The organism is Microbulbifer harenosus, assembly GCF_005771435.1.
Taxonomy (GTDB): domain Bacteria; phylum Pseudomonadota; class Gammaproteobacteria; order Pseudomonadales; family Cellvibrionaceae; genus Microbulbifer; species Microbulbifer harenosus.
This window is the reverse complement of the sequence record NZ_VANI01000016.1, coordinates 1-215454: the sequence shown is the minus strand read 5'-3', so window position 1 is coordinate 215454 and position 215454 is coordinate 1. Positions and strand designations below refer to the sequence as shown.

Genomic DNA, 215454 nt, shown 5'->3' with positions numbered 1-215454 from the left:
TCGACCAATCGGCATACAGGGTGCTGCCAGTCACGCAGGTGGTGTCATCGGCGCCGGTGGGGCACTGCAGTTCGGCCAGAGTGACACCTTTGATGCCTGTGCCGCCATAACTGGTGGTTTGACCCGAGGCATCGGTGGCCCAGTAGCTGGCGCTGGCGCTGGCGGAACCAAAACTACCGATCAGTCCGCCGACATAGTCGCGCCCCGACACATGGGCGCTGGACAGGCTGGCAGAGATACCTTCGCCGCTTCCCGCCAAACCGCCGACATTTCTATCGCCACGCACGACACCGGTGACATAGCTGGCGGTGATGCCCCCCGAGGCAATACCGACCAGACCACCAATATTATCGGTACCCACAACCGAACCGCTGACAAAGGTGGCGGTGATCTGGCTGTCGTTAGCTTGACCTGCAAGCCCACCCACGGCCCACCAGCCTTCGATGGACATCAGCGGCCCGCTCAGGCCCAGCTCCCGAATGCTGGCATTGTCGAGATAGCCGAACAGGCCCTGATACCTGCCGTCGGGGCGCGCGATCATCAGGTTGCGGATGACATGGCCATTGCCGTGAAATGCGCCGGTGAATGAGTTGTAGTAATCACTGCCAAGCGGCTCCCATCCCTCGCCTTCATTCCAGTAAGTGTCGTTACTGTCGAGGACGCCATCGCCGTTGGTATCGAAGTCCAAATCGGTAGTCAGCTCAAAGCCGATACAACCGTCAACCGGACAGCCAGCGCTGCTGCCATAGAGGGTGGAGCCATCCAGATTATTGCGGATCTCATTCAAATCGGCCCAGTCGTCTATCTCGATCAGGCCGTTGTCATCAAGGTCGTAATCCGCGCGGCCGTCGGCCGCCCAGGAAGATGAGGTGGTTAAAAATAAAGCGAGAAATAAGAAAAAAGCGCGCGGCATAGCACTCTCCATGTGCGGGACAATCTGGCTTCCAGCCCGGGGAAATTGTTTTTTAATCGCCACCTAATTTCTGGTAACGAAAAAAGCAGGCGGCGACCTTAACAGATTTATCCGCCATGAAATAAGTTGCATGTCTATAAAAACAGCATTTATAGAAATTTATTGGCGTGTTTTTCTTTCATCTGATTTTTACTCTACCTTTCACCAAACAAATTGCAGAGAATTACACACATTTGGAACTAACGTACTGTTTTTATTGAATGTTTTAAGGCGTGATTGTCTGAGAATTTCAAGCTTCTAATGTTGAGATCACCGATATCTTTTCCGCTGGAAACTCATGTCGAGCAGAACATCAGTACCAATAAAGATTTTATTTCCGGGATTGGTAAAACTGCTTTAAATGGGTACGGACAGGTAATCAGCTACCGGATGAATATTCGATTGCCAGCAACGATTCCGAATTGAATTCAACATAAAAATTGGGCCGCAATTGCGGCCCAATTTTATATAAATGTGATGATCGTATTTATTCAACCGTCACCGATTTGGCCAGATTGCGTGGCTGATCCACATCGGTACCTTTCAACAGCGCCACGTGATAACTCAGTAACTGCAAGGGCACGGTATACAGAATCGGCTGCAGGCTCTCCGGTGCATCCGGCACTTCCACCACGGTCACCCCCGACTCACTTTTGAATCCTGCTTGCGGGCTGGCAAACACAAACAGTTCGCCGCCGCGAGCGCGCACTTCCTGCAGGTTGGATTTCAGTTTTTCCAGCAGTTCGTCGTTCGGCGCAACGACGATCACCGGCATATCCGCATCCACCAGCGCCAGCGGGCCGTGTTTCAGTTCGCCAGCCGGGTAGGCCTCGGCGTGGATGTAGGAAATTTCCTTCAGCTTTAGCGCACCTTCCAGGGCGATCGGGTATTCCACACCGCGACCTAAAAAGAGCGCGTGATTTTTTTCCGCGAAGGCTTCACTGGTGGCCTGCACCAGCGCGTCTAGGCCGGTGAATTTTTCCATCAGTTTTGGCAGCTGGTGCAGGGCGCTTACCAGTTCCGCTTCGCGTTCGCTGCGCATGCCGTTGGCTTTCGCCAGCGCGATGCAGAATATCTGCAGGGCGACGAGCTGGGTGGTGAAGGCTTTGGTGGAGGCGACACCGATTTCCGGGCCGGCTTCGGTCATCAGGTGCAGTTCGGACTCGCGCACCAGTGAGCTGTTGGGCACGTTGCAGATGGTCATGGAGGCGAGGTAGCCGAGCTCCTTGGCCTGGCGCAGGGCTGCGAGGGTGTCGGCGGTTTCACCGGACTGGGAGATGGTGACGAACAGGGTTCCCGGGCGCACGGCGGTTTTGCGGTAGCGGATTTCGCTGGCGACTTCGACGGAGCAGGGCACACCGGCCCAGTCTTCGATCCAGTAGCGCGCCACCAGGCCGGCGTGATAGCTGGTGCCGCAGGCGACGATTTGTACCTGTTTCACTTGCGGCAGGATGTCGTTGGCGGCGGTGCCGAGTACCTGAGAAAGCACGGAGTGTTCGCCGATGCGGCCGGCCATGGTGGCTTCCACCACTTTCGGCTGCTCGAAGATTTCCTTCTGCATATAGTGGCGGTAGCGGCCTTTGTCGGTGGCGTCGTGGCCGCCCTGGAGCTTGTTGACCGGGCGACTGACTTCTTCGCCGGTTTTGTCCCACACGGCGATGCTGTCGCGGGTGACTTGGGCGATGTCGCCTTCTTCCAGGAAGATGAAGCGGTCGGTGACCTGCTGCAGGGCCATGGGGTCGGAGGCGATGAAGTTTTCTTCGATGCCGACGCCGATAACGAGCGGGCTGCCGAGGCGCGCGCATACGAGGCGCTCGGGGTCGCTGGCACAGACGACGCCGAGGGCGTAGGCGCCGTGTAGTTGTTGGGTGGCGGCGGAGACGGCCTGCAGCAGGTCGCGGTTGTCTTTGGCGAGGTCGTGGATCAGGTGGACGACGACTTCGGTGTCGGTTTCGGACTGGAATTCGTAGCCTTTGGCGATGAGCTGGTCGCGCAGTGCCTGGTAGTTTTCGATGATGCCGTTGTGCACGAGGGCGAAGTTGCCGGAGGCGTGCGGGTGGGAGTTTTTGTCGGACGGTATGCCGTGGGTGGCCCAGCGGGTGTGGGCGATGCCGAGCTGGCCGGCGGTGGGGTTGTCGTCGAGGGCGCTTTCCAGGTCGGCGACTTTGCCCTGGGTTTTGCGCAGCTGCAGTTTGCCGTCGCCGTTGACGAGGCATACACCGGCGGAGTCATAGCCGCGATATTCCAGTCGGCGCAGGCCTTCCAGCAGGATTCCGGTTACGTTGCGTTGGGCGAGGGCGCCTACGATTCCACACATGTTTCTTACCTCGGTATTTGGTTTGGTGCCACATTTTCGTTTTGTGGCGGCGGCGCTACCGGGTAAGCCTTTGCGAGACACGGACTAGGCGTCCCCCCTTAACCCATCCATGGGGGCTCTTCTAAAACATCCCTGTTTTAGAAGGTCTCGCAAAGGCTTACCCGGTATCGTCACCTTCTCGTCATAGTTCAGCGTGCTGATCACGCTCTTGCTTTCGTTGTTCAGCTAACTTCTGCGCAAATCACACGCAGTCCTCTGCGCTCCAGTTGGGCGCAGACCTTGTCTTCAATTCCGCTGTCGGTCACCAGGGTGCCGAACATGTCCCAGCTCAGTTCCAGGTTGGGAATGCGGCGACCCACCTTGCTGGACTCGGCCATGACGATGACTTCGCGCGCGACGTCGGCCATGACCCGGGAGAGGCCGATCTGTTCGTTGAACGTGCAGGTGCCGCGCTCGAGGTCGATGCCGTCGGCGCCGATGAAGGCCTGGTCGAAGTCGTAGCCGCGCAGGACCTGTTCGGCGACCTGGCCCTGGAAGGCTTCGAAGTGGGGGTCCCAGGTGCCGCCGGTCATGAGCAGGGTGGGTTCGTTTTCCAGTTCCCGCAGCTGGTTGGCGACGTGCAGGGAGTTGGTCATGACGACGAGGCCGCGCTTTTTGTCGAGCTCGGGGATGAGGCCGGTGGTGGTGCGGCCGTAGTCGATGACGATGCGGTTGTGGTCGCGGATGAGTTCGGCGGCGGCGCGGCCGATGGCGCGTTTGGTCTGGGACAGCGGGTCTTCGGCAACCAGTTCCCGCGGCAGGGGGATGGCGCCGCCGTGGCGGCGCAGCAGCAGGCCGCTGTCTTCCATGGCCGCCAGGTCCTTTCGGATCGTAACTTCGGAGGTTTCGAACTGGCGCGCCAGTTCTTCGACGCTGGCTTCGCCGGCCGTGTTGATCTGACTGAGTATCTGGTGGCGGCGCTGTTGGGTGTTGCGTTTGGACATGTCTTGCCATCTTTCGATTCGTAAGAAAATCATAGCAAACCGAAACTTATGTTCACACCCCGAATTTCCATACAGGGTAATGTGAGAACCTGTAGGAGCCTGCTTGCAGGGCCCGGGTGGGTGTTTAGCGAGCACTGCTCGCTGCCCTCACGGGCGCCCGGCCAGGGAAGGCCGGGCAGGGCTTTGCCCCATGGACGGTTGCTTGCGATGTGGCTGGGGGTTCGCCTGCAAGGCAGGCTCCTACGGGAAGCGGTGCATCAGGACTCGAGGTGCTCTTTCAGCGCCTTGAGGAACCGGGCCAGTTCGCCGCCGGTGACGGCGCGGTGGTCGGCGGTGAGGGACAGTGGCAGCAGCTTGCGCACGCGGGCCTTGCCCTTGTGGGGTAACACTGCTTTGTGGCTGCGGCCGGCGCCGACGATGCATACCAGTGGCGGCAACACCACGGGGGTGGCGAAGCGGCCAATGATGCTGCCGAAGTTGGACAGGTGGATAGTGGCGCCCTGCAGATCGCTCTGGGGGATGCCGCCCTCGTCGGCCTGCTGTTTGAAGCGGGCGATGGTGTCGAGCAGTTCGCCGTCGCTGTGGCCAGCGATGTCTTTCAGTACCGGTACAAACAGTCCTCGGGGGGCGTCCACGGCGAGGCCGATATTGACCGGGGTCTGCGGCGCCAGGGTGTCGTTGTCGAAGTGGGCGTTCAGGTTCGGCTCGCTGGCGGCGGCGTGGGCGATGGCGCGCAGCAGGCGCAGGGTGGTGCTAGTGCCCTTGGGCCAGTCGGAAATATCCACCTCGTCGCACAGGGTCATGGGGCACACCAGGTCGCGGCTGCGACTCATGGCCAGCGCCATGGCGCGGCGGGCGGGTTCGGCGGAAGTCGCGGGCGCCGGCGCAGGTTCTCGGGTTGCCGCCGGCGCTGCTTCCCTTGCAGGTGGGGGGTGGCCGCCGGCGGCGGCGCGCACTTCTGCTTCACTGAAGCGGGAACCGGCCGGGTGCAACCTGCTGAGGTCCACGCCCAGCTGCCGCGCCAGCGCACGCACGGCGGGGGTGGCGTTGCGGGAGCGGGTAGACATCGGGCGCTGTTCGGGCGCCAGGGCAACGCTACCGGATTCGATTTTTCCGACGACAGTACCGGAATCCTCCCCGGAGCTCTTCGATTTTTCCGGTGTTTTTTCCCGTGTTTTATCTGATGCTTGTCCGCTTGCGGGCTCCGTAAAGCCCACCAGCGGTTGGCCGGTCTGCAGGGTTTCGCCCTCGGCGACATACAGCTTTTCCACAGTGCCTGAATAGGGGGAGGGCACTTCCACCAGCGCCTTGGCGGTCTCAACGGTGACCAATGCTTGGTCGGCGGCGACGCTGTCGCCCTCGCGCACCAGCCACTCGCGCACGGTGGCGTCCGGTAGGCCCTCGCCGAGGTCCGGCAGTTTGAAGACTTTCACTGCCGTCCCTCCCGTGAATAACCGAGCGCTGCGCGCGCCCCGGCGAGTATCCGCTCGACGCCGGGAAGGTACACATTTTCCAGCTGGTAGTAGGGCATGACGGTGTCGTAACCGGTAACCCGCTGCACCGGCGCCTCCAGCAGATCGAAGGCGTACTCCTGAATCTGCGCCGCAATCTCGGCGCCGAGGCCGCCGAAGCGCGCGGCCTCGTGCACCACCACGCAGCAGTGGGTTTTCTCCAGCGAGTCGATGATGCTGTGGATATCCAGTGGCTTGAGGGTGGCGGGGTCGATGACTTCCGCCTCGATGCCCTCTGTGGATAACTGTTCGGCGGCGGCGAGGGTCTCCTTCACACTGGCTCCCCAGGCGATCAAGGTCAGGTCGCGGCCCTCGCGCAGCACGAAGGCGCGATCCAGCGGCAGTGCCTCGCCGTCATCCGGTACCGGCTGTTTGGCGGCGCGGTAGATCCGCTTTGGCTCCAGAAACAGCACTGGGTCCGGGTCGCGTATCGCCGCCAACAGCAGGCCGTAGGCGCGCGCCGGTGAGGAGGGCACAACCACCCGCAGCCCGGGTACATGCGCAAAAATCGCCTCGGTGCTCTCGCTGTGGTGTTCCGGGGCGTGGATGCCGCTGCCGTAGGGCGCGCGGTAGACAATAGGGCAGCTGAGGCGCCCGCGGGTGCGATTGCGCATGCGCGCGGCGTGGCTGAGGATGTGGTCGAGCGCCGGGTAGATGAATCCCATAAACTGAAATTCCGCGATTGGACGGAGCCCCTGGCTAGCCATGCCCACGGCGATACCCGCAATCATGTTCTCCGCCAGCGGCGTGTCCAATACCCGCTCCGGTCCGAAGCGCTGCTGCAGGCCATCGGTTGCCCGGAATACGCCACCGTTCGCGCCGATATCCTGGCCGAACAGCACCACCTGTGGGTCGTTCGCCAGTGCATAGGCCAGCGCCTGATTGACCGCTTCCACCAGCGTAATGGCGCTATTTTCCTCCACCATCTAACCTCGCACTCCCGCTGTTTGTTCATCGCGCAGCTGGTCGTACTGCTCGTAGAGCCCCTCCGGCAGGTGCGCGTGGAGATGATCGAAGATGGCGGTGGCCGGTTCCGGAGGGCGGGATTCCCAGTTGTCGAGCGCGGCCTCCATGACCTGTGCCAGCTCCCGGTCGAGATCCTGCTGCTTGGCATCGCTCCACAGGCCCTCACTGCGCAGGTAGGCATCGAGCCGGCGAATCGGCTCCCACTGACGGGCCTGTTCCAGCTCCTCTTCACTGCGATAGCGGCTCGCGTCATCGGCGGTGGTGTGGTCGCAGAGGCGGTAGGAAATAGCCTCAATCAACGCCGGACCCTCGCCGTTTCTGGCGCGGGCCATGGCATCGCGCACCGCCCAGGCCACCGCCACCACATCGTTGCCATCCACCTGCAGTGCGGGAATGCCAGCGGCGATGGCCTTCTGAGCGATGGTCTGGGTGGCCGTCTGCGCCGTCCGCGGCACGGAAATCGCCCATTGGTTGTTGTTCACCACAAACACCACCGGCAACTTCCACACCCCGGCGAGGTTCATGGCCTCGTAGAAATCCCCCTTCGACGTCGCCCCTTCACCGGAACTGGTCACCGCTACCTGCAGCGGCGTACCTTGCTGCCGGTGGCGGTATTGGAGTGCGAAGGCGACGCCGGCGGCGTGCAGAGCCTGGGTGGCGATGGGGATGCAGATGGGCAGGTCGTGCGGCGCGTGCTGGAAGTTCTGCCCGCGCTCGTCACCGCCCCAGTTGGCGAGGATTTCCTCGATCAGCACGCCGCGCTCGAGAAAGGCGCCAGTCTCGCGGTAGTAGGGGCAGTAGACGTCTTCTTTCATCAGCGCGTTGCCGACGGCGACGCCGATAGCTTCCTGGCCAAGGCTGGAGGGATAGGTGCCGAGGCGGCCGGTGCGCTGCAGTTTTACCGCGCGATCATCCACCAGCCGCGCCAGTTGCATCTGGCGGTAGCAGTGAGCGAGCCAGTCGGGGCTGGCGAATTCCGGCAGTGGCTGGGTGGCGCGGCCCTGTTTATCCAGGTACTGCAACCAGGCGATATCGAAGGAAGCCTGGAGTTGCAGGCGTGGCTTGTGCATCGGCTGGGTTCCTTGGATTCCGATGCTTTTAGTGTAGTTGGGAGAATTCCGAGAGTTATCGGGTACGTTCTATCGCATTCCGTGGCGGCAAATCACCGGGTATGGGGTTTCGGAACCGCTGTGAATACATCCCTGTACGCTGCGTCAGCGACGTCCCTGTCGCTGACGCTTCCGAAACCCCATACCCGGTGCTCTGCCTTTACACAAAGCCAACCACTTCGTTAGCAAGCAACAAGAACTTCTTACGGGGCAATGGAGGTAGGGCTGAAGGTGGTGTGCCGGGTGCAGGTTTTCAGGAGCGTCGCAAACACGGACGTTTGCGACGCAGCGTACAGGGATGTATTTACAGCGGTCCTGAAAACCTGCACCCGGTACTCCACCGCCCCAAGCTTGCTTCAGGGCACCAGGCCTCCAGATGGTGGGGGAATATCAGGATTTCTTGGTGGGCCGCTGCCAACCGCTGATATTGCGCTGCTTACCACGCGCCACAGCCAGTTCGTCGGTACTCACTTCGCGGGTAATAGTGGAACCCGCGCCCACCGTCGCACCGGCGCCAATTTCCACCGGCGCCACCAGTGCCGAGTTGGAACCGATAAAGGCGCGGTCGCCAATGACCGTCTTGGATTTGTTCACACCGTCGTAATTGCAGGTGATGGTGCCAGCGCCGATATTGACGTCTTCACCAACCTCCGCATCGCCGATATAAGAAAGGTGATTCACCTTACTGCCGCGGCCAATCTTGGCCTTCTTGGTTTCGACAAAGTTGCCCACTTTCGCCCCATTGGCCAGCTCCGTACCCGGGCGCAGGCGGGCGAAGGGGCCAATGGTGCAGGCTTCGCCGACACTGGCATCTTCAATAATGGAATTAGCTTCCACCACCGTGCCAGCCGCAAGCCTGCAGTTTTTCAGCAGGCAGTTGGGGCCGATGCTGACGCCATCGCCGAGAGCGACATCGCCCTCGAAGATGCAGTTGATGTCGATGGTGACATCGGCGCCGCAATTCAGGGTGCCACGCAGGTCGATGCGCGCCGGATCCAACAGGGTCACACCAGCCGCCATCAGCGCATTGGCGTGGTCCCGCTGCAGGGCGCGCTCCAGTTCCGCCTGCTGCGCGCGGCTGTTGACGCCGGCCACTTCAAAGGGATCGTCGGCGATCACGCCGGTAACCGCGACCTTCTCGCACACAGAGCGCGCGATCACGTCGGTGAGGTAGTACTCACCCTGGGCGTTGTTATTGGAGAGTTCCGGCAGCCACTGCGCCAGCAGATCGCCGGGGGCGGCGAGGATGCCCGTGTTGATTTCATTGATCTTCAAGGTCTCGGCGTCGGCATCTTTCTGCTCGACGATGGCCTGCACCTGGCCGGCCGCATCGCGCACGATGCGGCCGTAGCCGCTGGGGTCGTCCATCATCACTGACAGCAGCGCGGGGCCGGAACTGGACGCCTCTAGCAGGGTTTGCAGGGTCGCGGTTTTCACCAGCGGCACGTCGCCGTAGAGCACCAGCACGGTTGCGCCCGCACGGAAGTTCGGAATCGCCTGGGCAACCGCATGGCCGGTACCCAGCTGCTCGGTCTGCTCCACGAATTTTACGCCGCTATCGGCAAAGCGCTCGCGCACCAGCTCGGCGCCATGGCCGATAACCACGGTAATCTCGACATCCCCCATCACCCCTTCACTCAGCGCCTTGGCCGCCCCGATCACCCGCCCCAGCATCGGCACACCGCCGATAGGGTGCAGTACTTTGGGGAGGTCGGAACGCATGCGGGTGCCTTTGCCGGCGGCGAGGATGACGACGTCGATGGTCATGGTAAATCCGTTCAGTTCATAAAAATCGCCGCAATTGTCGCGACTTACGCAAGGCTCCACAAGTTACCGCCGCGATCAGCGGGAAAATTGCCGCTAAAATTCCGGAGTCTTTGTCGATTATTTTCCAGCGGGTTGCGGGGTTCTGAGCATGGAAGCACGGGGGCTGTTGCTGTCGATCCTGGGCTGCCTGAGCATGGCGGTGCTGGGGTTCGCGTTTGCCCACTTGACGGGTTCCGAGGCCATTTTCCTCGACGGGGTATTCTCCCTCGTAAGTTTCGTCATGTCGGTAATGATGCTGGTGGTGTCGAGGATCATCCGCCGCGATGCCGATCGCCATTTCCCGTTCGGCTACGCCAGTTTCGAACCGGCGTTCAATGTCCTGCAGAGCATGGTGATCCTCGGTGTCATGTTGATGGCGCTGTCTTCCGCTGTGGCCGCGCTGTATCAGGGCGGCCGCACGCTGGATGCCGGCAGGGCGGTGATTTACGCGTCCATCGCCAGTACCGGCTGCCTGGTGGTGTATCTGGTGCTGCGGCGCATTGCCAAACGCACCGGCTCCAGCCTGATCGAGGTGGACGCGTTTGCGTGGATGATGGACGGCGTGCTCAGCGGGGTAGTGCTGGTGGCCTTCACCCTGGTGTGGCTGTTTGGCGATGCGCTGGGCGGGTGGCTGCCGTTCGTGGACTCGTGGATGGTCATCGCCATGGTGGCGGTCATGCTGCCGGTGCCGGTGAGAATCCTCTACCGCAACCTGATGGAGGTGCTGCTGGCATCGCCGCCCATCGATATCCAGCGCGAGATCCGCCGCGCTTTCCGCGATGCCATGGTGGATATCCCGGGGGAGAACTGGTCGCTCAGTATCGGCAAAATCGGCCGCTCCGTGTACCTGCATGCGCGTATTCTGCTGGATGAAGCGCACCACAACGCGAGCATTGTGCAGGTGGACGAATGGCGCGAGCTGCTCACGGAGCGCATGGCGAAGTTTGTTGCGGAACAGGAGTTCGACGTGGTGTTTACCACCGATGCCTCCTACATCGGCTGAACCCCGGAATTGACGGAAAGCCGCAGACCCCACCCGCTGTGTACCCAACCGCACCGCCGGTCGCGGACAGAGCATTATCCGGCCATCATTAGCCACCCCGAAGATTATGCTGTTCGGCGCAGATCCATTGCCTTTTCCCCGCATTCCCGTAATTTGAACCCAGGTTCACACGGTGAACCCCCTGACATAACCAAGACACAACCACAGGTATAACGAGAGCGGCGCCAAAAGTGCCGCCATGGGCATCACATACCCCACGCACCCGAGAGCCATTCATGATCAAAACATTCAAAGCCCGAGCACTGGCGCGCCTGATCGGCAGCGCTGGCTTCGCCCTGACCCTGCCGCTGGCCGCCGTGGCCGAGGAAACGAAGAAGGAAGCGGACAAGTGGGATGTGAACAAACCGCCGTACGAGTTCAAATCCATTCCCCTGGACACCCGCGAGACCACCTGGAGCAATCTGGACATCAGCCCGGATGGCAAAAGCATCGTGTTCGACATGCTCGGTGATATCTACGAGATGCCGGTCGCCGGCGGCGAGGCCAAAGCCATCACCAGTGAGCTCGCCTGGAACACCCAGCCGCGCTTCAGCCCCGACGGCAAGTCCATCGTGTTCGTGAGCGACCGCGACGGCGCCGACAATATCTGGGTGATGGACCGCGACGGCGGCAACCTGCGCCAGCTGACCACCGAAAGGGAAAATCTGGTGCACGGGCCCAACTGGTCCCCGGATGGCCAGTATCTGGTGGCGCGCAAGGGCTTTATGTCCGGCCGCAGTATCCCGGCCGGTGAGATCTGGATGTACCACCACGGCGGTGGCGAGGGGCGCCAGATCAAGGCGCGTCTGGGCGGCGAGAGCGCGCAAAAGAACATCTCCGACGCGGTGTTCTCGCCGGACGGTCGCTACATCTACTACACCATCGACACCACACCGGGCACGGTATGGGAATACAACAAGAACTCCACACAACAGCTGTTCGCCATCAATCGCTACGATCTGCAGGACGGTAAAGAGGAAACGTTTGTCTCCGGTCCCGGCGGCTCCATTGCGCCGGTTCCATCCCCGGACGGCAAGAAGCTCGCGTTTGTGCGCCGGCAGGATTTCCAGACCTCGCTGTTTGTGAAAGACCTCTCCACCGGCCTCGAGACTCCGATCTACACAGGCCTCGAGCGGGATTTGCAGGAGACGTTCGGCTCCCACGGCAACTATGTGCAGTACGACTGGATGCCGGACGGCAAGTCGCTGATTGTGTGGTCGAAGGGTAAATTCCAGCGCATCGCCGCCGACGGCAGCAGCCTGGAAACCGGCGCGCGTGAGATCGTCGCGCACATCAAGACCGAGAAGAAAGTGGCCGACGCAGTGCGTTTCCCGGTGGACGTGGCGCCGGAACAGTTCGACGTGAAGATGATCCGCTGGGCGCAGACCTCGCCGGACGGCAAGCAGGTCGCCTTCCAGGCCCTGGGCAAGATCTACGTTCAGGATATTAAAAGCGGCGAACGTCGCCGATTGACCAACCAGGATGAACATTTCGAGTTCTACCCCAGCTGGTCCCGCGACGGCAAACAGATCACCTACGTAACCTGGGACGACGAAAAGCTCGGCCAGGTGCGCGTGGTCTCCGCGCGCAACGGCCGCGGCAATACCGTCACCGGTGAGCCCGGCCTGTATGTGGAGCCGAGTTTTTCTCCCGACGGCGAACAGGTCACCTTCCGCCGCTTTACCGGCGGCTACCTGCTCTCCCCGGAGTATTCCCTCGAGCCCGGTATCTACCTGGCCGATGCCGGTGGGGACTGGCAGCGCCGCATCGCCAAGTCCGGCTACGAGCCGCACTTCGGTGCCGACGGCGAGCGCATCTATTTCTCCGAGTACGTCTACGGCGATGGCGGCAAGCGCGTGTTCAAGAGCGTGGACGCCAACGGCAAGGACGAGCGCGAGCACTTGCATGGCGCCGAGATCACTTCCTTCCGCCTGTCTCCGGACGGCCGCTGGGTGGCGTTCACCCAGGACTTCAAGGCCTATGCGGCGCCGTTCATGCATACCGGCAAATCCGAATCCATCGGCCCCAACGCCACCGCAGTGAAGGTCACCCAGGTGTCCGCACGCGCCGGCGAGAACCTGCACTGGTCCGCCGACAGCCAGACCCTGGGCTGGGCCCACGGACCCAAGCTGTACCAGCGCCAGTTGAAAGACGCGTTCGACTTCGTCGCCGGTGCACCGGAGCAGCTGCCGGAGCCGGTGAGCGAGGGTATCGACCTCAGCTTCAAACAGTCTTTCGCCAACAGCGACAAACTGGTGGCGCTGACCGGCGGCACCCTGGTGACCATGCGCGACGCCGAGAAGGCGCAAGAAGTCATCGAGAACGGTGTGGTGCTGTTCCGCGGCAACCGCATCGTCGCCGTGGGCGCCGCCAGCGAGGTGGAAATACCGGTGGGAACCCAGCGTATCGACGTCACCGGCAAGACCGTGCTGCCGGGCCTGATCGATGCCCACGCCCACGGCGCCCAGGGCCGCGAGGAGATCATTCCACAGCAGAACTGGAACCTGTACTCCAGCCTGGCGTTCGGCGTGACCACCATTCACGACCCCTCCAACGACAGCAGTGAGATTTTCTCCGCGGCGGAACTGCAGAAGGCCGGCATCATCAACGGCCCGCGTATCTTCTCCACCGGCACCATTCTTTACGGCGCCAAGGGTCCCGGCTACAAGGCCAAGATCAGCAGCCTGGAAGATGCCGAGTTCCATGTGAGCCGACTAAAGGAAATGGGCGCTATCTCGGTGAAGAGCTACAACCAGCCCAGAAGGGAGCAGCGCCAGCAGGTGCTGGAGGCGGGCCGCAAGCTCGGCTTGATGGTGGTGCCGGAGGGCGGCGGTAAGTACCAGCACAACATGAACATGATTGTGGACGGCCATACCGGCGTGGAGCACTCACTGCCCATCGCCAATATCTACTCCGACGTGGAGCAGCTGTGGAGCCAGACTCAGGTGGGTTACACCCCGACGTTTGTGGTGGCCTACGGCGGTCTCACCGGCGAGTACTACTGGTACGACCACACCGAGGTGTGGAGGAACGAGCGCCTGACCCGCTTCACCCCGGACTTTATCGTCAACCCGCGCTCCATCCGGCGCGAGCGCGCGCCGGACCACCACTACAACCATTTCAATGTGGCGCAACACGCCAAGCAGCTGCGCGACAAGGGCGTCACCGTGCATATCGGTGCTCACGGCCAGCGCGAGGGGCTCGGTGCGCACTGGGAACTGTGGATGATGGAGCAGGGCGGTTTTACTCCGTGGGAGGCGTTCCGCGCCGGCACCATCGATGGTGCGCGCTACCTGGGAATGGATAGGGATCTGGGCAGCCTGGAAGCGGGCAAACTGGCAGACATTATTGTGGTGGACGGCAATCCGCTGGAGAACCTGCGCCTGTCGGAGAACATCAAGTACACCGTGATCAACGGTAAGGTGTTCGATGCGGCGACAATGAACGAGGTGGATGGCGATGAGCGGCTGGCATTCTTCCACGAGCGTTTGCCGGTAAGCGCCATGCCGACGCCGACGGCGGAAGCGATTCAGGAGAAGCAGGAGCGGCACCACTGGGTGCACTGATTTTTACGATTAGTTGAAGCAAAGCGCGGCGGTGCTCAAAAAGCATCGCCGCGTTTTTTAACATCTATGGAACCTAAGAAATGTTTTCCTCGTCACCCCCGCGACTCGCTAGAGCAGCGAAGCTCACGCGGGGGTCCAGCTCCGCGGAGTTTCTGGATTCCCGCGTGAGCTTCGCTGCTCTAGCGAGTCGCGGGAATGACGCTTGTCATAGGTGCCCGCTACAGCTATTGGTTTCTGTCCAACAACGCCTGCGCACTGGAGCGCAGCTGATCGGAATGACTCCAGGCCACCACTCGCTCGAGATATTCGCGCGCCAGCGCGTGCTTGCCCAAATGCGCCAAATAAAAGCCAATGGCGGCATTCAGGTTCAGGTGATTGGGTTCCTGTTGATAGGCTGCCTGCATGATCTGCAGTGCCTCTTCGCTTTTTCCTTTCAGTTGATAGGCGGTCCACAGGGTGCGGTAGCCGGGTAGGTAATCCGGGCCCATCTGCACGGCGATTTTTCCGTACTTTATCGCCTGCTCGCAATACTCCTCGTTCCACTCGCGGGTGAGCGAAAGTGCCTGCAGGCGCAGCAGGTAGTACTGGGCGAGGTTGGCGGCGGTGAGGTGGCTGACCTGGCCGTGCTCGCCGATTTCTTTCAGCACTTTTTCGCCGGGCTTGTAGTTTTTGTCGCGGGCTTCGATCGCCGCCATCGCGGTGAGATTTTCCTGCCAGCCGAGGCTCTGCTGTTCACTCCGCTTCAAATAGTTGATGGCAAGTTTCGGTTTGTCGAAATCCACAGCTTCGTCTGCCAGTAGATACAGGCGTTCGTTTTCCGTGAGGGCGCGGCGGGGAATAGAGTACTGGTAAGCGGGAATATCCAGCTTGTGGCGCTGAATGTCGTCGCGCATGTAGGCGAGCATTTCCCGCTGAATTTCCTCAACAGATTTGCCGAAGTGTTCCGCGAAAATTTTAAATGGATTGTCGCCCGCGGCAACTGCCTGCAGATACGCTGCAGTGGCGGCGCGGTAATCCGGGTGGCCGGCGTTGTGGCCGAGCTGTAAATAGTGGGTGAGAAGCCAGGCGCTGGCGTAGTAGTTGTTCCAGTAGCGGCTGTTGTCTTTGCCGTTCTGTGCGGCGAGCGGCGGTGGTGCCAGCAGCTGCTCGATGGTGAGCGGGTCGTCGTCGGCCCAGGCACTGAGACGCCACTCCGGCAGGCCGCCTATCACGACTTCTTTGTTGCGCAATTCCGCGCTCGCCAGCAGTTCCGCGAATCCCTCGGAATACCAGCGCGGGTAGGTCATGCCGCTGCGCTCGCGCATCAAGTGATGCACGTATTCGTGAAAAATCAGCCCGGAGCCGGAAATACCGTGATCGCCGTCTCGGGAGAAAATGATCGGTCCCTCCCAGGTTTCGCGGTAGAGGCCGGCGATTTTTCGGTCGCCGGTAAACTGCTCGAATTCATCGGAATCGCGGAAGTGGAATACCCGCAGGTTGTTGTTTTCCGGGATTTCCTCCTGGCCGGTAAAGTAAAGCGCGGCGCGGCGGAAGCGTTCGAGGTCCCGCATCAAGGTGTTGACCCGGCGCTCGGGTACGTCGGAGTAAACGGTGAAGTTTTCCGACTGGTATTCGTACCACTCCGCCGCTCGCACACCAGGAGAGATGATGCCGGTAAGTAGGCCGCACAGCAGCAGTACCAGAGCGCCTGTCGGTTTCACGCTTTCGCCACCATATCTTCAATCCAGGTGCGCAGCCGCCGGGTTTCCACCTGGCCGGCCTCAATCGCTTCCGAGGCGCGGGCGTAGTCGGTGCCGCTGATAGCGCCCACTTTCGGCATGATCAGCACATCCGGCGGTGATCCCATCATTCGTGTGCGCTTGTGGCGGCGCTCCAGAACTTCCATTGCCTTGCGCATCGTGTCGAACATGCCCGGCGGGGGGGTTTTTTGGTCGCGCCGGTGGCGGATCTGGTTCAGCTGCTCCTTGCCTTGCTCCACCAGCCGCGAGAAGCTGGAGATAGCGAGGGGTTTCTCTTCCACATCCTGTTTCGCCGACTCGTCGGATACGGCGTCGCGCTCCACTTCGGCAATGTCTTCGCTTTCCCGGGCCAGTTCGGCCTGCTGCGCAGCGGATGAACGCCGGCTGACGACACGTTTTACCTCGCCGTGCTCGCGCTCCATCAGCGGGCGACCGTCTTCGGTGACATCCACTGCGATCACCACCGTGGCGCCCATGGCGCGGCACACGTCCACCGGCACCGGATTCACCACCGCGCCGTCCACCAGCCAGCGTCCGTCAAGCGATTTTGGCGAGAGCAGGCCGGGAATCGAGCAGGAGGCGCTCACGGCGTCCTGCAGGTTGCCCTCCTGCAGCCAGATTTCCTGGCCACTATGCAGGTCGGTGGCGACGGCGGTGAAAGGCAGGGGCAGGTCTTCGATGTTTTCGTACTCGAATCCCTCGAAAAAAGCGCGGAAGGGTTTGATGCCGCCGATAACGCCGCCACTCAGGGTCCAGTTGATATCCAGCAGGGAAAACACCCGCCAGTTGTCCAGCATGCGCACCCAGTCTTCCAGCTTTTCCAGACAGCCGCCGGAATAGGCGGCGCCCACAAACGCGCCCATGGAGGTGCCGGCGATGACCTGGGGGCGGATACCCATTTCTTCCAGCTCTTTCAACACGCCGATATGCGCGAAGCCCTTGGCGGCGCCACTGCCGAGGGCCAGCCCTATACGGGGCTCGCCATTGTGGTTTGTCACCTTTTTCATAGTCCTCATCGTATTCGCTGCGGTTGACGAAAGTATGATGGCGCGGGTAGAAAAAAGTTGAATTTCGAGCACAAAAAAAGCAGCCGAAGCTGCTTTTTTTTGGTTCGCGTGCAAGCAGGCTCCTACGGGAGAGTAGGAACTTACTTGCCGGCGGCCTTGCGGATTGCCTGCATGGTGCGCAGGCGCGCTTCGGCTTCGGCCAGTTGCGCGGAAACGCGGGCATAGTCGATGTCCGCCGGGGCGCTGCGCAGGGCGTGTTCCGCCTCTTCGCGCGCCTTGCGTGCCGCTTCCTCGTCGATTTCGCGCTCGGCGGTATCGGCGAGAACAGTCACCACGTTCGGCTGGATTTCTACATAACCACCGCTCAGGAAGTAAACCTCTTCCTCGCCGCCATCTTTGATGATGCGGACCGGGCCCGGCTTGAGGGCAGTAAGCAGGGGAGCGTGGCCATAGGTAATACCTATCTCACCCTCTACGCCGCTCACAACCACCATCTTCACCAGTCCGGAGAAGAGGGATTCCTCTGCGCTAACAATGTCGCAATGTACAGTCATAGCCATAAGGCTACCTCACATTCAGCTGTTTGTGATGGTACCACCGCAAATCTACTGCGCGGCTGCCTGGCGGCGTCCGGCGGTGCTCGACAGCTCATGTATTCATATACACTCCGCTGCCTGCGCTCCGGCGGCCACCACCAGTCAGCCGCTCGCTACGATTTTCAGTAGTACCATTGGGAGCCTCTATAAAAAGAGACTCACACCCACTCGGCCTTACTTCTTGTTGGCTTTCTCGACGGCTTCGTCGATGGTGCCGACCATGTAGAAGGCCTGTTCCGGCATGTGGTCGTAGTCGCCATTCAGGATGCCCTGGAAACCGCGGATGGTTTCTTTCAGGGACACGTATTTGCCCGGTGCGCCGGTAAATACTTCGGCTACGTGGAACGGCTGGGACAGGAAGCGCTCGATCTTACGCGCGCGCGCTACGATCTGCTTGTCTTCCTCAGACAGTTCGTCCATACCCAGAATCGCGATGATGTCCTTCAGCTCTTTGTAGCGCTGCAGAACAGACTGTACGCCGCGGGCGGTCTCGTAGTGCTCCTGACCGATCACCAGCGGATCCAGCTGGCGGGAGGTGGAGTCGAGCGGGTCAACAGCCGGGTAGATACCCTTGGCGGCGATGTCGCGGCTCAGTACTACGGTGGAGTCCAGGTGCGCGAAGGTGGTCGCGGGGGACGGGTCGGTCAAGTCATCCGCCGGTACGTATACCGCCTGGATGGAGGTGATGGAGCCGGTCTTGGTGGAGGTAATACGCTCCTGCAGAACGCCCATCTCTTCCGCCAGGGTCGGCTGGTAACCTACCGCAGACGGCATACGGCCGAGCAGTGCGGATACTTCGGTACCGGCCAGGGTGTAACGGTAGATGTTGTCGACGAACAGCAGTACGTCACGGCCTTCATCACGGAATTTTTCCGCCATGGTCAGACCGGTCAGGGCCACGCGCAGACGGTTGCCGGGCGGCTCGTTCATCTGGCCGTAGACCATCGCTACCTTGGACTTGGAGAACTCTTCGACGTTTACAACGCCGGCTTCCTGCATCTCGTGGTAAAAGTCGTTACCTTCACGGGTACGCTCACCCACACCCGCGAACACGGACAGACCGCTGTGCTCGGTGGCGATGTTGTTGATGAGCTCCATCATGTTTACGGTTTTACCTACACCGGCACCACCGAACAGGCCCACTTTACCGCCCTTGGCGAACGGACATACCAGGTCGATTACCTTGATGCCGGTCTCCAGCAGCTCGGTGGAGCTTGCCTGATCTTCATAGGTTGGCGCAGCGCGGTGAATGGAGGCGCGCTCTTTTTCACCGATGGGGCCACACTCGTCGATGGGGTTGCCCAGTACGTCCATGATGCGGCCGAGGGTCTCGGTGCCCACCGGTACGGAAACCGGAGCGCCGGTGTTGGTTACCGCGAGACCGCGGCGAACACCTTCGGAAGAACCCATGGCAATCGCGCGAACCACGCCATCGCCCAGCTGTTGCTGCACTTCCATGGTGAGGTTCTTTTCCTCACACACGAGTGCATCGTATACGTTCGGTACGGCATTACGCGGGAATTCCACGTCGATGACCGCGCCGATAACTTGCACAATTTGCCCGTTACTCATTTCCCGATCCTCAAATTTCAAATCTTTACTCGGCCGCCTCAGACCGCCGCGGCGCCGCCAACAATTTCAGACAGCTCCTGGGTAATCGCTGCCTGGCGGGCCTTGTTGTAAACCAGCTGCAGTGCGTCGATCAGCTCACCGGCATTGTCGGTGGCGCTCTTCATCGCAATCATGCGTGCAGCCTGTTCACACGCCTTGTTCTCTACTACCGCCTGGTACACCTGGGAACGGATGTAGCTCACCAGAAGGCCATCGAGCAGCTCGACCGCTTCGGGTTCGTACAGGTAATCCCACTGGTGTTGCTGCTCGTCTTCTTCCTTCTGCAGCGGCAGCAGTTGTCGGATTTGCGGCTTCTGGGTCATGGTGTTCACGAATTCGTTGGACACCAGATAGAGACGGTCGATTTCACCGGCGGCGAGACGGTCGATCATCACCTTGATGGGACCGCGCAGCTGCGCTTCTTCCGGGGCATCGCCCACATCCCGCAAGGCGGCGACGACGTTGCCACCGATGTTTTTGAAAAAGCTGACCGCCTTGTTGCCGATCGCGCAGATGTCCACGCCGACGCCCTGTTTGCTCCAGGACTGCATATCGCGGATGGCCGCCTTGAACACGTTGATGTTCAGGCCGCCACACAGACCGCGGTCGGTGGAGACCAGGATGTAACCCACGCGCTTGACTTCACGCTCCTGCAGGTAGACATGCTGGTATTCCGCCGAGGCATTGGCCACATGGCCAAGCACCGCGCGGATGCGGCTTGCGTAAGGGCGCCCCAGTGCCATGCGATCCTGAGCCTTGCGCATCTTGCTCGCCGCAACCATTTCCATGGCCGAGGTGATCTTCTGCGTGCTCTTGATGCTGGCAATTTTTGTGCGTACTTCTTTTCCGCCTGCCATAGTCAGTTACCTTTTGCCGGATTAGTCCTGTAGGAGCCTGCTTGCAGGCGAACATTCGCGAGCAAGCTCGCTCCTACATAGGGGTACTTACCAGCTACCGGTAGCGACGAACTTCTCGATGGCGGCTTTGAAAGCGCTGTCGATTTCGTCGTTGTAGTTACCGGTGCTGTTCACTTGCGCCATCAGCTCTGCGTGCTCGCTGTTCATATAAGCGTGCAGGGCGGATTCGAAGTCCAGTACCTTGTTGACTTCCACGTTCTTCAGGAAACCTTTGTCGGCAGCGTAAACGGAAACCGCCATCTCGCCGATGGACAGCGGAGAGTACTGCTTCTGCTTCATCAGCTCGGTGACGCGCTGGCCGTGGTCCAGCTGGGCTTTGGTGGCCTCGTCCAGGTCGGATGCGAACTGGGAGAAGGCCGCGAGCTCGCGGTACTGGGCCAGAGCGGTACGGATACCACCGGACAGTTTCTTGATGATCTTGGTCTGCGCGGCACCACCTACGCGGGATACGGAGATACCCGGGTTGATGGCGGGGCGGACACCGGCGTTGAACAGGTCGGTTTCCAGGAAGATCTGACCGTCTGTAATGGAAATTACGTTGGTCGGAACGAATGCGGAAACGTCACCCGCCTGGGTTTCGATGATCGGCAGCGCGGTCAGGGAGCCGGTTTTGCCTTTCACTTCGCCGTTGGTGAACTTCTCTACGTAGTCGGCGTTAACGCGCGCAGCGCGCTCCAGCAGACGGGAGTGCAAGTAGAAAACGTCACCGGGGTAAGCTTCACGGCCCGGAGGACGCTTCAGCAGCAGGGAGATCTGACGGTAGGCCCAGGCCTGCTTGGTCAGGTCATCGTAAATGATCAGGGCATCTTCACCGCGGTCGCGGAAGTACTCGCCCATGGTGCAGCCGACGTAGGGCGCCAGGAACTGCATCGCCGCCGGGTCAGCAGCACCGGCCGCAACCACAATGGTGTGGTCCATAGCGCCGTGCTCTTCCAGCTTGCGTACAACGTTGGCGATAGAAGACTGCTTCTGGCCTACGGCAACGTAGATACACTTAATGCCAGTGCCTTTCTGGTTGATGATCGCATCGATCGCAACCGCGGTCTTACCGATCTGACGGTCGCCGATGATCAGCTCGCGCTGGCCGCGACCAATCGGGATCATGGTGTCGATCGCTTTCAGACCGGTCTGCACCGGCTGATCAACGGACTGACGGGCGATTACGCCGGGAGCCACTTTCTCAACCGCGTCGGTCAGCTTGTTGTTCAGCGGACCTTTGCCGTCGATCGGGTTGCCCAGCGCGTCCACCACGCGGCCCAGCAGTTCCGGACCGACCGGCGCTTCCAGGATGCGGCCGGTGCAACGGCACTTCTGGCCTTCCACCAGGGACTTGTAGTCACCCAGTACAACAGCACCAACGGAATCGCGCTCCAGGTTCAGCGCCATACCGGTGACGCCGCCCTCGAATTCGATCATCTCACCGTACATCACGTCGGCCAGGCCGTGGATGCGGATGATACCGTCGGATACGGAAACGATAGTGCCCTCGTTCTGGGCTTCGGTGCTCACATCGAGATTGTCGATGCGGCTCTTGATGATTTCACTGATCTCGGAGGGATTCAGTTGCTGCATGCTCTGTTCCTCGAATCCCCGGCGGGCGCCGCCTGCCGGGAAGGTAATTTAGGAGTTCATCGCCTCGGCGAGTTTGGCCAGTCGGCCGCGCACGGTACCGTCGATCACCGTGTCGCCAGCGCGAATGATCGCGCCGCCCAGCAGGTTTTCATCCACCGCGCTGTGCAGGTGCACCTCGCGGGAAAACTTCTTGCTGAGAGCCTGGGTGAGGCGCTGGGCCTGCTCTTCACTGAGGGCGCGGGCGGAGAGTACTTCCACTTCGAGAGTGGACTCCGCATCTGCTTTCAGGGCTTCGAACAGGTTGGAAATTTCCGGCAGCAGCGCCATGCGGTGGTTTTCCGCCAGCAGCTTGATGAAATTCTGCTGCGACGCATTGAAGTCGCCGCATACCGCCAGGAATTTTTCCGCGCGCGCGTCACTGGTCAGCTGGGGATCATCCAGCAGTTCGCCGATCTTTTCGTTCTGGCTGACCGCGGCCGCGGTTGCCAGCGCAGCGCTCCAACCGGACAGGTCGGAGGCTTGTTGCGCATGGACAAACGCTGCTTTCGCGTAGGGCCGGGCCAGGGTGCTGAGTTCCGCCATGGGTTCCTCGCTTACAGCTCGGCTGCCAGTTTCTCAATCATGTCATCGTGCACTTTGGCATCGATGTTGACCGAAAGGATTTTCTCGGCACCGGCAACAGACAGGGCGGCAACACGGGAGCGAAGCTGTTCTTTCGCGCGGTTGACTTCCTGTTCGATCTCAGCCTGTGCGGCGGCTTTCAGGCGATCGCCCTCAGCGCGCGCAGCCTGTTTGGCTTCCTCGACGATCTGGTTGGCGCGCTTGTTGGCACCATCCAGGATCTCGGCAGCCTGGGCTTTGGCTTCTTTCAGTTGCTCGGCGGCTTTGCGTTGGGCCAGTTCCAGGTCTTTACCCGCACGCTCGGCTTCCTGCAGGCCGGTGGCAATTTTCTGCTCACGCTCCTGCATGACACCTATCAGGGCCGGCCAGACAAATTTCCAGCAGAACCACACAAAGGCGAGAAAGGTGATCGACTGGCCGATCAGAGTCAGGTTGATATTCACACCGACACCTCTTGCTCTTTCAAAAAAGGGTTAAAGGGCAATTGGAACGGGGAATTAACCAGCCAGACCAGGAGCTACCGCGAAAATCAGGTACATGGCGATACCAACACCGATCATCGGAACGGCGTCGAGCAGACCGGCCATCAGGAACATTTTGCCCTGCAGAGCGGGGGCCTGTTCCGGCTGACGTGCAGAACCTTCCAGCAGTTTGCCACCCAGGGTGCCGAAACCGATAGCAGTACCCAGTGCGCCCAGACCGATCAGCAGTGCAGCAGCTACGTATACCAGACCTAATGCTTCCATTGTTTTCTCCAAAAGTAAGTTGAGAGTTGTTGAAGTTGAAAGTGAATGAAAAAGTTAAAGTACCAACGAAATCGTTTTGCCCCACGGGCCGGGCACGACCTTACTGGTCGTGCTCGTGTTCCTCTTCCCGGTTGTGTGCCATGGCCATGTACACAGTGGTCAGCACCATGAACACAAACGCCTGCAGGGTGATAACCAGGATGTGGAAAATGGCCCAGCCCATCTGCAGCAGTGCGGCACCGATAAAGCCCAGAGCGCCCACGCCAAACACAATGGCGATCAGGATAAAGATCATTTCACCGGCGTAGAGGTTGCCGAACAGACGCAGACCGAGGGAAACCGGCTTGGCAATCAGGGATACCGCTTCCAGCAGGAAGTTGAACGGGATCAGGAAAATATCCACATACCACTTGCCGGAGTGGAAGGGGTGCAGGGTCAGTTCTTTCACAAACCCAATAATTCCCTTTTCTTTGATGCTGAAGAAGATCATCAGGGCAAATACCGCCAATGCCATCCCCAGGGTGGCGTTGAGGTCGGTGGTGGGTACCACCTTGAAGAAGAAGTGATCGTTACCGGCCATCTTCGCCGCAGCCATCGGCAGCCAGTCCACCGGAATCAGGTCCATCAGGTTCATCAGGAATACCCACACGAAAATGGTCAGCGCCATCGGGGCGACCATACGGTTGGTGTGGGGGAAGGTTTCGCGCACCAGCTTATCGATGAACTCTGTTACCAGCTCAACGAAGCTCTGGAAGCCAGAAGGCACGCCGACCGTGGCTTTCTTGGCCGCGCGGGCAAACAGGAAACAAAACAGGAGACCGAGCGCAATGGACCACCCGAGGGTATCCAGGTGCACCGCCCAGAAGCCCATATCCGCAGCTTCCTGGCTGCTGTGGGCGATGGTCCAGGTGGATTCGGTCAGTACGGTCCCGTCGGCACGGGTGTAGCCCGCGGGAAGTTTACCGTACGCAAGATTTTGCAGGTGGTGCTGGATATAACCCGTCGCGGTTTGTTCGGCAGCCATAGTTCCTCAACACGTTCTAAGATAAAAAACTTTTTCGGGAACCCCTGCCTGCGCTGGCAATCAATACACTTGCCCTTATCTCGACGCAGTCACTCTTTATCGGGGTTCCTGGGCCTGCTGCTACTTCGTTGCATGCAGCCGGGCCACGAGAATCCATTGCAAAATCACACACAAGCCGTAGCTGACAAACAGCACCGCGGGGTTCAGCGGTTTGACGGTGGCGAACACCGCCGCAAACCCCGTCAGGGTCAGCACAAACTTGCCGGTTTCGGCGCGGTAGAAACTGGCTACCGCGCGCTGGCTTGCACGCGCCCCTCGCAGCTGGCGGCGACCTCTCAGCAGATCACTTCCTTTTCCCAGCAGTTCGAATGCGCGCAGGCCAAAATACAGGTTCGGCAGCACGCAAAGCAGGCCGCCGAGCAGAGCGGAGAGGGCGACCACTCGCCCCAGAGTCAGTTCGAGCGCGAGCGCAACCAGCAATACTACAGACAGCTGGATCAGCGAAATCTTGACTACCGGGGGATTACGCATAGGCGGGTTCTGGGCCGGCCGGATCTTGTTCTCCGCCCAAATTTTGGGCGTGCGAATTATGTCGGAACGGGGCCGCCGATTCAACTGGCAAATCCCGTCAGATGGTGTGGCGTTCGCGGTCTTTTACTGCAGAAAATCGCGATAGTAAGCGCACACTTACAAAGATGATTTTCCGCTGCCTATAACAATTGAGGCGCCATTGTGGCGCCTCAATTTGGTGCAAGACATTGCTGGCAAGCGACAGGTTTATTGCTAAACCATTGCAGCCGTAGCGCTTGCCAGCGGTCCGACTCAGTCTTCGCTGTAGCCGAGGTGAGCGAGGATTCCGTCCAGCTCGTCGAGGCTGGTGTACTTCAACACCAGTTTCCCCGCCCCTTTTTCACCGTGGTCGATGGAAACCGGAACCCCGATTTTCTCAGCAAGTCGCTCCGTGAGACGGCGGATGTTCGGATCGATTTCCGGTTTTTTCGCTTTCGGCTTGCCAGCGTTTTCCTGGAAATGACGCACCAGGGCTTCGGTCTGGCGCACGGTCAGGCCGCGATCGACCACCGTGCGCGCCGCCTCGCGCTGCTCATCGCCGGCCAGCCCCAACAGGGCCTTGGCGTGGCCGGTCTCGATATCGCCGCGCTCGAGGAAGGTCCGCACTTCGTCGGTGAGTGTGAGCAGGCGCATAAGGTTAGTGACCGCCGTGCGGGACTTGCCGACCGCTTCCGCCACCTGCTGTTGGGTGAGCTCGAACTCGTCCTGCAACCGTTTGAGCGCTACGGCCTCTTCAACCGGGTTCAGGTCTTCGCGCTGGATGTTCTCGATCAGCGCCATGGCAATGGCGGCTTCGTCGGAGACATCGCGGATCAGCGCCGGGACCTTGTCCAGCTCCGCCAATTGCGCGGCGCGCCAGCGACGCTCGCCGGCGATGATCTCGTATTTGTGTTCACCGATCGGGCGTACCACGATCGGCTGCATGATGCCCTGGGCGCGGATCGAATCCGCCAGCTCCTGCAGGGATTCCTGCGGGAAGTCGCGGCGCGGCTGGTAGCGGCCGCGCTGCAGGAATTCAATCGGCAGTTCTTTCAGCTCCCCGTCCACGCGCGCGACGATATCGCCCTGGCGCTCGCCGGTGGCGACGGCAATGGCCTCGCTGACGTTGTTGCTGATCAGGTGGGAAAGTCCTTTCCCGAGGCCTTTGCGTTTAGCGGCCATAAGTCTCTTACCTCAGTCTTAAACCGCTTCCGCTACCGGGCGGGGGCCACTGTTGTGATTGTCGTGGCTGTGATGGTTTTGCTTGGCCGCACTTTCGCGGCGGGTGATCTCGCCGGCCAGGGCGAGGTAGGCGATAGCGCCCTTGGAGCTGCGGTCGTAGTCCAGCGCCGGCTTGCCAAAGCTCGGGGCCTCCGCCAGGCGCACGTTGCGGGGAATGCAGGTGCGGTAGAGGCGGTCGCCGAAGTATTCGTTCAGCTGATCCGACACATCGCCGGTGAGGCTGTTGCGCGGGTCGTACATGGTGCGCAGGATACCCTCGATCTTGAGGTCGGGATTGGCGGCGCGCTGGATCTGGGTAATGGTGTCGATCAGCGCCGAAAGGCCCTCCAGCGCGTAGTACTCGCACTGCATCGGGATCAGCACACCGCCGGCGGCGCACAGGGCATTGACCGTGAGCATGTTCAGGGACGGCGGGCAGTCGATGATGATGTAGTCGTAGTCGTCGCTGATCTCTGCCAGTGCCTGGCGCAGACGGGACTCGCGACCGTCCATTTCCAACAGTTCCACCTCGGCGGCAGTCAGGTCGATGTTCGCCGGCATCAGGTCGTAGCCGCTGGCCGTGGGGACTATGGCCTTGCGCGGCGGCAGCAGGCTGGCGAGCACATCGTAACTGGAGAGCTGCAGGTCGCTCTTGTCGACACCGCTGCCCATGGTGGCGTTGCCCTGGGGATCGAGGTCGATCAGCAGCACCCGCCGCTTGTTGGCGACAAGGGAGGCCGAGAGGTTGACGCAGGTGGTGGTTTTGCCAACACCGCCTTTCTGGTTCGCTACCGCAAAAATCTTGCTCAAGGTTCAGGTCCTGTTATTCCCGCCGGCGCAGTGTTCTCTGCCCGTCCGGGCTCGCCGCTAGGCCGGGGGCACCGGAAGACGCGGCAGCTAAGCGCACTGGCGAATATCCGCCGTTGCGCTGGTATTGAATTCACATTCTGTTTCGATGGCACCCGGCGGTGCATTCCGGGAATTCCCGCCGGTGTCAGCCGGCTCACTCCGCGCGGCAGAGGACGATCAGGTGGCGCTCTGCAACGCAGCCCGGCACATGCAGGGTGTGCAGTTGGTCGACCTTAATCTCTTTTGGCAATGCACTCAACTCATCTTCCGGGATCTTGCCTTTCATCGCATAGAACCTGCCACCGGGAGCAAGTAAATGCTCACTTCCAGCAATCATGTCCTGCAGAGAGGCAAAGGCGCGGGAGACGACACCGGCATAGCGCTGTTCGGGCCGGTAGTCCTCGACACGCTGGTTGACGACATTGACGTTGGCGAGCTTCAGCTGGCTGGCCACCTGGAACTGGAAGCGGGATTTTTTGCCGTTGCTGTCCAGCAGGCTGATCGGTCGCTGCGGGTGCACGATGGCCAGCGGAATACCCGGCAGACCGCCACCGGAACCGACGTCGATCAGCGGGGACTGGTCGTCAGCGCTGGTGCCGCAGAGGTTCACCACACTCAGGCTGTCGATGATGTGGCGCTCCAGCATCTCCGCCGGGTCGCGCACGGCCGAGAGGTTGTAGGCGGCATTCCAGCGCGCGAACAGGTCCAGGTAGGCCAGCAGTTTGTCCTGCTGTTCCTCGGGCAGATTCAGGTTCAGCTGCTCGGCGGCCTGGTTCAATCGGGAGCGGAAATGTTCCATTGGGTTTTGTGTTTCCCGAGCCCGGTGGTCGGGCTTCGTAGCTAGTTCGGTGGCGGCCCAGCTACCGGTAAGCGTCTGCTAGACACGCCGTGAACCCATCCCTGGGGGCTCTTCCGCGAGATCCCTCTCGCGGAAGGTCTAGCAGACGCTTACCGATATCTGAGCCTTCGATTCAAATTTCAGTGGTCAGCCGAGTGCTTGCCGCTGGTTCAGACTGCTTTCTTGCGAGTCAGCAATCCGCGCTTTTTCAGCTGAATCAGCAACAGAGATACCGCCGCGGGGGTCACCCCTGGTACGCGGCCGGCGCGGGCCAGGGTATCCGGGCGCGCGTCGGACAGTTTCTGGATCACCTCGTTGGAGAGCCCGGAAACCGCTGCGTAGTCGAAATCGACCGGCAGGGGAGTGTCTTCGTAGGCCTGCAGGCGTTCGATTTCGTCGCGCTGACGGTCAATGTAACCGGCGTATTTGGCGGAAATTTCCACCTGCTCGGCAACCTGTTCGTCGCTGACGGGTTCGCCCTTGAGGTTCGCCACATCCTGGTATTCCAGCTCGGGGCGTTTCAACAGGTCCATCAGGCTGTACTCGCGCGCCAGCGCCTGCGGCAATTTCTGCTCCACGATCTTGGCGGCATCGGTGCCGGGCTGCACCCAGGTGTCTTTCAACCGCTGGGTTTCGCGCTCAATGGACTCGCGCTTCTCGCTGAAAGCCGCCCAGCGCACGTCGTCCACCAGGCCCAGCTCGCGGCCCTTTTCGGTCAGGCGCAGGTCCGCGTTGTCTTCCCGCAGCAGCAGGCGGTATTCCGCGCGGCTGGTAAACATGCGGTAGGGCTCCTTGGTGCCACTGGTGATCAGGTCGTCCACCAGTACGCCCAGGTAGGCCTCGTCGCGGCGGGGCGACCAGGCGTCTTTGTCCTGCGCCTTGAGCGCGGCGTTGGCACCCGCCAGCAACCCCTGGGCCGCGGCCTCCTCGTAACCGGTGGTGCCGTTGATCTGGCCGGCGAAAAACAGCCCGGAAATGAATTTGGTTTCCAGGAACGGCAGCAGATCCCTCGGGTCGAAGAAATCGTACTCGATGGCGTAGCCCGGACGGGTGATGTGGGCGTTTTCGAACCCCTTGATGGAGCGCACCAGATTCATCTGCACGTCGAACGGCAGGCTGGTGGAGATGCCGTTGGGGTAGAGTTCGTGGGTGCTGAGCCCTTCTGGCTCGATAAAGATCTGATGGCTGTTCTTGTCCGCGAAGCGGTGCACCTTGTCCTCGATGGACGGGCAGTAGCGCGGACCGATGCCCTCGATCACCCCGGAGTACATCGGTGAGCGGTCGAGGCCGCCGCGAATGATGTCGTGGGTGGATTCATTGGTGTGGGTGATCCAGCAGCACACCTGACGCGGGTGCTGGGCGCGGCTGCCCAGGTAAGACATCACCGGAATCGGCTCGTCGCCCCACTGCTCCTCGAGGCCGGAGAAGTCCACCGAGCGCGCGTCGATGCGCGGCGGGGTACCGGTCTTCAGGCGCTCCACGCGGAATGGCAGCGCGCGCAGACGCTGGGCCAGGGCAATGGAAGGGGGGTCGCCAGCGCGACCGCCGGAGTGGTTTTCCAGGCCGATATGGATGCGGCCGCCGAGAAAGGTGCCCGCGGTGATCACCACGGTTTTGCCGCGGAAGCGGATGCCGGCGTTGGTCACCACACCGGATACGCGGTCATTTTCGACAATCAGGTCGTCCGCGGCCTGCTGGAAGATATCCAGGTTGGGCTGGTTCTCGAGAATGTTGCGGATCGCCGCCTTGTACAGGGCGCGGTCGGCCTGGGCGCGGGTGGCGCGCACCGCGGGGCCTTTGCGGGCATTCAGCACCCGGAACTGGATACCGCCGAGATCGGTGGCCGTGGCCATGGCGCCGCCGAGGGCATCCACTTCCTTCACCAGGTGACTCTTGCCAATACCGCCAATGGCCGGATTGCACGACATCTGCCCGAGCGTCTCGATGTTGTGGGTCAACAGCAGGGTACGGCTCCCCATGCGCGCCGCCGCCAGACACGCCTCGGTGCCGGCGTGCCCGCCGCCAATCACGATCACGTCATATTGTGTGGGGTATTCCATACGCTACGCTCTGAAAAATTCCGCTGTGAGACCAGAGTGGTTCACCTGGTACAAGGTAATCGGTTGCCGTGTGACGGAGTGGCCGGCATCAAGCGCCAGTCCTCGGGATACCCAGTCACATGAAAATCCGGGCGCACATTATAGGCACCTTGTGCTGTGCAAAAAAGCGGCACCGCAAAATTTCGCTTTTCGTCTTTCTTCTCTTACTAATGAATTAACTTATACATACCTATGTATATGTATGTTTTGTATTTGATGTTGTTATTAGTGGCAGGCTTTTTCGGTATAAGTACAAAAAAATCATTGATTTCAATCACTTGCGTCAATGATAAGCAGGGCCTGAACCCCTGCTTTTACACAGGGGCAAGTGCGGTAGGGCGCTGTGGACGGACGGGATAACTTTCGCCCCCTGTCGCCGCAGCCAGAGTTATCCCCTTTTTCTCCTGCAGTTTACCCGCCAGTTTTCCCGTCATTGGTCCACAGGCCATCGTTTTGCCCACGATTCCAGGTCTCCCTGTGCATGATTCTGTGAATTGCTGGGGTAATTTGCTGTGCGAGTGATGTTAGCCAACCCGAGATGTGGATAACTCTGTGCGTGAATGTGCGCAACTCTTGTGTGCTTGATGGGGGAGTCCTGTGGCCGTTTATCTGGCGCTGTGCGGTACCTGACCTGTTAGCCGGGCGGCAAGGGCTATTTTCTGGGTGGTTAGAGTTTGCCGGCGCAGCGGGTAGAATGCGCGCCCAGTAGCATTTTGTGACTTTATTGCCTTTCTTTTGTTTGTGTCGGAGCTGGCGTGGCGCCACAGTCCGTCGCAGCGATCTGCCGGGGACAAGCGATGTCGACAGTCAATGGCGGTGTGCCGCAAACCAGAAGCTGGGTTCTGTTTACCGCTCTGTTTCTAATGGCGGGGTGCCTTAGGGCACCGGTAACCGGCGTGGGACCGGTGCTGGGGATGCTGCAGTCGGATCTGGGGCTGAGATCGTCTACCGCCGGGCTGTTGGTCACATTGCCGCTGCTGATGTTCAGCCTGGGATCTCTGTTTGCCGCAAAACTGGCGCGCCGCTGGGGCCTCAACGGTGTCATTTCCGTTGCTCTGCTGGTGATCGCCTGCGGTATTCTGCTGCGCTCCGCGGGCAGCATTTCCTTGTTGTTTTTGGGAACCGGGGTGATCGGTATCGGCATCGCGGTTGGCAATGTGCTTCTGCCCAGCCTGATCAAAGCGGATTTTCCGGCGCGTGTGGCGCCTGCGACCAGCCTCAGCGGCATTGCGATGAGCGTGGTGGGGGCGTTGGCGTCGGTATCCGTGGTGCCGCTGTCACTCCAGTTCGGCTGGCAGGTCGGGCTCGCAGCCGTAGTACTGTTTCCGCTGTGTGCGCTTGCCATTTGGAGATTGCGCGCGCCATCCGCCGCCGCCAGCGGACCCGCGGAGCGCAGCGGCGGACGCCTGTGGCGTTCACCGCTGGCGTGGCAGATCACCCTGTACCTGGGTTTCAACTCATTGATGTTCTATTCCATGGCGAGCTGGCTGCCGGAAATTCTCGGCGATGCGGGATTTTCTGCGGCGGTGGCCGGCACCCTGCACGGCGAGATGCAATTGGCCTCGGCGTTGCCCGGGTTGTTTTTGGGACCGCTGATGGCGCGCGTCCGCGATCAGAAGCCGGTGGCGGTGGTCATGGCGCTGTTCATGGGGGCGTCGCTGCTGGGGTTGATCTTGTTTCCGGCATGGGCGGTGGCGTGGGTTGCACTGTTTGGCTTCGGCTCCACCGGCTGCTTTCTGCTGGCAATCATGTTCATGGCATTTCGAACCCACAGCCCGGTGCAGGCGGCGGCGCTTTCCGGCATGGCGCAGTTTCTCGGCTACCTGCTCGCGGCGTGTGGACCCGCGTTGTGGGGGAGCCTGCACGAGTGGGGGGAGGGTTGGGATCTGCCGCTGTTGGCGGGGGTGGGAGTTACCCTGCTGATGGCGATCTTCGGCGCCATGTCCGCGCGGGATCGAAAAATCGCGGCGTAGTGCCGTGCGGCCGTGCAAACAGCCGCGCGTTTTCGCTGGGATTACTTGCCGATGCAAAAGCTGCCGAAGATTTTGCCCAACAGCTCATCGGCGGTCATAGCCCCGGTGATTTCCCCCAGCGCCTGCTGGGCCTGTCGCAGGTCTTCGGCCAGCAGTTCGCCGGCACCACTCGCGCGCAGCTGTGTCTCCCCCTGCACGATGAAAGCGCGCGCGCGCGCCAGAGCGTCCAGATGGCGGCGGCGCGCGCTGAACGTCCCTTCATTACCGGCGCGATACCCCATGCATTGCTTCAGGTGCTGCTGCAACGCCTCGATACCCGCGGACGTCTTGGCGCTGATGGCCACCACGGGCACCCCGTCACTGTGCGCCTGCAGCCCCGGCGTGTATTCGGTGAGGTCGATCTTGTTGGCCACCAGGGTGAGCTTTTCCGGGTCCGGCAGCTGGCGGGTGAACTCCGGCCAGGCGGCGTCCGGGTCCAGGCTGTGCAGTTCTGCCGCATCCACCACCAGCAGCACCCGGTCTGCTCTGCGGATTTCCTCCCAGGCGCGCTGCATGCCGATCTGCTCTACCTGATCCGGCGATTCGCGCAGACCCGCGGTGTCGGCAATGTGCAACGGCATACCGTCAATATGGATGTGCTCCCGCAGTACATCGCGAGTGGTGCCGGCGATGTCGGTGACGATCGCGGTGTCCTTGCCGGCCAGCGCATTCAGCAGGCTGGACTTGCCCGCGTTCGGCTTGCCGGCAATTGCCACCTGCATCCCCTCGCGCATGATGGTTCCCTGGCGCGCCTGCGCCTCAACCGCGTCCAGTTGTGCCAACAGCGCCTCGATATCTGCGGCAACCCGGCCATCGGCAAGAAAGTCGATTTCTTCTTCCGGAAAATCAATCGACGCTTCGACATAGATACGCAAATGCGTTAGTTTTTCGGCTAAACCTTCGATTTTTTGGGAGAAAACCCCTTGCAGCGAGCGCAGCGCATTCTGAGCCGCCTGAGCACTCCCGGCGTCGATCAGGTCCGCGATGGCTTCCGCCTGCGCCAGATCCAGCTTGTCGTTGAGAAAAGCCCGCTCGGAAAACTCCCCCGGTCGCGCCTGGCGTGCCCCCATTTTCAGCAGCGCCGACAGCAGGGTATCCAGAATTACCGGACCACCGTGCCCCTGCAGCTCTACCACGTCTTCGCCGGTAAACGAATTCGGACCGGGAAAAAACAGCGCCAACCCCTGATCCAGCAACTGCTCGTCGTGAGTGAAATCGCAGTAGTGGGCAAAGCGCGGTTTGAACGTCTTGCCGGCCAGCCGCTCACCGATTTCCCGCGCCCTCGGACCGGATAGCCGAATCACGCCAATCCCTCCGCGGCCGGGTGGGGTGGCGACGGCGGCAATGGTGTCTTTGTTGAGACTTTGCTGGGACATGTTCTGAGTTTATCCAATTGTCAGATGGACGAAGGGCCGCGATGTGCGGCCCTGAATGATGCGAAGTTCTAAAGGTTGATGCGAAGGCGAAGTGGCGGGTGCACGGTTTTGAAAGCGTCGCAGACAGGGATGTTTGCGACGCAGCGTACATGGATGTATTCACAGCGGTTTCAAAACCGTGCACCCGGTGCTTTGCCGCCCGGCACCGGGTTCAACCCCCTTACTTGCCCGCCGCCTCAACCTGCCGGTTGATAAACCAGGTCTGGGCGATCGAGATCAGGTTGTTCGCAATCCAGTACAGCACCAGGCCGGCCGGGAACCACAGGAAGAAGAACGTCATCATCACCGGCATCAGCTGCATGATTCGCGCCTGGGTCGGATCGGTGGGTTGCGGGCTCAGTTTCTGCATCAACCACATGGTCGCCCCCATAACCACCGGCAGGATGAAGTAGGGGTCCTTCACCGACAGGTCGTGGATCCACAGAATCCAGGGTGCGTGGCGCAGCTCAACCGTTTCCATCAGCATCCAGTACAGGCCGATAAACACCGGCATCTGCAGCAGGATGGGCAGACAGCCACCGACCGGATTGATCTTCTCCCGGCGGTACAGCTTCATGGTCTCTTCCGCCAGCTTCTGGCGGTTGTCCTTGTACTGCTCCTGCAGCTTCTTCATTTGCGGCGCGAACTTGCGCATACGCGCCATAGAGCGCAGGCCAGCCGCAGACAGCGGGAACAGCAGCGCCTTAATGAACACCGTGAGCAGGATGATAGACCAGCCCCAGTTCTCCACAATGTGTTCGTGGATCCAGTTCAGCACCCGGAACATCGGTTTCGCCAGCCACCACAGCCAGCCATAGTCCACCGTCAGATCCAGGTAGGGGGAGATTTTCTCCAGGGTAAACACATCTTTCGGCCCCACATAGAATGAGGCTTCAATCGCCCCTTGCTGGCCGGGCTCAATACGCAGCTGCGGGCTGGTGAACCCCAAGCTGTAAAGGCCGTTGCCGATGGGGCGAAGGTTGAAGGTGTTGCGCTCTTCCTGATTCGGAATCCAGGCACTCAGGAAGTAGTGCTGCACCATGGCTACCCAGCCGCCCTGAATGCTTTCAGTGGTGGGATTCTTGGCGATGTCTTCAAAGTCCTGTTTGAAATAATTTTCTTCGCTGGTGTGCAGCGCCGCGCCCAGGAAGGGGGATACACCGATACCCACATCCACCGGTGGTTCCAGGCTGTCGCGGATGATTTCGCCACAGATACCGGCCAGTAGCGGCTTGTTGCGGCCGTTGTCCACCAGGTAGGACACGTTGATCAGGTAGTTTCCGCGGGTGAAGGTAAAGCGCTTGGTAAAGCCGATACCGCCCTGGGTTTGCTTCAGATCCACGGTCAGGGTGTCTTTACCTTCCTGCAGAGCGTACTCATTAGCGTCGCTTTCAAACAGCGGGCGACCCGCAGAGCAGTTGCCCTGGCCGCCTACCAGGCCGCTTTTGGAAATGTACGTGTGGCTGCGGGTCTGGTTCAACAGGATCAGCGGACGGTCCGGTGTGTTGATTTTCTCGTAGTACTTGCGCAGAGCAACCTTGACGATATCGCCCCCGTTGGGGTCAATCAGCAGGCTCAGGGTATCTGTGTTGACGGTAATCAGCTTCGGCTGTGCGCTGGCGCCCACTTCCGGGACTGCGCCTTCCTCCGGCAGCTCACCGCTGTCACCGGCTGGTTGGCCCGGCAGCGGGGCGGCGTCTCCGGCCTGGTGGTGCACCACCGTTTTCTGATCGAGAGCAGGGGTGTGCTGCTCTTTGAAAGCGTTCCACTGGTAAACGAGTGCCAGGAGGACTGCGGCGATGCCGCCGACCAGAGTATAGCGTTGCCAATCCATTATTTCGTTAGCCTTGTTGCGACGGTGTTTGTTGTACCGCCGAAGTTTCTGAGGGTGGTGCCGCCGGAGGGACGTGATCCAGGCCGCCGGGATGCCAGGGGTGGCATTTTATAAGGCGGCGCAGGGTTAAATAACCCCCTTTGCCGAATCCGTGGGTTTCAAATGCCTTTTCCGCATAGTGCGAGCAGGTGGGGTAGAAACGGCACTGGTTGCCGACCCATGGACTGGCGACGAGCCGATAGAGATGGATCAGGCGGATTGCCAGCCAGGTCACGAGCTGCTCCCCGAATCCGGGACGGGCTTCTGCGCCGGGGCTGGAGTGCCGGCATCCTGTTTCGCCGGGCGCTTGCGCCCCTTGCCGCGCGGTGCGCGAGATGGCCGCGCTTGAGTGCCCTGGTCCGGCTGCGGATTGCGCGCGCGCTGATCCAGCTTGCGCCACAGTTTGTTGAAGATCTTTGCCAGGGCGTCCTTGTCCAGCTCGCCGGCACCGGCGCGCGCCAGTACCACCGCATCCAGGGGAAACAGCTGGTGCTGCTGCAGGCGAAAAGTCTCGCGGGCTATGCGCTTGATGCGATTGCGGTCGGTGGCGTTGCGGACGTGTTTTTTGGCAATGACGAGACCCAGTCGCGGGTGGCCGAGATCGTTGGGACGGGCGAGGATCAGGAACTGGGGTTGCGCCGCACGGACAGGTGCGGAATCAAAAACGGCGCGATACTGCGCCGCATTGAGCAGCCGCAGCGGCTTGGCAAACGCGAAGTCGCTGCGTGGGCACTGCATGATGATTCAGATGCGATCTGTAAGGTTGCTCGCGAAGCGGCAAACTCAGGCGCACAGAACCTTGCGGCCTTTGGCGCGGCGACGGGCCAGTACCTTGCGACCATTCTTGGTGGCCATACGGGCACGGAAACCGTGAGTGCGTTTGCGCTTCAGATTGCTGGGCTGAAATGTACGTTTCATGTTGTTACTACCTGGAGTTATGTCCGGGAGTCTGGTCCTGGAGGTTTTAAAATCTGGGCCGCTTACGGCTGTTTCTGTGCGGCTGCTATAGCCCCTCGTCGCGGCGTGGCTTAGGGAATTGCTCGACATTTCCCGGGGCCAACTTCGAAGCGGGCTATGCGCTGCGAAGGCGGCGGATTGTATAGAAAGAAGCCAGCCAAAGCAATGCACAGGATGTATTCCATTGGGGAAAATCCGCGCATGCACACACGTGTCGGGAATAGACACATCGGGGCGCGTCCTTCCTTATATATGGTTGCGGTAATTGCGCGGATCTGTTGCGAATGCAGCGCTCTGTTGCGCAAGCCATTGTATTGCTTCGGGTATTCTGGAGAGTGCACCGCTTGACCCCAAGATATTCACAATCACCTGTGGATAAATTTTTCGGTATGTGTTGTCTTATCGTTCAATTTGTGTTCAAGCTATTGATATTGCTGGGCTTTCTCCACTCTGTTGCCGTGGGTTTTTCGGATTATTTGTGGATAACCCGGGGGGCAACCGATATACTGTCGCCCTTCTTTTGAGGTGTTGCCCGCCGGCTTTCGTGGGCTGGTTCTGCGGCCGCAGGTGGGTTCCCCGAGGGCAAGCCTGGTTTCAGGCTGCAGGTTATTTCGGGCGCAGTCGCATCTCGATCCATATTTTGGGGGGTTTCTTGTCTGATTCCGTTTGGAGGCAGTGCGCTGCTTGTTTGCAGGATGAACTGCCGTCGCAGCAGTTCAGTACCTGGATTCGGCCACTGCGCGTCAGCGACGACAGTTCCGAGGGGGAGCTGCGCCTGGTGGCGCCCAACCGTTTTATCCTCAACTGGGTGAGTGACAAGTTTCTCGACCGCATCCGCGAACTGGCGCAGCAGTATTCCGGCCGTGCTCTTCAGGTAGAAGTGGTGTCGTTGGATCGTCGTACCTCGCGTTTCCGGCGCAGTTTTGCCGCGTCCGAGACTGTACCTGCACAACCGGCTTATACCTCCTCCCGCGGCGGCTATGCGGCTGCTGCGTCGGTCAGTGGGGAGAGCGCCGTGCCCGCCTTTGGTGGTGGTGTGGAGCCCGGCGGCTATCGGGAACGCGACGGTGGCAGAGGTTTCTCCTCGGGTCATTTTCACGGCTCCAGGATGGATTCTGCGCCGTCTTCAATGTCCCCACGACGGGGCGCGCGTATGCCGGCGGAGGCACACAATAGTTTTGCCGCCGAAGAGGCGGGGGTTGAAGCATTGACCGCGGCGGAGAGGCTGCCGGCGGATCTTCACGGGGGTGGTGAACCCGTGGCTCCGGCGCCGCCCGCAGCGGGTGGACAGCGCAAGGTGGAAGTTGAAGGCGCCATTAAGCATGGCAGCTCGCTCAATCGCGGATTTACCTTCGCCTCGTTCGTGGAGGGTAAATCCAACCAGCTTGGTCTGGCGGCGGCCCAGCAGATCGCCGATAACCCCGGTGGCGCTTACAATCCACTGTTTATCTATGGCGGCGTGGGGCTCGGCAAGACGCACTTGATGCACGCCGTGGGCAACGCCCTGGTGGATCGCAATCCCAACGCCAAGGTGGTGTATCTGCACTCCGAGCGCTTTGTGGCGGATATGGTGAAGGCGCTGCAGCTGAACGCCATCAGCGACTTCAAGCGCTATTATCGCTCGGTGGACGCGCTGCTGATTGACGACATCCAGTTCTTTGCCGGCAAGGAGCGCTCCCAGGAGGAGTTTTTCCATACCTTCAACGCGCTGTTGGAGGGGGGGCAACAGATCATCCTTACCTGCGACCGCTATCCCAAGGAAATTGACGGACTAGAGGAGCGCCTCAAGTCGCGCTTTGGCTGGGGGCTCACGGTGGCCGTAGAGCCGCCGGAACTGGAGACCCGAGTGGCGATTCTGATGAAGAAGGCGGAGCAGGTTGGGGTGGATCTGCCCCACGATTCCGCGTTCTTTATTGCCCAGCGCATCCGCTCCAATGTGCGCGAACTCGAAGGCGCGCTGCGCCGGGTAATTGCCAACGCCCAGTTCACCGGTCGCGCCATCGACGATATTCTGGTGCGCGAAGCGTTGAAGGATCTGCTGGCACTGCAGGACCGCCTGGTGAGCATCGACAATATCCAGCGGGTGGTGGCGGAGTATTACAAGATCAAAGTGGCGGACCTGCTCTCCAAGCGCCGCAGCCGCTCCGTGGCGCGCCCGCGCCAGGTTGCGATGGCACTGGCCAAAGAGCTGACCAACCACAGCCTGCCGGAAATCGGTGATGCCTTTGGCGGGCGCGACCACACCACAGTGCTGCATGCCTGCAGGAAGATCCGCGAATTGCAGGAGTCGGACGGCGATATCCGCGAAGATGTGCGCCTGTTGACCCGGTCCCTGACCACCTGATTTGGGAAAACCAGAACAACGAAATTGAGATCAAGGCAATAAATATGAAATTCAGTGTAAGCCGTGATGCCCTGTTGAAACCGCTGCAGCTGGTGGCCGGTGTAGTAGAGAAGCGCCAGACCCTGCCGGTGCTGGCCAATGTGCTGCTGCAGCTGCAGGGCCAGGAACTGTCGCTCACCGGTACCGATCTGGAAGTCGAGATCGTTGGCCGGTTGCCGCTGGACGAGCCGGCAGAAATGGAAGGCGAAGTCACGGTACCCGCGCGCAAGCTGTTGGATATCTGTCGCTCCCTGCCGGACGGCGCCGAACTGAAGTTCGAGCGCGACGGCGAGCGCCTGGTGCTGCGCAGTGGCCGCAGCCGCTTCCAGCTGTCCACGCTGCCGGCGAGCGACTTCCCCAATCAGGACGAGACCTCCGCGCAGAGCCGCTTCAGCATCTCCCAGCGCGAAATCCGCCGCCTGATCGAGGCCACCAGCTTCGCCATGGCCCAGCAGGACGTGCGCTACTACCTGAACGGCCTGTTGCTGGAGTGCCGTCCGCAGCAGCTGCGCGCAGTGGCCACCGACGGCCACCGCTTGGCACTTTGCGACCGCGATGCCCCGGGCCTGAATGTGGAGGCACCGATTCAGGCTATCGTGCCGCGCAAGGGCGTCCTGGAGCTGGCACGTCTGCTGGAAGATACCGATGCCAGCGCTGAGGTGGTGCTCGGCAACAATCATATCCGCGTACACAGTGGGCCCTTTACCTTTACTTCCAAGCTGGTGGACGGCAAGTTCCCGGATTATGAGCGGGTGCTGCCGCGCAGTACCGGCAACGAGGTATTTGCTGACCGCATGGCGCTGCGCCAGGCGTTCCAGCGCGCGGCAATTCTTTCCAACGAAAAGTACCGCGGCGTGCGTCTGCAGTTGTCCGACGGGCTGCTGCAGATTGTGGCGAACAACCCCGAGCAGGAGGAGGCGGAGGAGCAGCTGATGGTTGACTACCACGGCAGCCCGCTGGAGATTGGTTTTAATGTGGGTTATTTGCTGGATGTGACTGGTGCCATCCACAGTGAGCAGATCCGTATCGGTCTCGGCGACGCCAACAGCAGCGCGCTGTTGCAGCAGCCGGAAGAGGGCGATTCCCTGTATGTGATCATGCCCATGCGCCTCTGATTTCCGGATCGTTATGACGGGTACAGTGAATTGATGGACCCCCGTACATTCGCCCACTTCCGCGAAACCGCCAGTTCACAGAGCTGGCGGTTTTTTCGTATCGGCTGTGGGGTGTTTTCTGGTGGTGGAGGTTTTCCGTGTCGAACCTGAGCCGCCTGGTATTGAGCAATTTCCGGAATATTGCTTCCGCGGATCTGCCGTTGGCACCGGCGGTGAACCTGTTCTGCGGTGCCAACGGCAGTGGGAAAACCTCCCTGTTGGAAGCGGTGCACATGCTTGCCAGCGGCCGCTCCTTTCGCTCCCGCCAAAGTCAATCGGTCATCCGCTACGAGCAAGAGTCCCTGGCGGTATTCGGTCGTCTGGCCAATGGAGTGTCGCTGGGTGTCGAGAAGCGGCGCGATGGACAGGGGCGTATCCGCATCAATCAGGCACCCGCTGAGAGCAGCTCGCAGCTGGCGGCGTGCCTGCCTCTACAGGTGATCAATAGCGAAAGTTTCTCTGCGCTGGATGGTGGTCCCGGTGTTCGCCGGCAGTTGCTGGATTGGACAGTGTTCCACGTGGAACATTCTTTTGCTAACCACTGGAAGGCGTATCAATCGGCGCTGAAGCAGCGCAATGCACTGCTCCGACGTGGTAAAATCGACGCAAATTTACTCGCACCCTGGGATCAACAACTGGTTCGTAGTGGTGAGGTTGTGGATACACTCAGACGCAGTGTGTTTACTCAGTTGCGCGCACTTTTTCACGAGCGCTTGCGAGATCTCCCACAAGACGTGTTTGCCCCACTTGAGCTTCACTATCGCAGTGGATGGAAGAAGGGCACCAGCCTGCGGGAGTCTTTGGTGGAGTCGCTGGAAGGGGATCTAGGGCAGGGTTTCACTCGGGTTGGGCCGCATCGGGCGGACCTCCGTTTTACTCTCCACGGCCAGCCTGCGCACGCGGTGTTGTCACGCGGGCAACAAAAAATGGCGGTTTGCGCACTGAGAACCGCGATGGCGGCGACGGTGTCTGCGCGCGAGAAGCCGGTATTTCTGGTGGATGATCTGCCGTCGGAGCTGGATGAGGACAACCAACGGCTGTTCTCACGCTGGGTAGGCGACTGCGCCAGCCAGGTCCTGGTCACCGGAATTGAAGGGAGCGTGACCGCACGCCCATGGCAGTCTCTACCTCCACCCTGGTGTGAACCGAGAATGTTCCACGTGGAACGTGGCCGGGTGACTGCAGCTGCGCTGGGTGCGGATTGATGACATATTTCTTTGGTCGGGAAACTGGGTACCGAAGACGACCGACCCGGGCATGTGCAGGGCGGATGAATACATGGACAAACGTTTGAAAATGATAGGCCAGGCCAGTGTGCCGGCGTTAATGGAGCAACAGAATGTCGCAAGAGAATAACTACGATTCCAGTAGCATCAAGGTACTCAAAGGCCTGGATGCGGTGCGCAAGCGCCCGGGAATGTATATCGGCGATACCGACGACGGCACCGGCCTTCACCACATGGTTTTCGAAGTCGTCGACAACTCGATTGACGAGGCGCTGGCCGGTCACTGCGACGAAATTCGCGTGATTATTCACCCCGACGAGTCTGTGAGCGTGTCCGATAACGGCCGCGGCATTCCCACGGAAATTCACGCGGAAGAGGGCATCTCCGCGGCCGAGGTGATCATGACCGTGCTTCACGCCGGCGGTAAGTTCGATGACAACACCTACAAGGTATCCGGCGGTCTGCACGGTGTGGGCGTGTCCGTGGTGAACGCGCTGTCCGAGGAACTGAAGTTGACCATCCGCCGCGGTGGCAAAATCCACGAGCAAATCTACCGGCACGGCGTGCCGGATGAACCCCTGAAAGTGATCGGGGACACCGAGGGCACCGGCACCACCGTGCACTTCAAACCGTCTCCGGCCACCTTCAGTAACATCGAGTTTCACTTCGAGCAACTGGCCAAACGCCTGCGGGAGCTCTCGTTCCTTAACTCCGGTGTGCGCATCGTGCTGAAGGATGAGCGCAGCGGCAAAGAAGAGGTCTACGAGTACGAGGGTGGCCTGCGCGCCTTCGTCGAGTTTCTGAATCAGAACAAGACGCCGATCAACAAGGTGCTGCACTTCCAGAACCAACGCGAAGATGGCATCGCAGTAGAGGTAGCGCTGCAGTGGAACGACTCCTTTCAGGAGAACATCTACTGCTATACCAACAATATTCCCCAGCGCGATGGTGGCACCCATCTCGCGGGCTTCCGCGCGGCGCTCACCCGCGGTCTCAATACCTATATCGAGAAGGAAGGGGTGGGCAAAAAAGACAAAGTGGCCACCACCGGCGACGACGCGCGCGAGGGGCTTACCGCAATCATCTCCGTGAAGGTACCGGACCCGAAATTCTCCTCCCAGACCAAGGACAAGCTGGTCTCCTCCGAGGTGAAACCGGCGGTGGAACAGGAGATGGGGCAGTCGTTCAGCGATTACCTGCTGGAGAATCCGCAGGACGCCAAGGCAGTAGTGGGCAAAATGATCGACGCCGCGCGGGCGCGCGAAGCGGCGCGCAAGGCGCGCGAAATGACCCGCCGCAAGGGCGCACTGGATATCGCCGGCCTGCCCGGCAAGCTGGCGGACTGTCAGCAGAAAGATCCGGCGCTGTCTGAACTATATCTGGTGGAGGGTGACTCCGCCGGCGGCTCCGCCAAACAGGGGCGCGACCGCCGCACCCAGGCAATCCTACCGCTGAAGGGCAAGATCCTGAACGTGGAAAAGGCGCGTTTCGACAAGATGCTGTCCAGTGCCGAGGTAGGCACGCTGATCACCGCACTCGGCTGTGGCATCGGCAAGAGCGAGTTCAACCCGGACAAGCTGCGCTACCACTCGATCATCATCATGACCGACGCCGACGTGGACGGTGCGCATATCCGCACCCTGCTGCTTACCTTCTTCTTCCGACAAATGCCGGAACTGATCGAGCGCGGGCACATCTACATCGCCCAGCCACCGCTGTACAAGATCGGCAAAGGCAAGCAGGAACAATACCTGAAAGACGAGGCGGCGCTGACCCAGTTCCTCACCAACGCCGCGCTGGAAAGCGCTACCCTGTTCGTCAATCCGGAGGCGCCTGGTCTTTCCGGCACCGCACTGGAGTCTCTGGTGAAGGAATACCGCGCGGTAATGGCTACCATCGACCGCCTGTCGCGCCTGTATCCGCAGGAAGTACTGAAGAGCATGGTGTACCTGCCGAGTCTCAAGGCGGATGCTCTGCAATCCCGCGAAGCCATTGAGCAGTGGACAGTACAGCTGCAGGAGCTTCTGGAGCAGCAGGGCGAGGGCGGTGGCCGCCGCCACCGGGTGTCGGTGTCGCAGGACAGCGAGCGCAATCTCTACCTGCCTACGGTGGATGTGGTTGCCCACGGCGTCAGCAGTCGCTACACCGTCAGTCACGACTTCTTTGATTCTGCGGAATACCGCGCCATCTGCCAGCTGGGCGAGAAGCTCCAGGGGCTGTTGGAAGAGGGGGCTTATATCCAGCGCGGCGACAAGCAGCAGCCGGTAACCAGTTTCCCGGATGCCCTGACATGGCTGATGAATGAGAGCCGTCGCGGTTACAGTATCCAGCGCTACAAAGGGCTGGGCGAGATGAATCCGGAGCAACTGTGGGAAACCACCATGAACCCGGAAACCCGTCGCATGCTGCAGGTGACGGTGGAAGACGCCATTGCCGCCGACCAGATCTTTACCACCCTGATGGGCGACCAGGTAGAACCGCGCCGGGAATTCATCGAGAGCAACGCGCTGGCGGTGGAAAACCTCGACGTGTAAAACCGCGAACTTCCCCGTGCAGAAAAGCCCGCTGGGCCGTAAGGCCGCGCGGGCTTTTTTGTGGCGGTCGAATACCCGCGGGGCGGACAATTCCGGAGGCAACCGCCGCCCAGGCGTCAGGCTGCGACCCGGCAGCTCATCCAGATCTCATCCTGATTGGCACTTTGATTGAAATGCCGCGCCGTTTCCACGAAGCCATGCTGCTGCAGGAAATAGCGACCGCGCAGATTTTCCTCCAGCACCTTCGCCTCCAGCTGCGGCCGCCCAAACTTGGCCTGGGCCATCAGCTCGCTGCCAACACCGTGCCGCTGCTTGGTCGGAGACACGAATAGGGTCTCGACCAGCATGTTATCGGTGATTGTAACCAGGCCGTCGGCCAAATCCTTCCCCGTGCGGGAATAGACCCAGTGGCTGATGTCTGAGGGGTCACCGTGCAGTAACCGGTGACGACACTGCGCCGCCAATCGCCGCCGCAACTGACGTGCCGGTGCGGACCAAAAGCTGATGGGCAGACTGGGGTGCGCGCAGCAGGCCAGATGCAGCCAAAGCTGCGAAAGGCGTTCGACATCGGATTCCTGTAGCGGTCTCAGCATAAGTACTCCGAAAGCAGATACTTCGAATTATTTGCGGATACCGAATCCTAGTTTGCCGGCCAGTGGCTCCCAAACGGCACTCACCCGCAGACTTCGCTATCCGGCACGAAATCCGAGGTTATGGCGAGGATGGCGCAACCCATGTGACTATCCAAGGCCTCAATTAGCAGGAATAACAGCAACGCAATAGGAGCAGAGTTGATGACCGGCAATCACCAAGCGGTACAACCCGTGAGAAACACACAGGCTTGCCTACATCCGAACACCGAAGTCATGGAGGCGCTGCGCGCCAGTCCGGCCCGCGGTGAGGTAGTGATGCTGAACCTGCTGAGATTCCGCGCACATGCCGATTATGCACATACGCCGTCATTAGCCCCGGGGGAGCCTATCAGCGGCCAGGCCGCCTACCGAAAGTACATGGCGCGCACCGGAGCAATCCTGGCCCGCCGTGGTGGTGAGGTGGTGTTTCTGGGAGAGGGAGGTGCATTCCTGATCGGCCCGGAACAGGAGCAGTGGGATCTAGCGATGTTGGTGCGGTACCCCTCGCGGGAGGCGTTTCTCGCCTTTATAGAGGATGGCGAGTACCAGGCGGTGTTGGGACACCGAACCGCTGCGCTCGCGGATTCCCGTCTGCTGCCGATGAATCCGCGAGCGCTGAAGTAACAGGGCCCAAAATCAGTAATTACTGCCCGCCGCGAGGTGCACAAAGTGCGCCTTGAGATAGCGGGTTTCCGGGATCGCCGGGTGCACCGGGTGGTCGGCGCCCTGGCCGCCGCTGCCGATGATGCTGATATTTTTGTCGAGATGCCGGCCGGCGCCGCGCAGAATCTCCAGCAGCGTGTCGGACTCCAGGTGCATGGAACAGGAAGCGCTCACCAGCAGGCCGTTCTTTTCCAGCAGGCGCAGCGCCAGCTCATTGATGTGCCGGTAGGCGGCCTCGCCGGACTTCTGGTCTTTGCGGCGCTTGATGAACGCGGGTGGGTCGAGCACGATGGCGTCAAAGCGTTGGCCCTCGTTGATCAGCTCTTTCATCGCGTCGATGGCCTTGCCCTGTATGGTGACCAGATCGTCCCTGCGGTTGTTCAGGGCCGCATTCTCCTCGCACCAGTCCAGTGCCTGGCCGGAAGCGTCCACACAGGTCACTTGCGCTGCGCCGTGAGCGAGCGCTTGCACACCCCAGCCGCCAGCGTAGGAGAAGAGGTCGAGCACATTCAGGCCCTTTACCCATTGGTTCAGGCGCGCGCGGTTGTCGCGGTGGTCGTAGAACCAGCCGGTTTTCTGCCCCTGGTACACCGGCGCCAGCAGTGCGACGCCGTTCTCCTCAAAGGGCACCAGCTGCGGCACTTCGCCGTGGGCCACCTCGGACACTTCCGGCAGCTCTTCCACCTTGCGGCCCTGGTGGTCGTTGCGCAGCAGGATACCCTTGGGTTTCACCAGGGAGACCAGTGCGTCGACGATGTCGCCGAGCAGCGTTTCCATACCCCAGCTGCTGACCTGCACGACCAGGTAGTCGCCAAAACGGTCCACTACAAGGCCGGGCAGACCGTCGGAATCGCCGTATACCATGCGGTAGCTGGGGTGGGGGAAGTAGCGTTCGCGCAGCGCCAGCGCGCTTTCCAGACGGCGCTGTAACTGTTTGCTGTTGAACGGGTCCCCGCGCGACACCAGGCGGCCGCAGATCAGCTGGTTGGGGTTAACCAGCGCATATCCCAGACTCTTGCCGTTGCTGTCGAGAATTTCACACTGCCCGCCGGGCTCCAGCCCCTTCAACGGGCTGCGCTTGGTGTCCACCTCGTTGCTGTAGATCCACAGATGGCCCATCTTGAGACGGCGTTCGGCGCGGGGATTGAGTATCAGTTGTTGCACGGCAGGGCTCCGGTGGTTGAGGCGGGGCGCCATTGTTGTTATCCGGCCGGGGGAACACAAGCACCAATTGCGCGAAGGCCGGGTGTATGCTGCCCGAGGCATAACACAGACGACGGTAACCATAGCATGCGCTATGCAAGGCGACCGCGGCCCGTTAGAATTGCCCGCTTTTTAATCAATGGTGACGGCCGCCCGCGGGCGCCGGCAGAGGACACTCATGAGCAGTGCAGACAATTCAGTGACTGGTGCGACCGTGGTGGAACCGGGCAAATCCGGTTCGGGCAAGGTGGGATTTGTCTCCCTCGGTTGCCCCAAGGCGACCGTGGACTCCGAGCGCATCCTCACCCAGCTGCGCATGGAGGGTTACGAAGTCGTTCCTTCCTACGAAGATGCCGACGTAGTGGTGGTGAACACCTGCGGTTTTATCGACAGCGCAAAGCAGGAATCTCTCGACGCCATCGGCGAGGCCCTGCACGAAAACGGCAAGGTGATCGTTACCGGCTGCATGGGCGTGGAAGAAGATACCATCCGCCAGGCGCACCCGAGCGTGTTGTCGGTCACCGGTCCGCAGCAGTACGAGCAGGTGGTCAACGCGGTGCACGAAGTGGTTCCGCCCAAGGCCGACCACGACCCGTTCGTCGATCTGGTACCGCCGCAGGGTATCAAACTGACCCCGCGCCACTACGCCTACCTGAAAATTTCCGAGGGCTGCAATCACTCCTGCTCCTTCTGCATCATCCCCAGCATGCGCGGCAAGCTGGTGAGCCGCCCGGTGGGCGAGGTGCTGGGCGAGGCGGAGAGACTGGTCAACGCCGGCGTGCAGGAACTGCTGGTGATCTCCCAGGACACCAGTGCCTACGGCGTGGACCTGAAATACAAGCTGGATTTCTGGGATGGCCGCCCGGTGAAGACCCGTATGCTGGAGCTGTGCGAGGCGCTGTCGTCCATGGGCGTGTGGGTGCGCCTGCACTATGTGTACCCGTATCCCAATGTGGATGACGTGATCCCGCTGATGGCGGAAGGCAAACTGCTGCCGTACCTGGACATCCCGTTCCAGCACGCCAGCCCTAAAGTGCTGAAGGCGATGAAGCGCCCCGCATTTGAGGACAAGACCCTGGCGCGCATCAAAAAGTGGCGCGAGATCTGCCCGGAGCTCACCATCCGCTCCACCTTTATTGTCGGCTTCCCCGGTGAGACCGAAGAGGATTTCCAGTACCTGCTGGACTGGCTCTCCGAGGCCCAGTTAGACCGCGTCGGCTGCTTCAAATACTCCGCCGTGGACGGTGCGCCGGCCAACGAACTGGAAGGCGCCGTACCGGAAGACGTGAAGCAGGAGCGCTGGGAGCGTTTTATGGCGCACCAGCAGCAGATCAGTGCCGCGCGCCTGCAGCAGAAAATCGGCCGCAAGATCGAGGTGTTGATCGATGAAGTGGACGAGGAGGGGGCTATCGGCCGCTCCTGGGCCGACGCCCCGGAGATCGACGGCATGGTGTACCTGAATGGCGAAACCAACCTCGCCCCGGGTGACAAGGTGTGGGCGGAAGTGACCCACGCGGACGAGTACGATCTGTGGGCGGAACTGCTGTAAGCCCCGTTACCACCGTTAACTTCTGCTGAAAAACAAAAAGCCCGGGAACCTTGCGGCTCCCGGGCTTTTTAGTGAGCGAGTGCTCGCTTACTGGGTGTCGATCATTACCTCGGTGGTGGCGAGGACCGTGTCCCCATCGGTATGGGTGACAATACCCAGCGCGCGGGATCCGCTGCTGAGACCCTGCCACTCCAGATTCAGATTACCGCTACCGCCGAAACTGGCACTAACTGGGCCTTCCAGGATGGTGTTGCCAGCGTCGCCGTTTAGATTGAAATTGTACAGAGTAAACGGCGTATCGCCGGGAGCTGAGATGTTATCGATCACAAAAACCGCGTAATCTCCCGGCGGCGGATTGATCATGTCCACATGTTCTGCAGACGTCCGTGAGCCGCTGGTACCGACTAACGGATAGCCGGCGGAATCTGGACCCTGCACTTGGATATCGAGATTGTCCGAGCCGTCGCCGTCACCGACTTCCGCATCAAACAGAGCGATACGTGCAAAGCTTGTTCCTTCGGGTACTGTCACAAACTTCAGTACATAGGCACCATCGGCCACAGAATCATCGCTTGGCGTACCGTACGCAAGACCATCGATGACCGCGCTATAAGCACCGGAATAACCGAACACCAGCGGGATCTGCAGACTGCCGTCCGTGCCGCTGCCAGCCACAGCACCGGGCGCGGAAATGGGTACCGGGCGCACCGCGATCGGGCTGCGCACATGGCGCAGACCCTGGGACCAGTTGATGGAACCGAAAGCCCATTCACCGAGCGCCGCATTGGCCGTGGCGGTAAACGTCACGTCAAAGCTCGCCGTTTCCCCTTCCTTCAAACGCAGAAGCCGCGGAGAAACCTCCACGCGCACACCCGGGGGTGCATCGACTTCTGCCCAGTACCACTGAGTACCCTTGGCCACACTGGTGACCCGGCGGGTGACGGTCTGGCTGCCCACCAGTTCGGCGATACCGATGGAGGGCAGGTTGAGGTCGGAGGAATCGGTGGAGAAGCCATTTTCCTCGAGGTAAGTACAGTCTGCCGGGTCCATCAGCTGCGGCTGGTTCTCCGCGCCGCACAGGAAGGCAAAGTAATCCAGCAGCCCGGCGTCGTACACCAGTCCCGGGAAGAAGGCGTTGGCGGGCTGTACCATACCGGCGCCGATGTCGAACGGGTCGGCGGCCTCATCGCCAAAGGACTTTTTCAGGTTCTGGCGCGCCGAGGTCATCAGCGCGGAGCGCGCCATCGCCGGTGTCCACTCCGGGTGCGCCTGCTTCAACAGGGCGAATACGCCGGCGATGTGCGGGCTGGCCATGGACGTACCACTCAGCGCGCCGTAAATCTCACCACCGGACAACACCGGAGAGATGCCCGCGACAATGCCCACGCCGGGGGCGGCGATATCCGGCTTGATGATGTCTGGTGCGCCGCCGTTGGCGCCGCGGGAAGAGAAACCGGCGATGCGGTTATCGCGCGACACCTGGATTTCCGGGCTCAGCGTACCGGCGGTACCGCTCGCGTTTGCCAACGCCAACCCGTCCGGGTGGCGGATCATCACCCCGGGGATGGTGGTATCCGGCGCCGACATGGTGATGGGATCGACGCGATCCGGCGCGGTACCGTCATTGAACACCACAATGGCGCGCGCGCCGGCGGCCGCGGCTTCGTCGTACTTGATCGAGAAGGCGCAGACCCCGCGCACCACCAGCGCAATCTTGCCATTAAGCGCGTCCGCATTGGTCAGCGGGGAGCAGGCGTCCAGTGGCTCCGCGTTGACGATGTCGGCGGAGATGGCACCGGTATCCGCCAGTTGCACCGGGCCGGAACCTTGCAGGCCCTCGAAGATTCCGGCGAGATCCGACGGCGCGCTCACTTCCACGCCGGTGCCGAAGCTCTCGTTGTCTTCCGCTGCGCCCACGGAAGTGACCCAGGGCACACCCGACGGCGTGCCGATGGTGCCGTTACCGGGGCCGGAGTTGCCTGCAGACACAGCGACAAACACACCGGCGTCGGCGGCAAACAGGAAGGCGATATCATCCGGACCGTTGAACTGGGTGCTGGCGCCGCCCACGGAGAAGTTGATTACATCCACACCGTCGGCCACGGCCTGGTCGATGGCGGCCATGGAGTCGGACGAGAAACAGCCGCTGTCGTCAGGGTTGGGTGCATCCCAGCAGACCTTGTACACCGCCACCCGCGCGCGCGGCGCGACACCGCTGAGGGTGCCGGTGGCCTCGCCATTCATAACGCCTTCCACGCCGAAGTTGCCCGCCGCGGTGGTGGCGGTGTGGGTGCCGTGGCCGTCGGCATCCCGCGCCGACAGAAACTCGTAGTCCGCCAGTTCGTTGGCGGCGAGGAAGCCGGCGGAAAACGCCTGCGCCTTCAAGAGCTTGTTGTTGCAGTCAAACGGCATATCCGCGGGATTGAAAGCGCTGTTGCCAAATTCGCAGCCGCTTCCGGTGAAGTGCTCCGGTGCGGGTCCGTACAGAATCGGCCGGCCCAGGTGGCCGCGCTTCGGCGTGCGGGCGTCCTCGAGGCTGGGGTGCTCAGGGTGGATACCGGAATCGATCACGCCAATCACGACATCCTCACCGGTGGCACCGAGCAACCAGGGTCCGGGGAGGTGATCGAGACCGAGATAGCGATAGGTGGAATTGGTTTGCGGCTTCAGCAGCCGGTCCTCCCATACGCCCAGCACGTCCTTGCGGTTGCGCAGCGCCTGCGCCTGTTTGGCGGTCATCTGCGCGGCGAAGCCGTTAAATGCGATCTGGTACTCGTGTACCTTGCGTGCACCGGGAATCGCCTGCAGCGCCTCGCTGCGTTGCTTCGCCAGGTGTGCGGCGTAGTTGCGGATATTGTTGTCGTTGAAATCCAGCCGGCGCGACTTGCCGGCCGCGGACATCTGCGGTTTGGTGGCTGCCAGCCCGGCAATGCCGCCCTCGTAGGCGATCAGCGGCTTGTCGGCGAGTTGAACAACGTAGGTTTTGCGTTTGCCCTCTGCCGGTGCCGGCAGATCGGTGCGCTCATCGGCGACACTGGTTGTGGATAACAACAGGCCGGCGAGTAGCCCCCCGAACAATTTCGGTGCGGAAAACAATTTCATTGAATATGCCCCGTAAAAATAAAAAAACCTGCAGCCATACCGCTTTTGGCGGCTGGGTACAGGCCGTTCCGATGGATAACGGAAAAGATCTCCGATGGAACTGTGGCGCTGGCGCGCCGAATAAACGGAGCGGTGGTGGTGCCTGAGAGTGTCTGCGTCTTTCCCATACTGCGGCTTCGCCCGACACTCCCGGTAATACATCCCGTCATTCTGGTCGTTCCATCAACCTCTGATCCGGTGCACCGCGCGACTTGTTATTTTCCGTTCCGTGGAATTCGCGCGGCGTAGCATCCCTCTCATCGGTTTCTACGGAAACCAATAGCGGGCGGCAATAGGGTGGCGCAACAAGGGTTTTAAAGGTGAAAAAAGTGAAAGTACTTCACAAAACTGTCGCAATTCACTTTGTCATTACGTCGTGAAAATTATCTTCTGGGAGTGGAAGGCGGGAACGGAAACAAGAAAAAACCTCGGCCGCGGTTACACGGTCAGCGCAGCGCGAAGTCGGCAAACTGCGCGAGGTTTTCGAACACTGTGGTGCCAATCAGGGCGGGATCGGGACTTTGAATCAGCGACATCAGGGTTCTATCACCGCAGCCGGTTTTTACCAGCACCGGTTTGCAGCCCTTCGCCACGGCGCATTGCAGATCGGCCATGCGGTCGCCGACAAAATAGCAGTCGTGCAGGCTGGTATCGAATTCCGCCTCGATCGCATCGAGCAGACCGGTGTTGGGTTTGCGGCAGCGGCAGTGGTCTTCGTCGCTGTGGGGGCAGTAAAAAATCGCGGCGATCTCGCCGCCGGCATCTTCCACCAGTGCGCGCATTTTTGCGTGCATGGCTTCCAGGTCGTCGAGGTCGAAATGGCCGAGCGCGAGGCCGCTCTGGTTGGTAGCGATGACCAACTGGTGGCCCGCCTGGCTGAGTTGCGCCATGGCTTCGATACTGCCGGCGATGGGCAGCCACTCGTCGGCACTGCGGACATGGCTGTCCGAATGCTGATTGATCACACCGTCGCGGTCGAGAATGATGATGGCCATGGAGTTAATGCTGTAGTTGAAAGAAACCACATTTGTAGGAGCTTGCTTGCAAGCGAACAGTTCCGGAGTGCGGTTCGGTTCGCTTGCAAGCAAGCTCCTACAGGTGCAGGGCGGCTTACTTGGCGGGTGCCAGCTGAGAGATGTCCGCCACTTCCAGAAACAGCCCGCGCAATTGTGCCAGCAGGGCCAGGCGGTTGTTGCGCAACTGTTCGTCGTCGGCCATCACCATCACGCCGTCGAAGAAGTTGTCCACGGTTTCGCGCAGGCCGGAGAGGCCGGCGAGACCCTCCTCGAAACGCGCTTCGGCGTAGAGTGGGGCGACCGCATCCTGCGCGTCTTTCAGCGCGAGGTACAGCGCCTTCTCCGCGTCCTCCTGCAGCAGCGCCTGCTCTACCTGTGTCGGCGCGGGGCCTTCCAGTTTCGTGAGAATGTTCGATACGCGTTTGTTGGCGGCGGCCAGGGCTTCCGCTTCCGGCAGCTGGCTGAAGCTGTGCACCGCTTTTACACGATTGTCGATATCCAGCGGGCGGGACAGTTTGCGCGCGGAAACCGCGAGGAACACTTCCGCCTTGATACCGGCGTCTTCATAGCGCGCGCGGAAGCGTTCAAGCATGTACGCCAGGGTTTGCTCAACCACATTGTCGTGCTCGGCAAGCGCGGTGCGCGGGTAGCCGTCGCGGGCCAGCGTGAGCAGTTCGCGCAGGTCCAGATCGATATTTTTCTCGACCAATAAACGCAACACACCGAGGCTTGCGCGGCGCAGCGCGAACGGATCGCGCGAGCCGCTCGGCGGCTGGCCAATGCCGAATATGCCTACCAGCGTGTCGATGCGGTCGGCGAGGGCGACGATGGTGCCGGTCCCGGTTTGCGGCAGCTCGTCACCGGCGAATTTCGGCATGTACTGCTCGTACATGGCTTTGGCCACGTCCAGCGGCTCGCCATCGTTTTCCGCGTAGTAGTAACCGGCGATACCCTGCATGTCGGCAAACTCGAACACCATCTCGGTGACGAGATCGGATTTGCACAGCTGTGCGGCGCGCTGCGCCAGTGCGGAGTCGCCACCGATTTTTTCCGCGATGGCCGCGGCGAGTTTTGCCAGGCGCTCGGTTTTGTCGAAGACGGTACCGAGTTTCTGCTGGAACACGATGGACTTGAGTTTTTCCCGGCGCGCTTCCAGGCTGGTTTTCTTGTCGGTCTCGAAAAAGAACGCCGCATCAGACAGGCGCGGGCGGATCACGCGCTCGTTGCCCTCAAGTACCTGCTTGGCATCGGTGCTCTCGATGTTGGCGACCGTCACGAAAAACGGCATCAGCTGGCCGTCTTCGTCCACCACGTGGAAATATTTCTGGTGCTCTTTCATCGACGAGATCAGCGCTTCCGCCGGTACCTCGAGGAAGCGTTTTTCGAAGCGCCCGGTCAGCGCAACCGGCCACTCCACGAGCGCGGTCACCTCGTCCAGCAGTGCGTCGTCGATCACTGCTTCGCCGTTCACATTATTGGCTTCCGCCTGCACCTGCTCGCGGATAATCTCGCGGCGCTCGGCAAAATCTGCCACCACGAAACCCGGCTCGCGCAGCTGCTGTACATAGTCGCTGGCGGAGGCCACGGTGAGTTCGCGATTGTAGTGGAAGCGGTGGCCGCGAGTGGTATTGTCGGCCTTGAGACCGAGTACTTCCGCGTCTACCACTTTGTTGCCGAACAGCATCAGCAACCAGTGCACCGGACGCACGAATTCTTCCTTGCGCGCGCCCCAGCGCATGCGCTTGGGAATAGGCAGTTGTGCCAGGGCTTTGCTGACGATATCGCCGAGCAGTTTTTCAGTGCTCTCGCCTTTCTGCTCGCTGATAAATGCCAGGCGTTCACCCTTGTCGGTCTGCACGCGTGCGAGCTGGTCCACGGTCACGCCGTTGCCGCGGGCAAAACCCTCGGCGGCCTTGGACGGCTTGCCGTCCTTGTCGAACGCGGCGGCTACTGCGGGGCCGTGTTTTTCGATCTGCTTGTCCTGTTGCTGCTCGGCCAGATCGCTCACGGCGACGGCGAGGCGGCGCGGGCTGGCGAAGGCTTTGATTTCGCCGTACGCAAGCTCGGCGTCTTTCAGGCTCTGCTCAATGCCGTCGGCAAATGCCTGCATCAAGGTCGATAGCGCTTTCGGGGGCAGCTCTTCGGTGCCCAGCTCAACCAGAAAATCCTGAGCCATTACTTCTTCTCCTTCTGCGCTTCCTGCTTTTCATGTAGGTGGGCCAATACGTCGTTGCGGGCCTGTTCGGTGGCCAGCGGGAAGCCGAGGGCGTGGCGCGCGTCGAAATAGGCCTGGGCTACTGCTCGTGCCAGGGTGCGCACGCGCAGGATAAAGCGCTGGCGCTCGGTGACGGAAATCGCGTGGCGTGCGTCCAGCAGGTTGAACGCGTGGGAGGCCTTCATCACTTGCTCGTAGGCCGGCAGTGGCAGGCCCAGTTCGATCAGGCGCTGGCTCTCGCGCTCGCAGTGATCGAAGGTGTGGAACAGGAACTCCACGTCCGCGTGCTCGAAGTTGTAGTGGGACATCTCCACTTCGTTCTGATGGAACACATCGCCATAGGTAACCGGGGTGCCATCGGCGTTGCGTGTCCACACCAGGTCGTAGATAGACTCCACACCCTGAAGGTACATGGCGATGCGTTCGATACCGTAGGTGATCTCGCCGGTGACCGGATAGCACTCGAGGCCGCCCACCTGTTGGAAGTAGGTGAACTGGGTCACTTCCATGCCGTTCAGCCACACCTCCCAGCCGAGGCCCCAGGCGCCCAGGGTCGGGGATTCCCAGTTGTCTTCCACGAAGCGGATATCGTGCACCGCCGGGTCGATGCCCAGCGCGCGCAGGCTGTCCAGGTACAGATCCTGGATGTTCGCCGGCGACGGCTTCATCACCACCTGGTACTGGTAGTAATGCTGCAGGCGGTTGGGGTTCTCACCGTAGCGGCCGTCCGTGGGGCGGCGGCAGGGCTGCACATAGGCGGCGTTCCAGGTTTCCGGGCCGATGGCGCGCAGGAAGGTGGCGGGGTGAAAGGTGCCGGCGCCCACTTCCATATCCAGAGGCTGTAGAATGACGCACCCCTGGCGCGCCCAGTATTCCTGCAGGGTAAAAATCAGTCCCTGAAAGGTGCTCAGATCCTGCGCGGGGCTAGATCCGCTGGTTTGTTGCTCGGACACCACACTCTCCGGTTTCAGCTGGGTGAAAAGACAAGGGGCGCAATTATAGCGGTAGCGGGTTGCGCACTAAACAGCGGGCGCGACAAAAGCTCAACGGGAGCGAACCATACTGAAAAGTCGCAGCGGCGATGGATTCGAGAAGGAAGTACCGATTTTGGATATCAAAGGGCAACTGGCGGCGGGCGCATTGAAAATGGTGGGCCGGCTGCCCCTGCGCTGGTCGCGCCGCCTCGGCAGCGCCGTGGGCCGCGTGGCGGTGTGGAGCCGCGGCGACAACCTGCGCATCAGCCGTATCAACCTGCAGCGCTGTTTCCCGGAGATGCCCGCCGCTGAACGGGAAAAGCTCGCCCGCGACAGCGTGATCAACACCGCCATCACCGGCTTTGAGGTCGCCAGCCTGTGGCGCCAGCCCTGGAGCCGGGCGGAAGATGTGATCGTACGGGTGCGCAACCAACAGCTTCTGACCAGCGGCGTGCGCGAGGGCCGCGGGGTACTGGTGCTGGCGCCGCATATCGGCAACTGGGAAATCTTCGGCCAGTTTCTGGCCACGGTCGGCCCCACCACTAGCCTGTACGCGCCGCCGAAGATCGCCGCGCTGGACCCCGTGATTCGCGAGGGGCGCGAGAAAACCGGCGCCCATCTGGTGCCCACCAATGTGCGCGGCGTGCGCGCGCTATTAAAGGCACTGAAGGACGGCGGCATCGTCGGCGTCTTGCCCGACCAGGAGCCAGAACTCTCCGGCGGCGACTTCGCCCCTTTCTTCGGCCACCCGACCCTTACCATGACTCTGGCCTACAACCTGATCCAGCGCACCGGCTGCAAGGTGGTGTTTGGCTTTGCCAAGCGGCTCGCAGACGGATTTGAACTGGTGTTGCTGCCGGCGGAGCAGGCGATCTTCAGTGAGGAGGTGAAGGTGTCGCTGGCGGCGCTCAATCGGGGAGTCGAGTCCTGTATCGCCGAGGCGCCGGAACAGTACCAGTGGGAGTACAAGCGCTTCCGACGGGTGCCGGAAGGCAAAAGCGGCATTTACCAGAAACAGCGCCGCTGATTGGAGCGGCGTTTTTCCTGCATATCCTTCTTCTTCCTTCTTTTTAACTCCTCCCTAGCCCCTCCCTCATAACGGAGCCTCGTTGCGCGAGGCCCCGTGCAGTCGCCCTGGCGGGTATCTTCCCGAATTCTTTCTATTTGGTGGCAAAGCGCGCCCCTTGAACCCTGCCTGTGTACAGGCGATGAGCAATTATTTTACCCGGGTAAATTGACCATTATTAATATCCGGGTAATAATCAATTCACATAGCGGATTCGGAGAGAGAAATCATGGCAGGGGAGTATGTCGCGATACACGACAAGGCGCTGATTGCGAGAGGGGACCTGGAGGCCATCGTGCGCCAGACCAAAGCCATCGGCGGCGATATCGAGCCAGTGGTGTTTGAACTGGAGACCTGCAAACGCGTCGATCTCGATTGGCACGGCGATGCACAAAGCGTCATCGACAATTTGCCCGGTGCAGGAGCGCCGGGCACCAACAAGCGCGGTCGCCCGAAGCTTGGGGTTATCCCAAGAGAGGTGACTCTGCTGCCCCGGCACTGGGACTGGCTGGCAACCCAGCGCGGCGGTGCCTCGGTGACATTGCGGCGGCTGGTGGATAGCGCAATGAAAAGTGCCTCCACCGAAGAGCGCATCAGTATGCAGCAGAATCAACTGTACGGTTTGATGTCGGTGCTCGCGGACGAGCCCGGGTTTGAAGAGGCGGCGCGCGCGCTGTATCGCAATAGCAAACGGGGTTTTGAGTCTGCAATTGGCACTTGGCCCGAGGATATCCAACAGCTACTGGTGGAGAAATTTGACGCCATCGGCGCGCTGCACCGGGAAAAAAACGATGACTGAACGCAGAGAAGACAACAAATTCTTAAGCGGATCCCTCGGCTCGGTTTTTGCAAAAACTGCGGCGCCCATCATTTTGATAATGCTGGTGAACGGATCCTTCAATCTGGTGGATGCCTACTTTCTGGGAATTTTTGTCGGTGCCGACGCGCTGACGGCGGTAACGTCAATGTTCCCCGCAGTGATGTTGGTCGTCGCTTTATCTACTCTGGTTTCAAATGGCTTCGCGAGTGTTATGGCGCGCATACTGGGTGCCGGCGATAAGCCGGCAGCGAGGGAAGCATTTGCGCAAGCCATTAGTTTGTCGCTACTGGTGTGTCTGATACTTATCGCACTGTTTCTGATGTTCGGGAAAGAGGCGGCACTGCTGGCAAACGGTGGTTCCGCTGAATTGGCGCACATGAGTTACACGTATATTTCAATACTTGTTTTGTGCTCGCCGTTGATGTTCATCCTTAACATTAACGGCGACTCACTGCGTTGTGAGGGACAGGTCGGTTTTATGGCGCTGATATCGCTGGCTTCCGTGCTGTTCAACGGCGTACTCAATTACATATTTATTGCGCAACTAAATATGGGTGTGGCAGGTTCCGCCTACGGTACGGTAGTGGCTCAGTTGCTGTCTTTGCTGGTGGTATTCAATTTTCGCCGAAAGAAAAAAAGTCCTGTGAATATTCAGGTAGTGCAGTTTTCACTTGCGCGAAGCCGCTGGAAGGAATTTCTCGCACTTGGCGCGCCGTCGAGCCTGACATACGTTGGGTTGGCACTGTCGTCAGCGGCAATACTGTACAACCTGCAAATCTGGAACCAAGGAGACTACGCAACCACGGTGGGTGCCTACGGAATTATTACTCGCCTGATGACCTTTGTATTTTTGCCACTCCTGGGTCTAAGCATGGCATTTCAAAGCATCACCGGAAACAACGTTGGTGCGAAAAAATTCCAGCGCACCAACAGCGGGATAAAAATTGCGATTCTATCCGCCCTGATTTACTGCCTGCTGATCGAGGCCTTGATATGGCTGATAAAAGATCGCTTTGGATATTGGTTTGTTGACGATGTAGATATCGCCAAAGAAGTTGCCCGCATTCTGCCTATTTCCACGCTCGCACTTTTCTTGCTGGGGCCGTTAATGATGATCAATATGTTTTTCCAAAGTATTGGTGATGCCGCGCGCGCCAGCTTTTTAAGCCTGTCAAAAACCTACCTATTTGCGCTGCCGCTGGTATTTCTGCTGCCTATGAAGTTTGGTGAAACCGGAATCTGGCTTGCCGGTCCGGTCGCGGAGGGGCTGGCCCTGTTGCTCACGCTGGGCGTATTGTTTCACCGCGCACAGCGGCACCAGTACCGTCTGGGTCTGTTTTATACCGCCGCAGATACGGTGTAGCGCGCCCTGGGCGGCGAAATATGCGCTTCTGGCGCCGTCGGCGTGCTATCGGACTAGGAGCCAGACCTCTCCGGCGGCGAGGTCATCCTTTTCTCCGGTCACTCGAGCTTTCCGTTCCAAAACCCGCCAAAACAATTCAATTTCAACCTGATTTCTTGACTCACCTATAAAACGATCACGATCTGTAATGGCGTGTAATTGTGAAAACGTTTACATGGTGGATTAGCGCTGATAATTTTCCTTTGCAATTTAGGTGCAAGGCGATGCATTTCTCCGTTGTGGAGAGTGCCGGCGCCGAGCGTTACGACTGGCATAAGCCGCGCGGTAGTTGTGTCTCTGGGGACGCAGGTATCAATGGGCTCGGCGCCGGCTTACTCGTGCCACAAATAAGACTTTGTCATTGATGATAAAAAGAACGTTCGTGCTGAATCTTGGGGATAAATTCATGATCTGGTTGAGTCGTGTGGTGTTGGTGATTTTTCTTGTCCTGAGTCTGTCCGCCTGTGGTGGTGGCTCAGGTAGTGGCGGCAACGACGGGACAGGGACTAGTGGTAGCAGCTCTTCCAGCAGTGGTGGTTCCAGCAGCAGTAGTAGTTCCTCCAGCTCCAGCGGAGGAACAGCGGACACCAGCCCCCCGACTGCGAGCATAGACTTCCCTCATATGGATGGCCTGAAATCCAATCCCGGATCTGTCACGGTGAGAGGTAAAGCTGCCGACGACTTTGGTGTAAAGTCAGTATGGGTAAGCGGTGTCGAGGCTACCTCCGTTAACGGTTTCCAAAGTTGGATAGCCGAGGTGTCTCTTGAGTCAGGATCGGACAACGAGTTGGTGGTCAGGGTTGAGGATGTCAATGGCAACATCACTGAGCGAGCGGCTACCAGAGCAGTGTCTGTTTTTCCACATTACAGAGAATCTGTGTGCGGTCAAATTGCCTATGATCCAATAGATGGAAGGGTTTTTAATAGTGCCACAATCGATGGCTATTATTCCGGCGTAATAGCTACGAATGTGCAAAATGGCAGCCGGAGCTACTTTAGCCGTTACCAGGAATACGACAACAGATATCGGCAATTTGCATTCAGTAGAAGCAGTGGCCAGCTCTATGCATTGACGGGTGATGGTGACGTCTTAGAAGTGAGCCTGGGTCCGGCCCCGGATAACATGGTTTCCTGGGACGGTAGCAATGACGTGGAAATATCGGATTCCGACGCCTGGATTACACTGGATAATTCCACCGGCGCCTTGTTTATTTATGCAGCTCCTTACAAGGCTGTTTATTCCGTTGATCTGACTACTGGTGCACGCAATTTGGTGTCAGGTAACGGGATGGGCACAGGCCCTGATTTTAGTTACAGGGTAGCTATTGCAGCTGCCAATGGCAGATTGTTTGCCTACGACTCCGCAAACTACCGTCTGGTGGAAATAGACAAAAACACTGGCGACAGACGTCTGGTGTCCAGTGGCGAGACGGATGGTGAATACCTGTCCTACGCTGATGGCCTTGTTGTCGATGAAAATGCCGAAAAGGCCTATCTCAGCTTTGACTGGGACGAGATTACCGAAGTGGATCTCGTTAGCGGGGAAAAACGGCTGGTGTCCGGCTCCGGGCGACAGGACTCGCTGGAATCCAATCTTATGGTTGACTTCTACGGGATGGCTCTGGATAGCGAACGAGGCCAGCTCTATCTGAGTTGCGCATCCCATCAGCTAATTGCAATCGACATAGAAAATGGTAAAAGAGCCCGCATTACGCCACCGGAGCGTGGCTCCGGACCCGCCAATGATTCGCCCGCTTCGATACGATTCGACAAGGTCCACAACCGACTTCTGTACATCAATGGCCTGGCCGTTTCTTATATGCCGGAAATCATGGCGGTCGATCCGGTTTCCGGCGACAGACATATAATAACCAGTGATCTGAAAGGGGAAGGCAGTACAGACTCCTACTTCCGGGATCTTGCAGTAAGTGGCCGCGATGGAAAGATATATGCCAGTGACAACAGTTATTGGACTGCGGCAATCGTGGAGGTCGATCCCGAAACCGGAAACCGCAAATTTATTTCAGGCAACGGCGCCGGTCTGGGGCCTGTGTTCAGCGGTCCCTTGGGGATCGAATTGGATGACGAGGCTGCGGTTTTGTATGTGGTGGATGGGTCTGGTGCACTTTTTGCGGTTGATTTGCAAACTGGCAACAGAAGTCTTGCCAGTCAGCCTGGTGCAAAAGGGGAGGGGCCGGAATGGGGGGAACCATCATCTGTGGCTCTGCATCCCAATCATTCGATTGCCTATGTGACGGATGTGGAGCAGAGCAGAATCTATCGAGTGGATCTGCGGAGCGGTGATCGCGAGATTTTTTCCAGTGACAGCGACAGCATTGGTGGCGGGCCGCCTATTGTGATGCCGTGGCAGATACGCCTGGATCCGGTGCGCAATAAGCTTGTTGTGAAAGATTACCATGGCCATGGCGGTATGGTGTTCGTGGACTTGGAAACGGGCGACCGAGAGCGACAACTGCCATCGGGTTCTCATGGCAATGGTGATGTAGCCGTGGACCCGGATACCGGCCTTTACTATCTGTCACAGTGGCCTGGGAGCATAGTGGTTTACGATTCCGGCACCGCGCAAGGGCTTGTACTGTCACAGTAAACAGATTTTACGAGGGTAATTCTTGGAGGTGGGTTCCAATAGCGAGTTGGTCTTCAATACATTCTTCAGGAAAGCCGTCGGCGGACCCCTTCCCTGTATCTGCGGGCGGACAGACTGCTAGCCCGGATTTTTCATGAGCCGAGGGTGTTCAAAACTCTGTGTCATTTCTTTAACAGTGACCGAAAAGAGATGACACAGAATTCTGAACACCACGTTTACATATGTAAAAGATGAAGTAGTTGCCGATCAGGTCGCCGCGCGAAATGCCACAATTACCGGCAGCCGCGCGGCGCGCCAGGCGGGGAAGAAACCGCTGGTGAAGCCGATCAGCAGTGCCAGTTGCGCGCCCTGGGCGAACAGGTCTGGGGACATCTCAAAACTGAACACCACCTGGGTAAAGCTGCCGCCGAGGGTTGAGGCGCTCAGTCCGTCGAAGAACAGGAAGGCGGCGGCGGAGCCGAGCAGGCCTCCGGCGGCGGACAGTACCAGGGCTTCGATCATGGTGCCGCAGAACGCGGACAGGTTGCTGAAGCCGAGGGTGCGCAGGGTGGCGATCTCCTTGGCGCGGTCGGCCACCGAGGTATACATGGTGTTGAGTGCGCCGGCGAGCGCGCCGAGGGCCATAATAGCGCTGATCACGCGGCCGAAAATGGCCATGTATTCCAGCTGTTTTCCCTGGGCGGCGAAGTAGGCGCTTTCGGTTTGTACCTCCAGATTGAGGCGCGGCTCTAGCTCGATGGTTTTTTCCAGGCCGCTGATGTCTCCCGGTGTCTCCAACTGTGCTCGAATGGTCTGGTAGCTGCTGCCGCGGTCGTAGTGACTCTGGATCACCTTAACGTCCGCCCACAGCTCGCTCTCGAACACATTACCGCCTGTGGTAAATACCCCCACAACGGTCCACACATTCTTGCCGAAGCGCACTTCCTCACCGAGGGCGAAGCCATCGAACTCGCGCAACACGCCGGTGCCCACGATCAGTTCGTTGGTACCGGCAGTGAACATGCGTCCCTCTACCAGTTGCATGTTGCCGCGCATTGCCATGCCCGTAGTGTTAATACCGCGCAGCGGGATATTCGCTTTGGTGGCCGAGGATTTTTTCAGGCCGTCGACGATTACATAGAGTTCCGGCGATACCAGCGGTGCGCCCTCTGTATCGCGTGCAATACCGGGAGACTCCTCAATCAGGTTGACCTGTTCGCGGGTGATCACGCTGTTGATTTCCGCTGCGGATCCCTCGCGCATCATTACCGCGACGCGATCGGAGCCGGCACTGTTCATGGTGGATTCAAACCCTTTGGCCATGGCAAGAAATGCCAGCAGGATAGCCACTACCACGGCGGAGGCGAGCACCATCGCCAGCGACATCCACAGGCGTCGCGGCAGGCTGCGGATATTCATCATCGCCACGGTGCCGATCTGGGCAAAAAGTGAGGTCATGGTGTCAGCTCCGATTAAAGGCGGTGATGATGTTAAGACGCAGGGCGTTGTAGGCGGGCACAAGCCCGGTCACCAGTCCCAGCAGGATCATATACAGCACCGCCTGGGCGACGATGTCACCACCCATGGCGAGATTCGGCAGGAACTGCGCCATGGATGACTTGGCACCCTCGATGATCAGCCAACCCATGGCGAGGCCGAGAAACCCGCCGATCAGCGCCACCAGCAGCGATTCCACCAACACCATACCGAATACCCGCGGTGCCGAAAAACCTAGGGTCTTCAGCACCGCGATTTCACCGGTGCGCTCACGCACCGCCAGTGCCATGGTATTGCCGACCACGATAAGAATGGTGAAAAACGCCATGAACACAACACCGAAAATAATCAGGCCGATGTTGCCGATCTGTTCGATAAACGCTTTGTTGAAGGCTTTTTCCGTACTGGTGTCGGTTTCTGCCTGGGAATTGGCAAAGGTGGCGTCGATGACGTCCGCGACCTGCTGGTTGATGGATGGGTCCTGGGTCACCAGTGTCATCCAGCCGATCCAGTCGCCGCCGAAGGTCTGGGTTTCCATAAAATACTTGTAGTGGAATACGGCGTAGCGGGTATCGTAATTCTCGTCGACACCGTCAAAAATGCCGCTGACCACAAATTCCCAGCTGTGGCCGCCGTCCTTGTGGGAAAAAATATTCGAAGACAGCGGAATCTTGTCGCCGATCTTCCAGCCCTGGGTTTCCGCCAGCTTTCTCCCGATCAAAATACCCTGGCGCGTCTGCAGCCAGGCGGATTTTTGCTCCGGGATAACCACCACTTCGTTATATACCCGTAGATAGGATTCCGGTTCCACCGCCATGGTAATGATCTGGTTTTTTGCGTCCTGATAAAAACCGCCGAACCAGTTCAGGTGGGTGACTTCCTTTACGCCTTCAATCGCAGCAACTTTTTGGTAATAGGCGATGGGAAGCGGCTGGGTAAAATTGATGCTATTCACCACCACCAGGCGATCGTCTGCGGCGAGGTCCACACCGGAATCCAGTGCGCTTTTCAGTGTTGTCACCGCACTGAAAATCAGAAACGCGATAAAGATTGCGAAGCAGGTCAAAAACAGTCGCAGAGGTTTGCGTGTCATGTTTTTGTAGATGAGGTAGAGATCGTTCATGCCAGCACTTCCTTGTGCACGAATTTTCCTTTGTCGAGGTGCACGGTCTGTCTGGCATAGGAGGCGGCCGCCGGGTCGTGGGTGACCATGACGATGGTCTTTCCGTGGTCGCGGTTGAGCAGTTGCAGCATTTCAAGAATTTCATCGGCGGTAGTGCGGTCGAGGTCACCGGTGGGCTCGTCACACAGGATCAGTTTCGGATCGGAAACGATAGCGCGCGCAATGGCGACACGCTGCTGCTGGCCACCAGACATTTCACTGGTCATGTGTTTTGCGCGGTCGGAGAGACCCACCAGTGCCAGTGCCGCTTCTACACTGCGTTTGCGCTGGGAGCGCGAGAGTCTGGTAAGCAGCAGCGGCAGTTCGACATTGCGTGCTGCATTCAGCATCGGCATGAGGTTGTAGAACTGGAAAATAAAACCGATGTTGTGGGCGCGCCACTGGGTGAGCTTGCTTTCACTCAGATTGTCCATGCGCGCACCGTCGAACCAGATTTCACCACCACTGGGTTGGTCGACGCCACCGAGCATATTTAGCAGAGTGGTCTTGCCGGAGCCGGAGGGACCCATGATGGCAAGAAAATCACCGCGGTCGATCGTCATGTTGAGATCGTTGAAGATGGATATCGTTTCCTTGCCTTTGACGAAACTCTTTTCCACCTGCTTGAGTTCAAACAGCGCTTCCTGTGACATCTTCAAACCCTCGATCAATTTTCTGTTTATTTGTTTGCGGCGTGGTGGTTGACAACCACTATTCGTTGCGGAGAAAGGCTACTTTCACACCCATATCCGGCAGAATTCTCGAATCCTTACTGTCGATACCGATACGCACCTGTACCGTGGCCTTGGCGCGATCGGCGGTGGGAATGATCGCGATCACTGTGGCGGGTATATCCCAGTCCGGATAGGCGTCGAGATTTGCGCGCACCTTTTGGCCGGCTTCCACGCGGCCAATAAATGCCTCGTTAACGTCCACTTCGATTTCCAGCGATTCCATATCCACGATGGTGCAGATGCCGGTGCGGGTGTGACCGCCACCGGCGGAACTGGGGGCGACAATTTCACCGGGCTGCGCATTCTTCTGGGTGACGACACCGGCAAATGGTGCACGGATGGTGTGGTCGTTCAGGCGCTCCTGCTGCCGGCGGACTTCCAGCTGGGCTACCTCGATATCTGCCTGTGCGCTCACCAGACTGGCCTGCAGGCTCGCCACATTGGCCTCCGCCTGCGACAGCTCGGCATGGCTGGAATAGTTGCGGTCAATCAACCCGGCGTAGCGCACCAGTTGGCGTCGGCCCTCTGCGAGATTGGCTTCGATACCGGCAGCGCGCGCCTCCAGCACTTTGACCTGAGCGCGGGCAAAGTCGCGATTCACCGCGGCCACCGCCGCGTCCAGGGTGGCGAGAACCTGGCCCTGTTCCACGCGCATACCCTCTTCAACCTCAACACTGGTGATCAGGCCCATGACTTCCGCGGACACCGTGGCCATACGCCGTGCGGTGATATAGCCGGAGGCATTCAGGATAGCCTCGGGGGATGCACTGTCTGCCGGAGGTGGCAGATCGAGTCTGGCGGGCGACGCGGCAGAGGATGGCTCTGCCGGCGGGGTGACGGTCTGGGTGCCAGTGGCGCCGTCGCCGGCGAATAGCAGTCCCGCCAGCAGTCCCGTCAAGGCAAATCCAACGCCAATCGCAAGTGCGGTGCGCGGTTTTACTCCGCTGTGTTCTGCGGGTGCGTCGCGATCGATTTTCAGCTGGTCCAGCAGCTCACTGGTAGTTTTTGCCATCTTGCCCGTTTTCTTATTGTTACTTCCATGAACGGGTTACTTTGGCAGAAATCCCCGGCGCTGACTATTGGCGGGCAGTCGCACAAGGAACGATTGTCGCGAATGACAACCGCATTCGGAAAATAAGACAGTGGCCGGTAAATCATGGGCCTGCAAATTGTTGGTGCCGATGGGCTGTGTTCGTATTGGGTTCGGATCAATGACCTCGACCCCATTGACCATCTTGATTGGGTTCCACAGATTGGTGCTCGATGCGGCGCATTGGCAGGCCGAGGTCTACCAATGCGCCGACCACTCGGAAAACACCGGAGGGAGCGGTTGGGTTTGCCCCCTCAAGCTTCTATTCGGGCGGCGCTAGCCAGCGGGATGTTGTGAACGCACCGGGTCACCCATCCCGCAATATTGCCCGCTCATGGCTGTTTTCTTTACAAGTCACCGATCAATACGGGTGCGCTTTCATTGCGTCGAAACACATTGAGTTTTCCGCATTCGGCAAAGTGGTTACCTGAAACCCAGGGCGCTCCGGGTTGGGTTACATCACTTTCCCAGCCGGTACCGTTGTTTAAATAGGATTTGAATTCGAACCAGCCACCGGCCGTGGCGGAGCAGTCCATATCCACGTCCAGCATCCAGTAGTGGTCGCCCCACTGGTTCAAGGGTGTCTCGCCATAGCCGTCCACATCCACGCGGCGCAAAGGGCCCCAACTGCTGTTCCATTGGCTGGTGGTCCAGTCAAGCGGGCTGCCTTCGCCACCGCTCTGTCCGGCCTCCAGGCCGTACCAGTCGAGATGGCTATCGTTTGCCTTCCACGGGGCCGTGGTGTCGTTTAGAAGGTTGCGATGTGTAATGGGGATCGCACATGCGTAATTGGTGTCCGTACAGTTGCGTCCCAACACATCGGCGGCATACTGGTGATCAATACCGCCGCGGATAAACATGTCCTGTCCAGCCTGGGCCTCGCCGTAGATGAATATCACCGTGCGCTTCCAGCCACCATTGTCAGTCACTGTTACTTCCAGTGTGTCGCTGCTGCTGGCACCCTGATCGTCGGTCACCGTTAACGTGAGTGTATAGGTGCCTGCCTGCTCAAAGCTGGCGACGGCCGTGGCGCTGTTAATTCCCAGTTCCTCCCAGGTGTACTGCACTATCTCGCCATCGGAATCGTAGGAAGCACTACCGTCGAGATGAACTGTCTCGCCCACTGCAACGGTCATGTTCTCGCCGGCAATAGCAACAGGTGGCTGATTGCCGTGAGATACCCCCGGTGCCAGCCAGTAGGTCATATTCCCCCGGTCCAGGTACACGCGATACTCGCCACTTACGCTGACATAGATGTCCTCGCCCCCCTGGACAATGCGATTATTGGCGGTATCAAAACCATAGTTTTGACTCCAATCGCCGAAAACATCGAATTTGAAGCGCTGATCAGCCTCGCCGGTAAAGTTTACCGTCGCCACCCAGTGGTGATTGCCGAGGGGGATCATGGGAATACTGGTATCAAAATTATTGGGCGTCCCGCGAAAGTACATACTGGGATCGGAGCCGGCTAGCCTGACAGACAGGTATTTATATCGTTCATCGTACAAGACTACGGCGGCCTGGTCTGAGTATGACCTGATTAGTACCGTGTTCGCACTGCCCGCTGCCATTGCACCGTTAAAGGTTCTCCTTATCGACAACACTGGGTTTCGGGGGCCGTGAAGTTCTCCATCAATCAACATTTCCAGATGATAGAACTCCCAGGATTTGAATAAAGTTTCACCTTGCCAGACACCCGGGAATATCTCTTCCATCTGGATATTCAAGCCTTTTTCCAGATCTTGCACCGCCACATTTTCGGCACCCAAGGGGGATAATTGCGCGCCGAACTGGGCTATTTCGGAGGCGGTTTCAGTGATCACGCGTGCATTGTCACGATACTCGGTGTCTCCCAGTGGCTCGCCCGCATAAGTCAGCAGGGGGCTCGAGAAGTAGGGAATCCGGGAGCAGGGGGCATCGCAGGCGTTACTGTAGGACATGATCGTCCGCCATTGGCTTGTGGGGCTGCCGCTCCCGTGCCCGTAACGGAAGGGGTAAATAGTCGAATCCTGTTCCATATTGTGCCGGGCGCCCTGATTGTGGCCCAGCTCATGGGCGAAGGTCGCACCGCCACAGTGCACGCGCATCATGTGAATGGCGGAGATATTGGTGGAGCCAATGGCGGCGGCCATACCGCACCAGTTATTTATATGGTTGACCCACAGGCTCACGACATCGGCACCGTAGTTATTCCGCAATTGATGCAATTCATCCAGGCGCCCATCGAAGAGGTTTCCATAGTGGAATAGCTCCGATGTGCCTCCCGATTCGTTGCTTTGCAAGCCTTCGGCCCCTATCAGGTTTAGGCGGTGTGGAATCTGAGAGTTGGCATAAGCGTTGTTGGTGTAATCAATAGCCAACTGAATACGAGATTGGATATCAGAATAGTTTTGCGCTGCCTCCAGTGAGTAAACAACCAGTACATCGATCACTTCAGCGTGGCCATCATAGATCGCATCCGCCAGTAGAGAGGGCTCGGCATCATTGTTTACGAAGGTGTCGCCAGGGTCGGCGCCCCGCGATGGGTCAAAACCCAGTACGTCGTCCTCAAGCGGAGGCAGGGCCGATCGGTCTATTTCGGCGAGGCTGTGCGTACTACCGCCGGCAGGGTGGATCTCATACTGCTTGCCACCGAATTCGATTTGACCGGTGACGTTACCGTATTTAACCACAAGAATAGCAAGGCTTCCGGGTTCGCCTTCAACGCGGCCGAACCAGGAAAAGTCGTTGGTGCCGCGTTTTTCCAAACGCTCTTCAAGCAGAACAATACTGGTTCCGTCAAACAGGGTTAATGCAATGCGCTCCGGAGCAGGGGAAGCCGTTTTTCTTTGATCTGGAGCGTTCAACCTGCGCATTTTCTGCAAGGTTGCCGTGTTAAGGGCTTTTTGCCGCTTAATATGTGGATTCTCTTCTGGTTTGGCTTGGGCCGAAACGCAGATGGAAAGGAGTAGACCGGTAGCGAGTATATACAACCAACTTTTCATTTTGGTTACTCCTCAGCGCACTTGACGCGATAAATTAATAGTTGGCAGCCGTAAATATGCTCCGGAACACATAGGGGCAGGGGTGGTCGATTTTTTTTCGGGAAGTTGCATCGAAATAAACTCCATTTTGGATGCGGATGGTATGGCTGTTAAAGCCTGCTATCAGAATCTGGCCTGCTAGCAATCCGCGATTCTGGAGATCTTATTGATGGGACGCCTCCTCCTCATCGGGGGGGTAAGTGAAGCCAGAACCTGGGATTGGCAAGAAGCGGCACAGTATCGGCACTGTCCGGTGCCTATTGGGCGGGAGGTTACCGTGGTCTGTATCCGTAGTCTTAGTGCGGGAGCAGAGCGGAGAGCGGGGGCGGGGCGGAGATGAAAAGGGGCGGTTGTCGCGAATGACAACCGCATTCCGGAAACAAGACCGTGGCCGCTAAATCATGGGCCCGCGGATTATTGGTGCCAATGGGCTATGTTTGTACTGGATTCTATTTTTCTAATTTGAAGCCGGAATTTCCCAGCGCACCACCACAATGATCCATAAACGAAACCGCGCAGCGACGGAAGACATGACCAGTTCCCGTTGGCGCCACTTGCCCAATCTGCTGTCGGCGACAAGAATTGCTCTGATTCCCGTCATTGTCTGGTTGTCGCTGATCCACGAGCATATGTTGGCGCTACTGGTCTTCGCAACGGGCGCGCTGACCGACCTGCTCGACGGCTACCTGGCCAGGCGTTTTGGCTGGCAGAGCCATTTCGGTTCCCTGCTGGACCCCATCGCAGACCGGGTATTTGTGCTGTGCCTGATTCCCCTGTTGTGGTATTTCGACGCCATTGGTACCGCATACACCGTTCTGGTCGTGGTGCGCTACGCCATACAGCTGAGTGCGCTGCCGGTGTTCATACTGTGGCTGAAAATCCCTTTTCGAGTGGTGCCGGACTGGATCTCGCGGCTGGCCGCGGTGGTTGTGTTTGCCGTGCTGGGGATGGGATTTGCGGATCTGCTGGCGATTGAGCTGTTCGATGAAAGCTCCGGCGCGGAGAACACCTTTGAGCACACCATGGATGCGCTGACCTTGATCGGTTGCCTGTTGGAAATCTGGATAATGCTCAAATTTATACCGCGCTACTGGCAGATCATTCGCGGTCGTCACGATACGTTCGAGTAGCGCGGCTCGGGCATGGTCGGATAGATACATGCCCCTGTAAAACAAGCGACGAGTCAGTTTCGCCAGAACGCGGGTGTCAGCAATACCAGCAGCGTGAAAATTTCCAGTCGCCCGGCGAGCATCGCCAGGATCAGGAAAACCTTCGCGACCTCGTTCACTTCACCATAGTGCGCCGCCGCATCGCCCAGTGCCGGGCCGATGTTGCTGAGGCAGGAGGCGACGGTAGAAAAGGAAGTGACAAAATTCTCCCCGGTCGCCATGACGACAATGGTGAGAATAAAAAACGACAGGATGTAAACCGCAAAAAATCCCCAAACAGCGTCGGTAACGCGCGGCGGCACGATCTTCCGATTGACCTTGATTGGCACCACCGCGTTGGGGTGCACCAGGCGATTGAGTTCACGCAGACCAGACTTCACGATCAGCATTACGCGCACCGCCTTGATACCACCGGAGGTGGAGGCGGCGCAGGCACCCATGATACCCAGCATCAACAATACATACGGCAGGAATGCCGGCCAGGTGGCGAAGCTCTCGGATCCGAAACCGGCGGTGGTGCCGATGGAAACCACCTGAAAAATCCCGTGCAGAAAACTGCCGCGCATGTCAAAGGTACCGGATACATACAGATAGCCGACAATGATCGCGCAGGCAGCGAGTGTCACCAGAATGTAAAAGCGGAACTCGGAGTCTTTCCAGTAGTGTTTAACGGTGCGGTTGCTGAAAGCGTAAAAGTGCAGGCCGAAGTTGATCGCGGCGGTGAGCATGAAAATGATGGCGATGGTCATGATCGCGTGATTGTGAGCGTAGAAGCCCATACTGGCATCGTGGGTGGAGAAACCGCCGTTGGCGACGGTGGAAAACGAGTGGCCAATGGCATCGAACACGCTCATGCCTGCCCACCAGTAACCGATGGCGCACAGTACCGTGAGGGCAATATAAATTACGAACAGGGCGCGCGCCGTTTCCGCGATACGCGGCGTCAGTTTGGTGTCTTTCACCGGTCCGGGAATTTCCGCCTTGTACAGCTGCATACCACCGATGCCGAGCATTGGCAGAATTGCCAGCGCAATGACGATGACCCCGATGCCGCCGAACCACTGCAGCTGCTGCCGGTAATACAGAATGGCTGGTGGCAGGGTATCGAGACCGACAATGGTGGTGGCGCCGGTGGTGGTAAGGCCGGAGATGGATTCGAAAATGGAATCCACAATACTCAGGTCCGGCTGTGGGCTGATGATCAGGGGCAGGGCGCCGAAGCAGCCGAGGATCAGCCAGAACAAAGAGGTCACCACGAAGCCGTCGCGGGTGCGCAGATCCTGTTTGAGGTCGTGCACCGGCAGCCACATGAACAGACCGGTGAGCAGGGTGATACCGAAGGCGATACTGAAGGCGGTATGGGTGCCGTCGTCGTACCAAAGGGACACCCCGATGGGGGGCAGCAGTGTCAGGCTGAATACCGTCAGCAGAATACCGAAGACCCGCGCTATGACTGCCAGGCGCATTTAACCGTTCACCGCCGGGCAGTTCCCGGTCAAATTGTTGTTCATCACTCTTACCACCGTCAGAAAAAGCCGAAGCCAACCTGGAACAACTGTTCCACATGGCGGGTGTGGCGGCGGTCGACAAGAAATACGATCACGTGATCGTCGGTTTCGACGACGAGACTGTCGTGGGCGATCAGAACCTGACTCTCGCCGTCTCGCTCGCGCACTATGGCGCCGATACTGGCGCCTTCCGGCAAGTCGATATCTTCGATTTTGCGGCCCACGACTTTGGAGGTGCGACTGTCGCCGTGGGCGATGACTTCGATGGCTTCGGCGGCGCCGCGGCGCAGGGAGTGGACATTGACCATGTCTCCGCGGCGCACATGGGTGAGCAGGCTGCCGATGGTGTTCTGCTGCGGCGAGATGGCGATGTCGATCTCGCCACCCTGCACCAGGTCTACGTAGGCGCGGTTGTTGATCAACGCCATTACTTTGCGGGTGCCAAGGCGTTTGGCAAGCAGCGAGGACATGATGTTGGCTTCGTCGTCGTTGGTGAGGGCGAGGAATACATCGGTGTCTTCGATGTTTTCTTCCAGCAGCAGGTCCTGGTCGGAGGCGCTGCCGTGCAGCACGATGGTGTTGCTCAGGGCTTCCGATAGGAACAGGCAGCGGTCGTGGTCCTGTTCGATGACCTTTACCGAGTAGCGGTTTTCGAGTTTGTGTGCGAGGCGCAGGCCGATGTTGCCGCCGCCGGCGATGGTGATGCGTTTGTAGCCGTGTTCGAGCCGCCGCAGTTCGCTCATGACGGCGCGGATGTTCTGGCGCGCGGCGATGAAGAACACTTCGTCACCGGCTTCGATGACGGTGGAGCCCTGGGGGATGATGGGGCTGTTGCGGCGGTAAATGGCGGCGACACGGGTGTCGACCTTGGGCATGTGCTCCCGCAGGTAGCGCAGTTGTTGGCCGACGAGGGGGCCGCCCTGGACGGCGCGCACGGCGACGAGCTGGACGCGGCCGTCGGCGAAGTCGAGAACCTGCAGGGCGCCTGGGTGTTCGATCAGCCGGGAGATGTATTCGGAGACGATCTGTTCGGGGCTGATGAGGACGTCGATGGGGATGGCGTCGGTGTTGAAGAGTTCCGGGTATTGCAGGTAGGCGGCGGCGCGCACGCGGGCGATTTTGGTGGTGACGCGAAACAGGGTGTGGGCGATCTGGCAGGCGGCCATGTTGGTTTCGTCGTTGTTGGTGACGGCGACGAGTATGTCGGCGTCTTCGATGCCGGCTTCCTGCAATATGTCTGGGTGCGAGGCGTGGCCGTGGACGACGCCGATGTCGAGCTTGTCGCGCAGCTCGCGCAGGGTTTTCTCGTCGCTGTCCACCAGAACAATATCGTTGCGTTCCGAAGCCAGGCTTTCCGCCAGAGATCCGCCGACCTGGCCGGCGCCGAGAATGATGATTTTCATAGTTGGTGCTTTGGCTTTTGCGCCCTGTCCGCTGGAGCTTTGTTGCTAGTGCGGAGGCGCCGCAGCACCGGGTGTAGGTTTTCAGGACCGCTGTGAATACATCCCTGTACGCTTCGTCGGCAACATCCCTGTTGCCGACGATCCTGAAAACCTACACCCGGCACTGCGGCTTCGATTCTTACTCTTTTACTTCGTAAGCGATGGCGACACCGCCATCAATTCTCAGGAAGTACTTTTTCCAGCTTCGCGTAATAGAAGCCGTCGCCCGCATGGATGCCAGGTAATAGTTGTATACCCGCTTCCTGCGGCAGCCCCCAGGGCTGGTCGTTCAGCAATTGCGGCGTATTGTCCCTCGCATCCGGTGTCTCCGCAATGAAGCGCGCCACCTGTGCGCTGTTTTCCTCGGGGAGTATGGAACAGGTGGCGTAAAGCAGGGTGCCGCCCGGTTTGAGCAGGGGCCACATGGCACGCAGGATGCGGCCCTGGAGTTCGGCCAGTTCGGGGATGTCGTCGGGGCGGCGCAGGAGTTTGATGTCCGGGTTGCGGCGGATGACGCCGGTGGCGGAGCAGGGGGCGTCGAGCAGGATGCGGTCGTAGGGTTCGCCGTCCCACCAGTGCTGCGGTTCGGCGGCGTCGGCGCAGATGAGTTGGGCACTCTGGCCCAGGCGCTCGAGGTTTTCGATGACGCGGTCGAGGCGTTCTTCTTCGACGTCGAGGGCGCTGAGGTCGAGGTCGGGTTGCCGCTCCAGCAGGTGGCAGGTTTTGCCGCCGGGGGCGGCGCAGGCGTCGAGGATTCGTTCGCCGGGCTGCGGGTCGAGTAATTCGGCGGCAAGCTGGGCGGACTGGTCCTGGACGCTGACGAGGCCGTCGTCAAAGCCGGGCAGGCGGGTGACGGCGACGGGGTTTTCCAGTACCAGGCCGGCGGCGGAAACTTCGCAGGGTTGGGCGGGAATACCGGCGTCGATGAGCTGTGTGAGGTAGTCATCGCGCGACGTTTTCGACAGGTTCACCCGCAGGGTCATGGGCGGGTTGCTGTTGTTGGCGGTGAAGATGGTTCTCGCTTCCGTTCCCCACGCGTTCTTGATGGCCTGTTGCAGCCACTCCGGGTGCGCGGAGCTGAACTGGGGGTTGCCGGAGAGTTTGCGGGTGAGCGCTTCCTTATCCCGCAGGGCACTGCGCAGCACGCCGTTGACCACGCCGCTGGCGTGGCCGAGTTTGAGTGCGCGCGCCGCTTCAACGGTGGCGCTGATGGCGGCGTGGTCGGGGATGCGGGTGTATTCCAGCTGGTACAGCCCGACCAACATCAGCGCTTCCAGCTCTTCATCTTTTACCGGCTTGCGCAGCAGCTTGGCCAGTAGCAGCTCCAGGCGCGGGGCGAAGCGCGCGGTGCCGTAACAGAGTTCCCGCAGCAGCGAACGGTTCTTTCCATTGGCCTGCTCGTCGTCCACCTGCTTTTCCGCCCACGGCAGCAATCGCTGCAGCGAGCCGCGGTCCTGGTACAGGCGACTGATCACACGCGCCGCCAGCGCCCTTGGGTCATTCATGGCCGGTACCCAGTCTGATACCCTTTGCGAACAGGTCGCGGTAGCCCTTCAATATTTCCGCCACCGGCAGCGCCTTCTTGCCCGGCAATTGTAGTTGAGTCAGGCGCAACGCCTCGCGCCCACAGGCCACCAGAATGCCCTCGTCGTCCGCCGACAGAATCGTGCCCGGCACATCGTTGTGGCAGCCCTGTTCCAGCCGGGCACTGTAAATACGCAGGCGCTCGACGTTGCCCTTACTGTCGGCAAACTCGGTCCAGCACACCGGGAACGGATTGAACGCGCGGATCAGGCGCGCGAGCTCCGCGGCCGGGCGCGCCCAGTCAATGCGCGCTTCTTCCTTGGAAATCTTGCCCGCGTAATTGGCGAGCGCGTCGTCCTGCACCTGCGGTTGCGCCGTGCCGGATTCCAACTGATGAAGTGCGGCCAACAGCGCCGGCCCACCGAGACCCGCCAGCTTGTCGTGCAGACTGCCGCCGGTCTCGTTTGCCGCGATCGGCGTCCGCACCTCCACCAGCACCGGCCCAGTATCCAGCCCCGCCTCCATCTGCATGATCGCCACACCGCTCTCCGCGTCCCCGGCCTCCACCGCCCGCTGAATCGGCGCCGCCCCTCGCCAGCGCGGCAGCAGCGACGCGTGCACATTCACACAGCCGAGCCGCGGCGTATCCAGCACCGCCTGCGGCAGAATCAGCCCATAGGCCACCACCACCATCACATCCGCATTCAGCGCTGCCAGCTCCTGTTGCGCCTTTTCATTGCGCAGGGACAGTGGCTGGTACACCGGAATGTTGTGTTCGAGCGCTAACTGTTTCACCGGACTCGCCAGCAGCTTCTTGCCGCGCCCGGCGGGGCGATCGGGCTGGCTGTAAACGGCGATGACATTGTGCTCACTGTCGAGCAGGGTTTGCAGGTGAACGGCGGCAAAGTCGGGTGTGCCGGCAAAGATGATATTCAGGCTCATGGATAATTTTCGATATCAGGAAAGCGGTCTGGCAACGGAGTCCAGTGGGTAGAAGTGAAGGCCAAGTGCTGGGTACCTGTTTTCAGAAGCGTCGGCAACAGGGATGTTGCCGACGCAGCGTACAGGGACGTATTCACAGCGGTTCTGAAAACAGGTACCCAGTGCTTGGCCGCAAAAGCACCTGCTTTAGAAATGCTCAAGCCCCTTGGCGGTGGGCCTTCTCCAATTTGGAGCGAATGCGATTGCGCTTCAGTGGAGAGATGTAATCCACAAACAGCTTGCCGTCGAGATGGTCGATCTCGTGCTGGATGCATACCGCCAGCAGCCCCTCGGCCTCCAGCGCATAGGCCTCGCCATTGCGATCCAGCGCCTTCAGGCGGATCTTGCGCGGGCGCTGCACCGTCTCGTAGAAACCTGGTACCGACAGGCAACCCTCATCGTACTTGTGGATCTCCGGATCCAACACCTCAATCTCCGGATTGATCAGCACCAGCGGCTCGCTCTTATCTTCCGACACATCGATCACCACAATGCGCTCATGCACATTGACCTGCGTCGCCGCCAGCCCAATTCCGGGCGCTTCATACATCGTTTCGAACATATCCTCAATCAGCGCACGGTGCGCATCTGTCACCTCGGCGACGGATTCGGCCACCTTGCGCAGACGGGGATCGGGGAATTCGAGGATTTCCAGTTTGGCCATAACACCTGTGACAAACTTCTAGTCTTAGTGGAACTTGCGCTGATAACATAATGATCGCGCTTGAAATTTGCTGAACTATTTTGCTGATAAAAGGGCCGCTGCCGCATTCTGGCCACAAAGCCAGCGGGCGTCGAATATCCCCTTTTGCGGGCGGCATCCGCCGCTACCGGTCCAGCGCTGAGAGATTATAGCGATATAAACTCCCAGCGATAGCGATATAGCCCCGCAGCAAACCATTAGGCCGACAGCGTTAGCGACAAAAAAGCATAGGAATGCTTCCATGAAAAAAATAATTCTGGCCGCCGCCGCCACTCTGTTGGTGGCCTTCGGCCTGCAGGCGCAAGATGTACGCCTGAAGCCTGACCACCCGGACACCTACGTGGTGCAGAAGGGCGACACCCTCTGGGATATCTCCGGGCGCTTCCTCTCCCAGCCCTGGTACTGGCCGGAAATTTGGCAGGTCAACCCGCAGGTTGAGAACCCCCACCTGATCTATCCCGGTGACCGCCTCAATCTCGTCTATGTGAACGGCCAGCCGCGCCTTGAACTCGAGCGCGGCCCCACCGCCTACAAGCTTAGCCCGGCCAGCAACAACCGCCTCGGCCCGGCCGTGCGTCGCGAACCCATCGACTCCGCCATCCCCGCCATCCCGCTGGACGCCATCAATGCCTTCCTGTCCCGCACCCGCATAGTCGGCCCGGGCGCCTTCAGAGGGGTGCCCTACGTGATCTCCGGCCAGGATCAGCGCATCCTGATGGGCGCCGGCGAGAAAATCTACGCGCGCGGCGATTTCCGCGAGCCGCTGCCGTCCTACGGCATCTACCGCCCTGGCCCGGTTTACGCCGACCCCTACACCGGCGAGGAGCTGGGCCAGCAGGCACTGGATGTGGGTTCCGTAGACCTGCGCCAGCTGGATGCGGACAACGCCAACACCGAATTCGCGGTTGCCACCCTGGACGTCACCCGCACCAGTCGCGACATCCGTCTGCAGGACCGCCTGCTGCCGACAGAAGAGCGCGCCATTGACGCCCTGTTCCAGCCCGCTGCCCCCGAAGTACCGGTGGACGGCGTAATCCTTGGTGTCGAAGAAGGGGTGACCCAGGTGGCCAAATACGACGTGGTCGCCATCAACCGCGGCCTGCGCGAAGGGATAGAACCGGGTCACGTACTCGCCATTTACAAGCGCGGCGCCACCGTGCGCGACCAGATAGCCCGCCAGAATGTGAAACTGCCGGACGAGCGCGCCGGCGTGCTCATGGTGTTCCGCAGCTTTGAGAAAATGAGCCTCGGCCTGGTACTCGAAGCCGACAAGCCGCTGGCCGTAATGGACTTAGTCCGTAATCCGTAACCGATAGAGAAGAAGGGTGCCTCAAAAAATTTGGATTTTTGTGCGAGAGCAAGGAGGCACCGCGCGCAAAACCGGAGCGTACACGTAGTACGTGAGGATTTGAGCACGGAGCCGACGCCGCGCTCGTGCAAAAAGACAATTTTTGGAGGTACCCGCGCATGGATGCGTTGACCGCTACACTCTCCCTTTTAAGGCTCGAGGGCATAGGCCCAGGTCTCTACTGGCAACTGGTAGAGCGCTTCGGCTCCGCCGCCGCCGTCTTGCAGCAACCCCCGCAAAACCTGAATCGCAAACTGCCGGAGCGCGCCCATGCGCAGCTGGCGGAATTCCAGCGCCGCGGGCCCGAGAGCGAGCTGGGGCAATGGGCGCTGGCCGAGCGCGCGCGCTGCGCCGAGCTGTGCGTTTACCTGTTGCATCGCGACGATGACATCTACCCGGCGCTGCTGAAAGAAATCCACCGCCCGCCGCCGGTACTGTATGTGCGCGGCAATCCGCACACCCTGTCGCTGCCGCAAGTGGCGGTGGTTGGCGCGCGCCGCGCCAGCCGCGCCGGGCTCGACAATGCGCGGGACCTTTCTGCCGACCTCGCCGCCTCCGGATTCGCGATCACCTCTGGACTCGCGCTGGGCGTGGACGCGGCGGCCCACAGCGGCGCGCTGAAGGGCGGCGGCAAGACCATCGCGGTGCTGGGTACTGGCGTCGACCGCATCTATCCGGTGCGCAACGCGGTACTGGCCGAGCAGATTCTCGCTGCTGACGGTGCCATCGTCAGCGAAATGCCGCTCGGCAGCGCGCCGGAGGCGGGCAACTTCCCCCGGCGCAACCGCGTCATCTCCGGGCTGAGCCTGGGCACTCTGCTGGTGGAAGCCGCGGTGCGCTCCGGTTCGCTGATCACCGCGCGCCTGGCGCTGGAGCAGAACCGAGAGGTATTTGCCATTCCGGGGTCGATTCACAACCCGATGGCGCGGGGCTGTCACCACATGATCAAGCACGGTGCGCACCTGGTGGAAACCAGCCGCGATATCGCCGAGCAGCTGGGCGGCTTGCTGTCCGGCATGGCGAGCCAACCGGGACTGTTCGATGACGACAGGTCAGAAGTTTCCCAGCTCACCGCCGAACAGCGCCGGATCGTGAGCGCCCTCGGCGGCGATCCGCGCAGCATCGAGCAGCTGGCGCGGGATACCGGATGTGAGACCGGCGAGCTGATGGCGAGCCTGCTGCACCTGGAGCTGGAAGGTCTGGTGGAATCGCTGCCCGGCGGTTACCAGCTCACCGGCAGTGGCGTGCGCGCGCTGCCAGGCTGAATGCGCTTTTCCAGACTGAGGGCGCTGGCCGGATGGGTGAAAAGCCGCTAGGGTCACATCTGTCATTTTCAGGGAGTGTCCATCCATGTGGCCGTTCAAATACCTCAATTCACTCCGGCGCCAGGCCGCCGTCATCACCAGCGCGCTGGCGTTGACCTTTGCCGCCAGTGCGAGCGCCAAAAAAGGCGATATTTACCTCGACAAACTGAACCTGCCGCAAGGCTTCAAGATCGAGGTCTACGCCAAAGACATCCCCAACGCCCGCCACATGGTGCGCGGCGACAAGGGCACCCTGTTCGTGGGCTCCATGGGGGAGGGCAAGGTGTACGCGGTTGTCGACAGCGACGGTGACCAGCGGGCGGATGAGGTGAAGGTCATTGCCGAGGGACTGACGCGCCCCACCGGCGTCGCTTTCAAAGACGGCGACCTGTATGTCAGCGCCGTCACCAGCATCCTGCGCTTCGATGATATCGAGTCCCGCCTCGACAACCCGCCGGCGCCGGTCACCATCACCAGCCAGTTCCCGGACAAACACCACGGCTGGAAGTACATCGCCTTCGGTCCCGACGGTTGGCTCTACGTGCCCATCGGCGCGCCGTGCAACATCTGCGACGAGAAGGATTACGCCAACATCCAGCGCCTGAAAATCGACGGCGATAAGGTGACCGCCACCGAAACCTGGGCCGAAGGCGTGCGCAACACCGTCGGTTTCACCTGGCACCCGGTTACCAAACACCTGTGGTTCACCGACAACGGCCGCGACATGCTCGGCGACGATATTCCGCCCTGTGAACTGAACACCGCGCCGGTGGCGGGCAAGCATTTCGGTTACCCCTACTGTCACGGCGGCGACATCCTCGACCCCGAATTCGGCAACGGGAAAAACTGCAGCAACTACGTGCCGCCGGTACAGAAGCTGGGCCCGCATGTGGCGCCGCTGGGCGTGAAGTTCTACACCGGCGGCCAGTTCCCGGAGGCGTATAAAAACCAGGTCTTCATCGCCGAACACGGTTCCTGGAACCGCAGTCAGAAGATTGGCTACCGGGTGACGCAGGTGACCCTGGACGAGAATGGCCGGGCCACCGGCTACAAGCCGTTTATCGATGGCTGGCTGCAGGGTGAAGAAGTCTGGGGGCGCCCGGTGGATGTGCTGGTGATGCCGGATGGCGCGCTGCTGGTGTCCGACGACTACGCCGGTGCCATATACCGGGTAACTTACGAGGGATAATTGGCGCCTCACGCAGGGCCCCTCCGTCCGCTCCGGTGGTTGCGCCGCAAAAAGGGGCCCGGGAGGCGCCAGCCTTGTCTAGGCTGGTACTATCCGATAAATTGCGGCGCTTCCTGAGAGCCGCGGTGCCGGCCAACCGCCGCATCACAAGACCTGAAAGAGTCCCGACCCTTGTCAGAAATCAGCCCCTCAATCCTTCACTGCGCCGGCCTTACCATGGCCAATGCGGTGCGCGCCCTGTTAGCGGGTGGCGTGATCGCACACCCAACCGAGTCCGTGTGGGGTCTCGCCTGTGATCCCCACAATCCCGATGCGGTTGCCCGACTGCTGCGGCTCAAGAATCGCCCGTTGGAAAAGGGCCTGATTCTGGTGTCCGGCGACGTGAATCATTTTTCGGGCCTGTTGCACAACCTTTCCGGTGACCAGCGCGCGCGCATCGACGCCACCTGGCCGGGCCCGGTTACTTGGCTTGTGCCCCATTTTGACCAGGTGCCGGCCTGGGTCAGCGGTGTGCATCACAGTGTTGCCCTGCGCCACACCAACCACGGCTTCACTGCGGCACTTTCGCGCGCCTTCGGTGGGCCTATCGTATCTACCTCTGCCAATCCAACCGGCTGCCAGCCGGCCAGGTACAAATATCAGGTGTTGCGTTATTTCGGCGACGAGCTGGATTTTGTCGGCGGCGGAAATACCGGTGGCCGCTCTGCGCCCAGCGAGATCCGCGACGCCTCCAGCGGGCGGATTGTGCGCGCCGGTTGAGGCCCGCCCCGTCCACCTGGTGACCTAACCCCTCACTGCCATTCACATCTAGCTGCGTGCATAAATCCATGACAACAGTGAATATCCAGGCCGTCAAAGACTATCTGCTGAACCTGCAGGATCGCATTTGTGCGGCGTTGGTGGATGTGGACGGCAGCGAATTTTTTGAAGACACCTGGGAGCGCGAGGGCGGCGGCGGTGGTCGCACGCGGGTGCTTGAAAACGGTGATGTGATCGAAAAAGGTGGGGTGAATTTTTCCCACGTATATGGCGACAAACTGCCGCCGTCGGCGACGGCGGCGCGCCCGGAGCTTGCCGGCCGCTCGTTCGAGGCGATGGGGGTGAGCCTGGTGATCCACCCGCGCAATCCCTATGCGCCGACCAGTCACGCGAATGTGCGTCTCTTCGTCGCACAAAAGGAAGGGGCGGAGCCGGTGTGGTGGTTCGGCGGTGGCTACGATCTGACGCCCTACTACGGTTTCGAGGAAGACGTGGTGCACTGGCACCAGACGGCGAAGAATGCCTGTGCGCCGTTCGGTGCAGAGGTTTATCCGCGCTTTAAAACCTGGTGCGATGAGTATTTTTATCTGAAACACCGCAGCGAGGCGCGCGGTGTGGGCGGGCTGTTTTTCGACGATTTCCACGAGGGTGGTTTCGACCATGCGTTTGGCCTGATGCGGGCGGTGGGCGACAGTTATCTGGAGGCCTATCTGCCAATTTTGAACCGACGCAAGGATATTGAATACGGTGAGCGCGAGCGAGATTTCCAGCTGTACCGCCGCGGACGTTATGTGGAATTCAACCTGGTGTTTGACCGCGGCACGCTGTTTGGGTTGCAGAGCGGTGGGCGCACGGAATCCATTCTGATGTCGCTGCCGCCGGAGGTGCGCTGGCGATACGACTGGCATCCGGAGCCCGGATCTGCTGAAGCAAAGCTATATACAGATTTCCTGCCGCACCGGGATTGGGTCTGAGATTTTGAATAGCGCTGGTGGCGGTGCCGCTACCGGGCTTCCCTTTGCGAGACACGGGCTAGGCGCCCCCTCAACCCATCCCTGGGGACTCTTCTAAAACACCCCTGTTTTAGAAGGTCTCGCAAAGGGAATCCCGGCATCGACACCTTCTCGATTATTTCAGTGGTATTTTTCTAATAGGGAATCGCCATGCACAAGGCTCGTCTGGAAGACATCAATAAACTGTTCCTGGAATACCGCCGCCTGTTCGAAGCGCGCGATGCGGAGAAGATCGCGGACTTCTACCGTTTCCCCATTCATTACTATTTTTCCGATGGCAAAAAGTCTCAACTGAGCCGCGAGTATTTTATCGGCCGTGTGAAAAAGCTGTTGCGGCTGTATCAAAAACTCGGCGTAAGCCAGATCGTCGGTGCGGTAACAGATGTGATCGAGCTGAACGAGAACACCAGTCTTGCAACCCTCAACTGGGTGTTGCTGGATACCAGTGGCGAAAAGCCGAAGCAGATTTACAGCGCAATTACCCGCTACATGGTGTGCGAGCATGCCGATACGCTGAAAATCGACGGGCTGATCGGGGTGAACGAAACGGTGCAGCTGAAGAATGCGCTGCGTCAGCAGTAAGAATAATTATTGAATCAGGTTTAATGGTCATGGATCGATACGCCGTCATCGGCAATCCCATCAAGCAGTCTCTGTCGCCGGTGATTCACACCGCGTTTGCGCAGCAGACAGGTCAGCAACTCGAATACGGCAAGCTGTTCGCAGAGGTGGACGGCTTTAAAGACGTGGTGGACGCGTTCTTTGCGGCGGGGGCCAAAGGGCTGAATATCACGGCGCCTTTCAAGCTGGATGCATTTGAGTATGCCGACACCCTGAGCGAACGCGCGCGCACGGCGGGGGCGGTGAATACGCTGGCATTGCAGGGCGATGGCAGGCTGCTCGGGGACAATACCGACGGCCCGGGACTGGTGTCGGATATCCGCAATCACCTGGGCTGGAGCATAAAAGGCAAGAAGCTGCTGGTGCTGGGAGCCGGCGGTGCGACCCGCGGCACGCTGCTGCCGCTGCTGAAGGAACAGCCGGCGCTGCTGCATATCGCAAACCGCACGGCGGCCAAGGCCGAGCAGCTGGCGGACGATTTCTCCGCGCACGGCAGCCTGACGGCGAGCGGGCTCGAGGATATTCCTGCGGGGTTTGACCTGATCATCAATGCCAGCGCCGCGGGGCTCTCCGGGGAGCGGCCGCAGATTGCCGAGGTGGTGGTAGGGCAGGGCGGCTGTGCCTACGACATGGTGTACGGTGCGGAGCCGACACCGTTTATGCGCTGGGCGGCCGATCTCGGCGCGCAGACCGCCGATGGCCTGGGCATGCTGGTGGGGCAGGCGGCGGAGGCGTTTTACCTGTGGCGCGGGGTGCGCCCGCAGGTTGAGCCGGTACTGGAAATGCTGCGCGGTGAACTGCGCAAGAAACTGGCCGCGACCGCGAAATAAACCTTCGCGCTATCCCACCATTTTCCCGGGACAGTTTTCATTACTGAACGGTCACAGACAGGTGTCGTGACCGTCTCGCCACACTATCTTTCCGCTGCGGGCCGCACGATTTTATCGGCGCCGGTCATTTTTCTGCGGGATTTTTCAGAAACGTCGGCAAATTGCCGTGAGCAGGGCGTAATAGGGGCGGATGAAGGCGCGGTGCAGCGTGCTTTCTGGCTGTTTTTTGGTATCCTCTCGCCCCTTAATTTGGGCCGGGTCGGGCACGCCCTGTGGTGAGACCCGTTTCCTCCCTGCCCATCCCTGGTATCGGTGGCGAATAACGCCCCGGCGCTCGTGAACCTCTGGAGTTAAGCGCACGTGAAACAGATTCCCTTCGAAACAGTCACCATCGTGATGGGGTCCCAATCTGACTGGCCGACCATGCAAATGGCGACCAAGCCCCTCACCGAACTGGGAGTCCCCTTTGCCACGGCGGTGGTTTCCGCCCACCGCACGCCCCAGCGCATGGTGGAGTTCGCCACCACCGCCCACGAGCGCGGCACCAAAGTGATCATTGCCGGCGCCGGCGGTTCCGCGCACCTGCCGGGCATGATTGCCGCCATGACCCCGCTGCCGGTGATCGGCGTGCCGGTGGAGAGCAAGTTCATGACCGGCATGGACAGCCTGCTGTCTATTGTACAGATGCCCAAGGGCGTGGCCGTGGCCACTCAGGCGGTGGGCGCCTCCGGTGCCTACAACGCGGGCCTGATGGCGGCGCAGATGCTGTCCCTGTCGGACCCGGAGCTGCAGCAGCGTCTGATTCAGTGGCGCGAGAGCCAGAGCGCCGGCGTACCGTTCGAAGTCGAATAAGACTGGCGAGAACGGAGCAGAGAAGACGTACGAATTCAGAGGTATACCGGAAATGACCGAGAGACGAGTAGGCATTGTCGGCTGCGGCCAGCTGGCGCAGATGATGGCCCAGGAAGCGCGCCCGCTGGGCATTGAATTCAGTTTCCTCGCCGAGGGCGGTGAGAACACCACCTGCGTGGAGGGGCTCGGCACGATCGTCGACGCCTCCAGCGGTGCGGATATCGAGGCCCTGTACCGCGCCATGGGCGAGCCAGAGGTGATTACCGCCGAGCGCGAGGGCGTATCCGTGGAGCTGCTGCGCGCGCTGGAAAAATTCTGCCCGGTCTACCCGCGCCCGGACGCGTTTGAAAAAACCCAGCACCGCCTGCGCGAGAAAACCGCCATCACTGCCGCCGGCCTGCCGGTGGCACCGTTCCTGCCGGCCAGCAATTACGCGGAGATCTGCGCGGCGGTAAAACAGCTCGGCTACCCCTCGTTCATCAAAAGCTGTGAACACGGCTACGACGGCAAGAACCAGTGGCGGGTGAACAGCGACGAGGATCTCGCGGCCATCGCCAACGATGTACCCGAATCGGAATACGTGGTGGAGCAGGGCATTCACTTCTCCCGCGAAGTTTCCCTGATCGGCGCGCGCACCGCCGACGGTGCCGTGATCACCTACCCGCTGGCGGAAAACGACCACTACCAGGGCACCCTGCTGGTCTCCACCGCACCGGCGCCTCACGTGAGCGAGGCGCTGCAGCACACCGCTGAGACTTACCTGGCCACTCTGATGAATGCCTGGGACTATGTGGGTGTGCTCGCCATGGAGTGCTTTGTTACCGACGACGGCCTGCTGATCAACGAGCTGGCGCCGCGGGTGCACAACAGCGGTCACTGGACCCTGGCCGGTGCCGATACCAGCCAGTTCGCCAACCATGTGCGCGCGATCCTCGGCATGCCGCTCGGCGAAACCCACTGCGAGCGCGTGGCGGTGATGATCAACATGCTCGGCGTCGACAAAACCCCCGCACTGCCGAACGAAGGCGTGTGGTCCTACGGTAAGGAACTGCGCCCCGGGCGCAAGATGGGCCACGTGATCCTGCTGGACGACACCCAGGAAGCACTCGCCGCGCGCATCGACAGCATGCTGGAAGAGCTGTACGGTCCGACGAAAAGACCCGCCTGATCGGGCAAAATAACAGGAGATAATAAGTGCGAGAATTCCTGAAAAACCTGTCGGTGTGTTTTGCCGCGGGCTGTTTTGCCGGCCTCGCCTATGCGCTGGGCCTGTGGGCGCTGGGGCACTACGGGATTACCCGCGCGCTGTCGGTGGATATCGCCCCGCATCTCTCCAATGCCTATATCTACCAGCGCGTGGTGTGGGGCGGTGTGTGCGGCCTGATTTTCCTGCTGCCGTGGCGCAAGAGCTGGGTGGCCCGTGGTTTTCTGCTGTCACTGATTCCCGCCGGTATTCTGTTGCTGCTGTTGCTGCCCATGCGCGGCTTCGGCATCGGCGCGCTGGCCCTGGGGACGCTGACACCGCTGGTGATTATCCTCGCCTGTGCGGCCGGCGGTATTGCCGGGTCCGGGCTGTTGCGAGCCCAGGGCAAATAAACCTCACAGAGCGGGCGAGGGCTGTGCGCAATCTCAGTCTCGATCAACTGCAGCTGTTCGTCAGCGCGTGCGAGCTCGGCTCCTTTTCCGCAGTTGCCCGCCAAACCGGTCGCGCCCAGTCCGCGGTGAGTGCCCAGATACAAAACCTGGAGCTCGATCTCGGTCTCGCGCTGTTCGACCGCAGCGGCAAATTCCCCAGACCCACCGATGTAGCCCTCGCTTTGCTGCCGATGGCCCGCCTTTCGATTGGTCAATTGCGTCGCCTGCAGCAGGCTGCGGACTCCTATCAGGGCGGCGAAGAGTCGCAACTCAGGATTTTGTTCGAAGAGCAGGTCATGCCGGACCGGCTGAACGACATGCTCGCGGCATTTGCCGAACAGTTTCCGAACACCCTGATCCACGCCAGTAGTGTCGACGGGGAGTGGGCCATCGACCGGATCAGCCGAGGTGAGGCCGATTTCGCTTTCGTTACCGCACGGGGTGGTTATCCGGCCGAGGTGGACTCCAATAATCTCGGCCAGCAACAGATCCTTACCCTCGCTGCGCCGGACCACCCTCTCGCGCAAATGCCGCTGGCCAGCCTCGCCGAGGCGGCAAATTACCGGCAGATTCTGATTGCCAGCAGTGCCAGCGAATCCGCCCTCGATCCCCCGTATACCCAGGTCGCCGCCCAATGCTGGTTCACCGATTCCCTTTTGCAGGGGCTGGAACTGGCCGCCAAGGGGGTGGGTTGGGTAAACGCGCCCTTCGAGCTGGCGCGCCCCTACTTGAAAAGTGGTCGGTTGGTGGAGCTGAAGCTCACCAGCGCACTTTCGGCTTGGAGCCTCGGTGTAGACCTGCTGTGGTCCAACCGCACAGCACAGGGCGTTGCCGCACGCTGGTTTGCGCGGGAAGCGCATCGTCTCTACGGCAACTACTACAGCCCTCCCCAGTAGATCTCTCCCTGATCGTTTTTCCTATCTGAATTTCCGATAGATACCAACTTTTACTGAAGGATATTCCAGTAGAAACTTCGCGCATGATCAAAAGTGGCGGAGAGGTATTTTCGTGAGCGAATTTTGGCAATGGATAGGCAACAGCCTGGTGCTGGGTATTGGGGCGACGCTTGTCTGCGACATCTGGGGGCAGTTCGTGCGCCTGGTCACGGGTATAGCTCCGCTGGATTGGCGTTTGGTGGGGCGCTGGATCGGGCATATGCCACGCGCATTCACCCACGACAATATCGGCAAGGCACAGCCCGTCAGGGCAGAAACGGCGCTGGGCTGGAGCGCCCACTACCTGACAGGTATCGCTTTGGCCGCCGCAATGCTGGGTATTTATGGCAACGACTGGGTGGCGGCACCGCGGCTTTCTGAAGCGCTCGCCTTCGGTCTGGCTACCGTGCTGCTGCCATTTTTTGTGATGCAGCCGGCACTGGGTGCCGGTATCGCTGCCGCTCGCACACCCCGGCCGATGCGCGCGCGACTCCTGAGTGTGCTGACTCACGGTGCATTTGGCGTGGGACTTTGGTGCAGCGCGGTGCTGGCGAATTTTTTCCAATAGTTATTCGTTGATGAAACCCGGAGGTGAATTGTGGATGACAAAACCGCACAACAACAACTGGCAGAGTTTGGTGAATATTACCGCTACGATGTGGGGTATCTGCAGGATTTCCTGCAGCTTGCGCCCAAGGGTTACGAGGCGTTCCAGGGATTTCAACCGCTGTCCCTATACCGCGACCAGCTGCCGCTGGATATTTACTGGGTGAGCCGGCTGGCGTCGATGCAGATAGCGGACTGCGGCGAGTGCCTGCAACTGACCGTGCGCATGGCGCTGGAGGCGGGGCTGGATAAAAATCTGGTAAAGGCATGCATCGAGGGCGGCAGCCGCCTCCCGGAAAGTCTCAAGGACGTCTATGACTTCGCCAGTGCTGTCGCCAGCTACCGCGCCATTGACCCGCAACTGGATGCGCGGATCGACCAGCAACTGGACAAGGCTCAGCGTATTGAGCTGGGAATCTGCGTGGCGACGGCAGCGGTTTACCCGACCATCAAGCGGGCGCTGGGCATTGCCCAGCGCTGCAGTCTGGTGGAAATTGAGTACGCTGCGTAATCGCGGGCTCAATTAACCCGGGGAAACTGCGGGCCTTACGGAAGCGCGCGCGAGCGGTTGGCACATGCAGTGCACGCCGCCACCGCCGGCGGTGATCATGGAAATATCCGGGTCGATGACGGTGAGGCCGCGCGCGCGGCATTTCTCTTTCAGTTCGGTGTTGTCCGATGGCAGCATTACGCGATCACTGCCGAGCGCGACGACGTTGACGCCCAGTTCCATTACTTGCGGGTAGGAGATGTCGATAATCTCGAAGTTGCGGGATTTGAACCACTGCACCAGTTCCGGCTCCACCGCGTCCACACACACGGCTACTAATTTGTCGGCGAGTGCGGCGACGAGCACGTCCAGATGCAGGAAGTAGGGGTCGAACTCGTAGCCTTTTACTTCCCAGCCTTCTTTTTCGATCCAGCTTTTCATCTGCTTGAAACCCTGCGGTGAGGTGCGCTCGCCGGAGTGGCCGCACAGGATGACGCCGGGCTCGAGCACCATGAAGTCGCCGCCCTCTAAACTGCCGGCGGTGATGATGTCGTAAATCGGGATGTCGAGTTTTTGGTAAGTCTTGACCACGTCGACCCATTCGCCACGGCGCCAGGGGGAGTACATCTGGGTGACGATGGGGCCCCAGGGGGTCATGACGCTGCTGTCGCGGGCGTAGAGTTGGTAGGGGAGGTTTTCGTCGGCGGGCAGCAGGTGGGTGGTGACGCCGGCGTGTTTGTAGGCGTCGAGCATTTCCTGGTGCTGGCGTTTGGCGACATCGGCATTGAATTCGCGGCCGAGGCGCACGGAGCGGCGGGAGGCGGCGTTGCCCATTTGCCAGGTGTAGTGGTCGATGGGGCCGACGAGCAGGTCGGTGAGTACGCCGTACTCGGAGTCGATACCCCAGCGGGCGAGGGGGGCGGTATCGCCATTGTCGTTGCGGTGTTTGTAAGTAAATTCGGTCATTGTGGTTCTCGCGAGTTCTGTGGTTTTTAGGAGCGCTGTTTTGGCTCTGTGGCGCTCTTGCTGCCGGTGGCCATTCGCGAGACACGGGCTAGGCGCCCCCCCTCAACCCATCCCTGGGGGCTCTTCTAAAACATCCCTGTTTTAGAAGGTCTCGCGAATGGCCCCCGGCAGCAGGAGCTTCGCGTTGAATTTCTTTACTCTGTAAGAGAAAAATCTAAACGGCGCTGTTTGCCATTTTCAGCATGGCGTGCAGCAGTACATTCGCACCCGCTTCCAGATCTTCCGGCTCCGCATTTTCCGCTTCGTTGTGGCTCAGGCCTTTTTCACAGGGCACGAAGATCATGCTGGTGGGCGCGACGCGGGAGATGTACACGGAGTCGTGGCCGGCGCCGGAGACCATTTCCTTGTTGCTGTAGCCGAGCTCGGCGACAGCGGAGCGCACGGCTTCCACGCACTTCTCGTCAAATTTCACCGCGGGTGAGCGCCATTCGTCGCGGATCTGGTGTTCGAGGCCGGTTTCGTCGGCGATGCGGGCGGCGATTTCGCGGAAGCGCTGGTCCATGGTGTTGAGGATATTCTGGTCCGGGTGGCGCAGGTCGACGGCGAGGACCAGTTTTTCCGGGACGGTGTTGCGGCTGCCGGGTTCGACGCGGATGTCGCCGAAGGTGGCGCGGGCCCAGGGGGCGTGTTCGGCGGCGAGTTTGTAGAGGGCGTCGAGGATGCGGTGCAGGCCCATGAAGGGGTCGCGGCGGCCTTCCATGGGGCTGGGGCCGGCGTGGCAGGGTTGGCCGATGAGGGTGAGGTCGTACCAGTGCATGCCCTGAACGCCGGTGAGCACGCCAATCTGCTTCTGTTCTGCTTCCAGGATCGGGCCCTGTTCGATGTGGACTTCGAAGGCGGCGCTGAGGGGGCGCGCTTGCGCGGGCGCTTTTCCTTTGTAGCCGATCCGCGCGAGTTCTTTGCCGAAGGTTTTGCCTTCCTTGTCGGCGCGCGCGTAGGCGTAGTCGAGGTCGAAGTTTCCACTCCACACGCCGGAACCGATCATGGCGGGGGAAAAGCGCGCACCTTCTTCGTTGGTCCACACCGCGACTTCCAGCGGGGCTTCGGTTTCGATGCCCGCGTCGTTCAGGGTGCGCACGACTTCGAGGCCGGCGAGTACGCCGTAGACGCCGTCGAAGCGTCCGCCGGTGGGCTGGGTGTCGAGGTGCGAGCCGGTGAGCACTGGCGGCAGGTGGGGGTTATTGCCTTGGCGGCGGGCGAAGATGTTGCCCATTTTATCAATCGTGACATCGCAACCGGCGTCTTTGCACCAGTGCACGAAGAGGTCGCGGCCCTGTTTATCCAGGTCGGTAAGCGCCTGGCGGTTGCAGCCCCCCTTTTCGGTGGCGCCGATTTGCGCCATTTCCATCAAAGAATCCCACAGGCGCTGGCCGTCAATGCGCAGTTGGCTGAAGTCGGTCATCGAGTCGTCCAAAAGCAGTAGATTTTTAGAGGAGCCGTTGTGTGTATCCAAGGCCCGGTACATCAGGTTTAGTACAAATGGCTGTTGCCATTCTGCCGCGGCAGCGAACTGATGATTGTTGAACTCGGTGGCCGCCCGCGATGAAACTGCGGAATGTCGAAGGGCTAAGTGCAGTAACTGCTGTGTTTTTCGCTAGTGAAATATCCGCGTATCACCCGTTGCGACTCGGGCCCGGGTGAAAAATTGCGCACCTGAATGTTATTCTTCCGCGCCAAGTAGCAACAAAGAACACAAAAACACAGGAGATTGCGGTGAAAAGGACTTTTCTCGGGATGATGTTGATTCTCGCCGGTGCTGCGCTGCCGGCACAGGCAAATTTCGACAAGGCCATGGAGGCCTACACTGCGGGAAACTTTACCGAAGCCTACCGCAGCTTCGACGCACTGGCCGCGATCGGCGACTACAGTTCGGCATTCAATATCGGAGTCATGTACTACCGGGGCGAGTATGTTGAGCGCGACCCTGTAGAGGCCTGGGCGTGGATGCAGTTGGCGGGGTCCGAGTCTGACACGGAAAACATGTTGCTCACTGCTGAGAAAGTCTTCTCAGGCCTCAGTGTGGCGCAGCAGCAGGCGGCCAAGGCGCGTCTGGATGCGCTGCTGGATAGCTATAGCACAGAAGTACTGAGCACGGAGTTAGCGCCGGTACTGCTTTCAGACGATGAGTGCGACGTGGACCGCACACCGGTGTCGAAGAAGCAGCCGCGATACCCGCAGACAGCGTTGCGCAAGGGGCAGTTTGGCCGCGTGGTGGTGGAGTATTCGGTGATGCCCGGTGGCCACGTGCGGGATGTGGCAGTGGTGCAGTCCAGTGGGGAAGATTTTTCGCAGGCCGCGGGCGAGTCGGCCCTTTACTATCGCTATGAGCCGATGCCGCTTGCGCAGCCGACCGGCGGTTACAAGACCGCCATTTCGTTCTCGATGCACGGCAAGATCGACAACAAGCAAGGGCTGGTTGCGGAGCTGCAGGAGTGGCGAGACAAGGCCGAGGCCGGCGACGGCTTGGCGCAGTATGTGTATGCCTATCGGCTCGGCGTGTTCCGCTCCTTCCAACACTATATGAAAGACGTAAACCTGGAGTATCAGACCGCCAACAGGTGGTATCTGGAGTCGGCAAAGCAGGGTATACCGCACGCCCAGTACGAGATTGGCCGCAATATGATCGCCGGGCGAGGGTGTGAAGCAGACGCTGAGGGCGGCATGAAATGGATCAGCGCCGCAGCGGTCGCAGGCCTGCCCGAAGCACAGCAGTATCTGGCCAGCAGTCCTGGGGCAATGCCTGAGGAAGAGCGCCGCGCCCACGCCATCCGCTGGCTAAAAAACGCTGCGGCCAATGGCCACTATTTCTCGGGCCTGCTGTTGGCATGGGAGCTGGTATCCGGCCCGGGCCAGATTACGCAGGAAGAGTTGTCGCACGCGGAAAAGCTGGTGGCGGCGGAGCCTGTGAATTATTTCGACAAGGTCCGCATCCTGGAGACCGAAGCGGCTGTGGCTGCCGCGCGGGGCGATTTTCCGCGCGCACAGCGGCTGCAGAAGAAGGCCGTGAAGATTGCCGACCGGCTGGAGTGGGACCTGCGCGATGTGCACCATCGGATGGAGGCCTACAAGCGCAAGGAAAAATGGGTTGGACCCTACTACTACGATATTGAACTGGAGCCGACGCCACTGCAGGCATCGGCGCAATAACCGCGGTGCGCAACTGGGGCCGGCGTACATGGCAACATTTGCTGTGCGCCGGCGGCCTTTGCGTCAGCCTGCGAGATATTCATCCTTGAGTTTTACGTAGTTGCCGGCGGTGTAGGTGAAGAATTTTTTCTCTTTTTCCGACAGTGGCCGCGCTTGTTTTGCCGGCGAGCCAACATACAGGTAACCACTTTCCAGCCGCTTGCCCGGCGGTACCAGCGCGCCGGCGGCGAGCACGACTTCGTCTTCGATAACCGCGCCGTCCAGTACAATCGCGCCGATGCCGATCAGCACCCGGCTGCCCACGGTGCAGCCGTGCAGGCAGGCCTTGTGTCCGATGGTGACATCGTCACCGATGGTGAGCGGCCAGCCGCCTTCGTTGAAATCGCTGGCGTGGGTAATGTGCAGCACTGCGCCGTCCTGCACGCTGGTGCGGGCGCCGATGCGCACCCGGTGCATGTCGCCGCGGATTACCGCCATCGGCCACACGGAAGAGTCGTCACCGAGTTCCACGTCGCCGATCACACAGCTCTGGGGGTCGATATACACCCGCTCGCCGGGTTTCGGGCTGTGGCCCCGGTGTTGACGCAATGTTTGGGAATCGGGCTTGGACAAGGCTGACCTCCACTTGGGCAATCCACTAAAATACGGAACATATGTTAACCCTTCTCCACGAGCCTCGCCCGGGCGAAGCTCGCCCACCGTCAAGGAATGCCCATGTCTGACACGCCGTCGTCCAACCCGCTGCTCGCCGCTCCGGTACTGCCGCCGTTCGATACCGTAAAGCCGGAGCACGCGGAGCCGGCCATTAGCGCGTTGATCGGGAAATGCCGCGAACAGCTGCAATCCAGCCTGGAAAAGGCCGGAGAACACCCTGTATGGGAGGAAACCCTGGCCCCGCTGGAGGAGGCTCAGGACCAGCTGAGCAAGGCGTTCTCGCCGGTTTCGCACCTGAACAGCGTGCTGAGCGGCGACTGGCGCGCGCCCTACGAGTCCTGCCTGGCGAAGGTGACCGAGTACTGGACCGAACTCGGGCAGAACGCCGAGCTTTACGCGGTCTATCGCGCACTGGCGAAGTCGCCGGATTTCTCCTCCTGGCCTCAGGCCCGCCAGCAGGCGGTGCGCCACGGCCTGCGGGATATGCATCTGGGTGGCGTGAGCCTGGAGGGCGAGAAGCGCACGCGCTATGCCACTATCAGCAAGCGCCTGGCGGAGCTGAAGAGCCGGTTCGCGAACAATGTGCTGGACGCCACCAATGCCTGGACCCTGAATATCACCGACGCGGCGGAACTGGCGGGGATTCCGGATTCTGCGCTGGCGGCGGCTGCGGCACTGGCGGAAGCGAAAGGCAAACAGGGTTGGCTGTTGACCCTCGACGGCCCCTGTTTCCTGGCGGTGATGACCCACGCGGAAAATCGCGCGCTGCGCCAGAAGGTTCATTACGCCTACATCACCCGCGCTTCCGATGTGGGCCCCAACGCCGGCGAGTTCGACAATGCCAATGTAATGGCGGAAATCCTCGCCCTGCGCGCGGAGCAGGCGCACCTGCTGGGTATGAAGAACTACGCCGAGCGCTCGCTGGCGAGCAAGATGGCGGAATCACCGGAGGAGGTGGAGAAGTTCCTGTGGGATCTGGCCAAGCGCGCCAGGCCCGCGGCGGTGCGGGAATTTGCCGAGCTGCAGGCCTTCGCCACCGCGGAACTCGGTCTCGACAAGCTGCAGCCCTGGGATATCGCCTGGGCTGCGGAAAAACTCAAACAGGCCCGCTACGCCGTGAGTCAGGAGAACCTGCGCCCGTATTTCCCCTACCCGAGGGTACTCGCCGGAATGTTTGCGGTGGCGGAGAGGCTATTCGGCGTGGTCGCCGAGCGGGATGACACTGTGGCCAGCTACCACCCGGATGTGCATTTTTACTGGCTGAAGCGCGGCGGTGAACCCATCGCCGGCTTCTATCTCGATCCCTACGCCCGTGAGAAAAAGCGCGGTGGTGCCTGGATGGACGACGCGCGCGTGCGCCGCCAGGCCATCGCCGGCCTGCAGCTGCCGGTGGCCTATCTCGTGTGCAATTTTTCTTCTCCTTCCAAAGACGCACCGGCGCTGCTGACCCACTACGAGGTCACCACCCTGTTCCACGAGTTTGGCCACGGCCTGCACCATATGCTCACCCAGGTGGATGTAGCGGCGGTGTCCGGAATTAACGGGGTGGCCTGGGATGCGGTGGAACTGCCCAGCCAGTTCCTGGAAAACTGGTGCTGGGAACCGCAGGCCCTGGCGATGATTTCCGGGCACTATCAGACTGGCGAGCCATTGCCCCAGGTCATGTTGGATAAAATGCTCGCGGCCAAGAATTTCCAGTCGGCGATGTTTACCGTCCGCCAGTTGGAATTTGCACTGTTCGATTTCCTGCTGCACTCGCGTCCGGAGGGGGCAAATACTGAGGAAATCCAGCGGCTGATCAACGATGTGCGCACCCGGGTGTCGGTGGTACCGGTATCGCCGGACAACCGCTTCCAGCACAGTTTCAGCCATATTTTTGCCGGTGGTTACGCCGCCGGTTACTACAGCTACAAGTGGGCGGAGGTGTTGAGCGCGGATGCGTTTTCCCTGTTTGAGGAAAACGGTATCTTCGATGCGGACACCGGCCGGAGATTTCTCTCCACCGTGCTGGAGCAGGGCGGAAGTCGCGATGCGCAGGACCTGTTCGCAGAATTTCGCGGCCGAGCCCCTAAAATAGATGCGCTGCTGCGTCACTCCGGTATTGAATAAGTCGGGTATTCAGCCAGCCAGGCTGTAAAAGAGGTAGACCTTGAGCGAAGAATTTGAAAAACCGGTAAAGCGCCGCTTTATTGCCGGTGCGGTGTGTCCCCGCTGCAGTGCCATGGACAGAATCGTCAATTACAAACTGGGCGATAAAAACTATCGCGAATGCGTGGCCTGTGGCTTCAAGGATGAGATCCGACTTCAGGCTTCGGCGCGGGAGCTGGATACTCGCGTCAACCAGACTGCCGACAGGGAAGTGGAAGAAACCGCGGTAAAAATACTGCTGCCGTCTGGCAAGACGGATAATAAAAAGTAATCCACAGAAATCGATACCCTTGAAAAAACTTTACCCGCTGATCGCGCTGGCGATCGTTGTTGTGATTGCCGGACTGTATGGTCTGGAACACTACCGCAAGGTGCGCGAACAGCAGCAGGCGCAAGCTGCCTACCTGATTACCCGCTGCGTCAATCAGGGGCTGCTTTCACTGTTTTCCCTGCAGGCAAACGACTGGGAGAGCAATCCCGGACAGTTGAATGAAGAGGAGGAGCGTCTGAAACAGCGGGTAACCGCACTGCCAGATACGGTTGGCATACAAAAGCCATTCGCAGACTGGCAAGGCGCATTGGATGTGTGCGACCGCCTTACGGTCAATTCCAACCGTCAGCACCGGACCATTTTTCGCCCGCTCACAGAAATGGCAAAGAAGGATATCTGGCGTCTGGATACGGCGAAGAGCGAACAGTTTCAGGAGCGGCGGATAAAGGCGATTTACCGCACCAGAATCGCAGCGGAAGCCGCCGACCGCTATCTGGATGATCTGCGGGCGGATGTGAAAAGGCTGCTGGATACCAACCGGATATCACCGGAGGCGCGTGCGCTGACGGATCAGCAGCTGCAGAAGGCCATTTTTGACAAGTACCGCAAGGGACAATTCAGCAAGCAGCGGGTATTGCAGTATCTGGAACGGCAGGAATCGTTCTACCAACTGCTGACCGATAACCCGAAGGGCTTTACCCTGCGCGGTGGCAGTCTGTTTTTCTACAATAAAAACCTCCACCGCCAGGCGGATGATCTCAACCGTGCGCTGTTACAGGGTGAGGTGGATTTTTTCAGCAATTGGCGTCTTATCGTCCAGCACTGAGAAGATGCTAGTGGTTTGCCGAAACGGTAAATGATTCGGCTTGGAAGTACTGTTAGTGCGAAAGATCAAACTGCTGTGCCAGGGATGGCGTGCTCAGTTCAATCTGCATATGGTTGGCGAAATCCGGCCACTCTCCCGGGGCATCGTCGTAGCGCTGCTTGTAAAGGATCATCGAAACGAGCCGCGCGGGATCAAGTGCAGTCGGCTCAAAGCGCTGCAGCAGCACGCATGCCAGGTCGTCCAGTTGGCAGGCCAGCGCTTCCCCCAACAACTCGCGCACAACCAGATTGGCCACCAGCGGGTCCATCGGCAGCAGCGGAGTACCGCACAAGGGCTGCAGCACGTCATTGATTTCTTCCATGGTGCGGTGGGCGAGATAAGCCTCGTCGAGAATGGAACCGAGCCCATGCTCATAGGGTTGGCGCTCGGGGATTTCACTGAAACTGTGCAGAATGAGTTCGCGCACCGGATAAAAATCGAGGCCGCCGGCCTGACACAACTGATCCAGACGCTGTAGCCAGCCGGGAATGACCTGGATGTAGCGGATCACAAAACAGGTGAGGTGCAGTGGCGCATCGCGCTGTGGCAACTGAATGCTACGGTGCAGGTTGGGCAGGGTGTCGTGCAGGGAGCGCCGGAATCGGCCCCTGGCCTGTTCCGCGGCAACCGCGCGGTCGATGCACTGCTGGATCAAGTGGTAATGGTCAGACATACATCAAAACGAAAACGGCGAAACCGCCTCCCCGTTTCTTTGTCGATCAGTACCTGCTGGACCCCCGCAATGCCCGGATCGGGCTGTGTCCAATAGGGCGGACAAGACGGCTTAACGATGGAAGAGGAATCGGTACCGTAGCTCCAATTACAGCCATGATTTGTTTTTAGTGTAGATATAAAAATAGACCATCAATCCGGTGGATCGTGCGACAAACCACAAAAACAGGCTGAACCAGACGCCAACATTGTCATAATGGCGGGTAAACCACCAGCAGGGCAAAAAAACCATCACGGTGGCGATAAACATCGTGTTGCGCATCTGTTGGCTCTTGCCGGCGCCGATGAAAACCCCGTCGAGCTGGTAGCTCCATACCGCCACCAGCGGCAGGGCACAGAGCCAGGGGTAAAACGCCTCTGCCGTGCGCAACACCGCGGAAATATCCGTAAACAGCGGCAGAATCCACTCCCCTCCCACCACCAGTAACGCGCTGATCAGCAGCGCCGTGCCCAGTGCCCAGACACCTGCGGCTGCCGTGGTGCGGCGGAACTGTGTAGCGGAACCGCGGCCGACCGCGCGTCCCACCAGAGATTCGGTGGCGTGGGCAAAACCGTCCAGCGCATAGGATGTCATCATCAGTAGCTGCAGCAGGATGGCATTGGCCGCGAGCACGGTGTCGCCCAGAGCGGCGCCCTGAGCGGTGAAAAATGTCAGAGTGAACAGCAACAGACAGGTGCGGATGAACAGATCGCTGTTGATCCGCAGCAGTTCCTGCCAGGGAGAGATGGCGCGCCAGGGCCAGAAATCCGCTTCCCGCAACATGCCGGCCATTTCGCTCAGGGCTTCGCCGTGGCGCCTGCCGAGCAGCCACCATGCCAGCGCAAAACCGCACAGGTCGGCGCTCACCGAGGCCCAGGCGGCGCCGCGCGCGCCCATGTTGAGCCCGAGGATCAGTAGCAAGTCCAACAGAATATTCAGCAGATTGGCAGCGACCAGAATGACGAGCGGTGCGCGGCTGTCCTGGCGGCCGATAAAAAATCCGAGCAGCGCGAAATTCGCCAGCGCCAACGGCGCACTCAGCAATCGGATTTGCAGGTAGGCGCGGGCGTGGGGCGCGGCGTCGGCGCTGGCATTCATCCACTGGGTGATCGCCGCTAGCAGCGGTGATGCCAGTAGCAGCAACAGCGCACCCAAGGCGCCCGCGAGACACAGTGAGCGCAGCAGCCAGCGCGCGCCGCCGTCGTTCGCACGCGCCACCAGACCGGTGGTGCCCATGCGCAGGAAACCGAAGGCCCACAGCAGCATGGAGATTACGCTCGCGCCAATGGCGACGCCGGAAAGATATTCCGGGCTGGGCAGATGTCCGAGCACTGCAGTATCTACAGCACCGAGCAGTGGCACGGTAATGTTGCTCAGAATCATGGGCCAGGCGAGATACCAGACCCTCAGGTAGGGGGTGGTGCTGCGGCGCGAGAGTCCTCTCGAGCCCGGGCGCAACCGCACCGATAATTTCTTCATACAGCGTGGCGGTGAATTGACTTTCTTCTGGTGATGTGTTTCTTTTGGTCAGTGCTAGATGCGACAAAAAGACACAGGTTGTTGGTTGTACCTTCCGGGCGACGACATCTGAAGTAAAAATAACAAGTTGCACTGACGGCAGTATCGCGCAGCTGCGGCCTCCCCGGGTTGTGCGAACAGTGTATGTAGTCTTGGTTTACTACAGCATGTCCACATTTTCATGTGTGGATTTTTCCCGATATCCCTATCGGGGCAGACTCCAGTTCTCCCAGCAGCCAACCGCTGTCACAGGGTTTTGCTATCTTGTTGGTTGCAGCGCCGCGACCCTACACGCGTCATTGGCCGTGTGACAAGCAGCGATGTGACCGCAGGACCGCGGCTCGCGAGAATAACAAACATGGAGATCTGCAGGCGATGTTGATGGGCTTCAAACGGCTGTTCGCCTTCCCGACTGTCTCGGCCTTCGCTTCTACCGCATTTGCCCAGGAAACGGCGCAAAAAGCGGAAGAGGGCGTAGCGCGCTGGGGGGTCAATATGACCCAGGGGGTAACCGAGGTTTCCCGTACCACTTACGATCTGCACATGCTGATTTTCTGGATCTGCGTGGCGATTGGCATAGTGGTGTTCGGGGTGATGTTCTACAGCATGTGGCGCCACCGCAAGAGCAGGGGGTACCAGGCGGCGCAATTCCACGAGAGTACGCTGGTGGAACTGGCCTGGACCATCGTGCCCACGCTGATTCTTATCGGAATGGCGATTCCCGCCACCAAAACCCTGTACGACATCTACGACACCAAGGAAGCCGATCTCGACATCATGATCACCGGCTACCAGTGGAAGTGGAAATACGACTACCTGGGTTCCGATGTTTCCTTCTTCTCCAATCTCTCCACCCCGCATTCCCAGATCAGCAACCAGCAACCTAAAGGCGATCACTACCTGCTGGAAGTGGACGAGCCGCTGGTGGTACCGGTGAATAAAAAAATCCGCTTTCTGATTACCGCCAACGACGTGATCCACGCGTGGTGGGTACCGGACCTGGCGGTGAAGAAAGATGCGATTCCGGGCTTCGTGAATGAGTCCTGGACCCGTATCGACGAGCCCGGAATTTACCGCGGCCAGTGTGCGGAACTGTGTGGCAAGGACCACGGTTTCATGCCCATCGTGGTCAAGGCGGTACCGGAAGACGAATATCACTCCTGGTTGAATGACCGCGCAGAACAGGCCGCGCTGATTAAGGAATTGACCAACAAGACTTTCACCTTCGACGAGCTCTATGAGCGCGGCAAAAAAGTCTATGCCAGCACCTGCGCCGCCTGCCACCAGCCCAATGGTCAGGGCGTGCCCGGTACCTTCCCGGCCATTGCCGGTTCCAAGGTCGCCACCGGCGGCATGGAAGGTCACATGAGCATGGTGGTGAACGGTTCGCCGAAGAATCCGGCGATGCAGGCCTTCGGCGCCCAGCTGAATGAAGTGGACCTCGCTGCGGTCATCACCTACCAGCGCAATGCCTTCGGCAACAACATGGGCGACACCGTGCAGCCCATCGACATTCTCAATTTCAAGAATAAGTAAGCAGGAGCCGAAAGGAGTTTAGTTATGGCACACGGTCCCAAACCCGGTTTTACCCGCTGGCTCTACACCACCAACCACAAAGACATCGGCTCGATGTACCTGTGGTTCAGTTTCGCGATGTTCCTGCTCGGCGGATGTATGGCGCTGGTAATTCGCGCCGAACTTTTCCAACCCGGCCTGCAGATCGTGCAGCCGGAATTCTTTAACCAGATGACCACCATGCACGGCCTGATCATGGTGTTCGGTGCGGTGATGCCGGCATTCGTCGGCCTCGCCAACTGGATGGTGCCGATGATGATCGGTGCTCCGGATATGGCGCTGCCGCGTATGAACAACTGGAGTTTCTGGATTCTGCCGTTCGCGTTCGCGATGCTGGCATCCACCCTGTTTATGGAGGGCGGTGCTCCGAACTTCGGCTGGACTTTCTACGCTCCGCTGTCCACCGAGTACGCGCCGCCGAGCGTGACCTTCTTCATTTTCTCCATCCACATCATGGGTGCGTCTTCGATCATGGGTGCGATCAATATCGTCGCCACCATCCTCAATATGCGCGCGCCGGGCATGACCCTGATGAAGATGCCGCTGTTCGTGTGGACCTGGTTGATTACCGCCTATCTACTGATCGCGGTGATGCCGGTGCTCGCGGGCGTGGTGACCATGATGCTGATGGATATTCATTTCGGCACCAGCTTCTTCAGTGCCGCCGGCGGTGGCGACCCGGTACTCTTCCAGCACGTATTCTGGTTCTTCGGCCACCCCGAGGTGTACATCATGATCTTGCCGGCCTTCGGTATTGTGTCGGCGATCATTCCCACTTTCGCGCGCAAGCCGCTGTTCGGTTACAGCTCCATGGTGTACGCCACCGCGTCCATTGCGTTCCTGAGTTTCATTGTGTGGGCGCACCACATGTTCACCGTGGGCATGCCCATCGCCGGTGAACTGTTCTTCATGTACGCCACCATGCTGATCGCGGTGCCCACCGGGGTGAAGGTGTTCAACTGGGTGACCACCATGTTCCGGGGGTCGATGACCTTCGAGACGCCGATGCTGTTCTCCATCGCCTTCGTGATCCTGTTTACCCTGGGTGGCTTCTCCGGTCTGATGCTGGCGATTGCCCCGGCCGACTTCCAGTATCACGACACCTACTTTGTGGTGGCGCACTTCCACTATGTGCTGGTGCCGGGTGCGATCTTCTCCATCACCGCCGGTGTGTATTACTGGCTGCCGAAGTGGACCGGCAATATGTACAACGAGGCGATGGGCAAGGTGCATTTCTGGCTCGCGTTTATCGGCCTGAACGTCACCTTTTTCCCGATGCACTTTGTCGGTCTCGCGGGTATGCCGCGGCGGATTCCCGACTACGCGCTGCAATTTGCCGACTTCAACCAGATTGCCAGCGTGGGCGCCTTCCTGTTCGGCGCGGCGCAGATCGTGTTCCTGTTTAATGTGATCCGCACCGTGCGCGGTGGCAAAAAGGCCACCGATGAAGTCTGGGAAAACCCGCAGGGACTGGAGTGGACCGTGCCCTCGCCGGCGCCTTACCACACCTTCAGCACCCCGCCGGTTGTGCGCTGATTTTTTGAAGTAGCGACCATGGCAATGAGTGCAAATACCAGAACCACCGCCAAGCTGCTGACCCTCGCGGTCGGCATGCTCGGCTTTGCACTCTTCGTGATGCCGCCATTGTACGACGCCTTTTGTGAAATCACCGGTCTCAACGGCAAAACCGGCGGGCGCTACGAAGCGGTACCCGCTGCGGTAGATACACAGCGAACGGTGAAGGTGCAATTTGTTGCCAGCAATAACGAAAACATGCCCTGGGAATTCAAACCCGGGGTAGTGGAGTTGAAGGTGCATCCCGGCGAGGCAGTGGATACCGTCTTTCACGCGCGCAATCCCACCGATCGCGATATGGTCGGCCAGGCAATTCCGAGCCTCGTGCCTTTCAAGGCCGCCAGCTATTTCCACAAGACCGAGTGTTTCTGCTTCAATCAGCAAACACTCGCCGCCGGCGAGACCGCCGAGCTGGGTCTGCGTTTCATCGTCGACCCGGACCTGCCGCCCGGCGTGAATACCATAACGCTCTCCTACACGCTGTTTGATGTCACGGACCGGATAGCGCAACAGACACAAAACAAGAAAGCGGATGCCTCCCCAATTTGAGCCCAGATCTGAGCCCAATGTAAGACAGGCACCAAGCGAGAGGGATAGATAACTATGGCCACCGAAAGCAGCTACTACGTTCCCGAGCAGTCCCGGCTGCCTATTTTTGCCACCATAGGCATGTTTCTAACCGCATTCGGCGCCGCCAACTGGGTCAACGGCGGCAGCTCGTACATATTCTTCGCCGGCGCTCTCGCCCTGGCCACGGTATTGTGGTTTTGGTTCGCCGCCGTTATCCGCGAAAACATGCAGGGGCTGAACAGCGACCAGCTGAAACGCTCTTATGTGTGGGGCATGGGTTGGTTCATTTTCTCCGAAGTCATGTTCTTCGCAGCCTTCTTCGGAGCCCTGTACTACATCCGCACCTTTACTCTGCCGTGGCTCGGTGGCGAAGGGGACCGCGGTTCCTCCAATATGCTGTGGGAGGGCTTCCAGAACACCTGGCCGCTGATGGTAACCCCCGATCAGGCGGTGAGCGGTGATGCCGCCAAGGTAGTCGGCCCCAAAGGCGTTATCGACCCCTGGCACCTTCCGCTGCTCAACACCTTTCTGCTGCTGGCTTCCAGTGTCACCGTGCATGTGGCGCATGTATTTCTGAAAAAGAACAAACGCCAGGCATTCAATATTTGGCTTGGCATTACCGTGGTCCTCGGCGCCGCCTTCCTGTTCTTCCAGGTCGAAGAATATCTTGAAGCCTATCAGCACCTCGGGCTGACGCTGGAGTCCGGTATCTACGGCACCACCTTCTTCATGCTCACCGGCTTCCATGGCGCCCATGTCACCCTTGGTACCATCATGTTGCTGATTATGTTGCTGCGCTCAGTAATCGCTCACCACTTCAAGCCGAACGATCACTTTGGCTTTGAGGCGGCCAGTTGGTACTGGCACTTTGTGGATGTGGTGTGGGTGGGACTGTTTATCTTTGTTTATGTATTGGGTGCGTAAGTCGACCAGAGAAGCGAGGCCAGAAAATTGGGGTGAAGGTAAGTCACCTGGGGGAGATTTCGCAATCTCCGCCAGGTATATCACCGTCACAGAAACAGTGACTAATTAGTATTTGTTGGCCCAGGGCGCAGTATTGGAAAGAATGCCGCTATAAAATCCATACCAGATGGCGAGCAGCAACAGCGCCGCGAGCGTGATGCGAATACCCAGCGCGTAAAGTGTGCGCTTTGATTCGGGCGCGCCCATATCGCGCAGTAGAAATACCAGAGCGCTGGTCAGGCTGGCCAGCACGGCGACAAACAACAAAACAATTATTGCTTTTAGCCACATAATCAAACGCCATTTATTGAAGTACTTATTGGCATGACAGCTTCCAGAACGCCGCAGGCATTGCGCGGCAAAGCGTTATCGAGCGGAACCGCAGGTCACTCCGCTGACATTGGACAACCATCGCGAGCAGCCAGTGTAGCATTTATCCGCAGTTGGCCACTCAGTATCCTGTGCCTGTGTTTTTTTCCGTTGTTGCTCGGCCTCGGTAACTGGCAACTGCAGCGCGCGCAGGAAAAGCAGCAGATACTTCGCGACATAGACGCTCGCCTCAGCGCACAGCCGGCAAGAATATCCGAGCTGCGCCAAGCACAAACCTATACCCCTGTGCGTCTGCTCGGCTTTTATACCGACGAATATTTCTACCTCGACAACCGCACCCGCAACGGGCGTACCGGTTATGAAATTCTACAGGTGTTCGAAACCAACAGCGGCAGTGGTAGAACCCGCTGGCTGATCAACCGCGGCTGGCTTGCCGCGGGTACAGACCGCGGACAGCTACCTGATGTTGCCTATCCGCTCGCTGCCAAGGTCATTACCGGATTCCTGTATCCCGTTCCGCAAACCACCCAGACAGAGGGCGGGAATAGTTCCATTGAACCGCACGGCCGAATCCAGCAATTGGATGCGGCGCTGGCCGATAGGTTGAATCTCACCCGCAGCTCCTGGCATATCCGGCTCAGTGCAGACTCGGATACCGCGTTCGTTACCGACTGGCAACTGGTCAACGTCAAGCCACAGAAACACCATGGTTACGCGCTACAGTGGTTTTCCATGGCTTCGGCACTGGTCGTGCTTTGGTTGCTGGCCGCGACCAATGTCAGGCTGATAGTGCGACAAAAGTGGTTTAAAAAGACGGCGAAACAGACATAATCAATCCATAACAATAACGAGCGCCGCATTTGGACCTTGCTCGGCAGGCCTACTGCTACGGAAGGCAATTTGAGGGCAGCGGCGCTACAGCGAGGTAGACGTAGTGACAGACAATATTCACTCGCAAACAGCGCCGGCTGGTGTGCAGGCCGCAGGCAGCCCGCAGGGCCGGAGAGGGCTCGGGCGCTGGGCGGGCACCGCGGTGTTCAGCGCCGTAGCCTTACCCATGCTGGCCGCGTATATCGTGTTTTACACCGGCATTGGCATGCCGACGGCCACCGTCAATCAGGGCGAGCTGCTGGTACCCGCAAAGAATGTTGCGGAAGTTGAACTTTCGTCCGCCGATGGTGAGCAGATTGCTCTGGCAAGCGAAGACCCGAAGTGGCGCTATCTGATTCTCGGGTCAGAGCACTGTGCGGACGAGTGCGAAAAGCTGCTCTACACCACCCGCCAGGTGCATATCCGCCTTGGCGATAAGGCCCACCGGGTCGAGCGTATGCTGGTCACCGAGGAACCACTCAGCGAGTTGCACCAGGCTGAACTGAAAAACCAACACCCGCGTCTGCGTTTCGCCACCGCCGACCGACAGCAATTAGAGCGCTGGCTCGCCGACAGTGATCACCCGCAGCCGAAGCGTCCCAGCGCGCTGCTGGTGGACCAGAACGGCTTTGCCATGATGGTTTATGACAATCATCACACCGGCAACCAGCTGCTGAAAGATGTTAAACGACTGCTGAAGTACTCCTACGAAAAATAGCGTCGGGAAAGAAACCGCGGCACAGCGGCGAAGAAAAGCCAGGAGAGAGCGCAATGGATGTCGAATCCGATGTCACCGAACTTCGAAAAAATTACAAGAAAGACTGGCGCTTCCGCCTCGCGCTGATTGGCACCGGGCTCGCGCTGGTGGTTGTGGTTCTGGGCGCTTTCACTCGTCTCTCCCACGCCGGCCTTGGGTGCCCGGACTGGCCCGGATGTTACGGTCATTTGCTGTGGCCCACCGAGGGCCACGAAATTGACGCGGCCAATCAGGCTTTTCCCCACGCTCCGGTAGAGACCGACAAAACCTGGCCGGAAATGGTACACCGATATTTCGCGGGTATGTTGCTGCTGTTGGTGGCCGGCCTCACCTACATGTTCTGGCGCCGCCGCGGCCACCGCGGGTTTGTTCAGAGTCACATACTGCTGGGGCTGATTGTGCTGCAGGCGGCATTCGGCATGTGGACCGTCACTCTCAAATTGTGGCCGCAAGTGGTTACCGCCCATCTTCTGGGTGGCATGGCCACACTGGCGGTGCTGTGGATGCTGGCAGAAAGGCTGCGCTACCGGAAACGCCAGATACCACCGCATGAATTCACCGCGCTGCAGAACCTTCGCCCGCTGGCGGTGGCGGCGGTTATTGCAGTGGGTTTGCAGATCGCCCTCGGGGGATGGACCAGTTCCAATTACGCGGCTCTTGCCTGCCCGGATTTCCCCACTTGTCACAACCAGTGGTGGCCGGCTGCCGACTTCAGTCAGGGCTTTAACATTGCGCAGCAGATCGGTCCGAACTACCTGGGTGGTGCGCTGGAGGGCGAAGCGCGCACGGCTATCCACCTGACCCACCGTATTGGCGCCATTATTGTCAGTCTTTTGGTGTGTCTGGTGGCGCTGCGCGCGTGGCAGGCGGGTTCGCCGCGCTGGGCGCTGGGACTGGTTGCGGTTCTCGGGTTGCAAGTGGCCCTGGGAATTGCGAATGTGGTGATGTCGCTGCCACTGCCAATCGCGGTGGCGCACAACGCAGGCGCGGCGCTGCTGCTATTGAGCTTGCTGACATTTTGTTACCGGATCAATACGGTGCAGCCGTCGATAAGAAATTGCGCGTAGCTAAAACATATCGCCAAATGGAATTTGGCAAAAATAATAATCACAACGAGGTGGTAAGCATGAGTATCCAGGCAGTAAGTGTTCATCGCGCCGGCTGGCGCGACTACTACGAGCTCACCAAGCCGCGGGTGGTGATGCTGATGATCCTCACCTCGGTGATTGGCATGCTGTTGGCGGTGCCGGGTATGGTGCCGCTGGATATTCTACTGCTGGGTAATCTCGGCATTGCGTTGTGCGCCGGCTCCGCCGCCGCGGTCAATCATCTGGTCGATCGCCATGTGGATATAAAAATGGCGCGCACTACCAATCGTCCGGTCGCCCGCGGCCGGGTCGAGCCGCACAAGGCGCTGTTGTTTGCGCTGGTGCTCGGTTGTATCGGCATGGGGATTCTCATTGCCTTCGTCAATCCGCTCACCGCCTGGCTCACGCTGTTCTCCCTGTTGGGCTACGCCGTGGTCTACACCATGTTCCTGAAGCGCGCGACGCCGCAGAATATTGTCATCGGCGGACTCGCTGGCGCGGCGCCGCCGTTGCTCGGCTGGGTCGCAGTGACCGGCGACGTGCACGGCCATGGTCTGCTGCTTGCGCTGATCATTTTTGCGTGGACACCGCCGCATTTCTGGGCGCTGGCCGTACACCGCCGCGATGATTACGCCAAGGCGGAAATCCCGATGCTGCCGATCACCCACGGCGTGCACTACACCAAGATTCATATCCTGCTGTACACCATCATCCTGTTTGCCGTGAGCCTGTTGCCATTTGCCACCGCTATGCTCGGCTGGATCTATCTGCTGGGTGCGGTGGTGCTCGGTATCGGCTTCCTCTACTGGGCGGTGGAAATGTTGCGGGATAAAAATCCCAAGGCGGGCATGGAAACGTTCAAGTACTCCATCATTTACCTGATGGCGCTTTTCTGCATTATGCTGCTGGATCACTATCTGGTGGCACTGCCGACCAGCGGGGTATAAACATGAGCAGTCAGGTTCAGCACACGCCCGAGCAAAGGCGCGGCATTCTCATGACGGTCGTGGCCATCACGCTGTTTATTTTTGCGGTGCTTGCGGGCTTTCTGCACAAAATGGGGCAGCCGCGGGTGATCACGGACGCAGAGCTGCGGGCCAACGGCGCCATCAAGCTGGAGCGCCCGCGCATTCTGGATGAATTCGAGCTGCTTGCGGACACCGGCGAGCAATTTACGACCAAACAGCTGGCGGGCCGCTGGACCCTGGTGTTTTTCGGCTTTACCCACTGCCCGGATGTGTGCCCGGCCACCCTTTCGACTCTGAACAGCTTTTACCTGACGCTGGACGAAGACACGCGCAAAGATACGGATATTCTGCTGGTGTCCGTCGATCCGCAGCGGGACCGGCCGCAGCAGCTGCACGACTACGTGCGCTACTTCAATCCGGAGTTTGCCGGTGTCACCGGGGAGTTTCTCAATCTCAAACGTTTTGCCAACCAGCTGAATGTGCCATTCAACAAAGTGCCTCTGGAAGACGGCAATTACACCGTCGACCATGGCTCCCAGGTGGTACTGATCAATCCCCGCGGTCACTACCACGCTTTTTTCAAGGCCCCGCTCGATCCTGCAAAAATGAAACTGACGTACCGCTCCATGCGCACAACCTTTAACGGCTGACAACAGATTCAGGGTGTTTTTTTCGAAGCAGGTCTCATGACGGGCATCGTGTCCTGAATTTGCAGGCGACAGCCGCTATGATGGCGCCAAATGTCCCTTTCTTGAAAATTGAAAATGGATTTTCTATGTTTTCACTCAATGTCCAGCAGGGCGCGCCAGTAATTCGCACTGCGGAACCCTTCGACAACAAAAGCCTCTGGCTGCCCGCTGCCTTTCTCTGCCTGCTCGCTATTCCCTTTGGCTGGATCGGCGTATTTGCGCCGGCTATCTGGCTTGGGCTGGTGGCGATCGAAAACACCGCAGGCTGGAAAAAGGCCGCGAGCTTTTTAATCACCGGACTTCTGATGCTGGTGGTCAACAGCGGCGTCATTCCGGGTAATGAACACATTGCGGTGCTTGCGCCATACAGCGACGCCGAAGGCAATCTGATTTACGCGAGCTTCCGCCCGGCCAAGGCGGCCATTGCCCTGACTATCGTTGTGTTCATGCTGATGCGGCCACAACCATTGCGGCGCGCCGACCTGCCGCTGATGCTCGCGGTAATCGCGGTCCCGATTGTGGCCGGTGCATTCCTGATCGGCGTTGCCCCCAAGCTGAATGCCACTATCGCCATCGCCGCGCTGATTAATCTGCTGGTCGTGTGTATTGCCGAGGAGGGATTCTTCCGCTGGGTGTTCCAGCGCGGCCTGGACACCTGGCTGAAGAAATGGAAATGGGTGGGCACATGTATCGTCGCCGCCATTTTTACTGGCCTGCACACAGGTTGGGCCGCATCGCCCACCTTGCTGGCGCTGGTTGGCGTCGCGGGGCTTGGCTACGCGCTGGTATGGCAGTTGCGCGGGAGCTTCTGGGCCTGTGTGCTCACCCACTGGGGCGTGAACCTGCTGCATATGACGCTGCTGAGATATCCCGGCTGAATGCCGGGATACGGGTTTCAATCACACCGCCTCGCGACGACAAAACTGCCCCAGTAAAAACAGAATTCCCGCTGCCAGTACAATAGACGGCCCCGCCGGGCTGTCCCAGATTACCGAGGCAGCGAGGCCGAGTAGCACGGATACACAACCGATCACTGAAGCGAAACCGGCCATTTGCTCCGGGGTCGAGGAGATCCGCCGCGCGGTAGCCGCGGGAATGATCAGTAGGGCGGTGATCAGCAGTACACCCACCACTTTCATGGCGATGGCGATCAGCAGCGCCAGCATCAACATCAGCGCCAGGCGCACTCTTTCAATGTTTACGCCTTCCACCGCAGCCAGCTCCTCGTGCAGAGTGAATGCCAGCAGCTTCGGCCACAGCCGCCACAGCAGCAGGGCGATGATCACTGTGGCGGCGGCCATCAGGATCAGGTCGCGGCCGGAGACCGCAAGCAGATCGCCGAGCAGCAGCGACAACAGGTCCACATTGATATCCAGTAGGCTCACGGTGATGATCCCCAGTGCCAGCATGGAGTGAGAGAGGATCCCCAGCAGCGTATCTATCGACAGATTCTGGTGGCGGTGGAAATACACCAGCAACAGCGCCAGCAGGCAGCTGCTGGCGCCCACCGCGAGGGTGGACTGGATATGCAGTACAAAACCGAGGGTTACGCCGAGCAGGGCGGAGTGGGCGAGGGTGTCGCCGAAATAAGCCATGCGGCGCCACACCGCAAAGCAGCCGAGCGGGCCGCTGACCACGGCGACCAGTAGTCCGGCGGCGAGGGCGAACCACAGAAACTGGCTGTGCAGCAGCTGGGAAAATTCGTTCACGGTGCGTCCTGGTCCGGTTTGTTTTGGGTATGGTTGTGCCTGTGGGCGTGATTGCAGGCGCTGTTGTCCACCACCTCGCCACCGAGGCCGTGCTGGTGATTGTGCTGGTGGGTGTAGAGCGCGAGCTTGTCGCCGAACATCTCCAGGTACACCGGGTCCCTGCTCACCTGCTCCGGGTGGCCGTGGCAGCAGATATGCTGGTTGACGCACAGCACGCGGTCGGTGGCGGCCATCACCAGGTGCAGGTCGTGGGAAACCAGCAGTACGCCGCAGTGCAGTTCGTCGCGCAACTGCGCGATCAACTGGTAAACCTCGCTCTGGCCGCCCACATCCACCCCCTGGGTGGGTTCATCCAGTACCATCAGTTGCGGTTTGCGCGCAGCTGCCCGGGCCAGCAGCACACGCTGCATTTCACCCCCGGAGAGATCCGCCAGCCGCGCATCCGCCAGCTGTGGCGCACCGACGCGGGCGAGGGCATCGGCGATATTCACTCCATCAATTCCCAGTTGCAGGAAGCGTCCCACGGTCATCGGCATGGTGGCGTCGATTTGCAGGCGCTGTGGCATATAACCCAGACGCAGGCCGGGACGGCGCTCCACTCGGCCGGAAGTCGGTTTTGTCAGCCCCAGCAGCAGGCGCAACAGAGTGGTTTTGCCGGCGCCGTTGGGGCCGATGACGGTGACAATCTCTGACGGGTGCAGCTCCAGGGAAATATTCCGCAGCAGTTGCCGCCCGGCGATTTCCAGGCCGAGATTGTGGGCGCGGATAAGCGGTGCGGGTGCGCTCAGGGGAGACTCCAGATCGGGTGTTTAGCTAACCGGGATGGGTGAATTCGGCTGGCGAGTGTAAGCCGGGTGTGATTATATCGCACTATTTTTCGCCAACCCGGGACTCGCACCCGGTGTCGAACCAGGTAGTCATGTTGAAGTTTCTGTCTCAGCGGGCATCGCTGAAAACCGCCGTTATCCGTTTGCTTGTTCCCGCGCTGGGTGTGCTGCTGCTGGCGTGCGGAAAACCGCAGCCCGATCGGCCCGCACCCGGCGCTGAGATTGTGGCAAGTGTTGGCCCGCTGGCGATGATCACCCGGGAAATTGCCGGCCAGGAGGTTCCTGTTCGTCAGCTTATACAGGGCAGCGATCCCCACCACTATGCACCTACGGTCACCGACCGCATGGCGATGGAAAAGGCCCAGCTGGTGATCTGGATGGGACCGGCGATGGAATCGGTGCTGGCGCGGCAGATGTCGCTGCTGCCGGCGGATCGCCAGCTCGGCCTGCTGGAAGCCGGAGGCTATGAATTTGACGGTGCGGAGGAGGACGACCCCCACCTGTGGCTGCGCCCGCGCAACGCGTCGGTGATGGCCGCGCATATCGCCACTCGCCTGGGCGAACTGAATCCCGCACAGGCAGATGCCTACCGCGCGCGCGCGCGGGACTTCTCCCGCGCCATGGCCAACCTGCAGAAAGTGCAGGACCGTGCGCTCTGGGGCTACCGCGATGTGCCCATTGTTTCTACCCATAAAGCCTACGGGCATTTCTTCGGCGCGGCCGGGGTAAAAGTGGAAAGCCTGGGTAGCTCCGCCAGCCACCAGCACGGCGCCCGCAGCATGCTCGAGAAACAAGCGGCAGTGCCGGCCGAAAGCCGCTCGGAGACCACACAAGGCGGCTTCGTGCGCGGCTGCCTGTTCGGTGAAGTCCCGGCCAATGACCGCGACCGCCAGACCGCTGTGCATCTCAAGCTCGGCTATCAGGCTCTCGATCCGCTGGGCGCACTGCTGCCCGCCGATGCGGACTATCGCCAGCTCATGGAGCAACTGCTGGCGGATGCGCGTCTGTGCCTGAGCCGTGTGCCCGACCGCAGCCAGTGAGCGCGTCGGCGCCTGGTCGACTCCAACGAATCAGGACGGCTCCTGCTGTGCATCGACGCCCTCGGCTTCCTGCGCCGGCTGACGTTCCCCGGCTTTTTGTTCCAGCTTTGGCGGCTGCTCAAGTTTGACCGGCACACTTTCCGCGCCCGCCGGCACCAGTTGCCCCTGCTGCTGGTGCGGCGATTCCCGAGCGGCGGTTTCCTCACCCGCGATGGCATCCTCGCGACGCACCGCTGCCAGTTGCTTGCGCAGGGACTTTTGCAGATGTTGTAAGAGTTCCTGGCGCTGTTGCTTCGCTAACTGCGCGGCGTCGATTTTGCCTTCGGCGACCTGCTCCGCCATCTTCGGCGCAGGGTAGCCAATGACCTCCACATGCTCCATGGCGTGATCCGCGGCCTGTGCGCCACCGGCCAGAACCGCAGCCAGCAACACCGCGGAATAAAGGCGGGGTTTCATGGTGATTACCTCTGTGCGTCTTCCCTGATACAAGCCTAGAAGCCCCCGTGCGGGTGGTGGTGACACTGCGATGACTGGCGCGATGCAGGCGGCGGAAAGAAAGCGGCTGAAGGAGCGTGATGGAAAAGAATGGGCGCGAGCGCAGCGAAATCCGGCGAACGCGGTTATCCTGTCGCCCTGCCATTTACCTGCAACCGAATTCCCCGATTTTCTATGAGCAATGACAAAAACGCCGCAGCACCCCTGATCCTGGTCGACGGCTCCTCCTACCTTTACCGCGCCTTCCACGCCCTGCCGCCACTGGCTACCAGCAAGGGCCAGCCCACCGGTGCCGTGCGCGGGGTGATCTCCATGTTGCGCAAGCACCTGAAAGAGCATCCCGATAGCCCGGTGGTGGTGGTGTTCGATGCCAAGGGCAAGACCTTTCGCGACGAGCTGTTTGAGCACTACAAGTCGCACCGCCCGCCAATGCCGGACGACCTGCGCGCGCAGATCCAGCCGATCCACGACATCATCGATGCCATGGGCCTGCCGCGCCTGGTGATCGACGGTGTGGAAGCGGACGACGTGATCGGTACCCTGGCACTGCAGGGCGCCGAGCTGGGCATGGATGTCATCATCTCCACCGGCGACAAGGACATGGCGCAGCTGGTGCGCCCCGGCGTCACCCTGGTGAACACCATGTCCAACACGGTGCTGGACGTCGATGGAGTAAAAGAAAAGTTCGGTGTGGGGCCGGAGCTGATCATCGACTTTCTCGCGTTGATGGGCGACAAGGTGGACAACATCCCCGGTGTACCCGGCGTTGGTGAGAAAACCGCGCTGGCGCTGCTGCAGAATCTCGGCAGCCTGAAAGACATCTACGCAAATCTGGATGCCATTGCTTCGATCAACGTGCGCGGCGCCAAAACCCTCGGCAAAAAAATGGCCGAACACAAGGACGCCGCAGACATGTCCTACGTACTTGCCACCATCAAGACCGACGTGGCGATGGAGCACAGGCCCGATGCGCTGGCCAATGGCGAGCCGGACAGCGAACGATTGCGCGAGCTGTTCACCGAACTGGAGTTCCGCAGCTGGGTGGATGAGCTCGGCGGCGGCGGGGATGCTGAGTCGGCGGTGGAAGCGCTGGCGGTCGAGCGCAACTACAGCGTCATCACCGATGAAAAGGAACTGGATAACTGGCTGGAAAGACTGAAAAACGCTGAGGTGTTTGCCTTCGACACCGAAACCACCAGCCTCAACTACATGCAGGCGAAACTGGTGGGGGTGAGCTTTGCGGTGGAAGCCGGAGAGGCAGCCTATCTGCCACTCGCCCACGACTTTATGGGTGCGCTCGCACAGGTGGACTTCGACAGCGCGCTCAACAAGCTCAAGCCCATTCTCGAGAGCGAGAAGTACCGGAAAGTCGGCCAGAACCTCAAGTACGACAGCCATATCCTGGCCAACTACGGTATCGAACTGCGCGGCATCGCGCGCGATACCATGCTTGAGTCATACGTGCTGAACAGCACTGCCGGTCGCCACGATATGGACAGCCTGGCGCAGATGTATCTCGGTGAAACCACGATCAAGTTCGAGGACATCGCCGGCAAGGGCGCCAAGCAGCTCACCTTCAACCAGATCGAACTGGACAAGGCAGGCCCCTACGCGGCGGAGGATGCGGATATCACCCTGCGCCTGCATCGCGAGCTGAGCAGTCGTCTCGAAAAAGAGCCCAGCCTGGTAAAAGTGCTCGACGAGATTGAAATGCCACTGGTGCCAATACTTACCCGCATCGAGCGCAACGGGGCCTATATCGATGCGGCGATGCTGAAAAAGCAGTCCGGTGAGTTGGAACAGAAAATGCGCGAGCTGGAGCAAAAGGCATTTGAGGAAGCGGGGGAAGAATTTAATCTCGGTTCCACCAAACAGCTCGGTACCATTCTGTTTGAGAAACTGCAGATCCCGGTGATCAAGAAAACTCCCAAGGGGGCGCCGTCTACCGCGGAGCCGGTGCTGCAGGAACTGGCGCTGTCCCACCGACTGCCGGCACTGATCATGCAGTACCGCGGCATGGCCAAGCTGAAAAATACCTATACCGACAAGCTGCCGCTGATGATCGACCCGGCCACCGGCCGTGTGCACACGTCTTACCACCAGGCGGTGGCCGCTACCGGGCGCCTGTCGTCTTCGGATCCTAACCTGCAGAACATTCCGATCCGCACCGAGGAGGGCCGCCGTATCCGCCAGGCGTTTGTGGCCGATCCGCGCATCAACGGCGGCAGCGTGATTGTGGCCGCAGACTATTCACAGATTGAACTGCGCATCATGGCGCATCTGTCTGGCGACAAAGGTCTGCTGGACGCCTTCGCCGAGGGGGCCGATATCCACCGCGCGACCGCTGCGGAGGTATTCGAGGTGCCGGCGCAGGAAGTCAGCGACGAACAGCGCCGCCGCGCCAAGGCGATCAACTTCGGCCTGATTTACGGTATGAGCGCCTTCGGTCTCGCCAAGCAGCTGGATATTCCGCGCGCAGATGCGCAGACCTATATCGACCGCTATTTCGCGCGCTATCCCGGGGTCCTCGCGTATATGGAAAATACCCGCAAGCAGGCGGCGGACAAGGGCTATGTGGAAACCCTGTTCGGCCGCCGTCTGTACCTGCCGGAGATCAACTCGCGCAACGCCATGCAGCGCCAGGCCGCCGAGCGCACCGCGATCAACGCACCGATGCAGGGCACCGCGGCGGACATCATCAAGCGCGCGATGATCGCGGTGGACGGTTGGTTGCGCGAGGAAAAACTCAAGACCCGCCTGATCATGCAGGTGCACGATGAGCTGGTACTGGAAGTGCCGGCGGACGAGCGCGAGCGGGTGGTGAAGCGGCTTCCGGAATTGATGCAGGGGGCGGCGAAACTGGATGTGCCGCTGATTGCGGATCTGGGAGAGGGGGCGAACTGGGATGAGGCGCACTAAATGTAAGAGTCCCGGAACTTGGATGCGAAGGTGCCGATGCCGGGTACTGCCTTGTGAGACCTTCTAAAACAGGGATGTTTTATAAGAGCCCCCAGGGATGGGGTCACGGCGTGTCTCACAAGGCAGTACCCGGTAGCGGCGCCGCCAGAGCGTCCCGTTTCAACGCGCCACTAAATATTTTTTCGATTTTTTTCAGAAACGGCGGAACTACCCGAAAACGGGGCTCTCTAAGAAGCAGATCGTTGGATTGCAACATCATCCCCAAAGCTTAGTCAGAAGCCCCTCGCCCCGAGACTACCCCCATCGGGGCTTTTTTTTGCCTGAATTTTGAGCGACTGATGGCGCGTGTGCCTGAACATTACCTACAGGCGCGGGTTTTGATCACCTGCGGGGGAATAAAGTCTCAGAACAGAAATAATATGCCCCCGGCTGGGAGAAATGTGGGATACAGTTTCAGCATCCGACAGTGGCGAAAAAAGTGGGGAACCTTCGCCGCCGAGCTTAGTCTTTGTATTGAAGGAAATGCATCGGATGCAGTGGAATTTGGGTGAGAACCCAAGGATGCGCCCGTCCCCCTGGGCGCATTCCCCAAGTGCCCGTCCCCAAGGGCACTGACCCCTGGCCGGCAGCTGCAATCTGCCGGCTTTTTTTTGCCTGTCTTTCCGACAAGGTCACTTCTTCATTCCGGTTTGCACCGGGAAATCGGGCACTTAATTACAGTCTAGTAGAATTCTGGCGGAGCAAGCCTCCTGTGCGTAGCAGAGTCCCGCTTTATCAATTGAAAATGATAATGCTTCGCATTAGCATGGTTTCGAGTAGACTTTCTGTATGCCCGGAACGAGGAGTTGCCGTGAACCTGAGATATCTGTGTGCCAACCACCGCCAGTGGTTGATGAGTGATGCGCGCCGCGCGGAGCAGGCGTGGCTGGACTGGCTGGAGCGGGGCAGCCTGCTGTGCGAGGAGGGGCAGTTCGCCGAGGCGGTGCCGTTTCTGGGGTGTGCGTTTGAGTTGGCAGACTTCCTGCTCGGTGCGCGCGCACCGGGATATTCTGTGGCCGCGATGCGCTTTACCGACAGCGCACGCCTGTTGATCGACGCCTACCGCCAGCGCGGTGACAGCGGGCACGCCAATTATGTACTGGTCACCTCCAGTTCCCGCCTGGCGCGGGAGTTGGCGGACCGCGCCCGCTACCAGCTGACGGCGGACTGTATTCGCACGCTGTACACTGCCGAGGCGAGCATTCCCGAGCCCTGGCGCGGGCGCGTTCGCGATGCGCGGGCCGGCGGGGTCCAGGCGGCTGTGGGCAGTGCGGCAACAAGGTTGCACTGAAAGAGGGGGGAGCCCCATGTCCGCGCGCGACAATTACCTCAAGATTCAGATCAGCCAGCAGGCGCTGGCGTCGTTGATTGCCGGCCGCCATCTCACCGCGGAACAGCTGCGGGGGTTAAACCCCGCGGCCCGAAGGGTGTTGCGCAGGATTCTGCTGGACAGCCTTAAAGAAGAGGCGCTTGGCAGCAATCCCTGAGCCCACCTGCGCCACTGCCTGCCGTACACACGTTTAATCCGAGTTGCCGTCCTCGCTGCCGGCGTCTTCCTCATCTATCTCCTGTGGCTCTCCCGCAGGCAGTGCCAGCCACTGGTTCAGGCGCTGTTCGAGCTTTTCCAGCCCCTGGCGTTTGGTGGCCGAGAAGGTCTGCACCGTCACATTGGTAAACAGGTTGAGGGCTTTCAGCTCCTTTTCCACCGCAAAACGCGCGTTGTTGGCGGGGCCGTTCTTCAGCTTGTCGGCTTTGGTCAACAGGATATGCGCCGGCAGGCCGGAGCTGACCGCCCAGGTCAGCATATGCAGGTCAAACTCCTTCAGCGGCTGGCGGATATCCATCAGCAGCACCAGCCCCTTCAGGCAGCGGCGCTGTTCCAGGTAAAAAGCCAGGTGGCGCTGCCACTCGTCCTTCATCGAGCGGGTTACCTTGGCGTAGCCATAGCCGGGAAGGTCGACCAGGCGCTGATGTTCAGTCAGTGAGAAAAAATTGATCAGTTGGGTGCGCCCCGGAGTCTTGGAGGTGCGCGCCAGCTTGCCGTTGTTGGTAAGCGCGTTGATGGCGCTGGACTTGCCGGCGTTGGAGCGCCCGGCAAATGCCACTTCGGCACCGGAATCCTCCGGGCATTCGGCGAGGGTGGGCGCGCTGGTAAGGAATTGCGCGCGGCGAAAATTGATTTGTTCTGGATTGGATTCAGACATGAGTCTTCCCGGTACACTCAGATGGCGCGCAAGTATATAATGCCGCGGTTTTATCGTCGCTGATGGCTGCCGGGCGTATGGTTGCTGCCAGCAACGAAGATCGGATGCAGAACCTCAGCGCGCAACAGGACGACGTATGAACAGCATTATAAAGAAGGCCGCTCTGGCTTTGGGGATGGTGGCGTTTGCCCAGTTGGGCCACGCCGCCGGTGACGCCAGTGCGGGCCAGGCCAAGGCGGCCGTTTGCGCGGCCTGCCACGGTGCGGATGGCAACAGCCCGGCGCCGACCTTTCCGAAAATCGCCGGTCTCGGTGAGAAGTACCTGCTCAAGCAGATGCACGACATCAAGGATGGCACGCGCAAAGTGCCGGAGATGACCGGCATGCTGGACAACCTGAGCGATCAGGACATGGCCGACGTGGCGGCGTATTTCAACGCCCAGAACATGCAGCTGTCCGGCTCCGAAGCGTTCTCCGTGATGCTGAACAGCGGTGACAACGTCGATGGTCTGGCGCTGGGTCGCAAAGTGTTCCGCGCTGGTAACTCAACCACCAATGTCCCCGCATGCATGGGCTGCCACTCTCCCACCGGTCAGGGAAATGCCCCTGCGGGCTATCCGCGTCTGTCCGGTCAGTATGCCGAGTATGTGGAAAAACAGCTGCGGGCTTTCCGCGAGGGCACCCGCGCCAACGACGGTGATACCCGTGTCATGCGCAGTGTGGCCAAGCAGTTGTCCGATGCCGAGATCAAGGCGGTCGCCAATTATGTGGCCGGTTTGACCGAGTAATCGGCAACAGAGCAGGATAAAGAGGCCGGTCACTGACCGGCCTTGTCGTTTTTAGCGTATGGTTTCCGGGTTTTGGGACGCGGTTTTCGGAAGCCGGGTTGCGCCGCCCGCGTGGAACTTCAATAATTCCCACGGTCTATATTCAGGCCGGCGTCAGCTACCCAGGCGGACAATGCCGGCGGTAAACAGAATAAACGTTTGGAGTGAGTACTTATGAGAGCCGTTGTCGCCCTATTTACCATGCTGCTGAGCCTCGCGGCCTGCGCCCAGGAAACCCCGGGGAAGTTCAACGCCGGTGAGTACTACGAAGTGCTGCCCCAGGCCGTCGCCCAGGACGACAAAAGCAAGGTCGAGGTAACCGAACTCTTCTGGTACGGCTGCGGCCACTGCTACCACTTCGAGGCGCCGCTGAAGAAGTGGAAGAAAGACATGCCCGCCGACGTGGCGCTGGTTAAGATCCCCGCTATCTGGCAACCGGTGATGGAAATTCACGCGCGTCTGTTCTATGTGGCTGAGGCCATGGGTGTGCTGGACAAAATGCACGACCCAATCTTCAGCGCCATTGCCCAGCAGCGCAAAATGTTTGCCACCCGCGACGGTCGCGAGTGGAAGGCGGACGACGCCGCCATCGCCGAGCTGTTCGACAAGAATGGCGCTGACGGCGCCAAAGCGGTGAAACTGATGGACTCCTTCGCCATCAACAGCAAGATCAAGCAGGGCCAGGCCAAGCAGCGCGCCTACAAACTCTCCGGTACCCCGGAGATGGTCGTGGCGGGCAAATACCGTGTAAGCACCTCACTGCCAGGCTATAAGGGCAAATCCGACGGCCAGCAGATCATGCTGGACGTGGTCGACTTCCTGGTGGAGAAAGAGCGCGCCGAAAAGGGCTGATCGCCGCCGCCGCCGAAACCCCGCCGCGCGCGGGGTTTTTTGTATCTGCGCGCCTCGTCTCCCCGGCCTGGCGCCGCCGCTGCTACGCTAAAGCGGGGTGCCGAAAAAATTCCGCCAGCTCTGGTTCCGCGCCGTTCGCATGACCCGATACCGCCCGTTTCATTACATCGCACTGCTGCTGTCCCTGTGGATCTGGATCGACCCCGCTTGGGCCCAGCAACAGCTCCCCGACAGGAAAAGTGAACAGGACATCGCCGCAAAAGCGCTGAGCCTATTGTCGTTCGTCGCCGTCGACTATGCCGAAGCAGTGGCCGACGGCGCTATCCGCGACCGCAAGCTGTACCGCCAGCAGCAGAACAACGTCGATGTCGCCACTGCGCTGCTGCAGCAGCTGCCAGACAAACCGGGCCGCGCCCAGCTGGAGGACAGCCTCAAAGAGCTTGCCCGGCTGATCGCCGACCGCGCCGCTCCCGATCTGGTGCGCCGGCGCGCGAATACCGCTGCCGATCGCCTCGCCGCGCTCTACCAGTTGCCGCGCTCGCCAGCGGAGTCCCTGCCTTCCGGTGACGAAGCTCAGGCGCTGTATCGGGACCGCTGCAGCCGATGCCACGGCGTGCGCGGCGACGCTGCGCAGCCGGAGCGGCGCCTCGACGACCCGGTGCGCATGGCCAACTTGAGCCTCTACGACTTCTACAACGTACTCGAACCCACCCGCAACGACGCCCATGATGCTGACCTGGACGGCGACCTCAGCAGCCGCCAGCGCTGGGCCCTTGCGGTTCTGGTTGCGGGCTTTGCCGCTCCCGATATCGCGCCGGCACCGCAGCTGGCAGAAAAATATCCCGCGCTTGTGGGCCTTCCCGGCATGGCGGTACTGCGCCCGGCAGAGTTGCCGGAAGAGGCCCGCAACGCCCTTATGTGGTGGCGGGCCCACCCTGCGGAAACCCGCCATCTACAACATCCGCTGGCGCGTGCCGCTGGTCTTCTGTACCTGGCGCAGGCCGCGTACCGCGCTGGCGATATCGCCAGTGCCTACCACCAGTTGATGCTCGCTTTGCGCGAGGGCTACCTGGAATCCCGCCCCCAACTGGCGGAACGCAACGCCGCGCTCACCGCGCAATTGGACCAGCAGTGGCAGGAACTGCGCGGCGCCATCCTCGACCAGGCGCCCACCAACGAAGTTATCGAAAAATTTCAGCGCCTGCAGAGCAACGTGGTGCGCGCCCGCGAGAAGTTGCAGCCAAGCAGCGGCTCCGGGATTTATGGTTGGGGGGCATTGCTGTTTATCGCCGCGCTCGGATTGGGTGTGCTGCTGTGGTACCGACTGCGCTCTCGGCACTCCTAGTGTGTGTCTGGCGCGGAAACAAAGATTTTTGTCGCTTCCGCTGCCACAGTTGAGATTTACGTCTAGGCTTTTAATTAGGTTGTGCAAATAACCGCCAGTCGTAGAACCCAACAGAGAAGAGTGCCGCATGAAGTTGTTGCGTCAGTTGTCCTTCCGTCCTGTTCTCCTTTCGCTGCTGCAGGCCTACATCCTTGTACTCGCAGTGTTCTTCCTGCTTCCCGTCATCGCGTCCGCCCAGGAGCAGACTGCAAACCAGGCCGCCGCCCGGCAGTGGGCTGGCAACTGGCTCGTAGTCGGGCAGGGTGATGAACAGCTGGTGTGGCAGCTCAAGGCGGACGGCACCGGATTTGCCCACGGCTTTCGCGCCGATGGCCAGCTCACCCACGGTTTCGCGATCTCCTGGCGTATGGATGGCGACACGGTGCGCATCCGCACCGGTGGCACCCTGCACTGCAACAGCGGCATGGTGTACGCGCAATTTACCGGTTGGAGTCCTGTCACCCTAGACTTCAACGTGATTGACGGTCGTCACTGGCGCCAGCACAACGGTGGCATTCTCGCCTTCCAGCGCCGTCTGCCCAATTGGGAAACCCCCAACCACGGTGCCGAATGCCCCAATCTGTACCGGGCCGACGGCAGGGATACCCAGCAGACCGCATCCGCGGGCAACCAATAAGGGTTGCCGGACACGCAGACCACGGCAAAACGTGGCGGCGCAGCGAAGTTTCCACCGTCAGTGCGGTCAGGTAAGACCCTCCGGCGGTGCGGAACTGCGGGCCGGACCCGATCGACGAAACCAGTTTCAGGGATGAATAAAGCGCAAGCGGAGACCGGCTGTGAAACAGCAACGCTTTATTCCCACACTGTTGCTGGCGGTATTCACCGCCCTTGCCCTGAGTGCCGGTGCGGCGCCCCAGAGCAGCGCACGTGCCACCGATGCGCAGGAAGGTGCCGCCACGCCGGAAGAAGAACCGCAGGAAACCGGAACAGAGGGCGACGCCGAAGCCGAGTACCGCGGCTGGCAGGCAAAATCCCGTCTGCAAGCCGATCAGTGGGTGGGCAACTGGCTGATTTCCCGCGACGGTGAAGCCCAGCACGTGTGGAGCCTGAACAAGGATGGCAGCGGCCGCTCCTACGCCTTTTCCGAGCAGGGCGGCAAGATGGAGTTTGCTTACGGCTATGACATCCGCTGGTATTTCGATCCTTTCACCCAGATGGCCAACATCAAGACCGAGCGCCGCATCGTGTGCCGAGGCGGCAAGGTTTATCCCTATTTCCTCACCCTGAAATCCTACGAAAGTGATTACGCGGTAAAGGGCAAGTACGCCTGGCAGACCACCTGGACCGAAGCCAGCATTGGCACCAACTACCTGCATAAGTCCCTGGTGGTATTTGTGGCGCCGTTGTCCGGCTGGCACAACCCGGAGAAAGATGCGCCCTGCCCGGTATTCCCGCACATGGATATCGAGAAGGATATCGATCTGGCGCTGGATCGCTGGGACATGGAGGCGGCGCGCGAGCAGGAGCTGGTGGACACCACGCCCGTGGAAGGTGAACCCGAATTTGATGGCGAAGAGTTCGGCCCGGCCCAGAGCACCCCTGCGAATAAGCCCGACGCGCTGCGGCAACAGCGCAAGCAGAGCGCCAAAGCCCGGGTGAAAGACCGCGCCGCCAAGCCCGGCAGCAGACCCCGAAAACGCCAGCCCAACTGATTCCAGATCAATCCGGAGACGCCCATGAACGCACAGGTAAAGATCGAGCAGCTATTACAACGCCTGAGCCCGATTCTCAACCGGGAGCCGCTGGTGATGTGCGAGCTGAGTGAGGAGCAGTTGCAGCAGCTGCTCGGCGAGTGTCTGTGCATTTTTCGCGAGCGCGAGGGGCTGTGTGCGCTGCTGCCGCGGGAGGTCGCCGAGCGCGAAAACCTGGCCAGGGTAGGGGAATTCCGCCAGATCACCCTGCACTTTTCCTCCTGCCTGCAGGTCCCCGGACTCACCGCCATCATGGTGCGAGAGTTGGCGGATGCCGGTATTCACGCCAACGTGGTCTCCGCCCGCTACCACGAGCACATCCTGGTCAGCGAGCGCGACACCGCCCAGGCCATGCAGATACTGCACGGCATCAGCAACCGCCTGCAGTACAGCTGAACGCACGTAAAACCGCATCTAGACCGACACTGTGGCGGCAGGGAGTGCCGCGAAGGAGCTCCCCCGCCGACCATGCATATTGCCTATCCTGCACCGCTGCCCCACGGCCGCATTCGACAGTTGTTGCCGGATTTCTTTGTGGTAAGGGGCAGCGCGCGTATCGCCCCCGGCGTGGTGGTCAATCGCAACATGGGCATAGTGCGCAGCGGTGATGATCTATTGCTGGTAAATCCGGTGCGCCTCTGTCCCACCACAGAAGAGCGCCTGCGCGATCTGGGGCGGGTGCGTCAAGTGGTCCGCCTTGGCTACTACCACGGCTGTGACGATCTCTACTACCGCGACCGTTTCAACGCATTCTTCTGGCGCCAGGCGCTCTCCGACCACTACCCGCTGCCGCCGGCGGACCAGCTGCTCAGTGACGGTGGTCCCAGCCCTATCCACGGCGGACGCGTGTTCGAATTCAGCAACAGCCAAGTACCCGAGGCGGCGCTGCTTATCCCCCAGGCCGGCGGTCTGCTGCTCACCTGCGATGCGCTGCAATACTGGGCCGGCTGGATCGGCTGCAACTGGGCGGGCAGGTGGGCGCTGCGCCTCAGTGGCGTCCATCAGGGGATGCTGGTGGCGCCGGCCTGGTGTCGCCGCGCCACCCCGCAATACGAGAACAGCCGGCGTTGGCTTGCCGCGGATTTCCGGCGGTTGCTGAGCCTGCCGTTCTACCATCTGCTGGGGGCCCACGGTGACTTCTGTGCCGACCGCGCCCACGAACTGGCCGAGCGCGCGATCGTCAGCAGTTTTGCAACTCTTGCGCTGCGGCACTGATCGCACCGCCTCCTCCTCTGAGCGTGAGCCGCCGCCGCGAAAGCGGCTCGCGTGTTAAGCTGCGCCACCAACCCTCCTACGAATAGCCAAGCGAACGCAATCCATTCAGAGTCCAGCATGAAAATATCCGCTCTCGCCAGCGGCCTGGTGATCGCCAGTGCGCTGCTTGCCGCGTGCAACGGCGACCTGCAGCCCCAATCCCAGACTGCATCACAACCTTCCATGCCATCCCAGTCCGGCGCCGACAGCGCGCGGATGAAACAGGACGTGGAGTTCCTGTCCGCCGACGCCCTCGCCGGCCGCCAGACAGGCAGCGCCGGTTACCAGCAGGCCGCGGACTATGTGGCCGCGCGCTTCAAGACCCTCGGTCTTCAGTCCATCACCGGCGACGACTATTTCCAGCCGGTGCCGTTTCGCGAGGCGAGCTGGGCCGGAGAGCGCGCAAGCCTGGTGTTGCACAGCCGCGACGGGGACGTCCGCCTGAAACTGGGTGAGGACTTTATCGCCGGGCCGCCCACCATCGCCGAGCAGACCGCCGTCAGCGGTGAGCTGGTGTTCGTGGGCTACGGCATCGAGGCGCCGGAGTTCGGTCTCGACGACTACGCCGGCCTCGACCTCAAGGGCAAAATCGCGGTTATCCTGGATGGGCGCCCGCCGCAGCTGCCGAACGAAGTGGGTGCCCACTACGCCTCCGGGCGCACCAAGCGCGAAACCGCGGCTGCCCATGGCGCGGTGGGCTACGTCACCCTCAACACTCCGGCGCGGGAAGCCCGCCGCCCGTTCGCGCGCTCCGCCGAACACCTGGCGGAACCGGGTTTTGACTGGCTGCGCGCCGACGGCGTACCGGGCAATGCGGTCGCCGGTATGCACCCGGGTGCGGTGCTGGATATGCCCGCGGCGAAGAAACTCTTCGCCGGCGCGCCCAAGGATCTCGATGCGATTTTTGCCGAGTTGGAAAAGGGCGAGACCCCCAAGGGTTTCGCACTGCCCGCCCGCGCGAGCCTCGCCAGCCAGTCGAGCCACAAGAAAATTCTGAGCCCCAACGTGGTCGGCCTGCTGCCGGGCAGCGATCCGAAACTGAAAGACGAGTACGTGGTGTTCTCCGCGCACCTCGACCATATCGGCGTGAGCGCCGCAGCGCACGGCGAAGAGGGTGGCCATGACAAGGTGAATAATGGCGCCCAGGACAATGCCGCCGGTATCGCGGTGATGCTGGAAGTAGCGCGCCTGTTCACTGAATCCGGTAGGGCGCCGCGCCGCTCCATACTGTTTGTCGCGGTGACGGCGGAAGAGGAGGGACTGCTCGGTTCCGATTATTTCGCCCAGCATCCGCCGGTCGCAGGCAAATCAATGGTGGCGAATATCAACCTGGATATGCCGATGCTGCTCTACCCGTTCCAGGATGTGATCGCGTTCGGCGCGGAGCACTCGAGCCTCGGCGAGACCGCGGCCCACGCCGCGCAGAAAACCGGCCTCAAGCTGAGCCCGGACCCGATGCCGGAGCAGGTAATTTTCGTGCGCAGCGACCACTACAGCTTCGTGCGCCAGGGCGTGCCGTCCATTTACCTGATCACCGGCCGCGAAGCGGTCGATCCGAAGATCAACGGCACCGAAGCACAGGTTGAATTCCTCAAATCCCGCTACCACCGCCCCAGTGATGAGGCGGATGAGCAGATCAGCTATGTGGCAGCCAAGCAGTTTGCGGATGTGAATTTCGCGATTGCGCGGGAAGTGGCTAACTCCGAGAAAAAGCCGAGCTGGAATGCCGGGGATTTCTTTGGGGATCTGTACACCCCGAAAACTGACACAGCGCGACATTGAACCAGATCGACCGGGTAGACAGATCAAAATTTCAGGAATGTCTGGTTAGTTCCGGTCGGAATTGGTTCAAAACCGCGTTGTGCAGCTGGTAGTGGTTGGTCAGTTTGTGTACCATTTCCGGCCGCGCTGGCGGCGGGTGATTTTGCCGCCAGTTTCCGATTCCACAGGCGACCGGAAAACCAGGGCTTTACCCGGTGCCTGCCATTTTCCAGAGGGGTGGGGTTCGTCTCCATTGAATAGCCGGTGTCAGAATTCACTATTTCCGCATGGCGCGCCTGGGCGCCAGGCGTCAGCGATGCTGTGGAATGGCGGCGCTGGCGCCAAGGTGAACTGAGCTTCGCCGACGAGGCTATCCCGGATACCGGTTTTCTGCCGGCCATGCAGCGTCGCCGCCTGAGCCCCCTGGCAAAGGCGGCCATGTCCACGGCCCACCCCCTGCTGAATGGCCGCGATTTGCCGGTGCTCTGTTGCTCCGTGCATGGCGAAGCCAAACGCACATACGCACTCCTGCAGGACGTCGCGGCAGCGCAGCCGCTTTCGCCGACTGCATTTGGTCTCTCTGTACACAATGCCATCGTCGGTCAGATGTCCATTTCCCTCGGAATCCGTTCGCCGGCACTGGCACTGGCGGGGGGCGATTTCCCATTGCTGAGCGGATTTATCGAGGCGGCCGCCATGCTGGCGGAAGGGGCGTCGGAAATGTTGCTGCAATTCTATGAAGAGCCGCTCCCCGAGCTGTATCTGCACAACACCGCCAGCCCGCAGCGCATATGTGCCACCAGTCTGCATCTGCAAGCAGCCGGCGTCCATGCCACCAGTCCGTCGCGTGGTTATACGGCCCGTCTCTCAAATGGATCACCGGCACAGGCAACTTCTGCGTTTGAGCAGCCCGAATACCAGCTGCCGCTGATCACCGCATTGGTGGATGGCCGTGGCAGCTTGCCACTCGGGCAGGGTTGGCAACTGACGTTGGAGAAAATCGAAGAGCAGGGAGGTGGCGATGCCTGATTCACCCACGACTTCCATCGCACCCGCCGTCAACAAGCGTCGCGATCACTACTGGCTGCGCCTGCTGGCGACCGCCGCGGCATTCAGCCTGTTTGGTGTGGGCGGGCTGGTGCTGCGATTTGTGCTGTTCCCACCGCTGAAATTGTTGTACCGCGACCCCGCAGTGCGCCAGCGCAAGGCGCGCAATATCGTCCAGGCAGGCTTCAGATCCTTTATCGGGTTCATGCATGTCACCGGTATCTACACCTACCGGATGCAGGGTGAAGAAAAACTGCGGGAGCCCGGCCGGCTGGTGCTGGCCAATCATCCGTCGCTGATCGACGTGGTCTTCCTGATCTCACGGATTCCCAACGCCAACTGCATCGTGAAAGCGAGTCTGTTCCGCAACCCTTTTATGCGCGGTGCGGTCACCACCGCCGGATACATTCCCAACGACGACCCGGAAAAAATCATTGCGATGGCCGCCGAATCGCTGGCGCGGGGTGAAAGTGTGGTGCTGTTCCCAGAGGGCACGCGCACGGTGCCGGGCAGAGAGTTGCGCCTGCAGCGCGGCGCCGCCTATATGGCCCTGCGGGCGGGCGTAACGCCGACCCTGGTGACTATTCGCTGCAACCCCCCCATGCTGATGAAGAATGTGCCCTGGTACAGCATCCCGAAATCCCGGCCGCATTTTGAATTTGAAGTTACCGATGGTGAGCAGCTGATCCCGCTCAAGGATCTGCAGGAAACGCCGCTCGCAGCGCGAAAAATTACCCATCAATTAAAAGTGTATTTCACTGAGGAGCACGCGGCGTGAGCAATCTGGTAGAAGAGCTCAAGGTTCTGATTATCGATGTACTGAACCTGGAAGACGTAACCCCGGCCGATATCCAGGCGGAAGAGCCCCTGTTTGGCGAAGGTCTCGGCCTCGACTCTATTGACGCACTGGAGCTCGGTTTGGCACTGCAGAAGAAATACAACATCAGTATCGACGCAGAAAACGAAAACACCAAAACCCACTTTGCCAGCGTGAATAACCTGGCGAAATTTGTGGCAGAGAGCCAGGGCGTCTGATTCGCGTACCCCTGGGAAAAAGAGAAAGAACGATGTTTGAAAACAGAGAAGCCATTTTTATCCAGCTGAAAGACATTCTGGTTGAGATGTTTGAAGTGGAAGCGGAAGACGTGCGCGAAGACGCGCATCTTTCAGACGACCTGGATATCGACAGTATTGATGCCGTCGATCTGATCGTGCGCCTGAAAGAACTCACTGGCAAAAAGATTGCGCCGGAAGAATTCAAAAATGTGCGCACCGTCGGGGACGTGGTCACCGCCATAGAAAAGGTCGTGGCCGAGTAATGTCGCGACTTGCGCAGGCCATTCTGGTATTGGTTGTCACCGCGTATCCGTTCGCGGTCTATTTCGGCATCCAGTACCTTTCCTTGGGCTATCTGCTGGCGTTGTTGCTGGCGGTGGCCGGGCTGCGCCTGCTACTGATATTTCAGGGCAAAGCGGAAGGCAGTGCCGGCGGCCGCATAAGTGCTGGCGCTCTGGCCGCAATCCTCGCGGTTCTTGCCGCCACCAGCTGGCTGCGCGGTAATAGCGAAGGCCTGCTCTGGTACCCGGTTTTGTGCAATCTGCTGATGCTGGGTGTTTTTGCCCACAGCCTGTACTTCCAATCGCAGACGGTGATTGAACGGTTGGCGCGGGTCCGCGAGCCGGAGCTGCCGTCAAGCGGCGTTGCCTACACCCGCCGGGTTACCCAGGTATGGTGTGGGTTCTTCGTTCTCAACGGCGGCCTTGCCGCCGCCACTGCGCTGCGTGGTGATCTGGAAATGTGGACTCTGTACAACGGCCTGGTTTCCTACCTGCTGATGGGCCTGTTGCTGGCCGGTGAGTGGCTGGTGCGCAGTCGCGTACGCCGCGACAGCGCAACCTCCTGACGACCGGTGGACGCTATGCAGTGGCAGCAGCTTTTCGGCTATTCCGCGGACGACGCACTTGTCTGTGCTGCCGCCGATGGCCGTAAAATTTCCTTCGCGGAATTCAAGCGCGATCTCGCCGCTGCCTGTGCATATTTACACAGTGCCGCAGCGCAGACACCGCGCAAGCGCGCCGCGCTTTTCTGCACCGATACCTATCAGTTTTGTGTTTGGCTGTGCGCTGGCCTCGGTTGCAATCTGCAACTGGTGATTCCTGCCAACAACAAGCGCGCGACAGCGAACGCGCTCGAAGCCATCGATCTTTGGCTGGGGGAATGGCCTTCACAGACCTCCGCCGTGGCGGCCTTGCCTCTGAGCGACACCGCCGTAAATGCGCTGCCACAGACGTTCGAAGGTGCGCTGCAACTGTTTACTTCCGGCAGCAGCGGTGAGCCGCAGAGTATCGACAAAACCCTGCCGCAGTTGATGGCGGAAATCACCGCGCAACAGCGGCAATGGGCCGAGCGCACCGCCAACTGCGCCGTGCTCGCCACGGTGAGTCATCAACACATTTACGGCCTGTTGTTCCGGTTGTTGTGGCCGCTCTCCAGCGGTCGCCCGTTTGCCGGCAGAACCTATGTGGATGTGGCCGCGTTGCTGGAAGACGCGGAGCAGCTGGCTCCGGCGTTGTGGGTCGCAAGCCCCGCACAGTTGAGCCGGCGCAATGAAACCTGGGCGTGGCACAAGGCCGCGCATCTCAACGGAATTTTTTCTTCCGGTGGGCCACTTGCCGCCGAGGACTCCGCCGCCATTGCCGCGCTCAGTGGACACTGGCCGCTGGAAATCTACGGCAGCACCGAAACCGGCGGCATTGCGTGGCGGCAGCAGCAGGACGGCAACATCCTGTGGACGCCGCTGGCCGGCGTGCAGCTCAGTACCCACACCTGCGGGGAATCTCCAACGCCGTTGTTGCAGGTCCAGTCGCCGTGGGTCGCGTCCGGTTTTACCACGCAGGACTGTGTGACCTTTGTGGGCGAGCGCTTTGAGCTGAAAGGGCGCGCCGACACCATTGCGAAAATCGAGGAAAAGCGGATTTCCCTCACCCAGGTGGAAAGATTGCTGGCGGCTTCGCCACTGGTGGCCAGTGCGAGGGTTCTGGTATTGCCCAAAAATACCCGGCGCAGTCGCGATGTTCTGGGTGCACTGGTTGTGCTCAGCGCGGTAGGCGCTGAAGAATTAAATACACGGGGCAAATCGACACTGGTGCGGCAGTTGCGCACCTGGCTGGCGCCGGACCTCGACGGGGTGGCCGTCCCCAGGTCCTGGCGGTTTGTCGGCGAGATCCCGGTCAATCAACAGGGCAAAAGCCCGAGAGAGCTGTTGATGCAAGCGTTTGAGCACGACCAATCGTTTTCTGTTCCGGCGGCGATGCTGCCGAAGGTTGAGTTCGCCGAACAAGATGGTGAGGACGGTTCGCAGCGTAAAAGCGCGCGCGTCAAACTGCGCATTCCGCGGGATCTTCCCTGCCTGCCGGGGCATTTTGACACGGCACCGGTCGTGCCCGGCGTGGTACAGCTAGATTGGGCGATGCATTTCGGCAAGCAGTTGCTGCAGATTCCCGGCGAATTTTCCGGTATGGAAAATATCAAATTCAAGCAATTGCTGGTGCCCGAAGAGCAGGCCGAACTGGAGCTTTCCTTCGACATTGACAAGCAGAAACTGACGTATCGTTTTTTTTGGGACGGCGACGAATTCAGCAGCGGCAGGTTGAGTTTCCACAATGTTTAAGCCCTGCTTTGTCATCCCCGTGTACAACCACGAAGGCGCCATTCCATCCACGCTGGAATCCCTGCGTGCGTTCGACCTGCCCTGCGTACTGGTGGATGACGGTTGCGATGCCTCGTGCCGGGAAACGCTGCGGCACCTTGCGGATGCCAACCAGAATTGGGTGCATCTTGTCGTGCGGACGCAAAATGGCGGCAAGGGCGCGGCCGTAAAATCTGGCCTGCGCGCGGCACATGAACTCGGCTACAGCCACGGCATTCAGGTAGACGCGGACGGTCAGCACAATCCGGCCGATATTCCCCAGTTCATCCGGCACAGCACCGAGCAACCACAGGCACTGGTGTGCGGCTACCCGGTGTATGACCAGTCTGTACCCATGGGCCGGTATATCGCCCGCTATCTCACCCACGTCTGGGTGTGGATCAATTCTCGCTCCCTGGAAATTCGCGATTCCATGTGCGGCCTGCGCAGTTATCCGCTGGCCGAGACGGTGGCGCTGCTGGACGAAGAGTACACGGGCGACCGCATGGATTTTGATCCGGAAATTCTGGTGCGCTGGCACTGGCGCCGATACGGGTTGGTACAGCTGCCGGTAAACGTGTGCTATCCGGTGGATGGGGTCTCCCATTTTCGCGGATTCCACGACAACTGGCTGATCTCTGCGATGCACACGCGGCTGTTCTTTGGCATGCTGGCGCGGCTGTTCCGTCGCCCGGGCCGGCGGGTGGTTATATGAGCGCGCTGCATTGGTCCCGTTACCGCGAACAGGGTTTTTTTCTCGGGATTAAATTTCTGTTCCTGCTGCACCACCGTCTCGGTCCCATTGCGTTCAAGATCGCGGTGTATCCGGTGGTGCTGTGCTACTTCCTGAAAAACCGCGCTGGCCGTCGCGCCATCCGCGAATATCTGACACTGTTTTCACAGCGCTTCCCCGACAGTGGTGTGCACGCGGACTGGTATACCGCGTTTCGTATTTTCCTGAATTTTGCCGACAGCGCGCGGGAAAAACTCGAGGCCTGGTTTGTGGGTATTCCCCGCAGCTGCATGAATTTTCCCAACCAGGCCTATCTGCACAGCCTGGCGGAGCAGGGCAGGGGTGGTATTCTCATTGGCTCGCACCTGGGCAATCTGGAAGTGTGTCGTGCGTTGGGCAGCTTCCACTCCAGTATGAAAGTGAATGTGCTGGTGCACACCAAGCATGCGAAAAAATTCAATCGCATGATGAAGCTGCTGAATCCCAACAGCCAGCTGCGCCTGACTCAGGTGACGGAAATTTCTCCGGCGCTAGCGATGCAGCTGTCCGAGTCGGTGGAGCGCGGGGAGTTTGTGGTGATCGTCGGTGACCGCACGCCGGTGGACTCCGTGGGGCGCACCTGTGAAGCAGAATTTCTCGGCCGCGCCGCACCGTTTCCTCAGGGACCGTATATTCTCGGTGCCCTGTTGCGCTGCCCGGTATACACCCTGTTCTGCCTGCGCACCGAAGCGGGCTACGACATTCATCTGGAAAAACTCTGTGACAAGGTCGTCATGGAACGGGGCAATCGCGAAGCCCATATTCGCGAACTGATTGCGGCCTATGCGGCCCGACTTGAGCAGTATTGCCACAAGGCGCCCTTGCAGTGGTACAACTTTTATCCCTTCTGGAACCAAGCCTTATGAACAGCGCAGTCATGCAGCGTACCCCGGTGCTCTTCGACGGTACCGCATTGAGTGTCGAGCAGATCAACGCGATCGCGCGCGGCAAAGCCGAGGTGAAACTCTCCACCGATGAGCAATTTATTGCGCGCATCGAAAAGGGCGTCCAGTTTCTCGACCAGCTGTGGCAACAGGAAGGGGTCATCTACGGCGTGACCACTGGCTACGGCGATTCCTGTACGGTGAATATCCCCGGCGACCTGGTAGAAGAGTTGCCGCGGCACCTGTATACCTTCCACGGTTGCGGTCTGGGTGACGTATTCACCCTGGAACAGAGCCGCGCCATTGTCGGCGCGCGCATGGCGAGCCTGGCCCGTGGCAGTTCCGGTGTGCGTTACACACTGCTGCAACAGCTGGAACTGCTGCTGCAGAAAGACATTATTCCGGTAATTCCGCAGGAGGGCAGCGTCGGTGCGAGTGGTGACCTGACGCCGCTGTCCTATGTGGCTGCGGTTCTGGCCGGCGAGCGCAAGGTGTGGTTCCGTGGCGAACAGTGCAAAACCGCCGAGGTATTTGCCGAGCAGGGCATAGCGCCGCTGAAGCTGCGCCCGAAAGAGGGCCTGGCGATCATGAACGGCACCGCCGCCATGACCGGGCTCGCGTGCCTCGCCTACAGCCGCGCGGAATACCTGTGCCAGCTGAGCGCACGTATTACCGCGTTGATGAGCGTCGCGCTGCAGGGCAACGCCTACCACTTTGACAATGCGCTGTTTGCGGTAAAACCCCACCCGGGGCAGAACCAGATTGCGCGCTGGATTCACGACGACCTGAACGTGGGCGATGCGCCGCGCCAGTGCAGCCGCCTGCAGGATCGCTACTCCCTGCGCTGCGCGCCCCATGTGATCGGTGTACTGCAGGACTCGCTGCCGTGGTTGCGCCAGTTCATCGAAAGCGAACTGAACAGCGCGAACGACAATCCGATCATCGACGGCGAAAACGAGCAGGTACTGCACGGCGGCCACTTCTACGGAGGCCACATCGCCTTCGCCATGGACAGCCTGAAAAATGCCGTGGCCAACCTGGCGGATCTGCTGGATCGTCAGATTGCCCAGCTCGCGGATATCAAATTCAACAACGGTCTGCCGGCCAACCTTACCGGTGCCACCGGCGAACGCCGCCCGCTCAACCACGGATTCAAGGCCGTGCAGATCGGCGCGAGCGCCTGGACTGCGGAAGCGCTCAAACAGACCATGCCGGCGAGCGTCTTTTCCCGCTCTACCGAGTGCCACAACCAGGACAAGGTGAGCATGGGCACCATCGCCGCGCGCGATTGTATGCGTGTGCTGCAACTGACCGAGCAGGTGGCTGCGGCGGCCCTGATGATGTCCTGGCAGGGTGTGCAGCTGCGTCTGCGCGCTGAAGAAGTCGCCGATGCGAGCCTTTCTCCAGGGGTACAGGTCACCCTGCAACAGGTGACCGCCGCCTTCGAATTCCTCGATCAGGACCGCGAACTGGAACAGGACCTGCGCAACGTTATTGGCCTGATTCAACAGCGCCACTGGAGGTTGTACGGTGACCAGTAAAAAGCAGGTTCCCGATCATTGGCGCGCAGATGTTGAACTGGAAGTGCCGTTCCACGATGTGGATATGATGGAAATCGCCTGGCACGGCCACTATGTCAAATACTTTGAAATCGCCCGCTGTGCCCTGTTCGACCAGCTGGATTACAACTATCGCCAGATGCGCGATTCCGGTTACGCCTGGCCGGTGATCGATCTGCACGTGCGCTATGTAAAACCGCTGCGCTTCGGGCAGACGGTAACCGTGCGCGCGCAGATTGCGGAATACGAAAACCGACTGAAGGTCAGCTACCAGGTATTTGACCGGGACAGTGGCGAGCGACTCACCAAGGGCCACACCATGCAGGTGGCCGTAGATATGCGCAGCGAGGAAATGCTGTTCGCCTCCCCGGCGATCCTGCTGGAGAAACTGGGTGTGCCGAAAGCGGCGGAGGCCTGAAAATGCAAAAGCAATATCGATCAACCCGCGGGTTTCTGATGGCAAGCGCTGTGGCCGGGTTTTTGTGCAGTAGCCTGGGCGCATTCGCCGGGCAGACGGATGCCGTGTCGCCCCAGCAGGTGACCGTGGAGGCCCTTGCAAAAATTTCCGAACAGCTCAATCAGCCGGCGCAGATGCGCGGTGAATTCCTGCAGAAGAAAACCTTGCCTAATCTGCCGCGCCCGCTGCAGTCCCAGGGGCAGATCTCCCTGTCACAGGAGCACGGCATCAGCTGGCGCACCCTGCAGCCGGTGGCTTCGCATATTGTGATGGGAGGCGAAGGAGAAAATGCATCCGCCAGTGCGTTCTCCCGTCAGATGGCCGAACCCATGATGCATATTCTGCGCGGTGACTTTGCCGCACTGGAACAGATGTTCTATGTGGATGCCGGCTATGAAAAAGACGAAGAAGCATCGGTGACCAGCGACAACTGGAAAATGTCCCTGCGTCCACGCAATGCGCGTCTCCAGAAATACCTGAACGCGATCGAAATTTTCGGTAATGAATCCGTGCACCGCATCCGCCTGTTGGAAGGCAATCAGTCGGTCACCGATATCGAATTTATCAACATGCAGCCGGTCACCGCGCAGGACGCGCAGTTTCTCGCCGAATTTGATTCCGACTGAGCCGGCAGATGAAGCGGCGACTGATACTCTGGTTATTGCTGAGTGGTGCGTTGGCGCTCGTCGCCGCGCTGCGCTTCAGTGATGGCTGGCTGCAGACGGATATTGTCGCGCTGGCGGAAGATGAGTTGGCGGCGGGGCTGGACGAGAGCACAGCACACGCGGTGAAGCGGGCCAATCGCCAGTTCCAGCAGAGCCTGATCTGGCTGCTCGCGGTCGAAGATGCCGAGGATGACTCCACGGCTGTACAACAGCTGGTTGAGGCCACCGCGGCGCTGGGTGAACAGCTTCAGGCCAGCCGCGCGGTGACGGAAACCACGTTCCGCTGGGGCGACGACAGTGAGCGCGCCGCCCTCTGGCAATTCCTGTTTCCCCTGCGTGGACAACTCCTCAGCCACAACGACCGCCTGCGATTGCAGCAAAGTATTCCCGCTATTACCCAACAGCAACTGCAGTTTATTTTTAGTCCGCAGAGTGCCGGCACCCAGCTGGATTTGGAGCGGGACCCGTTTTTCACCTTCCAGCATTTCCTCACCGCGGAAAACAGTGCGCTAAGTGATCGGGTTACGGCTCTGATCGACAATATTCCGGTGTACCAGCAGGGTAAAACCCTGTTCACCCTGGTGCGCAGCCAAGGCAAGCCACTGGATATGCGCGGCAGCGTGCACACACCGGTGCTGAAGCTGCGGGATGATTTGCAGCAGTGGGCGGCAGCGCAACATCTGCAATTACTGGTCGCCGGTGCGCCGCTGCATTCCGAATACGCCGCCGCCGGTGCCCAGCGGGAAATCCGTCTGATCGGCGGGTTTTCCATAGTGGCGATCCTGTTGTTGTGCGTTGTGACCTTCCGCTCGCTGCGTCCAATACTGTTGTGTCTTTTCGCCATCGGTTGCGGTATGGCCAGCGGCACCGCCGCAGTTATTACACTGCTCGGGCAGATGCACATCCTCGCGTTTGTTTTCGGTACCACCGTGACCGGGCTCGCGATCGATTACGCGTTTCACTTTATCTGCAACCGGCTGCGCCCGGGTGCCGGCCCGGGTAGTGAAAAAGACCGCGACATCATGCCCGGTCTGGTGCTGGGGTTGCTGTCCAGCTGCCTGGCCTTTTTTGCCCTGGCGTTCACCCCTTTCCCGCTGTTACAGCAGATGGGCGTGTTTGTGGGCTTCGGGCTATTGGGCGCCTGGCTGACCGTTGTGCTGCTGTTTCCGACTTTACTCCGGGTGCGTCCGCGCACGCTGGATTTTTCCGGCGTTTTTTCCCGCTTGCCGCGCTGGTTGTATCCAACCACCATTGCGCTGATGGTGGCGGCGGGTATCGGTGGCATCGCCATCGCCACACCGGCCAATGATCTGCGCCTGTTTTACCAGCCGCCGCAATCGCTGCAATCGGAAGAGCAGCGCATCAATACGCTGCTGCCAGTGCGCCCGGCTTCTGCTTATTTTCTGGTGCGCGGCGGCGATGAAAATACCGTGCTGGAGCGGGAAGCGGCGTTGACCGCGCGACTGGATGCGGCCCGTACCCGGCGGGTGCTGAATGGCTACTCCGCGCTGTCGGATTTACTGCCGGCCCAATCCGTACAACAGGAAAACCATACGCTGCTCACTGCGTTTTACCGTTCCGCGAGCGTAAAGAATTTCTATCAGCAACTGGGGTACAGCAGCGACGAAACCACTGCGTTGCTGCAGGGTCTGCAGCGCCCGCTGCAGGCGGTACCTGTTTCCGAATGGCAGTCGCAGTTGCCGGAAACCCATCGCCAGTTGTGGCTCGGTTGCGAGAAGGGCGAGTGCCTGTCGCTGGTGCGCATCTTCGGCGTCACCCCCGCTTTTGATGGCAACAACCTTGTTGAAAACTTGCCCGGAGTGAGCTTCCACAATCCCGCGGCCACGATTGCCGCAGTGCTGGAAAAGCAGCGGGACCAATTGCTGCTGCTGCTGCCGCTGATTCTGTTGATCGCCAGCGTGGTGATTGCCCTGCATGCCGGTTGGCGCGGGGCGCTGGGTATTGCGGCGCTGCCACTGGCGGCGGTGTCCTGCGCATTTGCCGCGGCGTCCGTGTTCAGTGCAGGGATCAACCTGTTCCATGTGGCGGCGCTGTTGCTGGTCTTTGGTATCGGGGTGGATTACGCGGTATTCGGCTATTTCAGCCATCGCGAGGAGGCTAGTTACACGTTGCTGGCCATTCTGCTGGCCGGGATCACCACACTATTGGGTTTTGGATTGCTGGCGTTGTCGCAGACGCCGGCTATTGCTGATTTTGGTTTTACCCTGGCGGTGGGCACAGTGGCGACGCTGACATTGGCCGCCCTGGTTTTCACAACAGGAATTTTCGGAGGTAACAGGTGAAGGAATGCCAGGCTGATGTTTTGGTGATTGGTGCCGGTCCGGCAGGGGCGATCGCCAGTGCGCTGTTGGTACGCAAGGGCTGGAAAGTGGCGGTGATCGAGCGACAGGCGTTTCCGCGCTTTTCCATCGGTGAGAGCCTGTTGCCCCAGTGCATGGAGTTTATCGAACAGGCGGGCATGCTGGATGCGGTCAATGCCGCCGGCTTCCAGTTCAAAAACGGGGCCGCGTTTGAGTGGGCGGGTGCGCGCACCGCGTTTGATTTTCCCGACAAATTTTCCCCTGGTCACGGCACCACCTTTCAGGTGCAGCGCGGCAACTTCGACAAGTTGCTCGCGGATGAGGCCGCAAAACAGGGCGCCGATATCTTTTACCGCCACACCATCGTATCGGCGGAGATCGAGCCGGGGCAGGTGCGGTTGATCGCCGAGTGCGATGGCGAGCAGGTGGCCTTCAACGGCAGGTTCGTGCTGGACGCCAGCGGTTTCGGCCGCGTGCTACCGCGCTTGCTGGATCTGGATCGCCCATCGGCATTCCCCGTGCGCCAGTCCGTCTTTACCCACGTGCAGGACAATATCAGCGAGCCCGGCTTCGACCGCGACAAAATCCTGATTACCGTGCACCCGCAGCAGCGGGATATCTGGTACTGGCTGATTCCCTTCGCCGGCGGCCGCGCTTCCCTGGGCGTAGTGGGCAAGCAGGAACAGATCGAGGCATTGGGCGAGACACCGGAAGCGATTCTGCGCGCGGCGGTCAACGGCTCACCGAACCTCGCCAAGACACTGCAACATGCCGAGTTCGACACCCCGGTGCAGCGCATCACTGGTTACGCCAGCGATGTAAAATCGCTCACTGGCCCGGGTTTTGCGCTGTTGGGCAACGCGGGGGAATTCCTCGACCCGGTATTTTCCTCTGGCGTCACCATTGCCATGAAGTCCGCCCAGCTCGCCAGCCGTTGTCTGGACCGGGAACTGCGTGGGGAAGCGGTGGATTGGCAGGCCGAATTTGCCGAGCCACTGAAAGCCGGTGTAGACGTGTTCAAGGTCTACGTGACCGCGTGGTATGAAGGTACCTTCCAGGATGTGATCTTCCACCCCAACCCGCAGCCGGAGATCAAGCGGATGATCTGCTCGATCCTCGCCGGTTACGCCTGGGACCGGAATAATCCCTACGTGGCCAGCGCCCAGCGCCGCCTGCGTACCCTCGCGGAAATCTGCGCGCGGGACTGAGGACGAATTAAACCGAGTAGTGTGATGCCCGACTATTACCTCAACCATATGAGCCTGACCTGTGCCCTGGGCACGGGCTCAGATGCGGACGCAGACCGGGTGGCCGAACGCCTGTTTCGCGGCGACATCTCCGCGATGCGTCCGGGTAGCCAGTGGCTCGGCCCTGACTACGGTCGTTTTGGCGTGGTGGACACGGCGCTGCCAGCGGTACCTGAAGCGCTGCGGGAGTACGACTGCCGCAACAACCGCCTGGCGCAGCAGGTGCTGGCTACCTTGAGAGAGCCACTGGACGCACTGGTGAATCGCCACGGGGCGGCGCGTATCGGCGTTGTCATGGGGACATCCACTTCCGGTATCGCCAGCGGCGAGCAGCGGCTCGCTGGCGAGGATGGCAAAAATTACCGCTACCGCTATCAACAACAGATGGCCGCGCTGGCGGAATACGTCGCCCGATTTCTGGGGCTGGGCGGACCCCGTCTCACCGTGTCCACAGCCTGCTCCTCCAGTGCCAATGCCTTTGCCAGCGCGCGTCGCCTGCTTGCCATGGACGCGTGCGACGCGGTGCTGGTGGGTGGTGTGGACACCCTGTGCGGCATGACGGTCACTGGGTTCAATGGCCTGGGCGCCTTGAGTGCCGCGCACACGCGGCCATTCAGTGCCGACCGCGACGGTATCAACTTGGGAGAGGCGGGTGCCATGTTTATCATGAGCCGCGAGCCCGGGCCGGTGCGCTTGTGCGGCATTGCCGCGAGTTCGGATGCCCACCACATGTCGGGGCCGGAACCCGAGGGGCGCGGTGCCGAAGCCGCCATGCGTGGTGCGCTGCGGGATGCCGGTCTGGCGGCGTCGGCCATTGGTTACCTGAACCTGCACGGTACCGGTACTCCCCAGAATGACGTGATGGAGTCGCGGGCGGTGAGTCGTCTGCTCGGGGATGCGGTGAGCTGCTCCTCCACCAAACCGATGACCGGCCACACCTTGGGCGCTGCCGGTGCCCTGGAGGCGGCGTTCTGCTGGCTAGCGCTTACCCGCGGCCGCCTGCCGCCGCACTGCAATGGCGGCGGCAGCGACCCGGCTCTGCCATCACTGAATCTGTTGCGTGAGGGCGTTGACGCGCCTGCGCCCGACTATGTAATGAGCAATTCTTTCGCCTTCGGCGGAAGCAACTGCTCCCTGATACTGGGAAAATAATGGAACAGCATCCATCGTCCCCTGCCCAGCCCTATAGCGCTGAGGAACTGGTGCCCCACAGTGGCGATATGTCCCTGCTGGAAGAAGTGCTGGAAGTCGCTGAGGAAACCCTGCGTGCGCGCGTGAAAGTGCGCGACGATGGTATTTTCAGCCGCGGCAATCGGGTACCGGCCTATGTGGGGATTGAATACATGGCGCAGGCGGTAGCGGCTTTCTCCGGCTACCATGCGCGTCAGGCGGGAAAGCCGGTAGAGTTGGGTTTCCTCCTCGGTACTCGCCGTTTCAACACTACTGTGGCCTGGTTTGCCTGCGGTAGCACGCTGGAAATTGCGGTCGAGCGCCTGCTTCAGGCGGACAATGGTATGGCGACGTTCGAATGTCGCCTCACCGGCGAGGGTGTTGAACAGAGTGCGCGGTTGAACGTGTTTCAGCCGGACAATATCGAAGAATATCTGAAGGAAAAACGCTGAATGTCTGATTGGGTACTGGTTACCGGCTCCAGCCGCGGTATCGGGCGCGCGATTGCCCTGCGCCTGGCGGGGGACGGCTTCAACATTGTGCTGCACTGTCGCAGCCGCCGCGAAGAGGCGGAGCAGGTCGCGGGTGAGATTTCCGCACTGGGGCGCGAGAGTCGCGTACTGCAGTTCGACATCGTCGATCGCGATGCCGCACGCCGCGCGCTCGAAGCCGACGTGGAAACCCACGGTGCCTACTACGGCGTCGTATGCAATGCCGGACTCACCGCCGACAACGCCTTCCCTGCAATGCCCGCGGAAGATTGGGACCGGGTGGTGCACACCAATCTGGATGGCTTCTACAACGTACTGCACCCGTTGACCATGCCCATGGTGCGCCGCAAGAGCGGTGGTCGTATCGTGGTGATGACCTCCGTTTCCGGTATCGCCGGCAACCGCGGCCAGGTGAATTACTCTGCCTCCAAGGCCGGTCTGATTGGCGCCAGCAAGGCGCTGGCCCTGGAACTGGCCAAGCGCAAGATCACCGTCAACTGCGTGGCCCCCGGGCTGATCGACACCGATATGGTGAGCGCGGAATTGCCGGTGGATGAAATCATGAAAATGGTCCCCGCCCGTCGACTCGGCAAACCGGAAGAGGTGGCCGCCACCGTATCCTTCCTGATGAGCGAACACGCCGGCTATATCACCCGCCAGGTGATCTCAGTAAACGGTGGGCTTTGCTGATGAAACGTGTCGTCGTCACCGGGATGGCCGGATTGTCGCCCATCGGCCAGGGTTGGGATGCGGTCGAACACGCGCTGCGCCACCGTCAGTCGGGTGTGGTGTACATGCAGGACTGGGACAAGTATGAGGGCCTGAATACGCGTCTCGGCGCACCGGTCAAGGATTTCGACAAGCCGGCGCACTACAGCCGCAAGCGAATCCGCAGTATGGGGCGCGTATCACTGCTCGCCGTGCGCGCCACCGAGCTGGCGCTGGAAGATGCCGGGCTGCTCGATGACCCGGTCATCACCAGCGGCATGGCGGGCGTTTCCTACGGTTCATCTGCCGGCACGCCGTCGGCCATCGGCGACTTCGGCAATATGCTGATCAATCACCGCACCGACGGCCTCAACGCCACCAGCTATATCAAAATGATGGCGCACACCGCCCCGGTCAATATCGGTGTCTTCTTCGGCATGTGCGGCCGCATCTACACCACCAGTTCCGCCTGCACCTCCGGCAGCCAGGGGATCGGCTACGCATTTGAAGCCATCCGCAACGGCAGCCAGACCGTGATGGTGGCCGGCGGTGCCGAAGAGCTGTGTGCCACAGAGGCGGCGGTGTTTGACACCCTGTTTGCCACATCCACCAGCAACGACGCCCCCGGCACCACACCGCGCCCGTTTGACCGGAATCGCGATGGCCTTGTGATCGGCGAGGGCGCCGGCACCCTGATTCTGGAAGAGTATGAACACGCAATGGCCCGCGGCGCCCGTATCTATGCCGAGATCGTCGGCTTTGGCACCAACTCGGACGGACAGCATGTCACCCAACCGCAGGCCGCAACCATGCAGGTCGCCCTCAAACAGGCCATGGCGCAAGCGGGTATCGACGGCAGTGCCATCGGTTATGTCAGCGCCCACGGTACTGCCACCGACCGCGGTGACGTCGCCGAAACCCGCGCCACCCGCGAAGCCTTTGACCGCGCTGTGCCCATCAGCTCCCTGAAAAGCTACACCGGCCACACCCTCGGCGCCTGCGGTGCGCTTGAGGCCTGGGCGAGTATCCAGATGATGCAGCGGGGCTGGTTTCACCCCACCATCAATCTCGTCGATATCGATCCCGAGTGCGCCGATCTGGACTACATTCAGGGAGATGGCCGCGAGCTGGATACCGAGTACGTGATGAGTAACAATTTCGCCTTCGGCGGCATCAATACTTCGCTCATATTCAGAAAAATAATCTAAATGAGGTTAGCGCTTTGGTTCTCCGTCTGCTTGCAATAATAATTTCGATATTTTTTTTCCAGCAGGCGGCGGCCAACGAGCTGTTGATCAGTGCCGGTGGCGGCCCGCAACCGGATTCGCCGCAGACCAATCGCACCTACGGCATTGATTATTCATTCAAGAAATTTGAAAAAAGCCACCGGCAGCACATCCACCTGGGGGTGAGTTACACCCGAGTGGAAACCGATACGCAAGAGAACAATTCCTTTCACGCGGTTTCCATCTATCCGCAACTGAACCTCTACCCGCGCAAGCAGAGCTGGGGCCAGCCCTACTTCTTTGTGCGCGCCCTGGGTCCCAGCTATATCAGCAGCAACCAGCTGGGCGATCGCCACCAGGACAATCACTTCGCCTTCCAGGCCCAGGTCGGCTATGCCGCCCGTATCAACTGGCAATCCAGCGAAGACCTGGTGGTGATGGTCTCTTGGAAGCACTTCTCCAACGCCAACCTGTTCAGCGATAACGAAGGTATCGATATGCCGTTCGTGATCAATGTCGGCCTGAATTTCTGATTCCCATGTTGTGAAGCCGCTCATCATCGGTGCCAGTCTGGGACGTACTGGTACCTACTCGCTGAAATTGGCGCTGGAACGCCTCGGTTTTTTTCCCTGCCTGCATATGAGTGATTTCGCTGCGGATGCAGATTTGTGTTGTCTGTGGCTGGGAGAACTTAAAAAAGCGGAGCCGGATTGGGGAAATCTGCTGCACGGTTACCGCGCGGTAGTGGACTGGCCTGCGTGCAATCACCTCTATTCCCTGTTGCGCAAATTTCCCGATGCCAGAATCATTTATACCGAACGGCCTTTTGAGAGCTGGTATCAAAGTGTCAGCCAGACCATAGTGCCGGCGCTGAAGTGGCTTAAAAATATCCCTCTCGAGCGACGTTCGCCCTTTTTTGAACTTGTGGAACGAGAAGTACTTTTTGGTTCATTTGGAGATGCCTTAGAGAAACCCATGTTGCAACAGTCCTATGAGCGCCACAGGAATAATATTTTGGGCCTGGCAAGACCCGAGCAATTACTGTCGCTGAATATTGAAGAGGGCTGGGAGAACATTTGCGGCTTTCTTCGGGTGTCAATACCGACAGAAATATTCCCGAGAAAGAATGACGCGAACAACTTTCCACAATTTCTGAAAAGAAAGCGCAACTCAAAAATTACTGTCTAAAGTGACGCACCCACAATACGTGTGTTTCCCAGTTCAAAATTCTATCTAAATGTGATGAAATCGACGCTCTCTCTTATATTGATATACTTATAAATGGAATAAAAAATGTACAAAAAATTTTCTCTTCTTTTGGGGGCCGTGGTTCTGTTTTCTGGCTGTTCTATTCAGCAGACCGTAGAGCCTACCAGCGTTTCTTCTGGTGGGGAGCTGTGTATTGTGGAAAACTCCAAAGTGCGCGAGGGCTTCCTGAAGGAATTGCAGGCTTCTTTGACTGCAAATGGGGTAAAGAACCGGCTTCTACCGGCGAACGCTTCCCTGGTGGAGTGTGAATGGACAGCGACTTACAATGCGCGCTGGACATGGGACATGGCCCTGTACATGTCGTTTGCGGAAATCAAGATTTACCGCAATGGCGCACCGGATGGCAGCGCACTGTACGACTCCACACGCGGTGGTGCTAACATGAGCAAATTTATCGATGCGGAAACAAAAATCCGTGAGCTGGTCGATCAGCTGTTGACCAAGACCGCTTTGCTGAAGATAAGCCAAGGCGGTTCCGCAGCGTAAGCAGGACCCTCTCCAACAACAAAGGCCCTAGATGGGCCTTTGTTGTTGGGCTTCTACCGCAATTACAACACTAGACTCTTGGCAATTGCGTGGTCCAGGTTATTTATCCAGCGGTTGTAATTGCGATGGATGGTGTTTCGCCTTTCGTTGTAATCCAGCAGATGGCTGTTCTTATAGGTAATGCTGTAGCGTTGTGCGTTGTAGTTGATCTCGGCATTTGCGCGGTGTTTACGTACAGTAATGGACGCGTCAATCACACCCGGGGAGACTTCGCGGCAGGTCCAGCCCTTGTCGATACAGCCCGCATGAATTGCCTTGGCTACGGTTTCCGCGTTCTGGGACTTCCCATCTAAACGGTCCGGTACGGGCCGGTCGTAGACATTCATGAGAGGGTGGCTGGTGCAGGCTGCCAACCAGAAGGTTGCAAAAACCAGCAAAAGCTTCAAGCAACGGGTCATCCGGATTTCTCCTGTTATTCGTTGAAGGGGGCAGCAAGTTTGACAAATGTCACTGGAAAAAAACAGCGTCAATAAATGCCATCCTAAAGTGGCTGGACGTCAGGTCTTATCTGGCCGCTTGATGACTACCGCCGTTCTCAGTCGCTCCTTTCCGAACATGGACATTAATGCGAAATCATCTCTGGCAATCGGCAGATACTGGCTGTCGAGCGGATTGTCCTCATCGTCCACGTCCGGGTCGTGTACGTAAAAACACTCTGAGTCCATTCCCGTCAGCGTTACCCAGTGCGGTACTTTTTTCCCATCCAAGCGATAGGTGCTGATCAACAGTAATACCAGTGCACCTTGCTCCAACCAGTGCTGGCACTGTCCCTGGGTGAAATCCTGTTCCACGATACGCAAACCGTGTTCTGCCGCTTCCTGTCGGAAGTCCGCATCCACCTGCTCCATCACCATTTTTTTCTTCGGATTGCGCACGCTGTCGATAAACAGGGTACCGCTCTGGTTCAGGTAGATCTCGCAATTGAAGCCACGCTTCTGCAGTGCCAGTGCCAGGCCAATGGGGTGGCAGCCGCCGTGTCCCGAAGTCATGAAGATGGTGGTGGCCTCGCGCCACAGCGCCAGTTCATCGCTGGCGTTGGGGGTGTAACTCGGGTCGAGCCCGGCCATGGCCATCATCGCGGCGGCGGGGCCGCAGGTGAATTCGGTGCGCTGGCCGTACCACGGCACTTCTGCAGTGTGCAGGTTCTCCGGGCGATAGCGGATGCGCTTCTGCATACGCAGGGCGTTGCCGGAATCCTCATAGTAATTCGCGTAGCTGCCGAAAGTGCGGTAGCCCAGTTGCTGGTACAGCGCAATGGCGGCGCTGTTGTGCTCGGCCACCTCCAAACGCATGTAGAGGCGCCCGCTGCGGCTGCTGGCGTCTTCGGCGGCGGTGAGCAATGCTTTGCCGTTGCCCTTGCCGCGCCCGGCGGGGCCGACAGCGAGAGAGTAGAGGCGGGCGAGGCGGGTGCCGCGACGCAGCAGCACCAGTACGTAGCCCAGCAGCGTGTCATCCTGTTCGGCCACAAGAAACACGCGGTTGTCGGTTTTGATCCAGTGGCGGAAACTGCGCCGGCTGAGGCGGTCGCCACGGAAGCTGGATTCTTCCAGTGCACAGAGCTGGTTCAAGTCACCGGAAACCACGGGGCGGATAGTGTATTGCGGATTGCCGATGAGGTTCATAGACGGGGAAAGCTGTCAAACGGCCAGGGTGGATATCAGGATTGAGAGATTAGGTTGTCGGTTGGGCCTGTGACAATAGGAGTGGCATGAAAATATTAGTGGATCTTTTTACGTAAGATAGGCGCCGGAAAGGGCGCGGCCGGGAGAACGCTCGTTTACCGGCCGGCGTTTAGGGTTTATTTCTTTTCGAGCTCGAGTCGGAAGAGCTGTACCGGCCAGCGGGTTTTTGCCGTGCCGCCGTTGAACAGCGCAACCCGATCCATTTGCGGCACCGGTAGCCAGATAGTGCGCTCCTCTTCGATAAAGGGCGCGTCCACCCAGTGCAGGCGCTGGTCGCGGATAACGGTGGTGATCTCGCCGTCCGGCGCGCGCCGCTTGAGCGCATTTTCAGCCAGGTCGGTGAAATAGAAATCGCCGTTGGCGTCCACTACAGTGCCACCCACCGGCGGCAGGTTGGTCCAGGGTTCGACCTTTGCCGCCAGTTCCTCCGCCGACAGACCCGCGTCATCCAGCCAGCGGGTCTCTATCCGCGACCAGGGGCCAGACAGGGGGCCGAAGTAGAGCCACTTGCCGTCCGGGGACAGGTCCAGGGGATCGCTGTTGACCATGAGGGGCGAGCCGTCCGGCGCCTTCACGATGTTTCCGTCGAGCACAATCGGGCGCGCGGTACTCGCGACAGTCGATGGGTGACCCTCCAGCACGCGGCGTGCCATCCCGTTTTCCAGGTCGAGCACGATCAGTCCCGGGCGCCCCGCATCCGTCAGGTAGGCGATGTCGCCCCTGAAACGCACATCGTCCACATAGCTGCCCGGCGGGGCTATCTCCGGCCCGAAGAAATAGCGCTTCACGACCTGATTGCGGACGAGGTCGATATGCACCAGCTTGGCGCCACCGGGCAGGGGATCGCCGCCGAAGTCCGGCGCGCCGGTGTCCACTACCCAGAGGCTGTCGCGATCCAGGTGGATGGCATTGATATTGACGAAGGCTCCGGCCGCGTCGGCGCCCGGGTGCCAGGCGTTCCAGGCCGCATCCGGATAGGCTTTCGGCTTGCCGTCGTTATCGAGCAGCGCCAGCGCCGGGCCCTTGGAGCCGGTCCAGCGCGGGCCGGCCACGAACACCCTGTCCCGGTGCACCGCCACCGCGTTCCAGATCATTTCGTCGCTCTCGGCGGCTACTTCCAGTTGCGGTTTGCCACCCGGCTGCGCCGAGACAGCTGCTGCGGGCAGTAGGAGACTGGCGGCCAGAGCGGCCGCTAAAAATTTATATTTCATCAGTGTAAATCCTGCGAAAGGTAAATTCAGAAACCGGCCAGCACCGACTTGCCGATACTGCGCCCGCTCTCCTGGGCCGCGTGGGCACGGCGCAGGTTGGCGGCATTGATGGTGCCGAACGCTTCCTTCAGTGTGGTCTTCAGCATACCGGCGTCCACCAGTGAGGCCACCTCGCTCAGCAGGTGGTGCTGCTCGGTCATATCCGGCGTCTGGTAAAGGGGGCGGGCAAACATAAATTCCCAGTGCACTGACAGGCTCTTGCTCTTGAAGGGTTTGATATCCAGCGTAGCCGGGTCGTCGATCACCGCCATCGCACCCTGGGGCGCGAGCAGTTCGACGATGGCCGGCAAATGCTGCTCGGTGCCGGAGAGGGAGGCCACATAGCGCACCTGAGGAATGCCGATCCGTTTTAGTTCCACGTTTAATGGTTCGTGATGGTTGACCACCTGGTGGGCGCCCATGGATTTGCACCAGGCGACGGTTTCCGGGCGCGAGGCGGTGGCGATTACCGTCAGGCCGGTCAGGCGCGCCGCTATCTGGGTCAGTATCGAGCCGACGCCGCCGGCGCCGTTGATAATCAGCAGGGCGTCATCCTGAGTCTTTACCCCGTAGGGGACGCGCAGGCGATCGAACAGCAGCTCCCAGGCGGTGATGGCGGTCAGCGGCAGCGCGGCGGCCTCGGCGAAGGACAGGGAATCCGGTTTGCGCGCGGCGATGCGCTCGTCCACCAACTGGTATTCGCTGTTGCTGCCGGGCCTGTCGATGGCGCCGGCGTAGAAGACCTGGTCGCCCTTTTTGAACAGCGTCACTTCCGCGCCCACGGCCTCGACGGTGCCGGCGGCGTCGAAGCCGAGAATGCGCGGGCTGCTCTCCGGCGGTGTGGCGCCGGCGCGCACCTTGGCGTCCACCGGGTTGACGGACACCGCCTCCACCTTGACCAGGATGTCCCGCGGCCCCGGGGAGGGCAGGGGCAGTTCCAGGTCCAGAAGGGACTCCTCGTCGTCGACCGGAAGGGGTTTGTAGTAGCCGATGGCTTTCATTGGATTGCTCCTCTTGCTGTGGCAACGATTTGGTTACGAGAAGCTTAGGGGCTTGCCGAAAAGAAGAGAAACGAATAGTTTTAATTGGATCAATTCGGTTTGTAACTAGATGGGGCGACCATGCGCTATCCGGACCTGGAGATAGACCTGCTGCGGGCCTTTGTCGCCGTGGCCGAGAGCGGCGGCTTTACCGCCGCCGCCGAGGTGGTGGGGCGCTCCCAGTCCGCGGTAAGCCAGAAAATACTGCGCCTGGAGGAGGCCGTCGGTCTGCGCCTGTTCGAGCGCAGCAGCCGCTCCCTGAACCTGACCGGCGACGGTGAACGGCTGCTGGTGGCGGCGCGGCGGTTGCTGGAACTGAACGATGCCGCGGTGCGCGAGTTGCTGGAGCCGGCAGCGGTGGGCAGCCTGCGCCTCGGGGTGGCCGAGGATTTTATTCCGCAACAGCTGCCGGGTGTGTTGGCGCGTTTCCGCCGTCTCTATCCCGCCGTGCATCTGGAACTGAAGACCGGCATGAGCTGCGAACTCCTGACGGCCTACGAGGCCGGGGAGCTGGACGCGGTGATCGCCAAGCGGGATGGCGAGGCCAGGCGCGGCCGCATTATCTGGCGTGAACCGCTAGTTTGGATGGCGGCTGCGGAGTACAAGGCAGACTTCAGCGAACCGCTGCCGTTGGTGTTGCTGCCACCGCCCTGCACCTATCGCGAAGTGATGACCGGGGCCCTGGACTCGCTGCGCCGCGACTGGTACCCGGCCTGTACTGCCAGCAGCCTGATGGGCATCCAGGCCGCGGTGGCCGGCGGCCTGGGCGTTACGGTGTTGGGGCGCGCCTTCGTGCGCGAGGGGCTGAAGGAACTGCAGGTGCCGGAGCACTGGCCGGCGTTGCCGATGACCGAGATAGTGCTGATCGGCGAGGACACCGCGCAGGCGGAGCTGGTGCGGCCGCTGGCCGACTTTCTGACCGAGAGTCTGTCCGGCACGGCGACCCCGGCCGCGTGACCGTCGCGAGTTTTACAGGGGCGTCAGTCTTCGATCATACCGCGCTCGGCAAACACTTCCCGCGCCGCAAAGGCCCCGTTCAGCGCGGCCGGAAAACCCGCGTAGACGGCCATCTGGATAATCACCTCGACGACCTCCTGCGGCGTGCAGCCCACATTCAGCGCTCCGTGGATATGCACTTTTAGTTGTGGCGTTGCATTGCCCATGGCGGTCAGCGCGGCGACGGTGGCGATCTCGCGGGATCTGAGATCCAGTTGCGGGCGGCTGTAGATATCGCCGAAGGGAAACTCGATGGTGTAACGGGCCAGGTCCGGCGCGATATTTTTCAGGGATTCGATCACCTTTTCCCCGGCGTCTCCGTCGATTTCCCGCAGCTTCTCCCAGCCGCGTTTAAAACGTTCACTGTCGTTGTCGTTGTCGTTGTCGTTGTCGTTCATCGGTTGCTCCCGTTTGCGTATGGATATGCAGCCGGGGAGGGCGCCGTGACCCAGGGCCACGGCGGTCAGCAGGCCTGCCGCGTACAGGAACTCCCGCCTCGCGGCGCTGTTTGGTTTGCGGCTTGATCCTGCCATTATTCCCTCCCACTGGCGGTGGATTCGGGAGCAGGCTACGGCTTGGAGTGGACTCTAAGTCAAGGGCATTTCAAGAGAGTCGGCCGCGTTTTACGGCGCTCCGATAGAGGGCGATTTTTTCGTTGAGCTTGTCCAGGTGTCGCTGCTGTTGGGCGAGGGACTCGCGCAGCCCGCGGGCGTGGTTCTCGAGCAGCTGCTGGCGCTCCGCGAGGGTGGTGTCCCCCGCTTCCCGGAGATCGGCGTAGCGGCGAATCTGCTCGAGCGGCATGTCGGTGTCCTTCAGGCGCTGCACAAACGCGATCCATTGGATATCTTTTTCGGAAAAGTCGCGGTGCCCGTTGGGTAGTCGCCGGATATGGCGTAACAAGCCGATCTTTTCGTAGTAGCGCAGCGTATGTGCGCTGATGCCGGTACGGCTGGAAAATTCCTTGATAGTCATCGCCTGCCTCCGCTGTCGCTCGCAGCATACGTTGTTAAAAATGCCAGCGTTAAAGAGCAAAGATTACCTTCTCGCGTAGGGGAGGTGCGCTCGAAATCCGACTAAAGGCGGATTTCGAGCCAAGATAGGTACTAAAAGTGAGCCGCTATCAGCCTGGAATTGGAAAATTTCGAAGAAAATCTAACTTCCATTAAAATTTCAGGGCTTGCTCAGGGGCTCCCTAATATTGGGCGACCCCTTCGGCGCCTACTTCAAGGTTGGGGGTAAGGGCCGCCCATTTCACGCAACTGGTGAGAGAGTCAGTCGGCATAGCCGGTATGGCTGTTCTCCAGTTCGTAGAAGGTCGCCTGGACATAATCACTGCCACTGCCGGTGTTGTTCTGATTGTACACGCCGGCCTTGAAGTAGTGATACTGGTCACTGGTGTCGTAGCCGCTGCTGCTCATGTTCACCACCTGGGTAACGTCGGCCTTGCCCTGCCGTGAAATGGTGACAGTCAGGGTGTTGCCTACCACCTTGATCTCGTAGCTGAATGTTTCATTCAGGGCGATTCCGTCGGACGGATTGGCGGCACTGCTGGAACGGCTGCCGATCATGTCGTACCAGGTATCGCTGCCACCCTTGGGTTCGTGCGCAATGTAGATGGAACCTTTGCTGTTGCCCGGTAGCTTGCGGTAGTAGAGCCGCAGGGGCTCGTCGTTGTTGGCGTGAATCTGGCCGACGATCACGCGTCCCACCTGGCTGCTGTCGCCGGTGGTAGTGACATGGTTCACTGCAAGTGTTGCGCGCAATACACCATCGACACCGCCGGCGGCCGTGCGTGCGGAGGAAGGCGCGCTGCCAAAGACCCAGTTATTTTTATTCACGCCCTGAGTACTGATACTGGTATCGCCACGGCGTAACATTTCGCGCAATTCCGTACGTGTATAAGAGGTGTTGGTCGAGGTCTTGTATCCGTTGATGGGGCAGCGGAACACCATGCCGCCGTCGGACGCGGTATAGAAATAACTGCTGTTCTGGTAGCCACTGTTCAACTCGCTTTCATAAATGGAGTCGGCCTTGCCATCACCATTGCTGTCAGTTGGCACGCTGACGTACCAATCGCCGAGGTCAAAATTGCTGGAAGGTGGCAGGGAGGGGTCCAAGGTACCACCAGAACTGGAACCACCGGAGCTGCTGCTTGAGCTCGAGCTGGAGCTGCCGCCGGAGCTGGAGCCAGAACCGGAATCGCCGCATCCGATCACATCCATCTCCAGAATACTGTTCCAATTGTTTGCGCTGTTACCACTGCCGGTCAGGCGCAGATAACGTGCCGTGGAATCGATCAGATCGTAGCTCTCGAAATCTGCGCTGTTCCCGCTGGATTGGCCCGATGCCAGCACCGTTGCCCAGTTGCTGTTGTCTGCCGAGGTTTCGATACTGAAATAACTGCTGCGTTGGTCGCCCTTGTACCAGGCGATGTCCACGGCTTTTACCGTGTTCAGTACGCCGATATCCAGAGTGATCCATTTAACGCCCTGAGAAGACCAGCGGGACTCGTCCGCCAGGCTGCCGTCGATGACATTGGCCGGACCGTGTCCATCGTTACTGCCTTCATCGCTGGCGGAAACAATGGCGAGATTGTTGTTTCCGGTGCAGACACCGCCACCACTGGATGAGCTGCTGGACGAGCCACCGGAGGAGGAACCACCGCCAAGATTTTCCAGCGCAAAGCTATCGAAGCGTCCTTCGGCGCCGTTGTAGGCGCCAAACACCGTTATCGCCTGAGCACTGCCGGAATTGAATTCCATTTCCAGTTTTTTCCACGCGCCACTGCTGGTGTTTACTTGGTGTGTGCTGCCACTTACCACCGCACCCAGGGTGCCCGCGCCGTCCACATAGGCGCTGAGGCGGTAATTGGTATTGCTGGAAACAGAGACCTGCTGTTCCATCTTCGCGCCGCTGCCGGAAAGCTTGGCGGACTTGCTGCCGGCGTAGGCGACACCGGAGATTGCGGAGGGGTCAGTATCGCTCCAGCTTTCCCAGTCGCTTTCGAAACCGGGATTTTCAATGGATGCCGCGGCACTCAGTGCTATCACGGAAAACAGCGCGGCGCCGCTGGCTGTCATCGCCATTTTTTGTTTGGAAACTTTCATGGAATCCTCATTATTGATTTATTGGACGTTGATATTCTCTGCAGCGATTACGGCGTGCGGCAGACATTTACTGGATCGAGCGGACCCGCTGAAACAGCCAAACGGGGCTCATTCCATACTGCAAACTGGGTGTGGGAAAATACGGACTTGCCGCGTATCACCCTGTGAGACTCGGGGAGAGAGATGTGTGCAGGGAACTGGCCACCGCGAATTGAGAAGTTCCGCGGCGGCCCCAGGCCTTAGAAGTTGGCGCGAACCCCGAGCACGAAGCGACGGTCGTTTTCCATTACCTGGAAGACCGAGCCATTGGTGCCGGTGTTAATAGTGGGTTCCCCGGTCAGGTTGGTGACGTTGGCGATAACGGTGATGTCATCGGTAATGTCATAGCTGGCCGAGAGGTCCAGTTGCGCGAGATCTTCGCGGTAGTCGTTACCGAGAGTGGGATCGTTTTCCTGGGTTGCATCAGAGCCAGCCAGAACGAGCTCGCCCAGCGGCAGCACACGCTTGGTTTCCTCAGCATCAAGGAAGCGGTCGCGGAAGGTATACGCCAGGCGAATACCAAGACCTTCATACTCATAGTACAGCTGGGTGTTGAAGGTATTTTTGGAAATGTCCTCCATCGGCACACCGTCCGGTGTAGAACTGTCGGCGTAGGTGTAGTTGGCGCTGATCCCGAGACCAGACCAGCGGCCTGGCAGGAAATCGAAGGCCTGCTGGTAACTCAGCTCGATGCCCTGGACCTTGCCATTTTCTCCGTTGGTGAACTGGTCCACCAGAATACCCATCTCGGAAACCGGCGTGTCCGCAGTGGCGTACTGAATGCCGTCCGCTTGCCAGCGGCAGATTTTTTCGAAGTCGGATTTGTTGGTCAGCGTAGTAACGATGTTCGGCATGTTTTCACACTGGTAACTGCGTTTCAAAAACGAGGCGACGTCTTTGTAGAACAGGGTGGCGGAAACCATGTTGCTGCCCCAGTAGTGTTCCGCGGCGATGTCGTACTGAGTCGCGCGATAGGGCTCAAGTTCAGGGTTGCCGCGGCTGGCAGCGATATAGGCGTCGCGGAATGCATAGGCCGGACTCAACTGTTCGAAGTCGGCGCGGCGCATGACCTTGGCGGCGGCAAAACGCATTAGGGTATCTTCGCTAATATCCCAGGTCACATTCAGGCTGGGCAGGAAGTCGTTGTAGCTGGTGCCGTCGCTGACTTGTTCGTAGACACCATCCACGCTCTGATAGGCGCCGGCCTCAATGTCTGTTGCCACGTAGCGGCCGCCCACCACCGCGCGCACATCGCCGAATTCCAGGTTGGCCTGCAGATACAGCGCGGACGTGTCTTCCTCGATGGCAGAATAGCCGGCTTCATTGAAGGCGAGGTTGTCGGCGAGCGTCCCGTCAATCTGCATGTTGGTGCCGGCCAGCAACTGCTGCACGATAGCGAAGGTTGCCTGTTGATCCTGCAGCAGCCGCGTATTGTATGCGGCGAGCTTCGCCAGATCGTATGCGCCGGCGCGGCCGCTGTGCTCGAACGCATCGCCGGAGAAATCGTACTCGGTAATCGCGTTCGGGAATTGCGCGGCGATATCCTCCATCCAGATGATGTCCGGATTGCCGTCGCTGTCTGTCAAGCTTTTGAAAATATTGTCGATACGGAACAGATACTGCTCCTGCTCGTAGTCGCGGCTGGTTACGCGTACACCGGTTTTCACGGCGGATACCCAGTTGAGTCCGAAAGGCTCGCTGTATTCCAGGTCGAAACGCAGTGCGTCTTCCTGATTGGCAACGTAGGTGCGGGTGTCGTCGTAACGGCGGAATGCCTGATTCTGCTGGTCGGTGAAGACATAGCCGTCGGCGAAGTCTACGATCGGGGCGCCGTTGTCGTTGTTCACAAAGCTCACTGGAACATTCCACTTGTTCTCGGCGGCATCGCCATCGCCTTCAAGCGCGTGATCGGTGCCGCGAAAACGGAACTCGGAGAAGGGGGTGTAGCTGTCGGAATTTGCCGTGGCAAATTCACCGGATATTTTGAGCCTATCCGTGAATTCCCACTCGCCACCAAACGCGTGGCTGTAGGCCTCGTTGTTGCGGAAGCTGGAGCCCGAGGTCAGCAGGGGCTGTACGGACTCATATGTAAAATTCTGCAGCTCGCCATTCGGGCTTTCATAGGTCACGCCAGGGGTGGTGACCGGAGTGCCGCCCACATGCAGCAGGGAGAAGGTTTCCTGACTGCCACTGCGCTCGGTGGCGTTCAGGTCCAGATAGAACTGGCCTTTTTCTGAAGCGGGCGCCCATTGGAAGGAAAGATTGAACGCGGTGCGCTCACGCTGTTCGGTGCGCGGGTTGTAGGTATGCTCGCGCGCGTACACATAATTTCCACTCGGCGTGTTTTTGGCGTTGTCGGCGGCATCGATAACACCGTCGGCATTGAAGTCGACCTTGCCCACCATCAGCTGCACCAGCGATTCATCGCGCCGCAAGGTGCGATCCTGATAGGACAGAGAGGCCATGGCGCCAAAGGTACCGGCGTCGCCCAGATCCCAACTGTCGCCAAAAGAGGAGCTGATGATCGGTGCCCAGTGATCTGCCTTGTCCGCATACTCGCCCTGCACGGAAATCGAAGCGCGCGGCTCGGCAAGGTCGAGGGGGCGAGCAGTAACCAGGCTGATGGTACCGCCGAGGGCGCCCTCAATCATTTCCGGTGTGGGGGATTTGACCACTTCCACTTTGGACAGGAAGTCTGCGGGGAAGTCCTGAAAATCGATCCCGCTGCGGCTGTCACCGAGTAGCGAGCGACCATTCACTTCTACACGGTTTTGTTTCAGACCGCGGATAGACACTTCAGAACCCACACCGAAATCGCGGTTGATGGAAACCCCGGTAACGCGCTGCAGTGCTTCCGCGATGTTGTTGTCGGGAAGCTTGCCAATATCTTCGGCGACTACCGCATCGACCACGCGGGAGTCGTCACGCTTTGCATCGGCGGCGGCTTCCATACTGTGACGGATACCGGTTGCGACAACCTCTTCCATCACATCGGTATCTTGTGCCATCGCACTGGATACGAATGCCATGGTGGATGCGGAAAGCATCAGCAGGCCGAGGTCTCTCATCACGTTTTGCTTGGAGAAGTTTTTATCGTTTTTCATCGAGCTGGTTTCCTCTCATTCTCAGAACTGATTTATGTTTTTATGAAGTTCAGTCGCACGAGTTAAACCAATCCTGGAAAACCTGTCAACATCATGGGTAATACCAATTGGTAAGATGGGTTGCATCTGTTTCGATTAACTTATTGTTTTAGTTAGAGAATAAACTTTCAAACAATGGCGCGAATATTCGCATAAACTTAGTTTGTGTGAACTCCAGAGGACTCATCAGCGCCCGAAAAGCCGATTCACACAGGTACTGAGCACGCTATGAGGTAAAATTGGTCAACCAGTTAAGCTGTCGTGTGTGGGAATGGAATCGCGCCCTGAAGACCGTCTGTTAGCAGCAATGCGGAAAATATTCATGCGCGCGTAAAAGCGCATGGAAGGAAAAAGCCATGTGAAATTGATCGGGAAAATAAAACGGGAGGATAGGTGGCGATGCGCGCCGCCTTTGCCGGCGCAAATTCGCAAAGGAAAAAATACCCATTAATGGGCTGCGAAGCTTATGATCAATTGCCTAACGTTCAGGCCTGCTGATCGGTACCCGGCATGGCGGACAAAGGAATTATGGCCCCCCGATGCTGAATCACCGTCGCCGCCAGTTTGTGGCCGCTTCTGGCCGATACTTCCACACTGTCTCCTGCCAGTCTGCGCGAGAGATAACCCGCATTGAAGGAGTCGCCCGCAGCCGTGGTGTCCAGCGGTATCACTTTCTCCGCTGCAACCAGATGGGGTTCGTGGTTCTGGCAGGCAATAAGACAGCCATCCGGCCCCATCTTGAGCACGACTTCAGCAATGCCCCAACGCCGCAACCGGCTTACGATACTGTCGGCATCGGTATCGCCGAACAGCGCCGATTCATCCTCCATGGTTGGCAGTGCCAAATCGGTCAGTCGATAGATCTGTTCATAGGCCTTGCGGGTCAGTGTTTCGCTACTCCACAGGCGCGGGCGGTAGTTCCCATCGAAAACCACCTTTCCACCTCCATGGCGAAATTCCGCCAGGAAATCGAACAGGCATTCGCGGCCGTAAGGCGACAGAATAGCGAGGGATACTCCCGAGAGATATACCGTGGAAAACCTACGCAGCTGATCGAAAAGCTGCCTTGTCGCCGCCGGATTATCCAGCAGGCGACGGGCCGGTGAACGATCACGCCAGTAATGGAAGGTGCGCTCGCCGGTTGCATCGGTTTCGATCAGGTAAAGTCCGGGTGTGCCACCGGCCTCCCGCTTTACCAGATCGCAGCCAATGCCTTCCAACTGCCATTGCCGGATCATCCAGTCACTCAGGTGATCGTCACCCAGTGCCGTGACATAGTCCACCGCGGAGCCGAGGCGCGACATATACAGCGCTGTATTCAGGGAGTCGCCGCCAAAAGACAGGTCCGCCGCTAGGCGCGCCTCGCTCTGATGGTTGCGGCAGTTGCTGCCCAAATTCATTTCGAGCATGCACTCGCCAATTACCGCTATGCGCTTTTGCATCATCCGACGTCTCTACACCTCAGTACACTCATTGCCTTTCACGTCATTTGCAGGTCTACCCCAAGGGGAGGCTGCTGCAAATCAGCATATCAGGAAAAGAAAAGGCCACCGTTGATATCGATGTTGGCTCCGGTAATGAATGAAGCTTCATCGGAAGCGAGATAGGCCACCGCGTCGGCCACCTCACTCGCCCTGCCTTCACGACGCAGCGGAGTTGCGTTGGCGACGTTTGCTCGCACGGTGTCGTTAGTAAACACGTCATGGAAGGTCGTGCTGATCATACCCGGGCACAGTGAATTCACGCGGATATTCTGCGGGCCGAGTTCTTTGGCCATGGCCCGGGTAAACGTCATAACCGCACCCTTGGAGGTGGCATAGGCGGAGGCGCCGGCACCACCGCCGTCGCGACCGGCCTGTGATGCCAGGTTAACGATAGCGCCACCGTCCATATGCGGTACAACCGCTTTGGTCAGCAGGAAGGTACTGTTCAGGTTGAGGGCGATCACCTTATTGAAAAAATCTTCATCCATTTCAGCCAAAGTCTTGCGCTCTACCAGACCGCCAGCCACGTTCACCAGAATGTCGATTTTCGGACCGAATGCCTCCTGAGAGGCCGCTACGACACGCGCTACGTCTTCCTGCCTGGTCATATCACCCTGCACGATGATGGCTTCGCCACCGGCTTGTTGAATCTCATTGAGTGTCTCTTCCGCGGTTTGAACGTTGCTGAAATAGTTGATAACAACCTTTGCGCCCTGCGCTGCCAGCTTCAGCGAAACGGCTTTGCCGATATCGCGGGCCCCACCGCTGACCACGGCAACTTTGTTATTGAGTTTCATAGCGACTCCCCTTTGTATTTTCGAAATTCGTTTTTAAATAGATGTCCAAGTAGATAGGAATCAACGCACCATCTCAGCGAATGGCTTGTTTTTTTGTTTGCTGCGCACCGGTGCGATACGTCCCCCTACAAACAGAACTGAGATCAACATCAGCGGAACCAGAGAGGCACCGAGAATGAAGAAGGGCGGGTAATAGGTACCGTCGTTGGTGATGATCGGGACCAGCTGGATAGCGGTAATGACACTGATTACTCCGACCGCACCGCTAATACCGGCAAGACTCGCCACACTTTTTCCAGAAAAGTAATCGCTGGGCAGTGTCTGGATATTGTTGATGGCGGCCTGGAACCCAAACAGGATTACCGTAATCAATGCCAATGCTGCGGCGGGTGTGGATGCTACTGTGGTCGCGAGCAATGCCGGCAGCATACACACACCACCTACGAGCACCGCAAACTTGCGCGACTTGTTCACGCTCCAACCAGCGTTCATCAGTCTCCCTGAGAGCCAACCGCCAAACAGCGCACCGGCTGCCGCACCACAATAGGGAATCCAGGCGGAAGCGCCGATGGCCTTAACATCAAATCCAAACTTGTCGTTGAGGTACAGCGGCAGCCAGGCTACGAATAGCCACCAGATCGGCTCGATAAAAAAGCGCCCCAGGATGACACTCCAGCTCTGACGATGGGACAGTAATTCCGGCAGCGTCGGCACATACTCGTCTTGATTTTCGCTGCTTTTGGCAATCTGGCCGGAGAGAATCAGTTCGCGCTCTTCCTGAGTGATCCAGGGATGTGCTTCCGGGCCGCTTTTGTAAATGATCAGCCACGGCACCAGCCAGACGAAACCGAGCAGTGCTATCACAACGAATGTCGCCTGCCAGCCGAGGAACGCGTACAGGAAGGCAACCAGCGGCGGCGCTATAATACTGCCGGCGGAGGCGCCTGCACCGAAAATACCTTGCGCCAGTGCGCGCTCTTTCGCCGGGAACCATTCGGCATTCGCTTTGGTCGCACCCGGCCAGTTACCCGCCTCACCGAAACCCAGCAGGATGCGGAATATACTGAAAGACGCCACCGAAGTTGCGAGCGCGTGCAGGGCGATGGAAATGGACCACACCACAATCGAGAGCATAAAGCCGATGCGCGTGCCAACCGCATCAAATACACGGCCGAATACTGCCTGCCCGACGGCATAGGCGATCAGGAAGACACTCATAATGTTGGCGTAATCGTGGCTGTCCATGCCAAGGTCATCGGCAATGCCCGGCCACATGACCGACAGTGCGGTACGATCGATATAATTAATGATGGTGGCGATCGCCACCAGTGACACAATGGCCCAGCGTAAGTTTTTCATTATTATTATCCTGCTCATGGGTTAATAAAATCTTCCCTGTAGGGACTGAAGGTATCCAGTAATACACCGGCCTTCTTGCACACGGCGCCATGCTCGAGGTGTGGGGCAATGTAAAAGCTGTCGCCCGCTTTGAGCAGCTTCTTTTGTCCGTCCACCTGTATCTCAAACTCACCACTTTCCACATAACTCACCTGTGTGTGTGGGTGCTTGTGCACGTAGCCGATACTGCCTTCATCGAACCAGACCCGGACGACCATAAGATGCTCGTCGAAGGCGAGGATCTGCCGCTTGATACCGCCGCCAAGGTCTTCGATCTCCACGTCCTGTGACAGGACAAATGCGTCTGTCGCGGGCATAAATACCTCCGCCAATACTTAATCGTTTATGGAAAACAGTTGACCGCGACCGATGAACTGGTAAGGCTTGTCACGAAACGTAAATGATGTAGAGGCATTCTCTGTTGCCGATACATCGCCATTGATTGCGAGTAACAGTGAGTTACCGGATTTCAGATCAATCGCTACCAGTTCCAGTTTGCCCTCGCGCTCGTGCGACAGTCCTATAACTCGGCTTTCCGCCTCAAGGGTGAATTCACGGGATGGGTTATACTCACCGTGCGGTTCGAGGACACTGACAAACGTATGCGCGTTGGTTTTGTCGTGACGGGCAATAAATGCCTTTTCCGAGCGCAGATTGAACTCCGGATCATTGGCGCCGAGCTCGGTGAACAGAAGTTCGGTTCTCCCGTCGGCAATGGTGGAGTGGGTGTAGAAACGACCGTTGTCGTTGAGCCAGGTTATCTGTGCGAGGCCGGCATCCGGTTTACCTCTGGCTTTCAACCACAAGTGCTGGTAACCGTTGTTTTTCCCCAGCGCGGAAATACGGTCGGTGTAGCTATGCAGTTTGAAGTTGGTGTCTACCAGTTGGCCGTTGTAGTGCAGTGGCAGATCCAGGCGACGATTGTTATTCGCCTGCACGTCAAAAAGATCAATGACGAACGTTGAGCTCGAGTCGGTGTCGTTAACCAGCGCCATGGTGCGGGTTAGCGTTACGCCGGGGTAGGCGGAGTCGATGCTCGCCGAGCTGATTTTGATCTGATCATCTGCATGGAAAAACAGCAGTTCGGGATGGTTACTGTTACCGATCTTGAGGTCACTGTTGAAGTGGGAGGTTTCGTCAATCACCACGGTATTGTGCGCGACGGTCTGCTTGGCATAGGTCTCATTTTCCGGCAAGTAGCGCCCGCCGTGCTTTGCCTCGACATTGAGAAAACGGGCCGAGCCGTAGTCGGTTACGATTTCCGAGCCATGGTCGTAAAACTGCCAGGAGAGCTTGTCAAAGTGTCCGTGGCCCATGCCCTGGGCAGCGGGCTTAAACACCAGCGCCTGATCGCTGCCGATTTTCTGGCGCATGACCACTAACGCGCCTTCGTCGCCGTCTTTACCGTCGCGGAAAACGGCAGATCTGAAGTCATAGGCTCGCTTCTCGCCGGCATCGAGTGCCTGCGCCACTTTCAGGCCATCGCCCGTCAGCAATATCTGCTGTTGCTTCTGTGCAATATCCAGCAGCTGCGGATTGCCCGTTTTTCCATAAGCAATGGCAACACCCTGCACCAACTCTGAGGTGTCGATTCCTTTACTTTTGATGGCGTCATTGATGGGGAAAAACAGCCCGTTGTAGCTGAGCTGGATGCTGGTATCGATGGCCTTTAACAGCGCGCCGTCGCGGTAGGAAAATATCTCCCGCTCCGGTTCGTTGTTGTCGATGGCCTTGGCAAAGGTTACGAACGGCATCAGCGCATAGCGCTGGTAGTAGGGGCCTTCGTTGTAATAACCGTCTGGTGAAAACAGCGTGTTTAATTGCTGCAGGAAACCACCCTTACCGGATTTTTCCAGATCCAGCAGTGACTGCTCCACCAGCTCCTGCTCGTCCAGCACATAGCCGGTCATGCCGACGCCAGCAGTGAGCCAGGTGCCATGATTGTGGACCTTGTTGAACGTCTCCGGCGATTCGATAGACAGGAATCGCGCGACCGGACGCAGTAAACCTTGCTCAATCTTCTCAGCCTCGCTGTCCGTCAGTGCGGTGCGCACCAGATCGTATGCCTGGATGGTATACACCAGCCATACCGCCTCGTTCAGGCTCTGCCAGAACAGTTTACCCGGGTTGTCTGCGTCGGGACGGCGCTTTGGATGCAGCGGCAGCGTAGGGTATAGCTCGGAGTAAGCGATCAGCATGTCGCGCACGCGCTCTGCGTACTTGGCATCTCCGGTGATCTGATACAAGACACCGGCGCTGTACATCAATTGGTAGTTGTTTTTGTGCTGCTCGTGGGTGTACCCGCCGCCTGCATCCAAAGGTACCGGTACGGCGACGGGCACCTGCAAGGATTCATCGACGGATTTCTTGCTGGCGAGAAATGCGTTGCGGAAGCGACCGGGCGTGTTCACGGCGCCCTGCATCGCGTCCACATCGCCCGCATTGATCACAAGATTAGGGTGCGTGGCCGCGAATAAAGGCGTTGCAGATCCAATCGAGGATACGCCGAGCGCCAGTGCGATCGCTGCTGAAACAAGGTTGGCTTTTTTATGGGTGTGGTGCAAAAACATGGTTATCTCGTTCCCTACCGCGGTAATTCAGCGAATTTCGTTATCGGCAAGAATCGCCGTGTGGTCACCCTCGACGACCAGTTCGCTGACTACCGGTGCTGGTGTTTTGTTGAACTGGTTGCCGGCAATACGAGTAACCGGTTCACCGACGGTGTGCTCGACGACAATACCTGCACTTGCGGTAATGGTGTTTTCGTTAATGTTTGCTACCTGCACGCCGTGCAGTCTGATGAGAGACTGCGCCCGGTTGCGCTTGCCGAGACCGGAGTTTTCTACCGTATTGTTGCTGAAGTTGACATGGGGCCCAAAGGTGCTTTCATCGCTGCCACCACGGTATACGCTCGCTAGCGCACCCTGGACATTGCGGAAAGTATTCCCCGTAATGTCGACATACTCGGCGTTATAGATGCCGAGATCATCTTGCTCCTTGTCCAGCTTGAGGAGATCGCCAGTAATGTTTTCGAACAGGTTGTTTTTAAGTGAAATGCGATCGGCAAAGGCGCGGCTGCCGGCATCGAACAGGTGATAGGAATGGTTGATGTCCAGGTTTGTCACCCGCGAGTTCTGCATGCTGAAACGATAATTTTGCAACATACCCCAGGGCAGAGTGCGGATCAGGGTATTGCCGGCGGCATCCGGGCTGCTGGCGCCGGTAATGACGAGTCCGTCCAGTGCAAGGCTGCCGCCATTGGCGATCTCGAACATCACCGGTCTCTCTGAAGTCAGTATCACCTTTCCGGCTTCTTCGGCCTTGATCGTAATGGTTTTTTTGATCTGCAGACGTTTGCGCGCGAGATAGTTACCACTCTCCAGTAGCAGTACATCGCCATCGCGCGCAGCTTGCAGTGCATTGAAAATGGCATCTTCTCCAGGGCGAACAGCAATGATCTTGCCACTGTTAAACGGTGTTACCGGTTCTTTTTTTTGATACCAGGGTGCGCCGGTCATTTCCTTCGTGGTCACCGTCAGATCCCTGGAAACTCCGTAATTTTTTCCAGCCTCGCCTGTGGGATACAGGAGTCCGTTGGCCGCGCGCGCAAGCCGGCTGAGTTTGCGCTCGATACCGGTATTGACGCTGGTTTCGCTGAAACCGTTAGTGACATTGCTGTGGAATGCGATACCGGAAATATCATCAAAAACAGAGAACGGCGAAAGTCCGTTCTCGGTGTAAATCAGGTTTCCAGAGAACTCGGAATTCTGCGGCACGGCGCTGCGTTCTGAGTCGCTGCCGGCGGCAAGGTGAATATGCTCGACATTGACGAAACTGTTATTCTCAATTCTGGCGTTGACCACCTGATGGTAGCGATTGATCGGGGAATTGGGCACACCATTCATCATGGTGAACCCACTCCCGAAACGATAGCCCGTGAGACTCTCGAGATAGTTATTGCGTACAATCTGGTCGCGGTTGATTACGCGAATACCCCCGGTGTGGTCCACACCGTTACCCAAAAACACGTTGCCTTCAATCAGGTTGCCATTGCCATGGCGGAGGGTAAGCGTGCCGCGAGATTCATAGAAGGTATTGTTGCGAATGGTGTTCTTCCCGGATTTTACCGAAATGATTTCCACCTCGCCGTCGCAACGATCGAAAAAATTGTTTTCAACCAGGGTAAAAGAATCCGTCAGGGAATAGTGGCTGGTACCGATACGCAGGGTCTCACCGCCATTGGAGCCAAGCACCGGGCGCGGGCCGAAGTAGTTGTGATCGATGCGGTGGTGATTCTGCTGACTGTTTTCGCTGTCGAGCCGCACGGCGACGGTCACGCCCGTGTTGCGCTTGCCGGCGATATGGTTGTGGTCGAAGCGGTTGTTCTTACCGTAGATACCCACCCAGTAGTCGGATTCGGTACGTTCCGGTTTACTGAAATTTTCGATCACTATTTCCGTCACACGGGAATGATTGGCCAAATGTTCCTTGTTGCGACGAAAGGAAACCACTTCGCTGCTGGGTGAATAGCCGTTCCTGAAAATGAGGCCGGATACTTCCAGGTACTCGCCGGCAAGGCGCAGGTTCGACTGCCCCGTAAGAACCACTTTCCCCTTATCTTGCGCTGTAAGCGAGACGGGCTTTTCCGGGTTGCCTTTTCCGTGAAACAGAATTTCAAAATCCTTCCACTCACCGTTCGCCAACACCACCGTATCGCCGGCTGTGAGCTTCTTAACGGTCTCTGAGTATTCCCGCTGGCTGCTGACAAGATATTCCTCGGCAATTGCCTGCACACAGAATATGGAGGCCTGCCCGCAAGTCAGTAGGGCTGCAGTCAACAATTGTTGGACTCGTGAAATTCTCATAATCGTCTGGGTATCGTCTTTATGTTGTCGCTGCCGGCAAGGTGGTTGAGAGCCTTCTGGCCGAAGCTGTTATGCATTCAGACTAAATTGGTAAAAAATCATTGTCAACCAATTGTTGTGGCCGGGTTGTGAGGTGCGCATCTTCAGTTATGAAGTTTCGCGATGTTTTTAGGGATTGTGGCTTTATTGTGATCAGAGGTCAGTCCAATTTATGTAATTTTTCTGAAAATTGGTTGACGGGGTGGGTTCTTGGTGAGACTTTTCTCTCACCAGATAGCGGACAGACACGGCAGAGCCTTGGATCTGGTCGGCAGGCTGGGCTTGAGAGACCGCGACGCTGATGAGAAATAAGACGCCAGGCAGGCGTACCTTGTTAATATCCACAAGCGCAGACTTCCTCGGGGGTAACAATGCGTAATAATAATAATCACGCGAATAATGCAATGGCGATTGAAAGAGCGGCGAAGATGACCTTCGCCGATAAAAGAAACTTTAAAAAGTCACTGTTGGTAAGTGCAGTGGCGGCTGCATCGTATATAGGGGCGGCGCAGGCCCAGGAGGTCGCGAGAGGCGATCAGACCGTCGCGCTGGAAGAGGTTGTGGTAACCGGCACCCGCGCGACAATCCAGACCACGATTGATATCAAACGAAATTCCACCACCATCGTAGACGGCATGTCTGCAAACGAAATTGGTGATTTACCTGCGCTGTCCATCGGTGAAGCGCTGGAGAATGTGACTGGTGCTTCTTCGCACCGAGAAAACGGCGGTGCCACCGAAGTCTCTATCCGCGGTATGGGGCCGTACCTGAGTGCCACCACCTTCAATGGGCGTGTCGCCACCAACGGCAGCGGCGATCGCTCGGTCAACTTTTCCCAGTTCCCTTCCGAACTGATGAATAAGATCGCGATTTACAAGACCCAGGATGCGAGCCTGATTGAAGGTGGCGTGGCCGGCCTTATTGCACTGGAAACTCTCAAACCACTGGAGTACGGAAAGCAGCGTATCCAGTTTGATGCCAAGGCGAACATTAATCCGGACCAGGCAAATCTCGACAACCCCATGGCCGGTGATGTCGGTTTCCGCGGTACAGCCAGTTACGTGGACCAGTTCGAGTTCGATAATGGCATGGCGTTCGGTGTTTCTCTGGGTTTTGAGAAGAGTGACATTTCCCAGCCGGAAGCGGAAATGAATTCCTCCAGCCCCAGCGGTACTTCATTGTTTGCCTGTCTGAATGACCCCAATATTACCAACGAGGGCTTCTATCGTTCTGCCGGCGATTGTGAAGATCAGGTTGGTGGTGCCAAGGACCAGGGTTACAACACCAGCGTGGACCCTGAGACCGGTAAGGCAGTAAGTCACGGCAGTCCATATGCCTTTGTTGGCAGTTCGAACGGTTATAAGCAGAACGACACATCCGACAAGCGCGACGCGGTATTCGTAGCGCTGCAGTTTCAACCGAACGACAAGACCGATATCAATTTCGACCTGCAGCAGTCCGAGCGCGTGCAGGCGGAAGAGCGCCAGATTCTTAACTTTGCCAATATGAAGAGGGTGACTCCCGGCGTTACCGCGGGATCTTTAGTTGTGACAGATACCGGTGCGCTAATGAAGTGGGCTGGTGAAACCGCGATCGAATCCAACAGCGAACTCTATTCCCGCACAGAGGATTATCTGGGCTACGGCCTGAACATTTCGTACGATTTTACCGACAAACTGAGCGTGTCGGCCGATTACTCATTCTCCGAGACAACCCGGGATGAACTCCAGGTCGGTATCCGTACGCAATCCGACAAGTACGATATCTACGGCGAGGAAACCGCAGGGAATTACCGCCCACTGGTGTACTGGGACAAGACTTCCGGCATTCTTCAGTACGAAATCACTGATTTCGATGTTAATGACCATTCGCTTTTTTCTGATGCCTACCGTATCCGCATCGACAATGATGTGGATCGACGCAATACCTCGGAAGCGTTCCGTACCGATTTCGACCTGCGAGTTGACGGGAGCTTCATCACCGCGGTTAGTGGGGGACTTCGATTCGCCGAACTGGAATATCTGGACCTGGGTAGCGCGCGTGATGAATACAGTATTTCCCGCAGCTCTGAATCTGGTGCAGCGGCGATCAAGGATATCAACGAGACCTGCGCCATTGAGTTTCCGGAGAAAGATTTCCTGAACAGTGTGAGCGATGGAGATCTGATTACCAGCGTTGATGGGGACGGCAATGTAACCGGTGCTGCCAACAGTTGGGCGACCTTCGATACCCAGTGTGTTTCCGACATGATGCTCGCGTACCTTGGTGAAGAATTCGCCTATCCGGAGCTGCAGGGAGAAACCAGCGATGTAACCGACGTGACGGAAACGACCACCGCGGCTTACGTCATGGCAGATTTCGAGAGTGCTCTGAAAGGTATACCAGTGCGCGGTAACTTAGGTGCGCGGGTAGTTCAGACCGAAGTTGAGTCTGTTGGTTACCGTACACCTTACGAGATTGTTGAAAGCGATAGCGGCGTGTTATCGATGAGACCGATAGCGGATGCCGAGCTCGAGCGGGTGACAGCCGGTGGCGACTACGTGGAAGTGCTTCCAAGTCTGAACATAATTGCTGATTTGCGTGAGGATCTTATGCTGCGCAGCGCAGTGTATCGCGGCATGTCACGCCCGGATCCGAGTGACCTTGGATACAAGCGTACCTTTGATGTAAATACTTCAGAAGAGGTAACCACGGTCGGTGAACTTCTTCGCAGTGTCGATGGTGACGGCAACCCGGATATGCAGCCCCTGATGTCCTGGAACTTTGACGCCGCCATCGAATGGTATCCAAACGACGACACCATGCTGGCCTTTGGTATTTACCATAAAAACTTCCAGGGTGGCTTTGAGACCGCACGTATCACCGAGAGCTTCCTGGTTGATGGTCAGAATCTGAATGCGGATTTTGACATTGTGCGCACCAACGAAGACACCAGTACGATGAATGGCTTCGAGCTTACCGGTACTCACCGCTTCTCCTACCTGCCAGGCTATCTAAGCGGTCTGGGTGTGAAGGCGAGTTACAACTTCGCAGACTCTGACTTCGAGTTCGAAGACAGCCAGTACGGCGATTCAGTGATTCTGGATGAAAACGGCAATGTGGTTTCCCAGAATATCGGCATTATTGCGCCTGCTAATCTTCCTGGCTTTTCCGAGCATGTATTCTCCGGTCAGGTCTACTACCAGATTGGGAACTTCGACACGAGCCTGATCTACAAGTACCGCAGCGAGTACTTCCAGCCTTATACCAGCAACGGAACCCGTCTGCGCTATGTGGGAGATGTTGGTGTTTGGGAAGCGAAAGCTTCCTACCGCCTGACAGACAGTGTGCAGCTCAGCCTGGAAGCGATCAATTTGTTTGATGCACCGAAAGAGCAGTACTTCTTCACTACCGACAATCTGGGTGAAGTGAATAGCTATGGTCCGCGCGTTTTCCTGGGGCTGAAGGCAAAGTTCTAAAAACTATTTGATCCGGTTGAAACAAGGTTCACCCACAGATTTTGAGTGGGTGAACCGGTTAACTTAACCAGACTCTACTGCGACACTAGTTTTTATTCCTACATCCATAAATCTATTACGGTTTTTTTGCCGGAAGTTCGATAAATCTACACTTGTTGATCATTCCTCTGATTGTGAATGGCATAGATATCGTATGGCATTTTAACCGCGGTCGCGGATACTCAGATAACTTTCCGTGAAATTTAATATTTCACAATACCGATAATTACAAGCGCAGGTATGTTTCTGGATATTTTTCCTATGTACTTGCTTTTCGAAGAATCATAAGAGCAGTTCTATAGCCAAATAAAAGATTCTAATAAGATTAAATTGCAAGGGAGATGAGAAAGTTGAAAAGTAAAAAAAACTACATGGATAACAATAGTAATTTGTTCCTCAGTAGGCGGTCTCCTCCACATAGGTGGCCTCCGAGAGTATTGGCGAGTATCGGCCTGACGCTTTGTTGTCCGGCAATTACGATGGCGGACAATGGTCGAGAGATTGATCAGGGTGTTGCCCAGAAGCAAGGTGAAACGATAGAAGAGGTTTCAGTCCAAGGTATACGCGAAGTAGTGCGCAGCTCGATAGACACAAAAATGCGCTCGAGCACGATTGTCGATGCAGTTTCGACGGACGATATCGGCAATTTGCCCGCCATGTCACTGAGTGAAGTACTTGAAACGGTCACCGGTGCTGCCGGTCATCGCGGCAAGGGTGGCGGTAGTGAGATGGCAATTCGCGGACTCGGCCCCTTCCTCGGTGCTACCACGTTCAATGGCCGTCAGGCTAGCAACGGCAGTGGTGACAGGTCAGTTAACTTTAGCCAGTTCCCCTCCGAGTTAGCCAATTCCATCAAAATATACAAATCGCAACAGGCCGATATGGTGGAAGGCGGGATAGCCGGCGTGGTGGATATCGGCAGTGTGCGCCCGTTGGACTATGGCAAACGCCGTGTGCAGGCTGATACCAAACTTAGCTATAGCCCGTATGCTGAAAGCATGGAGAACGGCGATGCCGCAGGGTGGCGGGGAACGGCGTCATACCTGGATCAATTCCAACTTGGATCCATGGGTGAACTGGGATTTTCAATCGGCATACAGCAGAACGAAGTCACCAACCCTCAGGATCGCGCCTACAGCAGTTCAACCTGGAGCGCCTGCGATGCTACGGCAACAGTCTCGCGGGATTCCCGCGGGCGCTACAACCGCTGTACGGATACCGTGATAACGCCTGGTTCTGCGAACAGTGAAAATCCCTATTACCTAGTGCCTAACTCTTTTGGTCTGCGTCAACAGGGCGAAGAGGATGAACGCTCGGCCCTATTCACCGCCTTTCAGTGGCAACCGAATGATGTGCTGGAAGTAAATTTGGATGCGCAATACTCCAAACGCAACTTCACAGAAGATCGCCACGATCTGGTGTTTGCCGACGCCCGCCGTATCGGCCCGGATGCTGTTTATGATGAAAACGGTACATTGCTTGCGTTTGCGGGAACAAGTCAACTCTCCTCGGAAGGGCAGTATTTCGAGCGTTTGGAAGAGTACCGCGGCGTCGGCATTAACACAGCCTGGTTCGTAAACGATCAACTAACGTTGAGTGCGGATCTTTCTTATTCCCACACACTCAGAAACGACGTCAACCGAAGGTCAAGGTTGCGCACCGACGCTCTGGATATCTATGGTAACTCTCTTGCTGAATTCACGGAAGAATACGCCGGCTTTGATGGTTCCGTGCCGTATACCTGGGATATCCGCGGTGGGGATGTCGCCGCTATCGCCGTGGATCCGAGATTCGACCTCAATGACCATTCCTTGTTCAGCGACGACGCACTATTGCTGCGAGATAACACAAGACTTGATCACACCATAGAGGCCTTCCGGTTTGACGGGGCTTATGCACTCGAACACGCATTTATCCGTGAGGTGAAATCCGGTGTGCGCCTGGCGGAAATGCGCTATCAGGATTATTTCCTGCGCAATGAATTTTCGCAGGACGACAGGGCCCTAGACATGGCCGTAAATGAAGCCTGTCGCATCAAATTTCCTCAGGGAAATTTTATGGAGAATGTGAGCGGGGCCGCCATAAATTCTTGGGCCACTTTCGACACTTTGTGTCTGTATGAGCAATACACTGGCACGCAAGACACCGGTCTGCCAGATGAACGTCGCAGCAACAGTAGTCGGGATGTCGTAGAACGTACTTATGCAGCCTACGCCATGGCCGATTTCGCAGTACGTTTGGGGCTGCCTTTGTCAGGAAATTTCGGTGTGCGTTATGTACGCACAGAAATTACTTCAACCGGGCTAAGATCTGGCTTGACGGCGGAACCACTGGGTGATAGCGGAAATATCCAGCTGATTGCCAATGGTGATTTCGAAGAGGTCAGATACAAAAATGACACCTGGGATCTGTTGCCCAGTGTTAACGCCACACTGGAGTTGGATTCGGATCTTCTGTTGCGAGGGGCACTTTACCGGGCTCTGGCGCGCCCTGATCCCAGTTCGCTGGGTGCGGGGCGGGATTTCCAACTAGAGAATGACGATGCCGGATTTTCATCAATTGCTGAAGCAATAGGCGGGGTAACAGCCAATGGTAGCCCCAACCTGCTGCCACTGCGTTCCTGGAATGCGGATCTTTCACTGGAGTGGTACCCCAATGACGACACCCTGCTCAGCGGTGCACTGTATTTAAAACGTTTTCAGGGCGGCCGCGTACCGATCGCGATTGATGAAACGTTCGTTATCGATGGCGAGAGCGTAACGATCCCCGTTACTCAAACAATCACTACCGAAGACGAAAGCACGCTCTCCGGCTTTGAATTGTCTGCTGCTCATAGCTTTGATTATCTACCCACGCCCTTGAATGGCCTTGGCGTAAAGTTGGGTTACAACTACGCGGATACCGATTACCACTCTCATGACATTGTTCTCGGTGATGTTATAGACCCAGTTACCGGTGAAATAGTGGAAGGGATGGTCGATCCCGCGGCGATATCCGGCTACTCCCGTCACTCCGGCTCATTCCAGTTGTTCTACGAAATTGGCGCTGTGGACGTGCAGGCCATCTACAAGTACCGCTCCGACTACTATCAGGATTTTGTGGGCGGTAATTCACAGCTTCGGTATGTGGAGCCAAGTCAGGTTGTAGATCTGCGTGCGAGCTATCGAATCACAAGAAATATTCAGCTGCGTTTACAGGGTGTGAACTTAACTGACGAGCCACGAGTGGATCATATGCCGATTTACGGTAGTCAGCGTGATTACCAGGCCTATGGACCGACGTACTACCTTGGCGTGCAAGTCAGGTTCTGACGATTTATCCGGTGCGTGCTCTGCGCAGGCAGAGAAATCCGGCGAAAGCTATATGCCTAAATGCAAAAGGTGCAAATTCACCATCAATTATAAATTTCTAGGTGAGAACTGATGAGAAATCCAATTTTTACCCGCTCCTGTTATTACCGACGGACTCGTCTGCTACCGTTGTTAATTGTCAATTTTCTGCTCACTGCGCTGTGTGCCGTGGCGTTTGCAGATAATGAGAATAACCGCAGTTTAGTACTCGAGGACTTCGAAGCATATTCTCTCGGGGAAGAACCTCTTGGCAGCGGATTGCGCAGAGTGGAGCAGGTTACTGTGGTCGATGGCGGTTCCGCGTTGAATAGTGGTCATGCGGCGCACTTTCTCGATGACAGTGACCATGTGGGCGTCCTTGAGTATGTCGTTGGTTCTCAGGGAGTTGACACCCTTTTTGTGGAGTTCGATGTTATCAACAACAAGCCCGTCAAAAACAAAGGACCTGCGTCACTGATTTTCTCTGTCGGTCCCTGGAACTCTTCTCAAGGTATCCTGTTGAACGCTGCCGCCCGGCGTGCATTTGGCCTGGAGCTCCATCAATCTGGAAGTGGAAAAAACCTGGGACTGCGGGTTGGAAATTCAATGTTACAGCGTGGTACCTACGATCATGCGAAACCGCAGAACGTCAAAGTATGGGTTAACGACCGGGAAAAGCTGGGTCTTGCCTATATCCGCCCGGATAACGGTGAGGAAGCAATCCTTGACCCGAATTCTTTTGTTGTCTGGATTAACGGACAGTTGATTTCCAGAGAGCCAGCCAGTGGATATCCCATGCTTGCGGCGGTGACCGCCGGTGACGCCGGGATAGGACGTATCGGTTTCAACTCCAGCACCAGTGGCCGAGCCGATTTCACGATCGACAATCTGCGCGTGGAAACTGGTAAAGACCAGACAGTTTCTCCACCGAGCCAGGTGGTCTCTCGATCAGCACGGGATCGGCAGGAAATTACGCCCACCAGTTTGAGTGGCGCTGAGACCATTGCCTACCGCAGCGGCGAAAACTCGATGAATCTTTTTGTATTCAAACCCAAAGACTGGAAGGCAACTGATCGGCGTTCTGCACTGGTGTACTTTTTCGGCGGTGGCTGGACCAAAGGTACACCCGTGAAAGCTGAGTCTTGGGCCCGCTGGGCCGCTGCTCAGGGCATGATTGGCATAGCGCCGGACTACCGCACCCATAACCGCTTCGGTACCAGTCCGCTTGAGTCGGTAGCGGACGGCCGCGCGGCGTACAGCTGGGTAGTCGCGCATGCGGATGAGCTGGGGATAGATCCACACAGGATTGCAGTGGGGGGAACTTCTGCCGGCGGCCACGTAGCCCTGTGGACTGCCATAGGCCCAACGCCGCCTGGTTCCAGCCAGAAGGAGGCCCCTGCAGTCAAACCGGCGCTGCTGTTTTTGAGTTCGGCTGTTACCGATACATCAACAGCAACCGGATATACCCCGAACCGGTTTGGCGATTATGCCGAGGACCTTTCGCCGGTGCATCGGCTGGATGCACAGATGCCGCCGTTGCTGATGTTCCACGCCGTTGACGATGAACTGGTCCACTATTCCACCGCGGTGAATCTTTGCGAAAAGCTAGCGGCTTCGGGAAATCAATGCGAATTGGTATCTGTTCCCCGCGGGGGCCACGGTTACAGCAAAGGCTATCCCGAATGGAAGAGCAGGGTGCGTACGCAGGTCGAAAAGTTCCTCGCGCAGAACAAACTCTTACCGGCCGGCTGAACGGCGGTTCGCTATGGCAACCGTCTGCACCACGTTGTGGAATACATGACAGCGGGTGAAAGGGAAAAATAACAGGTAAATTAAATGATACGGAATAATAAACAGGCTACAGGGCCTGCGAGAAAATGGTTCGTCATTTCTTTGGTTGTGGCTTTTATCTGCGGTTGTAGTGCAGAAAATGAATATGAATATCCGGGTTCTAAAGTGGAGACCCAGCCACCGAGTGACGGCAGCAGCTCAAGCGGTGGCTCATCGAGTGGCAGTTCAAGTAGTGGTTCAAGCTCGTCGAGCAGCGGTGCTTCCACTCCTCCGCCGAATGGTGATCTTCCCGACGATTTGAAGTTTGGATTCCTGATCGACTCGGCAGTGGGCGGAATTGGCTACCGCACCGAGAGTGTTGGCCAGGACTCGCTCGTCACCACCGGTGATGATGGGCTGTTCCTTTACCGCGAAGGCGAGAGTGTCACTTTCTATATTGGAGACCTGAAATTCCCCACTGTGCGAGCGCGGCCGACGATCACGCCGATCGACCTGGCTGGGGGTAATCTACCCGTTGGCGATCAGGTGGTAATCAACATGACCCGCCTGTTGCTTTCACTGGACAAGGACGGCAATCCGAGCAATGGCATTTCCATCGACAATATGGCCTTACAGGCGGGCTACGCGCTTGATTTCTCCACAGACTCCACCACTTTTGAAAGCGACAGTGCGACTCTGGTAGCCAACTCAGGCTCGGGTACTACTTCGCTGGTGCCGGAATCGGACGCCGTAAGCCACCTGCAGGCGTCCCTGGATTCTTCCGTCAACCGACGCGCCCTCGTATCTGCAGATGGTGCGGATACCGATAATGCCTTTGAACTCTTTGCCGCGGCGTTTGGCGGCAATCCGGTTGAGGAGCAAGAGTGTGCCGGCGGGCACAACGAATTTGGTCGCCATATCACCGAAGTTGATGATGAGTTGCTCAATGCGCCGGTGTTTCAGTTCAACATCCACCTGAGCGACGATATCGACTGTTCGACCGGCAAGAGCGACCGGCAACGTCTGGAAGTGAAAACCTACAGTCAATCACCACCGGAACTCCTTTCCAGTGAGGGCGAATGGCACAGTTTCCGTTGGAAATTCCGTCTGCCCGACCAGTTCCAACCTTCGACCCGGTTCACACATATCTTCCAGTTGAAACCCGTCGGCGGTGATGACTCAAATCCGATTGTCAGCATTATCCCGCGCAAGTCCAGTACCAATCGGTTACAGGTAGTGCACGTCAGTGGATCAGAAGAGGGATCTGTGAACAATGTTCTTGTTGAAAAGGATCTGAGCCTGTTCAACAACAAATGGATAGACGCGTTTGTCCGCATACGCAGTGTCGACACATCAGGCTACTTCGAAATTATTCTGCGCGACTATCTTACCCAGGAGACCTTGCTTTCTTACATCAACAACAATATCGATATGTTTCGTACCGGTGCTTCGTTCAATCGACCTAAATGGGGCATCTACCGCAATATTCTCGAAAGCGCAGATCTGAGGGATGAAAGCCTTCGCTTCAATGACTTCTGTATCGCAGAGGGCACCAACACCTGTCCGTTGGACGCGGAAAGTTCCAGCACTGCAGCGCCCCGGTACGATTTCGAGTCGGATTTGCTGGGGGCCGCGCCGGCTGACCCCTTTACCTCGGTCGAGGCGGTGGTTAGCAGCGAACAGGCCAAGTCTGGCAGCCAGGCGGTGAAGCTGTCTGATACTTCCACCACCGACAATGGTAAATTGCGTGTAACCGCTCCGGCGGCAGCAGCCAGTGGCAGCTTCCGGGTCTCCGTGTGGGTTCCGAATAATATGGACACCACCGCTTATCTAACGCTATTTTCCGGAGGAAACTCTTCGGCCTCTAATAAGGTAGCTGAAGCGATTTTGACTTCGGCCGGCGATTTGCGATTGCGCGGTGCTGACGGCTCGCAAAATTCGGTCGGCAGCTACAGTGTTGAGCAGTGGAATGACTTCGAATTCGCATGGGAGGATATTGGAACCAGCGGTAGCTATTCACTGTACCTGAATGGTGTGTTGGTTGGTTCCGGTTATGAGTCGGTGTTGGGTGGCCTGATTCCGGACCGCGTCGAGATAAAGTACGGTACTTCCAGCAGTACCAGTGGAACCAGTATCTTCGTCGATGACATTTCTGCGTTCGCGCGTTGTTTCTCGTGTGAATCCGAAAACGGTGGCGATACCGACGAAACCGCGCAGTTCGATTTTGATGCGGAGCAACTGGGCACGGCTCCCAGTGAGCCGTTCACCTCCGTAGAAGCGGTGATCAGCGCCGAGCAGGCGCAGTCCGGTTCCCAGTCCGTGAAAATTTCCGACACGTTGACCAGCGATGCCGGAAAGTTGCGACTGAGTGCGGATTCCGCGCTCAACACCGGCAGTTTCAAAGCTTCAATCTGGATGCCCGAGGATGCGGACTCGACCCTTTACCTGACGGTGTTCTCTGGTGGTAACTCAGCCTCCGCGAACAAGATTGCGGAAACAATTTTAACGGCGAGCGGAAGGTTATACCGACGCGCTGCGGATGGCAGCCAAGCTGAAGTGGGCAGTTATGTTCCTGGCCAATGGAATGACGTCGAAATGCGCTGGGTGGACATTGATTCCAGCAACAGCTACGCGTTATATCTCAATGGCAACCCGATCGGTACCGCGTATGAGGTCGTTATCGGCGGTCTCGTCCCCGACCGGGTGGAGATCAAATATGGAACAGTCAGTGGTACCAGTGCTACGAGTGCTTATGTGGACGACCTGTCTGTCTATGACAGCCTCGATGAGTAGCCCTGGCCGCCTCTCGGCGCCGACTGTTGGTTGAAACAGCGAAATTTTCCGGAATATTGCCACCGTGCAATATTCCGGAACCGCGCTGGAGAGTCCAGAGGATGATCGCTAGGGAATCCCGGGACCGCTGTCACCCATAAGTCATCCGAAAAACAGACGCTAAAACCCGGTGCCCTCTTCCAGCCGGTCAATGGAGAAGCGTTTTCGCCGCTCGGAAATTTCCCGACGAACCACTTCCACCGCCTTTGCCTCTGAAGCATCGTGCAGTGCATTCAGTGAACGACTGAAATGCAAGCGCATGGCGCGGCGCGCGGCGTTGGCATCGCGAGCCTCCAAGGCCTGCAGGATTGCCTTGTGTTCCGCAAGGCGCTTTTGTCCGTCCTTTCGACATACGGACTTGTGCACATACTGGATATCCGGAGACTGTCCCTGGATATCCCATAATTTCGCAATCGTGCTCATCAGTACACGGTTGTTGGTCGCGCGGGAAATCACTTCGTGAAACTTGCGATCAGCGCGCTCAGAGGTGAGATTTCCCTCCTCGTTCTCGCGCACCATGTCCCGATAGGCATTGCGCAGTTCTTCGAGCTGGTCGTCGGTGATCATGGTCGCTGCCAGCGCAGCTGCTTCGCCCTCAACCAACACTCGCGCCTCGGTCAATTCAAACGGGCTGAATTCCTTGGTGTCGGTAAAGGTATTGACGGGCTCGATGACATAAACACCTGACCCCGTACGTACAGAAACGCGGCCCATAACCTCCAGCGCAATAATAGCCTCGCGAATACTAGGGCGGCTTACGTCGAACATTTCCGACAACTCGCGTTCAGAAGGCAGGCGTACGCCCGGCGGGTATTCACCGCTATCGAGCAGCGCCAGCATCTTCTCCACCACCTGTTGATATATGCGGCGGCTATTGCTCAAAAATGCAGTTTTCATCATGGTGTTCTTTGATATAGCTCCAAGGTTGCAGCTTGATGTTCACAATATCGGGATACTACCACAATTGGTCATACAGGCAATTGCCACTGGTATGATGGCTGCTTGTGACAGATCGAGTGACGGATTAGTCATGTCGGCGGTGGAGGGTGACGGCTGGCATGCGGCGTGCGTTACCTAGCGGTTTCCCAAGTGCGGAATAGAGCCTTAAATAGTATTAGGCAGAGGGGGCAAATTCTTCTATCTTTCGCAGATCAAACGGGCCATTTCAGTCCCTTCGCCGCCCACACAACACCACACATTTCTATACCGAGGCGCATCCCTTATTCATGTCCCAGGTCCTTATTGTGATCGACAAGCCCGAAGACTGGGCTCCCTATTACCCCAGTGAGCGGGTTATTACTTTTGCGGATTACCTTGCGCTGCCCGCGCGCCAGCAGCGGGTGCGCGTGATCAACCTTTGTGGCAGCTACGACTACCGCAGCGAGGGCTACTATTGTTCGCTGCTGGCGGAGGCGCGCAGCCACAATGTGCTGCCGAGTGTGCGCACCCTCAATGATTTGGCATTGCCGCAGTTGTACAAACTGCAGTTGGCGCAGGCAATGCCCTCGCTGGCAAAGTTGAAGCCGCCAGCCTCGGGTGCTGAGTGGGTGGTGAAGTCTTACTTCGGCCGCTGCAGCGAGCCGTCCCTGCAACCGCTGGCGCGGGTGCTGTTCGACCGCTTTGCCTGCCCGGTCCTGGAGATCCATCTGCGCGCTGATCCCCAGTGGGAGATCGTCGAGCTGAAAGTGTGTTCCCACAAGGAACTGAGCGAGTCGGAAGAGACCGAGTTTGCCGAGGCGCTGGACAACTTCAGCAACAAGGTCTGGCGCCAGCACCGCAAGCCGGCCAACAGCCGTTACGATCTGGCGATCCTGGTGAATCCGGAGGAAAAATTACCGCCTTCCGACGGCCCGGCGATCAAAAAATTCGTCAGTGCCGGGCGCGAACTGGGGTTGTCGGTAGAGTTGATCGGACCCGGAGACTACATGCGTCTGTCGGAATTCGACGCACTGTTTATTCGTGAGACTACCGCCATCGACCACCACACCTATCGCTTTGCCAAAAAGGCGGAAGCAGAAGGCCTGGTGGTATTGGACGATCCGACCAGCATCATGCGCTGTACTAACAAAATCTACCTCGCTGACCTGTTCGAAAACAACAAGGTCCCGGCGCCGCGCACTCGTATCCTGCGCCGTGGCGACGAGGAGGGAATCCGTCAGGCGGCGGCAGAATTGGGCCTGCCGATGGTGGTGAAAATCCCCGATGGCGCCTTCTCCAAGGGCATGGTGAAAGTGAACACGGAGGCCGAGCTCGGTAAGCTGGATGAGCTGTTTGCCGAGTCGAGCCTGCTGCTGGCGCAGGAGTTCCTGTACACGGAATTCGATTGGCGCATCGGTGTGCTCGACAACAAACCGCTGTACGCGTGCCGCTACTACATGGTCAAGAACCACTGGCAGATCTACAGCCACACCAACAAGAAGAGCGTCAGCGGTGGGTTCGACACATTGCCCACCTTCGAGGTGCCAAAAGCGGTGCTGCAGGCCGCCATCAAGGCCACTAAGCCGATCGGCCGCGGTCTTTACGGGGTCGATGTAAAGGAGTCCGCCGGAAAGGGCTATGTGATCGAGGTGAACGACAACCCCTCTATCGACAGCAGTGTGGAAGACAAGTATCTGGGCAAGGAACTGTACCGCCTGATTCTCCAAGAGTTCATCCGCCGTTTGGAGGCCAGGCGGGCTGGACAGCAGAATGAATAAAGACCCAATACCCGCTCACGCAATCTGTCGGCAGAGCTCCAGCCAGCGCTCGATACCGGCGCTGCGGTACTTTTGCCGATGCAGGGCGAAGTAAAATTCGCGGCGAAAGTCCCTATGCGGTACGGGCAGCTCAACTAGTGCGCCTCGCTTGAATGCATCGGTGAGGGAAACCCGCGACAGGCAGCTGATGCCGAGACCGGCTTCCACCGCGCGTTTGATTGCCTCTGTGTGTTGCAGCTCAAGACGGATGTTCAGTTCCGGCAATAATCCGGCCATGGCGCGCTCGAAGGTCTGGCGAGTGCCGGAGCCGGTTTCCCGCAGAATCCAGGTCGCCGCTTTCAGGTCCTCGTCGTCAAGCCGTGGGCGGCTCGCCAGCGGGTGCTCCGGTGCACAGAACACCACCAGTTCGTCATTCCGCCAGGGGATCATCTCCAGGTCGGGGTGATTGAGTTCACCCTCTACCAGTCCAAGATCCAGCTCGAAACTGAGTACCCGCTGTGCCACCGCCGAGGTGTTGGCCACTTCCAACTCCACCCGTGCTCCTGGCTGTATCTCCATATAGCGGGCCATGATCCCTGCCGCCAAATAGTTGCCGATGGTGAGCGTTGCGCCGATTTTCAGGCGCCCGAGGTCACCGTGGGCCAGCAGCGTGTCTTCCAGTTCCCGCGCCCGTTCCAGCAGTTCCTCTGCCCGCGGCCACAGCTGGCGCCCCAGCTCGTTCAGGCGCAGGCGTTTTCCGGTCCGCTCGAACAGACGCAGGTCGAACTGCTGCTCGAACTCTTTCAATGCGGTCGATGCGGCGGACTGGGACATGTTCAGGCTCTCGGCGGCGCGGCTCACATTCTGGTGATGGGCGCAGGCGAGAAAGACTTCCAACTGGCGCAGGGAATAACGCATAGGGAGGGTCGACCCTTCATCAAACTAATAGATAAGGAATATCGAAATATCCCATTTTGCCTATAGATATACCAGCGCTAGAATTCACCCAGCAAAAAGGTCAGGAATAAGTGGTTCTATAGTTATGTCAAATTTGAATAAGGAGACGGTGCTCGAAGTCCATCACTGGAACGACACCCTTTTCAGCTTCAAGACCAGCCGCGATCCGGCGTTTCGCTTCGAAAACGGCCACTTCACCATGATCGGCCTGGAACAGCCGAACGGCCGCCCCCTGCTGCGCGCTTACTCCATTGCCAGTGCCAACTACGAGGACGAGCTGGAGTTTTTCAGCATCAAGGTGCCGGATGGCCCGCTGACATCCCAGCTGCAGAAGATCAAACCGGGTGACGAAATCTTCGTCGGTCGCAAGCCGACCGGCACCCTGGTGGCGGATCACCTGTTGCCGGGCAAGCGCCTGTGGCTGTTGTCTACCGGCACCGGACTCGCGCCGTTCATGAGCATCATCCGCGACCCGAGCGTGTACGAGCGCTTTGACCAGGTGATCCTGACCCACGGCGTGCGCTATAAATCCGAGCTGGCGTACCAGGATTACATCGAGAAAGAACTGCCGGAACACGAATTCTTCGGCGAAATGGTACAGCAGGGGCTGTTGTATTACCCCACTGTTACCCGCGAGGCCTACCGCAACAACGGCCGCCTCACCGACCTGATGCTCTCCGGCAAGATTTTTAGTGACCTGAATCTGCCGAAACCGAACCTCGAAGAAGACCGTTTCATGCTGTGCGGATCACCGTCCATGCTGAAGGACCTTACCCGTATCCTCGATGAATGGGGCTTCAGAGAGACCCGTGCAGGCGTTCCCCACGAGTACGTTATCGAGCGCGCTTTCGTCGAGAAGTAAGCGGCAGGGCAGGGCAGCGGCGTCGGTACTTTGAGGTAATCGCGTGAAGGATTGCGCAAGGACAGAAACGGAATTCTGTATTTCCAAGTGTCGACCCCGGTGCCCTGCCACTTGCCCGCACAATGCGGGCGCCGGCCGGTGAAAGGGCAAATTCTGTTTAATGACCACCCAGCGGGTGGTTTTTTTGTGCGCGCCAGCACCACACCCCCGCATAGCACCGTCGGGCTGATCGCGTTGTCAGTTCAATCGGGGCCGACTCTTTGGTGAGTCGCAAAAACTGACGTAAAGCTTTTGAATTGTCACGATTCCCTGATAAAGTGTGACGAATGTCTCGACCTGCCCCGTTATTGTCGCTGGTCGTTCGTTGCGCTGTTTTATTTACCTGTTTATAACGGTGCTTGTTATTAAGGGTGCTTGGTGTCGAACTCCGAGTCGGACCGAACACAACAGCTTGTGCAAGGATTGCATGCAGTTGATCAGGGACTGGTCAGAAAGGCTATTGATCGATAGCCTGCCGGCAACATTCGCCCCCATTCCCCTTTCCAATCCCGCCTGACTGTTGTCTCAGTCGCCTTTGCTGATGCCTGCGTCGACCCCGGTCGTCCCATCCTCAGCATCCCGGAATTAGCCGGTTCCGGGGCGAGGCCTGTGCGCCCCAAATATGCCGTATTAACGGGCATTCACCGCGCCGCTTGCAAAAGCAGTGCGGGCGCTGATCTACGGTCCCTAAAATTTTGTGACGTACAGAGTACATGGATATGACTCACGAGAATTTTCTACCGCATCAGGAGGCGCTTGAACGCCCGGTGTTTATTGTGGGTCCCCTCCGCTCCGGCTCTACGCTATTGCGCTTGCTGATGGATCAACACCCGGATACCAATGTGTTTGGTGAGTTTGAAGGTGCCGTGTCTCAGGCACACGGTGACCAATGGCCAACGATGCCGAGCTATTGGCACTTTGTTAACAGCGACAGACAAACCCGGGCGCTGGATCTGGAGATCGACCAGAGCCTGGACTACCCGGCGCTCGTTCGGGATTTTCTGCGACAGCTTCATCAGCGCAAGCCCCGCAGACTGATCGGTGCCTCCGTTCACTCGCGTATTGATCTTCTGCCAAAAATATGGCCGAAAGCGCGCTACATCAACCTAATGCGCGACCCGCGCGATGTCGCAAAATCTTGTATCGGAATGGGCTGGGCGGGAAACACCTATGAAGGTGCCTACTTTTGGCAAAAGGTTGAGCAGCACCGCGCCGCCCTCAACGCTCAGGTGCCCGGAAGCCAGCGCCTGGAGGTTCGCTATGAGGACCTTGTGAGCAATCCGGAAGCAACGCTGAGTCGGATTTGCGACTTCCTGGAAATTAACTTCGATCCAAAAATGCTGGAGATTGAGGGTAACACAAGCTATAGCTGCCCATCCGCAAAGTACGCTAATCAGTGGCAGGGAAAAATGTCTGAGCGGGATATCCGCTGGGTTGAGTTGCGCCTGGGCGGGCAGATTGAGGCGGCGGGCTATGTTCGCCACAAACCAGCGCATTCTTCGCTCAGTCTCGGCGAGCGTATCTACATTTTTGTCCAGAATCGCGTTTACAAAGCCAGATATCAGATCAAAAAATGGGGTTTTGGACTCTGGGCCCAGTACATTCTGGCACGCAAGTTGCGAATACAAGGATGGCAGGACCGCGCGCGTGAAAAAACCAACGCCATCGACATTCAATATCTCAAGTAAATCCTTCTGTCGAACCCCGTTTGCCGCCTGAACGCAATTGATTGCCCGGGCAGAGAATCAGCATGGATAGCGAAAAAACCGTCAAACTCAGTATTGTAATTGTCAATTACAAGACTCCACAGATGGTCATAGACTGCCTGGAAAGTCTGCTGCCCGAGCTGCACACGATGAATGCAGCGTGTGGTGAGGCACGGGTGGTTATTGTCGACAACAAGTCAAACGACGACTCCGTTGCGCAGATTGCCGGTTGGCTATCCGCGCAGAATCCATTCGCACAAACTCGAATCACGTTGGTGGAATCGCCTCGAAATGGCGGGTTTTCCGCAGGTAATAACCTCGGCATTGCGGAGGTAGCTGCCTGTTACTACCTGTTACTCAACAGCGACACAATAGTGCGGCCCGGTGCAATCACAACGCTGGTCAAGCGAATGGAAGGGGATTGCAGGCTCGGTGCACTTGGCCCGCGTCTGGAATATCTTGATGGGCGCCCACAGGTCAGTCGCTTTCGCCGCAGGGGGGTAACCAGTGAGCTGATTCGCGGCGCACAGCTGGATCTCATAACCAGAATCTTCCGCGCAAAAAACACCGCGATCGAACTCGATGAACCCGAACAGGAAATTGATTGGATCAGTTTTGCCTGTGTTCTGCTGCGCGCGGATGTCATCGAACAGGTGGGCGATATGGACGAGGGCTTCTTCATGTACTTCGAAGATATTGAGTACTGCCTGCGTATAAAGAGCGCCGGTTACGCCATTAAGCAGGAGCTTGATGCGCGCGTGGTCCATTTGCGTGGAGGAACGTCAAGCGTCAAAAGGAACGACAGCAACCAACAGCGCATCCCCGCCTATTTTTATCAGTCGCGCTCCCGCTATTTCACCCTGCTGGGCGGAAGACGCAAACTTTTTTGGGCAAACATCGCCTGGTATACAGGGCGGCTGTTGAGGTTGTGCAAGCGAGTGGCCAGGTCCACGGTAGGTCCGTCGATTCCCTGCGAGTGGGCCGATCTCTGGCGGGGCTTCTTTACACCACAGCGGCAACATCCGCTTCCAGTTTTCAAGAACAACCGCCAGGTCACGTAACAGCATGTTTACTCATACATCCGCCAAGATGCCACATTTCGTCATTATTGGTGCAATGAAATCTGCCACAACGACACTTTACGAACAGCTGCGTTTGTTGGATGGCATATTCATGCCAGACCTGAAAGAGCCAAACTTTTTTAGTGACGACAGACAGTACAAACGCGGCTTAGATTACTACCGGAAGCTGTTCGAAGCGGCGAAAGAAGGTGACATTATTGGTGAAGCGAGCACGCACTATACAAAGCTACCCACCTATCCAGACACCCTGAAGCGCTTGTCTGGTGCATTGCCCAATGCAAAGCTCATTTACGTTATGCGGCACCCTGTCGACCGCCTGGTATCGCAGTACATCCATGAGTGGAGTTGCAACAATATTCGCGTTGACCTCAATGAAGCCATCGAGCGACACCCGGAGCTGATTTCATACAGTTGTTACCACCAGCAGCTGACACCGTATCTTCTGCACTTTGGTGCGGAGAACATTCTTCCGGTTTTTTTTGAGCGGATCAGAGCATATCCGCAAGCGGAGTTGACTCGGGTAGCGAACTTTATCGGATATACCGGAAAAGTGTGCTGGCATGAAGCACTGTCACAAACCAACGTTTCATCTGAGCGATTGCGTAGCACTGCATTTAGTCGTTTCCTGATCAAGAATCCATTGCTTACAGCATTGCGCAGAGCATTGGTTCCAGCCCAGGTGCGGGAGGCGGTGAAATCACGCCTGCGCATGCGAGACCGCCCGCAACTCAATGAAGCCAACAAGAAGAAGCTAAAAACAGTGTTTGATACTGAGCTCGCAAAGCTCGGTGATCTGCTGGGCATGGAGCTAAGCACCGACCGTTACACGGAACAGGTTCTGAGCCGGACCCCGGATTGGAACCCACAACCGCAGCGTGAAAAAGTGGCATGAACCTATGAGTATCAACGACACGCAAACTGCGCTGAGTAAAATCCCAGCGATTGGTTTTGTCGTCATCGGCAGAAATGAGGGGGAGCGTCTGCGTCGCTGTATCAGTTCTATCCTGGAGCAATCATGGGCACTGCAAAGAAGTACTGGCGCTGACTCTTCGCCTGCGCGAGATGAGGGTATCGCCGCGCATCCTATTGTCTATGTGGATTCCGGTTCGACGGACGGCAGTGTGGAATTCGTAAGATCGGCGGGTTGCGAAGTCATAGCGCTGGACGATGCCGTTGCGTTCACCGCAGCACGGGCGCGGAACACTGGATTGAAACATCTCGTCCAGAAATTCCCGCATGTCGAATGGGTGCAGTTTGTCGATGGCGATTGCTTAATGCAGCCGGGTTGGCTTTCGAAATCTTCCGCGTTTTTATCCGTAAATCCCGAAGTTGCGATCGTTTGTGGTAGGCGCAGGGAGGTCTATCCACAGAAATCGATCTACAACGCGCTCTGCGATATGGAGTGGGATACGCCGGTTGGAGAAGCAAAAGCCTGTGGCGGTGATTTTCTCGCCAGGCGAACTGCGCTTGAATCGGTCAACGCCTTCAATCCGAACATGATTGCCGGTGAGGAACCGGAGATGTGCTTCAGGCTGCGCAAAGAAAACTGGAAAATATGGCGAATCGCTGATGAGATGACATCTCATGATGCGGCCATGACAAGCTTCCGTCAGTTCTACCTGCGCAACATTCGCGCCGGGTTTGCCTACGCCGAACGATGCGCCATGCACGCGACAAAAAAAAATCCCTACTGTGTGAGAGAGGTTGCAAGTATTTGCCTGTGGGCATGTGTAATACCACTGTTGGCACTTATCTTTAGTGTACTCTCACCGCTTGCTTCTCTGCTCTTGCTGGCGGCATACCCCGCGATAGTACTGCGAATTTTTTTGAAACGTATCAAGTTGAGATATTCACTTCGAAGATCCTTCGTCTACAGCATACTTATCCCGCTGGCAAAATTTCCGCAATTCTTGGGTGTCCTTCGGTACGCTGCTTCGCGACTTTCGGGTAGACGCACCGCCATTATCGAATACAAGTAGACCGTCATGACTAGCAACTTTTCATCACTGAACATCGGGCTTTGCCGGATTGACATGATAGACATGGACCGAGCTCTATCTCAGATCGTGGCGATGCGACAGAAAAAATGCAAAGGGTATGTGGTTACCCCGAACATCGATCATCTTGCGCGCTTGGCTGGGAGCAGGCGCAGCAGCAGTCTGCAAAGGGTCTACGTAAACGCGAGCTTGTCGTTATGCGACAGCCGAATCCTGGAGTTTATGCTGAAACTGCACGGCAACCGGATTCCCGAAGTGGTTACCGGCAGCGATCTGACGGCGAGGTTGTTTAACGACGAACTAAACGAAAAAGACAGCGTGTATATCCTGGGTGGAAGCGATGAAATTCTCATGCGGATAAAAAACCGGTATCCGCGTATCAATATTACGCATCACAATCCAACAATGGGTTTCATACGGAAACCCGGTGAGGTCGACGCCATTGTGGCGCATATTGCCGAAGCGGATCCGGATTATGTGTTTCTGGCGGTTGGCTCCCCGCAACAAGAAATACTCGCGAATCTGCTGCAGAACACAGATGAATACCGAGGGGTCACTTTGTGCATCGGCGCTTCGATCCTGTTTCTCGCCGGAGCGGAAAAACGTGCACCGAACTGGATGCAACAGCTGCGTCTGGAGTGGTTATATCGGATGAGCCAAAATCCATCCAGGTTGACGATACGCTATCTGAAAAACGCCCTTTCCCTGCCAGCCATCAACCGCCACCTGGCGAGAAATTTACAGGGCACCACATTATGAACAGGGAATCCAACCGAGAGAAAATATCTACGCACAATAGAGATTATGTTGTTGTATCGCCCTGTCGAGATGAGGCCGAGTATATGGAGCGGACTCTGGACAGTATCGCCAGACAATCCGTAACCCCGAAATTATGGCTTATTGTTGACGACGGATCGACGGATCAGTCACCCGAGATTCTGAAAAAATACTCGGAAAAATATTCTTTTATAAAAATTCTCACTCGAGAAAATCGCGGATTTCGCAGTGTGGGCCCGGGTGTGGTCGATGCATTCTACGCTGGGCTGAAAACACTTAATCTGAACGATTATGCATATGTCTGCAAACTCGATCTAGACCTGGAACTGCCGGAGCGCTACTTCGAGACGCTGATGGAAAGGATGGAAGCTGATCCCAGATTGGGTACCTGCAGCGGCAAGCCATACAACGAGAGGGACGGGCGGCTGGTCAGTGAAAGGCGCGGAGACGAAATGTCGGCAGGGATGACCAAGTTCTACCGTATCTCCTGTTTCGAACAGATTGGCGGATTTGTTCGCGAGGTCATGTGGGATGCAATCGACTGCCATAAATGTCGGCAGCTGGGCTGGTATGCACGGAGTTGGGATGAACCCGATCTCAACTTTACGCACCTGCGGGTAATGGGATCCAGCCAGCACGGCGTGCTGAGGGGCCGGTCAAGGCACGGCTTTGGGCAGCATTTTATGGGCACGGGCTGGGTGTATATGCTGGCTACCTGTATGTACCGGGCTATTGAATATCCGTTTCTGATCGGTGGCGCAGCCATGTTCTATGGCTATATACGAGCGCGGTTGCGGTGCGATGCCATCCTCCAAGACCCGGAACTTGTGGCGGAAATCCGCCAGTTTCAGTGGCGCTCCCTTTTTGTTGGAAAGTCGCGGGCCACGGCATTTATTGAGCGAAAAAATAACACCCGATGGAATCCTGAGAATCTCTCAGGTGGCAGAGCCCTGTTGCGCGCTCGTATAAGTCCGGCAGGCGAACCCGACACCGGACACACCCAGGGGGCGCAGCCTGGGTCTGAGGAGGTGAAAGGATGCTAAATGGCGAGCAGGACAAACGGCCCATTGCCTACCTGGCTCCGGAGATCCCGGGACCGTCCAGCACCTTTGTCTACAACGAAATCATTGAGATCGAAAACTTCGGTGTATCGGTACGACCTTATTCTCTACATACAGTAAAGGCGATGGTAGGCGATACACGGCTTAGCGAATTAGCACAGTGTTGTGAATATCTCTATGCACAGTCGCCGTCGAGCTTGTTCAAGGCAAACGTAAATGTCTTTTGGCAATCTCCCCGGAAATACATTGGTGCGTTCATCCGGTGTAACGGCGATGCGATTAAATGCCTGAGTAAGCCACGGATTGCGGCGGGTTTGATGTACCGCTTTTTTGTTGCCGGTGTTCTGGCCCACCGGTTACTCAAGGAAAACGTCAGGCATCTTCACTGTCATTTCTCCCATATCGCCACTGATGTTGGTATGTACGCTGCGTTGCAATCCGGCACTCCTTTCAGCTTTACGGCGCACGCCAACGATATATTTGAACGCGGCTACCTGTTGAGAGAGAAGGGGGCTCGCGCGAAATTTGTTGCGACAATCTCGGATTTCAACATCAAATACCTGACGGATGCGGGTATCGTCGCCGACAAGTTAAAACTTGTCAGGTGCGGGGTAGATATCGAAAAATTCGCTCCGCGTACTCCTGTCGCAAAAAAACAGGAAGTAGCCACCATCGGTTTCCTCGGGCGACTAGTAGAGAAAAAGGGAGTCGACCTTCTTGTCAGTGCCATGCGCCTGCTGCTAGACAGCGGCGCGCATGTTCATTTGCAGATCATGGGTGAAGGACCATTGGAGCCGACACTTCGCGAGCAGGTGAAAACCCTGCGGCTTGAAGAGCATGTGACATTCGGCGGTGCTCTACCACACCATCAGGTGTCGACCTGGTTCGAACATATCGACTACTTCGTCTTTCCCGGGAAAATGGATTCAAATGGCGATATGGACGGGATACCGGTCGTACTGATGGAGGCAATGATGCGCGGCGTCCCGGTAGTGGCAACGAGGGTGTCGGGAATCCCGGAGCTGGTGCGCCGCAATGAGACGGGATATATCGCATCCCCTGATCCGGAAGAGCTTGCCAATGCGCTCCTTACCGCGTTGTCTGAATCGGAAGAGGAGAAAGCCAGCAAGATCTGGCGTGCGATCAATCTGGTCAAGACGGAATTCAACCTCGCGCATAACGCAAAGTTGCTTTTCCACTATATCTGCGCAGACAAAGCTGAGCGGGAATGCCAAACATCCTTGCCCTGCTAGCGCTTCTATGCTGGCCTTTCGTCTCGCTAATTCTATACTGGCGCTGCAGTGCGTTGACGGCTACCTTCTGGACAATTTTTGGGGCATATATGTTTCTGCCCCAAAAAGTCGAATTCGTCCTGCCTTTAATTCCGAATATTGAAAAGGAAAACATCGCCGCCTATTGCACTCTGATTGGCTGCCTGGCAGTAAGGCGGATACGGTTCCGTCTCCTCTCAGGGGCGCGCGCCGCTAAGGTAGTGGTTCTTCTTGGATTAATGGTCCCAACCTTTACGGTGCTGACAAACCTTGATCCAGTATTCACCGGAGTTCAAGTCAAACAAGCACTTTCGCCAAAAGACACGCTTTCGATGACACTCCAGTTTGTTTTCACATTGGTGCCCTTTGTGCTGGCGGCGTTGTTGGTCAAGGACTTCAAAGATGGCGTAAAAATTCTGCGTCTGCTAGCCATTGCCGGACTGATCTATTCACCATTGATGCTGATCGAAGTGCTGTTGAGTCCACAGTTACATACCTGGATTTACGGATTTTTTCCGCATGCGTTCGATCAGCAGATCCGATTTGGCGGATACCGTCCGGTGGTATTTATGGGGCATGGACTTATTGTTGCAAATTTCACCGTCGCGGTACTGATAGCGATAACCGCGCTGTTTAAGATCAGGCAAAAAATACTATTCATTCCTAACGTCATTTACCTTTTCTACGGCTTTTTCTTATTGCTTGTATGCAAATCTGTTGGCGCTTGGCTGCTCGGCTTTCTGGGGCTAACTCTTCTTGTCTTTTTCCCGTCTCGCCTGTCCATGTTAATTGCATTTATCCTTGCATGTACCGTATTCCTCTATCCCGTCCTTGCTATATTCGACTATATCCCGCGCGAGTCGCTGTTGGACCTCGCTGAAACATTCGGCTCCGATAGAGCGGCTTCGCTTGAATTCCGTTTCAACCACGAAGAGATCATGCTCGCGCATGGCAAAGATAAATTACTGTTTGGGTGGGGAGGCTGGGACAGAAATCGCATAGACGGCGCCGTAACCGATGGCTATTGGATCATCATATTTACGCAATTCGGCCTGCTTGGTTATCTCGTATACTTTGGTTTGCCCATGCTCGCAGTAATGAATGGAAAGAAGGAAGGCGCACGCAGTAGGAGCCCACTGGAAAAACAGGTGTCCGCGGCATTCTGTGTGCTAATCGCCATGCTGATGATCGACCAGATTCCCAACGCATCGCAGCATAGCTGGGTATTTTTTCTATATGGTGCGGCAACCGGCCTGTTTGCGTCTAAACGAGAAGCCGCCTTTTCGAAGGGAGGTTCACATGCCAAGAAACATCGCAAGCATCAGAGTATTTCCCACATTTCTGGTGAGCAGGTATCACGCGAATACGGATGGATAGAGAAATGAATGGCGCTATGCCCCAAAAGTCGAACAAAAAATACAAAGTACTGTTGGTTATAGAAAGTTGCAACCCGGAGCTGAGTTCCGTACCTCTTGTCGGCTACAACTTCTTCAAGTCAATTGCACAGTTTGCCAATGTACATCTAGTAACGCACTGTAGAAACAGGTCCGCCCTGCGTCGCTTCGGTGTGGCGAGCAACGTTACCTACTATGAACAGACTTGGCTGGAAAATGTCTATTACCGAATCATTCGTCGTCTATCAACATTCCGAGGTCAGACTGTCTGGCCAATCAGACACTTGCTGCAGTTTCCTATCTACTTTTTCTTCGACCGCTTTGTTAGTAAAACATTTTCTTCATCGGTAAAGCGCGGTGACTATGACCTGGTGCATGCACTAACACCAATTATGCCCCGTTACCCCTACCGAATTCTCCGCTTCTGCAGGAATGGGGATCGCAGGACGCCATTTATCCTTGGGCCTGTAAATGGCGGAGTTCCTTTCCCTGAAGCTTTCAAACGTATTGGCCACAAGGAATTCAGCTACCTCAATTGGTTGCGACGCTTGGGGTACTGGATGATTCCGGGTTATCGCTATACCTACTTACAGGCTGACATTATCCTAAGTGGCTCAACGTACACGGACACTTGGCTCAAGAGCGCTTTCCCTGGGTCAGCGGATCGCATGCAAATTATGTATGAGAATGGCGTACCAGGTTACTTCTATCAGGATACTGAACGACAAGAACGAGACAGCGATGAGCTACGGCTTCTGTTTCTAGGTCGTCTCGAACCCTACAAGGGTTGTGACATGTTAATTGAGGCGATTGCCGGCCTGACAGTATCCGAGCGTCAGAAAATAAAGTTGGCAGTCGTTGGTGATGGATCACAGAAAGCCGGTCTTGAAGCCTACGTAGAAAATTCTGACTTATCGGACACGGTGGAATTCCGTGGTTGGATCGCGCACTCCGAGGTGCGTCACGAATATGCGGTCTCCGATCTATTCTGCTTTCCTTCGGTGCGCGAATTTGGCGGCGCGGTAGTTATGGAAGCTATGGCGTCAGGGCTTCCATGCATCGTTGTTGATAATGGAGGCATAGGTGAGTATGTAACAGAAGACTCCGGCGTGAAAATCTCCCCGCTTGGAAGAACCTATGTAATCGAAAAGCTGCGTCAACATATTCGGAGACTAGCGAACGATCGGGCGCAGTTAGGCGACCTGGCGCGGTGCGCTAGAGTCAGGAGTGAATTATTTTCCTGGGATCGCAAAAGTCGTGAACTAGAGGAGGTATATTACCGCGCACTAGTCACCTGCGGCGGGACGGGAAAGCTGGCGCCCCAACCGACATATTGAATGCTTGTATCTAGGCATGGGCTGGAAATTTACTGTTTTATTTGAGGCTACGGCGCAGGTTGTTTCATCGTTTTTCTGACCGGCAACCACTGCACGTAATCGCAACCAAACGTTGAGATATTAATATCTGGTGCAATAATCCATTAGCCGCTGATGAGGTTGAATTTAGTGGCGAGGAGTCGTAGGCAAGATTTCCCGTTCGTGGTATTTGAACCTTATTTTTCTTGGTAGTTTCTTCCTACAAAAAGATTTTTTCTGTGACTATATATGGGATGATTTAACGAATTCCTGATTGTTAATCGATTAATCTCGTCAGCGCGTGGAAAAGCAAAAGGCGTAAACCATACTTTTTTTTGCATTTTATCCACAGCGAATGACGAGGTAGCGAATGGTTAGGTACGCAATGTACGCGTTGATCGTGTTCATATGTACAGCCTGTGGTGGCTGGGATCCATCCGGTCCGGGAAGAAACAGAGCCCCTGTCATCGAGTTGTTGGGAGAAGGCAGTGTTCAGATTCAACATGGCTCATCTTACAGTGACGCCGGAGCGACGGCGCGTGATAGAGAAGATGGTGATCTCACCGATAAGATCGAGGTTGCCGGCCTGCCGATCCCCACTTCCACCGCTGGCAACTACGAAGTTCAGTACAGCGTCACCGATAGCGCGGGTGCATCGGATACTGCGGTTCGTCAGGTAATTGTTGCAGAAAATAATGCGCCTACCATCCAGTTGAATGGTGAGGCCTCAATGGAAGTAGAGCAGGATGCGGCCTTTTCGGATCCGGGGGCAACAGCAAGCGATGAAGAGGACGGAGACCTTACTGCCACTGTGCAGGTAGCAGGTGAAGTTAACACGGCGATTGTGGGCTCCTATACCCTGACTTATAGCGTGGTCGATTCTGCGGGTGCCGATGCCTCGATCACCAGATCCGTAACGGTGATTGCGAAACCGTCGCCGTATGCGCATATTCCAATTACTGTAGACAAGCCGGGGTTCACAACGGTTACGCCTTTACCGGATTCGCGGCTGGTCTATGTCAGCAGTAGTTCCGGTGATGATACGAATGATGGTCTTACACCGGATACACCGGTGAAGTCTATAACAAGGGGAAAGAGCCTGCTGCGAAACGGGAACCCAGATTGGCTGTTGCTGAAAATAGGAGACCAATGGCAGGAAGGCTTGGGGAAGTGGGGCAAAAGCGGACGATCCTCTGGTGAGCCAATGGTAGTAACGGCATATGGTAGTGGTTCGATACGACCACTGCTAATGACCGGGTCCGAAGACGGGTTACGCGTATCTGGTGGCGGCAGCTCGCCGGAGGTTGTGGACAATCTGGTTATCAGTGGGCTCCATTTTTACGCCGAAACCCGGGACCCAAACTCCGAAACCTTTAGCGAGGTCACATTAAACCGCGGGATCAACTGGTATCGCGGTGTAACCTCACTATTGATTGAAGATAATTACATCGGGTACTACAAAGAGGGCATTCAGATCGATGACCTCGACAATCTGAATATTAGCGGAGTGACCATACGCAGAAATATTATCGTTGATTCGTTTGCCGCAAGTGCCCATGCACAGGGTATTTATATCGCGAGAACCGAAGGCGTTCTTATTGAGGAAAATATATTTGACCATAATGGCTGGCACGATTCCTATCCCGGCGGTGAAGCAACAAAATTTAACCATTCGATTTATATACAGAGCAACAATCAGGATGTGACGATAAAAAATAACATCATTTCCCGAAGCTCTAGTCATGGGATGCAACTGCGTCCGGGCGGGCTGATAGAGGGAAACTTCCTGATAAGGAACCCAATTTCAATACTGCTGGGATTATCCGGTTCGGAGGGAATCGGTGGTCATATTCTCAATAACGTTGTCTTGAATGGAAATGATATTTCGCCGACAGAGCTGCGGGGCTGGGGAATAGATTTCAGCACGCAAAGTGATGCGACTGTAGAAGGCAACATCGTGGCTCACGTCATGAGTGAAGCAAACAACAGATTTGGGATTCGGCAATCTGTAAATGCAAGTTACATCAGTAATGTTACGTACAAGTGGGAGTCAGGAACGGAAGACCCTGGAAACTATTTCGATCCTGAGCGATCAATCGAGGAGTACGATCTACTGGTAGGCGGGGAGGGGACATTCGAATCATTCGTGAAAAACATCCGGGCCCAATCTAGGATAAACTGGAACCCGGACTACTCCGTTGAAAGATTAAGAAAGTTCTTCAAGGACGGATTTGGTGAAGAAAGTCCTTAGCAGCTGAAAACCATCGGAGCTAGTTCTTGACAGAAAATGCCTCCTGGAAATAGCTCCTGATGTTTTCTACGTTGTACTTGGGGTTCGGTTTACGCAGAGAGTGAGATCGGATATTGCCAATAAAGGAGACCAGCGTACCATCGCCCCCCACATGCTTGTCGAAGTCGAGAATCGTTACGGAAGGATTAGAGAAGCGAGCTTCTATCTGGGATTGCTCGCCCCATTCGAAAACTACATTTCCGGATTGAGCGGATAAACTGTTCTCGCTGATTGCCATGGGGTTGTTGGAAGTTGAAGCTTCATGTGCAACGATATTTCCGGTAACTTCGGCGGAGACAATCTCTGGAGTTATATCAATCCCCCAACCTCTGGGGTCGAGTTCAGTAATATCGTTTCCATGCAAAACGACGTTATTTTTAATAATGCCTGGATCTCCCTGAGAATTATCTCCGGAGAGCATCAGACTGATCGGATTGTGTACAAGAACATTGCCTTCCAACAAGCCGCCGGGGCGAAGCTGAACGCCGTTGCTTGAGCTGCGAGTGATAATATTATCGACGATGGATATATCGCGATTGTCGAATTGCACATAAATACTGTGATTGAACTTCGTCGGCTCTGCGCCAGGTACGTCGCTATTCCATCCAACATGATCAAACACATTGCGTTCTATGCGAACGTGATCGGTCAGTTTTAGGAAGATCCCTTGTGAATGTGCATCCATTGTATGGTAAGAATCCACAATGACATTGTTCTTGATAAGCACATTTCTGATATCGAATCCGTCGCTCTCCTGAAGCGTGATTCCTTCTTTATAGAATTGAATCAAATTGTCTTCAATTAAAAGACCATTGGTGCCTCTTAACCACACAATCGCGCGGTCGGCAGATGCACCCGTGAATTCCGATGAGTTCGGATCGCGCGACGCTGCGTAAAAGTGCAGCCCGTGAATAACCAGATAATTCACGTACTCCGGACTCCCGCCTCCACCTTGAAAACGGAAAGCGGATTCGTCATGCGTTCGCAGTAGAGGTCTTGCTGCTCCGGCGCCATAGCTGGTGATGACCATTGGCTCGGTCTGGCTGCGACCGGATTTGGCCCAGGCACCGACACCGGTTTCCCAGGAATCACCGGACTTAAGCGCAAGCCAATCTGGAAAGCCATCTCTCAGAAGCGAAATACCCTGGCCGATAGTTTTTACAGGAGTTTTTGACGAGAACCCGTTGTTAGCATCATCGCCTTCACTGCTGCTGACGTAGACGATACGTGTATCGTCGGCAGGCAAAATTTGTGTGTAATGTTCGACCTTGTGCATAAGTGGAAAATAATCATACACAAGCACATTGGCCGTATCGGTAGCGGTGTTGCCGCTTTCAGATGTAACCTTCAGTTCAACCTCGTAACTGCCGATAGAAGTCGCGCGGAGTACTGGTGTCGCGCTATTGGCGTTGGCCAGGGACGCGACTGAGTTTGCCGGCCCGGATTTGATTTCCCAGCTATAAGTCAAGGCGCCGCGATCGGGATCCGCACTGCCAGTGCCGTCAAGCTGAATATCTAGACCCTCCGCGGCTGAATATCTACCGCCCGCTTCCGCAATGAGCGACGCGCTCTGCCGGTCGATTACCGTTACTGTTACGGAATCCGTGTCGGACAAAACACCATCGCTTACCGAGAGCTGGATGTCGTAACTGCCGGTTACATCGGCGGAGAAGTCAGTGAAAACAGCGGAAGCGGGGGAGATAACTGGGTTTGAGCCACTCGGTGACGACACGATATTCCATGTATACGTCAAAGAATCGCCGTCTGGATCGTGGCTGGCTGCACCACTTAGGGGCACTGACTGCCCGGATTCGGTAACCTGATTACCGCCGGCGTTAGCTACCGGCTCCCGGTTTTGGGGCATGGCGGTTTCGCTCGTACTGCCACCACTGCCGCAGCCCGTCAAAAGTGCACTAATAACGCCAATAGTGAGTAGATACTTCATTATGATAGATCCATATGAGTCATGTCCGGCGTATAGCCGTGAATGCAAAAAAACGTCCATATTCAATTTGTAAATTGCAGCAGTGACTGGGCATTGGAACAATGCTGGAAAATGATCCCAGGCAAATCAGGTAATTTGCCGATTGATTTGGTCATTGAAGGTGATAGTAAACCAAGCCGTTGAAGCGATAAACGTATTAAACCGCGATCCTTGTAGCATATTCGGCAAAAAAACCGTGCGAGAAACGAATTCTTCGGTGATTTACAATGAAGGGTAAACGGCGATAAAATCCTCACCTAATTTCGAGGTGAAATCACGGATGAAAGTCACTTTCGCTTTTCCCGTCCCTTCTCTCTGTGGGGGCTGCCGGGTCGTCGCAATTTATGCGCAAGCGCTCGCCAACAATGGCCATGAAGTTACCATTGTGTGTCCTTCGCACAAGAATGGTGGGGTGGCCGCTACACTGAAACGCCTTATGAAAGGTGATATCTTTCTGAGAGATCATCTGGCCCATTCACACTTCTCGAATCTCGCGGGTGTCAACATCATACAGCTCCCTCCGGCTAAAATGTCTTCTCCGTCTTTTTATCCCCGGGCTGACGTTCTGGTAGCGACATGGTGGAAAACGGTGGAGTGGATTGCCGGATTCCCCGAAGAAAAGGGGAAGAAGTGTTATTTTGTCCAGCACCATGAAGTGCATGACGAGCAGCCACGGGAACGTGTGGAGCTCACGTATAAGACTCCGTACCCTAAAATAGTCATCGCCGAGTGGCTGTCAAAGGTAATGGCGGAACAATATGATGACCACAGAACTCACCTGGTACCAAACGCGGTTGACCACACGCTCTTTTTCAGAGAAGAAGATACAACCGCTGCTGAATTCACGGTATGCAGTATGTACTCGGAAACCAGGTTTAAAGGTGTCGACATCACTCTGTCTGCATTCTCTCGTGTTCGCGAGCGGATTCCTCAGGCACATATGATCATGTTTGGTGCTGAGCCATTACGTGATGGCCGCACCTTGCCCGAAGGAGTTGAGTTTGTGCTGGCACCATCGAGGGCAAAACTCAGGCAAATTTATGCTAGCTCTCGCGCCTACGTTTTTAGCAGCCGCAGTGAAGGGTTTGGTCTACCAATACTGGAAGCGCTCGCGTGCGGATGCCCGGTTGTCGCAACGGATGCCGGGTGCGCGCCGGAATACATACGCAATGGAGTAAATGGCTATATCAATGAGGTAGATGACGTCGATGGCCAGGCTAACAGTATCGAAAGCATTCTTCGTCTGGAGTCGGCGGCATGGGTGACAATGTCGAAAGCGGCGATTGATGCGGTGGCAAACAGTAGTTGGAGCAATTCCTCAAACACCTTTGAGAAGGTGTTGGCGTGCCTGACTGACGCGGAGATGCCCCTTTGTAAGGATGCCGTTTGATGAGTTCAGCAACGCAGGTTAGCCAATTACCGCAAAACGCGTTCAGCGGGCGTAGACTTCGCACGGCATCCTTTTGGGTTTTTTGCGGTTACGCGACGGGGCAAATACTTAGGTTGCTCAGCAATCTCGTAATGACAAGGATGCTGGCTCCCGAGATGTTTGGAATCATGGCGCTGGCTAACGTAGTGATCGCGGGTGTACAGATGCTTACGGATATGGGGATCCAGAAGAGCATCATTCAAAGTAGGGAAGGTGACCAGAAGCGCTTTCTGAATACCGCTTGGGTGTTACAGATCGCACGCGGCGCGTGTCTAGCGGCCATAGTATGCGGATTTGCGTTGGCTCTGTGGTTGATCGGATCGGGCCTACCTGCTTCAAGTGTGTACTCTCACCCTGATTTGCCGATCGTGTTATGCATACTGGCAAGCAGTCTCATCATTAGCGGATTTCGCTCCACAAAATCTGCGGTTGCAAACAGAAAACTGCATATGGGACGGCTCACCACAATCGAGCTGATGGCCCAAATCTGCGCGTTTATGACAATGATTGTCTGGGCCAGTTACTCCCCGGACGTCTGGGCTCTAGTTGCCGGCACGGTGACCGCGAGCATAGTAAAAATCGGTGTCGAGTTTTTGTGGTTGCCGGGTGAAACCAACCGGTTTCAATGGGACAGGCGATATGCAGGGGAGATTTTTCACTTCGGGAAATGGATCTTTGCGAGCTCTCTTTTAACTTACTGGGTTCTCAACGGTGACAGAATCATTCTAGGGCTCGACATAACCGCGCGCGAAATGGGTATTTACTCCATTGCCATATTTGTGGTGGCTTCGGTAAGAGACACGACAAACAATATTCTCCAAAAAGTCATGTATCCAGCGTTGAGTCGTGCGCTGCAGGAGGGCCATGACCATGTTGCAGTTTATTACCGCTTCCGGTTGCCTCTCGATTTCCTGATCTGTGGCTTGTGCGGATTTCTTGCAGTAGCCGGCGAGCAAATTATCTGGACACTGTATGATGAGAGATACAGTGAGGCAGGTATGTTTCTGGTATTTCTGTCTGTAGGGATGTTGGGTGACAGGTATCGCGGATTGGGGCTCTACTATCAGTCCCAAGGTAAGCCGAAGAAAATGATGCCGATCGCGCTGTGGCGCGCCGTACTCTTCACCCTGGGATTACCGCTCGCGCTGCATGAGTATGGTTTTTTTGGCGCCGTGGCATTTCTCGGAATTTACCCGATTTTGACTGTACCACTCTTACTCTACCTCAAGTACAGGGCGGGTTTAATGCGGGTTTCCCGGGAAATTGGTTATACCGCATTCATATTGCCGGGTGCGGCTGCCGGATACTTGTTCAACTGGGGGGTACAGTACTTTATTGGTTGAGAGAAATAATTGGCTGAGAGAAATTTGCGAGTGAACCAATTATCCGCAATGTGCCGAAAGACCCGTACCGAGGTCGTCGATGATAAGTTGCGTGCGAATCATTGCACCTTTCGTATTTAAGTGATACTCCGTGTCGAAGAAGAGTTCCCTGGGGAAAAGGTAATCCGCCGGCCTTCCTACGTAATGAACGCCCAGGTCGGAGAATAAATTCACGGTCTTTCCTAAGAACTCCAGAAACCTCTCGGACTCATACTCTTCAAATTTCATCAGGCTCGGCGGCCCGCCAATTACACAGACACCATTTTCTCTGGCCCAGTAAATGTAGTCGCGTATAAGATTTTTGGAGTGACTGGATATTTCTGTATTGCCAATATCTTTTGGTGCCAGCCGCTCCAGACGGCTTGAGTAATCTCTCGCTTTTTCCAACGTGTTGTTTGTTTGGTCTCCCGAAGAATCTACGTTGTGAACATTATAAACCGTTGAAGAACTCCCTAAATATCGGTCACTCCCTCCGCGCAATCCTTCAATAATCCTTGCTATTGGCACGTTGGCAAAGCCCAAAATCTGTTGCTGTATGGGCAAGGTATGAAGGTACTGTGGATCTCGTGCCAACACAAAATCCATTAATTGCGCAGACGGCGTATCATCCTGCTGATACAAATCAAGCTCCAGTGGCAGGTAGACAATGTCGCCTCTGCCTAGCGATCGCTTGCTTCGCTCGAGTATATACTTCAATCCCAAGCCAGCATGAACGCCAAGGTTAGTGGTGGGAATCCGTAACCTGCTTTCCAGCAACGAAGAGTTAATGCCAAACAAACTGTTCGAGCCCGCCACAATTAATAACTTATTCCTATTTTCCTGACTGGCATGTCGTTCTTTTATTGAATACAGGTCGTAAGCCCACTTTGAGCTGGAGGTCGGTGTGCCCATCTGCGTGATTACCAGAAAAACCAGCAGAGCAGTACCCACAAAAGTGCCAAATATGAATGCAATAGCGTGTCGCATAGCGTTCAGAAGTTGAAATAGAGAAACTCGCTATCAGGAGCGAATACCAGAATTTTAAGACATATTGAGAAAACGATCCCCAGAAGAGTCATGCATGAGGTGGTCAAAATTAAATGCCTTCGAGAGTTCACTGTACGGTCAGGTCTTGTCATTAACCAGTGTGAAATTTCCGTTGAATTTGGTGCGAGGAATGCCAGAACGGCGGCGACAAGAATAACGGCGAAGCCTTTTATATGAGGGAAAGAACCGAGGTTGGAGTTTGGTACGACATCAGAAAATGTTGAAAATAACTGCGGTGCCATGTTGTATATCTCGCTGGGTAATGCCAGACCATGAAGTCCAAAAACGCCGCGGAGCATAGCGACGGCGCCGTTTAGAGACTCCGCCCGGAAGAATATCCAAGCCAGAGATACCAATAGAAAGGTAAATATTACACCTGTGACACCTGAAATAGTCTTGAGCAGGCGGCGTTTGGGCGATAAGCCCTGACTGGTAATATTTTCCGTGTCGTCCAGACAAGCGGTATTGTTTTGTATCGAAGCGCCGGAGCCGGAAACGTTCACATAATTGGACGGAAAAGTCGCGAATACCTTTGCGTGTAGATATCGCCATTGATGATTTGCGACAAGATACACTCCGTGTAGGCCACCCCAGATAATGAAGTTCCAGCCCGCACCATGCCAGAATCCGCCGAGCAGCATGGTTGCCAAAAGATTAAATGAACGGGAGCCTTCTCGGCTTCCCCCAAGTGGTATATAAAGGTAATTCCGTAAGAAATTTGATAGCGTGATATGCCAGCGTCGCCAAAATTCGATAATGTTGGTTGATTTATAGGGTGAATTGAAATTCCGCGGAAGCTCAATACCGAACATTTTTGCGAGCCCTACGGCCATATCCGCATAGCCACTGAAGTCAAAATACAATTGGAATGAGTAGGCCAGTAGACCGCCCCAGGCTTCGAGGAAGGTTGGTGATGTACCACCGTCTGCGGCATTAAATACGGGGGTCGCATAGGGGGCGAGTTGATCCGCAAGAATTACTTTTTTGGCGAGTCCGATAACGAATAAACATACACCAAAGTTTATCTGTTCAACGCGTATTGAGCGGATGGCGAGCCGGGAAAGCTGACCTGCAACCTCTTTATGTTGAACAATCGGTCCGGCGATAAGTTGTGGGAAGAACGATACGAATAAAAGGTATCGAACGAATTCATATTCTGGCTGCCCACTGCGATAGGTGTCTACCAGGTAAGCAATCTGCTGAAAGGTAAAAAAAGAAATGGCTAAAGGCAGTATCAAATCAGGTACTGAAATTTCCGTATTTGTAAGCTGGGATACGGTGGTGGCAAAAAAACCTAGGTATTTGTATACGGCAATGGCCGATAGATTTCCGATGACGCCTGCAACAAGCCAGGCCTTTTTGTGAAAAGATAACGCTACACGTTTTCCAATGAGAAAGTTTACTGATATAGATCCTAGCAATAGAGCAAGATACTGAGGTGACCACCAAGCGTAGAATAGTAGGGAGGCGAGTGCGAGCCATGTGAGGGAAAAACGAAACAGATGGAAACGGCGTAAAAGATAAAACCCGAAAATTACCGCGGGCAGAAAAACAAAGATAAAAGGTAGGGAATTAAATAGCACGCTTGTTCAACGCCGTATTCTTGTAAATTTGTCACTGCGTTTTGGGAGGCGCATCAGATATGCGCTTCCAGGTATTTGGCCACTTCTCCGACATGCGTCGCCTGCAATATTGAGTGGTGATCTCCGGGTACTTCATAAATAGTCAGGTCGTCACAGTACTTGTTCCATCCGAGGTCTTTCGACGGGCGTTCCCCGTATAAATATTTCCTGTCCCGGGCTTTAATCAGCGTGATAGCGCCGCTGATCTTTGATAGCCGGGTTGTAAAAATTGCGTTCTTTCGAACCTGGTGGCGGGTACGGATATTGTCCGAAACCGCATTTTGGGATCGTTCGTCTTCTGTAGGCTGCGCCGACAGTTTGATAATTCCATAACGCTCCCTGAAACGATCAAGGAGATAGCCTGGGCCCTCGTTAACGGCTCTCTTTAAGTGTTCGGAAATACGAAAAGATAATTTCCTATGCGTGGTGAAGACTTCGGGAATAACTGTGTCTAGAAGCCCCGTAAACTCAACTTTGTGCCCCATCGCCTTTAGTGATCGTCCGACTTCAATAGCGATTATTCCGCCATAGGACTTCCCGGCAAGGAAGTACGGCCCTTCAGGTTGTAGCTTGCAGATTACCGATAGGTAGAGCTGCGTAATTCCCGCGATGGAACTGGTACTTGTGGCAGCTGCAGATTTTTCGCCATTCACGATGAGGTCTACCTCCTCTGGCAGGTAGACAGCGTAAATAGCTCTCTGGGTACGAAGCGCTTTGGCTAACGCCATGTACTCCACCACACCATTAATCAGTAAAAGCGGGGAGAGATCCCTGCGGCCGGACTTGAGCATCAGATATCCGGGGTCTGTATCACCATTCGCGCGTTGACTCACCGACCGACTCGTTATTGTATTGGCAATTTGTCGCACCGTTCTATTGGAGATGATATCTCCCATCGAGACATTGCAGTTGAGTTCAGTAGATATTCGTGCCATTGCTCGAACGGCCGCTATGGAATCGCCGCCGAGTTCGAAGAAATCGCTGTTTGCATGGATATATTGTACCGGTAGGAGATCTCGCCAAATACTTGCCAGATGTTTTTCAAGCTCGCCAATCAGTGGTTCGCTAGCTGACGATTCGAGAACCTTACATGTGCCTGGCTCAGGAAGATTTGCTCTGTCGACTTTGCCATTGTGATTTGTCGGCACGGCATTAAGTTCCAGATAAAGCGATGGAATCATGTATTCTGGTAGGTGTTTACGTAGACAGATTTTTATGTGTTCGACCGGTGGCAATGATTTATCTGTGCCGACCAGATAAGCGATCAGTGTAAGTGTATTCGAGTCAGCGCTCGCATATCTGGCGGTTACAACACAGTCTTTGATGTTACCAATCCGTTTAATCGTACTTTCGACTTCCAGTAACTCGATCCGGTTGCCATTCAGTTGGATCTGAAAGTCCTCTCTGCCAAGAATTTCGTAGATTCCATTCTCATCTATGCGCACCATATCGCCGGTAGCGAAAAAGCGGTTGCCGTGGTGCCAGAAAAATTTTTCTTCATTTAGATCATTGCGGTGCATATAGCCAGAAACTACACCCGGGCCTGCTACAAACAGTTCACCCACTTCGCCGGGAATAACCGGGCTCCTCTGCTTGTTAAGAACCATCAATTGGACGTTGTGTTGAGCTACCCCAATTCTTGTTTTTGACGGTACGGCATCCCGTACTGGCCAATAAGTCACCATGCAATTGGTTTCACTTGCGCCGTAGTTCACATAAAGCTGTACCGCAGGAAGCAGCCTGCGCACCCGACAAAGGAGGTCCAGTGGCACGTTGTCACCACCGGTGAGTATGCGTTTGAGTGAAGTAAGCACGGCGATTCGCTCGGGTACTTCCTCTATATAGTCAATCAGCCTCGCCAAAAGCGAGGGGACAAAATGCCAGACCGATACCTTTCGGGCGGCAGCGAACAGCTTTTCAGGGTCCAGGATATCGGCGCGTCGCGCGATCATTGTGTAGCCGCCACAGGTGAGTAGGGCCAGTAGCTCAAAGGTGCTAATACTGAACGAGGCACCCGCGACCGACAGGATTCCAAGATCATCGCTCAGTTCGAAGCAGCGAACGGAAGACGACATCCCGTGTGCCAGGTTGCGTTGGGAAGAGATGGCACCCTTGGGACGCCCGGTAGTACCTGAGGTAAAAAATATGTGCGACTCGTCGTCAAGCTTGACTGGATGGGGGCGAAAATGCTCTTCATGTGGGATACCGTCGGTTTGTACCGCAGAGTAACTGTAGAGACGTTCTACAAGTTCTCTAGCGATCTCACATGAAAATTCGGTAAACACATGATCCGAACAAATAATCGCGGAAGGCTCCACATCCTTAAGAATCAGGTCGATTCGCCCTTTGGGAAAGCCGGGATCGATCGGTACATAGGTGGCACCAAGCATATGAATGCCCAGCAGACAGCTGACCAGTTCCGGGCTGGGGTGCATCAATACGGCCACCCGAGATCCCGCTGTTACCCCGAGCCTGAGAAGCCCCGCTGCCGCCTGCCTTGCGGATAAAACGAGAGTGGCGTAAGTAATATTCTGGTCATCATAAATAAGCGCGGTTTTATCGGGCGCGCGCGCCGCGTTACGTTCTATCCGCCGGATTACGGGAATATCGCCATCCGCGAGGGCGGACTGATCCGAAGGCAAAATAGCTGCGTCACTACTTTTACCCTGCACGCTAGTTATCGGCGTACGGCCCACAATGATATCGTCCATAGGTGGCGGATATTCGCTTAACAGAAGGGGTTAACCGGAGGTCTCCTCGTGCCAGAAGGATGCCAGAGGGTCTTCATAGGAAACCGTTCGGAGGTTGGCTTTACTGGCGTTTACAGCCGAGACCAATTATCAAGCCGGTGCCAATTCTTCGCGAGCGCAGGCTTGCGATACATTGCCAGGTGCTGCAACCGGCTTGCTTTCCGGTGCCCAGTCAGATGGCATCAGAGAAAAATCTATAAGGGTGGATGTGTCGCCGGTATTGCGCGCGTGTTCGATGCGCTGGTAGAAGTTCCTGCCCGTGTTTGGCGGCACGCTGGTGCTCATGCTGGCGCCCTGTTTGGGGCGCTCCACGTATTCCGGAAACGACATTTCTGCAGCGTTCTGCTTGGCGTAACCTTTTCCAAAGAGTTGTTTAAGTTCTCCAAAGCCGTCATTGCTTACAAGCTGCTGGCCGCGGAGGTTTACGCCCTTGGAAATTGCGTGAGAAACAAACTGCTCAAGGTTTTCGGTATCGAAAGCGATGTGCTGTACGCTATGGTCGCCGTGACAGTCGGCAAAGGCTGTCACCTGACTTTTTTTATTGCGATCAATTCCTTCAACCAGAACCACACCAAAAGAGGCGAAGTCGATGCACCAGAGTTTCATACTGCTATCTGGGTCATCTGGTCGCACGTCATCGACACGCTTGGTAAGCTTTCCGCCCTCAACTTCGATGTGGTACCAGGCCCACTTTTCGATCATTCCCTTTTCTACCGCGTAGGCAATGTGATCAACTCTGCTGACTTTAGACATTCCTTGTCCCCCATAAGAATAAGCACGTCCTTGCCGAAAATAAAACGGAAATGAACGCCGTCTAATATGGCAGCGCCAAAAATAAAGTCAACCGAAAATTACCGTGAGCTAGCGCCCAAAACTCTTAGATAGCATCTTGGTTTTGTCAAAATTGTGCACTTGGTACGGTCCGCTGCCCCAAAAAAGGGAAGTAGAAAAAGAGAAGGCGCACGATTCATCTGTAATGGCTGTGTAATGGCGCTGATGAATATCATGCCAATACGGATGCATGGCGCGCTTGAGCAGATAAGTGCGTCAAATTTAGTTGAGTTGTGTCACAGTTTGAGCGGATAATCGCCGGGCACTGGAGTGCGCTACCGAATGGCCACGGCGCCAATAAAAATTACCTCTTTCTAGAAACGAAATTCGGCCCAGTATATGCATTGACATCTACGGGAGATGGTTGAGGGGGTATAACACAATAAAGGTAGGAACCACTGCTCCCCAGCAGTGACGTCGGTGTTTTTGCCGACCTTGATGAGTACATGGAATAGTTTGGGGCCGATGCCTCGTAAAATCAGGGGGTTCTTGTGGAACAGGGATGGGTCCGCAATCGTCAGAGTCGTATTACCGCGCTTTATCGCTTGTTCGATGTCCTGCTTATCCAGGGTATTCTTTACGCGTGTCTCACATTTTTTGAGGTCCCACCGGGTAAAGACTGGCTGATAGCAGGTCTGCTTGCGTCCGTCAGCTTTGCATTTATAGCGGAATCGGTAGAGCTATACAGATCGTGGCGGGGTGAGACGTATGTTCGAATCCTGGGTACCGTCACAGTTGCCTGGGTAGCTGTGTGCATTTTTCTGATTCTTCTCGCCTTTTCATTCAATACGTTTTCCGCCGATTACAAGCGACCCGCAGTAATTGCATGGCTTGTATCTACATTATTTGGCCTGGCTTTCTGGCGATTCTGTCTGCGTCAGGTTCTGTTTTCGATACGCTTGCGCGGACGCAATACCCGTAGCGCTGTCATTATTGGCTGTACCGATGCCGGCTATAAGCTGGCGGATGACTTGATGACGAATCCACAGTTGGGCATACACGTAGTCGGTTTTTACGATGTTCCAGAGTTCCAGGATCGCAGCGCAAGAGAGCGTAATTGCACCCGGTTTCCCATTCTCGGCACGGTGGATGAAGCGGTTGCCAAGGGGCGCGCCGGAGGTCTTGATGTCGTATTTATTGCATTACCGATGCGGGCAGAGGATCTCATCAGTGAAACACTGGATAAATTTTCTGACACTACTGCGACCGTCCACATTCTGCCGAACTTTTTTGTGGCCAAAATGCTGCATGCGCGCTGGCATCAGGTTGGAAGCAGCAGCCTGCTCAGTGTATTTGATACACCAATACAGGGTTTTGATGGTTGGCTTAAGCGACTAGAGGATCTGGTCCTCGCATCAATAATTCTCACTGTAATTTCACCGCTTATGTTGTTTGTGGCGGTGGCCGTAAAGCTTTCATCTCCGGGACCAATCATCTTCAAGCAGCGGCGCTATGGTCTTGATGGCAGAACAATATATGTCTGGAAGTTCCGCAGCATGACGGTAATGGATGACGGCGACCAAGTACAACAGGCGAAGATTGGTGACCAACGAATTACCGCTGTTGGAAGAATACTACGACGCACATCTTTGGATGAGCTTCCACAATTCTTCAACGTTCTACAGGGTACCATGTCAATTGTCGGTCCCAGACCACATGCGGTTGCGCACAATGAGGAGTACCGGAGTCTGGTTAACGGCTACATGCTTCGCCATAAAGTGAAGCCGGGAATTACGGGGCTCGCGCAGATCAAAGGTTTTCGTGGAGAGACAGATACCCTGGACAAAATGAGCCGGCGTGTCGAGTACGATCTCGAGTACATTCGCCGATGGTCGATACTGCTTGATCTACGCATAGTATTTTTGACTGTTTACCGTGGTTTCTACCATAAAAATGCGTATTAAACGTTGTTTAATGACATCACGATAGCAGCACTCAAAATACAACAGGACACTGAAATGAAGCTTTTACAAGTCGACACACTTGCATTTGCTTTTATGCGCTGTCGCCGGAGGAACAGACCTCGCATCATACTTCTGTGGAGCTTGATGGCGGCGAGCCAGTCAGGATTTGCCGTTACGATAGCGTTGCCAGCAAACATCGAACTAAACAGTATGGCTACCGTAGAGGTTCAATATGATGACAACGTCTTCCTGGCGGCAGAAAACGAGCAGGACGACTGGGTCACAAGGACGATACCTGCGCTGGACATCTCGAGAGAGGGCACGGCAACCAGCTTTTCGGGAAGTTTCTCCTTGGCCAATAGCCACTATCGTGACAGCAGTCGACAGAGTTTTAATGATTATGTAGGAAATTTCGACTGGCGGTGGCGTGCGGCGAATTTTCTCGAAGTGCAGACGTCGGTCAACTATACGGATTTAGCGCAAACAATTAGCGGGAATCCGGATGGTGGTCTGGATCCTATCTTGATAGAAGGACAGAGAACGCGACGGCCAAGCGCAGATGTTACCTTCATACTTGGACGCCAGGGTAGCAGTGCACAGGGAGTTATTCGCCATGCTAAGCAGAAGAACGCATTCGAGGAGCCCGCGCGGGATTTTGCAACGGCACGTTCTTCGATCGACATGAATTATTCACCCAGTAACCGAGTAATGCTAGGAGTTCAATTGGCGAATACCGAGTTCGATTATGTTGATCTCGGTGTGGTTCCGGATCGCGACAGCCGAGAGATTCTTGTACTAGGTACTGCGGAGTACAGACTGGCGAAAACCAGGCTTGGGCTAAGGGCGGGGCGCCTGAATAAGGACTTCAGGCTTAATGAACGGCAAGACTTCGCTGGCCCTCGCTGGGATGTAACAGCGTCTTGGAGCCCAAAAACATACAGCACGCTTTCAATTACCACCGGCAGAACGGTGCAGGAGTCACCGGGTACTGCGGACTTTGTGGATGTCGAGAGCAGTGTGTTTTCCTGGTCGCACCAGTGGACCGGAACTCTTGACAGCACACTTTCTTATAGTCGCACGGTGGGAGAATTTGTGGGGGAAGCCAGCACCAGCAACGTATTGCGATCGAACCTCATGATTCGCTACCAACCGGCAGACTGGCTGAGGCTTTATATGGGATTCTCGAGGTTGGAAAACCAGATTTCCACTACGGCGAGTGGTATTGAGAACAGTCGGTATATGTTGGGTGTGGAAGCACCGCTGTAGAGTGCAATGGATATAGCAATATGGACAGCATGAGACGAATTCTCTTTTACCTGGTTGTTACAGCGTGGCCTTTTTCGGTGGCTGGAGAGCTTACTGCGGATACGGCGGAATATCGTATGAATGCGGGAGACCGGATTTCGATCCGTGTATACGGGGAAAGCGACCTGAGCGTCGACGCTATGCTCGGTGAATCTGGAAGTATCAACTATCCATTTTTGGGTGAGGTCGAAGTGGCCGGCCTTACGCCTACAGAGCTTGAAGCAAAGATATTCAAAGGTCTCGAAGGGGACTACCTGGTTAATCCAAGTATCACGGTGACAATCACGCAGTATCGTCCGGTATTTATTTATGGTGAGGTTCAGGTTCCGGGAGGATACAGCTACCAGCCCGGTCTCACCGTGGGTAAGGCTGCCGCATTGGCTCAGGGGCTTACCGAGCGTGGTTCCGAAAGCCGGATATATCTTACCCGGGAGGGAATGCCGGAAGGCAAGAAAATGCGCGTCAGTTTGTCTACAAAACTGCAACCTGGTGATGTGATAACTATTGAGCAGGGGTTTTTCTGAATACAAGTATGGAGAAAAATGCAATCAACGCTGATGAGGCGGCCCCCTCTCCATTGGGGGATATAGATTTTGTTGCCCTGTTTTTCGCTGTCTATGAAAAGAAATGGTACATCATAGCTTTTGCGCTAGCGGTGACGGCCGCGGCCTATTTTGCTGTCCAGAACATTCGCGACAGGTATCAAGCAACAGCTACATTATTAATTGGAGGCGGTGAGGCCAATCTCATTTCCATTCGCGACGTGTATGACGTTGGCGCGCAACGTAGAGAGTTTCTAATGACGCAGGTGGAAATGTTGCGATCGCGGGGTATTGCAGAACGTGTAGTGGACTCTCTGAACCTTGAAGATCATGATGAGTTTAATCAGCCAGTCAAGCCCACTCTCGTCGGAAGGCTCAGGGCGCTGATTGGGATAGAGGTCGAACGGCCTATCGTTGATCCTGCAACTCAGTCGCGGCAGAAGCGGGAATTCATCGTCAACAGTATCTCCAAAGGTATTGTGGTTACACCGGTTAGAAATACCCAGCTGATTAAGCTCTCCTACGAAAGCTACTCCCCGAAACTGGCGGCCGCAGTACCGAATGCGGTTGTGAACGCGTATATCGCGGAACAGCAGAGGGTCCGCGCCGATGTCACGGAAAAGGCAACCAGTTGGCTGAGTGAGAGGCTTGAAGGTTTACGCGGTAAGCTGGAAGCGTCCGAGCAGGCGCTGAATCAATTTCAGCAACAGGAGGATCTTGTCGATCTTCAGGGCGTTCGCGGGCTGGCATCGCAGGAACTGAATGAAACGATGGATCAGTTGCTTGAGGCGAAGCGGGAACTGAAAGATGTCCAGTTACTGTACAGTCAGGTGCGGCAAAAAAATCTCCCCGAGGAGGCTTTGCTGAATCAACCTGAAGTTCTCAATAATCCTCTGGTCCAGGCGGCACGTCAGACCGAAACCAATGCATTGCTTGGTGTCACGGAATTGGCGCGGCGCTACGGACCAAAACATCCTGTCATGCAGGCAGCGCAGGACGAGCTTGACAATGCGCGTGCGCAATTGCGCAGTGAAATAAGGAAGCTTGTCGCGAGTATCGAGGTCGACTATTTCCAGGTTAAAGGAAAAGTCCAGTCGCTTGAGGAGGAGCTCTCGCATGCTAAAGCGGATCTGCAAACTGTCGCGCAAAAGGAAATTCGCTACGATGAGCTGAAGCGGGAAGTGGATGTCAATACTCAGCTTTACAATACCTTCCTGACACGCTTCAAGGAAACAAGGGAGGTATCCGGCTACGAAACAGCAGCGGCGCGTCTGGCTGACCCCGCAATTGTACCGCGCCGCGCAATGGCGTCTAAAAAGCGCTTGCTGATATTGTTCGCCTTTGTTGCCAGCGCGGGCTTGGGTGTCGCCATCGTCGTTTTACTGGATCTGCTGAAGAGTGGAATACGCGATCCGCAGGACGTAAACAGAAAGCTGGGTTTCCCTTTGATGGGGATGGTGCCCAAAGTTGCGATAGCCGAGCATGACGCGCTGCCTTTGTACAGCTACTTTGACGCTGGACACGGTCAATTTGCAGAGGCAATTCGCTCACTTCGGACCGGCGTGGTACTTTCCCGTGTTGAGAACAAGGCCGAAGTTATCTGTATTACTTCTTCCGCTCCATCCGAGGGGAAAACAACGGTTGCCATCAACTTGGCATTCTCGTTGGGCCAGCTGGAAAGGGTGCTGTTAATTGACGCAGACATGCGACGGCCCTCCATTGGCCGTCGCTTCGAAGTGGCACCAAGCAGACCGGGCCTCGCTGATCTGCTCTCGGGGCGCTTCTCTATCGACGAGTGTATTGTCAGGGACAAGAAAAGCGGCATTGACATAATCCCAGCGGGCATCCGTCCGGAAGACCCACAGCGACTGCTGGGATCGGTACAATTCCAGAGTGTGCTGAAAGAGTTGCGGACCAAGTATGACCGTATCCTTATTGATACACCGCCTGTCCAGGCGGTAAGCGATGTGCTGGTAATTTCCAGGTATGTCTGTTCGCTGCTTTATGTAGTGCGGGCCGAAGACACCCGCATGGGTATCATTCGAGCAGCCATCTCCCGTCTACTCAGTCTTGGTGTCAAGCCGGAAGGCGTCATTCTCAACAGTGTGACCATGGATCGCAAGAGCGCCTATTCCGATCAGTATTATGGATACTATCCCGAGTACTCTTAGTGGCGATTATTTTAGTCGCAATTATTTCACATTCCGGCGGGGGGGTGACTGACCCGCTCGCCCGCGTTATGCGCCCTTGCAGTTGATACCGATACCTGCGGCTTTACGGACATACAGTATTCATGATCGACCTGCATAGCCATATCCTCCCTGGAATCGACGACGGCCCCAGGTCATTTGCCCAGAGCCTGGAACTTATCCGGGCTTCGGCGGCAAATGGTATTACCCATATTGTGGTTACGCCACATATCCATCCCGGGCGCTACTTGAACACTTCCCATTCGCTCGAGCTGGCTTTCCGGGACTTCCTTTCTTGTCTGGCGGCCGAGGGGGAACTCGGCGTTCAGCTGGCCCTCGCTGCAGAGGTGCGGATCTCTGACGAACTCTTGTATATGGCCTCCAAGCAACAGCTTCCCGCGTTGGGGCACTGGGAGGGGGATCTGCTTGTACTGCTGGAGATGCCACACAGCCATATCCCTGCTGGCGTGACCCAATTGGTTGAGTGGCTCGCCCAGCGGAACATTCGCCCGATGATCGCGCATCCCGAACGCAACAAGGATGTTCTGCGCGATCTCGATCAAATCGGGCCCTTGGTCAGAGCGGGCTGTCTGTTTCAATTGACCGCCGGTGCGCTGGTCGGGCAATTTGGCGAGCCCTCGCGCCTCTGTGCGGAGAAATTACTGAAGAAGGGGCTGGCAACGATACTTGCCACCGACACGCACCACCTCTATCGGCGCCCACCAAATCTGGCAGAGGGGCGGCGTGCGGCAGAGCAGATCATTGGAGAAACGCACGCGTGGGCTCTGGTTCAAGACAACCCGGTAAAAATTGTCGGCGACCGCTTGTTTGCCAAGCGATAGTTCTGGCGAATCCGTTTTCTTAACGTGCAGCTCTCATACCACTAGGCCAGTGTCAGCATGCCAGCTGGGATAGGCCGAGCCTGGCTGGCGGCAACGGCTACCAAGTACTCATTGCCATTTGTGCGGACAAGACTTCGCCGCAACATTCCTTCGTGACTTTCTTTCATGGTTTTGCTGTAAGTTGCTGCGATGTAAGCGCGTGTAATTGACGGCATCCCGGAATCGTGTGTACTTTTGTATACATCGCAAGTCAGGGATTGCCATGCTTAACAAGACACAATCCATATCGGCGCGCCTTTCCGCGGACGATTACACCTACCTCATGTCCATCGACCGCAATGGCGCTATAACCCAGAGCGAAAAGGTGCGCGAGCTTATCGCCATGGCGCGGGAGTCTGTGGGTGTGGAGAGTTTTGTCCGCGCCTACCTTGCCGCCGGCGAAACCATGCTCCCGGTAAAAGCCAGATACGCTGACGAAAACCGGCGCAGCCTGCTGGTTGAGGCGCTGCTGGAACTCGTGATCGAGGGCGCCGCCGCAATTCAGGTGTGTACTGACGAGGAGCAGATCGCCCCTGCGCTCGAGCATAAGGCGCTACCGATAGTCGATGCGTTCATGGAAAAAATACTGCTGGTGGCGCTGCAGGATGAGCCGCGACTTATCGATAGGCAGGCGGCGGCCATCATTCGCCAGCGCCTGACGGATTTACTCAAGCGCTGACACTGCGGAAAGATCCGGTGTAAAAATATTTGCATACAACGACTGACTGACAATAAACACGAGGAAGGAACAACATGAAAGAAGGACTGATAAAACGCATTTCCCGTATCATTTCTGCTTCTGCCAATGCCCTGGTGGACTCAGTGGAAAACGCTACGCCGCAACTGGTAATGGAGCAGGCGATCCGTGAAATCGACGATGCAATCGCCGAAGTGCGCGATCAGCTCGGCAAAGCGGAAGCGGCCAAGTATCTGAGCAGCAAGGCGCTGAACGATGAAAATGCGCGCCATGCAACGCTCAGTGAGCAGATCGAGGTGGCGGTGCAGCAGGGCCGCGACGACCTGGCGGAGGCCGCGATTGCCAAGCAAATGGATATCGAAGCGCAGATTCCGGTACTGGAAAAAGCCATCGCGGAAAGTGATCGGGAAATTTCCGAGCTGAGTTCCTATATCAGTGCGCTGCAGGGCAAAAAGCGCGAGATGCGCGAGCAGCTACGCGATTTCACCAAGGCCAGCGAGCACGTGAGTAACGGCACCACTGCGGAACAAACAGGCAGCAGCCGCACCACCGCCAACAAGGTGGAGCAGGCCTCTGGTGCGTTCAACCGTATTTTGGAAAATGCCGGCGTGCCCACCTCCGAGTCGAGCGCCGATGCCAGCAAGCTGGCGGAGCTGGAAGAGCTTTCGCGCAGCAATCGTATCAAAGAGCGTCTGGCGAAAATTAAAACCCAGGCGGAGGTCTGATGGCGTTCTTTCTGCAAGATGGCAATCAGCTGTTCACCGGCGCCCTGGTGTTGATGTTGATGATTGCCGTACTGGAAGGCGTGATGACGCTGATTGGTGCCGGTATTTCCGACATGCTCGACAATCTCTTGCCCGATGTAGACCTGGACACACCGGATACCGAGGCGGGGGGCGTGCTCACCAAGCTACTCGGCTGGTTGCGCTTTGGTGAAGTACCGGCGTTGATTCTGTTGGTGGCGTTTCTGGTGGGCTTCGGTGTGACCGGCCTGTTGATCCAGATGATTGTAGATTCACTGTTCGGTCTGTTGTTGCCCGGCTGGTTGCTCGCAGTACCGGTATTCATGCTTGCGCTGCCACAGGTGCGTTTTGTTGGCAATCTGCTGCGCCGCTTTGCGGTGGGCGATGAGACTGAAGCCGTAGGGCGAAAATCCTTTGTTGGGCGTGTGGCGGTCATCACCATCGGCGAGGCCGCGCCCGGCTCACCGGCGGAAGCGCGCTTCAGCGACGAATTTGGCACTACCCACTATGTAATGGTGGAGCCGGATGATGGGGAAACCTTTTCACAGGGAGAAAAGGTGTTGCTGGTGGAAGATTGCGGAGCCCGTTTCCGGGTGATCCGCCCAGCCAGCCAGCACCTGACGCAAAACAACTAAATTGGAGAAAGTTACGTGATTCAGAATCTTTCCAGTATTGCGATCATGGCGGGGGCGGTGCTTATCGGCCTGATCGTTATCGGCACTATCTTCGCGCGCCTGTATACCCGCGCCTCCAAGGAGCGTTCTTTTGTGCGCACCGGTATGGGCGGACAGAAGGTCATCATGAATGGCGGCGCACTGGTGCTTCCGGTGCTGCACGAAATCATCGCGGTCAACATGAATACCTTGCGTCTTGCGGTTTCGCGCAAGGAGCAGCACGCGTTGATCACCAAGGACCGTATGCGCGTGGACGTGCTTGCGGAATTTTATCTGCGGGTGAAGCCGGACATCGATGCTATCGCCAATGCCGCGCAGACCTTGGGTATTCGCACCCTGGACCCGGAAGCGCTGAAAGATATGATCGAGGGCAAGTTTGTCGACGCCTTGCGCTCCGTGGCAGCGGAAATGCAGATGGCAGAACTGCATGAGCAGCGCAGCCAGTTTGTACAGAAAGTACAGCAGGTGGTGTCTGAAGATCTGTTGAAGAACGGCCTTGAGCTGGAGTCTGTGTCGCTGACCGGCCTCGATCAGACCAGCAAGGAGTTTTTCAATCAGGACAACGTGTTCGATGCGGAAGGTCTCGCTAGCATGACGCGCTCCATTGAGGCGCGCCGCAAGGAAGTGAACGACGTCGAGCAGGAAACACGAGTGCAGATCGAGACCAAGAACCTGGAAGCCGAGCGCCAGCGTCTGGAGATCGAAAAAGAGAAGCGCTACGCCCACCTGGAGCAGCAGCGCGAAATAGAAAACCGCGAAGCGGCCCAGAAAGCCGATATGGCAAAAGAACTGGCGGCTCAGGAAAAGGCCGCGCGCCAGGCAGAGATCGAGGCGCAGCGTGAAGTGGATCAGTCCCGCATCGCCGCGGAGCAGGCCACTCGTCTGTTGGAGATCGAAAAGGAAAAGCGCTTGCAGGAGCAGGAAATTGAGCGCGAGCGCATTCTCGAAGAGCAGCGCATTTCCAAGCAGAAATCCCTTGAAATTGCTGAACAAGAGCGCGCCATTGCGGTTGCGGAAAAATCCAAGGAGCAGTCACTGGCCGACCAGCAGGCCAACGTCGCCCGCGCTGAAGCCGTTAAAGCGGAAGAGCAGGTGCGCACCGCCAAGGATGTTGAGGTAGCCGAGCGCGATAAGCGCATTGAGATCATCGAGGCGCAGAAAGAAGCCGAGCGCCAGGCCACCGCCATCAAGGTGGCCGCGGAAGCGGAAAAGGCGGCCGCTGAAGACAAGGCCGAGGCGCTGCGACTGCAGGCAGCGGCTGAGGCGGAAGCCGTGCGTATCAAGGTTGAGGCGGATCGCGAGAAGTACGCTGTGGATGCAGAGGGTCAACGCCTGATGAACGAGGCCATGAACAGCCTTAGCGAAGCGCAAATCGCGCTCAAGCGTATCCTCAGCCTGCACGATGCACTGCCGAACATCATTCGCGAAAGCGTGCGCCCAATGGAGAAGATCGACGGCATGAAGATCATATCCGTGGAGGGGCTGAATGGAATCGATGGCCGCGCCAGCGGCGGTATCCTCGACAGCGATGGCGAATCCAAAGGGCAGAGCCTGCCCGAAGCACTGGTCGGCAGCGCTCTCAAGCACCGTGCCATGGCGCCACTGGTGGATTCACTGTTGAAGGAGGCCGGTGTGGGCGATTTCAGCAAAATGACCGAACCCCAGATCTGATTCTCGTTACGCGGATCTTTTCTGACATGCCCGGGCCGCTCAGTCGGCCCGGGGTTAAGCGATCAATCCCGCCCGTAAGATTGGTACCGCAATCTCCGATTCGGTCACCAATTTCCTCTTCACTGCCCTTTGCCTGTCCTATTACTAGTTAGCCTCGCGGCGCAGTCCTTGACATTGGTTACATGCGTAACTAAATTCGTTGCACCTGAAACCAAAGCGACCTTCGCTGCCACAAGCGGCGCCTCAGGTCCTATATAAGATCTCGCATAAGGAGGATCACATGGCCGATTTGTTCGAAAACCCCATGGGCCTGGACGGCTTTGAATTTGTCGAATTCACCGCGCCGGAGAAGGGCATCCTGGAAAGCGTATTCGCGGCCATGGGCTTCACCAAAGTGGCCCGCCACCGCACCAAAGACGTGGAATTGTGGCGCCAGGGCGATATCAATTTCATCACCAACTATGAACCGGGGAGTCACGCGGACTACTACGCCCGCGAGCACGGTCCATCCGCTTGTGGCCTGGCGTTCCGGGTGAAGGACGCCACCTTCGCGTATAACGAAGCACTCAAGAAGGGGGCGCAGCCGGTAAATGTGGCAACGGGTCCGATGGAGCTGCGGCTGCCGGCCATCAAGGGTATTGGCGGTGCCACTCTGTATCTGATCGATCGCTATAAAGAAGGCGAGAGTATCTATGACATCGACTTCCACTGGCTGGAAGGTGTCGACCGTCACCCCGAGGGCTGCGGTTTCCACACCCTGGATCACCTGACTCACAACGTCTATCGCGGCCGTATGGACTACTGGGCCAAGTACTACGAAGATCTGTTCAATTTCCGTGAGATCCGCTATTTCGATATCAAAGGCGAATACACCGGGCTGCTGTCCAAGGCCATGACCGCGCCGGACGGCAAGATCCGCATCCCGCTGAACGAAGAGGCGGCCGGTGGCGGCGGCCAGATTGAAGAATTTCTGATGAAGTACAACGGCGAGGGCATCCAGCATATCGCCTTCGCCTGCGACGACCTGGTGGCCTGCTGGGATCGCCTGAAAGCCCAGGGCATGCAATTCATGACTCCGCCCCCCGAGACCTACTACGAAATGCTGGAAGAGCGTCTGCCGGGCCATGGTGAGCCCACGGCGGAACTGAAAGCGCGCGGTATCCTCCTCGACGGTACCACCGAGGGCGGCCAGCCCCGTCTGCTGCTGCAGATATTCTCCGCCAACATGCTGGGTCCGGTGTTCTTTGAGTTCATCCAGCGCAAGGAAGACGAGGGCTTTGGCGAGGGCAACTTCAAGGCACTGTTCGAATCCATTGAGCGCGACCAGCTGCAGCGCGGTGTGATCGGCGGCAAAGGCAAAGAAGACGCGGCCTGAGACGGCCGCGTATCGGGAGGCCATCTATGGCAATCAAACGTATTCACCACGTGGCTTACCGCTGCCGCGATGCCAAAGAGACGGTGGAGTTCTACCGCGATCTTCTGGGCATGGAGTTCCAGCTGGCCATCGCCGAAGACAGGGTGCCCTCCACCGGGGCCCCGGATCCCTACATGCACGTATTTCTCGATGCGGGCCAGGGCAATGTGCTGGCGTTTTTCGAGCTGCCCAACTCCCCGGACATGGGCCGCGATGAGAACACCCCGAAGTGGGTGCAGCACATCGCGCTGGAAGTGGAGAGCATGGACGAGTTGCTGGCGATGAAGCAGAAGCTTGAGGAGGTCGGTGTCGATGTGCTCGGCCCCACCGATCACACGATCTTTAAATCCATCTACTTCTTCGACCCCAACGGCCACCGTATCGAGCTCGCCGCCAATACTGCCAAGCCCGGTATGCACAAGGAGCTGAAGCGGGTGGCGCAAGACATGCTGGAAGAGTGGTCGCGCACCAAAAAAGCACCGCGTCATGCGGCGTGGATGCACGGCGACACAGAATTCAAACCCCTAGATCCTTGATTTAGTTCCTTAATCGAAACAAAGAGGAAGGCACAGTGAAGTTAGCCAGCCTTAAACACGGACGCGATGGCAAGCTCGTCGTCGTCAGTGACGACCTGACCCGCATGGCGGAAGCCGGCGAGATCGCGGCCACATTGCAATCCGCCCTGGACAACTGGGCGGAGCTCGCCCCAAAGCTGGAAAGCCTGCAGCAGAGGCTGAATCGCGGCGAGATAGAGGGAGAAGCCTTCGACCAGGCGCTGTGCCACTCGCCGCTGCCGAGGGCCTATCACTGGGCGGATGGTTCCGCCTATGTCAATCACGTGGAACTGGTGCGCAAGGCTCGCGGTGCGGAAATGCCGGAGAGCTTTTGGACCGATCCACTGATGTATCAGGGCGGTTCGGATACCTTCCTGGCGCCGCGCGAACCGGTGAGGATGCCACAGTCCGAGGGCTTCGGTATCGACTTTGAAGCGGAAATCGCGGTCATCACCGATGATGTACCCATGGGGGTATCCCCGGAAGATGCGCTCAAACACATCAAGCTGGTTATGCTGGTGAACGATGTTTCCCTGCGAGGCCTGATACCAAACGAGCTCGCGAAAGGGTTCGGTTTCTATCAGTCCAAGCCGTCCAGTGCGTTTTCACCTGTGTGTGTCACGCCGGAACAGCTGGGCAGCCACTGGCAAGCGGGCAAATTGCACCTGCCGCTGGTGTCCGAGTTGAACGGTGAAAAATTCGGTGAGCCAAACGCCGGAGTGGATATGACCTTCCACTTCGGACAGCTGATTGCCCACGCGGCCAAAACCCGCCCGCTGGGTGCGGGCGCGATTATCGGTTCCGGTACCGTATCGAACAAACTCGATGGTGGCCCGGGCAAGCCGGTGAAAGAGGGCGGTGTCGGCTATAGCTGCATCGCCGAGATTCGCATGATCGAAACCATCGAGAGTGGCAAGCCGAGCACCTCGTTCATGCAGTTTGGCGACAGGATTGCGATTGAAATGCTGGATGAAAATGGCGAGTCCATTTTTGGGCGTATTGAGCAAACGATAACTCAGTGCTGATCGCGCTAGTTCTATGCGGTTTTAAACCCGTCCCTCAAGTGGCCCCGCAGGGCCGCTTGTCGTTTGATTGGCAGGTGAAGCACAGGATTCTGGCAATCTCTGGGCTGTAGTCGAAGCAGGCTGGAAAATTGTTCCACTTGGACCCCGCAGACCGCGATTTAGTCCTCGCATCCTGAGTCAAAGAGCAAGGGCGAAGTTTTTCTGAAAAAACGCTTGCGCGCCCCCGTCGCTCTCCGTATAGTTCGCGCCCTCACCGCTGCCGAGGCAGTTGGCGAGGGTTGGTAAGTTGTTGATTTTCTTGGGTTTTCGAAAGAAAAAAGAATTTCAAAAAGCGCTTGCCAAGGTCGAAGAGGTCGCTATAATGCGCGCCACTTCGAAGGTCGCCGGAAGCGGTGGCCGAGGTGCTCGAAAGCGTTGAGGT

The 215454-nt window shown here is 57.9% G+C and carries 179 protein-coding genes and 1 pseudogene; 105 read left to right on the top strand and 75 right to left on the bottom strand.

All coding sequences use genetic code 11. The features are described from left to right. The 7 genes and pseudogenes from FDY93_RS15890 to glmU form a co-directional block, all read right to left on the bottom strand. Positions 1-913: pseudogene (locus FDY93_RS15890) on the bottom strand (GLUG motif-containing protein); the annotation flags it as partial. Positions 914-1439: 526 nt separating this feature from the next. Continuing rightward, positions 1440-3269 carry a glutamine--fructose-6-phosphate transaminase (isomerizing) gene (gene glmS, locus FDY93_RS15885; RefSeq protein ID WP_138236742.1) on the bottom strand — a complete coding sequence of 610 codons (1830 nt, stop codon included), beginning with the start codon at positions 3267-3269 and terminating at the stop codon, positions 1440-1442. Positions 3270-3490: 221 nt separating this feature from the next. Further along, positions 3491-4252, bottom strand: a complete 762-nt coding sequence (locus tag FDY93_RS15880; RefSeq protein ID WP_138236754.1) for a DeoR/GlpR family DNA-binding transcription regulator — start codon at positions 4250-4252, stop codon at positions 3491-3493. 257 nt (positions 4253-4509) lie between these two features. After that, positions 4510-5685 (bottom strand): dihydrolipoamide acetyltransferase family protein, encoded by a 1176-nt coding sequence (locus tag FDY93_RS15875; protein ID WP_138236741.1) that lies wholly within the window; start codon positions 5683-5685, stop codon positions 4510-4512. Beyond that, positions 5682-6689, bottom strand: a complete 1008-nt coding sequence (locus FDY93_RS15870; protein ID WP_138236740.1) for an alpha-ketoacid dehydrogenase subunit beta — start codon at positions 6687-6689, stop codon at positions 5682-5684. The genes FDY93_RS15875 and FDY93_RS15870 overlap by 4 nt, the downstream gene beginning before the upstream one ends. Beyond that, positions 6690-7799, bottom strand: coding sequence for a pyruvate dehydrogenase (acetyl-transferring) E1 component subunit alpha (gene pdhA / locus FDY93_RS15865; RefSeq protein ID WP_138236739.1), 1110 nt, complete (start codon positions 7797-7799; stop codon positions 6690-6692). It abuts the gene before it with no gap. 429 nt (positions 7800-8228) lie between these two features. Further along, positions 8229-9605 (bottom strand): bifunctional UDP-N-acetylglucosamine diphosphorylase/glucosamine-1-phosphate N-acetyltransferase GlmU, encoded by a 1377-nt coding sequence (gene glmU / locus FDY93_RS15860; RefSeq protein WP_138236738.1) that lies wholly within the window; start codon positions 9603-9605, stop codon positions 8229-8231. A gap of 148 nt (positions 9606-9753) precedes the next feature. Between glmU and FDY93_RS15855 the strand changes: the two genes are divergently transcribed. Together FDY93_RS15855 and FDY93_RS15850 are read left to right on the top strand one after the other, a co-directional pair. After that, positions 9754-10647 carry a cation diffusion facilitator family transporter gene (locus FDY93_RS15855; protein WP_138236737.1) on the top strand — a complete coding sequence of 298 codons (894 nt, stop codon included), beginning with the start codon at positions 9754-9756 and terminating at the stop codon, positions 10645-10647. A 275-nt stretch (positions 10648-10922) separates the two neighbouring features. Then, a complete protein-coding gene (locus FDY93_RS15850; RefSeq protein WP_138236736.1) occupies positions 10923-14252 on the top strand; it encodes an amidohydrolase family protein in 3330 nt (1109 codons plus the stop codon). A gap of 224 nt (positions 14253-14476) precedes the next feature. Here FDY93_RS15850 and FDY93_RS15845 read toward each other — a convergent pair whose 3' ends face one another. From FDY93_RS15845 to mnmG, 15 genes are all read right to left on the bottom strand, one after another. Further along, positions 14477-15952 carry a tetratricopeptide repeat protein gene (locus FDY93_RS15845; RefSeq protein ID WP_138236735.1) on the bottom strand — a complete coding sequence of 492 codons (1476 nt, stop codon included), beginning with the start codon at positions 15950-15952 and terminating at the stop codon, positions 14477-14479. After that, positions 15949-16998, bottom strand: a complete 1050-nt coding sequence (locus FDY93_RS15840) for a patatin-like phospholipase family protein (RefSeq protein WP_138236734.1) — start codon at positions 16996-16998, stop codon at positions 15949-15951. Before FDY93_RS15840 ends, FDY93_RS15845 begins: the two co-directional genes overlap by 4 nt. A gap of 140 nt (positions 16999-17138) precedes the next feature. Next, on the bottom strand, positions 17139-17558 hold the full coding sequence (locus FDY93_RS15835) for a F0F1 ATP synthase subunit epsilon (RefSeq protein ID WP_138236733.1): 420 nt from the start codon (positions 17556-17558) through the stop codon (positions 17139-17141). A gap of 210 nt (positions 17559-17768) precedes the next feature. Next, positions 17769-19166, bottom strand: coding sequence for a F0F1 ATP synthase subunit beta (atpD, locus tag FDY93_RS15830; protein WP_138236732.1), 1398 nt, complete (start codon positions 19164-19166; stop codon positions 17769-17771). A gap of 38 nt (positions 19167-19204) precedes the next feature. Then, positions 19205-20062 (bottom strand): F0F1 ATP synthase subunit gamma, encoded by an 858-nt coding sequence (gene atpG / locus FDY93_RS15825; protein ID WP_138236731.1) that lies wholly within the window; start codon positions 20060-20062, stop codon positions 19205-19207. 87 nt (positions 20063-20149) lie between these two features. Next, positions 20150-21694 carry a F0F1 ATP synthase subunit alpha gene (atpA, locus tag FDY93_RS15820; protein WP_138236730.1) on the bottom strand — a complete coding sequence of 515 codons (1545 nt, stop codon included), beginning with the start codon at positions 21692-21694 and terminating at the stop codon, positions 20150-20152. Positions 21695-21742: 48 nt separating this feature from the next. Then, positions 21743-22276, bottom strand: a complete 534-nt coding sequence (locus FDY93_RS15815; RefSeq protein ID WP_138236729.1) for a F0F1 ATP synthase subunit delta — start codon at positions 22274-22276, stop codon at positions 21743-21745. A gap of 11 nt (positions 22277-22287) precedes the next feature. Next, complete coding sequence (locus tag FDY93_RS15810) at positions 22288-22758, bottom strand: F0F1 ATP synthase subunit B (protein ID WP_138236728.1); 471 nt, start codon at positions 22756-22758, stop codon at positions 22288-22290. A gap of 54 nt (positions 22759-22812) precedes the next feature. Continuing rightward, positions 22813-23061, bottom strand: coding sequence for a F0F1 ATP synthase subunit C (gene atpE / locus FDY93_RS15805; RefSeq protein WP_010131056.1), 249 nt, complete (start codon positions 23059-23061; stop codon positions 22813-22815). Positions 23062-23161: 100 nt separating this feature from the next. Next, positions 23162-24085, bottom strand: coding sequence for a F0F1 ATP synthase subunit A (atpB, locus tag FDY93_RS15800; protein WP_138236727.1), 924 nt, complete (start codon positions 24083-24085; stop codon positions 23162-23164). Positions 24086-24205: 120 nt separating this feature from the next. Beyond that, positions 24206-24616 carry an ATP synthase subunit I gene (locus FDY93_RS15795; RefSeq protein WP_138236726.1) on the bottom strand — a complete coding sequence of 137 codons (411 nt, stop codon included), beginning with the start codon at positions 24614-24616 and terminating at the stop codon, positions 24206-24208. 291 nt (positions 24617-24907) lie between these two features. Beyond that, complete coding sequence (locus FDY93_RS15790) at positions 24908-25816, bottom strand: ParB/RepB/Spo0J family partition protein (RefSeq protein WP_138236725.1); 909 nt, start codon at positions 25814-25816, stop codon at positions 24908-24910. Between the two features lie 18 nt (positions 25817-25834). Then, the gene (locus FDY93_RS15785; RefSeq protein ID WP_138236724.1) at positions 25835-26665 is read right to left on the bottom strand and encodes a ParA family protein; all 831 of its coding nucleotides are present in this window, start codon (positions 26663-26665) and stop codon (positions 25835-25837) included. A gap of 193 nt (positions 26666-26858) precedes the next feature. Then, positions 26859-27503, bottom strand: coding sequence for a 16S rRNA (guanine(527)-N(7))-methyltransferase RsmG (rsmG, locus tag FDY93_RS15780; RefSeq protein ID WP_138236723.1), 645 nt, complete (start codon positions 27501-27503; stop codon positions 26859-26861). Positions 27504-27712: 209 nt separating this feature from the next. Next, positions 27713-29602: a tRNA uridine-5-carboxymethylaminomethyl(34) synthesis enzyme MnmG gene (mnmG, locus tag FDY93_RS15775; RefSeq protein ID WP_138236722.1), complete on the bottom strand. Its 1890-nt coding sequence runs from the start codon at positions 29600-29602 to the stop codon at positions 27713-27715. 836 nt (positions 29603-30438) lie between these two features. Here mnmG and FDY93_RS15770 point away from each other — a divergent pair. Beyond that, entirely contained in the window at positions 30439-31614 is a 1176-nt protein-coding gene (locus FDY93_RS15770; protein ID WP_138236721.1) for an MFS transporter, read from the top strand. A 41-nt stretch (positions 31615-31655) separates the two neighbouring features. Here FDY93_RS15770 and mnmE read toward each other — a convergent pair whose 3' ends face one another. The 5 genes from mnmE to rpmH form a co-directional block, all read right to left on the bottom strand. Then, complete coding sequence (mnmE, locus tag FDY93_RS15765) at positions 31656-33029, bottom strand: tRNA uridine-5-carboxymethylaminomethyl(34) synthesis GTPase MnmE (protein WP_138236720.1); 1374 nt, start codon at positions 33027-33029, stop codon at positions 31656-31658. A gap of 220 nt (positions 33030-33249) precedes the next feature. Further along, positions 33250-34902, bottom strand: a complete 1653-nt coding sequence (gene yidC / locus FDY93_RS15760) for a membrane protein insertase YidC (protein WP_138236719.1) — start codon at positions 34900-34902, stop codon at positions 33250-33252. Positions 34903-34909: 7 nt separating this feature from the next. Next, on the bottom strand, positions 34910-35176 hold the full coding sequence (gene yidD / locus FDY93_RS15755; RefSeq protein WP_138236718.1) for a membrane protein insertion efficiency factor YidD: 267 nt from the start codon (positions 35174-35176) through the stop codon (positions 34910-34912). Next, entirely contained in the window at positions 35173-35679 is a 507-nt protein-coding gene (gene rnpA, locus FDY93_RS15750; RefSeq protein ID WP_138236717.1) for a ribonuclease P protein component, read from the bottom strand. The genes yidD and rnpA overlap by 4 nt, the downstream gene beginning before the upstream one ends. Before the next feature lie 45 nt (positions 35680-35724). Continuing rightward, on the bottom strand, positions 35725-35859 hold the full coding sequence (rpmH, locus tag FDY93_RS15745; protein ID WP_105102590.1) for a 50S ribosomal protein L34: 135 nt from the start codon (positions 35857-35859) through the stop codon (positions 35725-35727). A gap of 727 nt (positions 35860-36586) precedes the next feature. Here rpmH and dnaA point away from each other — a divergent pair. From dnaA to gyrB, 4 genes are all read left to right on the top strand, one after another. After that, positions 36587-38242: a chromosomal replication initiator protein DnaA gene (dnaA, locus tag FDY93_RS15740; RefSeq protein ID WP_421654297.1), complete on the top strand. Its 1656-nt coding sequence runs from the start codon at positions 36587-36589 to the stop codon at positions 38240-38242. A 44-nt stretch (positions 38243-38286) separates the two neighbouring features. Next, a complete protein-coding gene (gene dnaN / locus FDY93_RS15735; protein ID WP_138236715.1) occupies positions 38287-39396 on the top strand; it encodes a DNA polymerase III subunit beta in 1110 nt (369 codons plus the stop codon). Positions 39397-39533: 137 nt separating this feature from the next. After that, a complete protein-coding gene (gene recF, locus FDY93_RS15730; RefSeq protein WP_246068604.1) occupies positions 39534-40640 on the top strand; it encodes a DNA replication/repair protein RecF in 1107 nt (368 codons plus the stop codon). Positions 40641-40774: 134 nt separating this feature from the next. Continuing rightward, positions 40775-43195: a DNA topoisomerase (ATP-hydrolyzing) subunit B gene (gene gyrB / locus FDY93_RS15725; RefSeq protein WP_138236714.1), complete on the top strand. Its 2421-nt coding sequence runs from the start codon at positions 40775-40777 to the stop codon at positions 43193-43195. A 116-nt stretch (positions 43196-43311) separates the two neighbouring features. Here the strand turns inward: gyrB and FDY93_RS15720 are convergent, their stop codons facing one another. Beyond that, positions 43312-43788, bottom strand: coding sequence for a GNAT family N-acetyltransferase (locus FDY93_RS15720; protein ID WP_138236713.1), 477 nt, complete (start codon positions 43786-43788; stop codon positions 43312-43314). 231 nt (positions 43789-44019) lie between these two features. On the opposite strand from FDY93_RS15720, the gene FDY93_RS15715 reads away from it, so the two are divergent. Continuing rightward, complete coding sequence (locus FDY93_RS15715) at positions 44020-44451, top strand: DUF1330 domain-containing protein (RefSeq protein WP_220446215.1); 432 nt, start codon at positions 44020-44022, stop codon at positions 44449-44451. Positions 44452-44463: 12 nt separating this feature from the next. On the opposite strand, the gene FDY93_RS15710 is transcribed toward FDY93_RS15715, so the two are convergent. Then, positions 44464-45687, bottom strand: coding sequence for a class I SAM-dependent rRNA methyltransferase (locus tag FDY93_RS15710; RefSeq protein ID WP_138236712.1), 1224 nt, complete (start codon positions 45685-45687; stop codon positions 44464-44466). A gap of 184 nt (positions 45688-45871) precedes the next feature. Between FDY93_RS15710 and rimO the strand changes: the two genes are divergently transcribed. Then, the gene (gene rimO, locus FDY93_RS15705) at positions 45872-47242 is read left to right on the top strand and encodes a 30S ribosomal protein S12 methylthiotransferase RimO (protein ID WP_138236711.1); all 1371 of its coding nucleotides are present in this window, start codon (positions 45872-45874) and stop codon (positions 47240-47242) included. 87 nt (positions 47243-47329) lie between these two features. On the opposite strand, the gene FDY93_RS15700 is transcribed toward rimO, so the two are convergent. The 4 genes from FDY93_RS15700 to glyQ all read right to left on the bottom strand — a co-directional run bounded on the left by FDY93_RS15700 (position 47330) and on the right by glyQ (position 54567). After that, positions 47330-50344, bottom strand: coding sequence for a S8 family serine peptidase (locus tag FDY93_RS15700; protein WP_138236710.1), 3015 nt, complete (start codon positions 50342-50344; stop codon positions 47330-47332). Positions 50345-50829: 485 nt separating this feature from the next. Further along, on the bottom strand, positions 50830-51378 hold the full coding sequence (gmhB, locus tag FDY93_RS15695) for a D-glycero-beta-D-manno-heptose 1,7-bisphosphate 7-phosphatase (protein ID WP_138236709.1): 549 nt from the start codon (positions 51376-51378) through the stop codon (positions 50830-50832). 115 nt (positions 51379-51493) lie between these two features. Continuing rightward, positions 51494-53575: a glycine--tRNA ligase subunit beta gene (gene glyS / locus FDY93_RS15690; RefSeq protein WP_138236708.1), complete on the bottom strand. Its 2082-nt coding sequence runs from the start codon at positions 53573-53575 to the stop codon at positions 51494-51496. After that, positions 53575-54567 (bottom strand): glycine--tRNA ligase subunit alpha, encoded by a 993-nt coding sequence (gene glyQ / locus FDY93_RS15685; protein ID WP_166218817.1) that lies wholly within the window; start codon positions 54565-54567, stop codon positions 53575-53577. The genes glyS and glyQ overlap by 1 nt, the downstream gene beginning before the upstream one ends. A gap of 154 nt (positions 54568-54721) precedes the next feature. Between glyQ and FDY93_RS15680 the strand changes: the two genes are divergently transcribed. The 4 genes from FDY93_RS15680 (at position 54722) to FDY93_RS15660 (ending at position 60484) form a co-directional block, all read left to right on the top strand. Continuing rightward, positions 54722-55615, top strand: a complete 894-nt coding sequence (locus FDY93_RS15680) for a lysophospholipid acyltransferase family protein (RefSeq protein ID WP_138236706.1) — start codon at positions 54722-54724, stop codon at positions 55613-55615. Between the two features lie 268 nt (positions 55616-55883). Next, positions 55884-56453, top strand: a complete 570-nt coding sequence (locus tag FDY93_RS15675; RefSeq protein ID WP_138236705.1) for a DUF2239 family protein — start codon at positions 55884-55886, stop codon at positions 56451-56453. Beyond that, entirely contained in the window at positions 56446-57837 is a 1392-nt protein-coding gene (locus FDY93_RS15670; RefSeq protein ID WP_138236704.1) for an MATE family efflux transporter, read from the top strand. The genes FDY93_RS15675 and FDY93_RS15670 overlap by 8 nt, the downstream gene beginning before the upstream one ends. 403 nt (positions 57838-58240) lie before the next feature. Continuing rightward, positions 58241-60484, top strand: coding sequence for a PQQ-binding-like beta-propeller repeat protein (locus FDY93_RS15660; RefSeq protein WP_171019012.1), 2244 nt, complete (start codon positions 58241-58243; stop codon positions 60482-60484). A 246-nt stretch (positions 60485-60730) separates the two neighbouring features. Here the strand turns inward: FDY93_RS15660 and FDY93_RS15655 are convergent, their stop codons facing one another. The 5 genes from FDY93_RS15655 to FDY93_RS15635 all read right to left on the bottom strand — a co-directional run bounded on the left by FDY93_RS15655 (position 60731) and on the right by FDY93_RS15635 (position 67792). After that, positions 60731-61921 (bottom strand): ABC transporter permease, encoded by a 1191-nt coding sequence (locus FDY93_RS15655; RefSeq protein WP_138236701.1) that lies wholly within the window; start codon positions 61919-61921, stop codon positions 60731-60733. A gap of 4 nt (positions 61922-61925) precedes the next feature. Next, positions 61926-63083, bottom strand: coding sequence for an ABC transporter permease (locus tag FDY93_RS15650; RefSeq protein ID WP_138236700.1), 1158 nt, complete (start codon positions 63081-63083; stop codon positions 61926-61928). Beyond that, positions 63080-63775, bottom strand: coding sequence for an ABC transporter ATP-binding protein (locus FDY93_RS15645; protein WP_138236699.1), 696 nt, complete (start codon positions 63773-63775; stop codon positions 63080-63082). The genes FDY93_RS15650 and FDY93_RS15645 overlap by 4 nt, the downstream gene beginning before the upstream one ends. 58 nt (positions 63776-63833) lie before the next feature. Beyond that, positions 63834-64868: an efflux RND transporter periplasmic adaptor subunit gene (locus FDY93_RS15640; RefSeq protein ID WP_138236698.1), complete on the bottom strand. Its 1035-nt coding sequence runs from the start codon at positions 64866-64868 to the stop codon at positions 63834-63836. Positions 64869-65293: 425 nt separating this feature from the next. Further along, positions 65294-67792, bottom strand: coding sequence for a PKD domain-containing protein (locus tag FDY93_RS15635; protein ID WP_220446214.1), 2499 nt, complete (start codon positions 67790-67792; stop codon positions 65294-65296). A gap of 671 nt (positions 67793-68463) precedes the next feature. Between FDY93_RS15635 and FDY93_RS15630 the strand changes: the two genes are divergently transcribed. After that, a complete protein-coding gene (locus FDY93_RS15630) occupies positions 68464-69099 on the top strand; it encodes a CDP-alcohol phosphatidyltransferase family protein (RefSeq protein WP_138236696.1) in 636 nt (211 codons plus the stop codon). A 53-nt stretch (positions 69100-69152) separates the two neighbouring features. Here the strand turns inward: FDY93_RS15630 and FDY93_RS15625 are convergent, their stop codons facing one another. From FDY93_RS15625 to def, 5 genes are all read right to left on the bottom strand, one after another. Then, on the bottom strand, positions 69153-70604 hold the full coding sequence (locus FDY93_RS15625; RefSeq protein ID WP_138236695.1) for a TrkH family potassium uptake protein: 1452 nt from the start codon (positions 70602-70604) through the stop codon (positions 69153-69155). A 59-nt stretch (positions 70605-70663) separates the two neighbouring features. After that, on the bottom strand, positions 70664-72049 hold the full coding sequence (gene trkA / locus FDY93_RS15620; RefSeq protein ID WP_138236694.1) for a Trk system potassium transporter TrkA: 1386 nt from the start codon (positions 72047-72049) through the stop codon (positions 70664-70666). Positions 72050-72264: 215 nt separating this feature from the next. Then, entirely contained in the window at positions 72265-73593 is a 1329-nt protein-coding gene (gene rsmB, locus FDY93_RS15615) for a 16S rRNA (cytosine(967)-C(5))-methyltransferase RsmB (protein WP_138236693.1), read from the bottom strand. Continuing rightward, positions 73586-74554, bottom strand: coding sequence for a methionyl-tRNA formyltransferase (gene fmt, locus FDY93_RS15610; protein WP_138236692.1), 969 nt, complete (start codon positions 74552-74554; stop codon positions 73586-73588). Before fmt ends, rsmB begins: the two co-directional genes overlap by 8 nt. Positions 74555-74750: 196 nt before the next feature. Next, positions 74751-75257 carry a peptide deformylase gene (gene def, locus FDY93_RS15605; RefSeq protein ID WP_138236691.1) on the bottom strand — a complete coding sequence of 169 codons (507 nt, stop codon included), beginning with the start codon at positions 75255-75257 and terminating at the stop codon, positions 74751-74753. Positions 75258-75537: 280 nt separating this feature from the next. Between def and FDY93_RS15600 the strand changes: the two genes are divergently transcribed. The 14 genes from FDY93_RS15600 (at position 75538) to FDY93_RS15535 (ending at position 86899) form a co-directional block, all read left to right on the top strand. Continuing rightward, positions 75538-76605 (top strand): LysM peptidoglycan-binding domain-containing protein, encoded by a 1068-nt coding sequence (locus FDY93_RS15600; RefSeq protein ID WP_138236690.1) that lies wholly within the window; start codon positions 75538-75540, stop codon positions 76603-76605. A gap of 158 nt (positions 76606-76763) precedes the next feature. After that, positions 76764-77909, top strand: a complete 1146-nt coding sequence (gene dprA, locus FDY93_RS15595; RefSeq protein ID WP_138236689.1) for a DNA-processing protein DprA — start codon at positions 76764-76766, stop codon at positions 77907-77909. 85 nt (positions 77910-77994) lie between these two features. Then, positions 77995-79137, top strand: coding sequence for a PQQ-dependent sugar dehydrogenase (locus FDY93_RS15590; protein ID WP_138236688.1), 1143 nt, complete (start codon positions 77995-77997; stop codon positions 79135-79137). A 171-nt stretch (positions 79138-79308) separates the two neighbouring features. Next, positions 79309-79896 carry an L-threonylcarbamoyladenylate synthase gene (locus FDY93_RS15585; RefSeq protein WP_342776620.1) on the top strand — a complete coding sequence of 196 codons (588 nt, stop codon included), beginning with the start codon at positions 79309-79311 and terminating at the stop codon, positions 79894-79896. A 68-nt stretch (positions 79897-79964) separates the two neighbouring features. Beyond that, on the top strand, positions 79965-80870 hold the full coding sequence (gene hemF, locus FDY93_RS15580; protein WP_138236687.1) for an oxygen-dependent coproporphyrinogen oxidase: 906 nt from the start codon (positions 79965-79967) through the stop codon (positions 80868-80870). Positions 80871-81059: 189 nt separating this feature from the next. Then, complete coding sequence (locus FDY93_RS15575) at positions 81060-81491, top strand: hypothetical protein (RefSeq protein ID WP_138236686.1); 432 nt, start codon at positions 81060-81062, stop codon at positions 81489-81491. Positions 81492-81520: 29 nt separating this feature from the next. Then, positions 81521-82360: a shikimate dehydrogenase gene (gene aroE / locus FDY93_RS15570; RefSeq protein ID WP_138236685.1), complete on the top strand. Its 840-nt coding sequence runs from the start codon at positions 81521-81523 to the stop codon at positions 82358-82360. A gap of 66 nt (positions 82361-82426) precedes the next feature. Then, positions 82427-82639, top strand: a complete 213-nt coding sequence (locus FDY93_RS15565) for a hypothetical protein (RefSeq protein ID WP_138236684.1) — start codon at positions 82427-82429, stop codon at positions 82637-82639. A gap of 81 nt (positions 82640-82720) precedes the next feature. Further along, positions 82721-83212, top strand: coding sequence for a 5-(carboxyamino)imidazole ribonucleotide mutase (purE, locus tag FDY93_RS15560; RefSeq protein ID WP_138236683.1), 492 nt, complete (start codon positions 82721-82723; stop codon positions 83210-83212). A gap of 52 nt (positions 83213-83264) precedes the next feature. Then, entirely contained in the window at positions 83265-84380 is a 1116-nt protein-coding gene (locus FDY93_RS15555; RefSeq protein WP_138236682.1) for a 5-(carboxyamino)imidazole ribonucleotide synthase, read from the top strand. Between the two features lie 26 nt (positions 84381-84406). Then, on the top strand, positions 84407-84808 hold the full coding sequence (locus tag FDY93_RS15550) for a hypothetical protein (protein ID WP_138236681.1): 402 nt from the start codon (positions 84407-84409) through the stop codon (positions 84806-84808). A 23-nt stretch (positions 84809-84831) separates the two neighbouring features. Then, entirely contained in the window at positions 84832-85743 is a 912-nt protein-coding gene (locus FDY93_RS15545) for a LysR family transcriptional regulator (RefSeq protein ID WP_166218782.1), read from the top strand. 112 nt (positions 85744-85855) lie between these two features. Next, positions 85856-86350 carry a DUF2938 domain-containing protein gene (locus FDY93_RS15540; RefSeq protein ID WP_138236679.1) on the top strand — a complete coding sequence of 165 codons (495 nt, stop codon included), beginning with the start codon at positions 85856-85858 and terminating at the stop codon, positions 86348-86350. Between the two features lie 30 nt (positions 86351-86380). After that, complete coding sequence (locus FDY93_RS15535) at positions 86381-86899, top strand: hypothetical protein (protein ID WP_138236678.1); 519 nt, start codon at positions 86381-86383, stop codon at positions 86897-86899. A gap of 12 nt (positions 86900-86911) precedes the next feature. Here the strand turns inward: FDY93_RS15535 and FDY93_RS15530 are convergent, their stop codons facing one another. Further along, positions 86912-87844, bottom strand: a complete 933-nt coding sequence (locus FDY93_RS15530) for a dimethylarginine dimethylaminohydrolase family protein (RefSeq protein WP_138236677.1) — start codon at positions 87842-87844, stop codon at positions 86912-86914. A 214-nt stretch (positions 87845-88058) separates the two neighbouring features. Continuing rightward, positions 88059-89306 (bottom strand): Zn-dependent hydrolase, encoded by a 1248-nt coding sequence (locus FDY93_RS15525; RefSeq protein WP_138236676.1) that lies wholly within the window; start codon positions 89304-89306, stop codon positions 88059-88061. 311 nt (positions 89307-89617) lie between these two features. Between FDY93_RS15525 and FDY93_RS15520 the strand changes: the two genes are divergently transcribed. Beyond that, positions 89618-91051: a TonB family protein gene (locus tag FDY93_RS15520; RefSeq protein WP_138236675.1), complete on the top strand. Its 1434-nt coding sequence runs from the start codon at positions 89618-89620 to the stop codon at positions 91049-91051. A gap of 63 nt (positions 91052-91114) precedes the next feature. Here FDY93_RS15520 and FDY93_RS15515 read toward each other — a convergent pair whose 3' ends face one another. Then, positions 91115-91663 carry a gamma carbonic anhydrase family protein gene (locus FDY93_RS15515; RefSeq protein WP_246068603.1) on the bottom strand — a complete coding sequence of 183 codons (549 nt, stop codon included), beginning with the start codon at positions 91661-91663 and terminating at the stop codon, positions 91115-91117. 102 nt (positions 91664-91765) lie between these two features. Between FDY93_RS15515 and FDY93_RS15510 the strand changes: the two genes are divergently transcribed. From FDY93_RS15510 to FDY93_RS15500, 3 genes are read left to right on the top strand one after another with little or no spacing between them, the layout of a single operon-like run. After that, positions 91766-93814: a M3 family metallopeptidase gene (locus FDY93_RS15510; protein ID WP_138236674.1), complete on the top strand. Its 2049-nt coding sequence runs from the start codon at positions 91766-91768 to the stop codon at positions 93812-93814. Positions 93815-93854: 40 nt separating this feature from the next. Continuing rightward, entirely contained in the window at positions 93855-94124 is a 270-nt protein-coding gene (locus FDY93_RS15505; RefSeq protein ID WP_138236673.1) for a YheV family putative zinc ribbon protein, read from the top strand. A 19-nt stretch (positions 94125-94143) separates the two neighbouring features. After that, on the top strand, positions 94144-94950 hold the full coding sequence (locus tag FDY93_RS15500) for a hypothetical protein (protein ID WP_138236672.1): 807 nt from the start codon (positions 94144-94146) through the stop codon (positions 94948-94950). A gap of 52 nt (positions 94951-95002) precedes the next feature. Here the strand turns inward: FDY93_RS15500 and FDY93_RS15495 are convergent, their stop codons facing one another. Further along, positions 95003-95662, bottom strand: a complete 660-nt coding sequence (locus FDY93_RS15495; protein WP_138236671.1) for a hypothetical protein — start codon at positions 95660-95662, stop codon at positions 95003-95005. A gap of 147 nt (positions 95663-95809) precedes the next feature. After that, positions 95810-97180 (bottom strand): MATE family efflux transporter, encoded by a 1371-nt coding sequence (locus FDY93_RS15490; protein WP_246068602.1) that lies wholly within the window; start codon positions 97178-97180, stop codon positions 95810-95812. A gap of 414 nt (positions 97181-97594) precedes the next feature. Between FDY93_RS15490 and coxB the strand changes: the two genes are divergently transcribed. Genes coxB through FDY93_RS15470 form a run of 4 tightly spaced genes read left to right on the top strand, consistent with a single transcriptional unit; the run spans position 97595 to position 101863 of the window. After that, positions 97595-98755, top strand: coding sequence for a cytochrome c oxidase subunit II (gene coxB, locus FDY93_RS15485; RefSeq protein WP_138236670.1), 1161 nt, complete (start codon positions 97595-97597; stop codon positions 98753-98755). 24 nt (positions 98756-98779) lie between these two features. Next, positions 98780-100330: a cytochrome c oxidase subunit I gene (ctaD, locus tag FDY93_RS15480; protein WP_138236669.1), complete on the top strand. Its 1551-nt coding sequence runs from the start codon at positions 98780-98782 to the stop codon at positions 100328-100330. 18 nt (positions 100331-100348) lie between these two features. Continuing rightward, complete coding sequence (locus FDY93_RS15475) at positions 100349-100918, top strand: cytochrome c oxidase assembly protein (RefSeq protein ID WP_138236668.1); 570 nt, start codon at positions 100349-100351, stop codon at positions 100916-100918. Between the two features lie 54 nt (positions 100919-100972). Continuing rightward, on the top strand, positions 100973-101863 hold the full coding sequence (locus FDY93_RS15470; protein ID WP_138236667.1) for a cytochrome c oxidase subunit 3: 891 nt from the start codon (positions 100973-100975) through the stop codon (positions 101861-101863). Between the two features lie 105 nt (positions 101864-101968). On the opposite strand, the gene FDY93_RS15465 is transcribed toward FDY93_RS15470, so the two are convergent. Then, positions 101969-102193, bottom strand: a complete 225-nt coding sequence (locus tag FDY93_RS15465) for a DUF2909 domain-containing protein (RefSeq protein WP_138236666.1) — start codon at positions 102191-102193, stop codon at positions 101969-101971. 33 nt (positions 102194-102226) lie between these two features. Here FDY93_RS15465 and FDY93_RS15460 point away from each other — a divergent pair, with 33 nt between their 5' ends. The 6 genes from FDY93_RS15460 to FDY93_RS15435 all read left to right on the top strand — a co-directional run bounded on the left by FDY93_RS15460 (position 102227) and on the right by FDY93_RS15435 (position 107482). Continuing rightward, entirely contained in the window at positions 102227-103063 is an 837-nt protein-coding gene (locus FDY93_RS15460; RefSeq protein WP_138236665.1) for an SURF1 family protein, read from the top strand. 103 nt (positions 103064-103166) lie between these two features. After that, positions 103167-103820, top strand: coding sequence for an SCO family protein (locus FDY93_RS15455; RefSeq protein ID WP_181954065.1), 654 nt, complete (start codon positions 103167-103169; stop codon positions 103818-103820). Positions 103821-103873: 53 nt separating this feature from the next. Further along, positions 103874-104926 carry a COX15/CtaA family protein gene (locus FDY93_RS15450; RefSeq protein WP_138236664.1) on the top strand — a complete coding sequence of 351 codons (1053 nt, stop codon included), beginning with the start codon at positions 103874-103876 and terminating at the stop codon, positions 104924-104926. A 59-nt stretch (positions 104927-104985) separates the two neighbouring features. Further along, positions 104986-105894, top strand: a complete 909-nt coding sequence (gene cyoE / locus FDY93_RS15445) for a heme o synthase (protein ID WP_138236663.1) — start codon at positions 104986-104988, stop codon at positions 105892-105894. Positions 105895-105896: 2 nt separating this feature from the next. Next, positions 105897-106565, top strand: coding sequence for an SCO family protein (locus FDY93_RS15440; protein WP_138236662.1), 669 nt, complete (start codon positions 105897-105899; stop codon positions 106563-106565). A gap of 125 nt (positions 106566-106690) precedes the next feature. Beyond that, positions 106691-107482: a CPBP family intramembrane glutamic endopeptidase gene (locus FDY93_RS15435; protein ID WP_171019010.1), complete on the top strand. Its 792-nt coding sequence runs from the start codon at positions 106691-106693 to the stop codon at positions 107480-107482. Positions 107483-107503: 21 nt separating this feature from the next. Here the strand turns inward: FDY93_RS15435 and FDY93_RS15430 are convergent, their stop codons facing one another. Beyond that, the gene (locus FDY93_RS15430; RefSeq protein ID WP_138236660.1) at positions 107504-108313 is read right to left on the bottom strand and encodes an iron chelate uptake ABC transporter family permease subunit; all 810 of its coding nucleotides are present in this window, start codon (positions 108311-108313) and stop codon (positions 107504-107506) included. Continuing rightward, complete coding sequence (locus FDY93_RS15425; protein WP_220446220.1) at positions 108310-109080, bottom strand: ATP-binding cassette domain-containing protein; 771 nt, start codon at positions 109078-109080, stop codon at positions 108310-108312. The genes FDY93_RS15430 and FDY93_RS15425 overlap by 4 nt, the downstream gene beginning before the upstream one ends. A gap of 155 nt (positions 109081-109235) precedes the next feature. Here FDY93_RS15425 and FDY93_RS15420 point away from each other — a divergent pair, with 155 nt between their 5' ends. Further along, positions 109236-110180 (top strand): metal ABC transporter substrate-binding protein, encoded by a 945-nt coding sequence (locus FDY93_RS15420; protein ID WP_246068601.1) that lies wholly within the window; start codon positions 109236-109238, stop codon positions 110178-110180. Positions 110181-110210: 30 nt separating this feature from the next. Here FDY93_RS15420 and FDY93_RS15415 read toward each other — a convergent pair whose 3' ends face one another. Continuing rightward, entirely contained in the window at positions 110211-110636 is a 426-nt protein-coding gene (locus tag FDY93_RS15415) for a hypothetical protein (RefSeq protein WP_138236657.1), read from the bottom strand. Positions 110637-110849: 213 nt separating this feature from the next. Here FDY93_RS15415 and polA point away from each other — a divergent pair, with 213 nt between their 5' ends. The 3 genes from polA to FDY93_RS15400 all read left to right on the top strand — a co-directional run bounded on the left by polA (position 110850) and on the right by FDY93_RS15400 (position 115120). Then, positions 110850-113594 (top strand): DNA polymerase I, encoded by a 2745-nt coding sequence (gene polA / locus FDY93_RS15410; RefSeq protein WP_138236656.1) that lies wholly within the window; start codon positions 110850-110852, stop codon positions 113592-113594. Between the two features lie 850 nt (positions 113595-114444). Further along, positions 114445-114924: a hypothetical protein gene (locus tag FDY93_RS15405; RefSeq protein WP_138236655.1), complete on the top strand. Its 480-nt coding sequence runs from the start codon at positions 114445-114447 to the stop codon at positions 114922-114924. 16 nt (positions 114925-114940) lie between these two features. Further along, the gene (locus tag FDY93_RS15400; RefSeq protein ID WP_138236654.1) at positions 114941-115120 is read left to right on the top strand and encodes a hypothetical protein; all 180 of its coding nucleotides are present in this window, start codon (positions 114941-114943) and stop codon (positions 115118-115120) included. A gap of 33 nt (positions 115121-115153) precedes the next feature. Here FDY93_RS15400 and yihA read toward each other — a convergent pair whose 3' ends face one another. Beyond that, positions 115154-115837 (bottom strand): ribosome biogenesis GTP-binding protein YihA/YsxC, encoded by a 684-nt coding sequence (yihA, locus tag FDY93_RS15395; protein WP_138236653.1) that lies wholly within the window; start codon positions 115835-115837, stop codon positions 115154-115156. A gap of 136 nt (positions 115838-115973) precedes the next feature. Here yihA and FDY93_RS15390 point away from each other — a divergent pair, with 136 nt between their 5' ends. From FDY93_RS15390 to FDY93_RS15255, 28 genes are all read left to right on the top strand, one after another. Continuing rightward, positions 115974-116624, top strand: a complete 651-nt coding sequence (locus FDY93_RS15390; protein ID WP_138236652.1) for a c-type cytochrome — start codon at positions 115974-115976, stop codon at positions 116622-116624. 213 nt (positions 116625-116837) lie between these two features. Further along, entirely contained in the window at positions 116838-117515 is a 678-nt protein-coding gene (locus FDY93_RS15385; protein WP_138236651.1) for a thiol:disulfide interchange protein DsbA/DsbL, read from the top strand. Between the two features lie 139 nt (positions 117516-117654). After that, complete coding sequence (locus FDY93_RS15380) at positions 117655-118860, top strand: hypothetical protein (RefSeq protein WP_220446213.1); 1206 nt, start codon at positions 117655-117657, stop codon at positions 118858-118860. A 127-nt stretch (positions 118861-118987) separates the two neighbouring features. Then, complete coding sequence (locus FDY93_RS15375) at positions 118988-119536, top strand: hypothetical protein (RefSeq protein ID WP_138236649.1); 549 nt, start codon at positions 118988-118990, stop codon at positions 119534-119536. A gap of 160 nt (positions 119537-119696) precedes the next feature. Beyond that, complete coding sequence (locus tag FDY93_RS15370; protein WP_138236648.1) at positions 119697-120572, top strand: hypothetical protein; 876 nt, start codon at positions 119697-119699, stop codon at positions 120570-120572. A 24-nt stretch (positions 120573-120596) separates the two neighbouring features. Further along, positions 120597-121007, top strand: a complete 411-nt coding sequence (locus tag FDY93_RS15365) for an ACT domain-containing protein (RefSeq protein WP_138236647.1) — start codon at positions 120597-120599, stop codon at positions 121005-121007. Positions 121008-121079: 72 nt separating this feature from the next. Continuing rightward, positions 121080-121826, top strand: coding sequence for a hypothetical protein (locus FDY93_RS15360; protein WP_138236646.1), 747 nt, complete (start codon positions 121080-121082; stop codon positions 121824-121826). A gap of 117 nt (positions 121827-121943) precedes the next feature. After that, positions 121944-123647, top strand: a complete 1704-nt coding sequence (locus FDY93_RS15355; protein ID WP_138236645.1) for a M28 family metallopeptidase — start codon at positions 121944-121946, stop codon at positions 123645-123647. 243 nt (positions 123648-123890) lie between these two features. Next, positions 123891-124655, top strand: a complete 765-nt coding sequence (locus tag FDY93_RS15350) for a beta-ketoacyl synthase chain length factor (protein ID WP_138236644.1) — start codon at positions 123891-123893, stop codon at positions 124653-124655. Then, complete coding sequence (locus FDY93_RS15345; RefSeq protein ID WP_138236643.1) at positions 124648-125451, top strand: lysophospholipid acyltransferase family protein; 804 nt, start codon at positions 124648-124650, stop codon at positions 125449-125451. The genes FDY93_RS15350 and FDY93_RS15345 overlap by 8 nt, the downstream gene beginning before the upstream one ends. Beyond that, positions 125448-125708, top strand: coding sequence for a phosphopantetheine-binding protein (locus FDY93_RS15340; protein ID WP_138236642.1), 261 nt, complete (start codon positions 125448-125450; stop codon positions 125706-125708). Before FDY93_RS15345 ends, FDY93_RS15340 begins: the two co-directional genes overlap by 4 nt. Before the next feature lie 32 nt (positions 125709-125740). After that, entirely contained in the window at positions 125741-125992 is a 252-nt protein-coding gene (locus FDY93_RS15335) for an acyl carrier protein (protein ID WP_138236641.1), read from the top strand. Further along, positions 125992-126576, top strand: a complete 585-nt coding sequence (locus FDY93_RS15330; RefSeq protein WP_138236640.1) for a COG4648 family protein — start codon at positions 125992-125994, stop codon at positions 126574-126576. The genes FDY93_RS15335 and FDY93_RS15330 overlap by 1 nt, the downstream gene beginning before the upstream one ends. A gap of 15 nt (positions 126577-126591) precedes the next feature. Next, complete coding sequence (locus FDY93_RS15325; RefSeq protein WP_138236639.1) at positions 126592-128343, top strand: ApeI family dehydratase; 1752 nt, start codon at positions 126592-126594, stop codon at positions 128341-128343. Continuing rightward, entirely contained in the window at positions 128336-129076 is a 741-nt protein-coding gene (locus FDY93_RS15320) for a glycosyltransferase family 2 protein (protein ID WP_138236638.1), read from the top strand. The genes FDY93_RS15325 and FDY93_RS15320 overlap by 8 nt, the downstream gene beginning before the upstream one ends. Beyond that, positions 129073-129999, top strand: a complete 927-nt coding sequence (locus FDY93_RS15315; RefSeq protein WP_138236637.1) for a lysophospholipid acyltransferase family protein — start codon at positions 129073-129075, stop codon at positions 129997-129999. Before FDY93_RS15320 ends, FDY93_RS15315 begins: the two co-directional genes overlap by 4 nt. After that, a complete protein-coding gene (locus tag FDY93_RS15310) occupies positions 129996-131558 on the top strand; it encodes an HAL/PAL/TAL family ammonia-lyase (RefSeq protein ID WP_246068600.1) in 1563 nt (520 codons plus the stop codon). The genes FDY93_RS15315 and FDY93_RS15310 overlap by 4 nt, the downstream gene beginning before the upstream one ends. Beyond that, the gene (locus FDY93_RS15305; RefSeq protein WP_281282516.1) at positions 131548-131994 is read left to right on the top strand and encodes an acyl-CoA thioesterase; all 447 of its coding nucleotides are present in this window, start codon (positions 131548-131550) and stop codon (positions 131992-131994) included. Before FDY93_RS15310 ends, FDY93_RS15305 begins: the two co-directional genes overlap by 11 nt. A gap of 2 nt (positions 131995-131996) precedes the next feature. Continuing rightward, positions 131997-132659: an outer membrane lipoprotein carrier protein LolA gene (locus FDY93_RS15300; RefSeq protein WP_138236636.1), complete on the top strand. Its 663-nt coding sequence runs from the start codon at positions 131997-131999 to the stop codon at positions 132657-132659. An 8-nt stretch (positions 132660-132667) separates the two neighbouring features. Beyond that, complete coding sequence (locus FDY93_RS15295; protein ID WP_138236635.1) at positions 132668-135001, top strand: MMPL family transporter; 2334 nt, start codon at positions 132668-132670, stop codon at positions 134999-135001. Continuing rightward, complete coding sequence (locus FDY93_RS15290; RefSeq protein ID WP_138236634.1) at positions 134998-136227, top strand: NAD(P)/FAD-dependent oxidoreductase; 1230 nt, start codon at positions 134998-135000, stop codon at positions 136225-136227. Before FDY93_RS15295 ends, FDY93_RS15290 begins: the two co-directional genes overlap by 4 nt. A gap of 24 nt (positions 136228-136251) precedes the next feature. Then, positions 136252-137418 carry a beta-ketoacyl-ACP synthase gene (locus FDY93_RS15285; protein WP_138236633.1) on the top strand — a complete coding sequence of 389 codons (1167 nt, stop codon included), beginning with the start codon at positions 136252-136254 and terminating at the stop codon, positions 137416-137418. Further along, positions 137418-137888: a hotdog family protein gene (locus tag FDY93_RS15280; protein WP_138236632.1), complete on the top strand. Its 471-nt coding sequence runs from the start codon at positions 137418-137420 to the stop codon at positions 137886-137888. The genes FDY93_RS15285 and FDY93_RS15280 overlap by 1 nt, the downstream gene beginning before the upstream one ends. Beyond that, on the top strand, positions 137889-138617 hold the full coding sequence (fabG, locus tag FDY93_RS15275; protein ID WP_138236631.1) for a 3-oxoacyl-ACP reductase FabG: 729 nt from the start codon (positions 137889-137891) through the stop codon (positions 138615-138617). It begins immediately after the preceding gene. Continuing rightward, entirely contained in the window at positions 138617-139843 is a 1227-nt protein-coding gene (locus FDY93_RS15270; RefSeq protein ID WP_138236630.1) for a beta-ketoacyl-ACP synthase, read from the top strand. Before fabG ends, FDY93_RS15270 begins: the two co-directional genes overlap by 1 nt. 14 nt (positions 139844-139857) lie before the next feature. After that, complete coding sequence (locus tag FDY93_RS15265) at positions 139858-140394, top strand: acyloxyacyl hydrolase (protein WP_171019009.1); 537 nt, start codon at positions 139858-139860, stop codon at positions 140392-140394. Positions 140395-140404: 10 nt separating this feature from the next. After that, positions 140405-141049: a sulfotransferase family protein gene (locus FDY93_RS15260; RefSeq protein ID WP_138236628.1), complete on the top strand. Its 645-nt coding sequence runs from the start codon at positions 140405-140407 to the stop codon at positions 141047-141049. A gap of 105 nt (positions 141050-141154) precedes the next feature. Then, entirely contained in the window at positions 141155-141616 is a 462-nt protein-coding gene (locus FDY93_RS15255) for an Sbal_3080 family lipoprotein (RefSeq protein WP_138236627.1), read from the top strand. Between the two features lie 62 nt (positions 141617-141678). Here the strand turns inward: FDY93_RS15255 and FDY93_RS15250 are convergent, their stop codons facing one another. The 4 genes from FDY93_RS15250 to FDY93_RS15235 all read right to left on the bottom strand — a co-directional run bounded on the left by FDY93_RS15250 (position 141679) and on the right by FDY93_RS15235 (position 145609). Further along, complete coding sequence (locus FDY93_RS15250; protein ID WP_138236626.1) at positions 141679-142074, bottom strand: hypothetical protein; 396 nt, start codon at positions 142072-142074, stop codon at positions 141679-141681. A 99-nt stretch (positions 142075-142173) separates the two neighbouring features. After that, the gene (locus FDY93_RS15245; RefSeq protein ID WP_138236625.1) at positions 142174-143298 is read right to left on the bottom strand and encodes a GNAT family N-acetyltransferase/peptidase C39 family protein; all 1125 of its coding nucleotides are present in this window, start codon (positions 143296-143298) and stop codon (positions 142174-142176) included. Positions 143299-143474: 176 nt separating this feature from the next. After that, entirely contained in the window at positions 143475-144569 is a 1095-nt protein-coding gene (locus FDY93_RS15240) for an L-dopachrome tautomerase-related protein (RefSeq protein ID WP_138236624.1), read from the bottom strand. A 26-nt stretch (positions 144570-144595) separates the two neighbouring features. After that, the gene (locus FDY93_RS15235) at positions 144596-145609 is read right to left on the bottom strand and encodes a zinc-binding alcohol dehydrogenase family protein (RefSeq protein ID WP_138236623.1); all 1014 of its coding nucleotides are present in this window, start codon (positions 145607-145609) and stop codon (positions 144596-144598) included. A gap of 120 nt (positions 145610-145729) precedes the next feature. Here FDY93_RS15235 and FDY93_RS15230 point away from each other — a divergent pair, with 120 nt between their 5' ends. Then, entirely contained in the window at positions 145730-146605 is an 876-nt protein-coding gene (locus tag FDY93_RS15230) for a LysR substrate-binding domain-containing protein (RefSeq protein ID WP_138236622.1), read from the top strand. A gap of 23 nt (positions 146606-146628) precedes the next feature. On the opposite strand, the gene FDY93_RS15225 is transcribed toward FDY93_RS15230, so the two are convergent. From FDY93_RS15225 to FDY93_RS15180, 10 genes are all read right to left on the bottom strand, one after another. Then, positions 146629-147177: a carboxymuconolactone decarboxylase family protein gene (locus FDY93_RS15225; protein WP_171019008.1), complete on the bottom strand. Its 549-nt coding sequence runs from the start codon at positions 147175-147177 to the stop codon at positions 146629-146631. A gap of 70 nt (positions 147178-147247) precedes the next feature. Beyond that, a complete protein-coding gene (locus tag FDY93_RS15220; protein ID WP_138236621.1) occupies positions 147248-147616 on the bottom strand; it encodes a MerR family transcriptional regulator in 369 nt (122 codons plus the stop codon). A gap of 299 nt (positions 147617-147915) precedes the next feature. After that, positions 147916-149751, bottom strand: coding sequence for a polysaccharide lyase family 7 protein (locus tag FDY93_RS15215; RefSeq protein WP_138236620.1), 1836 nt, complete (start codon positions 149749-149751; stop codon positions 147916-147918). A 239-nt stretch (positions 149752-149990) separates the two neighbouring features. Continuing rightward, positions 149991-152894 (bottom strand): TonB-dependent receptor, encoded by a 2904-nt coding sequence (locus tag FDY93_RS15210; RefSeq protein ID WP_138236619.1) that lies wholly within the window; start codon positions 152892-152894, stop codon positions 149991-149993. Positions 152895-153418: 524 nt separating this feature from the next. Continuing rightward, positions 153419-154375 carry a sugar kinase gene (locus FDY93_RS15205; RefSeq protein ID WP_171019013.1) on the bottom strand — a complete coding sequence of 319 codons (957 nt, stop codon included), beginning with the start codon at positions 154373-154375 and terminating at the stop codon, positions 153419-153421. Positions 154376-154464: 89 nt separating this feature from the next. Beyond that, positions 154465-155214, bottom strand: a complete 750-nt coding sequence (locus FDY93_RS15200; protein WP_138236617.1) for an SDR family NAD(P)-dependent oxidoreductase — start codon at positions 155212-155214, stop codon at positions 154465-154467. Between the two features lie 60 nt (positions 155215-155274). Further along, positions 155275-156573, bottom strand: coding sequence for an MFS transporter (locus FDY93_RS15195; protein ID WP_246068599.1), 1299 nt, complete (start codon positions 156571-156573; stop codon positions 155275-155277). A gap of 14 nt (positions 156574-156587) precedes the next feature. Then, positions 156588-156929 carry a cupin domain-containing protein gene (locus FDY93_RS15190; RefSeq protein ID WP_138236615.1) on the bottom strand — a complete coding sequence of 114 codons (342 nt, stop codon included), beginning with the start codon at positions 156927-156929 and terminating at the stop codon, positions 156588-156590. Between the two features lie 18 nt (positions 156930-156947). Beyond that, a complete protein-coding gene (locus FDY93_RS15185; RefSeq protein WP_138236614.1) occupies positions 156948-159182 on the bottom strand; it encodes an alginate lyase family protein in 2235 nt (744 codons plus the stop codon). Positions 159183-159209: 27 nt separating this feature from the next. Continuing rightward, a complete protein-coding gene (locus FDY93_RS15180; RefSeq protein ID WP_246068598.1) occupies positions 159210-161453 on the bottom strand; it encodes a chondroitinase-B domain-containing protein in 2244 nt (747 codons plus the stop codon). Positions 161454-161920: 467 nt separating this feature from the next. Between FDY93_RS15180 and FDY93_RS15175 the strand changes: the two genes are divergently transcribed. From FDY93_RS15175 to FDY93_RS15165, 3 genes are all read left to right on the top strand, one after another. After that, entirely contained in the window at positions 161921-164974 is a 3054-nt protein-coding gene (locus FDY93_RS15175; RefSeq protein WP_246068597.1) for a TonB-dependent receptor, read from the top strand. 389 nt (positions 164975-165363) lie between these two features. Beyond that, on the top strand, positions 165364-168324 hold the full coding sequence (locus FDY93_RS15170; RefSeq protein ID WP_171019007.1) for a TonB-dependent receptor: 2961 nt from the start codon (positions 165364-165366) through the stop codon (positions 168322-168324). Between the two features lie 111 nt (positions 168325-168435). Next, positions 168436-170094, top strand: a complete 1659-nt coding sequence (locus FDY93_RS15165) for an alpha/beta hydrolase (RefSeq protein WP_138236610.1) — start codon at positions 168436-168438, stop codon at positions 170092-170094. Between the two features lie 80 nt (positions 170095-170174). On the opposite strand, the gene FDY93_RS15160 is transcribed toward FDY93_RS15165, so the two are convergent. Next, the gene (locus FDY93_RS15160; protein ID WP_138236609.1) at positions 170175-170399 is read right to left on the bottom strand and encodes a hypothetical protein; all 225 of its coding nucleotides are present in this window, start codon (positions 170397-170399) and stop codon (positions 170175-170177) included. A gap of 31 nt (positions 170400-170430) precedes the next feature. Between FDY93_RS15160 and FDY93_RS15155 the strand changes: the two genes are divergently transcribed. Then, a complete protein-coding gene (locus tag FDY93_RS15155) occupies positions 170431-172905 on the top strand; it encodes a polysaccharide lyase family protein (RefSeq protein WP_138236608.1) in 2475 nt (824 codons plus the stop codon). 159 nt (positions 172906-173064) lie between these two features. Here FDY93_RS15155 and FDY93_RS15150 read toward each other — a convergent pair whose 3' ends face one another. Next, entirely contained in the window at positions 173065-173841 is a 777-nt protein-coding gene (locus FDY93_RS15150; RefSeq protein ID WP_138236607.1) for a FadR/GntR family transcriptional regulator, read from the bottom strand. A 329-nt stretch (positions 173842-174170) separates the two neighbouring features. On the opposite strand from FDY93_RS15150, the gene FDY93_RS15145 reads away from it, so the two are divergent. Further along, positions 174171-175640, top strand: coding sequence for a RimK family protein (locus FDY93_RS15145; protein WP_138236606.1), 1470 nt, complete (start codon positions 174171-174173; stop codon positions 175638-175640). 15 nt (positions 175641-175655) lie between these two features. Here FDY93_RS15145 and FDY93_RS15140 read toward each other — a convergent pair whose 3' ends face one another. Further along, complete coding sequence (locus tag FDY93_RS15140) at positions 175656-176537, bottom strand: LysR family transcriptional regulator (protein WP_138236605.1); 882 nt, start codon at positions 176535-176537, stop codon at positions 175656-175658. A 124-nt stretch (positions 176538-176661) separates the two neighbouring features. Here FDY93_RS15140 and FDY93_RS15135 point away from each other — a divergent pair, with 124 nt between their 5' ends. The 11 genes from FDY93_RS15135 to FDY93_RS15085 all read left to right on the top strand — a co-directional run bounded on the left by FDY93_RS15135 (position 176662) and on the right by FDY93_RS15085 (position 190371). Then, complete coding sequence (locus FDY93_RS15135) at positions 176662-177438, top strand: ferredoxin--NADP reductase (RefSeq protein ID WP_138236604.1); 777 nt, start codon at positions 176662-176664, stop codon at positions 177436-177438. Positions 177439-178190: 752 nt separating this feature from the next. Continuing rightward, on the top strand, positions 178191-179165 hold the full coding sequence (locus tag FDY93_RS15130) for a sulfotransferase family protein (protein WP_138236603.1): 975 nt from the start codon (positions 178191-178193) through the stop codon (positions 179163-179165). A gap of 62 nt (positions 179166-179227) precedes the next feature. Then, a complete protein-coding gene (locus FDY93_RS15125; protein WP_138236602.1) occupies positions 179228-180244 on the top strand; it encodes a glycosyltransferase family 2 protein in 1017 nt (338 codons plus the stop codon). 4 nt (positions 180245-180248) lie between these two features. Beyond that, entirely contained in the window at positions 180249-181157 is a 909-nt protein-coding gene (locus tag FDY93_RS15120; protein ID WP_138236601.1) for a sulfotransferase family protein, read from the top strand. A gap of 4 nt (positions 181158-181161) precedes the next feature. Next, positions 181162-182244: a glycosyltransferase family 2 protein gene (locus tag FDY93_RS15115; protein WP_220446212.1), complete on the top strand. Its 1083-nt coding sequence runs from the start codon at positions 181162-181164 to the stop codon at positions 182242-182244. 6 nt (positions 182245-182250) lie between these two features. Continuing rightward, positions 182251-183021 carry a WecB/TagA/CpsF family glycosyltransferase gene (locus tag FDY93_RS15110; RefSeq protein WP_138236600.1) on the top strand — a complete coding sequence of 257 codons (771 nt, stop codon included), beginning with the start codon at positions 182251-182253 and terminating at the stop codon, positions 183019-183021. Next, positions 183018-184082 (top strand): glycosyltransferase family 2 protein, encoded by a 1065-nt coding sequence (locus FDY93_RS15105; protein ID WP_138236599.1) that lies wholly within the window; start codon positions 183018-183020, stop codon positions 184080-184082. The genes FDY93_RS15110 and FDY93_RS15105 overlap by 4 nt, the downstream gene beginning before the upstream one ends. Further along, the gene (locus tag FDY93_RS15100) at positions 184076-185353 is read left to right on the top strand and encodes a glycosyltransferase (protein ID WP_138236598.1); all 1278 of its coding nucleotides are present in this window, start codon (positions 184076-184078) and stop codon (positions 185351-185353) included. The genes FDY93_RS15105 and FDY93_RS15100 overlap by 7 nt, the downstream gene beginning before the upstream one ends. 89 nt (positions 185354-185442) lie before the next feature. Further along, positions 185443-186756, top strand: a complete 1314-nt coding sequence (locus FDY93_RS15095) for a hypothetical protein (protein ID WP_138236597.1) — start codon at positions 185443-185445, stop codon at positions 186754-186756. Further along, a complete protein-coding gene (locus FDY93_RS15090) occupies positions 186741-188102 on the top strand; it encodes a glycosyltransferase family 4 protein (RefSeq protein WP_138236596.1) in 1362 nt (453 codons plus the stop codon). Before FDY93_RS15095 ends, FDY93_RS15090 begins: the two co-directional genes overlap by 16 nt. A gap of 403 nt (positions 188103-188505) precedes the next feature. Further along, positions 188506-190371 carry an immunoglobulin-like domain-containing protein gene (locus FDY93_RS15085; RefSeq protein ID WP_171019005.1) on the top strand — a complete coding sequence of 622 codons (1866 nt, stop codon included), beginning with the start codon at positions 188506-188508 and terminating at the stop codon, positions 190369-190371. A gap of 19 nt (positions 190372-190390) precedes the next feature. On the opposite strand, the gene FDY93_RS15080 is transcribed toward FDY93_RS15085, so the two are convergent. After that, a complete protein-coding gene (locus FDY93_RS15080; RefSeq protein ID WP_171019004.1) occupies positions 190391-192355 on the bottom strand; it encodes a PKD domain-containing protein in 1965 nt (654 codons plus the stop codon). Positions 192356-192674: 319 nt separating this feature from the next. Here FDY93_RS15080 and FDY93_RS15075 point away from each other — a divergent pair, with 319 nt between their 5' ends. Then, positions 192675-193784, top strand: a complete 1110-nt coding sequence (locus tag FDY93_RS15075; protein ID WP_138236593.1) for a glycosyltransferase family 4 protein — start codon at positions 192675-192677, stop codon at positions 193782-193784. After that, entirely contained in the window at positions 193784-195166 is a 1383-nt protein-coding gene (locus tag FDY93_RS15070) for an oligosaccharide flippase family protein (RefSeq protein ID WP_138236592.1), read from the top strand. Before FDY93_RS15075 ends, FDY93_RS15070 begins: the two co-directional genes overlap by 1 nt. 39 nt (positions 195167-195205) lie before the next feature. Here the strand turns inward: FDY93_RS15070 and FDY93_RS15065 are convergent, their stop codons facing one another. The 4 genes from FDY93_RS15065 to FDY93_RS15050 form a co-directional block, all read right to left on the bottom strand. Further along, positions 195206-196135, bottom strand: coding sequence for a hypothetical protein (locus FDY93_RS15065; protein WP_138236591.1), 930 nt, complete (start codon positions 196133-196135; stop codon positions 195206-195208). A 41-nt stretch (positions 196136-196176) separates the two neighbouring features. Beyond that, positions 196177-197814 carry an MBOAT family O-acyltransferase gene (locus FDY93_RS15060; protein WP_138236590.1) on the bottom strand — a complete coding sequence of 546 codons (1638 nt, stop codon included), beginning with the start codon at positions 197812-197814 and terminating at the stop codon, positions 196177-196179. Between the two features lie 53 nt (positions 197815-197867). Further along, entirely contained in the window at positions 197868-200564 is a 2697-nt protein-coding gene (locus tag FDY93_RS15055) for an AMP-binding protein (protein WP_138236589.1), read from the bottom strand. Between the two features lie 129 nt (positions 200565-200693). Next, entirely contained in the window at positions 200694-201356 is a 663-nt protein-coding gene (locus tag FDY93_RS15050) for a VOC family protein (protein WP_138236588.1), read from the bottom strand. Positions 201357-201925: 569 nt separating this feature from the next. Here FDY93_RS15050 and FDY93_RS15045 point away from each other — a divergent pair. The 12 genes from FDY93_RS15045 to FDY93_RS14990 all read left to right on the top strand — a co-directional run bounded on the left by FDY93_RS15045 (position 201926) and on the right by FDY93_RS14990 (position 215033). Next, positions 201926-203338, top strand: coding sequence for an undecaprenyl-phosphate glucose phosphotransferase (locus FDY93_RS15045; protein ID WP_138236587.1), 1413 nt, complete (start codon positions 201926-201928; stop codon positions 203336-203338). 3 nt (positions 203339-203341) lie between these two features. Further along, entirely contained in the window at positions 203342-204604 is a 1263-nt protein-coding gene (locus tag FDY93_RS15040) for an outer membrane beta-barrel protein (protein ID WP_138236586.1), read from the top strand. A gap of 20 nt (positions 204605-204624) precedes the next feature. After that, a complete protein-coding gene (locus tag FDY93_RS15035) occupies positions 204625-205167 on the top strand; it encodes a polysaccharide biosynthesis/export family protein (protein WP_246068596.1) in 543 nt (180 codons plus the stop codon). A gap of 8 nt (positions 205168-205175) precedes the next feature. Beyond that, positions 205176-207356 carry a GumC family protein gene (locus FDY93_RS15030; protein ID WP_138236585.1) on the top strand — a complete coding sequence of 727 codons (2181 nt, stop codon included), beginning with the start codon at positions 205176-205178 and terminating at the stop codon, positions 207354-207356. Between the two features lie 122 nt (positions 207357-207478). Then, on the top strand, positions 207479-208216 hold the full coding sequence (locus FDY93_RS15025) for a tyrosine-protein phosphatase (RefSeq protein ID WP_138236584.1): 738 nt from the start codon (positions 207479-207481) through the stop codon (positions 208214-208216). Positions 208217-208478: 262 nt separating this feature from the next. Continuing rightward, on the top strand, positions 208479-208934 hold the full coding sequence (locus tag FDY93_RS15020) for a hypothetical protein (protein ID WP_138236583.1): 456 nt from the start codon (positions 208479-208481) through the stop codon (positions 208932-208934). Positions 208935-209008: 74 nt separating this feature from the next. After that, positions 209009-209677, top strand: a complete 669-nt coding sequence (locus FDY93_RS15015; RefSeq protein ID WP_138236582.1) for a PspA/IM30 family protein — start codon at positions 209009-209011, stop codon at positions 209675-209677. Continuing rightward, positions 209677-210330 (top strand): YqiJ family protein, encoded by a 654-nt coding sequence (locus FDY93_RS15010; protein WP_138236581.1) that lies wholly within the window; start codon positions 209677-209679, stop codon positions 210328-210330. The genes FDY93_RS15015 and FDY93_RS15010 overlap by 1 nt, the downstream gene beginning before the upstream one ends. Before the next feature lie 15 nt (positions 210331-210345). After that, entirely contained in the window at positions 210346-212040 is a 1695-nt protein-coding gene (locus FDY93_RS15005) for a flotillin family protein (RefSeq protein ID WP_220446211.1), read from the top strand. A 280-nt stretch (positions 212041-212320) separates the two neighbouring features. Further along, on the top strand, positions 212321-213415 hold the full coding sequence (gene hppD, locus FDY93_RS15000; RefSeq protein ID WP_138236580.1) for a 4-hydroxyphenylpyruvate dioxygenase: 1095 nt from the start codon (positions 212321-212323) through the stop codon (positions 213413-213415). A gap of 26 nt (positions 213416-213441) precedes the next feature. Then, the gene (locus FDY93_RS14995) at positions 213442-213990 is read left to right on the top strand and encodes a VOC family protein (protein ID WP_138236579.1); all 549 of its coding nucleotides are present in this window, start codon (positions 213442-213444) and stop codon (positions 213988-213990) included. Between the two features lie 35 nt (positions 213991-214025). Beyond that, positions 214026-215033, top strand: coding sequence for a fumarylacetoacetate hydrolase family protein (locus tag FDY93_RS14990; protein WP_138236578.1), 1008 nt, complete (start codon positions 214026-214028; stop codon positions 215031-215033). Positions 215034-215454 lie beyond the last annotated feature (421 nt).

What these genes read in the sequence shown, in the direction of transcription:
- FDY93_RS15240 (WP_138236624.1), bottom strand. Translation starts at nt 144,569, where the DNA reads ATGAAATATAAATTTTTAGCGGCCGCTCTGGCCGCCAGTCTCCTACTG.
- FDY93_RS15225 (WP_171019008.1), bottom strand. Translation starts at nt 147,177, where the DNA reads ATGGCAGGATCAAGCCGCAAACCAAACAGCGCCGCGAGGCGGGAGTTC.
- FDY93_RS15105 (WP_138236599.1), top strand. Translation starts at nt 183,018, where the DNA reads ATGAACAGGGAATCCAACCGAGAGAAAATATCTACGCACAATAGAGAT.
- FDY93_RS15120 (WP_138236601.1), top strand. Translation starts at nt 180,249, where the DNA reads ATGTTTACTCATACATCCGCCAAGATGCCACATTTCGTCATTATTGGT.
- atpG (WP_138236731.1), bottom strand. Translation starts at nt 20,062, where the DNA reads ATGGCAGGCGGAAAAGAAGTACGCACAAAAATTGCCAGCATCAAGAGC.
- FDY93_RS15085 (WP_171019005.1), top strand. Translation starts at nt 188,506, where the DNA reads ATGTACGCGTTGATCGTGTTCATATGTACAGCCTGTGGTGGCTGGGAT.
- FDY93_RS15030 (WP_138236585.1), top strand. Translation starts at nt 205,176, where the DNA reads ATGGAGAAAAATGCAATCAACGCTGATGAGGCGGCCCCCTCTCCATTG.
- FDY93_RS15320 (WP_138236638.1), top strand. Translation starts at nt 128,336, where the DNA reads ATGTTTAAGCCCTGCTTTGTCATCCCCGTGTACAACCACGAAGGCGCC.
- FDY93_RS15345 (WP_138236643.1), top strand. Translation starts at nt 124,648, where the DNA reads ATGCCTGATTCACCCACGACTTCCATCGCACCCGCCGTCAACAAGCGT.
- FDY93_RS15175 (WP_246068597.1), top strand. Translation starts at nt 161,921, where the DNA reads ATGGCGATTGAAAGAGCGGCGAAGATGACCTTCGCCGATAAAAGAAAC.
- FDY93_RS15880 (WP_138236754.1), bottom strand. Translation starts at nt 4,252, where the DNA reads ATGTCCAAACGCAACACCCAACAGCGCCGCCACCAGATACTCAGTCAG.
- FDY93_RS15590 (WP_138236688.1), top strand. Translation starts at nt 77,995, where the DNA reads ATGTGGCCGTTCAAATACCTCAATTCACTCCGGCGCCAGGCCGCCGTC.
- FDY93_RS15525 (WP_138236676.1), bottom strand. Translation starts at nt 89,306, where the DNA reads ATGACCGACTTCAGCCAACTGCGCATTGACGGCCAGCGCCTGTGGGAT.
- FDY93_RS15645 (WP_138236699.1), bottom strand. Translation starts at nt 63,775, where the DNA reads ATGTCACAGGAAGCGCTGTTTGAACTCAAGCAGGTGGAAAAGAGTTTC.
- FDY93_RS15795 (WP_138236726.1), bottom strand. Translation starts at nt 24,616, where the DNA reads ATGCGTAATCCCCCGGTAGTCAAGATTTCGCTGATCCAGCTGTCTGTA.
- FDY93_RS15280 (WP_138236632.1), top strand. Translation starts at nt 137,418, where the DNA reads ATGGAACAGCATCCATCGTCCCCTGCCCAGCCCTATAGCGCTGAGGAA.
- atpB (WP_138236727.1), bottom strand. Translation starts at nt 24,085, where the DNA reads ATGGCTGCCGAACAAACCGCGACGGGTTATATCCAGCACCACCTGCAA.
- FDY93_RS15365 (WP_138236647.1), top strand. Translation starts at nt 120,597, where the DNA reads ATGAACGCACAGGTAAAGATCGAGCAGCTATTACAACGCCTGAGCCCG.
- FDY93_RS15100 (WP_138236598.1), top strand. Translation starts at nt 184,076, where the DNA reads ATGCTAAATGGCGAGCAGGACAAACGGCCCATTGCCTACCTGGCTCCG.
- gmhB (WP_138236709.1), bottom strand. Translation starts at nt 51,378, where the DNA reads ATGGCCATCATCATTCTCGACCGCGACGGTGTGATCAATCAGCATTCG.
- mnmG (WP_138236722.1), bottom strand. Translation starts at nt 29,602, where the DNA reads ATGGAATACCCCACACAATATGACGTGATCGTGATTGGCGGCGGGCAC.
- FDY93_RS15150 (WP_138236607.1), bottom strand. Translation starts at nt 173,841, where the DNA reads ATGAAAACTGCATTTTTGAGCAATAGCCGCCGCATATATCAACAGGTG.
- FDY93_RS15110 (WP_138236600.1), top strand. Translation starts at nt 182,251, where the DNA reads ATGACTAGCAACTTTTCATCACTGAACATCGGGCTTTGCCGGATTGAC.
- FDY93_RS15475 (WP_138236668.1), top strand. Translation starts at nt 100,349, where the DNA reads ATGGCAATGAGTGCAAATACCAGAACCACCGCCAAGCTGCTGACCCTC.
- FDY93_RS15245 (WP_138236625.1), bottom strand. Translation starts at nt 143,298, where the DNA reads ATGAACCTCATCGGCAATCCGCAATACACTATCCGCCCCGTGGTTTCC.
- FDY93_RS15220 (WP_138236621.1), bottom strand. Translation starts at nt 147,616, where the DNA reads ATGACTATCAAGGAATTTTCCAGCCGTACCGGCATCAGCGCACATACG.
- FDY93_RS15015 (WP_138236582.1), top strand. Translation starts at nt 209,009, where the DNA reads ATGAAAGAAGGACTGATAAAACGCATTTCCCGTATCATTTCTGCTTCT.
- FDY93_RS15140 (WP_138236605.1), bottom strand. Translation starts at nt 176,537, where the DNA reads ATGCGTTATTCCCTGCGCCAGTTGGAAGTCTTTCTCGCCTGCGCCCAT.
- rimO (WP_138236711.1), top strand. Translation starts at nt 45,872, where the DNA reads ATGAGCAGTGCAGACAATTCAGTGACTGGTGCGACCGTGGTGGAACCG.
- cyoE (WP_138236663.1), top strand. Translation starts at nt 104,986, where the DNA reads ATGAGTATCCAGGCAGTAAGTGTTCATCGCGCCGGCTGGCGCGACTAC.
- FDY93_RS15510 (WP_138236674.1), top strand. Translation starts at nt 91,766, where the DNA reads ATGTCTGACACGCCGTCGTCCAACCCGCTGCTCGCCGCTCCGGTACTG.
- FDY93_RS15010 (WP_138236581.1), top strand. Translation starts at nt 209,677, where the DNA reads ATGGCGTTCTTTCTGCAAGATGGCAATCAGCTGTTCACCGGCGCCCTG.
- FDY93_RS15205 (WP_171019013.1), bottom strand. Translation starts at nt 154,375, where the DNA reads ATGCAAAAGCGCATAGCGGTAATTGGCGAGTGCATGCTCGAAATGAAT.
- trkA (WP_138236694.1), bottom strand. Translation starts at nt 72,049, where the DNA reads ATGAAAATCATCATTCTCGGCGCCGGCCAGGTCGGCGGATCTCTGGCG.
- FDY93_RS15870 (WP_138236740.1), bottom strand. Translation starts at nt 6,689, where the DNA reads ATGGTGGAGGAAAATAGCGCCATTACGCTGGTGGAAGCGGTCAATCAG.
- FDY93_RS15385 (WP_138236651.1), top strand. Translation starts at nt 116,838, where the DNA reads ATGAGAGCCGTTGTCGCCCTATTTACCATGCTGCTGAGCCTCGCGGCC.
- FDY93_RS15390 (WP_138236652.1), top strand. Translation starts at nt 115,974, where the DNA reads ATGAACAGCATTATAAAGAAGGCCGCTCTGGCTTTGGGGATGGTGGCG.
- FDY93_RS15235 (WP_138236623.1), bottom strand. Translation starts at nt 145,609, where the DNA reads ATGAAAGCCATCGGCTACTACAAACCCCTTCCGGTCGACGACGAGGAG.
- FDY93_RS15660 (WP_171019012.1), top strand. Translation starts at nt 58,241, where the DNA reads ATGATAAAAAGAACGTTCGTGCTGAATCTTGGGGATAAATTCATGATC.
- FDY93_RS15055 (WP_138236589.1), bottom strand. Translation starts at nt 200,564, where the DNA reads ATGGACGATATCATTGTGGGCCGTACGCCGATAACTAGCGTGCAGGGT.
- FDY93_RS15270 (WP_138236630.1), top strand. Translation starts at nt 138,617, where the DNA reads ATGAAACGTGTCGTCGTCACCGGGATGGCCGGATTGTCGCCCATCGGC.
- FDY93_RS15700 (WP_138236710.1), bottom strand. Translation starts at nt 50,344, where the DNA reads ATGAAATTGTTTTCCGCACCGAAATTGTTCGGGGGGCTACTCGCCGGC.
- aroE (WP_138236685.1), top strand. Translation starts at nt 81,521, where the DNA reads ATGGATCGATACGCCGTCATCGGCAATCCCATCAAGCAGTCTCTGTCG.
- rsmG (WP_138236723.1), bottom strand. Translation starts at nt 27,503, where the DNA reads ATGGAACATTTCCGCTCCCGATTGAACCAGGCCGCCGAGCAGCTGAAC.
- FDY93_RS15360 (WP_138236646.1), top strand. Translation starts at nt 121,080, where the DNA reads ATGCATATTGCCTATCCTGCACCGCTGCCCCACGGCCGCATTCGACAG.
- FDY93_RS15195 (WP_246068599.1), bottom strand. Translation starts at nt 156,573, where the DNA reads ATGAAAAACTTACGCTGGGCCATTGTGTCACTGGTGGCGATCGCCACC.
- polA (WP_138236656.1), top strand. Translation starts at nt 110,850, where the DNA reads ATGAGCAATGACAAAAACGCCGCAGCACCCCTGATCCTGGTCGACGGC.
- FDY93_RS15080 (WP_171019004.1), bottom strand. Translation starts at nt 192,355, where the DNA reads ATGAAGTATCTACTCACTATTGGCGTTATTAGTGCACTTTTGACGGGC.
- atpA (WP_138236730.1), bottom strand. Translation starts at nt 21,694, where the DNA reads ATGCAGCAACTGAATCCCTCCGAGATCAGTGAAATCATCAAGAGCCGC.
- rnpA (WP_138236717.1), bottom strand. Translation starts at nt 35,679, where the DNA reads ATGCAGTGCCCACGCAGCGACTTCGCGTTTGCCAAGCCGCTGCGGCTG.
- FDY93_RS15720 (WP_138236713.1), bottom strand. Translation starts at nt 43,788, where the DNA reads ATGCTGAGACCGCTACAGGAATCCGATGTCGAACGCCTTTCGCAGCTT.
- FDY93_RS15770 (WP_138236721.1), top strand. Translation starts at nt 30,439, where the DNA reads ATGTCGACAGTCAATGGCGGTGTGCCGCAAACCAGAAGCTGGGTTCTG.
- FDY93_RS15310 (WP_246068600.1), top strand. Translation starts at nt 129,996, where the DNA reads ATGAACAGCGCAGTCATGCAGCGTACCCCGGTGCTCTTCGACGGTACC.
- def (WP_138236691.1), bottom strand. Translation starts at nt 75,257, where the DNA reads ATGGCCAAACTGGAAATCCTCGAATTCCCCGATCCCCGTCTGCGCAAG.
- FDY93_RS15115 (WP_220446212.1), top strand. Translation starts at nt 181,162, where the DNA reads ATGAGTATCAACGACACGCAAACTGCGCTGAGTAAAATCCCAGCGATT.
- hppD (WP_138236580.1), top strand. Translation starts at nt 212,321, where the DNA reads ATGGCCGATTTGTTCGAAAACCCCATGGGCCTGGACGGCTTTGAATTT.
- FDY93_RS15600 (WP_138236690.1), top strand. Translation starts at nt 75,538, where the DNA reads ATGAAAAAAATAATTCTGGCCGCCGCCGCCACTCTGTTGGTGGCCTTC.
- gyrB (WP_138236714.1), top strand. Translation starts at nt 40,775, where the DNA reads ATGTCGCAAGAGAATAACTACGATTCCAGTAGCATCAAGGTACTCAAA.
- FDY93_RS15255 (WP_138236627.1), top strand. Translation starts at nt 141,155, where the DNA reads ATGTACAAAAAATTTTCTCTTCTTTTGGGGGCCGTGGTTCTGTTTTCT.
- FDY93_RS15165 (WP_138236610.1), top strand. Translation starts at nt 168,436, where the DNA reads ATGAGAAATCCAATTTTTACCCGCTCCTGTTATTACCGACGGACTCGT.
- FDY93_RS15650 (WP_138236700.1), bottom strand. Translation starts at nt 63,083, where the DNA reads ATGAACGATCTCTACCTCATCTACAAAAACATGACACGCAAACCTCTG.
- FDY93_RS15355 (WP_138236645.1), top strand. Translation starts at nt 121,944, where the DNA reads ATGAAAATATCCGCTCTCGCCAGCGGCCTGGTGATCGCCAGTGCGCTG.
- glmS (WP_138236742.1), bottom strand. Translation starts at nt 3,269, where the DNA reads ATGTGTGGAATCGTAGGCGCCCTCGCCCAACGCAACGTAACCGGAATC.
- FDY93_RS15625 (WP_138236695.1), bottom strand. Translation starts at nt 70,604, where the DNA reads ATGCGCCTGGCAGTCATAGCGCGGGTCTTCGGTATTCTGCTGACGGTA.
- FDY93_RS15435 (WP_171019010.1), top strand. Translation starts at nt 106,691, where the DNA reads ATGTTTTCACTCAATGTCCAGCAGGGCGCGCCAGTAATTCGCACTGCG.
- FDY93_RS15375 (WP_138236649.1), top strand. Translation starts at nt 118,988, where the DNA reads ATGAAGTTGTTGCGTCAGTTGTCCTTCCGTCCTGTTCTCCTTTCGCTG.
- FDY93_RS15835 (WP_138236733.1), bottom strand. Translation starts at nt 17,558, where the DNA reads ATGGCTATGACTGTACATTGCGACATTGTTAGCGCAGAGGAATCCCTC.
- FDY93_RS14995 (WP_138236579.1), top strand. Translation starts at nt 213,442, where the DNA reads ATGGCAATCAAACGTATTCACCACGTGGCTTACCGCTGCCGCGATGCC.
- pdhA (WP_138236739.1), bottom strand. Translation starts at nt 7,799, where the DNA reads ATGCACAAGCCACGCCTGCAACTCCAGGCTTCCTTCGATATCGCCTGG.
- FDY93_RS15125 (WP_138236602.1), top strand. Translation starts at nt 179,228, where the DNA reads ATGGATAGCGAAAAAACCGTCAAACTCAGTATTGTAATTGTCAATTAC.
- FDY93_RS15670 (WP_138236704.1), top strand. Translation starts at nt 56,446, where the DNA reads ATGACTGAACGCAGAGAAGACAACAAATTCTTAAGCGGATCCCTCGGC.
- FDY93_RS15075 (WP_138236593.1), top strand. Translation starts at nt 192,675, where the DNA reads ATGAAAGTCACTTTCGCTTTTCCCGTCCCTTCTCTCTGTGGGGGCTGC.
- FDY93_RS15855 (WP_138236737.1), top strand. Translation starts at nt 9,754, where the DNA reads ATGGAAGCACGGGGGCTGTTGCTGTCGATCCTGGGCTGCCTGAGCATG.
- FDY93_RS15185 (WP_138236614.1), bottom strand. Translation starts at nt 159,182, where the DNA reads ATGTTTTTGCACCACACCCATAAAAAAGCCAACCTTGTTTCAGCAGCG.
- FDY93_RS15035 (WP_246068596.1), top strand. Translation starts at nt 204,625, where the DNA reads ATGGACAGCATGAGACGAATTCTCTTTTACCTGGTTGTTACAGCGTGG.
- FDY93_RS15380 (WP_220446213.1), top strand. Translation starts at nt 117,655, where the DNA reads ATGACCCGATACCGCCCGTTTCATTACATCGCACTGCTGCTGTCCCTG.
- dprA (WP_138236689.1), top strand. Translation starts at nt 76,764, where the DNA reads ATGGATGCGTTGACCGCTACACTCTCCCTTTTAAGGCTCGAGGGCATA.
- FDY93_RS15815 (WP_138236729.1), bottom strand. Translation starts at nt 22,276, where the DNA reads ATGGCGGAACTCAGCACCCTGGCCCGGCCCTACGCGAAAGCAGCGTTT.
- ctaD (WP_138236669.1), top strand. Translation starts at nt 98,780, where the DNA reads ATGGCACACGGTCCCAAACCCGGTTTTACCCGCTGGCTCTACACCACC.
- FDY93_RS15190 (WP_138236615.1), bottom strand. Translation starts at nt 156,929, where the DNA reads ATGCCCGCGACAGACGCATTTGTCCTGTCACAGGACGTGGAGATCGAA.
- FDY93_RS15050 (WP_138236588.1), bottom strand. Translation starts at nt 201,356, where the DNA reads ATGTCTAAAGTCAGCAGAGTTGATCACATTGCCTACGCGGTAGAAAAG.
- coxB (WP_138236670.1), top strand. Translation starts at nt 97,595, where the DNA reads ATGTTGATGGGCTTCAAACGGCTGTTCGCCTTCCCGACTGTCTCGGCC.
- FDY93_RS15070 (WP_138236592.1), top strand. Translation starts at nt 193,784, where the DNA reads ATGAGTTCAGCAACGCAGGTTAGCCAATTACCGCAAAACGCGTTCAGC.
- FDY93_RS15250 (WP_138236626.1), bottom strand. Translation starts at nt 142,074, where the DNA reads ATGACCCGTTGCTTGAAGCTTTTGCTGGTTTTTGCAACCTTCTGGTTG.
- FDY93_RS15020 (WP_138236583.1), top strand. Translation starts at nt 208,479, where the DNA reads ATGCTTAACAAGACACAATCCATATCGGCGCGCCTTTCCGCGGACGAT.
- FDY93_RS15575 (WP_138236686.1), top strand. Translation starts at nt 81,060, where the DNA reads ATGCACAAGGCTCGTCTGGAAGACATCAATAAACTGTTCCTGGAATAC.
- FDY93_RS15215 (WP_138236620.1), bottom strand. Translation starts at nt 149,751, where the DNA reads ATGAAAGTTTCCAAACAAAAAATGGCGATGACAGCCAGCGGCGCCGCG.
- FDY93_RS15640 (WP_138236698.1), bottom strand. Translation starts at nt 64,868, where the DNA reads ATGGCAAAAACTACCAGTGAGCTGCTGGACCAGCTGAAAATCGATCGC.
- dnaN (WP_138236715.1), top strand. Translation starts at nt 38,287, where the DNA reads ATGAAATTCAGTGTAAGCCGTGATGCCCTGTTGAAACCGCTGCAGCTG.
- fmt (WP_138236692.1), bottom strand. Translation starts at nt 74,554, where the DNA reads ATGAGCCTGAATATCATCTTTGCCGGCACACCCGACTTTGCCGCCGTT.
- FDY93_RS15145 (WP_138236606.1), top strand. Translation starts at nt 174,171, where the DNA reads ATGTCCCAGGTCCTTATTGTGATCGACAAGCCCGAAGACTGGGCTCCC.
- FDY93_RS15325 (WP_138236639.1), top strand. Translation starts at nt 126,592, where the DNA reads ATGCAGTGGCAGCAGCTTTTCGGCTATTCCGCGGACGACGCACTTGTC.
- FDY93_RS15530 (WP_138236677.1), bottom strand. Translation starts at nt 87,844, where the DNA reads ATGACCGAATTTACTTACAAACACCGCAACGACAATGGCGATACCGCC.
- glmU (WP_138236738.1), bottom strand. Translation starts at nt 9,605, where the DNA reads ATGACCATCGACGTCGTCATCCTCGCCGCCGGCAAAGGCACCCGCATG.
- FDY93_RS15095 (WP_138236597.1), top strand. Translation starts at nt 185,443, where the DNA reads ATGTTTCTGCCCCAAAAAGTCGAATTCGTCCTGCCTTTAATTCCGAAT.
- FDY93_RS15025 (WP_138236584.1), top strand. Translation starts at nt 207,479, where the DNA reads ATGATCGACCTGCATAGCCATATCCTCCCTGGAATCGACGACGGCCCC.
- glyS (WP_138236708.1), bottom strand. Translation starts at nt 53,575, where the DNA reads ATGGCTCAGGATTTTCTGGTTGAGCTGGGCACCGAAGAGCTGCCCCCG.
- FDY93_RS15130 (WP_138236603.1), top strand. Translation starts at nt 178,191, where the DNA reads ATGGATATGACTCACGAGAATTTTCTACCGCATCAGGAGGCGCTTGAA.
- FDY93_RS15295 (WP_138236635.1), top strand. Translation starts at nt 132,668, where the DNA reads ATGAAGCGGCGACTGATACTCTGGTTATTGCTGAGTGGTGCGTTGGCG.
- rpmH (WP_105102590.1), bottom strand. Translation starts at nt 35,859, where the DNA reads ATGAAACGTACATTTCAGCCCAGCAATCTGAAGCGCAAACGCACTCAC.
- yidC (WP_138236719.1), bottom strand. Translation starts at nt 34,902, where the DNA reads ATGGATTGGCAACGCTATACTCTGGTCGGCGGCATCGCCGCAGTCCTC.
- FDY93_RS15335 (WP_138236641.1), top strand. Translation starts at nt 125,741, where the DNA reads ATGTTTGAAAACAGAGAAGCCATTTTTATCCAGCTGAAAGACATTCTG.
- FDY93_RS15090 (WP_138236596.1), top strand. Translation starts at nt 186,741, where the DNA reads ATGGATAGAGAAATGAATGGCGCTATGCCCCAAAAGTCGAACAAAAAA.
- FDY93_RS15655 (WP_138236701.1), bottom strand. Translation starts at nt 61,921, where the DNA reads ATGACCTCACTTTTTGCCCAGATCGGCACCGTGGCGATGATGAATATC.
- FDY93_RS15440 (WP_138236662.1), top strand. Translation starts at nt 105,897, where the DNA reads ATGAGCAGTCAGGTTCAGCACACGCCCGAGCAAAGGCGCGGCATTCTC.
- FDY93_RS15330 (WP_138236640.1), top strand. Translation starts at nt 125,992, where the DNA reads ATGTCGCGACTTGCGCAGGCCATTCTGGTATTGGTTGTCACCGCGTAT.
- FDY93_RS15230 (WP_138236622.1), top strand. Translation starts at nt 145,730, where the DNA reads ATGCGCTATCCGGACCTGGAGATAGACCTGCTGCGGGCCTTTGTCGCC.
- FDY93_RS15285 (WP_138236633.1), top strand. Translation starts at nt 136,252, where the DNA reads ATGCCCGACTATTACCTCAACCATATGAGCCTGACCTGTGCCCTGGGC.
- FDY93_RS15790 (WP_138236725.1), bottom strand. Translation starts at nt 25,816, where the DNA reads ATGGCCGCTAAACGCAAAGGCCTCGGGAAAGGACTTTCCCACCTGATC.
- FDY93_RS15465 (WP_138236666.1), bottom strand. Translation starts at nt 102,193, where the DNA reads ATGTGGCTAAAAGCAATAATTGTTTTGTTGTTTGTCGCCGTGCTGGCC.
- FDY93_RS15490 (WP_246068602.1), bottom strand. Translation starts at nt 97,180, where the DNA reads ATGAAGAAATTATCGGTGCGGTTGCGCCCGGGCTCGAGAGGACTCTCG.
- FDY93_RS15300 (WP_138236636.1), top strand. Translation starts at nt 131,997, where the DNA reads ATGCAAAAGCAATATCGATCAACCCGCGGGTTTCTGATGGCAAGCGCT.
- atpD (WP_138236732.1), bottom strand. Translation starts at nt 19,166, where the DNA reads ATGAGTAACGGGCAAATTGTGCAAGTTATCGGCGCGGTCATCGACGTG.
- FDY93_RS15710 (WP_138236712.1), bottom strand. Translation starts at nt 45,687, where the DNA reads ATGGCGCCCCGCCTCAACCACCGGAGCCCTGCCGTGCAACAACTGATA.
- FDY93_RS15675 (WP_138236705.1), top strand. Translation starts at nt 55,884, where the DNA reads ATGGCAGGGGAGTATGTCGCGATACACGACAAGGCGCTGATTGCGAGA.
- FDY93_RS15210 (WP_138236619.1), bottom strand. Translation starts at nt 152,894, where the DNA reads ATGAAAAACGATAAAAACTTCTCCAAGCAAAACGTGATGAGAGACCTC.
- FDY93_RS15400 (WP_138236654.1), top strand. Translation starts at nt 114,941, where the DNA reads ATGTCCGCGCGCGACAATTACCTCAAGATTCAGATCAGCCAGCAGGCG.
- yihA (WP_138236653.1), bottom strand. Translation starts at nt 115,837, where the DNA reads ATGTCTGAATCCAATCCAGAACAAATCAATTTTCGCCGCGCGCAATTC.
- atpE (WP_010131056.1), bottom strand. Translation starts at nt 23,061, where the DNA reads ATGGAAGCATTAGGTCTGGTATACGTAGCTGCTGCACTGCTGATCGGT.
- FDY93_RS15840 (WP_138236734.1), bottom strand. Translation starts at nt 16,998, where the DNA reads ATGAAAAAGGTGACAAACCACAATGGCGAGCCCCGTATAGGGCTGGCC.
- fabG (WP_138236631.1), top strand. Translation starts at nt 137,889, where the DNA reads ATGTCTGATTGGGTACTGGTTACCGGCTCCAGCCGCGGTATCGGGCGC.
- FDY93_RS15415 (WP_138236657.1), bottom strand. Translation starts at nt 110,636, where the DNA reads ATGAAACCCCGCCTTTATTCCGCGGTGTTGCTGGCTGCGGTTCTGGCC.
- FDY93_RS15135 (WP_138236604.1), top strand. Translation starts at nt 176,662, where the DNA reads ATGTCAAATTTGAATAAGGAGACGGTGCTCGAAGTCCATCACTGGAAC.
- FDY93_RS15630 (WP_138236696.1), top strand. Translation starts at nt 68,464, where the DNA reads ATGATCCATAAACGAAACCGCGCAGCGACGGAAGACATGACCAGTTCC.
- FDY93_RS15470 (WP_138236667.1), top strand. Translation starts at nt 100,973, where the DNA reads ATGGCCACCGAAAGCAGCTACTACGTTCCCGAGCAGTCCCGGCTGCCT.
- hemF (WP_138236687.1), top strand. Translation starts at nt 79,965, where the DNA reads ATGACAACAGTGAATATCCAGGCCGTCAAAGACTATCTGCTGAACCTG.
- FDY93_RS15460 (WP_138236665.1), top strand. Translation starts at nt 102,227, where the DNA reads ATGACAGCTTCCAGAACGCCGCAGGCATTGCGCGGCAAAGCGTTATCG.
- rsmB (WP_138236693.1), bottom strand. Translation starts at nt 73,593, where the DNA reads ATGAATGACCCAAGGGCGCTGGCGGCGCGTGTGATCAGTCGCCTGTAC.
- FDY93_RS15450 (WP_138236664.1), top strand. Translation starts at nt 103,874, where the DNA reads ATGGATGTCGAATCCGATGTCACCGAACTTCGAAAAAATTACAAGAAA.
- FDY93_RS15495 (WP_138236671.1), bottom strand. Translation starts at nt 95,662, where the DNA reads ATGTCTGACCATTACCACTTGATCCAGCAGTGCATCGACCGCGCGGTT.
- FDY93_RS15555 (WP_138236682.1), top strand. Translation starts at nt 83,265, where the DNA reads ATGACCGAGAGACGAGTAGGCATTGTCGGCTGCGGCCAGCTGGCGCAG.
- FDY93_RS15200 (WP_138236617.1), bottom strand. Translation starts at nt 155,214, where the DNA reads ATGAAACTCAATAACAAAGTTGCCGTGGTCAGCGGTGGGGCCCGCGAT.
- mnmE (WP_138236720.1), bottom strand. Translation starts at nt 33,029, where the DNA reads ATGTCCCAGCAAAGTCTCAACAAAGACACCATTGCCGCCGTCGCCACC.
- FDY93_RS15315 (WP_138236637.1), top strand. Translation starts at nt 129,073, where the DNA reads ATGAGCGCGCTGCATTGGTCCCGTTACCGCGAACAGGGTTTTTTTCTC.
- FDY93_RS15850 (WP_138236736.1), top strand. Translation starts at nt 10,923, where the DNA reads ATGATCAAAACATTCAAAGCCCGAGCACTGGCGCGCCTGATCGGCAGC.